Annotated in this window: 205 protein-coding genes and 1 tRNA gene (2 of these 206 only partly in view); 102 read left to right on the top strand and 104 right to left on the bottom strand. The window is 34.6% G+C overall.

Annotated elements, in window-relative coordinates:
- Positions 1-281, top strand: partial view of a vitamin B12-dependent ribonucleotide reductase gene (locus tag GJJ64_RS09145; protein WP_154287498.1) — the 3' end only. 3,037 nt of this gene lie to the left of the window's left edge; 281 of the gene's 3,318 nt are visible here — the last part of the coding sequence; the start codon falls outside the window, past its left edge; it ends in the stop codon at positions 279-281.
- Between the two features lie 75 nt (positions 282-356).
- Here the strand turns inward: GJJ64_RS09145 and GJJ64_RS09140 are convergent, their stop codons facing one another.
- From GJJ64_RS09140 to typA, 3 genes are all read right to left on the bottom strand, one after another.
- On the bottom strand, positions 357-1,802 hold the full coding sequence (locus tag GJJ64_RS09140) for a M48 family metalloprotease (protein WP_154287497.1): 1,446 nt from the start codon (positions 1,800-1,802) through the stop codon (positions 357-359).
- A gap of 67 nt (positions 1,803-1,869) precedes the next feature.
- Positions 1,870-2,547: an MCP four helix bundle domain-containing protein gene (locus GJJ64_RS09135; protein ID WP_154287496.1), complete on the bottom strand. Its 678-nt coding sequence runs from the start codon at positions 2,545-2,547 to the stop codon at positions 1,870-1,872.
- Positions 2,548-2,659: 112 nt separating this feature from the next.
- Positions 2,660-4,471, bottom strand: coding sequence for a translational GTPase TypA (typA, locus tag GJJ64_RS09130; protein ID WP_154287495.1), 1,812 nt, complete (start codon positions 4,469-4,471; stop codon positions 2,660-2,662).
- Positions 4,472-4,593: 122 nt separating this feature from the next.
- Between typA and GJJ64_RS16990 the strand changes: the two genes are divergently transcribed.
- On the top strand, positions 4,594-4,755 hold the full coding sequence (locus tag GJJ64_RS16990) for a FeoB-associated Cys-rich membrane protein (RefSeq protein ID WP_154287494.1): 162 nt from the start codon (positions 4,594-4,596) through the stop codon (positions 4,753-4,755).
- A 40-nt stretch (positions 4,756-4,795) separates the two neighbouring features.
- Here the strand turns inward: GJJ64_RS16990 and GJJ64_RS09120 are convergent, their stop codons facing one another.
- Genes GJJ64_RS09120 through porU form a run of 4 tightly spaced genes read right to left on the bottom strand, consistent with a single transcriptional unit; the run spans position 4,796 to position 10,633 of the window.
- Positions 4,796-5,119, bottom strand: coding sequence for a heavy metal-binding domain-containing protein (locus GJJ64_RS09120; protein ID WP_026905270.1), 324 nt, complete (start codon positions 5,117-5,119; stop codon positions 4,796-4,798).
- A gap of 58 nt (positions 5,120-5,177) precedes the next feature.
- Entirely contained in the window at positions 5,178-5,657 is a 480-nt protein-coding gene (gene ispF / locus GJJ64_RS09115) for a 2-C-methyl-D-erythritol 2,4-cyclodiphosphate synthase (protein ID WP_154287493.1), read from the bottom strand.
- Positions 5,658-6,809, bottom strand: coding sequence for a type IX secretion system outer membrane channel protein PorV (porV, locus tag GJJ64_RS09110; protein WP_154287492.1), 1,152 nt, complete (start codon positions 6,807-6,809; stop codon positions 5,658-5,660).
- A 32-nt stretch (positions 6,810-6,841) separates the two neighbouring features.
- Positions 6,842-10,633, bottom strand: coding sequence for a type IX secretion system sortase PorU (gene porU, locus GJJ64_RS09105; RefSeq protein ID WP_195759262.1), 3,792 nt, complete (start codon positions 10,631-10,633; stop codon positions 6,842-6,844).
- Between the two features lie 202 nt (positions 10,634-10,835).
- Between porU and GJJ64_RS09100 the strand changes: the two genes are divergently transcribed.
- Positions 10,836-12,503: an SUMF1/EgtB/PvdO family nonheme iron enzyme gene (locus GJJ64_RS09100; RefSeq protein WP_154287490.1), complete on the top strand. Its 1,668-nt coding sequence runs from the start codon at positions 10,836-10,838 to the stop codon at positions 12,501-12,503.
- Positions 12,504-12,549: 46 nt separating this feature from the next.
- Here the strand turns inward: GJJ64_RS09100 and GJJ64_RS09095 are convergent, their stop codons facing one another.
- Both GJJ64_RS09095 and GJJ64_RS09090 read right to left on the bottom strand, forming a co-directional pair.
- A complete protein-coding gene (locus tag GJJ64_RS09095) occupies positions 12,550-14,235 on the bottom strand; it encodes a sodium:solute symporter (RefSeq protein WP_154287489.1) in 1,686 nt (561 codons plus the stop codon).
- 127 nt (positions 14,236-14,362) lie between these two features.
- Positions 14,363-16,789 carry a PIG-L family deacetylase gene (locus GJJ64_RS09090; RefSeq protein WP_154287488.1) on the bottom strand — a complete coding sequence of 809 codons (2,427 nt, stop codon included), beginning with the start codon at positions 16,787-16,789 and terminating at the stop codon, positions 14,363-14,365.
- 177 nt (positions 16,790-16,966) lie between these two features.
- On the opposite strand from GJJ64_RS09090, the gene GJJ64_RS09085 reads away from it, so the two are divergent.
- The 3 genes from GJJ64_RS09085 to GJJ64_RS09075 are packed head-to-tail and all read left to right on the top strand — an operon-like array spanning position 16,967 to position 20,935.
- Positions 16,967-18,319: a 3-keto-disaccharide hydrolase gene (locus GJJ64_RS09085; protein WP_154287487.1), complete on the top strand. Its 1,353-nt coding sequence runs from the start codon at positions 16,967-16,969 to the stop codon at positions 18,317-18,319.
- 22 nt (positions 18,320-18,341) lie between these two features.
- Entirely contained in the window at positions 18,342-19,694 is a 1,353-nt protein-coding gene (locus GJJ64_RS09080) for a Gfo/Idh/MocA family protein (protein ID WP_154287486.1), read from the top strand.
- Positions 19,695-19,732: 38 nt separating this feature from the next.
- On the top strand, positions 19,733-20,935 hold the full coding sequence (locus GJJ64_RS09075) for a Gfo/Idh/MocA family protein (protein WP_154287485.1): 1,203 nt from the start codon (positions 19,733-19,735) through the stop codon (positions 20,933-20,935).
- A 46-nt stretch (positions 20,936-20,981) separates the two neighbouring features.
- Here the strand turns inward: GJJ64_RS09075 and rpiB are convergent, their stop codons facing one another.
- From rpiB to pdxA, 9 genes are all read right to left on the bottom strand, one after another.
- Positions 20,982-21,416 (bottom strand): ribose 5-phosphate isomerase B, encoded by a 435-nt coding sequence (gene rpiB / locus GJJ64_RS09070; RefSeq protein ID WP_154287484.1) that lies wholly within the window; start codon positions 21,414-21,416, stop codon positions 20,982-20,984.
- A gap of 6 nt (positions 21,417-21,422) precedes the next feature.
- Positions 21,423-22,301 carry a twin-arginine translocase subunit TatC gene (gene tatC / locus GJJ64_RS09065; RefSeq protein WP_154287483.1) on the bottom strand — a complete coding sequence of 293 codons (879 nt, stop codon included), beginning with the start codon at positions 22,299-22,301 and terminating at the stop codon, positions 21,423-21,425.
- A 68-nt stretch (positions 22,302-22,369) separates the two neighbouring features.
- Positions 22,370-23,710 carry an acetyl-CoA carboxylase biotin carboxylase subunit gene (accC, locus tag GJJ64_RS09060; protein WP_154287482.1) on the bottom strand — a complete coding sequence of 447 codons (1,341 nt, stop codon included), beginning with the start codon at positions 23,708-23,710 and terminating at the stop codon, positions 22,370-22,372.
- A 79-nt stretch (positions 23,711-23,789) separates the two neighbouring features.
- Entirely contained in the window at positions 23,790-24,275 is a 486-nt protein-coding gene (accB, locus tag GJJ64_RS09055) for an acetyl-CoA carboxylase biotin carboxyl carrier protein (RefSeq protein WP_154287481.1), read from the bottom strand.
- Between the two features lie 68 nt (positions 24,276-24,343).
- Entirely contained in the window at positions 24,344-25,339 is a 996-nt protein-coding gene (locus tag GJJ64_RS09050; protein WP_154287480.1) for a beta-ketoacyl-ACP synthase III, read from the bottom strand.
- An 18-nt stretch (positions 25,340-25,357) separates the two neighbouring features.
- Positions 25,358-26,296, bottom strand: a complete 939-nt coding sequence (plsX, locus tag GJJ64_RS09045; RefSeq protein WP_154287479.1) for a phosphate acyltransferase PlsX — start codon at positions 26,294-26,296, stop codon at positions 25,358-25,360.
- A gap of 101 nt (positions 26,297-26,397) precedes the next feature.
- A complete protein-coding gene (rpmF, locus tag GJJ64_RS09040) occupies positions 26,398-26,589 on the bottom strand; it encodes a 50S ribosomal protein L32 (protein WP_026905222.1) in 192 nt (63 codons plus the stop codon).
- 17 nt (positions 26,590-26,606) lie between these two features.
- Positions 26,607-27,137, bottom strand: a complete 531-nt coding sequence (locus GJJ64_RS09035; protein WP_154287478.1) for a YceD family protein — start codon at positions 27,135-27,137, stop codon at positions 26,607-26,609.
- Positions 27,138-27,257: 120 nt separating this feature from the next.
- Positions 27,258-28,313: a 4-hydroxythreonine-4-phosphate dehydrogenase PdxA gene (gene pdxA, locus GJJ64_RS09030; RefSeq protein WP_154287477.1), complete on the bottom strand. Its 1,056-nt coding sequence runs from the start codon at positions 28,311-28,313 to the stop codon at positions 27,258-27,260.
- Between the two features lie 98 nt (positions 28,314-28,411).
- On the opposite strand from pdxA, the gene rsmA reads away from it, so the two are divergent.
- The 9 genes from rsmA to GJJ64_RS08985 all read left to right on the top strand — a co-directional run bounded on the left by rsmA (position 28,412) and on the right by GJJ64_RS08985 (position 35,013).
- Positions 28,412-29,200, top strand: coding sequence for a 16S rRNA (adenine(1518)-N(6)/adenine(1519)-N(6))-dimethyltransferase RsmA (gene rsmA / locus GJJ64_RS09025; protein WP_154287476.1), 789 nt, complete (start codon positions 28,412-28,414; stop codon positions 29,198-29,200).
- A gap of 44 nt (positions 29,201-29,244) precedes the next feature.
- A complete protein-coding gene (locus tag GJJ64_RS09020; protein WP_154287475.1) occupies positions 29,245-29,706 on the top strand; it encodes a nucleotidyltransferase substrate binding protein in 462 nt (153 codons plus the stop codon).
- Entirely contained in the window at positions 29,699-30,022 is a 324-nt protein-coding gene (locus GJJ64_RS09015; RefSeq protein WP_154287474.1) for a nucleotidyltransferase domain-containing protein, read from the top strand. The genes GJJ64_RS09020 and GJJ64_RS09015 overlap by 8 nt, the downstream gene beginning before the upstream one ends.
- Before the next feature lie 42 nt (positions 30,023-30,064).
- Positions 30,065-30,991 carry a 2-hydroxyacid dehydrogenase gene (locus tag GJJ64_RS09010; protein ID WP_154287473.1) on the top strand — a complete coding sequence of 309 codons (927 nt, stop codon included), beginning with the start codon at positions 30,065-30,067 and terminating at the stop codon, positions 30,989-30,991.
- Between the two features lie 132 nt (positions 30,992-31,123).
- Positions 31,124-31,597, top strand: a complete 474-nt coding sequence (gene greA / locus GJJ64_RS09005; protein ID WP_026905229.1) for a transcription elongation factor GreA — start codon at positions 31,124-31,126, stop codon at positions 31,595-31,597.
- A 16-nt stretch (positions 31,598-31,613) separates the two neighbouring features.
- Positions 31,614-32,015 (top strand): HIT family protein, encoded by a 402-nt coding sequence (locus tag GJJ64_RS09000; protein WP_154287472.1) that lies wholly within the window; start codon positions 31,614-31,616, stop codon positions 32,013-32,015.
- 280 nt (positions 32,016-32,295) lie between these two features.
- Positions 32,296-33,948 (top strand): sensor histidine kinase, encoded by a 1,653-nt coding sequence (locus tag GJJ64_RS08995; protein WP_154287471.1) that lies wholly within the window; start codon positions 32,296-32,298, stop codon positions 33,946-33,948.
- Entirely contained in the window at positions 33,945-34,577 is a 633-nt protein-coding gene (locus GJJ64_RS08990) for a response regulator (RefSeq protein WP_154287470.1), read from the top strand. The genes GJJ64_RS08995 and GJJ64_RS08990 overlap by 4 nt, the downstream gene beginning before the upstream one ends.
- Before the next feature lie 112 nt (positions 34,578-34,689).
- Complete coding sequence (locus GJJ64_RS08985; RefSeq protein WP_154287469.1) at positions 34,690-35,013, top strand: hypothetical protein; 324 nt, start codon at positions 34,690-34,692, stop codon at positions 35,011-35,013.
- A 330-nt stretch (positions 35,014-35,343) separates the two neighbouring features.
- Here GJJ64_RS08985 and GJJ64_RS08980 read toward each other — a convergent pair whose 3' ends face one another.
- Positions 35,344-36,378, bottom strand: a complete 1,035-nt coding sequence (locus tag GJJ64_RS08980) for a hypothetical protein (RefSeq protein ID WP_154287468.1) — start codon at positions 36,376-36,378, stop codon at positions 35,344-35,346.
- 121 nt (positions 36,379-36,499) lie between these two features.
- On the opposite strand from GJJ64_RS08980, the gene GJJ64_RS08975 reads away from it, so the two are divergent.
- Positions 36,500-38,377: a tetratricopeptide repeat-containing sensor histidine kinase gene (locus tag GJJ64_RS08975; RefSeq protein WP_154287467.1), complete on the top strand. Its 1,878-nt coding sequence runs from the start codon at positions 36,500-36,502 to the stop codon at positions 38,375-38,377.
- 66 nt (positions 38,378-38,443) lie between these two features.
- Complete coding sequence (locus GJJ64_RS08970; protein WP_154287466.1) at positions 38,444-39,082, top strand: response regulator transcription factor; 639 nt, start codon at positions 38,444-38,446, stop codon at positions 39,080-39,082.
- Between the two features lie 4 nt (positions 39,083-39,086).
- Here GJJ64_RS08970 and ruvC read toward each other — a convergent pair whose 3' ends face one another.
- Positions 39,087-39,653 (bottom strand): crossover junction endodeoxyribonuclease RuvC, encoded by a 567-nt coding sequence (gene ruvC, locus GJJ64_RS08965; protein ID WP_154287465.1) that lies wholly within the window; start codon positions 39,651-39,653, stop codon positions 39,087-39,089.
- A gap of 39 nt (positions 39,654-39,692) precedes the next feature.
- Here ruvC and GJJ64_RS08960 point away from each other — a divergent pair, with 39 nt between their 5' ends.
- The 3 genes from GJJ64_RS08960 to GJJ64_RS08950 are packed head-to-tail and all read left to right on the top strand — an operon-like array spanning position 39,693 to position 43,094.
- A complete protein-coding gene (locus GJJ64_RS08960) occupies positions 39,693-40,673 on the top strand; it encodes a lysylphosphatidylglycerol synthase domain-containing protein (protein ID WP_154287464.1) in 981 nt (326 codons plus the stop codon).
- The gene (locus tag GJJ64_RS08955; protein ID WP_154287463.1) at positions 40,657-41,787 is read left to right on the top strand and encodes a glycosyltransferase family 2 protein; all 1,131 of its coding nucleotides are present in this window, start codon (positions 40,657-40,659) and stop codon (positions 41,785-41,787) included. Before GJJ64_RS08960 ends, GJJ64_RS08955 begins: the two co-directional genes overlap by 17 nt.
- 56 nt (positions 41,788-41,843) lie before the next feature.
- Positions 41,844-43,094, top strand: coding sequence for a PP2C family protein-serine/threonine phosphatase (locus GJJ64_RS08950; RefSeq protein WP_154287462.1), 1,251 nt, complete (start codon positions 41,844-41,846; stop codon positions 43,092-43,094).
- Between the two features lie 76 nt (positions 43,095-43,170).
- Here the strand turns inward: GJJ64_RS08950 and GJJ64_RS08945 are convergent, their stop codons facing one another.
- The 6 genes from GJJ64_RS08945 to GJJ64_RS08920 all read right to left on the bottom strand — a co-directional run bounded on the left by GJJ64_RS08945 (position 43,171) and on the right by GJJ64_RS08920 (position 51,552).
- A complete protein-coding gene (locus GJJ64_RS08945) occupies positions 43,171-43,881 on the bottom strand; it encodes a DUF4198 domain-containing protein (RefSeq protein ID WP_154287461.1) in 711 nt (236 codons plus the stop codon).
- A gap of 11 nt (positions 43,882-43,892) precedes the next feature.
- Positions 43,893-45,077 (bottom strand): PepSY-associated TM helix domain-containing protein, encoded by a 1,185-nt coding sequence (locus GJJ64_RS08940; RefSeq protein ID WP_154287460.1) that lies wholly within the window; start codon positions 45,075-45,077, stop codon positions 43,893-43,895.
- 14 nt (positions 45,078-45,091) lie between these two features.
- Positions 45,092-47,494: a TonB-dependent receptor gene (locus tag GJJ64_RS08935; RefSeq protein ID WP_154287459.1), complete on the bottom strand. Its 2,403-nt coding sequence runs from the start codon at positions 47,492-47,494 to the stop codon at positions 45,092-45,094.
- A gap of 79 nt (positions 47,495-47,573) precedes the next feature.
- Positions 47,574-48,995 carry an O-antigen ligase family protein gene (locus GJJ64_RS08930; protein ID WP_154287458.1) on the bottom strand — a complete coding sequence of 474 codons (1,422 nt, stop codon included), beginning with the start codon at positions 48,993-48,995 and terminating at the stop codon, positions 47,574-47,576.
- A gap of 2 nt (positions 48,996-48,997) precedes the next feature.
- Positions 48,998-50,077 (bottom strand): Wzz/FepE/Etk N-terminal domain-containing protein, encoded by a 1,080-nt coding sequence (locus tag GJJ64_RS08925; RefSeq protein WP_154287457.1) that lies wholly within the window; start codon positions 50,075-50,077, stop codon positions 48,998-49,000.
- Between the two features lie 41 nt (positions 50,078-50,118).
- On the bottom strand, positions 50,119-51,552 hold the full coding sequence (locus GJJ64_RS08920; protein ID WP_154287456.1) for an oligosaccharide flippase family protein: 1,434 nt from the start codon (positions 51,550-51,552) through the stop codon (positions 50,119-50,121).
- A gap of 96 nt (positions 51,553-51,648) precedes the next feature.
- Between GJJ64_RS08920 and GJJ64_RS08915 the strand changes: the two genes are divergently transcribed.
- From GJJ64_RS08915 to GJJ64_RS08895, 5 genes are read left to right on the top strand one after another with little or no spacing between them, the layout of a single operon-like run.
- Positions 51,649-52,755 (top strand): glycosyltransferase family 4 protein, encoded by a 1,107-nt coding sequence (locus GJJ64_RS08915; protein WP_154287455.1) that lies wholly within the window; start codon positions 51,649-51,651, stop codon positions 52,753-52,755.
- Positions 52,755-53,387 carry a ribonuclease HII gene (locus GJJ64_RS08910; RefSeq protein WP_154287454.1) on the top strand — a complete coding sequence of 211 codons (633 nt, stop codon included), beginning with the start codon at positions 52,755-52,757 and terminating at the stop codon, positions 53,385-53,387. Before GJJ64_RS08915 ends, GJJ64_RS08910 begins: the two co-directional genes overlap by 1 nt.
- Positions 53,362-54,570: a glycosyltransferase family 4 protein gene (locus GJJ64_RS08905; protein ID WP_154287453.1), complete on the top strand. Its 1,209-nt coding sequence runs from the start codon at positions 53,362-53,364 to the stop codon at positions 54,568-54,570. The genes GJJ64_RS08910 and GJJ64_RS08905 overlap by 26 nt, the downstream gene beginning before the upstream one ends.
- 42 nt (positions 54,571-54,612) lie before the next feature.
- Positions 54,613-55,695: a glycine cleavage system aminomethyltransferase GcvT gene (gcvT, locus tag GJJ64_RS08900; protein WP_154287452.1), complete on the top strand. Its 1,083-nt coding sequence runs from the start codon at positions 54,613-54,615 to the stop codon at positions 55,693-55,695.
- Between the two features lie 31 nt (positions 55,696-55,726).
- Positions 55,727-56,449 carry a 2-phosphosulfolactate phosphatase gene (locus GJJ64_RS08895; protein WP_154287451.1) on the top strand — a complete coding sequence of 241 codons (723 nt, stop codon included), beginning with the start codon at positions 55,727-55,729 and terminating at the stop codon, positions 56,447-56,449.
- A 543-nt stretch (positions 56,450-56,992) separates the two neighbouring features.
- Here GJJ64_RS08895 and GJJ64_RS08890 read toward each other — a convergent pair.
- Complete coding sequence (locus GJJ64_RS08890) at positions 56,993-57,469, bottom strand: Lrp/AsnC ligand binding domain-containing protein (RefSeq protein WP_154287450.1); 477 nt, start codon at positions 57,467-57,469, stop codon at positions 56,993-56,995.
- A gap of 163 nt (positions 57,470-57,632) precedes the next feature.
- Between GJJ64_RS08890 and GJJ64_RS08885 the strand changes: the two genes are divergently transcribed.
- The 5 genes from GJJ64_RS08885 (at position 57,633) to GJJ64_RS08865 (ending at position 63,898) form a co-directional block, all read left to right on the top strand.
- Positions 57,633-57,744 (top strand) — tRNA-Asp (locus GJJ64_RS08885).
- A 314-nt stretch (positions 57,745-58,058) separates the two neighbouring features.
- Entirely contained in the window at positions 58,059-58,289 is a 231-nt protein-coding gene (locus tag GJJ64_RS08880; protein ID WP_149075520.1) for a hypothetical protein, read from the top strand.
- A 4-nt stretch (positions 58,290-58,293) separates the two neighbouring features.
- Positions 58,294-58,617: a type II toxin-antitoxin system RelE/ParE family toxin gene (locus GJJ64_RS08875; RefSeq protein WP_154287449.1), complete on the top strand. Its 324-nt coding sequence runs from the start codon at positions 58,294-58,296 to the stop codon at positions 58,615-58,617.
- A gap of 934 nt (positions 58,618-59,551) precedes the next feature.
- Positions 59,552-62,584 (top strand): amidohydrolase family protein, encoded by a 3,033-nt coding sequence (locus GJJ64_RS08870; protein WP_154287448.1) that lies wholly within the window; start codon positions 59,552-59,554, stop codon positions 62,582-62,584.
- A gap of 12 nt (positions 62,585-62,596) precedes the next feature.
- A complete protein-coding gene (locus tag GJJ64_RS08865; protein WP_154287447.1) occupies positions 62,597-63,898 on the top strand; it encodes an amidohydrolase family protein in 1,302 nt (433 codons plus the stop codon).
- A 62-nt stretch (positions 63,899-63,960) separates the two neighbouring features.
- Here the strand turns inward: GJJ64_RS08865 and GJJ64_RS08860 are convergent, their stop codons facing one another.
- Positions 63,961-65,217 (bottom strand): hypothetical protein, encoded by a 1,257-nt coding sequence (locus tag GJJ64_RS08860; protein WP_154287446.1) that lies wholly within the window; start codon positions 65,215-65,217, stop codon positions 63,961-63,963.
- A 145-nt stretch (positions 65,218-65,362) separates the two neighbouring features.
- On the opposite strand from GJJ64_RS08860, the gene GJJ64_RS08855 reads away from it, so the two are divergent.
- From GJJ64_RS08855 to GJJ64_RS08845, 3 genes are read left to right on the top strand one after another with little or no spacing between them, the layout of a single operon-like run.
- Positions 65,363-67,330 (top strand): ATP-binding protein, encoded by a 1,968-nt coding sequence (locus tag GJJ64_RS08855; RefSeq protein WP_154287445.1) that lies wholly within the window; start codon positions 65,363-65,365, stop codon positions 67,328-67,330.
- 26 nt (positions 67,331-67,356) lie between these two features.
- Complete coding sequence (locus tag GJJ64_RS08850; RefSeq protein ID WP_154287444.1) at positions 67,357-68,244, top strand: DUF72 domain-containing protein; 888 nt, start codon at positions 67,357-67,359, stop codon at positions 68,242-68,244.
- 9 nt (positions 68,245-68,253) lie between these two features.
- Positions 68,254-68,610, top strand: a complete 357-nt coding sequence (locus GJJ64_RS08845; protein WP_154287443.1) for an iron chaperone — start codon at positions 68,254-68,256, stop codon at positions 68,608-68,610.
- On the opposite strand, the gene GJJ64_RS08840 is transcribed toward GJJ64_RS08845, so the two are convergent.
- Positions 68,607-69,590, bottom strand: coding sequence for a 2-hydroxyacid dehydrogenase (locus GJJ64_RS08840; RefSeq protein WP_154287442.1), 984 nt, complete (start codon positions 69,588-69,590; stop codon positions 68,607-68,609). The genes GJJ64_RS08845 and GJJ64_RS08840 overlap by 4 nt on opposite strands.
- A gap of 170 nt (positions 69,591-69,760) precedes the next feature.
- On the opposite strand from GJJ64_RS08840, the gene GJJ64_RS08835 reads away from it, so the two are divergent.
- Both GJJ64_RS08835 and GJJ64_RS08830 read left to right on the top strand, forming a co-directional pair.
- Positions 69,761-70,246, top strand: coding sequence for a DinB family protein (locus GJJ64_RS08835; protein WP_154287441.1), 486 nt, complete (start codon positions 69,761-69,763; stop codon positions 70,244-70,246).
- 2 nt (positions 70,247-70,248) lie between these two features.
- On the top strand, positions 70,249-70,467 hold the full coding sequence (locus GJJ64_RS08830) for a hypothetical protein (RefSeq protein WP_154287440.1): 219 nt from the start codon (positions 70,249-70,251) through the stop codon (positions 70,465-70,467).
- On the opposite strand, the gene GJJ64_RS08825 is transcribed toward GJJ64_RS08830, so the two are convergent.
- The 4 genes from GJJ64_RS08825 to GJJ64_RS08810 all read right to left on the bottom strand — a co-directional run bounded on the left by GJJ64_RS08825 (position 70,464) and on the right by GJJ64_RS08810 (position 74,436).
- A complete protein-coding gene (locus GJJ64_RS08825) occupies positions 70,464-71,444 on the bottom strand; it encodes a helix-turn-helix transcriptional regulator (protein ID WP_154287439.1) in 981 nt (326 codons plus the stop codon). The genes GJJ64_RS08830 and GJJ64_RS08825 overlap by 4 nt on opposite strands.
- Positions 71,445-71,520: 76 nt before the next feature.
- Positions 71,521-72,651, bottom strand: a complete 1,131-nt coding sequence (locus GJJ64_RS08820) for an NAD(P)/FAD-dependent oxidoreductase (RefSeq protein ID WP_154287438.1) — start codon at positions 72,649-72,651, stop codon at positions 71,521-71,523.
- Positions 72,648-73,340: a methyltransferase domain-containing protein gene (locus tag GJJ64_RS08815; protein ID WP_154287437.1), complete on the bottom strand. Its 693-nt coding sequence runs from the start codon at positions 73,338-73,340 to the stop codon at positions 72,648-72,650. Before GJJ64_RS08815 ends, GJJ64_RS08820 begins: the two co-directional genes overlap by 4 nt.
- Positions 73,333-74,436, bottom strand: a complete 1,104-nt coding sequence (locus GJJ64_RS08810; RefSeq protein ID WP_154287436.1) for a type III polyketide synthase — start codon at positions 74,434-74,436, stop codon at positions 73,333-73,335. The genes GJJ64_RS08815 and GJJ64_RS08810 overlap by 8 nt, the downstream gene beginning before the upstream one ends.
- 47 nt (positions 74,437-74,483) lie before the next feature.
- On the opposite strand from GJJ64_RS08810, the gene GJJ64_RS08805 reads away from it, so the two are divergent.
- Positions 74,484-75,332, top strand: coding sequence for a UbiA family prenyltransferase (locus GJJ64_RS08805; RefSeq protein ID WP_154287435.1), 849 nt, complete (start codon positions 74,484-74,486; stop codon positions 75,330-75,332).
- A gap of 4 nt (positions 75,333-75,336) precedes the next feature.
- On the opposite strand, the gene GJJ64_RS08800 is transcribed toward GJJ64_RS08805, so the two are convergent.
- The 5 genes from GJJ64_RS08800 to GJJ64_RS08780 are packed head-to-tail and all read right to left on the bottom strand — an operon-like array spanning position 75,337 to position 78,312.
- Positions 75,337-75,789 (bottom strand): gamma-glutamylcyclotransferase family protein, encoded by a 453-nt coding sequence (locus GJJ64_RS08800; protein ID WP_154287434.1) that lies wholly within the window; start codon positions 75,787-75,789, stop codon positions 75,337-75,339.
- Positions 75,790-75,792: 3 nt separating this feature from the next.
- On the bottom strand, positions 75,793-76,440 hold the full coding sequence (locus GJJ64_RS08795; protein WP_154287433.1) for an HD domain-containing protein: 648 nt from the start codon (positions 76,438-76,440) through the stop codon (positions 75,793-75,795).
- The gene (locus GJJ64_RS08790; RefSeq protein ID WP_154287432.1) at positions 76,440-76,766 is read right to left on the bottom strand and encodes a nucleotide pyrophosphohydrolase; all 327 of its coding nucleotides are present in this window, start codon (positions 76,764-76,766) and stop codon (positions 76,440-76,442) included. Before GJJ64_RS08790 ends, GJJ64_RS08795 begins: the two co-directional genes overlap by 1 nt.
- Before the next feature lie 37 nt (positions 76,767-76,803).
- Positions 76,804-77,550 (bottom strand): metallophosphoesterase family protein, encoded by a 747-nt coding sequence (locus tag GJJ64_RS08785; protein ID WP_154287431.1) that lies wholly within the window; start codon positions 77,548-77,550, stop codon positions 76,804-76,806.
- Positions 77,551-77,562: 12 nt separating this feature from the next.
- Positions 77,563-78,312: a nucleotidyltransferase gene (locus GJJ64_RS08780; protein WP_154287430.1), complete on the bottom strand. Its 750-nt coding sequence runs from the start codon at positions 78,310-78,312 to the stop codon at positions 77,563-77,565.
- 173 nt (positions 78,313-78,485) lie between these two features.
- Between GJJ64_RS08780 and GJJ64_RS08775 the strand changes: the two genes are divergently transcribed.
- The 3 genes from GJJ64_RS08775 to GJJ64_RS08765 are packed head-to-tail and all read left to right on the top strand — an operon-like array spanning position 78,486 to position 80,694.
- Positions 78,486-79,157, top strand: coding sequence for a hypothetical protein (locus tag GJJ64_RS08775; protein ID WP_154287429.1), 672 nt, complete (start codon positions 78,486-78,488; stop codon positions 79,155-79,157).
- Complete coding sequence (locus GJJ64_RS08770) at positions 79,151-80,086, top strand: hypothetical protein (RefSeq protein ID WP_154287428.1); 936 nt, start codon at positions 79,151-79,153, stop codon at positions 80,084-80,086. The genes GJJ64_RS08775 and GJJ64_RS08770 overlap by 7 nt, the downstream gene beginning before the upstream one ends.
- A gap of 23 nt (positions 80,087-80,109) precedes the next feature.
- Positions 80,110-80,694 (top strand): DUF6705 family protein, encoded by a 585-nt coding sequence (locus GJJ64_RS08765; protein ID WP_154287427.1) that lies wholly within the window; start codon positions 80,110-80,112, stop codon positions 80,692-80,694.
- 18 nt (positions 80,695-80,712) lie between these two features.
- Here the strand turns inward: GJJ64_RS08765 and dtd are convergent, their stop codons facing one another.
- Positions 80,713-81,171 (bottom strand): D-aminoacyl-tRNA deacylase, encoded by a 459-nt coding sequence (dtd, locus tag GJJ64_RS08760; RefSeq protein WP_154287426.1) that lies wholly within the window; start codon positions 81,169-81,171, stop codon positions 80,713-80,715.
- Positions 81,172-81,242: 71 nt separating this feature from the next.
- Entirely contained in the window at positions 81,243-82,163 is a 921-nt protein-coding gene (rsgA, locus tag GJJ64_RS08755) for a ribosome small subunit-dependent GTPase A (RefSeq protein WP_154287425.1), read from the bottom strand.
- 289 nt (positions 82,164-82,452) lie between these two features.
- Between rsgA and thrA the strand changes: the two genes are divergently transcribed.
- The 3 genes from thrA (at position 82,453) to thrC (ending at position 87,224) form a co-directional block, all read left to right on the top strand.
- Positions 82,453-84,906 (top strand): bifunctional aspartate kinase/homoserine dehydrogenase I, encoded by a 2,454-nt coding sequence (thrA, locus tag GJJ64_RS08750; RefSeq protein WP_154287424.1) that lies wholly within the window; start codon positions 82,453-82,455, stop codon positions 84,904-84,906.
- A complete protein-coding gene (locus tag GJJ64_RS08745; RefSeq protein ID WP_154287423.1) occupies positions 84,906-85,838 on the top strand; it encodes a homoserine kinase in 933 nt (310 codons plus the stop codon). Before thrA ends, GJJ64_RS08745 begins: the two co-directional genes overlap by 1 nt.
- Positions 85,839-85,919: 81 nt before the next feature.
- Positions 85,920-87,224, top strand: coding sequence for a threonine synthase (gene thrC / locus GJJ64_RS08740; protein ID WP_154287422.1), 1,305 nt, complete (start codon positions 85,920-85,922; stop codon positions 87,222-87,224).
- Positions 87,225-87,491: 267 nt separating this feature from the next.
- On the opposite strand, the gene GJJ64_RS08735 is transcribed toward thrC, so the two are convergent.
- The 6 genes from GJJ64_RS08735 to GJJ64_RS08710 form a co-directional block, all read right to left on the bottom strand.
- Positions 87,492-89,948, bottom strand: coding sequence for an outer membrane beta-barrel protein (locus GJJ64_RS08735; RefSeq protein ID WP_154287421.1), 2,457 nt, complete (start codon positions 89,946-89,948; stop codon positions 87,492-87,494).
- Positions 89,949-90,000: 52 nt separating this feature from the next.
- Positions 90,001-92,496 carry an outer membrane beta-barrel family protein gene (locus GJJ64_RS08730; protein WP_154287420.1) on the bottom strand — a complete coding sequence of 832 codons (2,496 nt, stop codon included), beginning with the start codon at positions 92,494-92,496 and terminating at the stop codon, positions 90,001-90,003.
- 172 nt (positions 92,497-92,668) lie between these two features.
- Positions 92,669-93,700 (bottom strand): phytase, encoded by a 1,032-nt coding sequence (locus GJJ64_RS08725; protein WP_154287419.1) that lies wholly within the window; start codon positions 93,698-93,700, stop codon positions 92,669-92,671.
- Between the two features lie 24 nt (positions 93,701-93,724).
- Complete coding sequence (locus GJJ64_RS08720; protein WP_154287418.1) at positions 93,725-96,529, bottom strand: TonB-dependent receptor; 2,805 nt, start codon at positions 96,527-96,529, stop codon at positions 93,725-93,727.
- Between the two features lie 101 nt (positions 96,530-96,630).
- Positions 96,631-96,915, bottom strand: a complete 285-nt coding sequence (locus GJJ64_RS08715) for an ATP-dependent Clp protease adaptor ClpS (protein WP_026905178.1) — start codon at positions 96,913-96,915, stop codon at positions 96,631-96,633.
- Positions 96,916-96,993: 78 nt separating this feature from the next.
- Positions 96,994-97,554, bottom strand: coding sequence for a helix-turn-helix domain-containing protein (locus GJJ64_RS08710; protein WP_154287417.1), 561 nt, complete (start codon positions 97,552-97,554; stop codon positions 96,994-96,996).
- A 92-nt stretch (positions 97,555-97,646) separates the two neighbouring features.
- On the opposite strand from GJJ64_RS08710, the gene purD reads away from it, so the two are divergent.
- A complete protein-coding gene (gene purD / locus GJJ64_RS08705) occupies positions 97,647-98,921 on the top strand; it encodes a phosphoribosylamine--glycine ligase (RefSeq protein WP_154287416.1) in 1,275 nt (424 codons plus the stop codon).
- A gap of 181 nt (positions 98,922-99,102) precedes the next feature.
- A complete protein-coding gene (locus GJJ64_RS08700) occupies positions 99,103-99,978 on the top strand; it encodes a hypothetical protein (protein ID WP_154287415.1) in 876 nt (291 codons plus the stop codon).
- Between the two features lie 41 nt (positions 99,979-100,019).
- Here GJJ64_RS08700 and GJJ64_RS08695 read toward each other — a convergent pair whose 3' ends face one another.
- A complete protein-coding gene (locus tag GJJ64_RS08695) occupies positions 100,020-101,135 on the bottom strand; it encodes a TlpA disulfide reductase family protein (RefSeq protein WP_154287414.1) in 1,116 nt (371 codons plus the stop codon).
- 5 nt (positions 101,136-101,140) lie between these two features.
- Positions 101,141-102,325 (bottom strand): formimidoylglutamase, encoded by a 1,185-nt coding sequence (locus GJJ64_RS08690; protein WP_154287413.1) that lies wholly within the window; start codon positions 102,323-102,325, stop codon positions 101,141-101,143.
- Positions 102,326-102,460: 135 nt separating this feature from the next.
- Between GJJ64_RS08690 and GJJ64_RS08685 the strand changes: the two genes are divergently transcribed.
- Both GJJ64_RS08685 and GJJ64_RS08680 read left to right on the top strand, forming a co-directional pair.
- Positions 102,461-103,435 carry an NAD-dependent epimerase/dehydratase family protein gene (locus GJJ64_RS08685; RefSeq protein WP_154287412.1) on the top strand — a complete coding sequence of 325 codons (975 nt, stop codon included), beginning with the start codon at positions 102,461-102,463 and terminating at the stop codon, positions 103,433-103,435.
- A gap of 64 nt (positions 103,436-103,499) precedes the next feature.
- Positions 103,500-104,792, top strand: a complete 1,293-nt coding sequence (locus GJJ64_RS08680; RefSeq protein ID WP_154287411.1) for an HAD-IB family phosphatase — start codon at positions 103,500-103,502, stop codon at positions 104,790-104,792.
- Here GJJ64_RS08680 and GJJ64_RS08675 read toward each other — a convergent pair.
- Positions 104,789-105,004 (bottom strand): hypothetical protein, encoded by a 216-nt coding sequence (locus GJJ64_RS08675; protein ID WP_154287410.1) that lies wholly within the window; start codon positions 105,002-105,004, stop codon positions 104,789-104,791. The two genes, GJJ64_RS08680 and GJJ64_RS08675, sit on opposite strands and share 4 nt — an antisense overlap.
- Before the next feature lie 38 nt (positions 105,005-105,042).
- Here GJJ64_RS08675 and GJJ64_RS08670 point away from each other — a divergent pair, with 38 nt between their 5' ends.
- Positions 105,043-105,696 (top strand): YceH family protein, encoded by a 654-nt coding sequence (locus GJJ64_RS08670; protein ID WP_154287409.1) that lies wholly within the window; start codon positions 105,043-105,045, stop codon positions 105,694-105,696.
- Between the two features lie 1,430 nt (positions 105,697-107,126).
- Here the strand turns inward: GJJ64_RS08670 and GJJ64_RS08665 are convergent.
- Complete coding sequence (locus GJJ64_RS08665) at positions 107,127-107,594, bottom strand: hypothetical protein (protein ID WP_154287408.1); 468 nt, start codon at positions 107,592-107,594, stop codon at positions 107,127-107,129.
- Positions 107,595-107,605: 11 nt separating this feature from the next.
- Positions 107,606-108,916 carry a voltage-gated chloride channel family protein gene (locus tag GJJ64_RS08660; protein WP_229655499.1) on the bottom strand — a complete coding sequence of 437 codons (1,311 nt, stop codon included), beginning with the start codon at positions 108,914-108,916 and terminating at the stop codon, positions 107,606-107,608.
- A gap of 220 nt (positions 108,917-109,136) precedes the next feature.
- On the opposite strand from GJJ64_RS08660, the gene GJJ64_RS08655 reads away from it, so the two are divergent.
- The 4 genes from GJJ64_RS08655 (at position 109,137) to GJJ64_RS08640 (ending at position 115,676) form a co-directional block, all read left to right on the top strand.
- Positions 109,137-110,201, top strand: a complete 1,065-nt coding sequence (locus tag GJJ64_RS08655; RefSeq protein ID WP_154287407.1) for a branched-chain amino acid aminotransferase — start codon at positions 109,137-109,139, stop codon at positions 110,199-110,201.
- A gap of 725 nt (positions 110,202-110,926) precedes the next feature.
- The gene (locus GJJ64_RS08650) at positions 110,927-112,177 is read left to right on the top strand and encodes a DNA cytosine methyltransferase (RefSeq protein WP_154287406.1); all 1,251 of its coding nucleotides are present in this window, start codon (positions 110,927-110,929) and stop codon (positions 112,175-112,177) included.
- Complete coding sequence (locus GJJ64_RS08645) at positions 112,174-114,402, top strand: sensor histidine kinase (protein ID WP_154287405.1); 2,229 nt, start codon at positions 112,174-112,176, stop codon at positions 114,400-114,402. Before GJJ64_RS08650 ends, GJJ64_RS08645 begins: the two co-directional genes overlap by 4 nt.
- Complete coding sequence (locus GJJ64_RS08640; RefSeq protein ID WP_154287404.1) at positions 114,399-115,676, top strand: hypothetical protein; 1,278 nt, start codon at positions 114,399-114,401, stop codon at positions 115,674-115,676. The genes GJJ64_RS08645 and GJJ64_RS08640 overlap by 4 nt, the downstream gene beginning before the upstream one ends.
- A gap of 199 nt (positions 115,677-115,875) precedes the next feature.
- Here GJJ64_RS08640 and GJJ64_RS08635 read toward each other — a convergent pair whose 3' ends face one another.
- Positions 115,876-117,180 carry a serine hydrolase domain-containing protein gene (locus GJJ64_RS08635; protein WP_154287403.1) on the bottom strand — a complete coding sequence of 435 codons (1,305 nt, stop codon included), beginning with the start codon at positions 117,178-117,180 and terminating at the stop codon, positions 115,876-115,878.
- Between the two features lies 1 nt (position 117,181).
- Complete coding sequence (locus GJJ64_RS08630) at positions 117,182-118,978, bottom strand: hypothetical protein (protein ID WP_154287402.1); 1,797 nt, start codon at positions 118,976-118,978, stop codon at positions 117,182-117,184.
- Between the two features lie 140 nt (positions 118,979-119,118).
- Here GJJ64_RS08630 and miaB point away from each other — a divergent pair, with 140 nt between their 5' ends.
- The 7 genes from miaB (at position 119,119) to groL (ending at position 126,510) form a co-directional block, all read left to right on the top strand.
- A complete protein-coding gene (miaB, locus tag GJJ64_RS08625; RefSeq protein ID WP_154287401.1) occupies positions 119,119-120,537 on the top strand; it encodes a tRNA (N6-isopentenyl adenosine(37)-C2)-methylthiotransferase MiaB in 1,419 nt (472 codons plus the stop codon).
- A gap of 132 nt (positions 120,538-120,669) precedes the next feature.
- Complete coding sequence (locus tag GJJ64_RS08620) at positions 120,670-121,899, top strand: sigma-54 interaction domain-containing protein (RefSeq protein WP_154287400.1); 1,230 nt, start codon at positions 120,670-120,672, stop codon at positions 121,897-121,899.
- Positions 121,900-121,903: 4 nt separating this feature from the next.
- Positions 121,904-122,416, top strand: coding sequence for an LptE family protein (locus GJJ64_RS08615; protein WP_154287399.1), 513 nt, complete (start codon positions 121,904-121,906; stop codon positions 122,414-122,416).
- Positions 122,417-122,453: 37 nt separating this feature from the next.
- Positions 122,454-123,854 carry a hypothetical protein gene (locus GJJ64_RS08610; RefSeq protein WP_154287398.1) on the top strand — a complete coding sequence of 467 codons (1,401 nt, stop codon included), beginning with the start codon at positions 122,454-122,456 and terminating at the stop codon, positions 123,852-123,854.
- 7 nt (positions 123,855-123,861) lie between these two features.
- Positions 123,862-124,200 (top strand): preprotein translocase subunit SecG, encoded by a 339-nt coding sequence (secG, locus tag GJJ64_RS08605; RefSeq protein ID WP_154287397.1) that lies wholly within the window; start codon positions 123,862-123,864, stop codon positions 124,198-124,200.
- A 231-nt stretch (positions 124,201-124,431) separates the two neighbouring features.
- Entirely contained in the window at positions 124,432-124,707 is a 276-nt protein-coding gene (locus tag GJJ64_RS08600) for a co-chaperone GroES (RefSeq protein WP_149075559.1), read from the top strand.
- Between the two features lie 165 nt (positions 124,708-124,872).
- A complete protein-coding gene (groL, locus tag GJJ64_RS08595; RefSeq protein WP_154287396.1) occupies positions 124,873-126,510 on the top strand; it encodes a chaperonin GroEL in 1,638 nt (545 codons plus the stop codon).
- Between the two features lie 1,755 nt (positions 126,511-128,265).
- Here groL and GJJ64_RS08590 read toward each other — a convergent pair.
- The 4 genes from GJJ64_RS08590 to GJJ64_RS08575 form a co-directional block, all read right to left on the bottom strand.
- Positions 128,266-129,759 carry a gluconokinase gene (locus tag GJJ64_RS08590; RefSeq protein ID WP_154287395.1) on the bottom strand — a complete coding sequence of 498 codons (1,494 nt, stop codon included), beginning with the start codon at positions 129,757-129,759 and terminating at the stop codon, positions 128,266-128,268.
- Complete coding sequence (locus GJJ64_RS08585) at positions 129,744-130,766, bottom strand: NAD(P)-dependent oxidoreductase (RefSeq protein WP_154287394.1); 1,023 nt, start codon at positions 130,764-130,766, stop codon at positions 129,744-129,746. The genes GJJ64_RS08590 and GJJ64_RS08585 overlap by 16 nt, the downstream gene beginning before the upstream one ends.
- Positions 130,767-130,937: 171 nt before the next feature.
- The gene (gene lipB, locus GJJ64_RS08580) at positions 130,938-131,642 is read right to left on the bottom strand and encodes a lipoyl(octanoyl) transferase LipB (protein ID WP_154287393.1); all 705 of its coding nucleotides are present in this window, start codon (positions 131,640-131,642) and stop codon (positions 130,938-130,940) included.
- The gene (locus GJJ64_RS08575) at positions 131,632-132,282 is read right to left on the bottom strand and encodes a 4'-phosphopantetheinyl transferase family protein (RefSeq protein ID WP_154287392.1); all 651 of its coding nucleotides are present in this window, start codon (positions 132,280-132,282) and stop codon (positions 131,632-131,634) included. The genes lipB and GJJ64_RS08575 overlap by 11 nt, the downstream gene beginning before the upstream one ends.
- Before the next feature lie 75 nt (positions 132,283-132,357).
- On the opposite strand from GJJ64_RS08575, the gene dcd reads away from it, so the two are divergent.
- From dcd to GJJ64_RS08525, 10 genes are all read left to right on the top strand, one after another.
- Positions 132,358-132,894, top strand: coding sequence for a dCTP deaminase (gene dcd, locus GJJ64_RS08570; protein ID WP_154287391.1), 537 nt, complete (start codon positions 132,358-132,360; stop codon positions 132,892-132,894).
- A 76-nt stretch (positions 132,895-132,970) separates the two neighbouring features.
- Positions 132,971-135,676 (top strand): TonB-dependent receptor, encoded by a 2,706-nt coding sequence (locus GJJ64_RS08565; RefSeq protein ID WP_154287390.1) that lies wholly within the window; start codon positions 132,971-132,973, stop codon positions 135,674-135,676.
- Positions 135,677-135,679: 3 nt separating this feature from the next.
- Positions 135,680-136,447, top strand: a complete 768-nt coding sequence (locus GJJ64_RS08560) for an enoyl-CoA hydratase/isomerase family protein (RefSeq protein ID WP_154287389.1) — start codon at positions 135,680-135,682, stop codon at positions 136,445-136,447.
- A 260-nt stretch (positions 136,448-136,707) separates the two neighbouring features.
- Positions 136,708-137,583 carry an SDR family oxidoreductase gene (locus tag GJJ64_RS08555; RefSeq protein WP_154287388.1) on the top strand — a complete coding sequence of 292 codons (876 nt, stop codon included), beginning with the start codon at positions 136,708-136,710 and terminating at the stop codon, positions 137,581-137,583.
- A 172-nt stretch (positions 137,584-137,755) separates the two neighbouring features.
- Positions 137,756-138,142, top strand: a complete 387-nt coding sequence (locus GJJ64_RS08550; protein ID WP_154287387.1) for a RidA family protein — start codon at positions 137,756-137,758, stop codon at positions 138,140-138,142.
- A gap of 706 nt (positions 138,143-138,848) precedes the next feature.
- Positions 138,849-139,814, top strand: coding sequence for a bile acid:sodium symporter family protein (locus GJJ64_RS08545; protein WP_154287386.1), 966 nt, complete (start codon positions 138,849-138,851; stop codon positions 139,812-139,814).
- 155 nt (positions 139,815-139,969) lie between these two features.
- Positions 139,970-143,281 carry a preprotein translocase subunit SecA gene (gene secA, locus GJJ64_RS08540; RefSeq protein WP_154287385.1) on the top strand — a complete coding sequence of 1,104 codons (3,312 nt, stop codon included), beginning with the start codon at positions 139,970-139,972 and terminating at the stop codon, positions 143,279-143,281.
- Positions 143,281-143,691 (top strand): SPOR domain-containing protein, encoded by a 411-nt coding sequence (locus GJJ64_RS08535; protein ID WP_154287384.1) that lies wholly within the window; start codon positions 143,281-143,283, stop codon positions 143,689-143,691. The genes secA and GJJ64_RS08535 overlap by 1 nt, the downstream gene beginning before the upstream one ends.
- 2 nt (positions 143,692-143,693) lie before the next feature.
- Positions 143,694-144,878, top strand: coding sequence for a M20 metallopeptidase family protein (locus GJJ64_RS08530; protein WP_154287383.1), 1,185 nt, complete (start codon positions 143,694-143,696; stop codon positions 144,876-144,878).
- Between the two features lie 84 nt (positions 144,879-144,962).
- Entirely contained in the window at positions 144,963-145,910 is a 948-nt protein-coding gene (locus tag GJJ64_RS08525) for a hypothetical protein (RefSeq protein ID WP_154287382.1), read from the top strand.
- A gap of 68 nt (positions 145,911-145,978) precedes the next feature.
- On the opposite strand, the gene GJJ64_RS08520 is transcribed toward GJJ64_RS08525, so the two are convergent.
- Positions 145,979-146,863, bottom strand: coding sequence for an aldo/keto reductase (locus GJJ64_RS08520; RefSeq protein WP_154287381.1), 885 nt, complete (start codon positions 146,861-146,863; stop codon positions 145,979-145,981).
- Between the two features lie 42 nt (positions 146,864-146,905).
- Between GJJ64_RS08520 and GJJ64_RS08515 the strand changes: the two genes are divergently transcribed.
- Entirely contained in the window at positions 146,906-147,679 is a 774-nt protein-coding gene (locus tag GJJ64_RS08515) for a TVP38/TMEM64 family protein (protein WP_154287380.1), read from the top strand.
- 33 nt (positions 147,680-147,712) lie between these two features.
- Here GJJ64_RS08515 and GJJ64_RS08510 read toward each other — a convergent pair whose 3' ends face one another.
- On the bottom strand, positions 147,713-148,330 hold the full coding sequence (locus GJJ64_RS08510) for an outer membrane beta-barrel protein (protein ID WP_154287379.1): 618 nt from the start codon (positions 148,328-148,330) through the stop codon (positions 147,713-147,715).
- Between the two features lie 268 nt (positions 148,331-148,598).
- Between GJJ64_RS08510 and GJJ64_RS08505 the strand changes: the two genes are divergently transcribed.
- From GJJ64_RS08505 to kbl, 5 genes are all read left to right on the top strand, one after another.
- Complete coding sequence (locus tag GJJ64_RS08505) at positions 148,599-149,198, top strand: TetR/AcrR family transcriptional regulator (RefSeq protein ID WP_154287378.1); 600 nt, start codon at positions 148,599-148,601, stop codon at positions 149,196-149,198.
- A 66-nt stretch (positions 149,199-149,264) separates the two neighbouring features.
- On the top strand, positions 149,265-151,199 hold the full coding sequence (gene dnaG / locus GJJ64_RS08500) for a DNA primase (protein WP_154287377.1): 1,935 nt from the start codon (positions 149,265-149,267) through the stop codon (positions 151,197-151,199).
- Positions 151,200-151,568: a YraN family protein gene (locus tag GJJ64_RS08495; RefSeq protein ID WP_149075579.1), complete on the top strand. Its 369-nt coding sequence runs from the start codon at positions 151,200-151,202 to the stop codon at positions 151,566-151,568. It begins immediately after the preceding gene.
- Positions 151,546-152,607 carry a glutaminyl-peptide cyclotransferase gene (locus GJJ64_RS08490; RefSeq protein WP_154287376.1) on the top strand — a complete coding sequence of 354 codons (1,062 nt, stop codon included), beginning with the start codon at positions 151,546-151,548 and terminating at the stop codon, positions 152,605-152,607. The genes GJJ64_RS08495 and GJJ64_RS08490 overlap by 23 nt, the downstream gene beginning before the upstream one ends.
- Positions 152,608-152,657: 50 nt before the next feature.
- A complete protein-coding gene (kbl, locus tag GJJ64_RS08485) occupies positions 152,658-153,848 on the top strand; it encodes a glycine C-acetyltransferase (protein WP_154287375.1) in 1,191 nt (396 codons plus the stop codon).
- Between the two features lie 315 nt (positions 153,849-154,163).
- Here kbl and GJJ64_RS08480 read toward each other — a convergent pair whose 3' ends face one another.
- Together GJJ64_RS08480 and GJJ64_RS08475 are read right to left on the bottom strand one after the other, a co-directional pair.
- Entirely contained in the window at positions 154,164-155,048 is an 885-nt protein-coding gene (locus GJJ64_RS08480) for an AraC family transcriptional regulator (protein ID WP_026904105.1), read from the bottom strand.
- Positions 155,049-155,103: 55 nt separating this feature from the next.
- Positions 155,104-156,312, bottom strand: a complete 1,209-nt coding sequence (locus GJJ64_RS08475; protein ID WP_229655498.1) for a proline dehydrogenase family protein — start codon at positions 156,310-156,312, stop codon at positions 155,104-155,106.
- A 215-nt stretch (positions 156,313-156,527) separates the two neighbouring features.
- Between GJJ64_RS08475 and pruA the strand changes: the two genes are divergently transcribed.
- From pruA to arsB, 5 genes are all read left to right on the top strand, one after another.
- Positions 156,528-158,156: an L-glutamate gamma-semialdehyde dehydrogenase gene (gene pruA, locus GJJ64_RS08470; protein WP_154287374.1), complete on the top strand. Its 1,629-nt coding sequence runs from the start codon at positions 156,528-156,530 to the stop codon at positions 158,154-158,156.
- Positions 158,157-158,303: 147 nt separating this feature from the next.
- Entirely contained in the window at positions 158,304-158,633 is a 330-nt protein-coding gene (locus tag GJJ64_RS08465) for an ArsR/SmtB family transcription factor (RefSeq protein ID WP_154287373.1), read from the top strand.
- A 36-nt stretch (positions 158,634-158,669) separates the two neighbouring features.
- Positions 158,670-159,236 carry a DUF6428 family protein gene (locus GJJ64_RS08460; protein ID WP_154287372.1) on the top strand — a complete coding sequence of 189 codons (567 nt, stop codon included), beginning with the start codon at positions 158,670-158,672 and terminating at the stop codon, positions 159,234-159,236.
- Between the two features lie 24 nt (positions 159,237-159,260).
- The gene (locus tag GJJ64_RS08455) at positions 159,261-159,680 is read left to right on the top strand and encodes an arsenate reductase ArsC (RefSeq protein WP_154287371.1); all 420 of its coding nucleotides are present in this window, start codon (positions 159,261-159,263) and stop codon (positions 159,678-159,680) included.
- 3 nt (positions 159,681-159,683) lie between these two features.
- Positions 159,684-160,760 carry an ACR3 family arsenite efflux transporter gene (gene arsB / locus GJJ64_RS08450; RefSeq protein WP_154287370.1) on the top strand — a complete coding sequence of 359 codons (1,077 nt, stop codon included), beginning with the start codon at positions 159,684-159,686 and terminating at the stop codon, positions 160,758-160,760.
- Positions 160,761-160,899: 139 nt separating this feature from the next.
- On the opposite strand, the gene GJJ64_RS08445 is transcribed toward arsB, so the two are convergent.
- Genes GJJ64_RS08445 through GJJ64_RS08435 form a run of 3 tightly spaced genes read right to left on the bottom strand, consistent with a single transcriptional unit; the run spans position 160,900 to position 162,090 of the window.
- The gene (locus tag GJJ64_RS08445) at positions 160,900-161,211 is read right to left on the bottom strand and encodes a hypothetical protein (protein WP_154287369.1); all 312 of its coding nucleotides are present in this window, start codon (positions 161,209-161,211) and stop codon (positions 160,900-160,902) included.
- 41 nt (positions 161,212-161,252) lie between these two features.
- Complete coding sequence (gene mobA, locus GJJ64_RS08440; RefSeq protein WP_154287368.1) at positions 161,253-161,807, bottom strand: molybdenum cofactor guanylyltransferase; 555 nt, start codon at positions 161,805-161,807, stop codon at positions 161,253-161,255.
- A gap of 4 nt (positions 161,808-161,811) precedes the next feature.
- The gene (locus GJJ64_RS08435) at positions 161,812-162,090 is read right to left on the bottom strand and encodes a SelT/SelW/SelH family protein (protein ID WP_026903437.1); all 279 of its coding nucleotides are present in this window, start codon (positions 162,088-162,090) and stop codon (positions 161,812-161,814) included.
- 65 nt (positions 162,091-162,155) lie between these two features.
- On the opposite strand from GJJ64_RS08435, the gene GJJ64_RS08430 reads away from it, so the two are divergent.
- Together GJJ64_RS08430 and GJJ64_RS08425 are read left to right on the top strand one after the other, a co-directional pair.
- Entirely contained in the window at positions 162,156-162,452 is a 297-nt protein-coding gene (locus tag GJJ64_RS08430; protein ID WP_154287367.1) for a nucleotidyltransferase family protein, read from the top strand.
- Positions 162,445-162,786, top strand: coding sequence for a HepT-like ribonuclease domain-containing protein (locus tag GJJ64_RS08425; RefSeq protein ID WP_154287366.1), 342 nt, complete (start codon positions 162,445-162,447; stop codon positions 162,784-162,786). Before GJJ64_RS08430 ends, GJJ64_RS08425 begins: the two co-directional genes overlap by 8 nt.
- On the opposite strand, the gene GJJ64_RS08420 is transcribed toward GJJ64_RS08425, so the two are convergent.
- The 11 genes from GJJ64_RS08420 to GJJ64_RS08370 all read right to left on the bottom strand — a co-directional run bounded on the left by GJJ64_RS08420 (position 162,761) and on the right by GJJ64_RS08370 (position 176,434).
- Positions 162,761-163,288, bottom strand: coding sequence for a molybdenum cofactor biosynthesis protein MoaE (locus GJJ64_RS08420; protein ID WP_154287365.1), 528 nt, complete (start codon positions 163,286-163,288; stop codon positions 162,761-162,763). The genes GJJ64_RS08425 and GJJ64_RS08420 overlap by 26 nt on opposite strands.
- On the bottom strand, positions 163,248-163,481 hold the full coding sequence (locus GJJ64_RS08415; RefSeq protein ID WP_154287364.1) for a MoaD/ThiS family protein: 234 nt from the start codon (positions 163,479-163,481) through the stop codon (positions 163,248-163,250). Before GJJ64_RS08415 ends, GJJ64_RS08420 begins: the two co-directional genes overlap by 41 nt.
- A gap of 8 nt (positions 163,482-163,489) precedes the next feature.
- Complete coding sequence (locus GJJ64_RS08410; RefSeq protein ID WP_154287363.1) at positions 163,490-164,434, bottom strand: GTP 3',8-cyclase MoaA; 945 nt, start codon at positions 164,432-164,434, stop codon at positions 163,490-163,492.
- On the bottom strand, positions 164,434-165,168 hold the full coding sequence (locus GJJ64_RS08405) for a sulfite exporter TauE/SafE family protein (RefSeq protein WP_154287362.1): 735 nt from the start codon (positions 165,166-165,168) through the stop codon (positions 164,434-164,436). The genes GJJ64_RS08410 and GJJ64_RS08405 overlap by 1 nt, the downstream gene beginning before the upstream one ends.
- The gene (locus GJJ64_RS08400) at positions 165,165-166,622 is read right to left on the bottom strand and encodes a rubredoxin domain-containing protein (RefSeq protein WP_154287361.1); all 1,458 of its coding nucleotides are present in this window, start codon (positions 166,620-166,622) and stop codon (positions 165,165-165,167) included. Before GJJ64_RS08400 ends, GJJ64_RS08405 begins: the two co-directional genes overlap by 4 nt.
- Positions 166,623-166,627: 5 nt before the next feature.
- A complete protein-coding gene (locus GJJ64_RS08395; RefSeq protein WP_154287360.1) occupies positions 166,628-170,149 on the bottom strand; it encodes a nitrate reductase in 3,522 nt (1,173 codons plus the stop codon).
- A gap of 8 nt (positions 170,150-170,157) precedes the next feature.
- Positions 170,158-171,465, bottom strand: a complete 1,308-nt coding sequence (locus GJJ64_RS08390; RefSeq protein ID WP_154287359.1) for a NarK family nitrate/nitrite MFS transporter — start codon at positions 171,463-171,465, stop codon at positions 170,158-170,160.
- A gap of 383 nt (positions 171,466-171,848) precedes the next feature.
- Positions 171,849-172,724, bottom strand: coding sequence for an ABC transporter ATP-binding protein (locus tag GJJ64_RS08385; RefSeq protein ID WP_154287358.1), 876 nt, complete (start codon positions 172,722-172,724; stop codon positions 171,849-171,851).
- A 19-nt stretch (positions 172,725-172,743) separates the two neighbouring features.
- A complete protein-coding gene (gene ntrB, locus GJJ64_RS08380; RefSeq protein WP_154287357.1) occupies positions 172,744-173,532 on the bottom strand; it encodes a nitrate ABC transporter permease in 789 nt (262 codons plus the stop codon).
- A gap of 85 nt (positions 173,533-173,617) precedes the next feature.
- Positions 173,618-174,814, bottom strand: a complete 1,197-nt coding sequence (locus GJJ64_RS08375; protein ID WP_154287356.1) for a CmpA/NrtA family ABC transporter substrate-binding protein — start codon at positions 174,812-174,814, stop codon at positions 173,618-173,620.
- An 18-nt stretch (positions 174,815-174,832) separates the two neighbouring features.
- Positions 174,833-176,434: an alginate export family protein gene (locus GJJ64_RS08370; RefSeq protein ID WP_154287355.1), complete on the bottom strand. Its 1,602-nt coding sequence runs from the start codon at positions 176,432-176,434 to the stop codon at positions 174,833-174,835.
- A 528-nt stretch (positions 176,435-176,962) separates the two neighbouring features.
- On the opposite strand from GJJ64_RS08370, the gene GJJ64_RS08365 reads away from it, so the two are divergent.
- Positions 176,963-177,655, top strand: a complete 693-nt coding sequence (locus GJJ64_RS08365; RefSeq protein WP_154287354.1) for a Crp/Fnr family transcriptional regulator — start codon at positions 176,963-176,965, stop codon at positions 177,653-177,655.
- Between the two features lie 2 nt (positions 177,656-177,657).
- Here the strand turns inward: GJJ64_RS08365 and GJJ64_RS08360 are convergent, their stop codons facing one another.
- From GJJ64_RS08360 to nirB, 4 genes are read right to left on the bottom strand one after another with little or no spacing between them, the layout of a single operon-like run.
- The gene (locus GJJ64_RS08360; protein ID WP_154287353.1) at positions 177,658-178,833 is read right to left on the bottom strand and encodes a molybdopterin molybdotransferase MoeA; all 1,176 of its coding nucleotides are present in this window, start codon (positions 178,831-178,833) and stop codon (positions 177,658-177,660) included.
- A gap of 2 nt (positions 178,834-178,835) precedes the next feature.
- Positions 178,836-179,786, bottom strand: a complete 951-nt coding sequence (gene moaCB / locus GJJ64_RS08355) for a bifunctional molybdenum cofactor biosynthesis protein MoaC/MoaB (RefSeq protein ID WP_154287352.1) — start codon at positions 179,784-179,786, stop codon at positions 178,836-178,838.
- 51 nt (positions 179,787-179,837) lie between these two features.
- Positions 179,838-180,221 (bottom strand): nitrite reductase small subunit NirD, encoded by a 384-nt coding sequence (gene nirD, locus GJJ64_RS08350; RefSeq protein ID WP_081987655.1) that lies wholly within the window; start codon positions 180,219-180,221, stop codon positions 179,838-179,840.
- A 37-nt stretch (positions 180,222-180,258) separates the two neighbouring features.
- The gene (gene nirB / locus GJJ64_RS08345; RefSeq protein ID WP_154287351.1) at positions 180,259-182,763 is read right to left on the bottom strand and encodes a nitrite reductase large subunit NirB; all 2,505 of its coding nucleotides are present in this window, start codon (positions 182,761-182,763) and stop codon (positions 180,259-180,261) included.
- A 372-nt stretch (positions 182,764-183,135) separates the two neighbouring features.
- Between nirB and cobA the strand changes: the two genes are divergently transcribed.
- A complete protein-coding gene (gene cobA, locus GJJ64_RS08340; RefSeq protein WP_154287350.1) occupies positions 183,136-183,861 on the top strand; it encodes a uroporphyrinogen-III C-methyltransferase in 726 nt (241 codons plus the stop codon).
- Here the strand turns inward: cobA and GJJ64_RS08335 are convergent.
- Complete coding sequence (locus tag GJJ64_RS08335; protein WP_154287349.1) at positions 183,854-184,558, bottom strand: NUDIX hydrolase; 705 nt, start codon at positions 184,556-184,558, stop codon at positions 183,854-183,856. The genes cobA and GJJ64_RS08335 overlap by 8 nt on opposite strands.
- 122 nt (positions 184,559-184,680) lie before the next feature.
- Between GJJ64_RS08335 and GJJ64_RS08330 the strand changes: the two genes are divergently transcribed.
- Both GJJ64_RS08330 and GJJ64_RS08325 read left to right on the top strand, forming a co-directional pair.
- Entirely contained in the window at positions 184,681-185,838 is a 1,158-nt protein-coding gene (locus GJJ64_RS08330; RefSeq protein WP_154287348.1) for an aldose epimerase family protein, read from the top strand.
- A 71-nt stretch (positions 185,839-185,909) separates the two neighbouring features.
- Positions 185,910-186,968, top strand: coding sequence for an aldose epimerase family protein (locus tag GJJ64_RS08325; protein ID WP_154287347.1), 1,059 nt, complete (start codon positions 185,910-185,912; stop codon positions 186,966-186,968).
- Here the strand turns inward: GJJ64_RS08325 and GJJ64_RS08320 are convergent.
- The 6 genes from GJJ64_RS08320 to GJJ64_RS08295 form a co-directional block, all read right to left on the bottom strand.
- Positions 186,965-187,816, bottom strand: a complete 852-nt coding sequence (locus GJJ64_RS08320) for an N-acetylglucosamine kinase (protein ID WP_154287346.1) — start codon at positions 187,814-187,816, stop codon at positions 186,965-186,967. The genes GJJ64_RS08325 and GJJ64_RS08320 overlap by 4 nt on opposite strands.
- Before the next feature lies 1 nt (position 187,817).
- Positions 187,818-188,210 (bottom strand): response regulator, encoded by a 393-nt coding sequence (locus GJJ64_RS08315; protein ID WP_154287345.1) that lies wholly within the window; start codon positions 188,208-188,210, stop codon positions 187,818-187,820.
- A gap of 73 nt (positions 188,211-188,283) precedes the next feature.
- Complete coding sequence (locus GJJ64_RS08310) at positions 188,284-189,594, bottom strand: TolC family protein (protein WP_154287344.1); 1,311 nt, start codon at positions 189,592-189,594, stop codon at positions 188,284-188,286.
- A gap of 2 nt (positions 189,595-189,596) precedes the next feature.
- The gene (locus GJJ64_RS08305) at positions 189,597-192,695 is read right to left on the bottom strand and encodes an efflux RND transporter permease subunit (protein WP_154287343.1); all 3,099 of its coding nucleotides are present in this window, start codon (positions 192,693-192,695) and stop codon (positions 189,597-189,599) included.
- A gap of 15 nt (positions 192,696-192,710) precedes the next feature.
- Positions 192,711-193,787 carry an efflux RND transporter periplasmic adaptor subunit gene (locus GJJ64_RS08300; protein WP_154287342.1) on the bottom strand — a complete coding sequence of 359 codons (1,077 nt, stop codon included), beginning with the start codon at positions 193,785-193,787 and terminating at the stop codon, positions 192,711-192,713.
- Entirely contained in the window at positions 193,784-194,257 is a 474-nt protein-coding gene (locus GJJ64_RS08295) for a MarR family winged helix-turn-helix transcriptional regulator (RefSeq protein ID WP_154287341.1), read from the bottom strand. The genes GJJ64_RS08300 and GJJ64_RS08295 overlap by 4 nt, the downstream gene beginning before the upstream one ends.
- A gap of 131 nt (positions 194,258-194,388) precedes the next feature.
- On the opposite strand from GJJ64_RS08295, the gene GJJ64_RS08290 reads away from it, so the two are divergent.
- Both GJJ64_RS08290 and GJJ64_RS08285 read left to right on the top strand, forming a co-directional pair.
- Complete coding sequence (locus tag GJJ64_RS08290) at positions 194,389-196,173, top strand: M61 family metallopeptidase (RefSeq protein WP_195759261.1); 1,785 nt, start codon at positions 194,389-194,391, stop codon at positions 196,171-196,173.
- Positions 196,174-196,323: 150 nt separating this feature from the next.
- On the top strand, positions 196,324-197,238 hold the full coding sequence (locus GJJ64_RS08285) for an alpha/beta hydrolase (RefSeq protein WP_154287339.1): 915 nt from the start codon (positions 196,324-196,326) through the stop codon (positions 197,236-197,238).
- A 66-nt stretch (positions 197,239-197,304) separates the two neighbouring features.
- On the opposite strand, the gene GJJ64_RS08280 is transcribed toward GJJ64_RS08285, so the two are convergent.
- A complete protein-coding gene (locus tag GJJ64_RS08280) occupies positions 197,305-197,799 on the bottom strand; it encodes a hypothetical protein (RefSeq protein WP_154287338.1) in 495 nt (164 codons plus the stop codon).
- Between the two features lie 177 nt (positions 197,800-197,976).
- Between GJJ64_RS08280 and GJJ64_RS08275 the strand changes: the two genes are divergently transcribed.
- Positions 197,977-199,749 (top strand): AMP-dependent synthetase/ligase, encoded by a 1,773-nt coding sequence (locus GJJ64_RS08275; protein WP_154287337.1) that lies wholly within the window; start codon positions 197,977-197,979, stop codon positions 199,747-199,749.
- A 31-nt stretch (positions 199,750-199,780) separates the two neighbouring features.
- On the opposite strand, the gene GJJ64_RS08270 is transcribed toward GJJ64_RS08275, so the two are convergent.
- From GJJ64_RS08270 to GJJ64_RS08245, 6 genes are read right to left on the bottom strand one after another with little or no spacing between them, the layout of a single operon-like run.
- The gene (locus tag GJJ64_RS08270) at positions 199,781-200,158 is read right to left on the bottom strand and encodes a response regulator (RefSeq protein ID WP_154287336.1); all 378 of its coding nucleotides are present in this window, start codon (positions 200,156-200,158) and stop codon (positions 199,781-199,783) included.
- 53 nt (positions 200,159-200,211) lie between these two features.
- A complete protein-coding gene (locus GJJ64_RS08265; protein WP_154287335.1) occupies positions 200,212-200,775 on the bottom strand; it encodes a chemotaxis protein CheB in 564 nt (187 codons plus the stop codon).
- Between the two features lie 2 nt (positions 200,776-200,777).
- Positions 200,778-201,635, bottom strand: coding sequence for a CheR family methyltransferase (locus tag GJJ64_RS08260; protein WP_154287334.1), 858 nt, complete (start codon positions 201,633-201,635; stop codon positions 200,778-200,780).
- Positions 201,622-202,005, bottom strand: a complete 384-nt coding sequence (locus GJJ64_RS08255; RefSeq protein WP_154287333.1) for a response regulator — start codon at positions 202,003-202,005, stop codon at positions 201,622-201,624. Before GJJ64_RS08255 ends, GJJ64_RS08260 begins: the two co-directional genes overlap by 14 nt.
- A 24-nt stretch (positions 202,006-202,029) precedes the next feature.
- Positions 202,030-205,626: a response regulator gene (locus GJJ64_RS08250; RefSeq protein WP_154287332.1), complete on the bottom strand. Its 3,597-nt coding sequence runs from the start codon at positions 205,624-205,626 to the stop codon at positions 202,030-202,032.
- A 3-nt stretch (positions 205,627-205,629) separates the two neighbouring features.
- Positions 205,630-207,090 (bottom strand): ATP-binding response regulator, encoded by a 1,461-nt coding sequence (locus GJJ64_RS08245; RefSeq protein WP_154287331.1) that lies wholly within the window; start codon positions 207,088-207,090, stop codon positions 205,630-205,632.
- A 204-nt stretch (positions 207,091-207,294) separates the two neighbouring features.
- On the opposite strand from GJJ64_RS08245, the gene GJJ64_RS08240 reads away from it, so the two are divergent.
- The 6 genes from GJJ64_RS08240 (at position 207,295) to GJJ64_RS08215 (ending at position 214,514) form a co-directional block, all read left to right on the top strand.
- A complete protein-coding gene (locus GJJ64_RS08240) occupies positions 207,295-207,729 on the top strand; it encodes a MarR family winged helix-turn-helix transcriptional regulator (RefSeq protein WP_154287330.1) in 435 nt (144 codons plus the stop codon).
- Positions 207,730-207,815: 86 nt separating this feature from the next.
- Entirely contained in the window at positions 207,816-210,221 is a 2,406-nt protein-coding gene (locus GJJ64_RS08235; protein ID WP_154287329.1) for a 3-hydroxyacyl-CoA dehydrogenase/enoyl-CoA hydratase family protein, read from the top strand.
- Between the two features lie 88 nt (positions 210,222-210,309).
- Positions 210,310-210,624: a four helix bundle protein gene (locus GJJ64_RS08230; protein ID WP_154287328.1), complete on the top strand. Its 315-nt coding sequence runs from the start codon at positions 210,310-210,312 to the stop codon at positions 210,622-210,624.
- 155 nt (positions 210,625-210,779) lie between these two features.
- Positions 210,780-211,955, top strand: coding sequence for an acetyl-CoA C-acyltransferase (locus tag GJJ64_RS08225; RefSeq protein WP_154287327.1), 1,176 nt, complete (start codon positions 210,780-210,782; stop codon positions 211,953-211,955).
- Positions 211,956-212,031: 76 nt separating this feature from the next.
- On the top strand, positions 212,032-213,810 hold the full coding sequence (locus GJJ64_RS08220; RefSeq protein ID WP_154287326.1) for an acyl-CoA dehydrogenase family protein: 1,779 nt from the start codon (positions 212,032-212,034) through the stop codon (positions 213,808-213,810).
- A gap of 239 nt (positions 213,811-214,049) precedes the next feature.
- Entirely contained in the window at positions 214,050-214,514 is a 465-nt protein-coding gene (locus GJJ64_RS08215; protein ID WP_195759260.1) for a hypothetical protein, read from the top strand.
- Positions 214,515-214,634: 120 nt separating this feature from the next.
- On the opposite strand, the gene GJJ64_RS08210 is transcribed toward GJJ64_RS08215, so the two are convergent.
- Positions 214,635-215,030: a Dabb family protein gene (locus GJJ64_RS08210; RefSeq protein WP_154287325.1), complete on the bottom strand. Its 396-nt coding sequence runs from the start codon at positions 215,028-215,030 to the stop codon at positions 214,635-214,637.
- Positions 215,031-215,236: 206 nt separating this feature from the next.
- Between GJJ64_RS08210 and GJJ64_RS08205 the strand changes: the two genes are divergently transcribed.
- The 4 genes from GJJ64_RS08205 to GJJ64_RS08190 all read left to right on the top strand — a co-directional run bounded on the left by GJJ64_RS08205 (position 215,237) and on the right by GJJ64_RS08190 (position 218,601).
- A complete protein-coding gene (locus GJJ64_RS08205; protein WP_154287324.1) occupies positions 215,237-215,719 on the top strand; it encodes an FKBP-type peptidyl-prolyl cis-trans isomerase in 483 nt (160 codons plus the stop codon).
- Position 215,720: 1 nt separating this feature from the next.
- Positions 215,721-216,590: an FKBP-type peptidyl-prolyl cis-trans isomerase gene (locus tag GJJ64_RS08200; protein WP_154287323.1), complete on the top strand. Its 870-nt coding sequence runs from the start codon at positions 215,721-215,723 to the stop codon at positions 216,588-216,590.
- 20 nt (positions 216,591-216,610) lie between these two features.
- Positions 216,611-217,700, top strand: a protein-coding gene (prfB, locus tag GJJ64_RS08195) for a peptide chain release factor 2 (RefSeq protein ID WP_154287322.1) whose coding sequence is annotated in 2 segments (ribosomal slippage) — positions 216,611-216,670 and positions 216,672-217,700 — 1,089 coding nt in all. Because the reading frame shifts where the segments join, the coding sequence is not laid out codon by codon here.
- A 4-nt stretch (positions 217,701-217,704) separates the two neighbouring features.
- Complete coding sequence (locus GJJ64_RS08190; protein WP_154287321.1) at positions 217,705-218,601, top strand: alpha/beta hydrolase; 897 nt, start codon at positions 217,705-217,707, stop codon at positions 218,599-218,601.
- A gap of 87 nt (positions 218,602-218,688) precedes the next feature.
- Here GJJ64_RS08190 and GJJ64_RS08185 read toward each other — a convergent pair whose 3' ends face one another.
- Positions 218,689-219,546, bottom strand: a complete 858-nt coding sequence (locus GJJ64_RS08185; RefSeq protein ID WP_154287320.1) for a transglutaminase-like domain-containing protein — start codon at positions 219,544-219,546, stop codon at positions 218,689-218,691.
- 95 nt (positions 219,547-219,641) lie between these two features.
- Between GJJ64_RS08185 and GJJ64_RS08180 the strand changes: the two genes are divergently transcribed.
- Positions 219,642-220,427 (top strand): O-methyltransferase, encoded by a 786-nt coding sequence (locus GJJ64_RS08180; protein WP_154287319.1) that lies wholly within the window; start codon positions 219,642-219,644, stop codon positions 220,425-220,427.
- 6 nt (positions 220,428-220,433) lie between these two features.
- Here the strand turns inward: GJJ64_RS08180 and GJJ64_RS08175 are convergent, their stop codons facing one another.
- Positions 220,434-221,555, bottom strand: coding sequence for a BamA/TamA family outer membrane protein (locus GJJ64_RS08175; protein ID WP_154287318.1), 1,122 nt, complete (start codon positions 221,553-221,555; stop codon positions 220,434-220,436).
- Between the two features lie 424 nt (positions 221,556-221,979).
- Between GJJ64_RS08175 and GJJ64_RS08170 the strand changes: the two genes are divergently transcribed.
- On the top strand, positions 221,980-223,467 hold the full coding sequence (locus GJJ64_RS08170; RefSeq protein WP_154287317.1) for a tetratricopeptide repeat protein: 1,488 nt from the start codon (positions 221,980-221,982) through the stop codon (positions 223,465-223,467).
- Here GJJ64_RS08170 and GJJ64_RS08165 read toward each other — a convergent pair.
- Genes GJJ64_RS08165 through GJJ64_RS08130 form a run of 8 tightly spaced genes read right to left on the bottom strand, consistent with a single transcriptional unit; the run spans position 223,464 to position 229,013 of the window.
- Positions 223,464-224,120: a 1-acyl-sn-glycerol-3-phosphate acyltransferase gene (locus GJJ64_RS08165; protein ID WP_154287316.1), complete on the bottom strand. Its 657-nt coding sequence runs from the start codon at positions 224,118-224,120 to the stop codon at positions 223,464-223,466. The two genes, GJJ64_RS08170 and GJJ64_RS08165, sit on opposite strands and share 4 nt — an antisense overlap.
- The gene (locus GJJ64_RS08160; protein ID WP_154287315.1) at positions 224,110-224,937 is read right to left on the bottom strand and encodes an alpha/beta hydrolase; all 828 of its coding nucleotides are present in this window, start codon (positions 224,935-224,937) and stop codon (positions 224,110-224,112) included. Before GJJ64_RS08160 ends, GJJ64_RS08165 begins: the two co-directional genes overlap by 11 nt.
- A gap of 6 nt (positions 224,938-224,943) precedes the next feature.
- Positions 224,944-225,339: a holo-ACP synthase gene (locus GJJ64_RS08155; protein ID WP_154287314.1), complete on the bottom strand. Its 396-nt coding sequence runs from the start codon at positions 225,337-225,339 to the stop codon at positions 224,944-224,946.
- A complete protein-coding gene (locus GJJ64_RS08150; protein WP_154287313.1) occupies positions 225,329-226,138 on the bottom strand; it encodes an enoyl-ACP reductase FabI in 810 nt (269 codons plus the stop codon). Before GJJ64_RS08150 ends, GJJ64_RS08155 begins: the two co-directional genes overlap by 11 nt.
- A complete protein-coding gene (locus tag GJJ64_RS08145; protein ID WP_154287312.1) occupies positions 226,128-227,480 on the bottom strand; it encodes a beta-ketoacyl-[acyl-carrier-protein] synthase family protein in 1,353 nt (450 codons plus the stop codon). Before GJJ64_RS08145 ends, GJJ64_RS08150 begins: the two co-directional genes overlap by 11 nt.
- Positions 227,481-227,486: 6 nt before the next feature.
- Complete coding sequence (locus tag GJJ64_RS08140; RefSeq protein ID WP_154287311.1) at positions 227,487-227,741, bottom strand: acyl carrier protein; 255 nt, start codon at positions 227,739-227,741, stop codon at positions 227,487-227,489.
- Between the two features lies 1 nt (position 227,742).
- On the bottom strand, positions 227,743-228,291 hold the full coding sequence (locus GJJ64_RS08135) for a hypothetical protein (protein ID WP_154287310.1): 549 nt from the start codon (positions 228,289-228,291) through the stop codon (positions 227,743-227,745).
- Positions 228,291-229,013: an SDR family NAD(P)-dependent oxidoreductase gene (locus GJJ64_RS08130; protein ID WP_154287309.1), complete on the bottom strand. Its 723-nt coding sequence runs from the start codon at positions 229,011-229,013 to the stop codon at positions 228,291-228,293. Before GJJ64_RS08130 ends, GJJ64_RS08135 begins: the two co-directional genes overlap by 1 nt.
- A gap of 311 nt (positions 229,014-229,324) precedes the next feature.
- Here GJJ64_RS08130 and GJJ64_RS08125 point away from each other — a divergent pair, with 311 nt between their 5' ends.
- Positions 229,325-230,305: a deoxyhypusine synthase family protein gene (locus GJJ64_RS08125; protein WP_154287308.1), complete on the top strand. Its 981-nt coding sequence runs from the start codon at positions 229,325-229,327 to the stop codon at positions 230,303-230,305.
- Positions 230,306-230,559: 254 nt separating this feature from the next.
- Positions 230,560-230,686 carry the 5' portion of a cytochrome c3 family protein gene (locus GJJ64_RS08120; protein WP_154287307.1) on the top strand. The gene runs 1,238 nt beyond the window's last position, so 127 of the gene's 1,365 nt are visible here — the first part of the coding sequence; its start codon is at positions 230,560-230,562; its stop codon lies beyond the right edge, outside the window.

Below are 230,686 nucleotides of genomic sequence, written 5' to 3'. Positions count from 1 at the left end.
TAAACCGTACAGATTTAGTTCATGTTATTACAGAGCAAAAAGCTATAACAGGAAATCCACAATTAGAAGACACAGATGTAAATACTGATGCTACAAACGTTTATACGCCAGCACCAGTTCAAGAAACCGTTGCTTCAACAGCAAAAAAAGGTTTATCATTAGATATTTCTATGGGAGCGCAGTCTGATGCTCCTGCTTGCAGCAGCTGTGGACATACTACCATTAGATCTGGTACTTGTTACAAATGTTTAAATTGCGGAACTTCTATGGGATGTTCTTAATTTAAAAATTGAATAAATTTAAAAGCCCTGCAAATCATCATTTGCAGGGCTTTTTTTTAGATATTATTGGTGATTTTATTGTATAACTTTAATCAGCCTTCCTTTTTCAACTTTATCAGTTAATTCCATGCCGTTTAAAATAGCATGTTCTTCTAACCTGTTAGCAGCTACTTTAAAAGCTTTAAGTGCTTGTTGTAAACTTACATTTTGTGATACCGTTTTGATACGAATGCGTTCTGCTTTCTTGTTCAATTTATCGGGCTGTGATAAAGGTTTAAAACCTGTCATGGTATTTATAAAAGTACTTTTATAATTGTTGAAATTGGCAGCAGACGCAATACCAGTAATGACATAAACTTGGTTTTGATATTTGATAAAATAGCTCAATATCTGAATTTCATCCTGATTTTCTTGCTGTTGCTTACCAGATACAGTTATGGTAGGTAAGTTATTGATATTCGTTTCAGTAGTTGTTACAATATTCAATTGATTTTTATCGATAAAATTATCTACAGCATTTTGTAATTCTTTCTCTTCTGCCAGTTGCATGCTTAACAAAGCACCACCATCTTCTGGTGCCATTTGTACCATTTGTGGGGTATTTTGAAAATTCCATTTCGCAGGTGTTGGAAATTGAAACTTTAAAACAGGATGGTAAAACATGTTAGCTTCTTGAAAACCTTGTCGGGGGTCTGGGCCATAAATTAAACCATCAATTTTTTTGAGATAACTATTACGGTTGATTTTAAGCTGGTTGGAAGCTAATTTTTCTTTCCATTCTTTAGCGAGTTTACCTACAACCACATATCTATCTCCTGGGTTTGGGTGAGTAGATAAAAAATCGGGTAACATTTGATTTTCTTTAGCTGATATCCTTTCTAAAGTTTTAAAAAAGGAAGCCATTTCTTTGGCATCATAGCCAATTTTTGAGGCATATTCTACACCTAACTCGTCTGATTCACGTTCTGCATCTCTACCAAATTTTAAAAAAAGCAAGCTTAAGCCTTGGGATGCTTCATGACCAAATTTTGCTAAATCTGGAGCTATAATCATCCCGGCTAATAAACCAAGCTGACCCAATATAGCATTCCGTTGTTGTTCTACCGAGTGGCGGGCGGCAATATGGCCTATCTCATGACCTAAAACTCCGGCAAATTCGGCTTCATTATTAAAATGAGCCATGATGCCTCTAGTAAAATAAACGTAACCACCTGGTACAGCAAAAGCATTGATGATGTCAGAATCAACAATTTTAAACTCATATTTCAACTCGGGACGATGAGAAATAGTCGCCATTTCATTGCCTTTTTTAGTTATAAATTCTTGCAGATTTTTATCCTCATATAAACCATACTGTGCAATAATTTGAGGATCTGTTTCTTGACCTAAAGCAATCTCTTGCTCTGTAGACATTAATACAAGTTGCTTTCTGCCTGTAACGGGGTTTTCTGAGCAGGAGTTGATAAAGAAAGAAATACAAATTAAAGGAAGTAAGAATGATTTTTTTTGAGCAATGGACATAAGTTAGTTTGTTGATGCTTGTTTCACAAAATTAGTACCATTAGGTTAGTTTATGATTTAGTTATTGTCAATTAAGATTGAACTTTTCTCTCTTTAATAGTACCTGCTTGTCGGTAAGAACAAGTATCATGATAATTAAGCCTAAAATGATGGCAATGAAGAGTTGCAATTTGGTGATGAATGAAGAACTGGCTTGGCTTTTTTTAGACTCGGCCATCAACTCTTTACCCACTTGTGTTTGAACTTGTGTAAGCTGCATTAAATCCTTATTGAGCTCATCATAAACATAAATAGTGCGGTTTAAGTAAATACTTTTTGCCTTTTCTTTATCTGTTAAAGAAGTAATGATTAAAGCTTGCTCTTCTTTTCTAAAGTCTTCTAAGTTTTTCTTTAAGTGAGCCAGATAATTAGTTTCTGTTTTTACCAGAAAAGTGTTTTCATACTTGTTAATTAAGGTGTCTAATTTAGCATCTGTTGCTTTTAAATACTTTATTGCAGTTTGTTGGCTAATGTTATCTCTAAATAGAAAACTGAATAAATATTGCCTCTTATCTTGAATATGGTTGGCTATAGTATATAAATCAACGGCAGGTATAAGTCTATCTTCATAAATAGAATTAAAGGATTTAGCTATTTTATTAATGTTATAAGATTCTACTAAACTTAGGAAGATACTAAAAAACATCATAATGGCCAGAGCTATAGCCAAACGTATCTTCCTTTGTATTGCAAAAGCTAGTTTCATAATTTTCTGGTGGTTTCAATTGAAGATACTGATTTTTAATAAAAGAAACCTTTATAAAGCAAAAAAGGGTTATCTGACTAACAGATAACCCTTTTTTATAAGTGGAAGAAGATTATTGATTCACAAACTTCTTTGCATTTATTTTACGCTCATTCTCTGTTAAGTAGATTTTACGTAAACGGATATTTTGTGGTGTAACTTCGATATACTCATCCGCTTGGATATACTCCATACACTCTTCTAAAGAGAATTTAATAGCAGGAGCAATTCTTACGTTATCATCACTTCCAGAGGCTCTCATATTTGTTAACTGCTTACCTTTGGTTACATTGATAACTAAATCGTTGTCACGGATGTGCTCACCTAAAATCTGACCTTCATAAATATCAACACCTGGATCAACAAAGAAACGACCTCTATCTTGTAATTTATCAATAGCGTAAGCAGTTGTTAAACCTTTATCCATAGAGATTAATACACCATTAGAACGTCCTGGGATTGGACCTTTCCAAGGCTCGTAAGCTTTAAAACGGTGTGCCATAATAGCTTCACCAGCAGTTGCAGTTAAAACGTTGTTACGTAAACCAATGATACCTCTTGAAGGGATTTCAAACTCTAAGTGTTGTAAATCGCCTTTAGGCTCCATGATTAATAGCTCGCCTTTACGTTGTGTAACCAACTCGATAACTTTACCTGCAACATCACCCGGTACATCTACAATTAAAATCTCTATAGGCTCGCATTTAACACCATCAATTTCTTTAACGATAACTTGTGGTTGGCCTACTTGTAATTCGTAACCTTCACGACGCATGGTTTCTATCAAAACTGATAAATGGAGAATACCACGACCATAAACTAGATAAGCGTCTGGTAAATCAGTTTCTACTACACGTAGCGCTAAGTTTTTCTCTAATTCTTTGTGTAAACGCTCTCTTAAACGTTGTGAAGTAACAAATTTACCTTCTTTACCAAAGAAAGGTGAGTTATTGATGGTAAACAACATGTTCATTGTTGGCTCATCAATGCTGATTACTTCTAATTGCTCTGGATTTTCGAAATCGGCAATGGTATCACCAATATCAAAACCATCAATACCTACAACAGCGCATATATCACCAGAAGAAACAGAAGAAACTTTAACTTTTCCTAAGCCTTCAAAAGTGTATAATTCTTTAATTCTTGATTTTACAACTTTACCATCGCGTTTAACTAAAGACACAGGCATGTTTTCTTTAATGGTACCGCGGGCTACTCTACCAATTGCAATACGACCTACGAAAGAAGAATAATCTAAAGAAGTGATTTGCATTTGTAAAGTACCTTCTTGTACGGGTGCTGGAGGGATATTTTCCAAAATAGCATCCATTAAAGGGAAAATATTATCTGTTTGTACTTTCCAGTCAGTATTCATCCAACCTTGTTTAGAAGAACCATAAATAACAGGGAAGTCTAATTGCTCTTCTGTAGCTTCAAGGTTGAAGAATAATTCAAAAATTTGCTCGTAAACCTCTTCAGGGCGGCAATTTTCTTTATCAACTTTATTTACAACTACAATAGGTTTTAAACCTAATGCTAAAGCTTTTTGGGTTACGAAACGAGTTTGAGGCATAGCACCTTCAAAAGCATCGCAAAGTAATAATACACCATCGGCCATTTTAAGTACACGCTCTACTTCACCGCCAAAATCCGCGTGACCAGGGGTGTCAATGATATTAATTTTAACGTCTTTATACTTAACAGAAACGTTTTTTGAAACGATGGTAATACCACGTTCACGCTCTAAATCGTTATTATCTAAAATTAATTCTCCGGTTGATTCGTTATCTCTAAAGATAGAACAAGAATGTAAAATTTTGTCAACCAAGGTAGTTTTTCCGTGGTCAACGTGAGCGATAATCGCTATATTTCTAATGTTTTGCATGCAAAAAATGCTTAAAAAAATTTTTGCAAAGGTATGATTTTAAATCGGTAATTTAAGCACTAAGCTATCGTGAAAATTAGATGACGATTAAAACTTAACAAAACCTTAACTTTGAGCTTGTTATGGATATACAGACAATATTGGTTTTTGCCCTGTTTTTAATTGCAGTTATTTATGTTGTTAGGCTTGTTTACAGAAGTTTTAATACTAAAACAAGTTGTGGTAGTAGCTGTAAATGTGGGGTTGATTTTTCTAAGATAGATGTGGAAAATAAAAGCCAATGATTTATTATCATCGGCTTTTGAGAAATAAGTTTTAGAGTATTTAATCTTCTATAATTACCGCTGTGCCGCTAGCAGAAACCATAAGCATACTACCAGAAGCACCCATAGTTTCGTAGTCTAAATCTACACCTAATATAGCATTTGCACCAAGTTTTGCTGCATAATCTTGCATTTCTGCTAAGGCAATGTTCTTAGCTTCTCTAAGGCCTTCTTCATAAGAGCCAGATCTTCCGCCAACGATATCTCTGATACCTGCAAAAAAGTCTTTCACAATATTTGCTCCTATAATAGCTTCGCCACTAACTATACCAATGTACTTAACTACTTTTTTTCCGTCTATGTGTGATGTTGTTGTTACAATCATGTTTTTAAATTTTATATAGATGAGACACTAAAGGAGACTTTTTGTTACAAAAAACCGATTACTTTTTCTCAATTAAACAAACAGCATAAGCTACAACACCTTCTTCTCTTCCTATAAATCCCATAGTTTCGTTTGTAGTGGCTTTTATAGAAATATCGTCTTCATCGCAACCCATAGCCTGAGCGATATTTTTTTTCATAGCAGGCACATGAGGGTTTATTTTTGGAGCTTCTAAGCATAACATAGCATCTACATTACCAACGATAAAGCCTTTCTCACCTATTAATCTTACGCATTCTGTTAATAGGATTAAACTGCTAATGCCTCTCCACCTTTCATCGGTATTTTTGAAATGATGACCAATATCACGCAAGTTGGCTGCGCCTAAAAGGGCATCACAAATAGCATGTACTAAAACATCAGCATCAGAATGGCCAAAGGCACCTTTGTGATGTTCTAGCTTTACGCCTCCCAATATAAAAGGATGTTGATCTTTTAATTGATGAACATCAAAACCAAAACCTACTTTTATTTTCATTTATCTAGGTGTACCCGCCTCTCCGAAATTTAATGATAATGAGAATCTGAGTGTGTTAGCCAAAGGAGATCTTTGTTGATTTGCTAAAACATAAGAGAAATCAATATTTACAATATTATATTTTAAACCGGCTCCTAAAGTAAGATAACTTCTGTTTCCTTTATTTGGATTTTCGTAGAAGTATCCGGCTCTAAGCGCAAATTGTTTATTGTACCAATATTCTAAACCTGTTGAATAAATAATTTCTTGCAATTCTTCAGAGAAACCTCCCGGGGCATCGTTAAAAGAACCAAAAATACCTGCTGGTACAGATTTGGTACTATTAGGTTCTGATGGTACTAAAAGTTTATTAATATCTAGAGAAACAGTAAAATCGCTATACTCATCTAGATGTATGGTTGATGCACCACCCAAACGTAAGTTAGTTGGCATAAAAATCCTAGGAGCATTATCAGAATAACTCATTTTTGTACCAATATTAGAAATATTAAGTCCGGCTGCTAACGTTGCTTCTTTACCAAACATAGGTTTTCTATTGCCTTTATAGTAAGCAGAAATATCAGCAGCTAAACCTGTAGCAGCTCTGTTTTGGCTACCATCTACAATACCATTGTTAGAGATGTTAGAGAATACAAATCTTAAAGCTGTACCTAAAGAGAAGTTTTCGCCAAAAGAACGAGATAAACTTGCATCAATAGCAAGTTCGTTAGGATTATATAGTGCTATATTAGAGCCGGTTGCATCTGTAAGCTGTATATCTCCATAAGAGAAATATCTTAAAGAGCCACCCACAACATTTCTTTCATCTAAACGGAAATAGCCGTTTAAATAAGCCATGTTTATATCTGGAGCTATATTTTGTAGCCAAGGGCTGTAAGATGCAGAGAAACCATATTTATCTGTTAAAAATGCAAGTTTAGATGGGTTCCAATGGGTAGCGTTTACATCAGGTAGGGTGGCTACGCCGGTTTCTCCCATTGCTCCGGCTCTGGCATCAGGAGACACTAATAAAAATGGAACGGCAGTGGTGATGATGTTTCCAATTCTACCGTCTACTGCATCAGGTGGTGGTGTAGTGCCTCCAGACTGAGCGTATCCAAACTTCGCAACAATAGTGCTTAATATCAGAAATAGATATTTATTAATTTTCATTTTATAAAGCTAAAATTTCTTGTTTAAATTAATTAAAGGATGACTAATTTTTCTGTTTTTTTCGCAGTTTCTCCGGTTAAATTAGAGCGTACTTTTATCTCATATATATAAACGCCTCTTGCTAATTTGTCTCCAAAATTATCTTTGGCATCCCAAAATATGTTATCCACACGGTTTCCTGAGCTTATTAAGGTTTGATTTATTGTTTTAATTAGCTTCCCTGCAATAGTATAAATATTTACTTGCACATCCAAATCTTCATTTGGATGATTATGCTCAAATTGGAAACTAGTTTTAGTAGTAAAAGGGTTAGGATAGTTTAATACATGGGCTATTTCTAATTTTTCTGAGTTTCTAACTTCAAACTCAATAGTTTGTTCTGATGAATTGTTAAAAGTATCCCAAGCTTTTAATTTTAAGCTATACATCCCAGGCTTTAGATTTTCTAAAGGATATTTGATACTGCCAGATTGATAAGAATCTGTTTTTGCCTGATACCAATCATTTAAAATAATGCTGGTGCTTTCATTATTATAAGTTAAAGTGGCAACAATATCATGTCCAATTCCAATACCAGTGGTATTGATACCGCTTTCATCGTTTAAATTAACTAATAAAAAAGGAGAGCTATTGGTTATACCTCCTGAAACAAATTTATCATCATTTAAGAAAAGGTCTATTTGCGGGCCTATATTGTCATTACTTTGTACATTTGCCAAACCGCCTATCATGATATTGCTAAGGTTTCCGCTAGCGTCTATTTGCTGATTTTCTGCATAATAGCTTATTTTGCCTTCTCCAAACTGTAGGTTGATATCTTTAGGTACAATAAACTCGAAACTAAATTGTCCGTTTTTTACACTTGCCTTGCCTTTATAAATAATATTGTTTTGAGTTTTAAATATTTGTGGGGTGCTTCCGAAAAGGCCGGGGTCTTGTCCTAAGGTGCTAATTGCTGATGCTTTGTCGTAAATGATTGGGTATATAGTGCCGTTAAAAGTGTTTAAAAGTGTTTGGTTTGGAGCAACAACTTGTCCGGTTATTTTAACTTTTTGCAAGGCTTTTAAGGTGTCTAGGTTACTTATTGCTCTGTCGTTAACGCTTAAAGTATTAACAATATTGTAAGGTATAGGAAATAAAGTTGAAGGATCGCCTAAAAGGGTAAAATTTCTGGAGTTGATATTTAAGCCTCCAATATTATTATTCTTAGCCAATCTAAATACCTCGCCAAAGCTAATCTTTCTGTTTTGTGCCGCTGCTTGGCTTAAAGCTATTAAGAAGCTTTGGTTTAAATCAAAGTTATAGGAAGCAAAAACAATTCTTGTTGTTGTAAATAGAGCGATAGCACCATGCTTTTCTTTTTTTAGTAGCAACTCGCCGGCAGAGCGTACTAAGGGGTCATCCCATCTACTAAAAGAACAAGTAGCTGTAAAAATGATGGGTAAATGGGTATTATCCCAATTATTAATATCATCAATTGTTAAAACTCTTTCAGCAGCTAAACCACCCTCGCCACCATGCCCTGTATAATTGATGAGCATAACACCATTATTTAAAATATTATCAATGGTTTTTTTTACATCCGGATAGCGGTTACCCGAAGCAGTACTTTCTTGTTTGTAAGCGTCAAAATATATTTTATGAAGGTTAAAACTGGGCTTTTGTTGGTTAAGGATATTGGCATTAGCTTCTGCTTGGTTAAGATGGGTATTGGCATCTTCATCATCTGCTAGAATAGCTATTTGATTACGCCAGCTTCCTAATTGGGTGTTTTGTGTGTAGTAGATAAGTTTATCTACCACGTCTTTTGCTTCTTTTAAAGTTGTAACGGGTATTCTACCCACATTGATGTCTAGTAATCCAGCAGGGGCAGTATAATTCTCCGGAAAACTGCCTTCATCATCATCTAATAAGGCAAAATAATCATCAGAAGTATAGCTTTGCGTTGGTGATAATGAGTTTCTAGATTGGTAGGTAACAATTAAATTGTTGTTATTGAATTTGATATTTCTATTATCAAAGCTGCCACTACCAAACAATAAAAGGTGTTGAGGTAAATTTGTTGTATTAGCTTTTTTATAAAGCATTCTTACAAAATCTCTTATAGCTGTTGCGTCTCTAGCGCCAGATGAAAACTCGTTAAAAATCTGTTCTGGGGTAACAATATGGCTTCTGATATTTTGTTCAGCTAGTCTAAAATCTGCCAGTCTTTTAGCTTCTGACAAAAATTCTGATGGTGATATGATAATCATATCAACGGGGCTTAAAGCGTGTAAATTTTGGTTTACTACCTTTTTAATAAATTTTGGTTCTTGTGCACTTTGTACATCAAATAGTAGAAACTCTTTTAGGTTAGGTGTAGGATAAATAAAAGAATTGGGCGAGTAATCAATAGCTATTGGTACTAAGGGATTGGTGATATCCCAAATTTCTTTTCCAGTTAAATTTCCAGAAAAATTAAATTGTGTAATTCTGTTTAGTCCGATGGATGAAATATCTCTAAACCTAAGCCAATTTGCTGTTTTTAAATCTTTTGTACAGCTAAGTCTAATATAATTTAACCATGCATTAGCTAAAGAATTGGGTTTATTATAGCTTATGCTTACCGAAAAATTGGAGTTATTAGGTAAAAAAGAAAAGGATTGATTTGCTGGTGCTGCATAATCAGTATCAAAACTTAAAGGAACGGCATTAGCATTTAAAGTTGCCCTTGTTTGGTTATTAATTCTTAATTCTGCAGCCGAGTTTTGACTGGCTCTTATAGCCATATCTGCGTTTATGTAAACAGAGTCGGTAATTTTTATTCCATCTAAGTTAAAACTGAAATTCTGGTTATTGTTAAATTCAAAATCTTCTCCGTACCACTCTCTTCCCGATTTTAAATTTTCCATAATGGCGGTATAATTTTCCCGCTCATGAAGCTGAACATCGGTATAAGAAGAGGTAGTATAATTTGAGGTTTGGTTAAGATAAGATTGCTTATTTACACGTCTTCCATTATTTCCTTCTGTATTGATGAAGTAAAAAGAAGAATCAGAATAATGATTTCTATGATGGGTAAATTTTTGAGTTTGTGTATTAAATTCCCAATAAATATTGCCCTCAGCATAAAATAAAACGTAATCTTGAGGGTCAAATTTACCATCTTCTTCGCCTATAACTTTGATAGCATTCTCAAATAAATCATCTTGTCTAAAAGCAGTATTCTCTTGCGCTAAAGCTCGGCCACCATTACCAAAAATTTTTATCAAACGAGGATTTAATTGGTCTACCGCTATGCCTATATTCCTTAAAAAATTATAATCTAATTTGTAAAGGCCTTCATTTTTAAGTCCAATTTTATACCAATTCCCGCTCGCTAAAACAGAGTTACTCACTTGGCTTAATTTGAAATTATTTGTTTTTTGAGCTTGAAAATTAGTAGCCTTATTGCTAAGAGTTATCTCATATTCTAAAAGTTGATAAACATTGTTTAAACTTTTGAAAACAGGAAGCATATTTACCACAAGCCAAAGTTTCTTTTGTTCTTCAACTACTTGATAATCAAACCAAATATTTTGTCCTATTTTAGAGGTCTGTTGGTTTGTAAACTGATTTGTTATTTGCGTTTGTAACGGTTTTACGCTAACAGAAATTTGGGAAGATTGTACTGGAATTTTTAAATGAATAAGTGGTAAATCGGCAAATTTTTCGGGTAAATATCTTGGGAATTCTAAATTTACAGACGTTTTTGAATCATTATCCTGAGGCTTGAAAAAACTCCAATCAATTGCTTTTTTAATACTATAATTTTGTGCCTTGAGCTGATAAGGAACAAGAAGCAAAAATATAATAAGCTTAACAAGTTGATTATTAGTTATTTTCAATCTTAAATAAATATTTGTAATTTGTGTAACTTTAAAACTTAAACTTCGTTTTAATAGCTAAAAATAGGGAAACTACAGCTTAATCTTCATAGTAAGTAAAATTAATCATCTTGATTAAGATAATTTATTATTTTTAAGCGTTGAAAATTTATAAAATCGCATGAGAAAAAATACCATTACTTTTCTTTCGGCCTGCATATGTTTGATGATGATATTAAGTTCTTGCCAAAAGAATGCTGGTCCGTCAAAAATATCTGGTAAAACCGGAGCCTTATACAATCAAAAAAGACCAGGCTCTCTTCAAGTAATGCCTAAAACCAAACCTACTCCTGGGCCAGGATTGGTTCATATAGAAGGGGGTACTTTTGTTTTAGGAGGCTCTACCATAGATGATATTGGTTATGATTACGCTTCTCCAAAAAGAAGAGTTTCCGTAGCTACATTTTACATGGATGAAACAGAAGTGGCTAATCTAGACTGGTTAGAGTATTTAAACTGGATTAAAGAAGTAGCTGCTGATACCAGATGGTATTATGAAGCTTTACCAGATACTTTAGTTTGGAGAAGTCCGCTGGCTTACAATGAACCTTACGTAAATAATTATCTAAGACATCCGGCTTATCAAGATTATCCGGTAGTTGGCGTTACTTGGGAACAAGCAAATGCATACTGCGATTGGAGAACTAATGTTGTGAATGAAAATATCTTGCGTAACAAGAGAATTATGAACGACTGGGGCGCTTATTCTGCTGCTAAAATGGGTACAGCCAAAGGCGGAAAAGGTGGTGCAGCAGCGGCAACCGGAAATAAAGTAAATACAGAACCTTTTGATTTGGACCTATATTTAAACGGACAATATAATGATTTAGGTAAAGGTGCACCAAGACCAAATGTGGTAACAGCACAAGCACAACCACAAGCGGGAGGTAAAAAAGGAGCAGCAAATACTGGTAGAATTGCAAAAATTGAAGATGGTGTTTTTACGCCAGGTAGATACAGATTACCAACTGAAGCTGAATGGGAATATGCAGCATTAGCTTTAAAAAGTGATGGAAGTAACAGCATAGTTAAAAGCGGTAAAGTATACCCTTGGTATGGGATAGGGGTACGTTCTCCGAATAAAGACACTAGAGGTTTAATTTACGCCAACTTTAAAAGAGGTGGTGGAGATAATATGGGTGTTGCAGGCTACTTAAATGATGGAGCAGATATTACAGCTCCGGTTAAGGCTTACATTCCTAATGATTTTGGATTGTTTAATATGGCAGGTAACGTAAGCGAGTGGACTAGCGATACTTACCGCCAGTTATCTTTTGATGAAGTAGAAGATTTTAACCCTTATCGTGGTAACGTATTTGAAAATAATGCTTATGATGATAAAGGACAAATACAAACTATAGGTAAAACTAATGTACCTAAAAAGGTAAAAGCTACTTCTGGTAAGAAAGACCCTTACGAGATACAAAAAAGTAAGTATGGCAATGCTACTGAGCCAAGTCCAAGTACACCAGAACCTAAAGATGATAAGATGGCTTCTGCTGTGCCTACGTTTAACGCAGACCAAAGAGGTTATATTGATAATGAAAACTTAGATTTATATGGTAAGATAACACTTATTAGTGATAGATCTAAAGTATATAAAGGTGGTTCATGGAATGATAGAGCTTATTGGTTAAACCCTGGTACTAGAAGATATTTAGATCAAGGTGAAGCCAGCTCTGAAATAGGTTTTAGATGCGCCATGAGTAGCGTAGGAGATCCACAGATAAATCCTAAATCAACTCCTCAGTTTAGACAGCCAAAGTCTAGAGTAGGATTTAAGAAATAATAAAAAGAATTAAAAAAGCCTCTCCTGATTTTTGGAGAGGCTTTTTTTATGATTGTTTTGGCTGTAAATACTGAAATACATAGCCCCAAACAATCACCAATACACAGCCAAAAAGATTAAGCCATAGATAAGCCATTAAATCAAAGTAATAAGCTGTAAAAACAAAAACCTCGGTAACTAAAGCGGCTAAAAAAACAGCTTTACCACGTATCTTCTTAAAATAGAAAGCAACCAAGAAAATCCCTAAAATGGTTCCATAAAATAAGGAACCTAAAATATTTACGGCCTCTAACAAATTACCTAACTTACCTGCAAACAAAGCCATTGCTAGGCTTAAAATACCCCAAAAGAGGGTTATGGCTTTACTTACGTTGAGGTATTTTAAATCGCTACCTGTTTTATTAATTAGTCTTTTATAAATATCTACACTTGTGGTTGATGCCAATGAGTTTAAGGCGCTAGCTGTTGAACCCATAGAGGCTAAACAAACTATGGCTACCAATAAGCCAATTAATCCTTGCGGTAAGTATTGTGTAACAAAGCTCAGGAAAACGTAATTGGTATCATCTGTATCTGCATTAGGGTCGTTTTTTTTCATCACCGTTAATGCTTCTTCTCTTTTATCCTGTAAGGTCTTATTTGCCAGTACTACATCTGCTTTTAAAGAACTAATATCTTGCTGCTGCTGATTGATGGCGTTTTCCAGAGCTATTACTTTTTGTTTTTTAGCTTCAAAAGCAGCGTCAAAAGCTAGTTCCTTTTGTTTAAACTCATCCGCGTAGGCGCTTTTTTCTATTTTTTTAATTTCATAAGTATTAAAAAATACAGGTGGCTTTTGGTATTGATAAAAGCAAAAGACCAATATCCCTATCAATAAAATTAAAAATTGCATAGGCACTTTTAGTAAGCCATTCATCAACAAACCCATTCTACTTTGCCCTACAGAGCTTCCGGTTAAATAGCGGCCAACTTGTGATTGATCTGTACCAAAGTAAGATAGCTGCAAGAAAAAGCCACCTATTAATCCTGTCCAAACGGTATATCTATTATTTAAATCAAACTTCCAGTCTATAACATTCATTTTACCCATTTTGCCTGCAATGTCTAAGGCATCGGTAAAACCTACAGAAGCAGGTAAAAGTGCTACCACTACAAATCCTGCTAAAAACAAGCCCGAAAAGATGATGCTCATTTGTAAAAGCTGGGTATAAGAAACAGCTTTTGTGCCTCCGTAAAAGGTATATAATATCACTACAGAACCTATAATTAAAGTGGTATAAGTAGGGTCTACATTTAATATGGTTGATAGGATGATAGACGGAGCATAAATGGTGATACCGGTAGATAGCCCCCTTTGTATCAGGAATAAAAAAGCTGTTAAGACTCTGGTTTTTACATCAAACCTTTGCTCTAAAAACTCATATGCAGTATAAACCTTTAGTTTATGAAATATAGGGATGAAGGTGATGCAAAGTACAATCATGGCTAGGGGTAAACCAAAATAAAATTGTACAAAACGCATTCCATCAGCGTAAGCCAAACCTGGGGCTGATAAAAAAGTAATAGCGCTGGCTTGTGTAGCCATTACCGATAAACCCACATGATACCAAGGCAAAGAACGATCGCCAAGTAAATAACCATCTATATGGTTACTTGCTTTACTTTTCCAGATGCCATAAACCACAATAAAAATAATGGTAAAGGCAAGTACAAACCAATCTATTAAACTCATGAGAAGCGAATGGTAATGAGGTAAAAAACGAGGATAAGGATAACCAGCCAATAAACCAGTAAGCGATAAAATTGACTCCAGGATTTTATAAAAGGAGGTAGTTCGGTATCTTTAATTTTTTTATCCATTATTTACTTATCAGGTTTACAAATAAACGGTAAGCACCTGCAACGCCAGCAGGTAACTCTCTAAAGAATGATAAACCGGTATAAATAAATTTTCCTTTCCCATAAGAGGTCACTAAAAGTGCACCTGATGTTTGTTTCTCTCCAGTATCATTCATACCTAAAGGTTGTTCATATCGGCTATCGGCATTATCTGCGAAGTATAAACCTCTTTCTTGTATCCAGCCATCAAAATCTTTAGCAGATAATTTATTAGGGTAATTTAGCACTTTGCTTTTTGGTTTTAAGAAAAATACTTTGGCATTTTCCTCTGTAACCCTATCTCTTGTGATGTTAAAAGGATAAGGGCCGATTTCTGTAGTTAGCAAAGGTCTGTTAACATTATATTGTACCAATAAAGTACCACCATTTTCTATGTATTTAAGTAGGTTTTGTCTTGCAAATGGTAATTTTTCATTGGTATTAAATGCTCTTACTCCGGTTATAATAGCATCGTATGCAGATAAATCTCCGGTTAGCATTTCTTTTTCTGTAAGGATATTTACCTGATAACCTATTTGCTTTAACGATTCTGGTATTAAATCTCCGGCTCCGTTGATGTAGCCTATGAGTTTATTCCCAGTTGTTTTTATGTCTAGCTTGGTGAGTTTTACTTCGGCCTCAGAGAAATAACTTATGGCAGGGATATGCTCATATTTAATTTCATGATAAGCTTTTTGATAAGCCTCATTAGCAATTTGAGCTGTAAATTTTAGGGTTACACGCTCATCTGTTGTTGAAGGAGTTACTTTAAATATAAGGTTTAGCTCTTCTCCCATATTTTTGAAGTTAAAACTTTGCTTTTCCGGGCTTATTTTCCAGTTTTTAGGTAATTCAGGAATTAATTCGCCATTGAGGTTTTCTTTAAATGCTTTTAACCTTACGCGAATTTCTTTTTCACCTTGATTAGTGAAAAGCAATACTTTATCCTCCGGATTAATGGTTACAGGTGGTGCTATCACCAAAGGTTGATAAACCTCGCCCCTTACTTGGTCTGTATATTTGTAAATTACAGGAATTTCGTAGTCTAAACTGTAATTATTAAAGCTAAGTTTAACTTGTATAGTATGTGCTTTTGGTCCATCAGGTTGTAAGATATCTGCTTGTTTATTTAAAACATATTGCCCTATAGGATGCTGGTTAACCAACCAATAAGGTTGGGTAATTTTACTGATTTGGGTCTGACTTCTAGCGCTATATAGCTGATTGATATTCAAATCATCTGTTTTTTGGTTAAATGCAGTGATTTTTACATTTGGATATTGCGTAACAGCATTTAAATTAAACTCCACCGTAGTATTTTGTGCGTTAAGGGCTTGTTTAGCTTGTGCTTCTACCCAAGTTCCACTACAATGCAGAATAAGTTTTTTTACTTCCTCAAGTTTTATATCCTTGTAATGGCTATCAGGTAATGCAGCTATTTTTTGATGGAGTTTTATTAAATCCTCAACAATAAGCCCCGGCTTTTCTATATTAAATTTGTCTTGAATGCTTGTAATATCTTTAGCTATATCGGTTTTAATTTGAAGTCTGCCCCAGCTTAAATCTATTCCTTCAAATAAATCTTTTTGAGGAAGCTCGCCTTGCCAACTGCTAAAATATTCTAAGCTTGAGCCTCTTTGTCTGGCAGAACCAAAACCTTGACTTTTGTGCATCGATCTACTTTCGGCTGCAATTTCGCCATAGCCCTTTCCTAATAAATTGTTAAACAAGCCAACATCTATTTTTAATTGGTCATTGGCAGTTGTATTAGCCGAGCCAAAATTATAAGTGTTCCAAAGAATTCTTTTAGTTTGCCATACGCTTACTTCCCTTAGCTGTTCTGGAAACTGCTTTGGGTCTGCCGCAGCTTTAAAAGCCTCTTGAGCTAAAATAGATGATGCTTGATGGTGGCCATGGCCTGCTCTAGCATCATTAGGAAAACGGGTGATGATAACATCTGGTTTAAATTTTCTGATGATGTATACAACATCACCTAATATTTCTTTTTTATTCCAGATATTAAAAGTTTCATCGGCAGTTTTAGAAAAGCCAAAATCATTTGCTCTGGTAAAAAATTGGATGGCACCATCCGTTCTGCGGGCAGCTAATAGTTCCTGAGTTCTTATCAATCCTAATTCTTCAGATTGCTCATTACCGATAAGGTTTTGACCACCATCTCCTCTGGTTAAAGATAAATAAGCAGTTCTTACCAGCTTTTCTTTAGCTAAATAACTTAATAAGCGTGTGTTTTCATCATCAGGATGAGCGGCTATATATAAGACACTTCCCAAAACATCTAATTTTTTTAGATCGAGTTTAAGCTCTGCTGCATTGGGTAAAGCATTATTTTGGGCAAAAGTAAAATAAGGGAGCACTAAAAAATATAAGAGCAGGTTTCTAAGTTTCATGAGATTGATTTCTTTTAAACTTTAGCTAAGTAAAATAATAAATTTTTGCTTATGTGTTTCAAGAACAAAAAAATTACAAAACTCTTTCACCAAATTTTAAGAAAATTTTACTCGGTTAAAGATATTTAGATTTAATTCTTTAGATTAGGGCTTGCTAACCAATTTATCACTTTCAAAATGAAACTTAAAACAGGTATTTTATTACTATTCATGTTTGCAGCATTTGGGCAAACGATTGCCCAAAGTAAATGGGAGTCTTTATTTAATGGAAAAGACTTTAAAGGTTGGAAACAACTAAACGGTAAAGCTAAGTATGAAGTTAGAAATGGCGAGATTGTAGGGACTACAGTTTCTAATGAACCTAACTCTTTTATGGCAACCGAAAAAACTTATGGCGACTTTATTTTAGAATTAGAACTTCTTGTTGATAATAGCATGAATTCTGGCGTTCAATTTAGAAGTTTAAGTAAAGCAGACTATCGTGATGGTAGAGTTCATGGCTATCAAATGGAAATTGATCCATCCAGCAGAGCTTGGAGTGGTGGTATTTATGACGAAGGTAGACGAGGCTGGTTATATAACCTAGAACTAAATCCAGAAGGTAAGAAAGCTTTTAAACCGGGCGAATGGAATAAATATCGTATAGAAGCTATAGGTAATACGATAAGAACTTGGGTGAATGGTATCCCTACGGCTCATGTTGTAGATGCTGAAACCGCATCAGGTTTTATTGCACTGCAAGTGCATTCTATCAGGAAAGAAGAGACTCCGGGCAAAGAAATCAGATGGAGAAATATCAGAATACAAACTACCAATTTACAACCTTCTAAGCCGGATGGTATTTTTATCGCAAATTATATCCCAAATCATTTATCTCCTCAAGAAAAAGCTAAAGGTTATAGTTTGTTATTTGATGGTAAAAGTACTTCGCAATGGAGAGGCGCTTATAAAACCACTTTCCCAACTAAAGGATGGGAAGTTGTTGATGGCGAATTAAGAGTTAAAGACGCTGATGGAAGCGAGTCTACCAACGGTGGTGATATAGTTACTTTAAAAGAATATAGTGCTTTTGAGTTTCAGTTTGATTTTAAACTTTCTAAAGGTGCTAACAGTGGTGTAAAATATTTTGTTACAGAAAGCGAAGGTAATAAAGGCTCAGCCATTGGTCCTGAGTACCAGATTTTAGATGATGCTACACATCCTGATGCAAAATTAGGTAAAGATGGTAACCGTACATTGGGTTCTTTATATGATTTAATCACTTCTAAGAAAATACCAGCTGCACAAAAGGCAATAGGCGAGTGGAATAAAGGTATTATCAGGGTTTACCCAGATAATAGAGTAGAATATTGGTTAAATGGCCACAATATCCTTAATTATACCAGAGGCTCGGCAGAGTTCTTAAAATTGGTATCAGAAAGTAAGTATAAAGATTGGAAAAACTTTGGAATGGCACCTAAAGGAAGGATTCTATTACAAGACCATGGAAATGCAGTAGCATTTAGAAGCCTAAAAATTAAACAACTATAAACCTAAAGACATCAAAATAAAAATGAACTCACGTAGAAAATTTATAAAACAGTCTGCTATTGCAGCAGCCGGAACATATTTTGGAGCTATGGGCTTCAGTGCAAAAAGCTATGGTAGAATTTTAGGTGCTAACGATAGGGTACGTGTTGGTGCTGTAGGTTTTTCAGATCGTTTTAGAGATACTTTATTGCCATGTTTTCTAAATCATCATCAAGAATTAAATTTTGATATGGTAGCTGTTTCTGATTTATGGAGCTATAGAAGAAACTTAGGGGTAGAGCTTTTAAAATCTAAATTTAACCACGATATAAAAGGCTGTAGAAATAATGATGAATTGTATGCTATGAAAGATTTAGATGCTGTAATAGTAAGTACAGCAGATTTTCAGCATGCTTTACACGCTATTGAAGCTGTTAACGCTAAATGCGATGTTTATTGTGAAAAGCCTTTTGCAGAAACCATGGAAGATAATAGAGCGGCATTAAAAGCTATAAAGGCCTCTAAACAAATTATTCAAATTGGTTCTCAAAGAAGAAGTGGCGCTAATTATAAAGCTGCGGCTGATTTTATCCAACAGGGTAAATTTGGAGATATTACAATGGTAGAACTTACTTGGAATGTTAACCAGCCTGGTAGATGGCGCAGACCAGATTTAGTGGCTAAACTAAAACAAGAAGATACAGATTGGAAACGCTTTTTAATGAATCGTCCATTTGAAGAATGGGATCCTAGGAAATACTTAGAATACCGTTTATTCTGGCCTTATTCTTCGGGTATGCCTGGGCAGTGGATGTCGCACCAAATTGATACTGTACATTGGTTTACTGGCTTAATGTATCCAAGAAGTGTGGTTGCTAATGGAGGAATTTATCAGTGGAAAGACGGAAGAAGAAACTGGGATACCACAACCGCAGTTTTTGATTATGGTGATAAAGACATGAAGAAAGGTTTCCAAGTAGTATTTGGCTCTAGAATGCATAATGGAGACGAGCGTCCAGCTGAGATTTATTATTCTAATGGTGGCGAATTAAACTTAAATACCAATAAAATTTCTCCAAAAGGTGGTTTACAAGAAAAGCAAGCAGCTGCTATGGGCTTAAAGCCTAACCTGCTTCCTGAAATGAGTTTAACTAGTCAAGAGGAAAAGGTAGTTGCATCTGCTAATACAGGGGCAGATAGGTTAACTTCTAACCATATGCGTAATTGGATGGAGTGTATCCGTAGTAGAAAAGAAACTAATGCACCGGTGGAAGCTGGTTATTATCACTCTGTTGCTACTATCATGACAAATGCAGCGGTAAGAACTGGTTCTAAAGCAACGTTTGATGAAAAAACACAAGAAGTTATGGTTAATGGAAAAGTGTTTAAATATTAATAATACTTTTTCATAGCTATCGTTAATCATACTTAGAAATGCTAAGAAGAAATTTTATTAAGAAGACAGGTATAGTAACCGGAGGATTACTTATGCAGCGAGAGCTATTACATGCTTTTGCTGCAAATACTCCTTTAAAGGTTGCTGTAATAGGTTGTGGAGATAGGGGTAATGGTCTCATTCAAGTGATGCAGGAACTAAAAGAACAATTTAAAGTGACTGCTATCTGCGATACCTTAGATTTTAGACTAGCAGCTACGCAAAAGTTATTAGGTGGAGAAAAAATTGCTTCTTACAAAGATTATAAAAGGCTTTTAGCTGAAGCTGATGTACAAGCTGTACTTATTGCTACTTCTCTTAATGCACATTATGATATTGCTTTAGCGGCTTTAAAAGCAGGTAAGCATGTGTATTTAGAAAAAGCAATGACTTACAATATCTCACAAGCTTTAGATTTGGTAAAGGCTAAGGCTTTGCATCCAAATTTAACGTTACAAGTTGGGCATCAATACCGTTACACACCACTTTATTTTAAAGTGAAAGAGATGATTGATAAGGGCTACTTAGGTAAAGTAACGCAGATAGACTGTAGGTGGGATAGAAACTGGAATTGGCGTAGACCTGTACCTGAGCCATCTTTAGAAAGAAAAATCAATTGGCGTATGTACAAGGAGTATTCTGGTGGTTTAGCTGCAGAATTACTTTCTCACCAAATAGATTTTATCAATTGGGCTTTTGATACACACCCTACCGAAGTTTATGCCACAGGTGGTGTAGATTATTATAAAGACGGACGAGAGACGTTTGATAATGTGCAAGCAACTTTTAGATATGATAAAGATGGGATGATTGGTAATTACGGTGCTACCTGCGCTAATGCTAGAGATGGCTATTTGTTTAAATTAAAAGGCACTAAAGGCAGCGTTTCTTTATTGATGAATCAAGGAGTTTTTTATCCCGAAAAGGAAACAAAAGCAGAGTTAGAAACCGTTGATGGTGTTACCGGTGCTACAAAAATTGTTTGGAATAAAGACGGTGGAATACCTATTGAAGCTGATAAAAGTAAAGATGGAACTTGGTATGCCTTAAAAGATTTTTTTGATTGTATAGTAACTAAGAAAAATCCTCCGTCTAATGTTTTAACGGGTGCTACCACTGCTATCTGTGTACATTTAGCCAATGAAGCTATGTACAACAGAAAAATACAATACTGGCAAAAAGAATATGATGTATTTGCATAAAAAAAATCCTGCTTGTTACAAGCAGGATTTTTTTTTATCATGTTTTTTAGCAGGATATTTTCCCTACTCTATTAGCATGCCTGCCACCTTCAAATTCTGTAGCTAAGAAAGCATCAATAATTTGTTTAGCCAAATCAATAGAAATAAAACGCTCAGGAATACAAACAATATTAGCGTTGTTATGCGCTCTTGCAAGTTTTGCTAGTTCAACTTCCCAACAAATGGCAGCTCTTATTCCTTGGTGTTTATTAGCAGTTATGGCTACGCCATTAGCGCTACCACAAATTAAAATACCTAAATCATAAGCCCCACTTTCTACTGCATCTGCTGTAGGATGTGCAAAATCAGGATAATCTGCAGAATCTGATGAATAGGTACCAAAGTCTTTTACTTCTGTAATTTGGGGTAAGGAGTTTAAGTAAGGAATAATTTGTCCTTTATAATTAAAACCTGCGTGGTCTGCTCCTATGGCAATTTTCATATATTATTAATTTGCGTAAAACTCTTGTTCTTCTTTTAATCTCTTTTTATTAACCCTGCCAGATACGCCTATACTTATTTCATACAATAAAAATAGCGGGAAACTTACGGTCAACATGGTTAATATATCAGGTGTAGGCGTTACAATGGCGGCAATAATTAAAATTAAAACCACTGCATATCTTCTTTTTTCACGCATAAATTGCGGTGTCATGATACCTAGTTTAGATAAGATATAAATCACAATAGGTAACTCAAATACTACGCCACTACCTAAAGTTAACGTGGCTACAGATGATAAGTAGGAATCTATAGTGATGGTATTTTCTATAATTTCTGAAACAGTATAATTAGTTAAGAAGTTAACAGAAAGTGGGGCAATAATGTAGTAACCAAATAAAACTCCTATTAGAAATAGCATGCTAGCGTAGAAAACAAAACCACTGGCCGATTTACGCTCATTTTCATGTAATGCAGGTTTTACGAAACGCCATATCTCCCATAGCAAATAAGGAAAACCCAGAGTTATACCCATCAGTAAAGATGAGTTTAACTGTAACGTAAACTGCCCAGCCATTTCTGTATTGATAATTTTTCCAGGAATTTCAGTGATGCAAAAATCAGGGCCTAAATTAAAACGTTCTCCAATTTTACACATCATCTGGTAAGTCCAAAAATCAGGACGTTTTGGGCCCATGATGATGATGTCAAAAAGAAAATCATAGTAAGCGAAGGCAAGTATAGTTAAAATCACAATGGCTACAGCCGAGCGTATTAAGTGCCATCTTAAAACTTCAATATGATCAAAGAAAGACATTTCTGCCTCTATAGTTTTACCTTTCTGCTTAATAGCTTCAACTAAATCTTTTTTTCTCTCTTTTGCCATACGAAAACAAAAATACCATTCTGTTTTATAATCAGAATGGTATTTGTATAAATAAAAATTATTTAAATCTACTCAGAAAATTCAAAAGACTCCATAAACTTAGTAGTAAAGTTACCAGCTCTAAAATTAGGGTCTTTTAATAGTTTCAGGTGGAATGGTATTGTAGTTTTAATACCTTCAATTACAAATTCGCTTAAAGCTCTTTCCATGGTATTTAAAGCTTCTTCACGTGTTTGTGCCACGCAAATAATCTTAGCTATCATAGAGTCGTAATTCGGAGGAATAGTATAACCTGCATAAACGTGAGTATCTATTCTAACTCCATGTCCGCCTGGTGAGTGGAAATGTGTGATTTTACCAGGTGATGGTCTGAAATTATTGAATGGATCCTCTGCATTGATACGGCATTCAATTGCATGCATAGTTGGCTCATAAGATTTTCCTGAGATAGGAATACCTGCAGCAACTTTTATCTGTTCTTTAATTAAATCAAAATTGATAACTTCTTCTGTTACCGGGTGCTCTACCTGGATACGTGTATTCATCTCCATGAAGTAGAAATTACGGTGTTTATCAACCAAAAATTCTACAGTACCTGCGCCTTCATATTTTACCGCTTGTGCACCAGCGATAGCTGCTTTACCCATTCTTTCACGTAACTCTGGTGTCATGAATGGAGAAGGAGCCTCTTCAACTAATTTTTGGTGACGTCTTTGTATAGAGCAATCTCTTTCTGAAAGATGACAAACTTTTCCGTATTGGTCTCCAATAACTTGGATTTCAATGTGACGTGGGTCTTCTATATATTTTTCAAGATATAAACCATCGTTACCAAAAGCAGCACCTGATTCCTGACGGGCAGAATCCCAAGCTGGTTCAAATTCTTCATCATTCCAAACTACACGCATACCACGGCCACCACCGCCGGCAGTTGCTTTTAAGATAACCGGATAACCAATTTCATTAGCAGTTGCAATTCCTGATTTTAAATCGGCAACTAAACCTTCTGAACCTGGTATAGTAGGTACACCAGCATTTTTCATGGTTTCTTTTGCTGATGCTTTATCGCCCATACTATTAATCTGGTCTGCGGTTGCACCAATAAATTTGATACCATACTCGGCACATATAGCAGAAAATTTAGCATTTTCTGATAAAAATCCGTAACCTGGGTGTATAGCATCTGCATTGGTAACTTCGGCAGCAGAAATAATATTTGGGATATTTAAATATGAATCTTTACTTGGAGGTGGGCCAATACAAACAGCTTCATCAGCAAATCTTACGTGAAGGCTATCTCTATCTGCCGTAGAGTATACAGCAACAGTTTTAATGCCCATTTCTTTACATGTACGTATGATACGTAATGCTATTTCTCCACGATTGGCAATTAGTATTTTTTTAAACATGAGTATTCAATTTGTCGATAATCAATAAGTTAATTTTCTTCCAAAGGCAAATTCTTTCTTGCTTATTTGGACAAATTGATTAAATAGGTTCTACTAAGAATAAAGGTTGATCGTACTCAACAGGTTGTGCGTTTTCAACCAAAACTTTAACTATACGACCAGAAACTTCAGATTCTATTTCATTAAATAGTTTCATTGCTTCTATAATACAAACTACCTGACCAGCAGAAACCTCATCTCCTACATTTACAAAAGATGGTTTTTCTGGGTTTGATGAACGGTAGAAAGTACCAATCATTGGAGATTTTACAGTAATGTATTTTGAAGTATCATCACTAGCAACTGGTGCTGGAGCTGCTGCTGCCGGAGCTGCCGCTGCTGGAGCCGGAGCTGCCGCAGGAACCTGAGCTACAATTTGTTGCTGTGGTTGTGCAGCTACAAAAGTAGGCTCTTGATTGGTTTTTATTGTAATTTTAAAGTCTTGCTCTTCTATTGACACTTCATTCACACCTGATTTTGATACGAACTTGATCAGATCTTGAATTTGTTTAATATCCATTCCCATTGATATAGGTTTTTATTAGTGTTAAGTTTATTTAAAAAAAAATCTAATATAGTAATCTCTTATTTAAATTAAGCATTATATGCCCATTTCAAATATACCGAGCCCCAGGTGAAACCGCCTCCAAAGGCTGCTAATATCACATTATCGCCTTTTTTAAGTTTGCTTTCCCATTCCCATAAACATAAAGCTATGGTACCATTTGTAGTGTTTCCGTACTTTTCTATGTTAATCATAACTTTTTCAGGACCCACACCCATACGGTTTGCTGTAGCATCTATAATTCTTTTATTAGCTTGGTGAGGCACTAACCATGCAATGTCATCAGAGGTAAGGTTATTTTTTTCCATAATTTCTGCTGCAACATTGGCCATATTGGTAACTGCAAATTTAAAAACAGTTTGTCCTTCTTGGTAAGCGTAATGTTCTTTATTATCTATGGTTTCATAGCTAGCAGGTTTTAAAGAACCTCCTGCTTTTAGGTTTAAGAAGTTTCTTCCAGCACCATCACTTTTTAGGATAGAATCTATAATTCCTAATCCCTCGTCATTAGGTTCTAAAAGTGCGCATCCGCAACCATCTCCAAAAATGATACAGGTTGTACGGTCTTCGTAATTGATGATAGAAGACATTTTATCACCACCTACTACTAAAACTTTTTTGTGCTTGCCAGACTCAATAAACTGAGCTCCGGTAGATAAACCAAATATAAAACCAGAGCAAGCAGCTTGTAAATCATATCCCCAAGCGTTAACAGCACCAATTTTATCAGCTAAAATATTTGCTGTAGCTGGAAAAGGCATATCAGGGGTTGAGGTACAGAAAATAATTAAATCAATTTCTTCTGCTGATATTCCTCTCTTTTTTAGAAGACCTTCTACGGCAGGTACTGCCATATCTGAAGTTGCAAGGCCTTCTCCTTTTTGTATTCTTCTCTCTTTAATACCTGTACGGGTGGTAATCCATTCGTCGTTGGTATCAACCATGGTTTCCAGTTCCTGGTTTGTTAAAATATAATCAGGTACGTAACCATTAACTGCTGTTATAGCAGCATGAATTTTACTCATATTTTGGTGTTATTAGATTTAGTTGAAGGCAACTTTAAATTTGTCAATGATTTTTGTTTCAATCATATCTCTTGAAAGTAAAACCATATTTTTAATTGCTTCTGGGCTTGATATACCATGTCCGATGATAACCGGAGCATTAACGCCTAAAATAGGGCTACCTCCGTATTGTTCGTAGTTGAACCTATCAAAAAACTCGTCTTTCATGCCCTTTTTAAGCGTTAATACATAAAAAGATTCAGCAAGTTTTAAGACAACATTACCAGTAAAACCATCACAAACAATTACATCAGCTTTATCATTAAAGAGGTCTCTGCCTTCTATGTTACCAATGAAATTAAGCAATTCGGTTTCTTTCATGAGGGTATAACTGGCCTGTGTTAACAGATTACCTTTTTCTTCCTCTTCGCCAATATTCATTAATCCAACTTTTGCATTCGCAATATTATAGATATGCTCTGCATAAATGCTTCCTAGTATACCAAATTGTAATAAAGTATCTGGTTTGCAGTCTGCATTGGCACCAACATCTAACAAAATACCGCATCCACCTTTAACTTTAGGAACAATAGAGGCAATTGCAGGTCTGATAACTCCAGGAACTGTTTTAACGCTAAACATTGCGCCTACCAACATGGCACCGGTATTACCAGCAGAAGCAAAAGAGTCTATTTCTCCATCTTTCAAAAGAGAGAAACCTAAAGAAATGCTCGAATTTGGTTTTTGTACTATTGCTTTGGTTGGGTGTTCTCCCATACCAATTACCTCTGTTGTGTGGATAATTTGAAAGAGGTCTGGATTAAAATTATTATCCTTAAGAATGGGATCTATGAAAGTTCTATCTCCGATAAGAACTAACTTTTGGCCTTCTTTGAGTTGTTTATAAGCCTCAATGGCACCCAATACTGTTGCTTTGGGCGCATAATCGCCACCCATTATATCTAAGCCAATTTTCATAAGAATAATCTGCTTTTAAATGGAAACAAAAAACTTTTATACAATTTTAAGGTTAAAAAGCCATTTATTATTGTATAAAAGTTTTTCATGCTTGAAAATACTTAAGCTATTGTAGTATTCTCGATAAGAAGTTTACCCTTGTAGTAAAGATTACCGTCTACATTGTAGGCTCTGTGTGGCAAATGAACTGCACCAGTTTCTTTACAAGTCCATAATGATGGAGCTTCTGCTTTATAGTGCGTTCTTCTTTTATCTCTTCTAGATTTTGATATTTTACGCTTTGGATGTGCCATTTTTTCCTATTTTTTAATTATTTTTTGATATTCTTTAAAGCTGCCCAACGGGGATCTACATCACCGTTATCTTCACTGTCTTCTGCTGATAGTTCTTGTAACTTTGCAATCATTTCTTTATCACAAGCATCAGTATTTCCTGGATTATCACACATGTTAATGTATGGAGCTGCCAGGGTAATCATTTCATAAATGAAAGTTGAAGTATCAACTTCAACATCATTTTTTGTTAAAACAATAACTTCGTCTGTCTCGTCTAAATCATCTTCTTGAGAGAATTTAGCGATGAGTCTATCACGTGTATCAATTGTTTGAGGATATTCTGCTAAACAACGGTCACAATCCAGATAAATAAACCCTGTAATGTGAAAATCTAATACTAACATAGTTTCTTGTCTATCTAAAACAAGATCTACTTTTAGTAAGCCGTTTTTAACTAGCGAATATTCAAACTCTTTGAAAAAGCCACCATCAACATCAAAATTGAATTGATGAAGACCCAGCTTTAACCCCGTAAACGGAACCGAATATTGTTTAAGTAATTTCAAAGTCCGACAATTAAGCCTGCAAATTTAGGAAAAATAATTAAGCTGTAAAGGTTTTTTTCAAAATGTATGATTCTGCCCTAAAGCTTTTTACAACGTCTTTGTATAAAATGCGGTTATTTTTTAGTCTCTATCTCGGCTCATTTTAGAAAAAGCTAGGGTGTTTGCAGTTAGTTCTGCCTGTTCTCTTCTACTTTTTACAATATGAATAGCTGCAAATAAAGCTTCTCTGAAAGATGCTGGTACAGCTAAATTTTTACCTGCAATGTCATATCCGGTACCGTGGTCTGGTGATGTTCTTACTACCGGTAAGCCTGCTGTAAAGTTAACGCCGCTATTAAAACTCATAGATTTGAAAGGAATCAGACCTTGATCGTGATACATGGCTAAAACAGCATCAAATTTTGCATAGGCTTGGTTGCCAAAAAAACCATCGGCCGGGAAAGGACCAAAAGCAAATACACCAGCTTCTGCGGCAGCCTCAATAGCCGGAATAATAATTTCTTGTTCTTCTTTACCTAGTAAACCATTATCTCCAGCGTGTGGGTTTAATCCTAAAACTGCAATTTTTGGTTTTTCTACCCAAAAATCATTTTTTAAAGATTGGTTCATCAGCTTTAGCTTAGAAACTATATTTTCTACTGTGATATGGCTAGCAATATCTTTCACTGGGATGTGCCCTGTAACTACACCTACTTTAAAGTTCTCGCTTATCATAAACATTAAAGCATCCTGTCCGCCAGCTTTTTCTTGTATAAATTCTGTATGGCCGGGAAATTTAAATTCCTCACTTTGGATGTTGTGTTTATTGATTGGAGCGGTAACTAAGGCATCAATTTTGCCAGAGACTAAATCATCAGTGGCTCTTTGCAAAGACAATAAAGCATATTTACCACCTGTTTCATTAGCTACACCAAGTTCTATTTTCACATCTTCTTCCCAACAATTAATCATGTTAGGTTTACCATAATGTGCCTGACTAGCATCAGGGACAACCTGGAAAATAAATTCATGAATATCAGCTGCTTTTCTATGAAAAGAAGCAACTTTGGTATGCCCGTAAACTATAGGAGTACAATATTTGTAAACCTCGGCCTCCATTAAAGTTTTGATGATAACCTCTAAACCTATACCATTTACATCGCCTATAGAAATACCAATTTTTAATTGCTCGCTCATAAAAATGAATCTAAATTTTGTGCAAAATAAATATTTTGAGTTTAATCTTCGGGTATTAACGTTAATCTTTACGTAATTTGTGACGTTTTTTAATCAATATGAGTCAGGTAAAAGCCAAGAAACATTTAGGACAGCATTTTCTAACCGATAAAAATATCGCTGAAAAGATTGTCAATTCTCTTATCCATACCCATAAATACAAGAAAGTTTTAGAGGTTGGTCCAGGAATGGGTGTCTTGTCTGATTTCTTACTAAAAAAGGAAGCCTTTGAGACTTATTTAATAGATATTGATACCGAGTCTTTTGAATATCTGCATAGGCAATACCCAAATTTGGGTGATAAATTGATTAATGCAGATTTTCTTGCACTTAATTTCAAGGATATATTTCTAGAGCCTTTTGCCATTATTGGAAACTTTCCATACAATATCAGTTCGCAGATATTATTTAAGGTTTTAGAGAACAGGCAACAGGTACCAGAAGTGGTTGGAATGTTTCAAAAAGAAGTTGCAGAGCGCTGTGTGGCCAAGCCAGGCAGTAAAGAGTATGGTATCTTAAGCGTTTTTTTGCAGGCTTATTATAAGTGCGAATATCTTTTTACGGTAAAAGCCGGTGTTTTTAATCCACCGCCTAAAGTGCTCTCGGCAGTTATTAGGTTAAGTAGAAATGAAGTTGCAGATTTAGATTGTGATGAAAAACTGTTTTGGCAAGTGGTAAAAGCCGGTTTTAACCAAAGAAGAAAAACATTAAGTAATGCTTTAGCAGGCATTATACCAAAAGATAAACAAGACGATACAGAAGTTTGGACATTAAGAGCAGAGCGTTTAAGCGTAGCAGATTTTGTGAAATTAACTAATTTAATAAGCCTAAATATCAAAGAAAATTAACTCATCTAAAATAGATTTTAGTTTTAAAATTAACGATTACAAATATGGAACAAGATATAAGATGGGAGCAAAGGTTTTCAAATTATGTGAAAGCGCTAAATAAGCTTACCCAATCCATAGAATACATCAAGACCAATTATACCAATAAGAAAGAACTGGTTCATGATAAAGATTTTGTATTAGATGAAATGTTAAGAGAAGGATTGATTCAAAGGTTTGAATATACTCATGAATTAGCTTGGAATGTGATGAAGGATTATGCTATTTACCGAGGTAACACTAACATTGGAGGTAGTAGGGATGCATCTAGAGAAGCTTTTCAGCTTCAACTAATTGCTGATGGAAATGTGTGGATGGATATGATTAGCAGCAGGAATAAAACCTCACATACCTATAATGAAGAAACGGCAGAAGAAATTTTTTCTAAGATATTAGAAGATTATTACCCGGCTTTTGTAGCGTTCAAAAATAAAATGGAAGAGAAAAGAAGTGAATTATATGGATAATTTGAAGGGTGATATTGGCTTAGAACCAGATGATATCCTAAAAATTAAAACTGTTTTTATGGAGTATCCTCAACTTGATAGCGTTTTAATTTATGGGTCAAGAGCAAAAGGTAATTATCGCCCAGCCTCTGATATAGATTTGACGCTTATAGGTGAAGATTTAACATCATCCATGTTAAGTGAGATTGAGTTTAAACTTGACGATTTGTTACTTCCTTACAAATTTGATATTTCTATTTATGATAAAATTACTGATGCTCGATTTCTCGATCATATCAATAGAATAGGAAAAGAATTTTATAGAAAACAAAATTAGCAGTGATTCTTCTTCTTTTAGAGGATGATTTAGCATAATAAGATGAAAAAAATATTAATTGTAGACGATTTGCATCCTGCTTTTAAAATAGCAGCACAAGATTTAGGTTATGAAGTGGATGATTTACCACTGATTAAAAAAAACGAAGTACTAGAAATTCTTCACCAGTACGAAGGTTTAGCTATCCGTACCAAATTTAGGGTTGATAAAGAAGTGATAGATGCAGCACCAAACCTAAAATTTGTTGCCAGAGCCGGAGCCGGAATGGATAATATCGAAGAAGCTTACGCTGATGAAAAAAATATTCAATTGATAAATGCACCCGAAGGAAATTCTGATGCTGTTGGAGAACATGCTGTGGGTATGCTTTTATCTTTGATGAACAACTTACGCAAAGCAGATATTGAAATAAGAAATGGGAAATGGGACCGCGAAGGTAACCGTGGTTATGAGTTAAAAGGCAAAACGGTTGGTATTATTGGCTATGGCCATATGGGGCAAAGTTTTGCTCGTAAGCTTAAAGGTTTTGAGGTAAAAGTTTTGGCTTATGATAAATACAAAACCCGTTTTACTGATGATTTTGCCACAGAAGCCAGTATGGAAGAAATTGTAAAATATGCTGATGTTTTAAGTTTACATATTCCTTTAACTAAAGAAACCCGCCAGATGGTTGATGAAGAATATCTAAGACATTTCCGTAGACCTATTTTCTTTATTAACCTAGCCAGAGGCGAAATTGTAAACACTCAAGCGGTTTTAAACGCCATTAAAGAAGGTAAGATTTTAGGTGCCGGATTAGATGTTTTAGAGACTGAAAAATTTCCGGCTTTGGGCGAGCAAAATTGGTATGCTACTTTAAGCGAAAACCCCAAAGTATTGTTAAGTCCGCATGTTGGTGGTTGGACATTTGATTCTTACAGAAAAATATCAGAAGTATTAGCTGATAAATTAAAAAATTTGGAATTGTAAAACCAAAAATATTATCTTAGTAATGATTGAAGCAAGACTATGTCGGTTAAGACCAGATATAGTCTTGTTTGTTTTTTAAGAGCTTGGTATCAGTCCGGGCTTTTTTTTCAATAACCAAAATTAAAAGAGATTATGACAGAGGTTGCGTATTTTACCAAAGAAGGTTTAGAGAATTTAAAACAAGAGCTGCAATACCTAAAAACAGAAGGAAGAGCAAAAATTGCTGCTGCTATTGCCGAGGCAAGAGATAAAGGAGACTTATCTGAGAATGCAGAATATGATGCAGCCAAAGAAGCGCAAGGACATCATGAAACAAAAATTGCAAAGCTTGAAAATACTTTAGCAAATGCAAGGTTAATTGATGAGTCTAAAATAGATACTTCTAAGGTTTTGGCTTTATCTATTGTTAAAATCAAGAACTTAAAAAATAATGCTACCATGACGTATCAATTGGTGGCAGAAAATGAAGCCGATTTAAAATCTGGTAAGATTTCTGTTAAATCACCTATAGCGCAGGGTTTGTTAGGCAAATCTGTTGGCGATAAAACCGAGATTACAGTTCCGGCTGGTAAAATCGAGTTTGAGATTATGGAAATTAGCAGATAACATCAACATAAAAAACATGTCTAGCATATTTAAAAAAATCATTGATAAAGAGATTCCGGCACATATTGTTGCAGAGTCTGTAGATTTTCTTGCTTTTCTGGATATCAGTCCGTTAAGAGAAGGGCATGTTTTGGTAATACCTAAGCAAGAGGTAGATTATATTTTTGATGTAGAGGATTCTTTATACGTAGAGATGATGCTATTTGCAAAAATTGTAGCCCGAGGCCTGAAAAAAGCAATTCCTTGTAAAAAAATTGGTGTTGCCGTTATTGGTTTAGAAGTACCACATGCTCATATACATCTTATTCCTATGAATAGCGTTTCTGATATGGATTTTAGTAAGCCAAAACTATCGCCTACACAAGAAGAATTAAGCCATACAGCTTTAAAAATATTAGAAGCTTTAAGGGAAGATTAAAGTTTTGCTGGAAGAAGTTAAAAGCCTCGAAATACAATTTCGAGGTTTTTTTTATGATTTAATTAGGCCTTCTTTCCTGTTTTATTCAGGATTGTTTGAGTTAAGTATATTGTTTAGGCTTGGTAAGAAAATAGCCTGTTTTATTTATATTGCAAAAGATATAAGTTGGTGGGTTATAGTCTTATAAGCTTTATTAATAATTTCTCTTTATGAAGCAGAGATTTTAACCACTAAAGGGCAATAAATTTTAATTGAATAACAATTTAATTGATCAGGTTTAATGAACATTAAAACACTAGTACTGATTATCATTAATAGTTTGATTGTATTGGTGATTGCTTTATTATCTTTTTCGTTTTATGAGCAGTTTTCAAGTGTTTTGAACGATCGTATTTTAATGCAATTGAATTCAATCGAAGCTCTTGAAAGTATACAAATAGAAAACCTAGTAAAGTCAGAATGGGAAAGCTTTGCATCATCTGAAGAGTATAAAGAAGATATTGATAGTACTTTAGTGCTTTCAGACAGTATCAAAAACATAAATGGTATTCATGATTTTACGCCTTATCACAAAGATAAAAAGGCAACAATAGGTTTTGTTTTAAACTCTAAGAAAGGCAGAAAAATCAAGGTTATAGATTATAGCAACATACAAAATATTCTTTTAGAAAGAACTGGTATGGGCGAGAGTGGGGAGACCTATTTGGTTGGTGAGGATTTTAGAATGCGTTCTGAATCTCGTTTTCTACCTGATAAAAAACCTTATGATATAGCAGTAAAAACAGAAGGGGTAATAAGTGCTTTAAAAGGGGTTAACGGAAGAGGTATTTTTAAGGATTACAGAGGTGTGCCGGTTTATAGTGTTTATAGCCTTATTCAAATTTCAAATTTGAAGTGGGTTATCCTCTCTGAAATTGATGTAAGCGAGGTTACTAAGCCTTTAGAAAAATTAAAAATGAGGCTTATGGCCTTAACACTCATCATTTTTTTAGTAGCTGTTACCCTATCTCTTTTCCTAACAAGAATTATTGTTAATCCAATAAAGAACATGCAAAACAGTCTCAGAGTGATGGCTAAGGGCGATTATAATCAAACCATTGAATATAAAAAAAGTTCAAACGAGATTAAAGAAATGTTTGAAGCACTGTCTAACCTGAAGGCTTCGTTACAAGGTGCTGTAAAATTTTCTGAAGCAATTGGCAATATGAATCTGGAAACAAACTATGAGCCTAGTAGTACTAATGACGTTCTTGGAAAAAGCCTTCTAACAATGAGAAATAAACTTATTGATTATAAAAATAAAGAAGATGATAGCAGAATAATGGCTAAGCGCTTGTTGGTAAACGGATTGGAAAATGAAAGGCGTAGACTTTCAAGAGAACTTCACGACGGCTTGGGGCCTTATTTAACATCTTTAAAGTTTTATATAGAAAATAACGTCAAAGATGAATTGAAGAAAACGGAGATGAAGAAAATAGTGGATGAGGCGATTTCGGAAGTAAGATTGATGTCTAATGCATTAATGCCCGCTTCTATAGATGATTTTGGGATTGGAGTAACACTAACCAACTATATAGAAAACTTAAATAAGTCAACTAATATTAATATTGAATACGAAGATCTAACTAAACAAGAAGATTCTAATATTTCTAATCATCAAGGCATTAATCTTTTTAGAATAAGTCAAGAGCTTATTAATAACTCTTTAAAACATTCTAAAGCAAAAAATATAAGGATTACGCTTTCAGAATTTGATGAGTTTATTTCTCTTTTTTATTTTGACGATGGGCTTGGTTTTGATATGAACTCTGTTAAATTAGGGTCAGGAATTATTAATATCAAAGAGCGTGTAGAAATTTGTAATGGTAGTATTTTGATTAGTGCTTTACCCGGAAATACAACTTTCGAAATTGAATTACCTATTGAACTATGAATGAAATTAAATTAATAATAGCTGATGATCATGAACTCTTTAGGATTGGGCTTGCAGAGTTACTTAAAAAGCATGATGATATTAAAATTGTTAAAAGTGTTGCTGATGGGGTAGAGTTGATGGATGCACTTAACAGTGGGCTTAATGCAGATATAGTTTTGCTAGACCTTACCATGCCCAATATGGATGGTTTTCAAGTTTTAAAAGGAATAAAAAGCTTAAACGCTAATATAAAACCTATTGTAATTTCTATGCATAGCGTGGGTAACTACATTGCAAAATGTGCCAAAATGGGCGCATACGGTTACTTATTAAAGAATACTGATGAGTCTGAATTGGTATTTGCAATAAGAAATGTTTACAAAGGGAAGAAACATTTTAGTGCAGAAATTTCTGAAAAAATGATAAACTTTATGTCTACTCAAAGCGTTAGCGAAAATGTTTTATCAAGGAAAGAAATTGAGGTTTTAGGATTAATTTCTAAAGGGTTAACCACAAAAGAAATTGCAGCTAAACTATTTGTAAGCACACGTACTATAGAAACACACCGCACCAGTATTCTTAAAAAGTTTGAAGTAAAAAATACTGCCGAGCTTATTAAAAAAGCAACAGAAATAAATCTGATTTAATTAAATTAGCAGAAATATCCGTATAAATACGGATACAAATAGCGTAAATTCTTATAATACTAAATTAATACTACTGACTGTAAATTTATAGAGAACAATAAAAATAACGGTTATGAAAAAAGTAGCATTAATATTAGGGTTATTTGTCTTATCGTTTGGGGCATTAGCACAAGAAAAAAGTGAAGTGAAACAAAGTGATTTAAAAGGTCCAGAATATAAAAATTTTAAGTCTTGGATGCATAAAGCAGTGCCAACAAAAATACAGTCGGCTTCAACTGTAAATACACTTCAAGGGCCAGCATATAAAAATCAAAATCTTAGAAAAAATACGTCAAATACTGAAATGGCTTTGGTAAGCACTGTTGGCAATGAGCAGCAAAATTTAAAAGGACCTGCTTATAAAAATTACAATCATTTTAGCAGAAAAGTAAATTAAGATAAGGTTTAAAGTGTAATTTATATACACTCTTAAAGTTCTTAAAGAGTTGTCAGACCTGAAACAAGAGTCTGGTTAAAAAAAATGGGAGAGTCTTTCTTTTAAGACTTTCCCATTTTTGTTTTATGGTTGTGTATTTAAGATAAATTGATTTTTAATTTGTAGTATTTCTGTTGAGAGATAAGGAAATTGAGTGATTATTGTGAATGCGGTTATTTTGGCGGTATTATAGGTTGTTAGCCTTCACTAGATACATTACAGCTTAAGCAATCAAGAAAAGAGACCACAATTTAATTGCTGCCTCTTATATTGAAGTTATAGGGAAGATGTTTAGTTATTGTTAAAGGAAATATAAGCCATCAAATAATCATTATATTTATCTAATGCATCTAAAACCGCTGTTTTATATTTTTCTGGGTTTGCTTTAACATTGAAAGTAAACTCGCCTGTTGCCCTACCGTTACCAACTAAACCTCCACTAAAAATGGCTGTTATATCACCCAAAACATCACTTTTAAATTTTTTCATACTCTCTGGCATTCCCTTAGCACTTTCAATTTTTTCGGCATATTGGGCTTGAGAAACCACTCCTTGTCCGTTTTTAATAATAGCATTACAAAAACCATAATTATCGCCAGCAAATAAAGCATAAGAACCATCGCCACGCATTACGGCACCTTCTGTTACTGCTTCTACGGTAATAACAGGGTAAATAGTGGCTTTAGTTTTGGTGGTTACCGTATTGCTAGAACTACTCAAAAATCCATATTCAGTATCTTTAGAGATACTTTGGGCGATATAGGCAAAATCTATAGTTAATAAAACTTGGCCTATTGGATATTTTAACTCATTAGCTAATCTAGAGTGTGCTCCCATCATCATCACAGGAAATTCTATATATGGTCCTTTGTTGGCAGTATAGACATTAGCAACACCCCAATTTTTCTTGTAGGTTTGACGCTCATTACTAGCATTTTTTTCTAGAAGTGTGGCATAGTGTTTAGATTCTTTGTATTTATCTGAAACTGTGAGCCCTCTGCTTTGAAGTTTTTCAGCTAATCTTTTGTAGTATTCATCAGTAATTTCTTGAAAAAGAGCATCGTCAACTCCTTCCAAAAAAGCCCATGATATGGCAGAACCAGCGTCTCTTTTAACCGATTTCTCACTGGTAGCAACTTTAAAACGTAGGTTAACACTTGTTAAAGCTAACTCAGATGCTTTTTTAAACGGAGAGCGGTAAGTGCCTTTTGGAGCAAACATTTTGTCTACTTGTTTTTCGCTCACTTGTGCAAAAACTGTAGTTGTTAAGCATAAGCTAGCTGTTAAGCAGTATGCTACTAATTTGTTTAAGGATAAATTTTTCATTCTTTAATATTTTTATGACTTCAATAATGATGATAAAGTTGCCATTGTTTTAGCCAGATTACCATACGAATAAATTCGTATTTTGCATCAATCAATAAACTCATTAGTATTTCATTAGCTTATGAAAACAGCTATTTTATCACTTTTCTTATTTATCCAATTATTTTCTTATTCAGCTATTTTAGCACAAAGTAAAGCTCAACTAGAGATAAATCAATTCATTGATAAAACCAAAGCAGTAATGGGGCAGCCCGACTCTATGTTATACTATGCAGATTTAGCTTATCAAAAAGCAAAAACAATTAACGATACCAAGGGCTTGGCTACAGCAGCTAAATTTAAAGGAGTAGCCAACTATTTTAAAAGCGACTTTAAAGCATCGTTAAAACATTATCAAGAAGCTTTAAAGTTGTTTAGCACATTAAAAGACACCGTTGAAATTGCAAAAGCTAACTTAAATATCGCTACTACTTATAGTGCATCTGCTGAGCATCAATATACTATTACCTATGCTTTAAAAGCATTAAAATTATTTGAAAAAATTGGGGATGAGAATGGGCAAGGAAGGGTGAATAACCTTTTAGGTATGGTATATTTTGAGCAGGCTAACTATAAACAGGCTATTACCTATTTTAGGTATTACTTAAGAAATGCTTTACACGTAAAAGACCTTAATGAGACTGCCTCTGCTTATAATAATATTGGTTCTACTTTTACTTCTTTAAATAAGATAGATTCTGCTATTTATTATCTGCAATTAGCCAGACAGAAAAATATCGAAATTAATAACCTGCCTGCAAATACCCCTGTTTTAATTAATCTGGGCGAATTATTTATTAAAAAAAGAAATTATCAGCGAGCTATCATCTATTTAAATGAGGCTTTAACTATTTCAGAAAAAATTGGTAATCAAGATTTAAAAATGAAGGCATTTTATAACCTTGCTTACGCCCACACCAAAACAGGGATGTTAACGCTAGCAGAAAAAGAATTTAAAAATGCTTTACAAATTGCACAAACATTAAATGATAAAGAAATTTTGTATAACAGCTATGCCGAGCTAGCAAAATTGCAACAGCAGAAAGGCAGTTATAAAGAGGCTTATGAAAATATCAATAAGGCTTTTATACTTAAAGATTCTGTATTATTCTTGAACAATCAGAAGAGTTTACAAGAGCTACAAACTAAATACGAAACCAGTAAGAAAGAACAACAAATTACCAATCTAAACCAAAAAAACTTAATACAAGCGTTAAAAATAAAACAACGTAACCTGTATCTTTTAATAGCTGGGGTAGTATTAACTTTGGTGGTTATTGGTGCTTACTTTGTTTATCAAAAAAAGAGAGAAAAAGAAAAGCAACTGATACTAAAAGCCCGTTTAGAAAAGCAAATCTTAGCAGAACAGGCAAGACAAAAGATGCAATCTGAAAAAGTAAGAATTTCTAGAGAATTGCATGACCATATTGGCTCTTACCTTACCTTTATCAATAACGCGATGACCGGTATGGTAGAAAACAAAACTCAAGACTATGATAAAATTAACCAAGTACAACAACTTACAACAGAAACTATAAAAGAACTTAGAAAAACAGTTTGGCTAATTAACAAAGAAGCTGTAAGTGTAGAAGAATTAGCCATAAAACTTAGAGATTTCTTCAAAAGTATTTCTTTTTTGACTGTCATAGATGAAGGGCAAACAGACAAAATTATTGATGCTACAAAAGCCACAGAAATTTTCAGAATTGTACAAGAAGCTGTAAACAACGCACTTAAACATTCCCAAGCATCGCTTATAGATGTTAAGCTTGAGGTTAGCGATAAGCAATTAAATATTATGATTACAGATAATGGAAAGGGTTTCAAAGAAGCTGATATAACTGCTGGTTTTGGTTTGGATAATATGAAAAATAGGGCCGCTAATATTGGTGGAGTTTTACATATTACTTCAGACTTTCATACGGGAACGAATATAAACGTCATTATTAAACTTTCATAAATACGGAGTTTTGCGTATGGGCTTTAAGCTTAAGCTTATTTAGTTTTATAAAAATTTATTTTAGGTATGATTCATATAGCCATTGCGGAAGATAATAACTTTGCTTTACAATCTGTTTTAGAAAAGCTTGCTAAGTATGAGGATTTAGCTGTTAAATTGATTTGTTATAATGGCCAAGATTTACTCTCAAAAATAAAACTTCATCCCATCCATATAGTATTAATGGATATAGAAATGCCGGTCTTAAATGGTATAGAAACTACACGAAAATTAGCTCAATTAAACCCTAAAATAAAAGTATTGGCATTAACTACGTTTGATGATGATGATAAAATATTTGAGATGATTATGGCAGGAGCATCAGGTTATTTGCTTAAAGAGGAGGGGCATGAAAATATTTATAAAGCTATTACAGACACTATAGACGGTGGTGCGGCAATGTCGGCAAGTATTGCCTTAAAGGTTATGAATATTATGCGTAAGCAACCTCATGATAATAAAGCAGTAAAGGTTTTTGATATAACGCCAAGAGAAAAAGAAATTTTAGAACAGCTAAAAACTGGGCTTACTTACGAGCAAATTGCTGCCAATTTATTTATTAGTTACGGAACTGTAAGAAAACATATTGAAAATATTTATAAAAAACTACAGGTTGATAATAAAGTGAGTGCTATAAATATTGCTGTAGAAAATAAATTAGTTTAGCAATTTATTTCACCCTCTTAGCATTATCCTTAACAAAACTCTCCCAACCACTATAAGTTTTACCTTTACCGCTAGCAGAAATTTTCTGGAAAGAATGGCAAACTGCAACAGCCAAACCATCAGTAGCATCTAAAAACTCCGGCGTTTCTTTAAAGCCTAATAATTGTTGTAACATAGCAGCTACTTGCTCTTTACCTGCATTACCATTTCCGGTGATAGATTGTTTAACTTTCTTTGGCGAATATTCAAAGATAGGAAGGTTCTTAGCTAAGCCAGCAGCCATAGCTACACCTTGTGCCCTACCTAGTTTTAACATTACTTGAATATTTTTACCGTAAAAGGGAGCCTCAAGCGCCATACAATCTGGTTGATATTGCTCTATTAAACTGGTTGTACGTTCAAAAATGCGTTGTAGCTTAAGCGGATGATCATCTAAATGATCTAGTTTAATAATGCCTAAATTAACTAAAGAAAGCTTACTGCCAGTTTCTTTTACTAAACCATAACCCATAACAGCAGTCCCGGGATCTATCCCTAAGATGATTCTTTCTTTTGATTTTTCTCTTAGCATAAGGGCAATATTAAGCTAATTTCTTAACATTGTACAAAAATGGCGGTTTTGACAAAGCAGCACAAAAAAATTATCAACTACCTTATAAAATTTAGTATCCTGCTTTTAGCGGCTATTTTTATTTATAAACGATTGTCTGATAATACCAATCTACAAAATTTCAATCAGTTAATTTCTACACTAGATAAAAATAAGGTAAAGGTAATTTTGTCTTTGATATTTTTACTGATGCTTTTTAATTGGTTACTTGAAAGCTTAAAATGGAAATTTTTAATAGCTAAAATAGAGTCTATAAGACTTCAAAAAGCTATAGAATCTGTTTTTTGTGGTTTAACTTGGGCAGTTTTTACACCTAACAGAATAGGAGAGTACGGCGGACGTATCTTTTTTTTATCGCCAAGGAAAAGAATACAAGGTGCCATAGCCATGAGTGTTGGGCATATATCACAAATGGTTATTACCAATGTTGCGGGCGCTTTAGCTTTATTATGGTTTCTGTTCCATTTTGTAATAACAAACCAAAGTTTATTTTTTGCTATTTCTTTTGTTGTTTTTGTTTTCTGTAGCTTTTTTATTCTTTTCTATTTTAATATTCACTCGCTAAATCACCTTCTTAATAGCATAAAGCCTTTAAAGCGTTTTAATGCTTTTTTTGGGGTTTTAAATAGTTATAATTCTAAAGAATTAAGTAAAGTGATGTTATTTAGTTTGGCAAGATTTACAGTTTTTACTACACAATATATTTTAATTATACATTTACTAATACCCGAGATACCTTTTTATCAAGTAAGTTTATTGGTATTTATTTTGTTCTTTGTTCAATCTGCATTACCATCTTTAGATTTACTTGATATAGGCGTTAGAAGTATGACAGCTACTTATTTCTTTAGTTTCATTACCCATCAAGAAATTGCAATTATGGCTTCTGCAGCGTTAATTTGGTTGGTTAATTTAATTATTCCTGCTATTTTGGGTTCTTTCTTTGTTTTTAAACTCAATTTCTTTGGTAACAATTCTTAGTATACTTTCTATCCTGCTCAGCATTATATATGCATTATTAGTACTTTTTTTAAATAAAGGCTGGTTAAATCTGCCCAATTTTGTTTTTAAAAATATACAGCCTATAACTAAAGTTTCTATCATTATTGCCGCTAGAAATGAAGAAGATAAAATTGCTTTAACGATAGATGACATTCTTAAACAGGAGTATCAAAAGGAGCTTTTTGAATTAATTGTGGTTGATGACCATTCTACAGATGCTACAGCAGAAATTATTGGCAGCTATGCCAACCATGGCGTTAAGCTCATCAAATTAAATGAAAGTGAGCCTTTAAATTCCTATAAGAAAAAGGCAATAGCAGAAGCTATAAAAATAGCTTCTGGAGAGCTGATTATCACTACAGATGCAGATTGCAGAATGGGAAGTTTATGGTTGCCAACCATTATCAATTATTACAATCAGCATGATTATAAATTGATAAGTTCGCCAGTAGCTTATTTTGAAGAGAAAACTTGGTTTGAAAAACTGCAAACTTTAGAGTTTTCTTTTTTGATAGGTTTAGGAGCCGCTGGTATAGGTAATAAAATGGCTTCTACTTGTAATGGTGCTAATTTAGCTTATCGTAAAGATGTGTTTATTGAGCTAGGAGGTTTTAAAGGGATTGATGATTTGGCCTCTGGCGATGATGAGCTTTTATTACATAAAGTAGCTTTTGCTTACCCTAGCGGTATAGGTTTCTGTAAATCTTACGATGCTATCGTATTTACACATGCTAAAGAAAACTTGAAAGCTTTTATTCAACAGCGTAAACGTTGGGCCAGTAAAAGTGTAAAATATAAAGATAAACGTATTGTTGCTTTGGCTGTTTCTGTATGGCTCTCAAATTTAAGTTTAATCTTAAATTTATTGTTTTCGTTTCTTTTTCCTACCATTTTATGCGTTTTCGCGGCCCAATACTTCCTAAAACTACTGGTAGAGTTATGGTTTTTAATTCCCGTTTTGACATTTAATAAAAGGAAAGGATTATTATTTCTATTGCCAATTCTTACACTTATTCATCCTTTATATTTCATTTATATAGGTATTGCCGGGAACTCTGGAAAATATAATTGGAAAGGTAGAATGGTTAGATAGTTTTAAAATTGAGTTTTTATAGATAAATAATTAATTTAGAAACATAGAACAAGATTTTGAAAAACAAACAGCATACCTCCAATGAAGAAGAGCAGATAGATCTTATTGAGCTTTTGCTGAAAAGGCAGGCCGAGCTAAATGCGCTCCTGGAAATCACACAAGCTATTAATAGTAATGTACCAGGTTCTGTCTTGATAGAGATGCTGGAGCTCATCCTAAAGACTAATTTAAAAGTTGGTAGGTTTAGATTGCTTTATATCCATGAAGATGATTTTGTTTGTGTTTCTCAGTTTGGTGGCGATGTAAATCTTTATGAAGATTATACTGCTATCAGTAAAGAGTTGATAGAGCTTAAAAATCCAACTCAATTATCAGATCATCCAGACCCAATTTTTAAAGGTTACGATTTCTTTATCCCAGTTTATCATAAAAACCAAGCTCTAGCCTATGTTTTGGTCGGAGATTTCCCGCAAGAGGAAAAGCTTTTGGGCAATCAGATTGATTATATCCAAACCTTAATAAACGTAATTATTGTTGCGTTTGAGAATAAAAAACTTTTTAAAGAGCGCATTCAGAAAGAGCGTTTACAAAGAGATTTAGAATTAGCAAGCCAAGTGCAAAATATGTTAATTCCGCAGGTTTTACCAAAGAATACTGAGTTAGATGTAGAAGCCATTTACCGCCAGCACCAAACTATAGGTGGCGATTTTTATGATTTTATAGAGCTTAATGAATCTGAAATTCTTTGGTGTGTTGCTGATGTTTCTGGAAAAGGAATTTCAGCAGCTTTAATTATGGCTAATTTCCAGGCTAGTTTAAGAGCACTTGTTTCTGTTGATATTTCTTTATCAGAATTAATTACTCGCTTAAATAAAGTAGTGTACCAAAATACCAAGGGAGATAGATTTATTACCTTATTTTTGGGTAAATACAATAAGCAAACCAGAGTACTTAATTTTCTTAATGCAGGGCATAATGCTTCTTTATTGATACAAGGAAACGGCGTAGTGCCTCTTTTAAAAGGAACTACTATGATTGGCGTTTTTGATGAATTGCCTTTTGTAAATGAAGGCTTCATAGAGATAGAACCAGAAGCCCTCATTTTTAATTATACCGATGGTATTTTAGAATTTGATGGTGAAGAAGAAAGAAGTCTTTCTGAAATAGATTTGATGGATTTCCTCATTGCAAATAAGCAATTAGATTTAAATGTTATTCATCATTTACTTATCAAAAAGATAGAAGCTATAAGAAGAAGTTTAACGGCAACAGATGATATTACTATTTTATCTTTAAGATTTCATTAGATGGGTTCATAATGCGTAGATAAAAGTCTAAATCAAACATCTGAATCTATCTATTCAACTAACCGTCTAACTAACCCTACTGTACAAAAATACCCGAGGTAGCACCCTGCCAACTAGCATCATAAGTTTTACCGTGATGAGTACCATTTGTCTTTTCGTAATTGCTAGCTTCTAAAACATAAAAACCTTTCCATACAGGTATAAAAGTGATATAGCCATTTTCATCTGCTGTGTATTCTTTGCTCCAGCCTTGAGGTGAGAAAACCATTACCTTTCCTTTAGCAAATGCTTTATTATTTAACAAGACCTGAAATTGTACTTCCTGATTTATTTGATGTAATTTTTGCACTTTAAAAACCGTTTTTAGCGGATTTGGTACATCAGCCTCAGCTTTAACATTACCTACATTTACAATAGCGTAAGAAGAAAATTCATATTTAGTTGTACCGCCTAATTCTTTAGCTTCATGCACTACTGATAAAGCATACTGCCCTTGTACAGCAGGTGTAAAAGATGCTGTGAAACCATCCTGAGTTTCTTTTACTTCTAGTCTAATTTTTTCTTTTCCTGGTTGTATCAGCCATAAGCTAAACTGGTTAACATCAGAATACCATTTGTTAGGTATTTCTTTTTCTTGGGTTGCATACTCGCCGTAATAAATATTTACTTGATGTGATTGTCCTATTTTACCGTTTAGAGGAGTTTCTATCCATAAAGCATGGGCTAATAAATTTTTAAATGGAAGCGCCAATAAGGCTAAAAAGAGTATTGATTTTAGAGTTTTCATAATTGTATTTGTTAAGCTGTGATTAATTCTTGTGTGCTAATGCTTTTTGCTTTTTTATTTCTTCTGCCCCACCATATCATGAAACCGGTAATGGGTAAGCTAGACGATATTAGACTTGCTATAAAAGCTAATATTTTACCGGGTAGCCCTAAAATTGCTCCTACGTGGATATCATAATTCATGGCGATAATTTTTTCTCCGTTATTGGCATCAGCAAAATTTTTGCGATGTAAACGTTTACCGGTGTATTGGTCAAAATGTAATTGGTCTTGGTTATAATAAACTTCTTTACCACGGTAGCCGGTAACCCTTATAGTAGCTTCTGGATTAGCAGGTTTTAAAACCGATAATCTATCCGCTTCTATTAATTCTATTTTAGCAGTATGGTAGGCCATATCTAGCGGGTGTTGGATACTTTTAAAACTAGAATCTGCCAGATTAGAGCTAAGTTTTATTTGTTCTGGAGCTGTGGTACTTTGTGCAGCTACAACATAGACTGTAGCTTGAAACCATTTAAAGGCCCAAACCATCCCCGTAAGGGCTAAAAGTAATAACACAAATGAGGCATAAAAACCAGCTACATTATGCAAATCGTAATTGAGGCGTTTAAATTTTGCCGACCATTTAACTTTGAAACTTTTATTAAAATTTGATTTTTTAAGGTTCTTTGGCCACCATAAAATGATACCACTGATAAGCATCACCACAAAAATGAGCGTAGCATAACCAACAATAGGCTGGCCATACGGAGTGCTTAATAATAAACTCCAATGCATGTATTTAACCAGACTAAAGAAATTGTATTTGTAATCTATTTTACCAGTAACGGCTCCTGTATATGGGTTTATATAAATGGCATCGTAATATTCAATAGCTTCAAAATAGGTAATAGCATCTTCTGGACCAGCTTTAAAAAACATAAATTCCCATGCTTTATCAGCCTGTTTAAAGCTTGTAGCGGTACGCACAGGAATTTGTTTACCATACTCGAGTTCTGCTTTTTTAATAAGCTCAGATATAGGTAAAGTTGATGAGTTTTTAGGTACATCAACATACAAAACATCATGATAATATAGGCTTGATATTTCTTTTTGAAAAACATATAAGCAGCCAGTGATACTTACTATAAACACCACTAGCCCGGATGATAATCCGAGCCAGAGGTGAATTTTTCTGATACTTTTTTTAAAGCTCATCTTAAATTTAATACTTAAAACTTGTAACTAAGGCTAGCATTTACAGTTCTTGGTCTTTGGGCTTCTATGGTAGACCAACCTTTGTAGTATTCTTTGTTTGTTAGGTTGTCTAATTTTAAGATTAAGCCTATTCGGTTAGTTTGGTAAGATGCTGATGCATTTAATACCGTGTATGCTGGTAAAGCAAAAGCACCTGGTGTTAACCTGTTCATGATGAAGTTTTCACTCGCATAGTTGCCACCAAAACCTAAGCCAAAGCCATTTAGATTACCCTCTAAGAATTTATAGCTTAACCATAAGTTTACCAAATCTTGCGGACCTGCACTTTCTGGTCTTCTACCAACAAATTGTAAATCGCTACTTTCAACAACTTTGCTATCGTTATGGCTATAGCCGGCAATAATATTTAAACCTTTAAAAGGGTTAGCTATAACTTCTGCTTCAAAACCCTTGCTATAATTTTCACCATCTTGCGAGTATTGGAAAACGCCAGAACCTGGTGCAGTTTCGCCACCTTGTCTTACCACATCAGAAACTCTAATATCATAATAGCTTAAAGTACCTGTAAACAGATTATTGAATAAGCTTAATTTAACACCACCTTCTATTTGGTTGGCTTGCTCTGGTCTAAAGGTATTCACCACGCTTCCTTGAGTAATTGGAGCAATGTTTCTAAAACCATTCATGTAATTACCAAAAATGGAAATCTTATCTTTTATAGGTTGATAAACGATACCCAATTTTGGCGAAAATGCAGTTTGGTCATAGTCATCATTAGGGTTGGTTTCTAGACCTTTATTATCAAAATAATCTAACCTACCGCTTAACATGGCAGAAAGTTGTGGCGTAAAGTTAAATACGTTAGAAACATAAGCACTATAAACTTCTTGCGATGTTTTTGTTTTAGGCGCTGCTAATGTTCTTAATTTATCGTCAACGGCTGGTCTGGTTAAAATACCTGTATCTTCACCATTCATTTTAACATCGCCAACTACTGCATAGCCACTACTATTGTTAATGATGACTTTGTTATAGTAATCTAAACCAGCAACTAAGCGGTTTCTAAATTTCCCGATTTTAAAATCGCCAATGAAGTTTTGTTGAATATCTGAGGTATAGGTATTACCATTTTGCTTACTTACATATCTTCTAAATACGCCATCAATATTAGGATAATTAGGGATAAATCTTGATACTTCATACAAATAAGAGTAATAACCATCAGATTTAGCTGCGCTTCTAGAATATACAGTTTGTGAGGTCCAGCTATCAGAAAGTTTATAGTTTATTTGACCTTGAAAACTGCTAATTGGGTTTTTTAAAGTTAGCTCGTTATTGGTGAAAGAAAGTTTAGGATTATAGCCTAGCTCATCCATATTTTTAGCTAGCAAAGGGGCACCACGGTCTAAAAATATCATCGCTGGGTTAGTTTTTTCTTCATTTAAAAACTCAGCATTTAAATCAATACTTAATCTATCACTTGCTTTGTAGCTTAAAGAAGGTGCAAAAGATAAAGCTTTTCTAAAGCCAGCATCCTGGAAACTACCTTCTGTATGGTAAGCTGTATTAATTCTTAAAAATAGGTTTTCTTTAAGCGGAGTATTGATATCTGCACTAAATCTATTTAAACCATAAGTGCCTGATGTGTAATTGATTTCTCCACCAAATTGTTCATACGGTCTTTTGGTTACTACGTTGATTAGACCACCATAAGAGATTAAGCTGCTTCCAAATAAGGTTCCTGATGGACCTTTGATAACCTCTAAACGCTCTACATTAGAAACATCTAAGCCCCCATTAGTTAAGCCTGGTAAACCATTTAATAAATTAGGTTGTACGGCAAAGCCTCTTAAAGAATAGTAGGCTGCTCCGTCTCCAGATCTTCCTGTAGAAGTCCAAAGTTTATCAATACCAGGGGCATTTTTAACAATATCATCAAAGCTTGTGATGACTTGTTCTTTAATCAGCTCGCTAGAAATGGTGCTATACACCTGAGGGTTTTCCATATTTAGTAGCGGTAACCTAGCTACATACGGAGACTCTTTTTTAGCAAACTTATTAGCTTTAATTTGTTTAATGGTAACCTCTTTTAATTGCTGGCCACTTTCAGAAAGTATAAAGTCTAACTCTACTACTTGGTTGGCAATTACTAACGCTTGTTTACTTTGTGATGCTAAACCTATATAACTTGCTGTAACTTCATAATTACCAGGTTTTAAGCCTTTAAGTAAATATTGCCCTTTATCATCAACCACGGTGCCTTTAATACCTTTAATTGTGATAGAAACTAAAGAGCCAGCTTGGCCGTCTGAGGTTGTTACTTTCCCTTTTATAGCTCCTGTCTGAGCATTGGCCAACTGATAACTAAATATGATAGATAGTAATAAAATGAAAGATTTTAGATAATTATTATTCATTGTTTTTATTTAGATTAATTATAAACAGAGGCAAATATAGAGTCCTAAACTCTTAAATGCAAAATTATTTATAATTAGTCTAAATAAGTTTTTGTTGAAAGTGTTGGTGATAAATAGCACCTGTCATTCCTAATAAAGCCCAAAAAACTAATGCTGCTTTATCTTGATCTAGAAAATTATTGAGAAAACCGTGTATCAGATAGGTTGATAAGCTTAATAAAATAGCTAAAGCAAATAGCTTTAATTGTTTATCAGTAGATTGATAAATAACGTTTAAAAGTAATTTAATAACAGTAAAAACAAGAATTAAAAAGGTAATCAAACCAATAATGCCACTTTCTATCAGAGGCCTCAAATATTCGCTGTGTATACCGCCCATATCTCCAGTTGTGGTACTGATGGAAGTCATTTCATGTGCTCTTTGATAGCCTGAGTATTGAAATTGATAGGTTCCTGGTCCATATCCCCAGAATGGTTTTTCTTGAAACATTCTTGAGGCAGATTTCCATCTGTTTAAGCGTTCTACGTTAGAATCATCAGTACTAATATTAGAGATAGATTTTAAATCTCCCTCTAGGGTTTTGCCCGATGCTACTTTATTAAATCTGATTGTTTGGTAAATCTGGTTTTGAAACAGTATTGCTAAAGAAGCAGCTAAAACTAATCCTATCATCATAGTTTTAAACTTAACCCGCATCTTAATTATTACTGCAAAACCTAAGGTGATGATGATGCTTAACCAAGCTGCTCTAGAATAAGAAAGCAAAATACCTACTGTGGTTGATGCGGCAATCACCCATAAAAAAATAAAGTTTAAAGTTGATAAATAGGTTCGGCCTTTGATAATTAAAACTACAGTAAAAATAAATATCATAGCGCATACGGCACTGTAAACGGTATGGTCATCAAAAAAAGGGTTCATAACAAAGGTTCCGCTTTTTTGTGAAAAGCCTCTTTGCCAATGTCTAATACTGGTGTAATAAACTATTAGGCATAAGCCTAAACCATAACTAATTACAAAGTTTTTGATGTTTTGCTTTTGTTGGAAAATGAAAAATCCCCACAAAAAGCCTGTGCCGATAAACCAAAAATGGGCAAGTAAAAACTTAAAGGAGACTAAAGGAAGGGTGCTAGTTAAACTGGTTATGATAAGCCATACATAAAAGAGCAAAATACTTTTACTTAAAGGGCTTTTAAACAGGCTTCTATAAGCTGATTTTTCTTGCCAAAGTTTTAAAAAAAATATTAGGCTAAAGGCAAACATCATAGGTTCATCAGGCAGGTTTATACCTGCCGTACCTAACATTAACTCTATGGATAGCGGCGTACAAAAGGCTATCAACAATAAAATCTTATCAAAAGAAAATATAAAAAGAGCTGCAAAAATTAATGCTGCAGGAATTAGTAATGCATAATAAACAGGAAATTTGAACACAATAAGCGCAATCAGTATTAAGAAAGCTACACTTAAAGCGTAAATCTGTTTAATAGAGGTTATCAATTTTATAAAGAATTTTTCTTTGCTAAAAAGCCTAAACAAGCTAGTAAAAATGCACTAAAGCCAACGCTTAACATCACTAATAATTTATTAGGATAGGTGCTTTTTTCTGGTATACTTGCTTTATCGATAATGAATTTTTGAGCTGCTGATTTTTTTAAATCAACCTCGGCATTTTCATAACGCAATTGTAAGTTGGTTAAAGCTTCTTTTTCTTTTTCATAAACAGCTTCATAATCTAAATATTTACCACTTAGTTTACTAAAAGTGCTTACCGTTGGTTTTAATGATTTTAATGTAGCCCTAGCGGCTTCTAAACGCCCTTTGGCTTTAATATAGGTGGTATCGGGTAAATCTTTTCGATTAGCATCGTAAACTTTTAAACGGGCTTCTTCTGCTTTTAATTGCGTTTCTGCTTTAATGATAGCCTCACTTAAAACCTCAGATTGTGCTTCATAATCAAACACTCCTTGTTCTCTTATGGTACTTAGTTGTGCTAGAATAGAATCTACCTGCTTTTGCTTTTTTTGGTATTGATACGCTAAAATATCAAAAGCTTGTTTTGCCCTTTCTTGTTGCATCAGGGTACGCATACTGTCTAAGGCAAAGGATATATAATTGGCTATAGCAGCAGCCATTTTTGGGTCTTCATCTTTAACGGCAATTTTTATAGCTAAATAATCTGTACGGTTAATTTTAGTGTTTGATGCTAACTGTTCTCTTACTTTAGTTTGTGGATATTTCTCATCAGCTTTTATATTATAATGCGCTAATAAATTAAATTTTTGAATCACTTTATCCTTAAGTTCATCTGCTTGAAGCATTTCTAAAACTTGGTCGGTTTGTTCTTCATCTCCAAATTCCATAAAATCTTCTAGGTTATTTTCACCTAGTACAGTTTTAGATATAGAGTTATTTGCCGGAGTATAAAAAACAGTATAAGCCTCATACTTAGGAGTTATTAAAAAACTAGCAATTAAACCAATTACTAATCCTATAAAAGTTATAATAGCAATGTGCTTTCTATTTTGGAGGATGATATTGCTTATAGATAGTAGGTTAAATTGTGGTATTTCTTTTTCCAATTTGTCAATTTTAAACTGTTAAATTATAAATAATATCTGTTTTATGCCATTTTTAACATGTCCTTTATTTTTTTGACAGATAATAGTTTAAGGACGAAACTAACCAGAATACTGCCGATTACAAAAAGTAGAAAAGATACTATCCAGTTTAAAAGGATGTTTTTTAAAAGATAACCTCCTATAATTAATAAGGCTATAAAGCCAAATAGCTTGAAAATGGTAGATAAAGGGAAGTTATCTTCAAAATAAACATAATAAAAAGCTTGATAGGATAAACCAGCTGCTATTAAAGCTATCAAAGTACTTAAAGCAGCACCATAAGCCATATATTTTGGTATAAAATAGCAGTTTAATATAATATTTATCAAGAGGCCCATTCCAGAAATAATGTTTAAAGCTTTTAATTTATTTGCTGCGGTTAAAATGCTGCTAAAAATATAGTATAGTACAATTAATGGGCTATTAAACATCAGTATACCAAATACATTAGATAAATGAATGCTGCTTTTATTGCCATATAAAAGATGCATCATTTCTACCCTAAAAAACCAACAGCTTAAAGAAATGATGATGGCCAAAACCATCAATAATTCAAAGCTCTCTTTTACAAGTGTATTGATATTTTTTCCTTGTGCAATAAATCTACTAACCGTGGGAAAAAATAAAGAAGCAAACAAGACATAAATGATATTTGAGGCATCTAATAAGCGGTAAGCTGCGGCATAAATACCTGCTTCTAATTGTCCGTTTGGGAGCATTTTTTCTAGCATAATGCTATCAATTTTATTATAGGCTAGCACTAAAAAGGTAAAAAGAGTAAAAGGCATTAAGCTTTTCAGGATACTGAAATCAGGCTTTAATTTGCTTAAATGAATAACATGAATTCGGTTTTTATGTAAAACTAAAGCACAACAAACAATACTTATGGTTACTGCAATTACTTGGCTTAAAGCAAAAAATAAAAGATTACTACTTAGGGCTATTTCATATACCAGAAGTGGTATAAACAATAAAATCAGTAAGAGTTTATCTAAAACAGAAAAAATAGTTTCCGCCTTGTACAACTCTGCACCTTTTAAATAAGACCTTAAAAAGTTTAAGAAAGACCATAGCACATGATACAAACTCAGCCAAAATAAAAGCAAAAAATAATTACTATCATAACCGCTACAGAGGGCACTTAAAAAGGTAATGATGATATAAATGGCAGATAAAATCAGCTTTAAGCTAAAAAGTTTTACATTTTCTTTTGCGGCAACTTTTTGTGCAACAGAACGCAGTAAATAGTTGTTGATGCCAGGGTCTGTAATAATACTTAAAACAAAACTGAAATTAAAAAGACTATAATACAAGCCATAAGCTTCAAAACCGGCAGCTAATTGTACACCACGTTCTACTCCAAAAATCCAGACTAATTTTATGGAAACATTTACAAGAATTAATATAATTACCCAGCCGGCTAACTTTTTATGCATAACAGTTGAAAGATGAAAATAAACTAATAAATGCAAAGCCGCAATTTTATTATGAAGCAGGTTTATTTATCTTAGCCCATAACCAGAATTAATATTTTGCGAATAGCTGTTAACACCCGTTTTTTACAGAAAGACAACCTAGAAGGTATAGGAAGATTTTCTTTTGAAACTTTAAAAAGGATGGTACTTAAACATCCGGAGGTAGAGTTTATTTTCTTGTTTGACAGGAAATTCGACGCTTCTTTTATTTTTGCTCCAAACGTAAAAGCATATGTAGTTTATCCGCAGGCAAGACATCCTTTTTTGTATTATATCTGGTATCAACACAGTTTAAGAAGAAAATTAAAAGCGCTTAAAGCGGATGTTTTCCTATCACCCGATGGGTTTTTACCTTTAAATACTGAGTTTAAAAAAGTAGCTGTTATACACGATATCGCTTTTGAACATTACCCAAAAGCGATAGATTGGCTTTCTTCTGTATATTACCGATACTTTTTTCCAAAATTTGCCCACCAGGCTGATGCCATTGTTACCGTATCGCATTTTAGCAAGGCAGATATCGTCCAAAAATATCAAATTCCAGAGAGTAAAATAGCTGTTGTTTACAATGGCGTTTCTGATGTTTTTAAACCCATAGCACAACAAAAGAAGCCGTATAAAAAATTTGATAAACCTTATTTTATCTACAACGGCGCTATACATCCACGTAAAAATATACTTTGCTTATTGCAAGCTTTTGAGGCTTTTAAAACAAAAAATCAATTACCACATTTATTGGTGCTTACCGGGAGGAAGGCTTGGAAAAATCAAGAACTAGAAAATTACTATCAGCAAATGCAACATCAAGCAGATGTAATTTTTACAGGTAAATTACCTGATGAAGAATTGGCAAGTTTAGTAGCGCATGCTACTGCTGCTGTTTACCCTTCTTATTTTGAGGGTTTTGGTTTGCCTGTAATAGAGGCTTTTGCTTGTGGCACACCAGTTATCACCAGTAGAAACACAGCAATGGAAGAAATTTCTGGTGGCTTAGCACATTTAATTAATCCGTTTAACGTTTTTGACTTAGAAAATGCTTTGCTTAAATTAGCAAACATGCAGCCCGATAAAGAGCAAGAAAGTAAAAGGATAGCTTTTGCTCAAAGTTATTCTTGGGACATTGCTACTGATAAATTGTGGGACATTATACAAAAAATAAGCTAATGCTACTACCATTTTACCAACAAGAGCTTTTAGAAGCCGGCTGTGATGAAGCTGGTAGAGGTTGTTTAGCAGGACCAGTTTTTGCGGCAGCTGTTATATTGCCTCCCGATTTTCATCACCCTTTACTAAACGATTCTAAACAGCTTGCAGAAAAAGAGCGTAACAAACTCCGTAAAGAGATTGAAGAAATGGCCATTGCTTTTGCTGTTGCAGCGGTAGACCATCAAGAAATTGATAAAATAAACATTCTTAATGCCTCTTTTTTAGCTATGCATAGGGCTTTAGACCAGTTAAAGCAGCAGCCAGGTTTTATTATTATAGATGGGAATAGGTTTAAGCCTTATCAAAATACAAAACACCAATGCATTGTAAAAGGCGATGGTAAATATTTCTCTATAGCGGCAGCCTCTATTTTAGCCAAAACTTACCGAGATGAATATATGGAAAACCTGCATCAGCAGTTTCCGCATTATGATTGGAAACAGAATAAAGGTTATCCAACGGTAAAGCACCGCGAGGCTGTACTTAATTATGGTTTAAGTCCCTATCATCGTAAGACTTTTAGAATAACCAACCCACAACTTTCTATCTTCAATAATCTATCTTATGAAAGTACTACTGCTCACCAATAGAGTTCCATTTCCGCCAAATGGAGGTTATCCTATTGTAATTTACAATACGATAAGGGAGCTTGTTGAGCTAGGTTGTGAGGTTACACTTTTCTCTTTAAACACCACTAAGCACTTTGTGAAAACAAAGGAAATTAAAGACCCCGTTTTTAAGAAAATCAAATTTGTACAGTACAAAATAGATAATAGGGTTAAGGTAAAAGATGCTTTTTTAAATTTATTTACAGGTAAATCATATAACCTAAGCAGGTTTTACGAGAAAAACTGTGCTAGTAAACTTGCACATCTGCTAAGAACACAAGAGTTTGATATTATACAATTTGAAGGCCTTCAAGTAGTGCCGTATTTAGACATTATAAAAGAAGTAAGTAAAGGAAAACTTATTTATAGGGCACATAATATTGAACATCAAATCTGGAAACGTTTAACCTTGCAAGAAAATTTTTTCTTGCGTAAAATGTATTTTGGGCTACTAAGTAAGCGTTTACAAAAATTCGAGTTTAAAATTTTAAATAGTTTTGATGCTATTTTAGCTATTAGTTCTGTAGACGAACATTTTTTCAAGAGTGTAGGCTGCCAAAGTCCGGTTCACACCTTTCCTGTCGCTTTAAATTTAGATAATTACGAGGTTCAGCAACAGCTATCTCTACATAAGAGTATAGGCTATATTGGCTCTATGGAATGGCGGCCAAATCTCGAAGGTATAGATTGGTTTTTAGAAAAAGTATGGCCTTCTATTAAACAGCTTGATGCAGGAATTACCTTTCATTTGGCAGGTAAAAATATGCCTAAATATTTAAAGGTTTTAAATAGCCAATCTTTCATTTTAGAAGGCGAGGTAGAAGACGCCGCTGCATTTATGGCAAGGCAACATGTGCTTATTGTTCCATTACTTTCTGGTAGTGGTATGCGGGTGAAAATTATAGAAGCTATGGCCTTAGGAAAATGTATCATTGCTACTTCTATTGCTGCAGAAGGTATCAACTATCAGCATGATGTGAATATTTTAATCGCCGATAAAGCTGATGATTTTTACAAGCAAATTCTTCGTTGCTTTACGGATAAAACTTTAATTAGCCGGATAGGAAAGGAAGCTAAGAAGCTGGTAGCCAAGTATCACGATAATAAAACGCTTAGTAAAGATTTACTAAATGTTTATCAAACAATTTGTGACAAAAAGCCTTAATGTTTTTTTGTTAATTTCGCAACGTAATAACCCATAAGATTCATGAAAAATACAGCTTTAACCGATAAGCATATAGCTCTGGGTGCCAAAATGGTTCCTTTCGCAGGATTTAACATGCCAGTACAATATGCTGGAATTAACATAGAGCATGAAACGGTACGAAATGCTGTTGGTGTTTTTGATGTTAGCCATATGGGCGAGTTTATCTTGAAAGGTGAGGGGGCTTTAGCTTTGATACAACAAGTAAGCGCTAACGATGCTACTAAACTTTTTGATGGTAAAGTACAATACTCGTATTTACCCAATAAAGAAGGTGGCATTGTTGATGATTTATTGGTTTACCGAATAGATGAAAAAACTTATATGTTGGTGGTTAATGCTTCTAACATAGAGAAAGATTGGGATTGGATACAAAGCTTTAATACCCATGGTGTGGATATGAAAAACATATCAGACCGTACCTCATTACTAGCTGTACAAGGTCCTTTGGCTGCCCAAGCATTACAGGGTTTAACCGATATAGATTTAGCAGCCATGGAGTATTACACTTTTACAAAAGGTGTGTTTGCAGGTATAGAAAATGTATTGATTTCTGCTACCGGATATACTGGTGCTGGTGGTTTTGAAATTTATTTTGATCATCAGCATTCTGAAAAAATTTGGGATGCTATTTTTGATGCAGGTGCTGCTTATGGTATCAAACCTATTGGTTTAGGTGCCAGAGATACCTTAAGATTAGAAATGGGTTTCTGCTTGTATGGTAACGATATTAACGACCAAACATCGCCACTAGAAGCTGGCTTAGGTTGGGTTACCAGTTTTAATAAATCTTTTACCAATTCAGAAGCCTTAGCTTTACAAAAGCAAAATGGCATAGCTAATAAATTAGTTGGCTTTGAAATGGTAGAGCGTGGCATCCCTCGTCATGATTATGAAATTTGCGATGCTGATGGAAACACTATCGGAAAAGTAACATCAGGTACGCAATCTCCATCTTTACAAAAAGCTATAGGTTTAGGCTATGTAGATAAAGCTTTTAGTAAAATAGATGCCGAGATTTTCATTAAAATAAGAGATAACAAGATTAAGGCTAAGGTTGTAAAACTTCCTTTCTTCAAGAAATAAGCCATTATACATAAGATTATAAGCAAGATATATGCAGCAGCAGAGAAAGATAGAAGTTTGCCTTACCCCAGCTTTACTTCCACTTTATAATATTGAAAATTCTATAGTTATAGTTATTGATATTTTTAGAGCTACATCTTCTATTTGTTATGGGATAGATAATGGTGCCGAAGCTATTATACCTGTAGCTACCGTAGAAGAATGCATTGCCTTAAAGGATGATATTTGTCTTCTGGCAGCAGAGCGTGATGGCAAAGTAGTAGAAGGTTTTGATTTTGGAAATTCTCCCTTTTCTTATACTACAGAAAAAGTTAAAGGCAAAACAATTGTACTCACCACAACCAATGGTACACATGCCATAGATGAATCTAAAAAAACAGCTTATCAGGTTATAATTGGTTCTTTTTTAAATGTTGATGCTGTATGCGATTATTTGAAAACACAAGATAAAGACGTTTTTTTACTTTGTGCCGGATGGAAAAATAAGTTCAACTTAGAAGATACGCTATTTGCTGGAGCAGTGGTGAGCAGATTAAAAGATGGAAATTATTTTCAGGATGATTCTAGTACTGCCGCAGAAGACCTATACCAATTAGCAAAGCATGATTTAGGTGCTTACACTGCCAAAACTTCTCATAGCGAAAGATTGAAGCTTTTGGGCATAGAAGAAGATATCAAGTTTTGCCTTCAAGAAAATATTACCCAGACTATTCCGGTTTTAAAAGGTAATAAGCTAGTGAAGATGGTTTTTTAAGTTAAAAGTAGAAAGTTAAAAGTATTAAAGTACAGAGTATAAAGATGCCTAAAAAGCGATAATTAGGAACTTCCAATAATATTAAATCAAACTTTTCCGAAGGACTAAAGACAATCTATGAAGATTTAGAGGTGAAGTCTAATAAATCTTTCGCAAAAAACTTTTCTTAAGAAGTATTGGGAAACAATCTGACGGGTATTGTAGAAACCTTCATAAGCCATAACCATTCACACCACTTAGGGTCGTGTATAAAGATTTATTTAGACGAAACTACAAATACTTATCAGCTTTGCCTGCCTGCCGCTAGGCATGAATTATTCATTTTTATTTATGGTTTTCTTAGATATTCATGAATTCGTTCCTTGTTTCTTTCATCAAGGAAAAGAAAGAAGCCGCTACACGGCAAGGGTAAGAAAGCCTTGTGTGTAAAGACCAATACTTGAAAAAATTCAATACCCAGCTAAGGTTTTAATCCCTTTTCCACAATGTCTATTTAATATTTCTTAGTCATTAAGAAATATACTCACAAACCTTTAAACTGCTTTACTTTAATGTAATCTGTCTTTTAATGCTTTCCTCTAAAGAGATAAAAGTCTCCGTACGTTGAATACCTGGTACAGCTTGTACTTGATCATTTAAAACATGGCGAAGATGCGTAGTATCTCTACAAATAATTTTGGCAAACATAGAATAAGCTCCTGTACAGTAGTGCAACTCTACAATTTCCTTAACTTGTTTTAGTTTTTCAACGGCATCGTGGTAGATAGAACCTTTCTCTAAGTAAATACCTAAGAAGGCACAAATATCATAACCAACTTTCTGTGCATCTACTATTAAGTTAGAGCCTTTGATGATACCCATATCCTGCATCTTCTTCATTCTCACGTGGATAGTACCACCAGAAACGATTAATTCTTTGGCTATTTCAGTATATGCAGTAGTTGCATCATTCATCAGGATAGACAAAATTTCAATATCCAGATTATCAATTTCTAAATTTTGGCGGGATTTATCAATCATGTTTTTGCTATTTTTTAATCGTAAACAATATTAAATAAAAAATTGCTAAAAATTAAAATATATTGTTGAAATATTTGTAAAATATAAGTTTTGCTATTACATTTGTATTGTTCAATCAACAGAAAGAAGGCGATCTTCTTCAAAAATTGACAAATAAATATACTGTAGGGTGGTGAAATTGGCAGACACACCTCCTTGTCTCGGTGGCGAAGGTTTGGGAAATAGCAGCAATGTGAAATAACTACTTCGTGTAGGTTCGACTCCTACCCCTACAGCCCTTTCGTTTAATTTAGGTTTATAATTGGTTAGTTTAAGCTCAGTTCTCCCCGTTCTGAGCTTAACTGTTTTATAGGGGTTTGGTTACCTTAAAATAGTACCTCTTATCTTCGTTTTTAAAACCATTAGACAAGGTTTTTCAGCACTATAAAGACAACTCATATACATAAAACAAAGGTAGTTCACCGTGTCTACTACTTTATACGGCTTATGTTTATACAACTAAAGTGAAACAAAACTTTGATGAGTTAGTAAGGAATATGTTCATTTTGCTAAAATTATTTTTGTAATTTTATATATAAAAATTCAGCAAATGGATCTACAAACACGAAAACTAAATATTATCCAATACCTGATAGAGCTTAAGGATGAGAAGTTGTTCAACAAGATTGAAACAATTATTAAGGATAAGATTGGTAATGAAAAATTAAAACCGTTTACTCAAGAAGAATTATTAAGTAGAATTAAACATTCTAATGATGATTATCTTACAGGAAACTTTAAAACGCAAGAACAACTAGAGATTGAATCTGAGAACTGGTAATTCGATGAAAATAATCTGGACTAATTTTGCAATTGAAAACCTTAAAGCCATCACTAAATACTACGCTAAAGTAGCAGGAAAAAGTATCGCATATAAAATAAAAACAGAGATATTTAAGTCTACCAAACAACTAAAGCATTATCCTGATTCTGGTCAGGAGGAAATCTTTCTTAAGCAACTAAATGAAGGATACAGGTATATTGTAAGCGGAAATTACAAGGTGATTTATAAAAGAGTTGCAGAAGGTGTTTTGATTACCGATATATTTGATACTCGCCAAGACCCGGTTAAGATAAACAATCCTAAACGTAAGCACAATAAGGATTAAACTGGTACTTCACTGTTTTTATTATTTAAAGTGTTAAAGAATTTGCTCTTTTACAGAATATCATCTACCTTAAGAAAGCAATATTAACCACTGGTCTTTGACTATACTTATTTTGGTTAGGTAGAGCTTCTGGTTTGTCTTAATTATTAGGAAAAAGAAATAACTTGTTATGTCAAGTAAGAACTATCTTTATTGATTAGCGGTGTTTATGTTGGACTAGGAACTTTATATAGTTGTTTGTTCTGGACTAGCTACAGTATTTTAATCCCCACAGATACATTTTTATATTACTTTACAGCACCAGTGTCATTCTTTCCTATATTGATTATGTTTAGTGACGCAGAACCATTTCTTTATGTTCTGATATATCAGGTAATTGCTTTCCTTATTATCTGGCTTATTTTCTTTATCGTTCTGAGAGGACTTAGTAAGGTAAGACAACAATTTGGAAAAAGTTAGTTTTTAATAATGTATCTTAGGAAGCATTAAGATGATATCACGGATAAATTATAAAAGAACATTCATTAGACAACTAGCAATTTTTTTTAGTTATTTATTCTTCTGTTCATTAGTATTATTTAATCATACGGGTGGTGCAGATATCATCTTTATGGCTCTAATTACCATATCATTTATTATACACTTTATAATAGTTATAACGAAATGGATTAAAGATAAGAAGTCAGATATAGTTAACAGATGGACTTACTTAGATTTATTAATTTTAATAGCTATCATTATTGTATCCATAGTACTTGCTAATAAATATGGAGAATTTATGTGGTGGTTAACTAATGCTATTTAATTGTTTTGTATTTAAGCTTTCATTATACAACCCTCCCCAAAACAACCCTCCCCCTCAAAATTCCTGGCACAAAAAAATTACAATTACTAGCGGATGATTATAAGTAGATTAGAATATTAAATCATTTGTATGAAGAAAATATTACTATTAATAGGGGCATTATTTTGCGTTGCTACGGTGCAAGCTCAGGAGACTTTTCCTGTCAATGGATCATACGATATACGTAGCGGCCAGTTTGCTTTTATCAACGCCAATATTGTGGTAAGTGCAGAGCAAACCATCAAAAACGGTACTTTAATCATTAAAGACCGAAAAATTGAACAAGTAGGTACTGCGCTAAACATCCCAAAAGGTTACGTAATTATTGATTTGAAAGGGAAATACATTTACCCTTCACTTATTGATGCTTACACTTCTTACGGTTTGCCAGAAACCCCTCGTCAGAGTTTTAGCGGTAGAGGTTCGGCACCGGTGTTTACCACAACGAAGCAAGGTGCTTATCATTGGAATGAAGCTATAAAGCCAGAGATGAATGCCCATAGTATTTTTAATTTGGATGCTAAAAAGGCCGAAGAAATGAAGAAAAATGGCTTCGGTACTGTAAATACGTTAATTAAAGACGGTATTGCCCGTGGTACTTCTGCGGCAGTTACTTTGGGCGATGAAAGTAATAACTTAGTGATGCTATCGGCTAAAACTGCTGCAAATTATTCTTTTAGCAAGGGTACTGCAAAAACAGATTATCCGAGTTCTTTAATGGGTTCTATTGCTTTATTACGCCAAACTTATTTAGATGCTGCTTGGTACAAAAGCCAAAGTAAAGAGTTTAACATTTCCTTAGATGAGTTTAACAAGCAACAAAATTTACCTCAGATTTTTGAAGTAGAAAACTGGGAGGATGTTTTAAGAGCCGATAAACTAGGCGATGAATTTGGTAAGCAATACGTTTTTAAATCGGGCGGAGATGAATACCAACGCATAGCAGACATAAAAGCCACCACAGGTAAATTTATCATTCCTATTAATTTCCCTAAAGCTTATGATGTGGAAGACCCTGCCGATGCTCGCTCTGTAACCTTTGCACAAATGAAACATTGGGAATTGGCACCTACCAACCCAGCTGTGTTAGAGCAAAACGGAATCACTTTTGCTATTAGTCCTGCCGGCTTAGAAAGCCCTAAAGATTTTTGGACCAACCTACGCCTAGCCATTGATTTTGGTTTATCAGAAAAACAAGCTTTAAAATCTTTAACAGAAATACCTGCTAGCATTTTAGGGATAGATAAAAAGGTTGGTACCTTAAACGTAGGTAAAGAGGCTAATTTCTTAATTACATCATCGCCATTATTTGCTAAAGAGAACATCATTTTTGAAAACTGGGTGCAAGGGAAAAGGTTTATAGTTTCACAAATGGATGTGAAAGATTTACGTGGCGATTATGATTTAGTGATAGCCGGCCTAGGCAAGCTAGACATGAAAATTGGCGGAAGCATTGGTGCTTATGAAGTAAATATTGTAAGAACTGGAGCTGATAGCGTAAAAATAAAAGCAAATTTTGTGCGCAATGGAGATTTGGTTAATCTGGTTTTTGATTTAACCAAAAACCCTAAAGGCGATTTTAGATTGTCAGGATATTTAGATAAAGCATCACCTTTAACTTTTAAAGGTGATGCGGTTGCTGCTAACGGAAATACTACCAATTGGTCGGCAATTTTTAAAGCTCCGTTTATAGAGAAAGAAAAGAAAGAAGAGGCCAAAGGTGTTAGCAATGTAGGTAAAGTTGTTTATCCATTAGTGGCTTACGGTAACCCAGAGTTGCCAAAAGCAGAAACCATTATTTTTAAAAATGCTACCGTTTGGACAAACGAAAAGGATGGTATTTTAAAAGATGCTGATGTTTGGGTAGAAAACGGAAAAATTAAAGCCGTTGGTAAGAACTTAAGCGCCAACAACGCTAAACTTATTGATGCTAAGGGCAAACATATAACACCAGGTATTATTGATGAACACTCGCATATTGCCATTAGTAGAGGTGTTAACGAAGGCACACAAGCTGTTACTTCTGAGGTTCGTATTGGTGATGTGTTAGATGCTGAGGATGTTAATATTTACAGACAATTGGCTGGTGGTGTAACAACATCACACTTATTACATGGTTCTGCAAATCCTGTTGGTGGACAAACACAATTGATAAAATTAAGATGGGGAAATACACCAGAGGGATTGAAATTTGGTAATAACCCAGGTTTCATCAAATTTGCTTTAGGCGAGAATGTAAAGCAAAGCAATTGGGGCGAGTTTAATACCATCCGTTTCCCACAAACCCGTATGGGGGTAGAACAAGTTTTTATAGATGCTTTTACCAGAGCAAAAGAGTATAAAGCTACTATGGCGGCTTATAACGGCGCTAAGAATAAATCGGGTTTAACCCAACCCCGTAAAGATTTAGAGTTGGAAGCTTTGGTAGAGATTTTAGATGGCAAAAGACATATCACCTGCCATTCTTATGTGCAATCAGAAATTAATATGTTGATGAAAGTTGCAGATAGCATGGGCTTTAAAGTAAATACTTTTACCCACATTTTAGAAGGCTATAAAGTAGCTGATAAAATGGCTAAGAGAGGTATTGCTGGTTCTACTTTCTCTGATTGGTGGACGTATAAAATGGAAGTTTTAGACGCTATTCCGTACAACGGAAAGCTGATGCATGAAGCCGGAGTATTAACCGCTTTCAATTCTGATGATGCTGAAATGGCTCGTCGTTTAAACCAAGAAGCTGCCAAAGCAGTTAAATATGGTGGTGTTAGCGAGGAGGAAGCTTTAAAATTTGTAACCCTTAATCCGGCTATCATGATGCATATTGATGATAGGGTTGGTAGTATTAAACCCGGTAAAGATGCCGATTTAGTTTTATGGTCAGAGCATCCTTTATCTGTTTATGCTAAGGCAGAAAAAACGCTTGTTGACGGTATTGTTTATTGGGATTATGAGAAAGATGAGCAAAAAAGAAAAGAAATTAAAGAAGAGCAGGCTCGTTTAATCCAGAAAATGATTAATGCTAAAACTAAAGGAGCAAAAACACAACGTCCGTCTTTAGAAAAACCAAGCTTGTACGATTGTGACACTTTAGAAGGTGAGCATGCTGAAACCGAAGAACATTAATAGCTAAACATCATGAAAAAAATTATATATCAATTCATCATATTAACGGTTGTGGCATGTACAGCTTATGCGCAACCAAATATAGCTCCGGCTAAAGCCCAAACTCAGGCAATTGCTTTGGTGGGTGCTACGCTGCATATTGGTAATGGTACCGTAATAGAAAACGGGATTATTATTTTTGATAAAGGTAAAATTACCGCTGTTGGCGATAGTAAAACAGCATTACCGCAAAATGCAAATGTCGTTCAAGTTACTGGAAAACATATTTACCCAGGTTTTATTGCCCCGGCTAATGGTTTAGGTTTAACCGAGGTAGAATCTGTTAGAGCTACCAGAGATATACAAGAAGTAGGTTTTATCAATCCGCATGTAAGGTCTATTATTGCTTATAATACCGATTCTAGAATTATCCCAACGGTACGTTCTAATGGTGTTTTACTTTCTCAGCCAGCGCCAGAAGGTGGTTTGGTTTCAGGAACATCATCTGTAGTGCAATTAGACGGTTGGAATTGGGAAGATGCTGCTTATAAAACCGATATGGCTATCCATTTTAATTGGCCAACTTCAAGAATAAGAACCAGCAGAAGAGCAGGAGCAGCAGTTAGCGAGGAGCAGCAAAAAGAGCGTTACCAAAGGCAAATGGCCGAGTTACAAAACTATTTTGAAGAAGCTAAGGCTTACGCCGAGCTTAGTAAACCTAAAGTTTTTAATGCTCGTTTTGATGCCATGAAAGGCTTATTTACAGGTACTAAAAAAGCTTTTGTAAATGTATCAGCACAAAAAGATATCATTATAGCCGTTAAATTTTTCGAAGGGTTTGGTATAAAACCTGTTTTGCTTGGCGCTGATGAGGCTATACAAGTTGCAGGATTTTTAAAGGAGCATCAAATTCCTGTTATTGTTAACGAGAGTCATGCTTTACCAGTAAATGATGATGACGATGTTTACCTTCCATACAAAAATGCAGCACTTTTACATAAAGCAGGGATATTAATAGCCATGAGTATTGAAGGTTATTGGCAGCAACGTAATTTACCTTTTATGGCAGGTACAGCAGCGGCTTATGGTTTAAGTAAAGAAGAAGCTTTGGCTTTAATTACATCCAACACAGCTAAAATTTTAGGTATAGATAAACAAACAGGTACTTTAGAGATAGGTAAAGATGCCAATATCATTATTTCTGAAGGCGATGCTTTAGATATGCGAACTAACCATATTAGCAAAGCTTATATCCAAGGTCGTGATATAAATTTAGATAACGTTCAAAAGCAATTATACAAACGCTATGCAGAAAAATTAGGTATCAAAGAGTGATTTGAGCTAAGCGTTTTAAAGATATTAATGGTAGCGTCTCCCTAAAGAGAGGCGCTGTTTTTTTATAATATTTTCCCAAAAAGATATCTAACACCTACTCGATAGGTTTTTGATTGAATGTTGTACTGACCTTCTGAGTAGATGGTTTTTCCTACTGATTTTAGGTAAGCTGCAAAAAGCTGAATCCTTTTTAAAGAAACTCCGGTCTCTAAAGGTAAATCAAACATTGCTTTATTAAGGGTTAAATCATATTGTAAACGATTGTTCATTTCTGATTGTATGTAAGATTTACTGAAGTAAGTGGTATAGTTAGACACCATATTTAAACGGAAGCTAAAAGAAATACCTCCGCTTACATAAAGCTTAAAGTTTTGCTTATTATAGTAGTTGTAGACAATATTTGGTGATAAAGAGAATATAATATCTTCATAATTGTAAACGCCATATTTTGCTCTGTCAAAAGTTAGTTCTTCCTCTCCTTCAGCTTTAGCTTTTACTTGATAAATATGTATAGGTATATTAAAAGCTATTTTACGTACATGTGGATTAGTGTAGAATATAAAGCCGCCTGTTATGCCAGGTGTTACAAACATTTCAGACTTTTTACCTGTAAGGATATGGTTTTCATGAAAAGATACTTTGCTGTTATTAGCTGTTAATCCAAAAAAAAGATTTACTGAATTAGATTTTTTTGTAGTTACTGTTTGTTGATTTAAATTGATGGTCTTAAACAATTTAATCAAGCTCACCTCATTATAAGCCGATGTTCTTATTGCATTGGAAGATTTTTCATTATTAATCCCATAAGTATTTAACAACTCACGAAGTTGCTTTTTGTAAGGATTATAGCTTTCTTTTACACCATTTAAACGATAATAATTGCTCAGTAATTCTGATATTTTATCGTTTTTATCTTTTACAAAAAAGCGTTCTTTGGTAGCATCTTTATAACTAAAGAGTGATAAATAAGTCCCTTCAAATAAGCGTTTTAACAATACTGTTTCTTCTTTAAAAACAAAATTACTATCTATTACAGAACTAATTTCTGATTGTGGTATTGATATAGGTCCTTGATATTTTTGATAATAACAAACATCAGGTATTTGAAGTATTAAAATATCATTAATAGTGTATTCTTTTCGTTCTTTGGCTTCAGCAGATTTAAGATAAATTAAATTAGGGTTATAATTCCATTCTTTTAAACCAATATCACCTTTTATAGTGTCTAGCTTATGGGTTACAATATAACCTTTGTGATAACGAGTTTGACCTAGGGCAAATGAACTGCAAAATAGGAGCAGTAAAAAAATATATTTCATGATTTCAGGTTCAGTGCTTCAATATAGAAATCAGTTTTCGTAATAAGAATTTTTTTAATAAAAAGATAAAGGGTTTATCGATTTAATTTTCACAAAAAACCGATTTCCTACTTATAGATTTTTATATTTGGTTAATATCTGTTTAATGATTTTAAGGGGATTCAATATAAAACAACAATTAAAAAGTATAACACTTTTAGTGTTTTTACTGTTGCCAATTATTACTATTGCTTTTCAGAAGTCTTATCAGCTAAATCCCCAACTTAAACTTTACGATTCTCTGGTAAGTAGGTACAGGTATTTTAAACCAGACTCTGCTCTTTATTTCATGAACCAAGGCTTAGAACTTGCTACTAGGTTAAATGATGATAATGGGAAAGCTATGATGCTAAACCAATGGGGGATGATTTATGACAACAAGGGAAACTATCAAGAATCTAGAAAAAAGTATTTACAAGCACTAGAAATTTACCAAAGAACAGGTTATGTAAAGGGTATTTCTGCCGTAACTATACGTTTAGGTGTAGTCGAAAATAGAAAAGGTAATCATGATAAAGCTATAGAGTATTTCTTAAAATCATTAGCTATAAGCGAGAAAAATAATTATGCTTATGGCATAATGGAATCTAACCTTACCGTAGCAGAGGGGTATCTGGGGCAAAAAAATTATGCAGTAGCATTAAAATATTTAAAAAAAGCCGAGTTTATCAGCGACACCATCCCTTTTTCAAATCTGAACCTCAACATTTACAATAATTTCGGGGTTATCTATAGAGATATTAAAAAATATGATTTAGCTGAGTATTATCTTAAAAAAGGTGTTGCTTTAAGCAATAATATCAAATATCAAGGTTTAAATATTACGCTTACCAATAACTTGGCTAGTGTCTACGCTCGTACTGGCAAGAAGAAAGAAGCTATAGCGCTTCAAAAAGAAGCTCTTAAAAAGGCTAAAGAAATACAAAATTTCCTGAGAGAAACAGAGGTTTTATTAGGCTTAGCAGAGAATTATAAAGAAACCGATAGTAGAAAAGCTTTAGGCTATTATAAAAATGCATTAGAACTTACCAGAAAAAACAATGCTTATAAAAGGCAAGTAGAAATTCTAAACCAAATGGTAATTCTTTACCGCAAAGAGGGTAATTATAAAGAGGCATTAACATTAAAAGAGGAAGAGAAAAATTTAGCAGACAGCTTTTTGTATAAAGATATTAATAGTCGCATAAGCGATTTACAAGCCGAGTATGAGCTGGCTAAATCTCAAGCCCGAGTTAAAGAACTGCAATACAGTAACACCCAACAAAACTTACGTAGTACCATTATCTTAAGTGTTGCTGTATTTGTTATGATTATTCTTGTTTTTATGGTTTTTAACAACCGAAGAAACAGGAAATTTAATCAGCTTTTGTCTAAAGCCAATCAAGAATTAAAAGAATCTAACACGGTTAAAGATAAATTATTCTCTGTTCTAGCTCATGATTTAAGAGGACCATTTGCAGCCATTATTAACCTTTTAAGCATGGTTAAAGATGGATATTTAGATGAAGAAGAAAAGAACGATTTAATTGATAAAATTACCCAAAATAGTACCGCTTATTTAGATACCCTTAACGATCTGGTAAAGTGGGGCGAAACACAAATTAAAGGTTTGAGAATAAACCCACAAACCATAGCTGTTGCTAAAGAAATAGAGCTTAATCGCGAGTTTTTAAGTGTGCTGATTGAGGATAAGAATATCAGTTTCAGTAATGAAATACTACCTCATGTAGCTGTTTTGGCAGATAAAGCCCACTTTGATTTAATCATCAGAAATTTAATAAGTAATGCCGTAAAATTTACCAATACGGGAGGCAGCATCAAGGTTTTTGCAGAAGATGAAAGCCAATATATCAGAATTACAGTTAAAGATTCTGGTATTGGCATGTCTGCCGAAAAACAGAGTCGTATTTTTAATTTTGAGAACATCAGTCTAGCAGGTACTGGTAATGAAAAAGGAAATAGCTTAGGCCTCATCTTGTGTAAAGAATACGTTTTAGCAAATAAAGGCACCATAAGTGTTAAAAGTAAGAAAGGCGAGGGTTCTGAGTTTAGTTTTACCTTACCTAAGGCTTAAATCACGTAATTTTAATAGAAAACATCATGCAATTTGGAAAAGTAGAAGATCCATCAATCATAAATTTTAGCCTTCCGGCTGATGCGCCTGAGACTAAAGAAGTACTAAAAAATACTTCTAAAAATGATTTTGAGGCCTATGTAGGATGCGCTAAATGGAATAAAGCCGATTTAAAAGGCTTTTATCCAAGAGGTACAAAAGACGAGCTAACTTATTACGCCACGCAGTTTAATTGTATTGAGCTAAATGCTACTTTCTATAATTTACCTAGCAGCGCACAAGTAAGCAGCTGGAGAGATAAAACTCCTGATGATTTTAAGTTTTTTCCTAAAATAACCAACACAGTTAGTCATTACCGCAGGTTAATAGATGTTAAAGAACCTGTTACTTTATTTTGCGATGCCATTAGCCATTTCGAAGAAAAATTAGGAATGGCTTTTTTGCAACTGCATGATAATTTTAAGCCTAAAGATTTTGACCGACTTAAAACTTTTGTTGAAGATTTTCCAAAAGTAATCCCGCTAGCCATAGAGGTTAGAAACGAAGAATGGTTCACCAATAAGGCTGTTGCCGATGAACTTTACCAATTGTTAAAAAAGCATCATATCACCAATGTTTTGGTAGATACAGCAGGCAGAAGAGACATGATGCACATGAAGTTAAGCACACCTATTGCTTTTATTCGTTATGTAGGCGCTAATCATGAATCTGATTATAGCAGATTAGATGAATGGGTAGAACGTATTGTTGATTGGAAAGCTGCTGGTTTACAGAAACTGTATTTCTTTGTTCACCAAAATGTAGAGCTGGCTTCGCCTTTATTGTCTGCCCATTTTATAGAAAAGTTAAATAGAGCAATAGGTACAAAGCTTCATATCCCCGCAATGGCCACAGAAAATCCTACTTTATTTTAATTTTAGCCTATGGAAAATTATGAATCTGTAGAAGCATATATAGCTCATTTCCCTGAAGTTATTCAGCATCAGCTAAAACAAATCAGAGAAATTATAAAAAGGCTTGCACCTGATGCGGTAGAAAGCATCAGCTATGGTATGCCAGCCTATAAGCTTTATAAAAAGCCATTGGTTTACTTTGCAGCTTTTAAAAATCATATAGGTTTTTATGCTACTCCAAGCGGACATACCGCTTTTGCTGAGGACTTATCTATTTACAAGCAAGGAAAAGGCTCAGTACAGTTTCCTTTAAACCAGCCTATTCCTTATGCTTTGATAGAGAAGATAGTAGCTTTTAGGGTAGAAGAAAATAAATCCGTCCTTTAATCTACCTTGTTTTTTAGTTCTTCGCCATTGCAAAATGCATCAATATTGGCAAAAGAAACCCTTGCTATTTCCCCTATGGCTTCTTGCGTAAAAAATCCTTGATGCGAGGTGATTAAAACATTAGGAAAAGAAATTAAACGGGTAATCAATTCATCTTGTATAATTCCTTCTGATAAATCATGGAAAAATAAATCTCCTTCCTGCTCATAAACATCTAAACCTAAAGCCCCTAATTGGCCACTTTTTAAAGCTTTTATAGCATCTTTAGTATGTACCAAAGCGCCTCTACTGGTATTAATAAGCATGGCACCATGCTTAAATAGTTTTAATGTTTTTTGGTTGATTAAGTATTGCGTTTCTGGCGTTAAAGGGCAATGTAGAGATACAATATCAGCATCACACAAAGTTTCTTCTAGGGTTCCGTATTGTACACCCATGGCTTTAACTTCATCTTGCGGGTACAAATCATAAGCACTTATTTTACAGCCAAAACCACTTAATATCTTACAAAATGCTTTACCAATATTACCTGTGCCAATAACTGCTACTTTACGGTTATGTAGGTTAAAACCCATCAATCTTTCTAAAGAAAAATTACCTTCTCGTACGCGATTATAAGCTTTATGTGTTTTACGATTCAAGGTTAAAATCAATGCCATAGCATGTTCTGCAACTGCTTCTGGTGAATATGCAGGTACCCTTACTACGGTTATGCCCATGGCTTTTGCATCGGCTACAGCCACATTATTAAAGCCAGCACATCTTAAAACAATTAATTTAATACCTGCAACTTTTAGTATTTCTAATACTGCTTTATCTACTTTATCATTTACAAAAATGCAAATGGCATCAAAACCATTAGCCAAAGGGGCGGTATCTGCATTAAGCGCTAGAGTGAAAAAAGTAAGCTCATGACCGGTATTGTATCTGTTTAAAAATTCTTCATCGTAATGGTAGGTGCTAAAAACGGCAATTTTCATATCATTAAGCGTGTTTTTATGAGTGTAAGCTATATCTTATTTTTTTAAATGATGATGCAAGATACATATTTGCATACTGTAGGATAATGATATTGGTTACAAAATAGCTAAACATTGTTGACAAGCCTTTGTCAATTTCAAAAGTAGTTTTGGGATATAAATAAATCATTATGGAAACTACAAAAGCAAACACAGCAGTAATTACTTCAGAAGAATTACTAGCACATTGGCAAGGGCACAGAGGTTTAACCCGTAGATTAATAGAAGCTTTTCCAGAGCAAGAGTTTTTTGATTATAGCATTGGCGGCATGAGGCCTTTTGCAGATATGGTACAAGAACTGCTAGCTATTGCCGTACCCGGTTTAAGAGAAATTACGGGTGGTAAAACAGAAGAGCTTAAAGAGCATATAGAGCATGGAAAACAAAAGGCTCATATCCTGAAACTTTGGGATGAAGCTACCGAGGAGTTGAACCAATTATGGGGGCAAATTCCGGTAGAACGCTTTCATGAGCATATTTTGGCCTTTGGTCAATATGAAGGCTCTGTTTGGTCTACTATTTTTTACTTTATAGATAATGAAATTCATCATAGGGGGCAAGGTTATGTGTATTTACGTTCTTTAGGAATTGAGCCTCCGTTTTTTTGGGAAAGATAATTATGAAAAAGATACTGGTTTTTAAAACATCTGTAGAAGAAGAACTAGTGCCAAAAGTTAATGAGGTCATGAAAAACCTCATTGATGAAAACGGAAACTGGAATTTTGATCTGGAGGATTGCGACCGCATCCTCCGGGTTGAAACCCTTTTATTAGATGCTTGTGAAGTAGCCCAAGAGTTAGAAAATATAGGCTTGTATTGCCAAGAGTTACCCGATTAACTGATGCTCTCTGGAATATTAATTTTTATTTGAGATACTATTTCAGCTATTCTTTCTTTTAAGCTATCAGGTTCTAAAATTTCTGCTCGGTCTGCAAACATCATAAACCAGCGGGCAAAACTTTCATGTGTATCGTTGGTCATGAAAGTCATTTCAACACTATTTCTGATAACCTTTTCTGAGACGAAACCATAGTATTTCCTGCCTGTACTTAAATAACGGGCAATATCCTTATCAATCCTGATAACTACTTTAGTTTTCTCTTTTTGCCCTTCCATAGCTTTTCTGTATTCGTCTAAAAGTTCTGGACTATGTTTTTTACTAAAACGATGTTCAGTTTTAGCGATGGCAAATATTCTATCGGTACGAAACTGTCTATAATCTTGCCGTAGCAAGCAAAAAGCCATCATATACCAAAAATTATTTTCGTTAAAAACGCCAATTGGCTCAATAATACGTTCTACAATTTCTTCGGCATGTAAATTTTGATAGTTGATAACAACTTGCTTTTTCTCTGCCATGCTATCTAATAAAATATTTAAGGCATTAGGCACTTGGTCGTTAAAAACATCATGACTAGCATTAATCCAAACCTGATTTTCTAGCATGGCAACTCTATCTTTGGTATGGCCTCTTAGTACAGATTTTAGCTTAAACATAGCCGACTCATAATGTGCGCTTAAGTTTTTATCGCTAAACTTTTGCATCAATTTTTCAGAAGCTACAAAGCTGTTAACTTCCTCAGGCGTAAACATGGTAGGCGGTACCCTATACCCATCTAATAAATAATAACCAATTCCGGCTTCTCCACTAATGGGTACACCTGCTGCTTCTAAAGATTTAATATCACGGTAAATGGTACGTAAACTTACTTGAAAGCGTTTGGCTAGTTCTTGTGCTTTTACAATTCTGCCAGATTGTAAGTGGATAAATATGGAAACAATTCTGTTAAACCGGTTTAGTGTTTCATGTTCCATAGCCAGCGTTTTTTATAGTAGTTGCTAAAAAATTAAACGCTTAAAATAGTAAATTATTAGTTTAGGATATACATACTCAACTAAAAACTTTCCCATGCGTCTTACTTATCAAGAAAGAAAAAACTTTAGGGAAGTAGTTAAGGCTAGTAATAGCCATTTCAGAGATTTGATTTTGCCCAAATAGCTTTTGGATGGTTCTGCCTATGAATAACCTTTGCGCAAATTCTTGTTGCCATGTTTGGCTATAAGCTTTTTCTAGTTGGGCTCTTTTAGTTGGGTTAATGCCATCATAGCAAATATCAATAATGCAAGAACTTAAAATTTTTGCCGAGTGTAAGGCTATAGCCATGCCGTTTCCGCAAAGTGGAGCAATCATACCGGCAGTATCGCCACACATGAGGATATGGTTTTCTATCAATGTTTTGCGCTCAAAAGCAATTTCATTAATGGTTTCTGGCTTATCCCAAATAAACTCGGCGTTGCGAAAAACTTCTCTTAAAAAGGGGTTTTTGCTTAAAACTTCTTCTTCTACAGCGGCTATAGAACCGTATTTTTTTAAATGCCTATTTTCTGATAGATAACATAAGCAATAGCTATCTGTACCGATGCTGTTTAGGCCACAATAACCACCTTCAAAATTATCTAAGCGGATGGTGTCTTTAGGGAAATCTAACTTTACGTGATATTTAACACCCATATAAGGGCTGCGCTTATAAAAGGAGGAACGTTGGAGTTGCTTATCTAAGTTAGAGCGTTTTCCAAAAGCACCAATCACCAAATCTGCCTGATAAGTTTTTCCGGCTAGTGAAATGTTAAACTGTTCATCATGAAAATAGATATCCGTTATTTTTTCGCCTAAAAGAAACTCCACGCCTTGCTGTTTAGCGATGAGGTAAAGCTGCTCATCTAAGGTGTATCGGCTGATGCCAAATCCGCCTAAGTCTAAAGGGGCATGAATGGTTTTTCCTGATGGTGAGGCAATAATTAACTTTTCTAGTTTACTCGCCTGCAAATCCTCGGGGTTTAACCCCAAACTTTTTAAAAAAGGTAAAGCTTCATTGCTTACATACTCGCCACAAACCCTATGGAAAGGGTAAAATTTACGCTCGGCAAGGCAAACTTCAAAGCCTGCTTTGCTTAATAAAATAGCGTTGGTAAGGCCTGCTAAACCACCTCCGGCAATAAATATTTTTGGTTTTTTGCTCATTTATAAATGATGATTTGCCAGCGAAAGGCCCACATCCATTTAATACTATACTTCTTAATACCCATTTGCGCTAATAATGTTTGCAGCTCTTTTCTGGTAAAACTTCTTAAGACTGATAATTTACTATCGTGTTTTACCATGGGCGATTTGGAGAAGATTTGGGTAAGCCAACCAATAGAATAATAAGCCAACCAATGACGGTGTAAATCATTGATGATAACAGCTTTTTTAGAAGCGTACAGCATTCTTCCTACCAGTTTCTTCCATTCATCATCATTAAAATGATGGGTAAATAAGCTGCTGATAACATAATCAAACTCTTCGGCTAAGAATGGCTCTTCTAAAACATCAGCCAAACTAAAGTGGATATCTTCTGCTTCATGATGTGCTTTGGCAAAGCTAATAGCACTAGGTGTGGCATCAATCCCGATAAAGTGAGGGTATATTTTTCTTTTACGGAAGTGCTTTTTTAAAACTTTTAGGCTATCGCCACCGCCGCAGCCCCAATCGCAAATAATGTCTTTATCTTGAATGGGTAATTTCTTAAAAGCATTGTAAAATACCTGAAAACCGCCTAGCAATTTGTTGATGACTTCCAGCTCTTTTAGAACCGGGTGAATAGCTTGTTGGTCTAACGAGAAATCATCCATGATTTCTAACGCTGTACTTCTATGTTTAAAACTAGGCATATGTAAGTACCATACTTTCAAAAGTTAAGCCAGGACCAAAAGCAAAGCTCAATATTTTTTCTTCTTGTTGTTTGGTTTTGAGCTTTTTACCGAGTGCTGCTAAGACAAAAAGCACCGTTGCCGATGACATATTACCAAAATTACGTAATACCTCATAAGCATGCTCATTTTGGTGGGGATGGAGCTGAAAAGCATCATCACAAACTTCTAAAATTCTTCTGCCACCAGGGTGGATGGCATATTGTCCAATATCATCAAAAGCTAATTGGGCTTTTTTCAATAATTTTTGGGCAATATCTTTAATACCACTTCTTATTTGTTTAGCAACTTGGCTGGTAAGCTGCATTTCATAGCCAAAATTGCCAATGCGCCAAGCCATTTCATTTCTTGCTTGGCTAATTAGCTCGCTGTAAAAAGAATTGATATGGAAAAGTTTATCATCAGTTTGCGCTTCATGTTGCACTAAAACAGCCGCTGCACCATCGGCAAATAAAGAATTTGCCAACCAGTTATCTAAAGTATTTTCTTTTTGGAAATGGAGGGTACAAAGCTCAACATCTACAATTAAAACTTTAGCTGTAGGTTGCGCTCTGCAAATATAATCGGCCACTTTAAGCGCATTAAAAGCACCATAACAACCCATAAAATTTATACAAGTACGCTCAGTATCGGGCTTTAAGCCTAGTTTTTCTACCAGTTCTATATCTAAACCCGGAGCATACATTCCTGTACAACTTACCGTAATTAAGTGACTGATGTTTTGAGGATTAAAGTCAAGCTGTTTTAAGCAATTTTCAACAGCTTTTAAAGCAATTTGTAAAGCATTTTGCTCGTATATAAAACCTCTGCTGGCTGTAGTAGGGAAGGGGTTAAGGCCAGCATCATTACCAAAAAAGCTGTAATCTCCTTTTTGCTTACCAAAATCTTGCAGTACCGAGTGCCTGTAATCTATCCCAGATACTTGATATAATTTTTCTAATCTACGAGCTTGGTTGCTATCCAACTGGTGTGCTTCTTTCATAAATTCCAGTATGCGACTTTGCGCAAACTGATTTGATGGATTACTAGTACCAATTGTCGATATAACACTGCTCATTCAAAAAAATTAAATATTTTTACCTTCATGCTAAACATAACAAAGAAATGAAGTCTACCTTATTACACTTACGCCTTCCTTTTTCTTTGTTATTGCTTCCTGTTTATTTGTTTGCTTATAGCGAAGTACCTAATCCTAACATTTACAATGCCATAGTAGTTTTTATAGTTTGGCATTTATTTGTGTATCCGGCAAGTAACGCTTACAATAGCTATTTTGATAAGGATGAAGGCAGTATTGCGCTTATAAAAGAACCTCCAAAAGTGCAAAAATCTTTATTGGTAACGGCTTATGTTTTAGAGTGGACAGGTTTATTGATGGCTTTTTTAGTGAGTTTTGAGTTTGCTTTGGCGGTTGCCATTTATAATTCTTTTTCTAAAGCTTACAGTCATCCTCGTATCCGCATCAAAAAATATCCTATTTTAAGTTTTTTGGTGGTTTTTATTTTTCAAGGATTTTTTATTTACTACAGTTGCTACCAAGCCATAGGTCAATATGACTTAGGGCTTAACGCCGATGTCATCCAAGCCGGATTGATTGCCTCCTGCTTAATTGGGGCTTCTTATCCGTTAACGCAAGTGTACCAACACGAAGAAGATTGCAAGCGTGGCGATAAAACTTTAAGTCTTTTACTAGGTGTAAAAGGCTCTTTTTTATTTTCAGGCTTTGTATTTTTTTTGGGTTTTGCCCTGATGTTTGATTATTGGAACAGGCAAAATGAACTCTATAATTTTTGGGTTTTTGCCCTATGCTGCTCCCCAATATTAGGCTATTTTTTATGGTGGTTTAAACAGTGTTTAAACCGAGTTGAAGCAGCATCTTTTAAAAATGCGATGGGTATGACGCTTATGAGTGGTTTAATGATGTTGCTGTATTTTAGCTGGTTATGGCTCTAAAATCCTATTCTTCTGCCTTAAAATTTGCTTTGTGTTTGATGTAGGAAATATAATTTTCTGGCAATTGGTGTTGTTTAGCGCCTTCTAATAGGGTGTTTAGATATTCTTCTTCTGGTGATAGCTCCTCTGCTTCATCCACACAAATAAAAGCATAAGCCTGATGTAAACCTTTATCGCTTTCAAGCTCAAATTCTTGTAATTGGTATTGAGGTTCTGTTTGTTGCAACAATTCAAAATGTTGATTATGTACTTGATATAAAACACCATGTACATTTTCACTTTCAGAAACTACCAAATTGGCTCTGGCACTACCATCGGCGTTAAGCTGATGAAAGCATAAACCATAACCATATAAAACGGCTTGCCCAACAACTGTTACAGGGTCATTAACCCTAAATTCCATTAATGCTTTATTAAGATTACTACCGTAAGCGAAATATAAAAAAGTGTTTTCCATGGTTTATTTTTCTCCGTTCCATTCTGCATAAAACTGAGTCAAATATTGAACCATAAAATCATGTCTTTGGGCTGCCAATTTTTTGCCTGTTGCGGTGTTCATCTTATCTTTCAATAAGAGTAATTTTTCATAAAAATGGTTGATGGTTGGGGCGGTAGACTTTTTATAAGCCTCCTTACTTTGGTTAGGCTCTGGCTTAATATCTGGGTTGTAAAGTTCTCTGTTTTTATAGCCACCATAGGTAAAAGCTCTGGCTATGCCAATAGCACCAATGGCATCTAGCCTATCGGCATCTTGTACCACCAACATTTCTGCTGAAGTAAAAGTAACATCGCCTAAGCTAGCTTTAAAAGACATGTTTTTAATAATTTGCTGTACGTGGATAATGGTTTCATCATCAACAGCTAAAGTTTTTAAAAATTCGCCCGCTTTTCTTGGTCCTATTTCTTCATCTCCATCATGAAATTTAGCATCGGCAATATCATGTAGCAAAGCGGCAAACTCTACCACTAGTAAATTCACTTTTTCCTCTGCTGCGATGTTTTTAGCTGTTTTCCAAACACGTTCTATATGAAACCAATCATGGCCAGCCTCGGCATCTTGTAATTCTTGCTTTACAAAAGCTATGGTTTTGTTAATGAAGTCTTGCATTATTTTAATTTCTCGTTGTTACGATGTCTGTCTGCATCTCTAATACTTTTCTTCTCCATATTTTTTTCTAATGCAGCGGTTAAATCAATACCTGTTTGGTTAGCCAAGCAAATCAATACGAAAAGTACATCGGCCATTTCATCGCCTAAATCAACTTTTTTATCAGATTCTTTAAAAGACTGCTCGCCATATTTACGAGACATGATACGGGCAACCTCACCCACTTCTTCCATTAAAATAGCCGTATTGGTGAGCTCATTAAAATACCTTACACCAGTAGTTTTAATCCAATTGTCTACCAGTTGTTGTGCTTCTTTAATTTCCATGATGCTAAAATCAGGAATCTTTAGCAATAAATAAGGGCTATGCTGTTATTTCGTATAAAAAATAGGGGCAATCATAACCATCGCGTAAAAGCAGTGGTTTGGCAACATTAAAAACCTCTATACCGTCTTGTGTTTTGCCCTTTAAAGTGCCAATGTGGGCATGGCCATGAAAAGCAACATCAACATTTCTTCTGCTGAGGGGTTCTGCCAATCTGGATGAACCTAAAAACGGAAAAATAGCTTCGGCTTCGCCTTTTACGGTTTCTGCTATGGGCGAGTAATGTAACAAAGCCACTTTTTTAATATCTTGATGGTCTGATTCTAATCTTGCCAAGGCTCTTTCTAATTGTAAGGCTTCATTTACGGCTTCTTGTACAAAATCTTTCATGCCTTTTTCGCCAAACATGGATAGCATATGCTTATCAAAACCACCACCAAAGCCTTTAATACCGGCAAAGCCAATGTTATGGATAACGATAGCTTCTCCATCTAAAACATGAACATGGTCTTTTAACAAAAGCTGACGAATCATTTTCTCTCTGCCTTTTTCGTAATCGTGATTGCCTAAAACCATCACTACAGGGATGCTACATACTTTTAATTCTTCGGCTAAAACGGCTGCTTCAGACTCGTCGCCCGTATCGGTTAAATCGCCACAGATAACCAAAACATCTGCTTTTTCTGATATTTCTTTAAAATAGGCAGTCCATTTTCCTTTGTCAGATTCTTTTACATGGATATCGGCAACGGCGGCTATTCTAGTATTTTTTGTTGTATCTGTCATGGTATGAAAAATTTAGGTAGTCATGATGGTGGATACTTTATAATCCCAATCTTTAATATCTACGCTGTATTGGGTTTGGTCTATAACGGGGCCTCTACAAACTTTCACTACCGTAGCGGGTAATTGGTATTGGTTATTGGCTCTTTTTATCAATTCATCAAACAACCATTGAGGGATGATTTCATGAAAATCAGACGGGTAAACAAACTGAAACATAATGATTTGAGCCAATAATAAATGCCAGTGGTTGTGTTGGTCTAATCGGGAAAGTAACCTTTCCCAGTCTAATTCTTTGCCTTTTTTAAGAATAACATGGTTGATATCTGCCCCATCAAAACGTTCACGATTTTGGACATATATTTTACACCAAATAAGCTCTTCGGGAGATAAAAATTTCACTTCTTCACCAGCAAAAGTACCAGGGGTAGCATGTTCAAACCAGCTATCATCAACCGTACAAATATTATTTACAGTATCAAAAATAATATCGATAAAATAATCTCCTTTAAAAACTTTGGCCAACCAGCGGATGTCTGTTAATTGGGTTGTATAACCTTTGTCAGCAAAAAACTGTAGTATTTTACTATAGTCTGATGGTTTACAAAAGATATCTAAATCTTTAGTATCGCGGTAAATACCAGTATGTGCAAAGAGGGAAAAGGCACCTCCTAGCATAAAATCTACACCGCACTCTTTTAGTAATTGTAAGGCTTCTTTATAGAATTCTTGAGCTTCTTTTTTCTCTTCTTCAGTTGTAATCATAGGGTTTTTAATAAGGTAGAAACTGCCACTAGGCAGTTATTCATCATACTTATTCAAAAACCAAACCTAAATTGCTAGAAGCCATTGTTAATTTAATATTATTGTTAGGTTATTTTTTGGGATTTTCTATCTCATTTAAAAGTTATTTATACTTTTGAGTAACATCTACTCTTATGAAAAGAAAAAAAAATATCAAAATAGCATTTGCTATTTTCATCTGTATCTTTTTTTGTAACTGTAAAAAAGATATAATTTTTAACACTTCAACAAGTCAGCCTGAAACTTACAATGTCGAAGCACTTAAATTAGTTTTTGCTAATAGTGGATATCAGTCTCAATTGTTACTTAATCATAAAGATTCTATTGAAATAAGCTGGAAACCTGATTGGAAAAAATTTCAGAAAAAATTAGTTAATGATTCATTAGCTTATTATTATATACCACTCGATTTACAAATTCTTAATAAAAAGACGAATGTTTACTTGAAATCTCCTATTTCAAACACTGATAAATATATATTATTTAAAGAAACTTCTTCTGGATTAGATATTAAATTGGCCACCTATATTATTCCCCCTAAATCGAATATTACAGCTATTAAGGATGAATCTAAGGATCTAATACAGGATCATACTACTGATTTCAAAAATTTTAATGGTGTTTTATTATTAAAAGATTTTAAAAATAAAACTATTAACTCTTATGAATATCGAAATGGTGTTCATAAACCTCTGAAAAATCAAATTAGTCGAGGCTCAAAACAAGCTAGTACATCAGAAAGAGTCGAATGTACTTTAGCATTTGTTGACTGTCTTTGGTATGGACAGCATCATGGGGGATGTTAGAGAACGGTTATTTTGAGACAGGAAGATCTCTGTATTGTTCTCAACCACTAGATAGCGATCTTGTTGACTATGATTCTTGGTGTAATCAAACAATATACTCTGGATATGTAAGTTGGAGTCTTATACACATAGACGAATATTATGATTGCGTCATTTATGAAGATCCACCTCCTTCACCAGACCCTTTAGACTGTGCAAATGTACCAGGGGGCTCAGCATATTTTATACAAGGTTGTGGTTGTGTTGGTGGAACAACTGGTTTATTACCGTGTGTAACTTATGATCCTTGTGCTCAAGTAGCTTTGCATGAGCAAGATATGGAATTTAGAGCTATAGTTAATGAGTTGAAAAATAAGACCAATTTAACTCATGAAACAGGTTATGCAGAATCTCGATTAGGAACATTCAATTCTTTGATATCAGGAAATTCTACATCAAATAGCGATAATCTAAAGATTAATATTGATACTGAAACGATAGGATTCACACATAATCATTTGGATGATTATGAATTAGTAAGTACTGTAAATAATGGTATTGTTGAAATAAGAAAACCTATTAAAATGTTTTCACCTGCTGATGTTAATGCCCTTATGTTATTAATTCAAGCTAATATTAGTAGCGGTGACTATTCAAAATATTATGTTAATATGGTAAGTAGCAATGGAAACTATACTATAATGTTTACTGGTAGTCATTTTGATATAAAAACTGGTTTTGATACTCCAGAATGGAGAAATAAATATGTGGAATTTTATAAAAAAGAAGATGGTAATGATGAAAAGAAATTTTTAAGATTTGTTAATGAAGAGATGAATTTAAATGGTGTTAAGCTCTTTAAAGCAAAAAGTAACGGTATCATAGAGGAAAAATCTTTAATACTAAATTCTAATGGTAAAATTACAGTATTTACCAACCCTTGTCCATAATTGAAATTTTTAATCTAAATAAAATGAAAAGAATATATTTAAGTATACTAATAATATTAATTAGTTTAACTGTACAAGCGCAAGTTATCATTTCCTTAGAACAAGCAGAAGCATATTTAGGAACTCCAGATGGTATACCAGAAGATGTTACTTACGTTAAAGATGTTAATAACATACTTCCCAAATTTGTAGGTATTTGGAAGGGTACGGCAGATGGTAAAATAATTGAACTGCATTTAAACAAGTTTTTGCATTTACCATCTAGTGCAGACGGATTTAAGATAGATCTGTTGGCAGGTAGATTACTAATTAAAGACCAAGTAACAGGTGCCATTTTGTATAATACTTTAAATATTTCAGATGATGAAGAAACATGGCTTGAAGGTTCTTATCCGATTAATGGCAGTTATGTGATGCATTTCGAGAATAAAAATGATACTTATTGTATGGATGGAGGTGAGGTTTATATATCTGTTAATAATACTACTTTAACAAATATGACTTTTAATTTTTATAGAACACAAGATATCTATGTTGAAGGGAAATGTCCAAACTTTGAAACTTATGTTCCTATTTTACCTAAAAGAATTCAGTTAGTAAAGCAATAATTGAAGGCTTTTAGAAGGCTAATGCCTGTCTTTATCCTTAGTATCCATCATGATGGTAACCGGACCATCATTTAAGAGTTCTATTTTCATATCGGCACCAAAAATGCCGGTTTCTATTTTGGTCTTGCTTAATTGAGCTAGCTCTGCAATCATTTTTTCATAAAGCGGAATAGCCTGGGCAGGTTTGGCAGCTTTGATAAAAGAAGGACGGTTTCCCTTTTTTGTTTGTGCGAAGAGTGTAAACTGAGATATTAATAAAATACGTCCATCAACATCAGCTAAAGATTTATTCATTAAGCCATTTTCATCATTAAAAATGCGCATGTTCACAATTTTTTGTGCCAGCCAAATTAAATCTTCTAGAGTATCGGCCTCCTCAATGCCCAATAAAACCAAAAATCCGGTGTTTATTTTACCTGTAATTTCTCCATTTACAGTGCATGATGCTTGACTTACTCTTTGGATAACGGCTCTCATATTTTTTTGTTGATGGTTAATAGTCCATGGTTGATGGTTAATAGTCCATGGGCAATAGACTATAATCCAGTTTACGCCCTCGTATCGTTTTTATGATATATACTCAAATAGCTATCATATCTAGTGGGTTGAATGTCTCCTTCGTCTAAGGCTTTTAAAATAGCGCAACCGGGTTCGTTAATGTGTACGCAGTTATGAAATTTGCAGCCATGCATACGGCTTCGCATCTCTGGAAAGAAATGAGCAAGCTCCTCTGGTTCTATATCGGCAATGCCTAATTCTCTTATTCCTGGAGTATCAATTAATTTTCCGCCGAAAGGCAATTCAAACATTTCTGCAAAGGTAGTGGTGTGTTTTCCCATATCACTCCAATCAGAAATTTCGCCAGTTCTTAAAGCAATACCAGGTATGATCTGATTGATTAAGCTTGATTTTCCAACGCCAGAATGACCCGAAAATAAGCTAGTCTTATCTTTCAGCAATTCTTTAATGGTATTCACATGAGTGCCTTCTATGGCAGATACCGCATAACATTTATAGCCTATACCTTCATACAATTCCATATAATTGGCGAGGATTTCTAGGCCTTCATCGCTAAATAAATCTAGCTTATTAAAGATCAAAATAGCAGGAATTCCATAAGCCTCAGCAGTAACCAAAAAGCGGTCTATAAAACCTAAAGAAGTTCTTGGAGAAGCCAAAGTTACCACCAAACAAGCCTGATCTAAATTAGCAGCAATAATTTGTACTTGTTTAGATAGGTTGATAGATTTTCTGATGATATAATTCTTACGGTCATGAACTTTGCTAATTACGGCCGTTTCTTGCTCAGGTTCTAGTTCAAAATCAACAAAATCTCCAACAGCAACAGGATTGGTGCTTACCAGACCTTTCATTCTGAGTTTGCCTTTTATCCTGCATTCATATTTGTGCTGATTTTCACCTAAAACAGTGTACCAGCTTCCTGTTGATTTAATAACTAATCCCTGCATACCGTTGTAAAGATAATTATAGGCTAAATGAATTTCCTATTTTCTGTGAAAAATGTTTGTATTTAAAAAATGAAAGCTTAGATTTGGCACATAATTTAAAAACGTGAACAATAACTATACAACTACAATTACTTACACCATGACGCTCTGCGCATAGAGGAAGGTAATTATAGGCTTATATAAAACATACAAAGCGCCTTCCGACAAAACGGAAGGCGCTTTTTTTTAAATTTTAATATCAAATCCAAAGCTGCATTGACAGTAAAAGATTTTTAGCTGTAGAAAGAAAATGAAAATTTTAAAATTCGGAGGTACTTCTGTTGGGTCTGTAGATGCTTTAAAAGCGTTGATAGATGTGGTTAAAACTAACCTTGATAAGCAAGAACAAATGGTCATTGTTGTTTCTGCTATGGGAGGTGTTACCAACCAATTAATCACGACGGCAGAGAACGCTATAAAAGGAATTGATTTTTCTGAAGCTTTGGCTGATATAGAAAAAAGACACTTTGAAGTGGTAAAAGCGTTGATTCCTGTGCAACAACAAAATCAGGTTTTAACCAAATTGAAATTATTTTTTCAGGAGCTGGAAGATTTAATGCAAGGTGTTACAGCCTTACAAGAGCTAAGCCCTAAAACTCGTGATGCTATTTTAAGCTATGGCGAGCAATGCTCTGCTTTCATGATTTCTAGAATCTTAAAAACCATACATGAAGGTGCTGATTACCTAAACACTACAGAAATTATTAAAACTGATAGCACTTTTGGTAATGCCCGTGTAGATTTTGAGCAAAGTAATTTCTTGATCAAGAACTACTTTGAACATCATAAAGATAGTTTAATTGTTGCTACTGGTTTTATAGCTAGCGATGACCAAAACAGGGTAACAACTCTTGGACGTGGTGGTAGCGATTATACTTCTGCCATCATTGGTGCGGCTTTAAATGTATCGCAAATAGAAATCTGGACAGATGTTAATGGCATGATGACTGCCGACCCAAGAAGGGTTAAAAAAGCATTTTCTTTAGAAGAGCTTTCTTATACCGAGGCTATGGAGCTTTCTTTCTTTGGGGCAAAAGTGATTTACCCGCCTACCATGATTCCGGCTTTCTTAAAGAAAATTCCTATTGTTATTAAAAATACTTTTGATGCTAGTTTCCCTGGAACTTTCATCAAACATGATATCAAGCCATCATCAACCGTTATCAGAGGAATTTCTTCTGTAGACCATATCAGCATTATCAATTTGCAAGGTAGTGGCATGGTTGGTAAAGCTGGTTTTAGTGGCAGGTTATTCTCTTTACTTTCTAGAGAGCAGGTAAACGTAGTTCTAATTACGCAATCATCTTCAGAGCACTCTATCACTTTTGCGGTAAACCCAGAGGATGCTAAGAAAGCACAAGCTTTAATACAGCAAGAGTTTGAGTTAGAGCTACAAGCCGGAAAATTAGAGCCTATCACCATAGAGCATGATTTATCTGTTTTAGCTATCGTAGGCGAGAACATGAAGAAAACACCAGGTATTGCTGGTAAACTTTTCCATGCTTTAGGTAGAAATGGTGTAAATGTGGTTGCTATAGCGCAAGGTTCATCAGAATACAATATCTCCGTTATTATCTATAATTCTGATTTAACAAAAGCTTTAAATACTGTACACGATGCATTTTTTGCGCAATTGCAAAAGAACTTAAACGTGTTTATTGTTGGGGTGGGTAATATCAGTAAAGAATTGCTTTCACAGATTAATGCTCATCATGCTTATTTAGTAGAAAATAATCTCATCAATATCAAAATCATCGGTTTAACCAACACTAAAAAAATGTTGATAGAACCAGCCGGTATAGATTTAGCTAATTGGCAACAAAGTTTAAATGAATCAACCGAACCTGCAGATTTAAATAAATTTGTGAGTGAGATGAAGAGCTTAAATCTGCCAAATTGTGTGTTTATAGATAATACTGCAAGCCCAATTCCAAGTACCATGTATAAAGATATTTTTAAGTCGAATATCTCCGTGGTTACTTGTAATAAAATTGCTAATTCTAGCGATTACAAGCAGTTTGCAGATTTAAGAAGTACAGCTAAGAAGTATGGTGTAGATTTCTTGTACGAAACTAACGTAGGTGCTGGTTTACCTATCATCACTACTTTGCATGATTTAATCATCAGTGGCGATAAAATTACCAAGATAGAAGCTATTCTTTCTGGTACCATCTCTTTCATTTTTAATAATTTTAAAGGTGATGTTACTTTCCACGATGTGGTTAAGCAAGCACAAGAAAAAGGTTATACAGAGCCAGATCCTCGTGATGATTTAGGTGGGATTGATTTTATGCGTAAAATATTAATCTTAGCCAGAAATAGCGGTTTACCAATGGAAGCGGCTGATGTAGAGTTAGGTGCTATTTTACCAGAAAATTGTGCTAAAGCACCAACTGTTGAGGCTTTTTATGAAGAGCTAAAAGCTTCTAACGATTATTTTGAACAGCTTAAAAAAGATGCTGAAAAACAAGGTAAAGTTTTACGTTACATTGGTAAGTTAGAAAATGGTAAAGCAAGCATTAGCCTGCAAGCAGTAGGTATGGATCATCCTTTCTATGCTTTATCTGGTAGCGATAACATTATAGCTTTCACTACCGAGAGGTATTGTGAAACACAAATGGTAGTAAAAGGTCCTGGTGCTGGTGCTGCGGTTACCGCTGCTGGTGTATTTGCCGATTTAGTTAAAGTAGGAGCTAACCAGTAATGAGCAGTAAATCAATAAAAGTATTTGCCCCAGCTACTGTTGCTAATGTGGTATGTGGTTTTGATATTTTGGGCTTCGCTGTTAATGAACCTGGCGATGAGCTCATCATGGAACTATGCGATAAACCGGGCGTTGTCATAAGCTCTATAGAAGGCGATGGTGGTAAATTACCTCTCGATGCCGACCGTAATACGGTAGCTGCAGGTGTTAAAAGCATATTAAAACAACTTGGTCGTGAAGACATCGGCGTTAAGCTAAAACTAAAGAAAAAAATGCCTTTAGGTAGTGGCTTAGGTTCTAGTGCGGCTAGTTCTGTAGCGGGTATATTTGCTATTAACGAATTATTAGACAGACCTTTAAGTAAAGAAGAATTATTGCCTTTCGCTATGGAAGGTGAGGCTTTAGCTTGTGGTCATGGGCATGCCGATAATGTTGCACCTGCTTTATTTGGTGGTTTTACCCTTATTAAAAGTTACGAGCCTTTAGAGGTGATAGCTTTACCGGTGCCAAATTTATATTGCGCTTTATTGTATCCGCATGTAGATGTACCTACCAGAGATGCCAGACAAATTATACGTTCTAAAGTATTGTTAAAAGATGCAGTTACCCAATGGGGAAATATTGCTGGCCTAATAAGTGCACTATACCAAGGAGATTACGATTTACTTGGACGTTGTATGCAAGATGTTATTGTAGAGCCTATACGCTCTATGCTGATACCAGAGTTTTATAAAATGAAGGAAATAGCTATGCACCACGGTGCTTTGGGTTTTGGTATTTCAGGATCAGGGCCAACTGTATTTTCTTTATTCCGTTCGCCGGATGACGCACAAAGGGTATTATTAACCTTGCAACAAGTGTTGTTAGACAAAGGTATCGCCAGCAACATATATTTATCAGAAATTAATAAAAACGGACCAGTTATACTATAGCAGTTGGTTAGTTTGTTAGGTATTAGTTTGTTAGGAATTAACTAACCATCCAACCAACTAACCATCCAACCAACTAAAGAAATGAAACTATACAGTACCAAAAACCATCATTTATCGGTTGATTTTAAGACAGCCGTTTTCAATAGCCTTCCGGCAGATAATGGTTTATATATGCCTACCACCATCCCAGTTTTAGATGAAAATATCATTGCTAGTTGGGATAAAAAGTCTTTACCAGAGATTGCTTTCGATTTAGCTTATGCTTTATTGAAAGATGATATTTCTGCCGAAGATTTAAAAGCTATTGTAGATGATGCTGCAAATTTTGATGCTCCTTTACATCCTTTAGCTGATGATGTTTTTGTTTTAGAGTTATTCCATGGTCCGTCTTTAGCCTTTAAAGATTTTGGAGGGCGTTTCATGAGTCGTATCATGGCGCATTTTTTAAAGCAAGAGAAAAAAGAAATCAGGATTTTGGTAGCTACCTCTGGCGATACGGGAGGTGCAGTAGCCTTAGGTTTCTTAAATGTACCGGGTATAAAAGTTACCATCCTTTACCCTAAAGGGAAAGTAAGTTTAATACAAGAATTACAGTTAACCACCAACGGCAATAATATAGAAGCTGTAGAAATTGATGGTACTTTTGATGATTGCCAAGCGATGGTAAAGCAAGCTTTTCATGATGAAGAGTTGAATGCTAAGTTTAATCTTACCTCTGCAAATTCTATCAATATCAGCAGGTTAATACCTCAAATGTTTTACTATGCCAATACTTATGCTCGCTTAAAGCAACAGTTTGAGGATATTACTTTTGTTACGCCTAGCGGTAACTTCGGTAATATAGCGGCTGGTATGTTGGCTTCTAAAATGGGTGTACCTGTTAAGCAATTTATAGCAGCTACCAATAGTAATGATATTGTTCCTCAGTATTTAAAAACTGGTGTTTATACAGCAAAACCTTCTGTACAAACCTTAGCCAATGCTATGGATGTTGGTAACCCTAGCAATTTTGTAAGGATACTAGATATGTTTGATAACGATAAAGCTAAACTAGAAGCAGCGTTTGATGCTGTAGCTTTTGATGATGAGGCTATAAGAATAGCGATAAAAGAAGTTTATCAGGATAAAAATTATATCATGTGTCCGCATACGGCTACGGGGTATTTAGCAGTAAAAGAGGCCAAGACAAAAAACCCGTTAGCTAAGCATGCTTATGTAGTTTTGGCTACGGCACATCCTTGCAAATTCCCTGATGTTTTTGAGGAATTGAACATTCCTTATGAAATACCTGCACAAGTTGAAGAGCTATATCATAAAGACAAACATCAAATTGTAATGGATAATAACTATCAAAAGTTTAAAGATTATTTATTATCGCAATCATAAGCCTGAAAGGGGTTCAATATTCATAACCTTAGGTGCATTGCATGGATTACACATTTGCATAGCCTGTGTGACTATAAAGCACCTTAAAACTTAACCCTGAAAGGGTTCAATACTCATAACCATAGGCGCATCCTTTGGATTGACACATATGCACAACCTGCAGAGAGGAGCAAACCCTGAAAGGGTTTAATACACCTAACCATAGGCGTTTAGTCTGTGGATTAGCACATATGAGGGATAAATCCCCAATCCTAAAAGGGTTGAATATCAATTAACCCTCTTTTTAGGGATAACCGCTTTGGTATTACCGCCATTTATTTTGGTAAAACGATAGCTTAAGGCCGCCATAAAATTACGGGTTCTTTGAAGCGAAAAGCTTTCTTGGAAAAAGGTTTGCCCTTGGGTGATAGAACTAAAATTACGTTCGCTAAAAGGGTCTACCATGGTTACGCGGGCACTCATTCTATTCTTCAAGAAATTACGTTTAAAACCAAACTGACTTTCTAAATAGCCATTTACAATACCCTGTGCAGAAACATTTCTGATATAGTTAAGATTCGCTTCCATTGCGGTAGATTTATCAAAACTATAGCTCATACCCGCATTAGCTCTTACCGCTATACCTGTATTATTTAAACGCGAATTAGCAGCCGATTCGTAACTTACCCTACTAATAGTAAAGCCGGCATTCATATTCTTGGTTTTATCTATTTGGTAGTTTGCGAAAGTATTGAAATTTATAGAGCTGCTATTTCCTAAGTTTAAATAAGTAGTTTCAGTACCATTAGTACCAGCTATAGGTGTTTTAATACGTTCTATGATTCTACTAGAAATGGCATAACTTATTCTTGGTGAAACCGACCAGCCTTTACCAAAAAAGGTAATATTAGCTTCGTATTGGTCTGTAAAAGAAGGTCTTAAATTGATATTTCCAAAACGGATGTTTAAAGAGTCAGAATTATCAATTAATGGGTTTAAAGCAAAAGCTCTGGGTCTGGTAATTCTTCTGCTGTAATTTAAACCACCACGCATGGTTTTAGAAAAACTCCGGGTAACGGCTAAACTAGGGAAAAAGCTCATATAAGGTCTAAAATCAGCATTAGGCATATTTTCTTGAATAAAGCTGATGTTAGTAAGCTCAGCTCTTGTTCCCGCTCTAATACTCCACTTTTTTATCCTAAATCTGGCTGTTAAGTAGCTAGCATAAACGTTTTGTTTAAACAAAAATGCATTGGTTAAAGCATCATTTACTACATATTGATTCACATCATAATCAAAGTATTGTGCTAACTGACTTTCATCTGAGTTGTTTAGGTTTATTTTAAAACCTGTTTCTAAACGGGTATTTAAAAATTTAAAGGTTTTATCGTAATCAAGGTTTAGTTCTAAGTTAGAACCTATATTGTTATTACTATTTTGTTGTAAAGTAGGCTCTGGGTTTCTTAAAGTTCCATCTGGTCGGTAAGAAAATCTAGAAAAGTCTCTTAAATCAGCATAATTATTTCTGTTGTAATTGATACCTACGGTGTAATTCTGTTTGTTTTTCCCTCTTAGTGTATAATCGGCATCCATCACAAAATCATAACTATTATTTCCATTAGTATTATTTTGCCTTAATAGATTTCTTTCTATTCTTTCTTCCGTAAGAGATAAGTTATCAGAAAAACTTTCGCTAAAACCATCATTATAACTACCCCTTATGGTAGCCTTTAAAACTTGTGCAGAATCTGGTTGGTAAGTTATAGATACTCTACTATCTACGCCATCTGTAATACGCTCTGCATTATTTGTTTGGTCGTTAAAAAAAGTAGTATCAAGAGCACCAGTATTATCAAAAACATTGTTTGTTCTGTTAGAATTGGCATCAGATAATCTTAAAGCATGGGAGTAACCGGCATTGGCATTAAAAGAGAATTTTTTTCCTTTTGATGATAAAAAAGCACCTGTATTATGGTTTCCTAAAGTACCTACTCTGGAAGATAAAGTACCTGTTAAGCCAACTTTACGCCCTTTTTTCATCACGATGTTGATAATACCATCGCCATCAGCATCAAATTTAGAGGAGGGGTCTGTTATAACTTCTATGCTTTCTAAAGCATCTGAAGGTAAAATACTTAATAACTCACCAATGCTATTTGCAGAATAATCTGAGGGTTTTCCATCAATAAAAATCCGGGTATTTCTTCTGCCGGCTATGGTAGCTTTTCCGTCTATATCCACACTCACCATAGGTACGTTTTTCAAGACATCAGCGGCAACGCTACCCTCGCCAGCTATGGTTTCAGAGATGTTGTAAACCAATTTGTCGTCATGCATTTCAACCACAGGTTTTTGATAGGTTACCACAACCTCATTCAAAAGTTTGTCATTGGCATTGAGGAGGATATCGCCTAAATCTATTTCTAAACGAGTATCGGTAATGGCTATTTGGGTAATGGCTTTATTTTGATAGCCTACATAAGATATTTTTAAAGTATAGTTGCCAGGTTTTAAATTATTAATCACGAATTTACCTTCCAAATCATTTTGTAATGATTTAGGAGTAGAAACACTGTCGGTTAAACTTAGTGCCACAAAAGGTATAGGAAGATTAGTTTTAATATCTAAAACTCTTCCTTTAATAATACCTGGTGCGTTTACTGGTAAATTTTGCGAAAATACCGCTAAACTAATCGTAATAAAAGAAAGTATTAGCCAAAAACGTATAGGTTGAAGCAATTTCAATTTGGTTATTTATTGTGATTGAGTTTTTTAGACTCTTTTATTTATTAAAGGTTTAAAAGCCTTCTTCACCCATGCCACCTCCGGTATTTTCTGGTCTTTTGTTACTTCTTCTTTGGTTGTTATTTTCCATTTTACCAAAGCGATAGCTAAAGCTTAAATTATACATTTGGCCTTGTCTTCTACGCTCAAATTCTTGTATAAACTGTCCATTATCTGTTAACATGCCAAATCTCCGGCTATTAAAAACATCTTGCATATTAAAGCCTATGCTACCTTTTTTATTTAATACATCGTATCTGATACCAGCATCCATGGCAACCATTTCTTTCATTCTGCCTTGCGACATTACCCTTGGCGCCATGTAAAATAAGTTAGCTTGCGCCGATAGATTTTTGGTAATGGTCATTTGCGATGTTAAATTACCATTCCAGTTAAAGCCATCATTATCGTTAATACCTAAGCTTGCATCACCAGTAAAATAGGTTTGGAAGAAGTTTAAGTTCCCTGTAATATTAAAGCCTTTAGCAATATCAGCCCTGCTAATTAATTCTAAACCAAAAGATTGATTTCTAGCGATGTTAAACCATCTGGAAATAGTACCCCCATTTTGATCTGGATTTTGTTGTCTTATACTTTGTACAACATCATTTACCTGTCTGTAATAAAGAGAAGAGGTTAAGGTAACAGATTTCCAAAATTTAGCATAACCAAACTCGAAAGAGTGGATGTCTTCTGGTCTTAAATTAGGATTTCCGATTCTGATGTTATATCTGTCTGCAACATCCGGAAAAGGATTAATTTGCCAACCTCTAGGTCTATTTACTCTTCTAGAATAGCTTAATTGTAGCTGATTATTTCCTTTAAGTTTTTGAGTTAAGAATATACTTGGATACAATCTGAAATAATCTAACCTACCGGGTGCAGAGCTTGGCGTTCCATTAATGTCTGTTCTGCTAAAATTGGTGTTTAAATAGGCTTGTTCTGCTCTTAAACCTATTTGTGCTCCAAAATTATCCGTAAATTGTTTCTGATAATTGCTATAAACAGCATGTACAAATTCTTCCATTTCAAACAAACTAGTTAAATCATAATCTCTGTTATAAGAATTAAAATTGGCCACTAACGTGTCTGATACTTGGTCTTCGTCACTATATCTTAAGGTAGTACGGTAGCCCGCTTCTAGCTTGCTGGTTTTAGAAAATGGTTTGATATAATCTAGCTGGATATTAAAATTTCTGTTGTCTTGTGCTACATCGTTACGACGGTTAACGCCCAGCCTATCAGAAAGTTGACCTTGGTTATTAAAAAACTGTTGTACAATGTTTTCAAAATCATTTTCATTACTTTTCCCAAATGAGAAATTGGTACTTAATTCCTCACCAGGATTTTTAAACTTATGGAAAAAATCAAGATTTAAATCATAACCATAACCATCTTCTGTATTGATGTTTTCACCTGGTCCGCGGTCTTGTAAATCTCCATTATTATCAAAGAAAAACTGGTTAAGCGTTTCCCTAGCATCCTCATTTCCTATGTTTAAATTACCAGAAATAGCTAGGCTAGTTTTTGGGGTAAAATATCTTTCTACACCTAATTTTAAAGTATTTGTTAAGTCTGATCTTAAAGTATTTTGGTTAGCCGTGGTAAAAGCACTAAGGTTATTGGTACCCAAAAATCTGGTATTGTTAGAGCCTAATCCAATTCTATCTCCGCTTCTTAAAGAGTAGTTACCAGAGAAGTTCCACTTTTCATTTCTAAAATTTAAACCCGTATTAAAGTTATAATTATTGAGTCTACCGGCAGATGTATTAACATTACCATTAACACCTAAACGCTGATTCTTTTTAAGTACGATATTGATGATGCCAGATTGCCCTTCTACGTCATATTTAGAAGAAGGATTGGTAATCAATTCAACTTTATCTATGGCGTTAGCGGGTAAAGATTGTAGGATAGCATTTACATCACCACCACCAAAAGTAGAGGGTTTGCCATCAATAAGAATACGAACATTATTTGTGCCCCTTAAACTTACGTTACCATCTAAATCTACTTGTACAGAAGGCACAGTAGCCAATAAATCTGTAGCCGTACCACCTTGTGAGGCTAAACTTTGGTCGGCATTAAATACTTTCCTATCTATACCTAATTGTATAACATCTTTTTTACCTGTTACTACAACTTCATTAAGCACAGCATCGGCATTTTTATTAAGTTTTAAAATGCCTAAGTCAATAACTTTTTGGTTGGTGATGGTAATAGTTCTATTAAGCGTATTGTAACCCACAAAGCTTACACTGATTTTAAAATTACCAGTTTCATTAACATCATTAAAAGTAAAATTACCTTCTAAATTACTCTGTGTTGCTTTGTAAGGCGTGTTATTAGCCTTTAGAAGCTTAATGGTAGCAAAATCTAGTATAGCAGATGATTTAGCATCTACAACTTTACCTTTTATTTGGACAGAAACCGTTGTTTGAGCAAAAACTTGAGTAGTAAGTGCAATAAATACTAAGATGAGAGCAAGAAATTGAGAGTAAAAACGCATGTTTAGTTTAAGTTTTCTGTTTAGAACTCGAAAGTTAAGCCAGTGTTTAAACAAACCTGCTAAGGTAACCGCATTATTACATAATAGAGTGAATATTAATAAAGAAAGAGGCTGTTTTCTATACTTGTTTCAAGCAAATATAGGAGACAGCCTCTTCTTAGAAGATGTAAAATTATTTTATAAGTTTTTCAAAATCTCTCCAATCGTAATAATGAAACACTTTACCGTTACTCATAGCTACAAAAATTCCTTTCGGAAAATTAGGGCTAAGATTTATGGAGCTTACATCCGAGCCATCACTTTCTAATGCTGATACTGGTATTTGTGTAATGAGTTGATGATTATGAGCATTTCCAGCTTCTCCTTCACGTTTAAATAACATAAATGTGTTAGCTTGTTGGTTAGAAACTAGAATATATCCGGTCTTGGTTCCGGTTTTATAAATAGAAATTCCTTCATGGTCTGCTCTAAATCCTTTAGTTCCAAATAATGCAAGCTCTTGATTATTGTTTAAAGAAGGGTCTGCTATATATTTACGTATACCAACACCTTCGTCTGAATAATATACATAACCCATTTCATTATCTACAGCTATAGCTTCTATTTCTTTTTTACCGCTATATTTTCCAAACTTTCTTACAACATTTGCTTCAATTTTGTTTCCGTCAGAATTTAATTCGTATTGCCATAAATAATTGTCTTTAGGACCAGATTTTCTACCAACAATAACAAAAATTTTCTGATCTGTTGGTCGGGTATATATAGCAAGCCCCATAGGACCGCGTTCTGCTTCATCAGTAAAAACCTGTATACCACCATTGTCTATCGCTGTAAGATCTGGTAAAGAAAAAATTCTAATAGAATTTGTTTCTCTTTCTGTAGTTACAGCTATATCAATTTTTTTACCCTTATACAAAAACCCATAAGCTATATCAACATTATTAGGTCTTTTTAATGGGATTGATTTCTTTACAATCTTACCATCCAGATTAAAAGCGTACAATGCACCATCAGTTTCTTTATCGGTACCAATGATTAAACTTTGCTCTTTATGCTTAGGGTTTATCCATATCGCAGGATCATCTGTGTCAAAAGATACGGGTTCTGTAATTATAACGGGTTTTACCGCATTGCTTTTTATAGGTAGTTGGGTTTTACATGCTGATATGATGAAAATCAACATAGAATAAATAAATATTCTCATATAAGTTTTGTTATTATTAAAATTTTATAAATCGTATTTTAAACCAAATGTATAACGTGGTCTATAATATTCTAGTTGTGCTGTTCTTGCTGCTACACCTTGATAATATCTTAGCGCCTGATTGGTTAAGTTATTTGCTTCGCCAAATAGCCTTATCTTATTGGTAATTTTATATGAAGCATTAGCATCAAGAAAACTTTGTTTATCATAAAAGCGATCTTCAAAACCTTCGCCACCTAATTCATCTAAATAAGCATCAGAAAAGTTATAAGAAAGTCTGGCTACCAGTTTCTTAGTTTCATATGATAAAGAAGCATTAAATAAATTTGGTGCTGTACCTGGCAATGGTACGCCAGATCTTAAATCTCCGTCTGCATTAAATACACCTTCGGCTTTAGATTTGGTAAAAGTATAATTGGTGTAAATTCCAAATCCTTTTAAAAAGCCTGGTAAAAAGTCTAACTGACGCTGGAAAGCAATTTCGAAACCGTACACTTTTACCGCTTCGCCATTTCTTCGTTGCGTAAATGTCCAGTTAGCGCCTGTGTTTATAGGGTTATTTTCATCAGGAAAATCTGCTGCAAATTTAGAAGTAGTATATTGCGCATCTCTATAAGTATAAATAAAGTTATTGATGTTTTTATAGAAAGCACCTCCAGAGATGATACCTACAGACTTGAAATATTTTTCAATAAGGAAATCAAAATTATTTGCTGTTGCAGCTTTTAGATTAGAATTTCCTACGTTTAATTCCTCATCGCTTGGTAAACTATTAAAATAAGGAACCAAGTCATAATAGTTAGGCCGAGCTAGTGAAGTGGTATAAGCGGCTCTTAGAATTAGATTTTCCTTGATAATATATTTTAAAGTAAGGCTTGGTAATACGTTTAAGTAATCATTTTTTAAAGTACGCTGGCCTTGTAAATCTTCTTCATCTTCAACAATATTTCCTGTATAGTTTATATTGGTATTTTCTAATCTTATACCAGCAATAAAAGATAACTGTTCATTAATATCCTGATCGTAACGGATGTAACCAGCAGAAATAGCTTCTTTTGCACTATAATTTAAAGCTAAAAATTCTTCTGGAGCTTCTTCAGCATTAAAAAGAGAGGCATCATTTAAATTTAAACCGCCCAAGTACTTTTTATCTACAAAAGTACCAGGTGCAAATTGTGGACCTTGCACTAAGGCATTGTTAAAAGTTATTGTAGGTAATGTGCTTAGATTCCCAAAAGCATTTATAGGTTCGTAAGCAATAAAATTGTTTAATCTTTCTTTTTCTTTAATTCTTAAACGAGCACCAAATTTTAAACGTCCTTTCTGGTTATTTATCAAGCTTAGAGGTGTTCTAAAATTAATTCTGTAGCCCATTTCAGACTCTTTTGTAAAATCATTATTTTCTGTAAGGTCTCTTAAAGAAAAGTTGCTATTTGCAATTCCTGTTGAAGTTACAGCCGGAAGTTCACTATCAGCAAGATCTAAAATTATGTCTCTTCTACCTGTTTGGAATTGCATATAGCGCTCGTTAGGTCTTTTTTCGCTAGCATCAGAATAGCTGGCTGCCCAATCAAAATCTAGTTTAGGACTTAAAAGATGTTCTCCTTTTAATGCAAAGTTTTTTACTTCTTGTCTTTCTAAGCGTTTAGCTTTTACTTTGTCATTATCAATACCGCCCTTAGTTTCTCTTCTTGCTCTACCCTCATAACCAACAATTAGGTCATTAGTGTCATAAACAGGCTCTATGCTGGTGTATCTTAATCTAAAGCGGTTTTCGTAATCATCTCTCCAGTTATACATTCCGCTAAAGCTGATGTTGTTCTTAGCATTAAATTTATAGTCTGATGAAAGGGAAAAACTTCTTCTAATACGCTGTACATCATACTTACGAATGTCATGTTCTTCAACAAAAACATTATCAAAATCATCTTTCGCCCAAACAGCTTCAATATTATCTGAACCAAAATTATTATCGTTGTAAGAAGCACTTAACACTACACCAAGTTTATTTTTGATAAAACGATTGCCATACACTAAAGCACCTGTATAAGTGGCTTTATCTCTGATAGGGCTATAGCCACTAGCTGCGGTAAAAGAAATACGCTGTACATTTGGTGCAGCCCTTGTAATTAAATTTACAGAACCACCTATAGCATCTGCATCCATATCTGGTGTAAGCGTTTTATTAACCTCTATGGTTTGAATCATATCTGAAGGGATTAAATCCATTTGTACCCTACGGTTATCTCCCTCTGCGGAAGGTATACGGTCTCCGTTTAAGGTTACAGAATTTAATTCTGGTGCCATACCTCTAATGATAATATTTCGGGCTTCTCCCTGATCATTTTGCATAGTTATACCAGGGATACGTTTTATTGCATCACCAATGTTAGCATCCGGAAAACGCCCAATTTGGTCAGAGGATACAATATTTGTAATATTGGTATTACTTCTCTGTTGGCTTAAAGCTTTTGCCTGCCCGCGTAATCGATCGCCTAAAACTACCACTTCATTACCAGCAATTACACCTTCTTCTAGGACAATTGTAAGAGAAAGTGATTTTGATGATAAATTAATGCTTTGAGAATATTTTTTATAACCGAGGTAAGATACTTCTATTTGATACTCGCCATTGGGAACATTTAAAAATTCAAATCTTCCAGATTGATCTGATATGGTATACCGATTGCCAGGTAGAATTTTCAAGGTGGCACCCGGTAGTGATAGGTTTTGTGTTTTATCAATTACATTACCCGTTATTAAGCCATTCTGTGCAAAAGCGCAAATATTTAATATTGCGATGAAAAGCGTTAGTAATAATTTCTTCATGTTATGGAAATAAGATTTTATTTCCGGCGAAATTATTGGATGATTATTAGGCTATAGTTAAGTTTATGTAAGCCTGTCTTAATCATTAGGTAATTTTATTGTTAATCAACAGAAACAGTTAATCCTTCTTGTTTTAAGATTTTTCGGTAAACTTCCATCTCTGTTAAAGAACCTTCTAAAATAGCGCATTTACCTTCATTGTGTACAGTCCAAGCAATTTTCTCGGCTTGATTTTCAGAGTAATCTAGGTATTTCATTAAGCAATAGATAACGTGGTCAAAAGTATTCACATCATCATTCCATAATATTAGTCTATGAACCGTTTTTAAAGAGCTTAAAATTTCATCAAGCGTAAAGGTTTCTTCTTGTGTTTGTGTACCTGCCATACAAATCATCCTGCAAAAATAATTATTCGTAGTTAAAAGCTTTCAAAAAAAATGATAAGAAATTGTAAGTCAAATATGTTAAAGTTTCTCAATCTCTATACGCTTATTGCCTTTTAAGTTTTTAAAGAAACTTGGGGTTAGTCCGGTTACTTTTTTAAACTGGCTACTTAAATGTGCCACGCTGCTGTAATTTAACTGGTAAGCTATCTCAGAAAGCGATAATTCATCGTATATCAATAACTCTTTAACTTTTTCTATTTTTTGGGTGATGAAATATTTTTCTATTGTAATGCCTTCTTTCTCAGAAAATAAATTACTTAGGTAACTGTAATCGTGTTTCAATTGTCTACTTAAAAAATCGCTTAAGTTTATGTGTAAGGCTTCCTTACGGTGATGTATCAATTCGATAATTTGAGTTTTAATAGCATCAATAAGTTTACTTTTTTTATCATCAATAATTTCAAAACCTAAACTTTCTAACTTTAATTTTAGGGTATTTACTTGTTTTTCTGTTGGCGCTTCTTTCAAATGAACCTCTCCAAGTAGCACTTGTTCGGGCAGTAAATTTAGTTCCTGAAAAACCTGCTCAACCACCATTTTACAGCGGCTGCAAACCATATTTTTGATGTAGATGACCATAATTGATGCTCTTATTACAAATATGCTATTTTATAATGGCTAAAATGATAATTAAATAGGGCTATGTTAAAGGGATATATTATTTTTGAGCCATGAATATCCTAATCCTTGGTTCTGGCGGAAGAGAGAGCACCTTCGCCTGGAAAATTTCTCAAAGCCCATTATGTGAAAAATTATTTATTGCACCCGGAAACGCCGGTACACAGCAATATGGTAAAAATGTTAATATTAAAGCTACAGATTTTGATGCTATTAAAGCTTTTGTGCTTCAAAATGAGGTAAACTTAATATTAGTTGGGCCAGAAGAACCCTTAGTAAAAGGTATTCATGATTATTTCTTGGCCGATGACGATTTGAGAAATATACCTGTTATAGGACCTAAAAAAGATGGTGCACAGCTAGAAGGCAGTAAAGATTTCTCTAAAAATTTTATGGAGAAGTATAAAATCCCAACCGCCGCTTCTCAAACATTTACTGTTGATACTTTAAAGGAAGGTTTAACTTATTTGAAGCATCATCCGCTACCAGTGGTTTTAAAAGCCGATGGTTTAGCTGCTGGTAAAGGTGTTTTAATTTGCAGCACTTTAGAAGAAGCGCAGACAGAATTAAAATTGATGCTAGAAGATGCTAAGTTTGGCGAGGCCAGTTCTAAAGTAGTAATTGAAGAATTTTTGAGCGGGATAGAGCTTTCTGTCTTTGTTTTAAGTGATGGTAAAGATTATATCATTTTGCCAGAAGCTAAAGATTATAAAAGAATAGGTGAAGGAGATACAGGTTTAAATACTGGCGGAATGGGTTCTGTATCGCCAGTGCCATTTGCCGATGCAACTTTCATGAAAAAGGTTGAGGATAGAATTGTTATCCCTACTGTAAATGGTTTAAAGACAGAAAATATTGATTACAAAGGCTTCATATTTATTGGTTTGATGAATGTAAACGGAGAACCTTATGTGATAGAGTATAATTGCCGTATGGGCGATCCAGAAACAGAAAGCGTTTTCTTAAGAATAGAAAGCGATGTGGTAGAAATGTTACAGGCTGTTGCAGCTGGAAGAATTTCTGGATACGAGTTAAAAGTTTCTCCTAAAACAGCAGCTACAGTAGTAGTGGTTGCAGGTGGTTATCCTGGAGAATATATGAAAGGAAAAGCTATTACAGGAATTGAAAATGTAGAGCAGTCTATAGTATTCCATGCCGGTACAGAATTAGAAAACGGAATCGTAAAAACTAACGGAGGTAGGGTATTAGCAGTTAGCACTTTACAGGATGATATTTTCACGGCTTTGCAACAAGCTACTGCTGATGCAGGCAGAATCTATTTTGATGCGGCTAATTTTAGAAAAGATATAGGTTTTGATTTGATATAGAGGTATAAAATCAACAATTTTACTCATATTTACCCAATATTACACAGTGTTGGGATTGTTAATAAAATCCACTGTTAATTTTACAGTGGATTTTGTTGTTTAAGGGGTGTTTTTCTTTGATTTATCCACAATAGTGTAATCTGGCACAATATTCCCTCTTGAGGAGTCATAAATAAGCTTAATGATTAAAGGGTTTAAAATAGTTTTTGCGTTTTTACTGATACTTAGTATAGCTGGCTGTACTAAGAAGAGGTATGAATGGGTAAAAATTAACCCCGAGAAACTCCATTTGGCTAAAACAGCTAAACCTTACAGCGAAAGTGTAAGAAGAGTTAATATTTATATAAGCGCCAGACAAAAAGCAGAAATATTAGTTTATACAGATGCTGATACCTTCTTACAACAAGATGCAGCACCTTCTGCTCAGCCAATATCAAAGGTTAATAGACCAATAAAACAAAATAAAATTGCTAAGCTTGGTACTCCAAAAAAGGTTGTGGCTAAGAAAGTTTCAGCCGTGGCTTTAGTAAAGTCAGCTCCGGCCGTTAAAGAATATAAACAGGTTAAGGTTGCTAAGCCATCAGTTAAAGAAAAAACCGATGAAGAGCTTGCTTTATCCAAATTAAACAGTGCCTTAATCTTGCCAAAGAAAAAGCCTAAGCAAACAATTCAGCCTAAAGAAACAGTAGCAGAAAGTGTAACTCCAAAAGAGCAAACAAGGCAGCAAGCCGGTGTTTCTCAGATCTTTACAGATCAAGCGGATACTAAAACGCCAGAAGCAACTCAAACCAGTCCTAAAGTGGTAGAGCGTAAAGAAGTAACAAGTTCTCCCACAGAAGAAATGGTAGACGCAAGTCAGGCTGATCATTTAAATGCCCAGAGCGAAGAGGTAGAAAATACTGAAGATGGCACTTTCAAGCGTAATAATTACATGTGGGTAGGTTTGGTACTGATTATAATAGGTTTAATTATTGGGCTTGTATTTGGCGGCATGGCTTATTTTATCTCAGTGGTAGGCGTTGTTTTTCTTTTGATAGGTTATTTCTACAAGGTATAAATTAAAATGTCTGAAGATTTTAATCTCCAGACATTTCCTACTTATTTCTTATCAAAAATCTCTTTGAGCTTATCTTCTAAAGCTCCTCCTCTTAAATTTTTCGCTACTATTTTACCGCTAGGGTCTATCAAAAAGTTCTTAGGAATAGCATCAATACCATAAATTTTAGAAATCTCTGAGCTAGAGTCTATCAGTTGTGCCCAAACCAAATTATCCGCTTTGATAGCTTTTTGCCATGCATTTCTATCCGTATCAATAGAAACACCTAAAATAGTAAAGCCTTTATCTTTATACTTTTCGTAAGCACTTACTACAAAAGGGTTCTCTTTACGGCAAGGGCCGCACCATGATGCCCAAAAATCAAGTAAAACATATTGTCCTTTGTATGATGACAATTTAAGCGGTATGCCTTCAGGTGTTTTCTCCTCAAAATCTGTTGCCATAGCACCAATACCAGTTACTTTTGCTATGTCTAACTTCTGTTTAATAACGGCGGCCAAAGGATATTTCTTAACCTTATCTTGTAAACCATTAAATAAGCTTTCTGCTTGGCTATAATCCATATCATCAATACCTAAGTCTTGATTAAAAGCATAAAGACTTATATAAGATTGTGGATTAGCTTTAATGAAATTGATGATTTGCGCTTTTCTTTCTTCCAGTAAGTTTAAATAACGTTCTTGAAAGCCTTCAATGGTTTCTTGCTTGGCTTTTTTCTCTGGTGCTAAAGCTGCAAACTCTTTATTTAAAGCAATTAATTTACTTTCTGATGCTTGTATGGAGGCTTTGTAAGCTAAATCTTCTTTAAAAATATTTAAGCCATTCACTTTAGCTTGTGCAATAGAATCTTTTGCGTTAAGGGTAGCATTCCCTGGCTCTATAAAAAAGCGGTAAACGTCTTTTGGTCCTTTATCCTTTAAAGCATTTCCTTGATGCTGTAATAGCAAAACGGCAATACTAGGTTCTTTTAAATCAAAATTGAAACTAAATTTCCCGTTATTGATAACGGTAGAGTCTATCACTTCTGCATTATTTTGTATATGGATAAAGTATAGCTTCTTGTTCTGGTTTGCTGCTGTAAACTCGCCTTTTAAGCTAAACTGTGCAAAAGCTAAAACCGGAACCTGCAATAGCAAGCCTAAGAGTATTTTTTTCATGCGTTTTAGTTTAATTTTTGATATGTACGCCACCATAAATCTGGCATTTCACCATTAACAGCCAGCTGATAATCTTCATACAAGCAAGGTACAAAATGAAATCTTTCATTTTTAGAGCCAGCTGATGGATAAGGTACTTGCATCCACCAACGATCTGTTTTTTTACTTTTAACAAAAATCAGCTCATGACCATCTTCCTGTAAACTGGTCTTATATACGATATAATCTGATTTAGGGTTCATCGGGAAATCTTTCTTACGGTTATAAAAACCATCTAAGAAACACCAAATCATTTGTGCCATCAACATAGCTGATTGCCCATTTTGATCATAAGCCGGATTAAATTCGTAAAAACCTATCGAGCTTAATTTGTCACTATAGCCAGCATATCTACAAAGCTGACAAGCCTCTTCGCCGTAAAAACCATTAGGCGCAGCATTTCCATTGGCCACCGCATCAGAAGAACGTATGCTACTGATATCAAAACTTATCATATTAGCGTTTCTAATAGTAGGTTCTGCTAAGTTTACGGCGCCACTAATTTCCCCTAAACGTTGTGCATCAAAAAATAGCTTATCCATCACCCTTAAACTATCCTGACTTACAAAATAAGTTTGGTAGCCTAAATTGCTAAAGTTGAATAAGTAATTAGGTTGATGCAAGAATATTTTATTGAGGTAAGACATGGCATCTGTAGCTAAAGTTTCTTCTTCCTCTGCCTCATTCATATCAAAATGAGAATCTATTACCAATAAATCTACCTTTTGCTCTAAATCTTCATAGCCTAGGTACTGTGCATAGGTTAAATCTTGGCTTCCGCCGATGATAAGCGGCAAAATATTCAACTTTATCAGCTCGGTAGTAACAGTTTTTAAGGCAATATAAGTGTCTGATAACTGATGGCCGGGTAAGATATTTCCTAAATCAACAATTTTAGATTTATATGCACCTTCATTGAGGCTGTATAATTTCTCGCGAATATAATCGGGCCCCAAAGCACAACCTTGGTTGTTGATAGCGCCTCTATCATCGCAAACGCCAATAATGGCTACATCAAAACTAGCATCTTCTAAAACAGGAAAATCTGTTTCATAAGCAGTAATTTTCATGCCTAAATGGCTGGTGAAAAAACCAGTTTTAGGTTTAAGTTTTTCAATATTGATGGGAGAGAAAAAATCTGCTAACGACATATTTTGGTATAAATCAAATCAAATATCTAATTTTTCTGTTAATTGATATTAAAAATTACGATTAAACATTTTATATCATTTTTAGCTGCTATTAATCAGCTAAGAATATTTAATTTGCCTTTTTAAATTAGCGGCATGATTTTAATTACAGGAGCAACAGGATTTTTGGGTGCACAACTTACCAAACAACTTTTAGTTCGTGAGCATAAAGTAAGGTGTATCAAAAGAGTGTCTTCTGTAATTCCGGAAGTCTTAAAACCTTATCAAAATCAAATAGATTGGGTTGATGCTGATATCTTAGATATTGCAGACTTAATAGATGCTTTTGAGGGTATTACTCATGTTTACCATTGTGCGGCTTATGTTTCTTTAAATAATTACAACGAAAAGGAAATGATGGCCATCAATGTTGATGGAACAGCCAATATCGTAAACCTATGTTTAAGCTTCGGCATCACAAAGTTGCTTCATGTAAGTTCAATTGCTGCATTGGGCCAAGTTAAACCTGGCGAAATCATCACAGAAAACAATTATTGGGATGCTTATGATAAAAATGGCGCTTACGCTATCTCTAAATACCGGGCAGAAATGGAAGTTTGGCGTGGTATAGAGGAAGGTTTGAAAGCGGTTATTGTAAATCCTTCTGTTATTATTGGTGCAGGTATAGGAAAACAAGGCAGTGGTAAAATATTTGAAACCGTAAAAAAAGGTTTAAACTACTACACATCAGGTGGTACAGGCTTAGTAGATGTAGAAGATGTGGCCTGTTTAATGATTAAGCTGATGGAGCATGAAGTGATAAATGAGCGTTTTATCATCAATGCAGAAAATTACAGTTTTAAACGTTTATTTACAGAAATTGCTGTGGCCTTAAACTTAAAAGCCCCAGAAAAAGAACTAAAAGAATGGCAAGCAAGATTGTTTTGGCGCTTAGCTTCTTTTTTACGTTTGCTTAAAATTAAAATACCTGTGGTGTCAAAAGATTTGCTAAAAGCAGCATTTCAAACCCAAGAGTATAGTAATGATAAGGTTTCTTCCTTGCTTTCTTATCACTTTACCCCGGTAAACATGAGCATTACCAAAAGTGTAAATGGTATAAAATCATTTTAATTTCTCTAATTTTCCATTTTTTTAAAATCATTTATGCATTTTTGGGCTTAAAATTTTTTAAGCTTTGAATCAGTATTTTATCATAGATTTCGATAGTACTTTCACACAGGTGGAAGCATTAGATGAACTGGCAAGAATATCTCTAAAAAATCATCCAGATAGAGAAGCCATCTACAAAAAAATAGAAGACCTTACCAATTTAGCTATGGAAGGTAAACTTTCTTTCTCCGAAAGTTTAGAAGGCAGGGTTAAATTGTTAGAGGCTAATAAAGACGATTTAAAAAAGCTTATCAAACATCTAAAAACCAAAGTTTCTGCTTCTTTCTCTAGAAATAAGGTGTTTTTTAAAAAACATGCTAAAGAAGTATTAATCGTTTCTGGTGGTTTTAAAGAATTTATTACACCTGTAGTAACGCCTTACCATATCAAAAAGGAGAATATTTATGCCAATACCTTCATCTTTGACGAGCAAGGTAAAATCATCGGTTATGATAAAGCTAACCCACTATCAGAAGAAGGGGGTAAAGTAAAACTTTTACAAAGGATGTCTTTGAAAGGTGATATTTATGGCATTGGCGATGGTCATTCTGATTTCCAATTGAAAGAATCGGGCTTAATTAAAAAGTTCTTTGCTTATACCGAAAATATTGAGCGTAAAGCAGTTGCCGAAAAGGCAGACCATGTAACCCCAAGTTTTGATGAGTTTCTTTATGTAAGTGATTTGCCAAGAGCTATTTCTTACCCTAAAAACAGAATTTTATGTTTAGTGGTAGGTAATGTTCCGGAAGAAAGTATTCAATTACTTAAAAAGGATGGGTTTTCTATCAGACACAAAGAAACCTTTGAGGATAAATATGTTAAAGATGTAGGGATGTTACTTTTGGCTGATGGTGAAAAGGTAGATAAAGCTACACTTAAAAAAGCCGGAAAGCTTAAAACAATAGGCTATTTTGGCAATGCCAAAGGTAATATAGATTTTGATGTATGTACCGAAATGGGTATCGTAGTTTTTGATAGTGTAAAGAGCAATCTTACCCACAAAACGCTTATTGCTCGCCGTATGGCCGATTTTATCAATACCGGAACCACCTACATGAGTAGTAATTTTCCTAATCTGCAATTGCCAAAAATTGCAGGTTCGCACAGGCTTATCCATATTCATGAAAACGTACCGGGTGTAATGGCTAAAATCACCAAAGTATTGGCTAAACACCAAATCAATATTGTGGGGCAGTTCTTAATGACCAACCCTTTAATTGGATATGTAATTACCGATACCGATACAGAATACGATAAAGCCTTACTTAAAGAAATGCGTAAGGTAGAAAATACCATTAAGTTTAGGGTCTTGTATTAGGCCCTAAGCTGCTTTTTTAGTTTCAAGTAGTTCATCACAAAGTAAATAAACAAGGCAACAACACTTAAGAGCATTATTGGAAAAGCAAAAAGACCAATATTCATCCATATTTTTCCACCTTGGATATGGTTAATCTTGCTTAAAGCACCAATAATTGAGAAAGTTAATCCTACTAAAAAGCCAGTTAAAGCAGTATATTTAAGAGTTTTCATAGCTAAAAATTTATTCTAATTTAATAAACATTCTTTTTATGAGCAATAGCCAAATATTACCCATTCTAAATGCTGAAGAGATAAGAGTTTTAGGTGCTTTGATGGAAAAGAGTAAAACTACTCCAGATTATTACCCTATGACGCTGAATGCTTTAACAGCAGCTTGTAATCAGAAGACATCGCGTAAACCTGTTGTTGCTTATGATGAAGAAACGGTAGTGATGACTTTAGACTCATTAAAGAAAAAGGGCTTAATTTCTACTGCAACAGGTGGTGGTAGCAGAACGGTAAAGTACAAACATAATTTTGCTATTGTTTTTCCGGTTGTGCCACAAGAAGTGGCTTTAATTTGCTTGTTGTTTCTACGCGGTCCGCAAACACCTGGCGAACTAAACACCAATTCTGGTAGATTATATGAGTTTGAATCTATAGAAGATGTACAGCAAACTTTAGAAAAACTAGCTACAGAAGAACCAGCTTATGTAGTACAATTGCCCAAAAGAGCCGGACAAAAAGAAGCTAGATATGCCCATCTATTTGCTGATGTTGTATTAGATGAAGATGATGATTTACCTGAGGAACCTGCTCGCAAATCAGTTGGTGAGTTGGAAGCTCGTTTAGCTAAAGTTGAGGATGAACTAGCCGAGTTAAAAGCTGCTTTTGATAAGCTGATGAAAGAATTGATGGGATAGTTATAGCGTAGAGAGTAGTAAGTAGAAAGTTTAGAGTAGAAAGTAAAAAGTATAGAGTACAGAGTACAAAGTAGAAAGACCCTAAAAGCGGATATTTAGGAACTTCCAATAATATTAAATCAAACTTTTCCTAAGAACGAGGGATGGCCTATGAAGATTTGGAAGTGTAGTCAAATAAATCTTTTGTAAAAACTCTCATAAAGCAGTATCAGGAAACAATCCAACGGGTGTTGTAAATACTTTCATCAAGCAATAGCATTCACACCACTCAGGATTGTGGATAAAGATTTATTTAGACGCAACGACAAATATTCATCAGCCTTGATTTATTCATTTTTTGTTTATGGTTTTTCTTAGGCATTCATGAACTCGTTCCTCGTTTTTTGTTCAATTTTTATCAAGAAAAAAGTGCCTAGGGCTGGTCGCCTATGAGGCCGGAAAGCCTTGAGCGAATTGCCATTATCATAAGCTTCACTTAGTTTAGTAATCTTTAATGATAATAATTATCCGCCTCAAGAGCCGGCGGGGCCCATTACTTTTTAGAGGAAAAAAGTAATCAAAATCCTTGATCAATCCCACAGGAGCCTTTGCCACACAAGGCTTACCCACACTCAAAAACAGGGAGCGCTTATTTTTGCTCGTTTATGCTTATTGAAAGTTAGTAAAAGCTTTAACGCAAAACCGCATACGCTATAGGCTTGGAAGTGTAAGATTTTTTAATTTCTGCTGCTGTTTTTTCGTTTTTCTGGCTCTGGGGGATTGCTCACACACTTCGGGATAGGCTGTTTTTTATGAATGGTTGTTCCTGTCTGGGAGTATAAAGTAAAAAGTACAGAGTAGAAAGTATAAAGTACAGAGTAGAAAGTATAAAGTACAGAGTAGAAAGTATAAAGTACAGAGTAGAAAGTACATAGTACAAAGACCCTAGAAAGTGGATATTTAGGAACTTCCAATAATATTAAATCAAACTTTTCCTAAGAACGAGGGATGGCATATGGAGATTTGGAAGTGTAGTCAAATAAATCTTTTATAAAAACTCTCATAAAGCAGTATCAGGAAACAATCCAACGGGTGTTGTAAATACTTTCATCAAGCAATAGCATTCACACCACTCAGGATTGTGGATAAAGATTTATATAGACGCAACGACAAATATTCATCAGCCTTGAATTATTCATTTTTTGTTTATGGTTTTTCTTAGGCATTCATGAACTCGTTCCTCGTTTTTTGTTCACTTTTTTTTTCAAGAAAAAAGTGCCTAGGGCTGGCCGCCTATGAGGCCGGAAAGCCTTGTGCGAAAACGCCATAGCCGGAAAAGAAAGAAACTATTACCCAGCTAGGATTTGAAAGCCCATTTACACAAACAATAGTTAAGTTCAGGATGCCCTTCACAAACATCCTAAACTTAAAATTTATAAGAAATAAATCTTCTATTTACACTCACTCTCTTCAAATACAAAACCTTTATCAAAACTGATGGCAGCATGATCTTTAAAATAGGTTTTTCCTAAATATGATTCTATCTCGCCATAACCTTGATATAATTTTCCGTCTTTTTTCAAGAAAGCTAATGGATTTTTAGAAATGGTACCTTCTGCTTTAAAAGTATAATCAACAAAAAGTGTATCGCCTTTAAACTCTCCTTTTATTTCGCCTTGGCTATCATCCTTTTCAAAGAAATTAAAAGCCAACTCGCCAGTTATTTTACCATCAAGGTTATTTATTTTAAGATTGGCCGAGTCTTTTCCTACAACCGCTGTAAAGCATTGTGAGGCTAAAGCATCTTCGCTTTCTGCCACTACCGTAGTGTCTGTTTGCGTTGTTTTAGGCTGATTTTGATTACAAGCCATCCATACAGAGGCCGATATAAATAAAGCTGCAAATACTGATTTTTTCATGGTTTTATATTTTAATTAAATGTACTTAAATTTTTTCCGCTTTGTCTTATCCAAAAGGGATGTTTTGCGCTTCCTATTTTTTGCGAGCTATAAATACCGTTATGACCAGAAAACAAGTAAGCCACCACACAACTTATAGCTATATAAACGGCAGAAGATGCTCCAAAAAGCTCAATCCCCATTAAAATACAAGCTAAAGGGGTATTGGCAGCAGCAGTGAACACGGCTACAAATCCCATTCCGCTTAATAAATCTATAGGTAACGGTAATATGCCTGATAAGGCACTGCCTAAAGTAGCTCCAATAAAAAACAAGGGTGTAACTTCACCACCTTTAAAACCTGCACCTAAGGTTATAGCTGTTAACAAAATCTTGATAATGAAGCCATAATAAGGTTGCTGTACATGGAAGGCATTTTCTATCGTGTCTAAACCTAAACCAATGTATTGTGTATCGCCCCAAATCAATAAAAAACAAATCACCATACAGGCACCTACTACAGGTTGGGCGTAAACATTAGGAATATATTGTTTAAAACTGTTATTTATAAAGTGATTGGTATTGGCAAATAATCTTCCGGTTAAACCGAATACAATACCGGCTAGAACGGCTATCAAGATATTTAATACATTTAAATCTGGGATATTCTGAATGATGTAATGACTATGCCCAGGGTCCCACAGATTACAAACCCAATAGGCAACAACAGCAGCAAGAAGACAAGGTAAAATAGCTTCGTAAACAATGGCACCAATTAAAAATACTTCTAAGGCGAATAAAGTTGCTGCCAGTGGTGTACCAAATAAAGAGGCAAAACCGGCACTCACACCACACATCAATAAAATTCTGCGGTCTCTTTTTTTAAGTTTTAGCCAACTATTGGTTTCATCTGCCAAGGCTGCCCCCATTTGTACGGCCGAACCTTCTCTGCCTGCCGAACCTCCGAATAGATGCGTTGCCACTGTGCCAACAAATATAAGAGGTGCCATCCAAAAAGAGATTTTCTTCTTGGGTTGATGTATTTCTTCGATGATGAGGTTATTACCTCTTGATGCTTCCTTATTTAGCTTCTCATAAAAAAAAATGATAAGCATCCCCGATAAGGGTAAAAAAGCAATTATCCATAAATGTTGTTCCCGAAAGTTAGTAGCCCAATTTAAAGCCATCAAAAACCAGGCTGATGCTGTTCCGCTTAAAGCACCAACAATACTACAGATGAACAACCACTTCAATAAAAACTTGAAGCCAAGCAAGTTATCCAAAAAAGTAAGTTGCTTTAACTTTTCTATTTGATTAAGCTTGGGTTTGGTATCGTTCATCATTAAAATGGAGGCTTGTGCTAAGCTTTTTACCCTATAAATTTCAAAAAGTAATAAAACTTACCTGCCAATGCTCAAAAATAAAACAAATTCGTTCAAAACCTATTTTATAGGCTTAAGGCCTAACATCAGTATCAACAAATTTGAATTTTATGACGTTTAAGAAATTCTTAATCAAACAAATATTGTAATTTTGCAAGCTATATATTTAGAAAGGAAGATTATGTTGGAAACACTTGATATTAAAATAACTAAGGTTAAAGAGTCTAGATTGCCACAGGTTGATTTTGATAATTTACCTTTTGGTAGGGTATTTACAGACCATATGCTTGTTGCTGATTATGTTGATGGGCAGTGGCAAAATTTTGAGATTGTACCTTACGGTGATATAAGTGTGAGTCCGGCCATTTCTTCTTTACACTACGGACAGTCTTTTTTTGAAGGCTTAAAAGCCTATAAACATGCTGATGGAAAGGTTTCTGTTTTCCGTCCGGATAAAAATGCAGTACGTTTCAATAAATCTGCAGAGCGTATGTGTATGCCTACTTTACCAGAAGATGTTTTTGTAAAAAGCATTGCAGCTTTGGTAGATGTAGAAAGAGATTGGATTCCTACAAGAGAAGGATATTCTTTATACATCAGACCTTATATGTTTGCTACCGATAGGTTTTTAGGTGTAACGCCATCAGAAACGTATAAGTTTATGATATTAACTTGCCCTGTTGGTGCATATTTTTCCAAAAACTTAAATGTTAAAGTAGAAACCGAATTTTCTAGAGCTTGCGAAGGTGGCTATGGCTATGCTAAAGCTGCCGGAAATTACGGCGGTTCTATGTATCCGGCAAAAAAAGCTTTGGAGCAAGGTTATGACCAATTGATTTGGACAGACGCTAAAAACCACGAGTTTATTGAAGAAATGGGTGCAGCAAACATCGCTTTTGTAATTAATAACAAAGTGATTACCCCATCTACTCGTGATACCATTTTAAATGGCGTTACCCGAGATAGTGTTTTAACCTTAGCTAAAGATTTTGGTTATGAGGTTGAAGAAAGAAGAGTTGCTGTTGCTGAGGTTTTAGAAGCTATCCAAAACGGAACTTGTAGCGATGCCTTTGGTGCTGGTACTGCTGCTACCATTGCACAAATAGCTACTATTACCCATGAAGGTAAGGTTTATGAATTGCCAAACCCATCAGAAAGTGTTTTTGCAAACAAGATGAGAAGCACTTTAGATGATCTTAAATGCGGTAGAATTGAAGATACCAGAGGCTGGAATTATATTGTTTAAGCTCTCTGTATTTTAAGATAAAAAAAGAAAACCCTTAGCAATTTGTTAAGGGTTTTTTTAGTTTTTGTGGATGGGTTTAAAAATCTTAATGATACACTAAGCTACCTGCTTCGTGGCTTGTTCGGGGTTTGTTCAGAACCGAAGGAATATTTCTCGAAGAAGTCTCGAAGCTGTCTCGAAGAAGGTCCCTACCCATTTTAGTGAAATTTATTCTCGTAAAATCACCAAATCTTTGTGCTATAGAAACACCTATTAAAATTTTCATATCTCAATGTGGGTATTTTAATGGCTTTAAAAGCTTTTTATCTATATGGGCTTAGTAACTGTACTCTGGAAACTTAAAATATAACTGGTTTTTTAAAAACACTATGAATCAGCAATGACAAGAATTTAAGGTGAAATGAATAGAAATTTGGGGTGGATTTTTGAGGAGAGGATACACGAAGGTATATTAAATGATAACATGAAACACCTTTACTCTTCAATTTAAATGTTAAATAGTTTGGGTTTTGTAAACAATAAAATTAAGTATGATTTTAAATGTTAGCTAATACACTTAAATATTAATTTGTGTTTTAAAAAATTTCTCACTAAATATGTGTGACTATTTATAAGATAAATGCTGCCTTGAAATTTTAGAATAGATTTTTACCATGTTAAACAAATAGATAGTATTTAAATTATTATAATCTTATTTTTAAGGTTTAAATAAATTTATAGAATAAATGACATACAATTTCATAGACTTATTTGCAGGAGCAGGAGGGCTTTCAGAAGGATTTATCCAAGCTGGTTTTGAGCCTATTGCTCACGTTGAAATTGAAAATTCTGCTTGTAATACTTTAAGAACAAGAGCCGCTTATCATTACTTGAAAAATGGTAATAACTACAATAGCTATATTTCTTATTTAAAAGGAGAAATAACACGCAATCAGTTATATTCAATTATACCTAAGAATATTCTAGACTCTATTATCAATCTACCTATTGGCACTGAAAATAATAATGCGGTTCAAAAGCAAATAGATAAATCTTTAGGGAATAAAAAGGTTGATTTAATCATTGGAGGGCCACCATGCCAAGCATATTCATTAGTTGGAAGATCACGTTCTAAAACAAAAATGGAAGGTGACCCTAGAAATTATTTATTTATACAGTATGCCGAGTATTTAGAAAAGTATAAACCCAAAATGTTTGTTTTTGAAAATGTTTTAGGATTAAAATCAGCAAAAGGGGGCTACTATCTCCAAGAAATGGAGAAGATTTTTAACCAAAAAGGTTATCAAATAAAATTATTCACTCTCGAGGCAAAAAAATTTGGCGTTTTACAGAATAGGAAACGGATTATCATTTTGGGATGGAAAAATGATAAAAAGATTAATATCCCAAACCTAGAAGAATTTGTTACAGAAAGCAATTATTTAGTCAAGGATTTATTACAAGATTTACCAGTTATAAAAGCTGGTGGAGGCGCAGATAAATATTTAAAATACAGAACTGAAACAACTGAGTACTTAAAGTCTTATGCTTTACGTAATGGAATAGATGTTCTAACTCAACATATAGCTCGTCCGCATAGAGATTTAGATAAAAAAATTTATAAAGAGGCAGTTCGTAAATGGAACAATAATAAAGAACGGCTGAATTATAATGACTTAGATGAAGAGCTCAAAACACATCATAATAGAGATTCATTTTTTGATAGGTTTAAAGTAGTTGCAGCAGATTTACCTTACTCGCAAACAGTAGTGGCTCATATCGCTAAAGATGGTCATTACTATATTCACCCTGATATTCAGCAGAATAGATCTTTAAGTGTTAGAGAAGCGGCTCGCTTACAGTCTTTCCCTGATGACTATTATTTTGAAGGAGAGAGAGAAGGCGCTAACAGAACGGCTGCATTTAAACAAATTGGAAATGCTGTACCACCTTTAATGGCTAAGGTTATTGCAGAAAAGATTAAGGAAATATTATGAATGAAGAGTTAAAGGAGAAGCATTTTAAACCCAAGGCCCATATTCTTACACTACTTGGAGAGGAGCTTATTAAAAATCCTGTAATGGCAATATATGAGCTTGTTAAAAACAGCTATGATGCTGATGCGAATAAAGTTGATGTATATTTTCGGGATGTTGATGATTTGGAAAAAGCTTCAATAATAGTAGAAGATGATGGGATTGGAATGACAAGTGAAATTGTAGAAGATGTTTGGCTTGAACCAGGCTCTGACTTTAGAAAACCTGTAAACAGAGATGGTATAAGAGAAACATCAAAATCGCCAATTTTTAATAGAATCCCTATGGGTGAAAAAGGGGTTGGTCGATTTGCTGTTCATAAATTGAGTACCAAAATATTATTGATATCAAGACCTTTATTAGTAAAACATGATGAAAATGCTAAAGAAATAATTTCAAAAGAGTTAGCAGACTATGAAATCGAGTTATTTATAAATTGGAAAGACTTTAATCAATCCAAGCATTTATCTGATATCCCTATTAAATGGAAGCTAAGAAAGGATTCAACAACTTTTAGGTTTAAAAATACAAGTGGTACATATATACATTTAAGTGGTTTAAAAGAAACTTGGACTAAAGGTATGGCAAGAGACCTGAAAGGACATACAATTTCAATGTTGTCACCAAAACTTTCAGAATTAAATTTCAGAATAAATTTAAGTTTCGATAACCAGTGGCTAACAGATTTTCCAAGCGCAAGTAGCATACTTGATGAATCCCCTTTTAAACTTTATGCTTTAATTGATGATAAATATAATCTAAGTTTTGAATACGAGTTTTCTCTTAAAAACAACACTAAAATAGGTTCGCGAAAAATAAACGGGAAAGAAAATCCAACTTTATATGAAAAGAACATTAAAGGTGACATTAAACCTTTCATAAGGAAAGAATTAGAACAAAAAGAGTATCCCAAAGAGCAGTTAGAACAAATTCTATCAGATTTTGATAATGAAGAAAAAATCCCATTTGGTAGCTTGCTATTTGAACTAAATACTTTCGACTTAGATTCTGATTCAATGAGGGACTATACAAACGAACCTCAAGTGATAAAAAGAATATTGAAAGATAATTCAGGTATTAAAGTTTACAAGGGAGATTTAAGAGTATTCGATTATGGTGAAAAGGGAAACGATTGGTTGGGAATAGACTTAAAAAGGGTTCAAGATCCTAGTTGGTTCTCTAACAACTTAGTTTTTGGATATGTATATCTTGATTCAGAGAAGTCAAGTTCTTTAGTTGAAAAAACAAATCGGGAAGGATTCGTTGAGAATAAATCATTTCTACTTTTTAAGCACATTCTTGATTATATACTTATTCAATTTCAATCAGAAAGGAAAAAGGATAGAGAAAGATGGTATAGATTAAATAAAAAGAAAACCAAGCTACTATTTGATGATAAAATAAATTTATTTAAAAAGTTGCTTGATGATGCAGACCTGAATAATGAGGAGAAGAAGAAGCGTATTTTAGAGGAAGCTGAATCAATTGAAAAAAAATATGAGGAAGATAAGAAAATCTTATTAATTCCTGCGGGTGTTGGAATGACTGCATCAGTTGCATTACACGAAATTGAAAAGTTAGTTCCAAGAATGGAAGAAACTGTCAAATCAATTCCATTAAGAAAGGAAGTAATTACAAACCAAGTTGAAGAACTAAAACAGTACACGGAAGGAATAATTTCAGTATTAAGAAAAGGTGGTGATAAAGATATAGATATACAAGAATCAGTTCATAGAGCTTTTAATAATTATAAATTAAAACTTTTAGATAGGAAAATTTCATATAGAATTGATATTGAGGATACAATCAAAACTCTAAAATGCGACAAGAGATTCTTTATTACTGTCCTTATGAATTTGATTGATAATAGCATCTATTGGCTAGACACAGTTTATAAAGAGTCAAAAGAAATTTATTTAAAGGTTCTTAAAGAAGAAGAATCAATTATTATTCTAATAGCAGATAATGGTCCTGGCTTTAAAGATGACATTTCAGAACTTATTCGTCCTTTCTTTTCAAGGAAGGCTGACGGTATTGGTATAGGTCTTTATTTAGTTGATACTATTATGCTGAAATATGGGAAATTTGATATTTTAAATAATAATGAAGAAGCATATGAACTTGGGATTCCATCAAATTTAGATGGTGCTATTGTAAAACTAGTATTTAATAAAGGACAATTATGATAAATTACTTAGAACCAAACGTTGTTATAGTTGACGATGTCCGTGAAGAAATTCAAGGGATTTATGATTATTTCTCTCAAAAAGGAATAGGTTGTAAAGTATACAATCCCGATTTATTTGAAGGTGATGCTCCTCCCGCATCTCCTTTATCTGACGTTAGTTTAATCTTTTTGGATTTACATTACTCAGATAAATTCGACCCAGAATTATGTGCTGGTTGGGTAAGACAAATTGTTAAGCCCAAGTCATTCTACATCTTAGTTATGTGGACAAAAGATAAAAGTAAAGGTGAAAAAATTTCCGAACTACTAATGACTCATAATTTAGTTCCATTTTTAACAATCACAAAGAGTAAAATTGAGTTTCAAGTTCCAAATGAAACTAGGTACAATTTTGAAACTTTGATTGAAGACTTAAATCGCCAACTTGATTCAACACCATCTTTAGAAGAAATTCAAATTTGGAAAAAATCTGTTAAACAATCTACGAATGAAATCATAGGAAACCTAACTAAAAATCCTGCTTTGTTAGTAGATAAATTAAAGAAAGTAATAATTTCTCACGGTGGTACTTCGATAAAGGAGATTGACGATTATAAGCATAAAAGAGCAATTCTTTTTGATGCATTAGACACAGTACTAATATCTAACACTAAAAAGAATATCGATTATGAAATAAGTAATTTAAATCAACAAACACTTTACAATCTTCAAGAAGTAAACAATACTGAGGCTGATAAAGAACTAAATAGTTGGTTTCATTTTAAATTTAATAAAGAACTCCCTGAAAGTCTAATATCTCCAGGTTTAATTTCTGTAAATAATCACAGTCTTTTCAAAAATCTATATTCTATTCAAGATGATCCAAAGTTGGAAAAAATATTTAATGTTCAAAAACATAAGGGAATTAAAATAGAAGACATTGTCTTGGTGCTTTCTAGACCTTGTGATATTGCGCAAAAAAAATATGGTAAAAACATTAAACTTCTTAGTGGAATAATAATTTATAATGCTTCCAGAAAAATTAATGGCAAGATTGATTTTGGTAATACAACTTTACCAGACTCAATTAAAAAGTATGAACATTTACATTTCTCAGATTTAGAAAATGATGTTACAATAATTTTTGACTTTCGATATAGTTTTTCTGTTCCAGAAAAAGTTTTTAAAGAAAAATTTAAAAACATACAGGTATTTAACAAAGAGCTTCTTTCAGAAATTCAAGTTGAGTATAGCAGTTATTCTAGTCGACTTGGAATAACGCAATTATTCTAAATGATTGACTACTTCAATATAGTCTACTTCTGCTGAACCAGAAGCTTGATATTTATAAATATCAATTTCTAGTTGAATTATTAGAAGGTAAAAAACAATTAACAGAAAGAAACCAGTTTCTTGTTAGACTTAATTTAAACTACGTAAAAAAATTCGGTTTTGTTGATTAAATAAGGGAGTAAACAATTCTCCCTACCCCTCACTTCTTCTCCTTCAAGCCTCTATCTAACGCATCATTAACCAAAGTTTCAAACTTGTTATAAAATTCTCTTTTATGGATTGCGGGGTAAACCTGAGTCATTAAAATAGCGATAGCATTTCTTTGTGGGTCTATCCAAAACATCGTATTAAAAGCCCCGCTCCAGCTTAATTTACCCACTTTAGCGCCGTTTGCCAAGCCTTGTTCGGTTGCAATCTCGAAACCTAAACCAAACTTATTTTTACCTACTTGTAGGTCGCCAATTTGGTTTTGCGACATCATTTCAACGGTTTCGGCTTTTAAAATTCTTTTACCACCATAAGTGCCTTTGTTTAAAATCATTTGTAAAAACAAGGCATAATCTTCTACGGTAGAGCATAAGCCAGAACCTCCCGAAAGGTAAGTTTTAGCTCCTCTAATAGGGTAATTGATGTTAAATTTACCGCTAATAGGGTAAGTCTTAATCAATCTGCCTTCTTTAGTTTCGCTGTACATAGCTGCTAAACGGTAAGTACTTTCCGGAGGCAAGAAAAAGTAAGTGCTGTTCATCCCAATCGGGCTAAAAATATTTTCTTTCAAGAAGAAATCTAGCTTTTTACCAGAGGCAACTTCTATCACATATCCTAAAACATCGGTACTTAAACCATAATAAAACTTAGCATCTGGCTGTACGCCTAAAGGCAAAGTACCTAGCTTTTTCATGCTTTGTTCTATGGTGATATTTTTTACCGTGGCTAAATCTGGGATATCATGTTTATCATAGATTTTTTTTAAGGTAGAATCTGCAAAACCATAACCAATACCCGATGTATGGGTGAGTAAATGCTTAATGGTAATTTCTTTATTTGCAGGTACGGTAGTATAGGTAGTATCGGCAGTGTTAAAATTGGCTAAAACTTGAGGGTTTTTAAACTCGGGGATGTATTTAGAAACAGGGTCGTCTAGTTTCAGTTTTCCTTGTTCAACCAAAATCATAGTAGCTACAGATATAATAGGTTTGCTCATAGAAGCAATTCTGAAAATATCTGTTGGGCGCATTAAAGCTTTAGCTTCGCGGTCTCTAAAACCAAAGCCTTTATCGTAAATAACCTGCCCATTTTTTGCTACCAAAGCAGTTGCACCAGCTGTCCAGTTATTAATAAGGGCCGAGCCTAGTAGGCTATCAATCCTGTCAAGATTAGTTTCCTCAATCTGTAATTTTTTAAGATTTTGAGCCGCTACAAGTTTATCGGTAATCTGTTCTGAGCAGGCACTTGTTAACAGTAATGCCGCTATAAAACTGAAGTATTTAATATTTCTAAACATATTAGTTTTGTTTATCTCTTCTTCTTTTTTGTCTTTCTGCTTTTCTCTTCTCTCTACGTATTTTAGCTTCTTTTAGTTTAGAAGCTTTTGCTGCAATTTTTTCTTCTTGCTCTTTACTAATGCCCACACTCTCTTTTAGCCCCATAAAGATAACTTTCCACATCAAATTAAAGAAAGAGCCATCGGCTGGCCGCCTATAAGTTGGATAAGAAACTCTTAACGCCTCATTTTTAGACGGATTACTTTGTTTCAGCAATAAAGCATTGGCCACCAAAGAAATCAAACCCATTTTTTTAAGGTTGTTATCTTCATCTTTTTTCATGAGGGTAACGCTTAAATCATGATAATTGATTTTAACAAAACCGCTAGCGCCACGTACATTTCCTTTTGCAGAAAAATCTAAACTATTAATCGTTCCAGACCTAATCATTACCATGGCTAAAGGTCTGGTAATGGGGTTTATGGTTTCTATAGGCATTTTTCCTAAAGAGCCATTATAGCTAAAAGCACCTAATTTATCTGTCAAATCAAATTTGATATGGATATTTAAATCACCACGACCTAATAATTGGGTTTGCAAATGGGCATCTGCAAAATGGTTTTTAGCAAGAAAAGTATAGGTATTGGTTACATTAAGTAAATAACCTCTTAATTGATGAAAAGCGATGGTTCCTTTAGCTCCTGTTTTAGGATTATACTCGGTATAAGCAATTTTAGTATTGTTTAGCTCGATGGTATCTGTATGGATAGCCCAATTTACCCTTTGCAAAGCTAAATGAGGGAAGTTTTTACCCTTGTCAATCCCCTTAGGTGCTTTCCCACGGTTTAAGAAAACAGAAACATCGCCGTTTTTAAGCAGTACCTTTTGTGCCGATATTAATCTTTCATCAATAAGTGAAGGATAGTTGATGTTTTTAAGACTAATGGTATCAAAACTAATTTTATAACGCTCATGCTGTTTCACAAATAAATTAGAAAAATCCATTTCGTTATAGCGTGGTACTAGCCTAAATTTGGTAACTAAAAACTCCTTTTTCAAGGTAGAAAACTGCATTTTATCTAGTTTCAGATAGTATAGAGAGTCGGCCGTTGGATAGCTATAATCTTTCAGTTCGGCAATAATATCTTTGGTTGTAAAAATTCTGGTACTATCGTATTGTGCAGCAGAATCTATCAAAATATCATTCAGTCTGATGTTGAGATTGTCTAGATTAGTGATATCTGGTTTGTGTAAAGACAAAGACCTATCAATGTATTTAAACTTTACATTGTTAAAAAAAATAGAGCCTACCCTTGCTGATTTTAATAGGTGTTTTATCTTCTGGTAAGTGGTTCTATTATCCTCAAGCCTTTTTTTAGGATTTTTTAGTCGAGTGTATATGATATTTAATTCGGGCCTAGTAATGGTTATGGCATCAATATCCAGTTTCCTATCAAAATATATTTTAGATGGATGAACATTTTTTAAGCCCAGATTACTGATTTTAAGCTCAAAAAGATTCTCTGGAGCTTTTTTCTGGGCAATTAATTTACTATAAATAGCCGTATCCGGATAAATATGAATGCTGTCTAAATAAGCGCTTCCAGTTAATACATTGATACGGATATCACTAAATTTTACCTTGTACAAACTATCAGAAACATCAGTAACAGTTTTTTGCAAAATATTGGTTAACAAAGGTTTCCACTGCTTGTTAAGGTAGTAGGCGCCAATACCTAATAAAAATATAACTCCTAAAAAGATACCTAGTAGCCACTTTAAAATCAGAAATTTTTGAGGTTTTGGCCCATTCTCCATGTTGCATAAATATAATCATTATAAAGGTATCCAATTATATAGCCAGAAATATTATTCATCTTAGGGATAATAAATTTAAAGGCTGACAAACTGTCATTTTACTAAAAAAATCCTAATTTTGTAATCCTAAAAATATTTAGATGTTAGAATTGAATATACCTTCTAAAGAGCATGATGAAGCTAGGCAGGGCGAGGCTCTAATGTTAGAAGCAACAAAAAATAACAACGGCCGTAAATTATATATAGAGAGCTATGGTTGCGCTATGAACTTTTCTGATAGCGAAATTGTGGCTTCTATTCTTGCTGATGATGGTTTTGTAACCACGGCAGATTTTACAGAAGCAGATATTGTATTTATCAATACCTGTTCTATTCGTGAAAATGCCGAGGTAAGAGTAAGAAACAGACTGAAACAATTTAGCGCTTCTAAAGCTAAAAACCCAGGGATGATTGTGGGCGTTTTAGGCTGTATGGCAGAGCGTTTGAAAGCAAAATTCTTAGAAGAAGAAAAACTGGTTGATGTGGTGGTTGGCCCAGATGCTTACCGCGATTTACCTAATCTAATCAACAAAGTTGATGATGGTAATAAAGCCGTAAACGTATTATTAAGCAGAGAAGAAACTTATGCGGATATCAATCCGGTGAGGTTAAACTCTAACGGAATTTCTGCTTTTATCTCTATCATGAGAGGTTGCGATAATATGTGTTCTTTCTGTGTGGTACCTTTTACAAGAGGTAGAGAGCGTAGCAGAGATGCACATTCTGTAGTAAAAGAAGCTCAAGATTTATTTGCTGCCGGCTATCGCGAGGTTACTTTATTAGGACAAAATGTTGATTCTTATAAGTGGGCTTCAGAAGATGGTACAGAGAAGGTAAACTTTGCGCAATTGCTAGAAATGGTGGCTTTGGTAAGTCCGGATTTAAGAGTGAGATTCTCTACATCGCATCCAAAAGATATTACAGATGAGGTTTTACATACCATAGCTAAATACGAGAATATTTGTAATTACATTCACCTGCCAGTACAATCTGGTAACTCTAGGGTGCTGGAAATTATGAACCGTACGTACGACCGCCAGTGGTATATGGAAAGGGTAGAGGCTATCAGACGTATTATTCCCGAATGCGCAATTTCTACAGATATTATTACAGGTTTTTGCTCAGAAACAGAAGAAGAACATCAAGATACTTTAAGCATGATGGATTTTGTGAAATACGAGTTTGCTTATATGTTCTCTTATTCTGAAAGACCAGGTACACCAGCAGCTAAAAAATTTAAAGATGATATCCCTGAAGATGTTAAGCAAAGAAGGCTAGAAGAGGTTATCGCTAAACAGCAAATACACAGTCATTACAGAGCGCAACAAAGAATAGGTAAGGTAGAGAAAGTTTTGATAGAAGGTTTTTCTAAAAAATCTAAAAATGATTACTGTGGCCGTAGCGATCAAAACTTCATGGTTATTTTCCCTGTTGGGGATGCTTATAAACCAGGAGATTATGTGAACGTTTTAGTAGAAAAAACAACAACAGCAACATTAATTGGTAAAGTGGTTGAATAGATTTTAGATCTGAGATATTAGACATGAGAAGTTATACAAGAACTCATATCTCAATCTCTATACTCAAATCTTAAAATAAGGTAGTAAGCAAATACTCTGTACTTTCTACTTTGTACTTTTTACTTTAAAAAAATGGATATACAAGAAATTAAACAACGGTTTGGTATAATAGGGTCTTCGCCTCTGTTACACCGAGCTATTGATATAGCCAGACAAGTTGCGCCAACAGATATCACGGTATTAATTACCGGCGAAAGCGGTTCTGGTAAAGAAGTTTTTTCGCACATTATACATCAACTAAGTGCTCGTAAACATGGGCCATTTATTGCCGTAAACTGTGGTGCTATACCAGAGGGAACCATAGATTCTGAACTTTTTGGTCATGAAAAAGGCTCTTTTACAGGTGCTCATGAAGCCAGAAAGGGCTATTTTGAAGTGGTTAATGGCGGTACCATATTTTTAGATGAAGTTGGCGAGTTACCTTTAGGTACCCAAGCTAGGTTGCTGCGTGTGTTAGAGTCTGGCGAGTATATCCGCGTGGGTTCTTCTAAAGTACAAAAAACCGATGTTAGGGTTGTTGCAGCCACCAACGTAGAAATGTATGAAGCTGTAAAGGCAGGTAAATTTAGGGAAGATTTATATTATCGTTTAAATACAGTACCTCTTAAAATACCACCTTTAAGAGATAGAAGAGAAGATATTCATTTGTTGTTTAGAAAATTCGTTGCCGATTTTTCTGATAAATACCGTTCGCCAAATGTTACTTTAGATGAAGGTGCAGTACAAGTTTTAACCAATTTCAATTGGCCAGGTAACGTAAGGCAGCTTAAAAACATTGCAGAGCAAATTGCGGTTTTAGAAAAAAACCGACATATTACCGCCCAAACTTTGCTTTCTTATATTCCGCAAGACCAGCAATCTTCTTTACCTATGCGTTTAGATAATGGTAAAAAAGAAGATTTCTCTGAGCGTGATATCCTCTACAAAGTTCTTTTTGATATGAAAAAAGACATGGTAGAACTTAAAAAATTAGTAGCCGATATTATTCAGAGTGGCGATAACGTTTCTAATTATGCCGCTACACATCCACAAATTATAAATTCTTTATATCAGGATTTAGATGTGCAGCATGTAGAGCCTCAGTTAACCATACAACAGCCAGTTGTTACCCGTCAGGATGATTTTCATATCACCCAAGATGCAGAGGAAATAGAAGAATCTTTATCTTTGATAGATAAAGAAGCTGATATGATTAAGAAAGCGCTAAAAAAGCATAAGGGCAAACGTAAATCAGCGGCAGAAGAGCTAGGTATCTCTGAACGTACCTTGTACAGAAAAATTAAAGAATTAAATCTCAACTAAAGACATGAGAAAAAGAGGTTACATCTTATTATTCGCTATGCTGATGCTGTTAAATGCTTGCGGTATTTATTCCTTTACAGGAGGTTCTATATCTGCCGGCATGAAAACTGTATCTGTATCACTATTTGAGAATAATGCCCCATTGGTGGTTCCAATTCTTAGTCAGAGTTTTACCGAGGCTTTAAAAGATCGTATCAGAACACAAACATCTTTAAGTTTTTTAAGAACCAATGGTGATGCTGATTTTCAGGGTCGAATTACAGATTATAACATACAGCCTGTGGCGATACAGGGCGACCAGCAAGTATCAGCAGGGTTAAACAGATTAACCATCACCGTACAGGTAAAATATACCAATACCATAGAGCCAGATAAAAGTTTCGAACAATCTTTTACCCGTTTTAGAGATTTTTCTACGCAAGGAAGTGCATTTGCTAGTCAAGAGCAGGCTTTAATCAAAGATATTAATGCACAACTAACAGAAGATATTTACAATAGGGCTTTTGCTAATTGGTAAGGTTTTTTAAATTCACAGGTTATAATAGAAAGAAATTTTGGAGCAATTAGAATATAAGCATATTAAAGAATTAAAATTTTCTGATTATCTGTTTGATTTAAATCAGCTTGATGAAGGTAAGCTTGCAGATTTAGAAATCTTAATCAACAAATATCCTTATTGCCAAACCTTATACCTGCTAGCTGCTAAAGCGGCACAAACCACGCCTGATTTTAATCAAAAGTTAGCTCAGGCAGCGGTAATGTTACCAGATAGAACGGTATTATATCATGCCATTCATCATCCTGATAAACTCAATAAAGATTATACGGTTGTTGCTAATCAAGAAGAAGAAATGCAGCCAGCAGCATTGGTTTCTATCATAGAAGAAGATGTAACACTTCCTTCTTCTGTTGAAATTCCTGCTGAAACTGCAACAGAGTCAGCTACTGATAGCTTTAATCACGATGATGAGGTTTATGAAGAAATTACGGATTTAGTAGTTGAGCATATAGCGCCTGCTGCTGAAGAAGTAAAAGATGAAAATGATTTGAATTTTGATACTTCAACACCATCAGAATATGTAATAGAAGAAACGGGAAGTAATTCTGAAACTATAGAGGATGAACAACCTGCTTTTGAACAAGCAAATACATCTGAAAATGAAGAAGAAACAAAGGAAATAGAAGAAGTAATAGCACCTGCCTTTGTAGAAATAGAAACCCTAGACCAAAGTACAACACCTTTTGAAAGCATCATAAGTACTGATGAAGTAGCGGTGGATGCAGCATCAGCTCAGGAAAATGATATAACAGAAGAAGAAAAGCCTATTGTAGAAAATATATCTGCAGCAGAGCCTTATATAGAAAATATACAGCAGGATATAGAAGAGCCAGAACTTAGCACTGAAAACAAGCAAAAGGAGGCCGTACAAATTACTCAGCAAAAGAATTATATATCTAAATACGATGATGAGCGTTTGCCTTATACCTTTTTATGGTGGTTAGCAAAAACCCGAAAAGAGTATGAGAATATACAGCCTTATGCTAGTTTTAAACTAGATACCAGCAAACAAATAGCTGTAAAAGAAGATGTATTAAGTCATCAAATAGCAGAGAATATTTTCCATTTGCGTACCGTTGATGATCTTAGTCATCAGCAAACTCAAACTGTTCCGTTTGATTTTAGAAGAAAAGAATATCAGATTATTGAGCGTTTTATTAAGGAAGAACCACAGATAAAGCCTCCACCGGCAAATAAAATAGATACAGAGAATAAAGCAAAAAGAAGTTCAGAAGATAGTCATGAATTAGTTTCAGAAACCTTAGCTAAAGTTTATGTAGAACAAATGCTATATCATAAGGCTTTAGAGGTTTACAAGAAATTAAGTTTGAAATATCCGGAAAAAAGCACTTACTTTGCGAGCCAAATTAAATACTTAGAATTAAAAGTTAATTAAGATATATATGACAACGTTTTTAATCATACTAGCAATTATTATTTGTGTACTGCTGGTTTTAATTATTTTAGTACAAAACCCTAAAGGTGGAGGTTTATCTTCGGGATTTTCTTCATCAAACAATATTATGGGCGTACAACGTACCGGAGATTTCTTAGAAAAAGGAAGCTGGGGTTTAGCTATTGCTTTAATGGTAATTGCTTTATTGATTAATATAAGCTCTCCAACTGCTACAACAGGAGGTTCTGGTAAAGATTCTAAAATCCAAGAACAAATTGATAAAACAGCTGCACCATCTGCATTACCATCATTACCACAAGGTAAGCCAGCAGATACGGCTAAATAATATGATAAGAATTTTAGGTGAAGCCACTCTTTCTTAAGGGTGGCTTTTTTATTGTCTTGATTTTGGATGGTGATGAGAAAAAATTTAGTACTGCTGACAAGCTGACATTTAAAAATTATTAAAAATAAGCTTATAAACAGGTTTAAAATGAAAAAATGGCAATTATTGCCTTTGGCATACTCTATGAGTAGTATAGAACAAACAAAAAAATTAAAATCATAAAATAGAACTATGGCATTGAATATTAAACCTATCGCAGACAGAGTAGTGGTAGAAGCTGCTCCTGCAGAAGAAAAAACCGCATCAGGTATTTACATTCCTGACACTGCTAAAGAAAAACCTCAAAGTGGAACTGTTGTAGCCGTTGGAAACGGTAAAGTTGATGAGCCAATGACTGTAAAAGTTGGTGATCAGGTTTTATATGGTAAATATTCTGGTACTGAAATCACTTACGAAGGTAAAGAGTATTTAATCATGCGTGAGTCTGATATTTACGCTGTTCTTTAGTATCAAGTATTTAGACTATAGTATCAAGATGATAGCAGCAGTATAAATTAATATCTGCTATGCTCGAATCTAAAAATTTGAAAAATAAATTAATCAGTTTCAAAAGTATTCAGTACGCAAGTCAGTCTAAATACTTGCTACTCAATATTCAATACTAAAAATAATATGGCAAAACAAGTTAAATACAATGTAGAAGCCCGTGATGCTTTAAAACGCGGTGTAGATATTTTAGCTAATGCAGTTAAAGTAACTTTAGGTCCTAAAGGAAGAAACGTAATTATCGATAAGAAATTTGGTTCTCCTGCTATCACTAAAGATGGTGTTACTGTAGCTAAAGAAATCGAGTTAAAAGATGCTTTAGAAAACATGGGTGCTCAAATGGTTAAAGAAGTAGCTTCAAAAACTGCTGATATTGCAGGTGATGGTACTACTACTGCTACTGTTTTAGCGCAAGCTATTGTAACTGCAGGTATTAAAAACGTAGCTGCTGGTGCAAACCCGATGGATTTAAAACGCGGTATAGACAAAGCAGTTGCTACTGTTGTAGAAAACTTAAAATCTCAGTCTCAAACTGTAGGTGAAGACAATAATAAAATTAAGCAAGTAGCTTCTATCTCAGCTAATAATGATGATGTGATTGGTTCTTTAATTGCTGAAGCTATGGCTAAAGTAGGTAAAGATGGTGTTATCACTGTTGAAGAAGCAAAAGGTACAGAAACTGAAGTTAAAACTGTAGAAGGTATGCAGTTTGATAGAGGTTACTTATCTCCTTACTTTGTAACCAATGCTGATAAAATGGAAGTAGAATTAGATAATCCTTATATCTTAATCTACGATAAAAAAATCAGTAACATGAAAGAGTTGTTACCTGTTTTAGAAAAACAAGTACAAACTGGTAAACCTCTTTTAATCATTGCTGAGGATTTAGACGGAGAAGCATTAGCTACTTTAGTGGTAAATAAAATCCGTGGTTCATTAAAAGTTGCTGCTGTTAAAGCTCCAGGTTTTGGTGATAGAAGAAAAGCGATGTTAGAAGATATCGCAATCTTAACTGGCGGTACTGTAATTTCTGAAGAAAGAGGCTATAAGTTAGAAAACGCAGATCTTTCTTACCTAGGTCAGGCAGAGAAAATTACTGTAGATAAAGACAATACTACTATTATTAATGGTGTTGGTAACGGTGATGATATCAAAGCTCGTGTTAACCAAATCAAAGCTCAGATAGAAACTACTACATCAGACTACGATAAAGAAAAATTACAAGAGCGCTTAGCTAAATTGGCTGGTGGTGTTGCAGTTCTTTATGTTGGTGCTGCTACAGAAGTAGAAATGAAAGAGAAAAAAGACCGTGTTGACGATGCTTTACATGCTACAAGAGCAGCTGTAGAAGAAGGTATTGTTGCAGGTGGTGGTGTTGCTTTCATTAGAGCGGTTGAGTCATTAGAAGGCTTAAAAGGTGCTAATGAAGATGAAACTACTGGTATCAAAATCATTAAAAGAGCTATTGAAGAGCCTTTACGTCAAATTTGTGCTAACGCAGGAATTGAAGGTTCTATTGTAGTACATAATGTTAAACAAGGTAAAGCAGATTACGGTTATAACGCTCGTACTGATGTTTACGAAAACTTAATTGGAGCTGGTGTAATAGACCCTACTAAAGTTTCTCGTGTTGCATTAGAAAATGCTGCTTCTATTGCCTCTATGTTGTTAACAACAGAGTGTGTTTTAGCTGATGAAGCTGAAGAAGGTTCTGCTGCTCCTGCTATGCCTCCTATGGGTGGTGGTATGGGTGGTATGATGTAATCAAAAACATCAGGCGTTTGCCTTCATTATATAAAAAAATCCCTGTTCAAATTTTTGAGCAGGGATTTCTTTTTTTATAGGGTTGTAAAGAGAGTATAGAGTAGAAAGTACAAAGTAAAAAGACCCTAAAATCGGAATACCTAGAAGTAGAAAGTATAGAATATAAAGAGCCTCCCCCTACACACCCCCGAGAGGGGGATACTTTGCAAATGGTAGAGGATTTGTCTTTTGGAATGAGCATTTATTTGATACACCTGGTAAGTATGCCGTTAGTGTCTCCCTCTGGAGGGAGAATCAAAGAGGGAGGGATTTTGAGTAGAAAGTACAGAGTATATAGTATAAAGACCCTAAAAAGCGATATTTAGAAGCTTACAATAATATTAAACCAAACTTACCGAAGAACGAAAGACGGCCTATGAAGATTTGGAAGTGTAGGCAAATAAATCTTTTGTAATAACTTTCATGAAGCAGTATCGGGAAACAATCCGACGGGTGATGTAGAAGCTATCATCAAGCCAAACCATTCACACCACTCAGGATTGTGGCTAAAGATTTATTTAGACGAAACGACAAATATTCATCAGCCTTGATTTTTTGTTCACTTTTTTATCAAGAAAAAAGTGAATAGGGCTGGCCGCCTATGAGGCCGGAAAGCCTTGAGTGTAATTGCCAATCAATTCAATGTTTTTAATGATTCTCCGCCTCTATCGCCGGCGAGGCTCGTTCCTTTTGCGGGACCAAAAGGAACCAAAAGTCCTGAACAATCCCACAGGAGCCTTTGCCGCACATACCTTACCCACGCTCAAAAACAATGAGCGCTTATTTTTGCTCGGTTGTGGTTTATGAATGTTTTTATAAACTCGAACGCAAAACCGCATACGCTATAGGCTTGGAAGTGCAAGATTTTTTAATTTCTGCTACTGTTTTTTCGTCTTTCCGGCTCTCGGGGATTGCTCATATTCTTCGGTTTAGTCTGTTTTTTATGAATGATTGTTCCTATCTAGAAGTAGAAAGTACAAAGTATATAGCATAAAGTAAAAAGAACCTGAAAGGCAATTATTAAGGGACTGCCTTTAAACATTTAGACAAAACTTTTCCGAAGAACGAAGGATGGTCTATGAAGATTTGGATTGTAGTTAAATAAATCTTTTGTATAAACTTTCATCAAGCAAAACCCTTCACACCACTCAGGATTGTGGATAAAGATTTATTTATACGAAACGAAAAATATTCATCAGCCTTGCCTGCCTGCCGGTAGGCAGGATTTATTCATTTTTTGTTTATGGTTTTTTCTTAGGTATTCATGAAGGCCGCTATCCGGCCAAGTTTGGAAAGCGTTGAGCGTAATTACCATTTTCAAAAGCTTCACTTAGTTCATTATCTTTTTAAACTAGCAAAAAACTGTTTAAACAAGCTTTTCAAATATGTACTTTATAGCATATACCTTAATGGAGTATATAGCATACAGCCAATTTTTAAAGAATTACTTATGATTTCATACCTTTTTTATCAGGTTAATTTTTTAATGATGGATATATAATTTGCCAATTTCTTGGAAGGGAGAATCATAAATGAGACTGGCATCGGCTTTGTAAATATCTTATCGGAATTTACATCTACCTATGTTAAATTTCTACCTATGCGAAACAAAAGGATGTTAAGACATTCGGTTGGGTAGTCAAGAAAACACCTCAAAAATTATGGGTTTTGAGGTGTTTTCAAAAGCTATATTTAAGTTAAAATCTATTTTATTGCTTAGGCAGTATGATGAGCTAAGCTAGCATGTTCTTTATATAAAGGCCCTAAACTTTCTCGCAAATTTTTAAAGAATTGATAGCGCTTGTTATGGACTGCTACAGCTGTAGCATCTGGATAGATAGTCATATTATTGATAAGACTATGTGAACCAATGGTATTGATGTTTTTCTCTTTATCTTCTGATGCGAAAGCAAGCATAGCGCTACCCACAATACCTAGTTCATCACCGGAAGGGATATGAATAGGTAAGTTGAGGATATTAGCAAATATTTGAACCCATGGTTTGATATTAGTGCCACCGCCACCCATACGTAATTCTTTAATATGGAGTTGATTTTCTGTTAAAGCATCAAAAATATAACGCATAGAATAAGCTACGCCTTCTAATACAGAACGAGCCATATCAACCTTTGTATGATAAGGGCGTAAACCAAAAAACACACCTGATGCAAAAGGCCCAACTTTAGAGTCTCTTTCACTTGTTAAATATGGTAAGCAAAATAAAGGTGAGCTTGTACCTAAGTTCAGCAAATCTGTATCTTGAACATCAACATCAAAAAGGCTATTTCTTAACCAATTAATAGGAAGGGCGGCGTTGTTTAAGGCTCCGCCATTTAAAAATATGTTTTTGGTAAGTGCGTAGGGTTGTATTCTTTTATTGTCGTTCTTATCAAATGCAGCGGTATTACTTGCTACACGTAACATGGCAGATGTACCTACATTCATGATGCCGATACCTTCTTGTAATCCGCCGGAACCAATTACCAAGGCTGCGCCATCATAAACGCCTAGTAGAACCTTAACGCCTTGTGTTAGCCCTAATTCTGTCCTGATATCTTCCTGTAAAGGAGAAAGATAAGAGGTGCCATCTTTAATTTCTGGGAATTGTTTTCCCGATAAACCAATATGAGAAAGTAAAGCCTCATCCCAATTACCTTGATGGATATTATAGGCTTGACTTGCTGCTGCTGTACTTAAATCGGTAGAAAACTCTCCAGTAAGCCATTTAAAAATAAAAGATTTACTATCAGCAAAATAAGCTGCTTCATCAAATAGCGCCTTTTCTTGTGTGGAGAAATAAAATAATCTGGCCAGAACGTAAGGACTTATCAAAGGGCATCCTGTACGGTCATAAATATCAAAATCTTTATAGCTATCTAAGAAAGCATCGAAAGTTTTTTGCGACCGAATATCAGAAAGCAAGGTGAGCCCTGTTAAAGGCTCATAATGCTTATCTAATAACATCAATCCAAATTGATAGGTTGAGCTAACAACATAACGAATCTGGTCTTTATAATCTCCAACAAGCAACTCTTTACATAAACCTAAGATGATTTTCTTTAAATCTTCTGGGTGATGTTCTGCATGCCCTTGAATTTTACTTTGTATAGGTAGTGCAACAGAGCGTATACTGATGATTTCTCCGCCTTCATTTACCAGCCCTACTTTAAGATTTGTTGTACCTAAATCAATAGCTATTGAGAGGCCCATACTCTTCTTTTTGTTTTTAATACTTCAGGATTGGCTAGTTCGCCTGCAACTCCATTATTCTGGAAAACGGCAACAGAGTCATCAACGCAGGTTTGGCCCATACCGTGTAAAGACTCCCAGCTATAACCGCCTAAATGCGGGGTAATAATGGTATTTTCTAGTTTTGTTAATCTATGGTTGCCATCTATTGGCTCGCCTTCTACTACGTCTGTAGCATAGCATCCAAGTTTTCCTGTTTGTAAAGCTTCGTATAAGGCATCTTCATCAACTAATTCTCCGCGGCAAGTATTTACCAATACAACATCTTTTTGCATGCTATCAAATTGTGCTTTACCTAACATTCTTTTAGTTTCATCGGTAAGTGGGCAGTGGAATAAAATAGCATGAGAAGTTTTGATTAACTCTTCTAAAGAAACTTCTTTGGCTCCAAATTGGGCAAATCTTTCTTTAGCGATGTATGGATCTGAAGCTACTACATTTGCCCCAAAACCTTTAGCTAATATTTCTGAACTACGAGAGCCTATATTTCCTAAACCAATAATACCAATGGTTTTTCCTTTAATCTCCATGCCTATCATACCGGCTCTGGTACTCCAAGCGCTGTTGATAACAGCTCTTGAACCAGAAACTAGTTTTCTAGAACCCGCCATTAATAAAGAAATAGCATATTCTGCTACTGCCTCTTTCTCTATAATACCTTCAACTCTGGATACCATAATTCCTAATTCAGTTGCAGCTTCTAAGTCAACATTATCACAGCCTATACCGTGGCGCACCAAAAGAACTAGATTTTTACACTTTTCTAAAGTTGTTCTAGGGATTTTAGGAGTAACACTGGCAATAATACCGTCAGAATCTTTTAAATGTTCTGCAAGTGCATCGCCATCAATATCTGCAGGAACAGTAATATGTTTAATATCAGCAAAAGCTTCTAAGGTGCTCATGTGATCTGCAAAGTGTTTGCCAAAAGTACTTGAATTAAGAATTGAAATTAGTGGTCGTCTCATTTTTAAATGTGTTGGTTGTATGAATTTTTCGCCACTAAAATATGTATTAAAACACGTATATCGAAAGAAAATAAATAATTGTTTAAGCGTTAGTTAGCTATTTTAAAGTAAAAAAAAGAAGAAATTATTTTGAAAATAAAGAAGGGCTTAGTGTATCATCAAAGTAAATGGTTAAATATGGAAATCCATTTCAAATAAATTTGAAATGTGATGTTTTAGCTTGTGCTTAACTTCATCTATATCTAAGGCTTTACCTAACTCTCTTTGCATAGAGGTAACATCTTTATCATCTATCCCGCAAGGAACTATATTCTTAAAATAATCTAGGTTGGCATTCACATTAAAAGCAAAGCCATGCATGGTTACCCAGCGGCTGCATCTTACGCCCATAGCACAAATTTTACGGGCTTTTTCATTATCTGCATCTAGCCAAACGCCTGTATAGCCTTCATATCTGCCTGCTTTAATGCCATAATCAGCTAATGTTAAGATAACAGCTTCTTCTAAAGTGCGTAAGTAAAGATGTATATCGGTAAAAAAGTTATCTAAATCTAGAATAGGGTAACCCACAATTTGGCCTGGCCCGTGGTAAGTAATGTCTCCACCCCTGTTTATTTTATGGTAGGTAGCTTCTTTTTCTTTAAGCGCCTGTTCATCAAGTAACAGATTTTCTGGCTTACCGCTTTTTCCTAAGGTATAAACATGCGGATGTTCTACAAAAATGAGATAATTGGGTGTTTGTTGGGCCGTTTCCGGATGATTTCTATTGGCCGTTTTTATGGCTACAGTTTCTGCAAAAATGGCTTCTTGCTTGTCCCAAGCTTGCTCGTAAGGCATCAGGCCCCAATCTTCAAAAAATACTTTTTTATTCTTCATCTTCTTCGTAAACGTAACCTAACATATAATCTTCAAACTTGCGATATGCTATTTGATAGCTTTTAGCAAAAGGCGGTTTGTAAATACTACCTTTTAAAACACCTTTTGTTTGATATGGGAATTTATCTAAATGAATATCATCTTTAAAAGATGTTTCCTTTTTACCATTAAGTTTGTAAAGCGCCTCTTTAGCACACCAGCAAACATATAAATGTTCTATAGCGTGTTGTTCATCCATAAAGCTAAGCTCTTGTGGGCTCATGAATTTTTGCTTTACTCTGGTGATTTTATCTTTGATGATTTCAATGTCAATACCTACTCTTTTGTCTTTACTAATCATAACTGCGGCATAATCATAAGAATGACTTAAAGAGATATGATGTGGCATATTTAATAAAACAGGTTTGCCGTTTTCATCGGGTTGGCAATCTATATAATCCTTGGTATTCAGCATTTTTCTTAATAATACTCTGGTAGCCAACCAATGGAGATTTCTTTTTTGGGTATTTAAGCCTTTTAAAACCTCTTTTTCATGATCTTTTAGTTGCAACTGTTTTTCTAAAACCGCAGGTTCTTCTTCTATTTTCCAAAGTCCTATATAAGTATTTGGATGTATTTCTTCCAAAAAAGTGAGAGGCATCTATTTAATTTCTAATACGGTACAAAATTATTTTAAATAAATCATATTTTAGGCAAAGTAAAACCATATTAAATCATGATTCTTTCAGACCAACGTATCTTAGAAGAAATTGAGAAGGGCACCATCATTATAGAGCCCTTTAAAAAAGAATGTTTAGGTACTAATTCTTACGATGTTCATTTAGGGAAATATCTGGCTTGTTATACCGATAGGATACTAGATGCTAAAAAACATAACCAAATAGAACACTTCGAGATTCCTAAAGAAGGTTACGTGTTACAACCTAATACTTTGTATTTAGGGGTAACGTTAGAATATACAGAAACGCATCAGCATGTACCTTTTCTAGAGGGAAAATCAAGTACGGGCAGATTGGGTATTGATATACATGCAACAGCAGGTAAAGGTGACGTTGGCTTTTGTAATACCTGGACACTAGAAATTTCTGTAGCACAGCCCGTTCGTGTTTATGCTGGTATGCCTATTGGACAGTTAATTTATTTTGCCGTAGAAGGTGATATACAAACTATGTATAATACCAAAGGCAATGCTAAATACAATAATAAAACCACCAAACCTGTAGAAAGTATGATGTGGAAAAATAACTTTTAACATACTAAAGCGTTAAGAAACTAAACTTTCTTAACGCTTCCTTGTCTTACCTAGAAAACAATTTTAAAAGAACCTAATGAGAAAGTTTCGCTTTATTTTCCTTCTTTTTATTGCATCAATTTTTGTGGCTTTTGTAGCCCAGGATGATAAATTGAAGCAAGTGATAGATAATTTTAACAAGTTTCATACATCACACACACAAGAAAAAATTTATTTACATACCGATAAACCTTATTATGCTACGGGCGACCAAATTTGGTTTAAAGCCTATGTGGTTGATGCGCAAACGATGCGGCCATCAGCGCTAAGCAAAATCATGTATGTGGATTTAATTAACCAGAAAAATCAAGTTAAAAAAACGCTTCGTTTACCTTTAACAGCTGGTTTTGGTTGGGGAAATATAGAGCTTGCAGATTCTTTAAAAGAAGGAAATTACAGGCTAAGAGCCTATACCAATTGGATGCGTAATTTTGATGAAGCTTTCTTTTACAACCAAACTTTTAAAGTTGGGGATATTCGCTCTAGTCAGGTAATCACCCAAACCAATTATGAGTTTAGCAAAGCCGATGGTAAAGAGCTGGTGGTAGCAAAAATCAATTTTAAAAATGTTGATGGTTTTCCTTACGTTAACAGAGAGGTAAATTATACTGTAGAGCTTGATGGCAGGCAAACAGAAAAAGGAAAGACCAATACTGATGATAAAGGTAATGCCATTATCAACATCACCAATAATAAACCAGAAATTATTAAATCAGGAACGTTAAGTACTGCCTTAAAAATTTCTGAAGGCACTATCGTAAATAAGTCTATCCCAATCATCAGTACCAGTAACCAAATTGATGTTCAGTTTTTTCCTGAGGGCGGAGATATGATTACGAATGTAAGATCAAGAGTGGCTTTTAAAGCTGTAGGTAGCGATGGATTGGGAAAGACTATAAATGGCTATATACAAGATAATACCGGAAAAAAAGTTGCTAATATTTCAACCCGACATGCAGGTATGGGGTATTTTTCTATTTATCCGGAAGCTAATTTAACTTATGAAGCAGTAGTAACTTTTACAGATGGCTCAGAGAAGAAATTTCCACTTCCGGCAGTTAAGCCAGAAGGGATTATCTTAAGCGCATTAGAAAGAGGTAAAGATTCATTACTCTTAAGGGTACAAACCAATGATGTTTACAGTAGCGCCCATTTAGGTAAAAACTTTACCGTGTTGGCGCAATCTTCTGGTAACATTGTTTATACTGCTGCCGCTAAACTCTCTAAAAATGGTTTTGCAACTTATTTATCTAAGGCTCAGTTTCCAACAGGAATTATACAATTAACGCTTTTTAACGATCAAATGCAGCCTTTATCAGAACGTTTAATATTTAATAGTAATAGTAAAGATTTTTTAAATATTGAGGTTAAACCTGATAAAGAAGCTTATACTAAAAGAGGGAAGGTTAACATAGCCGTTACAGCTAAAACTGCTGAAAATAATCCCATGGTTAGTTCTTTATCTATGTCTGTTATTGATGAGGGTAAAGTACCTGTTAAACCAGAAGAAGAACATACCATTTTATCAGAACTATTATTAAAATCAGACCTTAAAGGCTATATAGAAAATCCAAACTATTATTTCCATGAGGTAGATGATAAGAAAAAAGCAGATTTAGATGTTTTACTGATGACCCAAGGTTGGAGAAGATTTAATTGGCAAAACCTCATCACTAACACTTTATCAAGCTTAAACTTTAAACCCGAAAAAACGTTAAGTATAGCAGGTACGGTTACTAATAATAAGAAACCTGTAGTTAATGGTAATGTGACGGTTTTTAGTTCTTCTGGTGGTACATTCATCATCCAAGCAAAAACAGACGAAGCCGGAAAATTTGAGATAGATAGCTTATTGTTTCCTGATAGTACCAAGTTTGTAGTGCAAGCTAGGACTATAAAAGACAAAAAATTTGTTGAGATTGTGATGGATGAATTTGGTAAGCACCCCGTACAAACGCCTTTTGCAAAATCAGAACTTTCAGCAAATATCAATTCTTCTATGGCGGCTTATATCAAAAACAGCAAGAGCCAGTATGAAGAATTATTAAAAAATGGATTAATCACTCGTTCTATCATGCTGGATGAAATAAGCGTGGTAGAAAAAAGAGAAAAACTACAAAACTCAAGCAATTTAAATGGAGGTGGCAATGCTGATAGGGTTATTACGGCCGAGGAGTTACAAAATGCACCAAATCTTGAGTTTGCCTTACAAGGAAAAGTAGCAGGTATGATGATACAAAATGGCGAAATATATTTCATGAGAAATATGGGAGGTCCTCCGGCTCAGATTATCTTAGACGGAATTTTTGTTGAAGCAGATTTCTTAAATACCATTGCACCTCAAGATGTAGAAAGTGTAGAAATCATGAAACCAGGAGCTTTAACTTCTATTTATGGTACTAGAGGGGGCTCTGGAGTTATTGTCATCAATACCAAAAGAGGTGGCGGTAATTATACTTCTACCAATACTTACACGCCAGGCTTAATTGCTTATCAACCGATAGGCTTCACCGCTATGAAACAATTTTATGTGCCTGCTTATGATAAGGCAGAAACAAAAAAAGATATGGCCGATTTTAGAAGTACCATTTACTGGAATCCTACCGTGATAACAGATACTACAGGAAATGCAAAAGTTAACTATTTTAATGCCGATGGTACCGGAACCTACCGCATAGTTGTTGAAGGTTTAGATATTTATGGGCGTTTAGGCAGAAAAGTTATCAGATATAAAGTAAATTAGGATATGAATACATTAAGCGTAACCATAAGAGAGAAGGTGGCTATCATAGCATTGAACAGAGGAAAGTCTAATGCTATGAATGCCGAGTTGGTAAAAGAATTAAGAAGCCTCATCAAAAATATAGAACAAGACGATCAAATTTTAGGTGCTATATTAACAGGTAAAGAGGGCTTCTTTACAGCAGGTTTAGACTTAATAGAGCTTTATGATTATGATGAAAATCAAATCAAAAACTTCTGGGTTGATTTTCTAGACTTAGTTAAAACCTTAACCCTATTTAAAAAGCCTTTAGTAGCAGCTATCAGTGGGCATAGCCCAGCCGGTGGCTGTGTTATGGCCCTTTGTTGTGATTATAGAGTCATGGCAGAAGGTAAATATATCATCGGTTTAAATGAAGTGCCTGTTGGAATTATAGTACCCGATAGTATTTTCCACCTTTATGCTTTTTGGCTGGGGCAAGCAAAAGCCTATCAAAGCCTGTTAGAAGGTAAACTTTTCTCTGTTGAGGAAGCTAAACAAATAGGTTTGCTAGATGCTACTTCAGACATCAGTAGCTTAATGAGCCATGCACAAAAGAAAATACAAAGCTACTTACAGTACGATGCTACCACATGGCAGCAATCAAAACTAAATTTGCGTAAAGAATTGATAGAAAAAGTATCGGCAGACCAAACTTCTACGCTAGATACCATGTTAAAACAATGGTGGGCACCATCAACAAGGTCAATCCTTAAAACAATTATAGAAAACCTTAAGGGGGGAAGTAAGTAGTGTCATTAGTGTGGAGTCATTAGTCATTAGTATAGAGTCATTAGTATGGAGTCATTAGTAAGTAGAAAGTATGGAGTATAAAGTTGAAAGTGAAAAGTAGAAAGTAATAAGATTTCTTAGCCAGTTTCAGACTAATCACACCAATGAACCAATGACTAATGAACTAATCACAAACCAATGAACTAACTCCCGATAGCTATCGGGACCAACCAACTAACCAACTAACTCCCGATAGCTATCGGGACTAACCAACTAATATTATGTACAACCAACCCATGTTAAGAGACAATGCCTTACAAGGAAAAACTTTCGTTGTAACAGGCGGCGGAACCGGTTTAGGTAAAGCCATGAGCACTTATTTATTAGAGTTAGGTGCGCAAGTAGTTATTACCTCTCGTAAGTTAGAAGTACTGCAAAAAACCGCTCTGGAGCTTGAAGCTAAAACAGGCGGAAAAGTTTTACCGCTAGCTTGCGATGTAAGAAATGCCGGGCAAGTAGATGAGGTTTTAGCGGCAAGTTTGGCAGCGTTTGGTCAAGTAGATGGTTTGTTAAACAATGCTGCAGGCAATTTTATATCACCAACAGAACGCTTATCTGCCAACGCATTTTCAACCATAATAGATATCGTTTTAAAAGGCACTGTAAACTGCACTTTGGCCTTTGGCAAACATTGGATAAAAGAAAAACAAGCAGCAAGTATCCTCAATATCGTTACCACATACGCTTTTACAGGCTCTGGTTATGTAGTACCATCGGCATGCGCTAAAGGCGGTGTTTTAGCCATGACAAAATCTTTGGCCGCAGAGTGGGGTCGCTATCAAATCAGATGTAATGCCATAGCACCTGGTCCGTTTCCAACAAAAGGCGCTTGGGAAAGACTATTACCTGGAGACATGGCTCAAAAATTTGATTTTAAAAACCGGGTTCCCTTAAAAAGAGTTGGCGAACATCAAGAACTCGCAAACTTAGCAGCCTATTTACTATCAGATTTTTCTAACTATATCAACGGAGAAATCATCACCATAGATGGCGGCGAATGGTTACAAGGTGCCGGTCAGTTCAATGGCTTAGAAATGATAAGCCCCGAAATGTGGGACGCCTTAGAAGCCATGATTAGAAATACCAAGGGCAGCTAATTTAGCTACTATACTAAAATGAAATAAATTTTGTAAAGCCAGGTTCTTCGCCTTTATTTGCGGATAGTCTGGCTTTACGCTTATACTGCTTCAGGCCTTAGCCACAAAGCCGGTATCCGCTGCAATCCAGTTTATTTTTCAAATACATTGCAAAAAAACTTAAACACATAAAATGACAAACAGACAAAATTTTACTACAGGTTCTCCTTGGGAAGATATTATTGGTTATTGCAGAGCAGTAAAAGTGGGTAACACCATAGAAATTGCAGGTACAACCATGGCTAAAGATGCAGATGGAAATGCTATCACCACTTTATACGGACAAACAAAAGCTATTTTAGAAAAACTAAAAGGCGTTTTAGAAGATGCTGATGCTTCTTTAGAAAATGTAGTACGTACCCGTATGTTTTTAACAGATATTTCTCAATGGGAAGAAGCTGCAAAAGCACATGGAGAGTATTTTAAAGATATTAAACCTGTAACCACTATGGTAGAGGTATCAAAACTGATTGATCCAGAAATCCTAATTGAAATAGAAGTTACGGCTATTTTAGGATAATTTTTGAAGAGTTAAAAGTACAAAGTAAAAAGAACCTGAAAGGTGGTTATTTTTAGAACTGCCTTTTGGGTTTAATAGTACAAAGTAGAAGGTATAAAGTAGAAAGTACTGAGTACAAAGTAGAAAGAACCTAAAAAACGGATATTTAGGGAGACTGCCTTTTAAGTATAAAGTACAGATTACAAAGTATAAAGATGCCTAAAGAGTGGATATTTAGAAAGTTCCTTTGAAAATTAAATATGCTTTTCCGAAGAACGAGGATGGCCTATGAAGATTTGGAAGTTTAGGCAAATAAATCTTCTGCATAAATTTTCATTAAGCAGTATCGGAAAACAATCCGACGGGTGTTGTAGAAGCAATCATCAAGCAAAACCATTCACACCACTCAGGATTGTGGATAAAGATTTATTTAGACGGAACAACAAATATTCATCAGCCTTGATTTATTCATTTTTTGTTTATAGTTTTTCTTAGGCATTCATGAACTCGTTCCTCGTTTTTGTTTCTTTTCATCAAGGAAAAGAAAGAAGCTGCAACCCGGCTAGGGTTGGAAAGCATTGAGCACAATAGCCTATCATAATATCTTTAAACAATAATTATTCGCCTCTATCGCCGGCGAGGCTCGTTCCTTTTGCGGGACCAAAAGGAACTAAAGCTTCATCATCTCAAGCAAGCAGCTCATCAATAAATCATTATCTTCGTTTCAATGAAGATTAAAATAGATAAGTTTGTTATAGCTGTATTCATAGCCATCATCATTGCTTATTTTTTGCCACAATGGGGCGTTAAAGAAAGTAAAATACCTTTAGCAGCTATTTCATCTATAGGTGTATCCTTAATTTTCTTTTTTTATGGCTTAAAACTTAGTGCCGATAAATTAATAGCTGGGCTAAAAAACTGGAAACTTCATGTTCTTATTCAAGTATCTACTTTTTTGTTATTCCCACTATTGGTTTTGCCATTTTATCCTTTAGCTGTTGCCACTAAACAGGAAGTATTATGGCTATCAATGCTTTTTCTTGCTGCCTTACCTTCTACAGTTTCCTCATCAGTAGTGATGGTAAGCATGGCAAAAGGTAACTTGCCAGCGGCTATCTTCAATGCAAGTATTTCCGGAATTATAGGTATAGCCATCACGCCTTTATGGATGGGTATGTTTTTACAACAAACATCTGGAGATTTCAATTTAGGAGCAGTTTATTTACAGCTGATAGTAGAAATTATTTTGCCTGTATTAGCGGGAATACTTTTACAGCGTTATTGGGGTAAATTTGCAGTACAATACAGCAAGCAGCTAACACTTTTTGATAAAACAGTCATCCTCATCATCATTTACAAAAGTTTTGCGCAGTCTTTTGCCGATGGCTTATTCGCAGAAATATCTCTAAGAGATTTAATACAACTATCCGGTTTAACCGTTTTACTATTTTACAGTATGTATTATTTGGTAGGATATTTAGCCAAATACCTGAAATTTAATATAGAAGATAATATCACAGCACAATTTTGCGGAACAAAAAAATCATTGGTACACGGCACCGTTTTTTCCAAAATATTATTTAGCGGGATGCCAACTATCGGTGTTTTGCTGCTTCCATTAATGATTTTTCATGCTTTTCAGCTCGTAGTTATCAGTTATGTAGCTGGTAAATTAGCTAATAGGTTAACCTGATATTTATTCGTGATAATTTTACGTTTTACACAGCACTTTATATTCCAAACTCTTAAATAAAATCTTAATTTTACCGTTCATCAAATGTCAAATTGGCTTATATTGGCCAATGGCTCAATTGTTGATTTTATTGAGTTTTCAAACACAAACACAGAATGTTAAATTTTATAAGTAAGCTATTCGGTAGCAAATCAGAACGCGATGTTAAAAGCCTGAGACCTATCGTAGATAAGATAAACGAAGAATTTCAAAAACTTGCACATATTTCTCATGATGAATTAAGAGCAAAAACCTTAGAATTTAAACAAAGAATTCAAGAGAGTCTTGCAGAAATCAATGAGAAAATCACAGAAATTAAAAACAACGTTGAGCAAAATCCTGAGCTTCCTTTACACGAAAAAACAGCGTATTACGATGAAGTTGACCGTTTAGAGAAAGAGCGTAACAAGAAGCTAGAAGCTACTTTATTAGAGATTTTGCCAGAAGCTTTTGCTGTTGTAAAAGAAACCGCAAAACGTTTTACAGAGCATGAAACTTTAGAAGTTACTGCCACACCTTTTGATAGAGAATTGGCTGCAAAAAAAGCTAATGTTGTTATCAATGGAGATAAAGCCATTCATCATAACAGTTGGATAGCAGCTGGTACAGAAGTAAAATGGAACATGATTCATTACGATGTACAGTTGATAGGTGGTATCGTATTACATCAAGGTAAAATTGCCGAAATGGCAACAGGTGAAGGTAAAACTTTGGTAGGTACCTTGCCTATTTATCTTAACGCTTTATCAGGCATGGGTATCCATGTGGTAACAGTGAATGATTACTTAGCTCGTCGTGACTCTGAGTGGAACGGACCTCTTTTCGAGTTCCATGGTTTATCTGTTGATTGTATCGATAAACATTATCCAAACTCGGCTGATAGAAGAAAAGCTTACCAAGCTGATGTAGTTTACGGAACCAATAACGAGTTTGGTTTTGATTACCTGCGTGACAATATGACACGTACACCAGAAGAATTGGTGCAAGGTAAATTACACTTTGCTATTGTGGATGAGGTGGACTCTGTTCTTATTGATGATGCCCGTACACCTTTAATTATTTCTGGTCCTATCCCACGTGGAGACCAACACGAATTTTACGAGTTAAAACCACGTATAGAGCGCTTGGTAAATACCCAAAGAAACTTTATCACCAATGTTTTAAACGAAGCAAAAAAGCAAATTAACGAAGGTAAAACAGGTGTAGAAGAAGGCGGTTTAGCATTGTTAAGAGCTTATAGGGGTTTACCAAAAAATAAAGCACTTATAAAATTCTTGAGCGAGCCTGGCATGCGTCAGGTATTAACCAAAGCAGAGAATTATTACATGCAAGATCAAAATAAAGAGATGCATAAAGCAGATGCTGAACTTTATTTTATCATTGATGAAAAAAATAATCAGGTAGAGCTTACAGAAAAAGGTATCGAGTTAATTACAGCATCGGGCGAAGACCCTCATTTCTTTGTCTTACCAGATGTAGGTACAGAAATAGCTGATATCGAAAAATCTACCATCAGTAACGAAGAAAAGGCCAATAAGAAAGATGAATTAATCAGAGATTACTCTATCAAATCAGAACGTATACACTCTGTAAATCAATTATTGAAAGCCTATACGCTATTTGAAAAAGATACCGAGTATATCATTGATGAAGGAAAAGTTAAAATCGTTGATGAGCAAACAGGCCGTATCATGGATGGCCGTCGTTACTCAGACGGTTTACACCAAGCTATAGAAGCGAAAGAAAATGTGAAGATTGAGGATGCAACGCAAACTTATGCAACCATTACGCTTCAAAATTACTTTAGAATGTATCATAAACTTGCCGGTATGACGGGTACTGCCGTTACAGAAGCAGGTGAGTTATGGCAAATTTATAAATTGGATGTGGTGGAGATTCCAACACACAGACCAATATCACGTCAGGATATGCAAGATAAAATATATCGTACCATGCGTGAGAAATACAATGCTGTTGCAGAAGAAATTGTAGAATTAACAAAAGCTGGTCGCCCGGTTCTGGTAGGTACTACTTCCGTAGAGATATCAGAATTATTAAGCCGTATGCTGAAGTTAAGAGGTATTAAGCACAACGTATTAAATGCTAAACTACACCAAAAAGAAGCTGATATTGTTGCAGAAGCTGGTAAGGCAGGTACAGTAACCATTGCAACAAACATGGCTGGTCGTGGTACCGATATTAAATTAGGCCCAGGCGTTAAAGAAGCTGGTGGTTTAGCTATTGTTGGTACAGAAAGACACGAATCTAGAAGGGTTGATAGACAGTTGAGAGGTCGTTCTGGCCGTCAAGGAGACCCAGGTTCTTCGCAGTTCTTTGTGTCTTTAGAAGATAATTTAATGCGTTTATTTGGTTCAGAGCGTATTGCCAATTTAATGGTGAAAATGGGTATAGAGGATGGCGAAGTTATCCAACATTCTATGATTACCAGTTCTATAGAAAGAGCACAGAAAAAAGTAGAAGAAAACAACTTTGGTATACGTAAAAGGTTGTTAGAGTATGATGATGTGATGAACTCGCAACGTACTGTAATTTATACCAAACGTAAAAATGCCTTATTTGGGGAGCGTTTAGATTTAGACATCGAAAACATGGTTGTTGATGTGATAGACGATATTGTTACTGAGTATAAAGACGCTAATAATTACGAAGGCTTTAAGTTAGAGCTGATTAGAATTTTTGCTATTGATACTGCTATCACACATGAACAGTTTACTGGCTCTAATATCAACAAGCTTTCTGATATTATTTTTGAAGAAGCAACAGAAGCTTACAAGCGCAAATCAGATGCTATTGCACAGCAAGCTTACCCAGTTTTAAAAGAGGTTTTAGATACCAGAGGCCAATCTATTGAAAATATTATTGTGCCTTTTACTGATGGTACACATGGTATACAGGTTGCAGCTCCGTTAAAAAAATCTGTAGAAACGCAGGGTAAAGAAGTTGTAAAAGCATTTGAGAAAAATGTTGTTTTAGCTTTAATTGATGATACTTGGAAAGAGCACCTTCGCGAAATGGACGACTTAAAACAGTCTGTACAAAATGCTGTTTATGAGCAAAAAGATCCATTAGTGGTTTACAAAATGGAAGCCTTCAATTTATTTAAGGGGATGCTTGCAGGTGTAAATAAAGAAGTGGTAAGCTTCTTGTTTAAAGGTATTATTCCAACTAATGATGGTCATGCAGCACCAGTTCAAGAAGCAAGACAAGCGCCTCAAACAGATATGAGGCAGATGAAGGTTTCTAAACCAGAGTTAGCAAGAGAAAGCAATGGCGTACCGGTAGATGATACCCGCGAATTGCAAAGAACACAACCCATAGTTCGTCATGAAGACAAGATAGGTAGAAATGACCCTTGTCCATGCGGAAGCGGAAAAAAATATAAAAATTGCCACGGTTTATCAGCATAATGAAAATTATTAGATACATATTAGTTTTAGGATTTTGCTTCTCAGGAACTTTAGCTTTTTCACAAAAAGGTACGGTTAAAGAAGTTAAAGACCCTTTAATTGATAGTTTGATAGCCAGAAGAATAGCATTAAACAAAGGAGTTACCAAAGATGGTACTCCTATTGTTGTTTATGGCTATCGCGTACAAATTTTCTTTGGTACCAACCGTAACGATGCTTATAATGAGCAAGCTCGTTTTAAAAGTTTATATCCAGAATACAACACCTATATTTCATATACTCAACCAAATTACCGGGTAAAAATCGGCGATTTTAGAACCAGAATGGAAGCACAAAAAATGCTAACAGAGCTAAGACCTGTATTTCCTACCCTTTTTATTTTTAACGAACGTATAAATCCATCTAATTAAAAATGCTGATTGAGAAAATTAAGTTAGCCGCAAAGGAAATTCACGAGGATGTAATTGCTAACAGAAGACATCTGCATGCTCATCCAGAACTTTCTTTTGAAGAGTATGAAACTTCTGCTTTTGTTCAAGAGCAGCTAAAAGCCATGCAAATACCATTTGAAAAAATGGCAAATACAGGTGTTGTAGGTATTATTAAAGGCGAAAAGCCATCAGATAAAGTTATCGCCTTAAGAGCAGATATGGATGCGCTTCCTATTGAAGAAGCTAATGATGTACCTTATAAATCTACCAAACCAGGTGTAATGCATGCTTGTGGGCATGATGTACACACTTCTTCTTTATTAGGGACAGCAAAAATCCTGAACGATTTAAAGAGTGAATTTGGCGGAACTATCAAATTGATATTTCAACCGGCAGAGGAAAGATTACCCGGGGGTGCAAACCTCATGATTAAAGAAGGTGTTTTAGAAAACCCTAAACCATCGGCTGTATTAGGTCAGCATGTAATGCCTTTGATAGAGGCTGGTAAAATTGGTATTCGCCCAGGTAAATATATGGCCTCTACAGATGAATTATACGTAACTGTAAAAGGTAAAGGCGGCCATGGCGCACAACCCCAGCAAAATATAGATCCTGTGGTGATTATGGCGCATATGATTACAGCTCTACAACAGATTGTAAGTAGAAATGCCGATCCTCGCTTACCATCTGTATTATCTTTTGGGAAAGTAATTGCCAATGGTGCAACCAATGTTATCCCCAATGAAGTTTATTTAGAAGGAACTTTTAGAACCTTGAATGAAGATTGGAGAGCAGAAGCGCATCAAAAAATGAAAAAAATGGCCGAGTCTATCGCCGAAGGTATGGGTGGAAGCTGCGATTTTAGAATAGAAAAAGGTTATCCATTTTTAATCAATGAAGAAGCTTTAACTGCCAATGTAAAGAGTTTTGCTATTGATTATATGGGAAAAGAGAATGTGATAGATTTAGATATCTGGATGGCCGCAGAAGATTTTGCTTATTTCTCTCAAGTAACCGATGCTTGCTTTTACAGATTAGGAACCGGTAATAAAGAGCGTAACATTACATCATCTGTACATACTCCAACTTTTGATATTGATGAAAAATCGCTAGAGTTAAGCACAGGTTTAATGGCTTACTTAACCCTAAAACAGTTAGGAAATTAGTGAAAATGCCAGAAACTAAATCTGGCATTTATAATTATACAAAAGAGTAGTTCTTATAATTACTTAGCCCAATTATGATAAATCATGAAAAGATTTAATCTCCTTATCCTTTGCTTGTTCTTAGTAAATGCGGTATTTGCTCAGGCAATTCCTCGTTTTAATCCTGATACTGTTTTAACCGTAGTGGTAGATAATGATGTTGTGATTAAAACGGCCAAGGCTGGTTTAAGTGAAGATGATTTCATACAAGCCATTGTTACAGACACTAGCTTTTACGAAGCTTTCAGGAACATGAAAAAGTATGCTTTTATTGCCGAAAATAGGGTTTATACTTATGATAAGCAGGATAAGGTAGAAGGTAGTATTTACAGAAAAATTAAACATTCTAACGACCAAAAAGGGCATAATATGCAGTATCTGGAAAAGAAAGATACTGGTAAACTTTTTAAGAAAAACGGAAAATATCAGCTTTATACAGTAGAGATGTTTGATTACATTTTCATGAATGCTTATAATTCTGATTTTGTACCCAACAGCGCTGGCGGCCCTGGTGGTAAAGGAGGAAGTAATGAATCTTATAAAGATAAATTGAAAACTTTGATTTTTACGCCTGGAAGACCTGTAAGAGGTGTGCCTTTAATATCTGGTAAAACAGAAATATTTACAGCCAATATGCGTCAGTACTATGATTATCGTTTTTCATCTGGGACATATTTAGATTCTATTCCGGTATACCGCTTTAAAGTAACCATGAAACCAGATTTATCTAACTGGACAAAAGATGGTATTATGATTAAAGAGCTAACTACCATATTTGATAAGCGTAACTTCCAGATTTTGGGTAGATATATTGATATGAAACTAGACAATTTGGCTTTTGAGTTTGATGTGCAAATGAATATAGAGCTGGGTTATTTCAACGAAGAATTATTGCCAACCAAAATCAGCTATCAAGGTAATTGGGATATTCCTTTTAAGAAGCAGGAAAGAGCCAGCTTTTTAGTTTTGCATAAAGATTATAAACCAGAGTAGTTATCTTAAACGGTATAAAAAAGAGGCAAAATTGTAAAATTTCGCCTCTTTACTTTTATAAAACTTTATTATTTAGAAGCGGCATAAAGCTCATGCCAATCTTGACTATCTAAATCAATACTAAAAGCATTTACAATATTCCTTATTCTTTGCTCGTTTCTAGTTCCTATTAATGGTAAAGCGCCTAGTTTAATTAACCAAGCTACCGCCATAGATTCTATATCAACATGGTATTTATTCGCAATTTCTTGTAATTTTTCTCTTACGTTTACCGCTAAAATATCTGTTCCGGTTGCAATTCTGCCATCAGCCAAAGGTGCCGATGCTAGCGGGCGCATATAACGTTGCTTAATATAATCTATTTGTCCGCTATCTAAAGCAGCTGTGTTTAGTAAATTAAGCTCTATGTGGTTGGTAACAATCGGCGTATTTAAATAAGACGCTAAAAGCTGATGCTGAAATACCGAGAAATTGGTGATACCAATATTTTTAACCTTTCCAGATAATTTTAGTTTCAGCAAAGTACTTGCTGTTTCTTCTAAATTACTAATGGGGTCTAAATGGTCTAAAAGAAAAATATCAATATAATCTGTATTTAATTTTCTTAAAGAATTATCTACAGATTGAATAATATGTTTGCCAGAAGTATCAAAATGTTTAATTCTAACATCTGGTTGACTAGCATGAGGTAACCTGATGCCGCATTTAGTAAACAACACAATATCTTCTCTTTTGAAAGACTTTTTGCGCATTACTTCACCAAATAATTCTTCGCATTGGTAGTTGCCATAAACATCTGCATGGTCAAAAGAGTTAATGCCGAGTTCTAAACACAGATTTACTATTCTTTCCATATTAGCAGCGGTGTTCTCTGCGTCGTTATTCCATCTGTAAAAACCGTAGATAGCAGGTGAAACTTTTGGTCCTGCATCGCTTAAATATACTTTTTCCATGTTCGAGAATTATAATACAATTATCGGATTTAAAAACCTGAAATGAAACAAATCTGGCTTTATTTTAGCACTAGAAGAAGATGTTTGATGAAATTAAGTATAGCTTTTAAGAGTATGAGAGAAAAAGAACAGAAAACTTCATTCTTTCCACTTATTTTTTCTGGTTTTGTGATAGTTCTAGTGGTCATGAGTTACTTCTTTATCCCTGAAGTAAAAAGCTTCATAGAACAGGCGTATGCAGTGCTTACCAGCGATGATACCGAGCGTATCCGTAATTGGGTATCAACCTTTGGTTTATGGGGGCCAATAGTTTTAATTGCAGCAATGGTTTTACAGCTTTTTTTAATGGTTATCCCCAGTGTTATAATCATGGTGATAGCTGTTTTAGCCTATGGTCCTTGGTTGGGCTCATTTATTACCATAGTAGGGATATTTTGCTCTGCATCTGTTGGTTATTGCGTTGGCGATTACTTAGGCGATGTTGGTGTAGAAAAACTGATTGGTGAAAAAGCATTACAAAAAATAGAGTCTTTTTTTAAAGCCTATGGTTTGTGGACGGTTATCGTTTTCAGAGCATCACCTTTTTTATCTAATGATGCTATTAGCTTTGTAGGTGGTTTTGTTGAGATGACGTACAAACGTTTTATCATAGCTACACTTTTAGGCAGTTCTCCTTTATTGATATTGGTTGCAGTGTTTGGGCAGTCTATAGATCAATTAAAACCGGGTTTAATTGTAGCATCTATCGTAAGTCTTCTAGGTTTAGGTGTTTATATTTACATGGATAAAAGGAAAACAAAAAAGCGTACTATATAGTACGCTTTCTAGCTATCCAACCAGCTATATTGCTTAGAAATGGAACTGAATTCCAATTCTAGGTGCAAAGAAGTTTGTGCCAATTGCAAAAGAATCGCTGCCAGCACCTTTTAATTCATTACCATTAGCATCCTCTACACGGTAATTATTGTAAGATATCCCGTTAAGGGCAAACTCAATACCGATTTTCTTAGTTGGGAAATAAGCAAAACCTGGAGATAATGCTACACCGATAGAAGTTGAAGTGCCAGTTTTTGAGCCTGCATCACCACTAGCGTCAGTAGCTTTTACATTACCGAAAGCCAAAGGCACTTGTAACTGACCAAAGAATTTGAATTTTTCTCCTAAAGCAGTGTAATATCTACCAAAAGGACTAACTAAAAACTCTTCTCTTTGTCCGGTAGCGCTTGCAGCACCTACATTGCTGTAGTTATAACCTATACCTGTACCAATAGCAATGTTGTCTGCTACAAAATAACCAACACTAGGAATAATGTTGAAACTTTCAGCAGCATTAGCACCGTTTGCATCAGATTTTTCTGATTGGTAAGCTACTGAACCACCAAGAATAATTTTTCCTTTTTCTGTTTGTGCTTGTGCAGAAACACCTAGTCCTGCTAATACTGCAATTGATAAAATTAATTTTTTCATGTCTTTATATTTAAATTATACTTTTTGTCTTTCGACTGTTAGTCAAAATTAGTCTAAAAATCTATAATGCAAAAATATTTTTCACGCTTGTTCGTTAGCTTTATGGTAACTTGCTGATTTATGGGCTATATGAATCTAATCTGACTTTAGTTTTACTTAGGCCTGACTTTACATCTGTCTTATATGCATAAGATTTAAGCCAAAAGCTTGCTTGTTGCAAAAGAAAATTATTGTATATTTAGAATAATTAATCATAGAAGTCTAAACAATGGTAGCTACTCCTATAAATGATGATGGTCTTAATAAAGAAATCCTAGATGCTGCAAAGCAACTATTTTCTAAGTATGGTTTAAAAAAAACCACGATGGAAGATGTTGCTAAAGCTGTAGGAAAGGGAAAAAGTACGCTTTATTACTATTATCCGGGGAAATCAGAATTGTTTGAAGCCGTTGTTAATCATGAAATGCAAAATGCTGTAAAGCAAATCAGGTTGGCAGTTAATGCAGAAAGTACGGCTTTAGCAAAATTTCAGGCTTATTTAATGTCTAGGCTAAAACTTAAAGAAGAATATGATAATTTAAGCAAAGTGGTTTTTGAAGATGTTTTCGACCATTTTAGAGAAATATTCGGTTTAAAGCAAGAGTTTGAGCAAATACATATCGACTTTATCAAAGAAATCATCAAAAGTGGTGTACAATGTGGCGAGTTTAAAACTATGAACGATGAAGAAATCACTTTCTTTGCCAGTTGGACAAATGCTGCTTTCAATGGTTTAGAACTCCCCAATCAATCCTCCGCCTGTTTAACAGGTTCTTCAGAATCTTGTTGTAGGCTCATCAACATGATTTTAGGTGGTATCACTAAATAAGCTATTCCTAATCTTTAAGATTATGATACGCTGCTTCGCAAATTCTCTTAAATTTGTTTTTATCGCATGATAAAAAAAGAAACCATTGACCGTGTTTTAGAAACAGCCCGTGTAGAGGAAGTTGTAGGAGATTTTGTGTACCTCAAAAAAAGAGGCACAAGTATGATAGGGCTTTGCCCGTTCCATGGCGAAAAAACACCTTCTTTTCATGTTTCTCCAGCAAAAGGTATTTATAAATGCTTTGGCTGTGGCGAGGGTGGAGACTCTCTTCAATTTATCATGAGTCATGAGAAATACTCGTACCCAGAAGCTATAAAATATCTGGCTCGTAAGTATAACATAGAAATTGAAGAAACCGAGGTTACACCAGAATACCAAGCAGAAGTTGATAGAAAAGAAAGCCTTTACGTTATATCAACTTTTGCAGCTCAGTTTTTTGCAGACAACCTTTGGAATACAGATGAAGGTAAATCCATCGGCTTAAGCTATTTTAAAGAACGTGGTTTTAGAGAAGAAACACTTAAAAAATTCGAGATAGGTTACTCTCCCGAGGAATGGTCGGCCTTAAATGATAAAGCACTTTCTGAAGGCTACAAGCAAGAATTTTTAGAAGAAACCGGCTTAGTTATTAAAAATGATAAAGGCCGTATTTACGATAGATTCAGAGCCCGTGTTATTTTTCCCATCCACAACTTTACGGGCCGTATTATAGGTTTTGGCGGCAGAACCTTAAAAACAGACAAGAGTGTTCCTAAATATGTAAACTCGCCAGAGAGCGATATTTACCATAAATCTAATGTGCTTTATGGGCTTTTTCAAGCTAAAAAAGCTATCCGAGATATGGACAACTGCTTCTTGGTAGAAGGTTATGCCGATGTTATGGCCGTTCACCAAGCAGGTGTAGAAAACGTGGTGGCTTCGTCCGGTACATCTTTAACTACCGAGCAGATTAAGCTCATCAGCAGGTTTACCAATAGCGTTTGTATTCTTTACGATGGTGATGCCGCAGGTATAAAAGCTTCTTTAAGAGGTTTAGATATGATTTTGGAAGAAGGCCTAGATGTAAAAGTTGTGCTTTTTCCTGATGGCCACGATCCAGATTCTTACATTCAGGCTTATGGTGCTTCGGCTTTTAAAACCCATGTAGAGAAAAATAAGAAAGACTTTATTTTCTACAAAACCGAGATTCTTTTACAGGATGCTGCAAATGACCCCATCAAAAAGGCGGGTGTTATTAGAGATGTGGTAGAAAGTATCGCTAAAATTCCTGATGCTATAAAGGCTTCCGTTTTTTTAAGAGAGTGTAGCAGCCTCTTAAATATGGAAGAGCGTATTTTAATTGCCGAGCTTAATAAAATACGTTTAACAAAAGCTAAGAAAGATAAAAATAATCCACAAAACCAGCCTTCACCAGAATTTTTTGAGCCAGAGGATGGTCCGCCGCCAGATTTATTTGAAGATAAACCAAGCCAAACAGATGAACACCAGGAAAAGGAAATCCTAAGGGTGTTGCTTACCTATGGTCATCAATTGGTAAATTGGGATGATATGACAGATACTTATATTGGGCCATACATCATCACCAATTTAAGCGATGTTAGTTTCCTAAATCCGGTTTACACCCGCATCATTTCTTATTATCATGATGAATTAGAGAAAGGTAAACTCCCAACAGAGAAAGATTTTATCCAACATCCTGATAAAGAAATATCTAAAACAGCTATTTCTATCATTTCTTCCCCTTATCATTTAAGCGAGAATTGGTACACCATGCACAACATCAATGTAAATGATGAAACACAAAACTTAAAATCTACTGTTATGGGAGCTATTTTTCATCTGAAAAAGAAAAAAGTTTCTGCTATGCTTATCGCCAAGCAAAAAGAATTGCAACAAGAGAAAAACGAAGCTAATGAGATGATTTTGATGAAGGAGTACCTAGATTTAAAAGAAGTAGAAAAGTATATCTCTAATTATTTGGGTTCTGTAATTATAAAATAAGTGGCGCAACACAATACCTTAGGAAAAAATGGCGAACAAATAGCCAAAGATTTTCTAGAACAGCAGGGCTTTGAAATATTAGACGAGAATTGGTGTTTTGGCAAAGCCGAGGTTGATTTGATAGCTTTTAAGCATAAAACCATCATTTTTATAGAAGTTAAAACACGCACAGGAAGTGCTTTTGGCCAGCCAGAAGATTTTGTGGATGTAAAAAAGCAGCGACTTTTAACAGATGCTGCAGAAGAATACGTTTATTTGATGAATCATCAAGGAGAAATAAGGTTTGATATTATCTCCATTTTATTTGATAAAAACTTAGAAAAATACACTTTAAAACATATTGAAGATGCTTTTTGGAATTATGAATAAATATTTGGTTACTGTTTTTAGTTTCCTGATGTTGATTTTATCTTGTAATCAAGGCAAAAAAACTGGTCAGGAAGAAATAGCTTTACTATTTCCAGAAAGCGGCAGCTTAATTAAAGCTGGCGAACCTCTTAAATTAAGTTTGATGTTAAGCAGCAAGCTTCCAGATTCTGTACAATATTTTATTGATGATAAACTGGTAGCATCTGCAAAAGATACCGCTACCCAAATGATAGACACCAAAGAAATGCCTTTGGGTATCAGGCTCATCCAAGCTAAATTGTATACTGGTGCCGATGTGCAGGAGCTGAGTACCAATATAGTTTTGGTATCGTCGAAAACTCCGGAACAATATGGCTTTAAAATCATCAACACCTATAAACACGATGTTTCTTCTTACACCCAAGGCTTAGAATATCATGATGGTTTTTTTTATGAAAGTGATGGCGAGTATGGCGCTTCTAGCCTTAGAAAAACCACTGTTGAAGGTAAAGTGCTACAACAAAAAGATATAGCTCAGCAATATTTTGCCGAAGGGATGACGGTTATTGGTGATAAAATTATTCAGCTTACGTATAAAGAGCGAGTTATTTTAGAATATGATAAAAATACTTTCAACTTATTAAGAACTTTACCTTACAACCACGCTGTTGAAGGTTGGGGCTTAGCTTATGATGGCGCAACCATTTACAATACCGATGGAAGTAATAAAATTTATAAGCTGAACAAAGAAAGCTACCAGCCAGAAGGTTATATAGAAGTTTATGATGATAAAGGCCCAGTTACCCAACTGAACGAGTTAGAGTGGATAGATGGTAAACTGTTTGCCAATATTTATACATCAGATTTAATAGCCATCATCAACCCACAAACCGGAGAGGTAGAAGCTTATATCAATTTGATAGGTTTAAATAAAGAGCAAGTAGAAGATCAAGACCAAGATGTTTTAAACGGTATTGCTTGGGATGCTAAAGGCAAAAGGTTATTTGTAACCGGTAAAAAATGGCCTAAATTGTATCAGATAGAAATGGTAAAGAGATAATTACAAAACAGCTTTACCCAACATATTGTTGAACCATAAAATTTTAAATTATGTATGAAACTTTAAAACCTGTTTTAACGCAAGAATTACAGGATATAAAAGACGCGGGTTTATATAAAAACGAACGTGTTATTGTTACCCCGCAATCGGCAGATATTGCTGTAACAGGCGGCCAAGAAGTAATTAATTTTTGTGCTAATAACTATTTAGGCTTATCTAACCATCCGGTGGTTTTAGAAGCAGCAAAAAAGGCTATTGATACCCATGGTTTTGGTTTATCATCAGTACGTTTTATTTGCGGTACCCAAGACATCCATAAAGAATTGGAGCAAAAAATATCTGAGTTTTTAGGTACAGAAGATACTATTTTGTATGCTGCCGCTTTTGATGCTAATGGAGGTGTTTTTGAACCTTTATTTGATGAAAAAGATGCTATCATTTCTGATGAGTTAAACCATGCTTCTATTATTGATGGTATCAGGTTATGTAAAGCACAACGTCATCGTTACAAGCATGATGACATGGCCGATTTGGAAGCTCAATTACAAGCTACGCAACATTTAAGACATCGTATTATTGTTACTGATGGTGTTTTCTCTATGGATGGAACCATCGCCCAGTTAGACAAAATTTGTGATTTGGCTGATAAATACAAAGCTTTAGTTATGATGGATGAATGCCATAGCTCTGGTTTTATGGGTAAAACCGGAAGAGGTACTCACGAATATCATGGTGTAATGGGTAGGGTTGATATCATAACAGGAACTCTAGGAAAAGCTTTAGGCGGTGCTTCTGGTGGTTTTACCTCTGGACCTAAAGAAGTTATTGCATTGTTAAGACAAAGATCAAGACCATATTTATTCTCTAATACCTTAGCCCCGGCAATTGTGGGCGCTTCTATAGCTGTGCTAGATATGCTTAAAGAAAGCACTGCATTAAAAGACAAGTTGGAAGAAAATACCGCTTATTTTAGAGCAGAAATGACCAAAGCAGGCTTTGATATTAAGCAAGGCACACATCCTATTGTTCCGGTAATGTTGTATGATGCGCCTTTGGCACAACAATTTGCTTCAAAAATGTTAGAAGAAGGTATTTATGTTATTGGTTTCTACTATCCGGTAGTAGCCAAAGGCAAAGCAAGAATAAGAGTGCAAATGTCTGCTGCACATGACCGCTCTCACTTAGATAAATGTATAGCAGCCTTTAAAAAAGTAGGAAAAGAATTGGGTGTGATTAAGTAGATAGATGTTGATATAGCAAATGCTTTCTATATGATGTCTTTTATAGTTAGCCATAAACGAGTTTTCTAAGTAGAACGGTAATCGAGCTCAAGCATTAACAACCGTTTACGCTTAATTCCGCCTTGGCGGTTGCGGCATCTACAGGACTAGCCCTAGCAGAACCTTTAGAAGCAAGCGGCGCAGCGGAGAGTTTTTGGGTACTTTTTGAGGAAAAAAGGACCTTGACATGGCCGGTCAAGAGGCCGGAAAGCCTGTGCGTGAACGCCTAGTTTTTAAAATATTTATAAATGACAATATTATCCAGACAAAGAACATTTAATCCCCCACTTTAAACTTATAAACCTTCACATAAGTAGTTGGCGACATCCCCGTAACTTTTTTAAAAACCCTATTAAAAGTAATGGTACTATTAAAACCTGTGGCATAAGCTATGGCTGATATAGATTCAGAATCGCCATGTAAAATTCTTCTACAAGCCTCATTAATTCTTATTTCGTTTAAAAAATTGAGGTATGTTTTCCGGGTATGTTTCTTAAAATATTTACAGAAGGCATAAGTACTTAAATGCACCACGGCAGCAATTTTTTTGAGGGTGATATCTTCAGCATAATTCTCTAAAGTGTATTGATAAATATCGTTCATGCGCATCCCCTCAGATTCTGAGAAAGATTTCTTAGAAAATCCGGTAGATAAAGAACGCCAATCTTTAACCTCTTTAGAAAAATAATCAAGCAATTGCAAGAAGCTGATGAGCCTATTAAAACCACTAGCTTTGCTAATCTTGATAATCTCTTTTGCCGTTTTTTGATAATAATTTGAAGGCAACTGCAAGCTACTATCTGTAAGTTTTAAAAATTGATGAATGGCTACAAACTCAGGCATAGCATTTAAGGGAGCTAATAGCTGCTGTGCATCAAAAAAAATATGGATAGCATGGATATTATTCTTATTAGGCAGTTTTAGATACTTAGCGTCTCCTTTTAATAAATGCGGTTGATTGGCGCCTAAAATGTAAATATCACCAGCTTTAAAAGGCTGAGTAAAATTACCAGCAATCAATGTCCCTTCACCTTTTAAAATTAAGCTTATTTGCACTTCTTTATGTCTGTGCAAATAATGATAAAAATTAGGAAGTATATCTTCTTGAATAACAACAGAATCGCTCTTGTCTACAGGTACGGTAAATTGTATAACTTTCATCTAAAATTGCTAAAGCCAATTTAAAATTAGCTAAAAAAAGAGCAATATCTGATAGTTAAGCTTTTCTTCTTTTAATTTCTTGTTCTATAAGTTGTAGTTCTCTACTGGTTTGCCCTGCTACAGAGGTGTTTTCTTCAGCCCTTCTCATCAAATAAGGCACAACATCATCAATAGGGCCATAAGGTAAATATTTACTGGTTGCGTATCCGGCTTTAGCCAAATTAAAAGTAATATGGTCGCTCATGCCATAAAGCTGCGAGAAATGAATATGCGGATGTTGCTGAGGGAAACCGTATTGAGCTAAAAGTTCGGTAGCGTAACTGTTGCTTTCTTCGTTATGGCTAGCAATAATCAGGTGTACTTTCTCCAAATTAGCAATTGCATAAGCTAAACCTTTATTAAAAGCATCGTCGGTAGCTTGTTTTGTTGGGTGAATAGGAGAGAGATAATCGTATTCCTGAGCTCTTAAACGTTCTTTTTCCATATAAGCACCACGCACCATTTTTATACCTACTGTAAAAGAGTGTTCTTGTGCTAAGCGGATACTTTCTTGTAATAAATCAAAGGCTGCTGTACGGTAAAACTGTATCGTATTAAAAATAACAGCTTGCTCTTGGTTATAAAGTTTTGCAAAATGGAAAGTTAAGGCATCAATGGTATCTTGAATCCAAGTTTCTTCGGCGTCAACTAAAACTCCAATATGATGTTGTTTAGCGGCTTCTACAATAGCAGTAATTTTAGCTAAAAGTAGTTGAAGTTCTTTTTGCTCTGCAGAAGTTAAAGCCTTCGGATTAGGTAATGTAAATGGATGCTGTTTAATGATAATGTTTAACTTCTCTAGAAAGCTAAAACGAGCTAAGCCTGTTACTTTGATACTGATAAAAGGAGCAGATGATTGTGCACCAGCATAATGAATAAGAGAGATAAACTCCTCACAAGTTTTGGTGAAGCTTTCTTCATTTTCTTTCCCTTCGGCACCATAATCTAAAATTGCCTTTACCTGATATTGATCTAGCGTTTTTAATACCTTTTTAGTTTCTTCCAAACTCTCGCCACCTATAAATATTTTAAAAATAGTATTGCGTAAAAGACTTTTTATAGGAAACTTCCATTTAAGAGCTAAAGGCGTTAATTTGGTTCCAATTCTTACTAACCATTGGAATTTCATCAAAGAGAAAATAAAATGCGCTTGGGCCAATTCTTTATCTGTTTTGTGCGAAAAGGCAATGGCTGTATCGTTAAAAGAAACCTTCTTATTCATCATCTATTTTATAATATATCAAAAATAATAAGCAAACATTTATTTGCCTTGTTTTGGCAATTTTAGACTATTAATGGACAATTTTTGTTATATCTAAATCCTGTATTAGCACTTACTTTGTTAAACAAAAACCAGGCTATTTGTTTTAAAAGGCTTGTTTTATTTAGAGATAAAAACGTTAGGTATACATTTTGCGTGTTACCTATAAATATCAAGAAATGTTGAAAGGATTTTTTAATATACCAGTTCCCGTTAACGAGCCTGTTTTGCAATACGCAAAGGGCAGTAAAGAGCGTGATTTACTTAAAGCCGCTTTAGAAAAGGTATATGCCACAACGCTTGATATACCGATGTTTATTGGTGCCGAGGAAGTTAGAACTGGCGATACAGGAAGTATTCGTCCGCCTCATGCACACCAGAAAGTAATCGCAAATTTCCATAATGGAGATAAAAGCCATGTAGAGAAAGCAATTTCTGAAGCTTTAAAAGCTAAAGAAAATTGGGAAAACATGTCTTGGGAACATCGGGCAGCTATATTTTTAAGAGCAGCTGATTTAATTGCCGGAAAATATAGATATGATTTAAATGCAGCAACCATGGCGGGACAATCTAAAAATGCTTATCAAGCAGAAATAGATTCGGCTTGCGAGTTGATAGATTTTTTACGTTTCAATGTAAAATACATGACGGAGATTTATCAGCAGCAACCACCAGTATCTCCGGCAGGCAGCTGGAACCGGGTAGAGCAACGCCCTTTAGAAGGATTTGTATTTGCCTTAACGCCATTTAATTTTACCGCCATTGCTGGAAATTTACCAGCTTCGGTAGCTTTAATGGGTAATGTAGTGGTTTGGAAACCAGCCGATACACAAATTTATGCAGCACAATTAATCATGCGTATTTTCTTAGAAGCAGGTTTACCCGCTGGCGTTATCAATTTAATTTATGGCGATGGTCCAAATATAGGAGAGGTTATATTTAAACATCCAGATTTTGCTGGGATACATTTTACAGGCTCAACCAAAGTTTTTCAAGAAATATGGAAAACTATTGGAGAAAACATTCATCTCTATAAAACTTACCCGCGTATTGTAGGCGAAACAGGAGGTAAAGATTTTATTCTGGTACATGCCAGTGCAGATGTTAAAGCAGCATCAACAGCTATTGCCAGAGGAGCGTTTGAATATCAAGGACAAAAATGTTCGGCAGCTTCAAGAGTTTATGTCTCTAAATCAGTTTGGCCAGCGTTAAAAGAGTTCTTAATAAAAGATGTAGCTAGTTTTAAGATGGGCCCAGTAGAAGATTTTAGCAATTTCATTAATGCTGTTATTGATGAAAAATCTTTTGATAAACTAGCCAAAGCTATAGACGATGCTAAGCAAGCCAATGGTGTAGAAATTATTGCTGGCGGTCATTACGATAAATCTGTTGGGTATTTTATTGAACCTACAATTCTAGTAACACAAGACCCTCATTATAGCAGCATGAGCGAGGAATTATTTGGCCCTGTTTTAACCATTTATGTTTTTGATGATGAGCAATTTGATGAAACTTTAGATTTGATAGATCAAACATCAGCTTACGCTTTAACTGGTGCAATTTTAGCTAATGATAGATATGCGATAGAAAAGGCAGCCTATAAATTGAGAAATGCAGCAGGTAATTTTTATATCAATGATAAATGTACGGGCGCTGTGGTGGGGCAACAACCATTTGGCGGAGCCAGAGCTTCAGGTACCAATGATAAAGCCGGCTCTATGATTAATTTATTAAGATGGGTTTCCCCAAGAACAATAAAAGAGACTTTTAATCCGCCTACGGATTATAGATATCCATTTATGGAGTAAAGAAATTCATTGTTTAAGTGAATATGTTTAGGTTTAAGTTTAGCTGTCTCCATAATGGAGACAGCTTTTTTTATGAAGTTTTAGCAATTAAGCATAAAATTTTATTTGATATTTTCTTTATTAATCGTAATATTGCAATATATAGTTATGGGAATTACAAGAACAGAAATATTTACAGATGAGCAAAACCAATTGGCTACACTTTTGAAAGCCTTGGCGCATCCGGCTCGCATTGCCATTTTACAGCGTATTATGGTGGCTAATACTTGTATTTGTGGGGATTTGGTTGGCGAATTGGGCTTGGCGCAAGCTACCATATCGCAGCATTTAAAAGAATTAAAAAATGCCGGTTTAATACAAGGAACTATAGAGGGTGTAAGCGTTTGTTATTGTATTCATCCAGAAAACTGGAAAAAATTAGAACAGCATTTAAATGGCTTTTTAAATGAATATAAAGGGCCAGTTAGCTGCTGTTAAAAAAAATTTATTTGATTAATCGTTAAATTGCAATATATGAATGTTTCAGAAATGATGACTTGGAAAGAGTTTAGGACTGCTCTGGTAGCAAATCCGATGTTAGACTTACAATTTCAATATGCTGAAGACAAATGGGTTTCGCCTTCTTATCATATTACAGAATTAAAATACGCACCTATCACTTCTGTTGATTGTGGTGGTGTGGTAAACAAATGGACAGAAATTATCATCCAGCTTTGGGAGCCAGAAAATCAGCAGCAGCTTAAATCTATGAAAGTTAGAAAAGCTGTTTCTATTATAGAATTGGTAGAAAAATCTTTAAATATTGAGGCTGATGCGGTTGTAAAAGTAGAATTTGGTAACCAAGAATATGATACCAGACAGTTATTACCAAAAGCTTTTATCAAAGATGAAGAGAATTTCATTATAGATTTAAGACCCGATGTTACCCAATGTAAAGCTATAGAAAGAGGTGGAAGTTGTGGTACCACTCCAGCAGGAGAAGAATGTTGTGCACCATCGGCTGTAAAGCCAAAAATCCAATTAAAAAACTTAGTTACGCAAGAAGGAAACAGCTGCGAGCCTGGTTCTGGATGTTGTTAATTTTTAATAATTTAAATAGAATAGATGAATATTTTAGTTTTATGTACAGGCAATAGTTGCAGAAGCCAAATTGCTGAAGGTTATTTAAAGCATTTTGCACAAGAGCATGCAAATATTTATAGTGCTGGAATAGAAACACATGGTGTAAACCCAAGAGCAATTGCTACCATGAAAGAAGATGGTATAGATATTTCTAAGCACACTTCTAACCACGTGGATGAATACACTAGCATAGATTTTGATTATATGATAACCGTGTGTGACCATGCAAAAGAAAATTGTCCGTATTTTCCTACACAGGCTCAGAAATTTCATTACAACTTTCCAGACCCAGCCAAAGCACAAGGTACAGAAGAGGAAATTATGGCCCAGTTTAGAGAAGTAAGGGAAATGATTAAAAATTACGCACAGAATTTTGTAGCTACCTACGTTAAAAAAGATTAAGATATGTCTGCAAATAACTGCGCTCCGGCGGTAGAGCGGAAAAAATTAGGATTTTTAGATCGTAATTTAACCTTATGGATTTTTATTGCCATGATATTAGGCGTGGCCTTAGGTTATTTTATACCATCATCCTCTGCTTATATCAACTCTTTTTCTAGCGGAACAACCAATATACCTTTAGCCATTGGTTTAATTTTAATGATGTACCCGCCATTGGCTAAAGTAAAATACGAAAACATGGGCGAGGTATTTAAAAACACCAAAGTGTTAAGAGCTTCGCTTATTCTAAATTGGGTTATTGGCCCTATTTTGATGTTTGTTTTAGCTATTACTTTTTTAGCTAACTACCCAGAATATATGGTTGGCTTAATTTTAATTGGCTTAGCCCGATGTATTGCCATGGTAGTAGTTTGGAATGAGCTAGCAGAAGGAAACAGAGAATACGCAGCGGGTTTAATTGCCTTAAACAGTATTTTTCAAGTGCTTTTGTACAGTGTTTATGCTTATATTTTTATTACCGTTTTACCTCCATTTTTTGGCTTAAGCAGTTTAGCTGTTGATATAACCATGAGCCAAATTGCCGAGAGTGTTTTTATCTATTTAGGGATTCCTTTTAAGATGGGTATTGTCAGTAGATATAGCCTAATTAAACTCAAAGGCGAAACGTGGTTTCAAGAAAAATTTGTTCCTTTTATATCGCCTATTACTTTAATTGCCTTACTTTTTACCATTGTGGTAATGTTTAGCCTAAAAGGCAAATTAATGATACAAATACCTTTGGATGTGGTTAGAATTGCTATCCCCTTACTCATTTACTTTGCGGTGATGTTTATCCTGAGTTTTTATGTAGGAAAATATTTTGGTGCCGATTATTCTAAATCAACATCTATAGCCTTTACAGCTACCGGAAATAATTTTGAGCTGGCTATAGCCGTAGCAATAGGCGTTTTCGGTATTAACTCTGGGCAGGCTTTCGCCGGAGTCATTGGCCCTTTGGTAGAAGTACCTGCTTTAATAGCTTTGGTAAATTTAGCCTTTTGGTTTAGAAGAAAGTATTATCCTGTGGAGAGCGGGATATAATGATGAATGAAAGTTCAATGAAAAGTACTTTTCTGAAAAATAGAAGCAAAAGTAATAAAATAAGAAAAGCCATAAAATATGGCTTTTCTTATTATGAATATTATTTCTGAGCTTCTCGCTTTCACACTCATAAAACTATTTATGGTGTTTTAGTCGGTTTTAAAGCCGATTCTTTGATATAAATTTTATTTCCTTTACTATCAACATAGTAAATGCGGTCTTTACCATCGCGGTAAACGCTTTGCCCGGCTGGCCCAACTTTATCTTTTATTTGTTGGTCTAGAACTTTGGCTCCGCCTTTTACACCCAGTTCTGCTGTTTTATTACCAACTTTCTTTGCGCCTTTTTTAATATCGTTTACAACAGTATCTGTTTTGGTTTCTTTTTCTTGGGCAAATGCGGCAATACTTACCATACCAGCAAATGCAGTTGTTAAAATTAACTTTTTCATAGTGAATTATTTTTGGATATATCATCCAAAAGAGATGCCAATTATGAAGGCTGGTTGTGGTTTATGAAGCTTTCTGGCTGCTGTATATCTAATTTATAGGTTTTGCCTTGGTTTAATAATGCTTGAAAGCTGTGCTTAGATAGTGCTTGGTATTGATAGTTTTTTAACGCTTTAGCCGTATAAATGGCACATAAAGGTTCCCAAAATTGTTGGTTATGGTAGGCGTAATAATCATAATCGGGAAACTGTTGATAATTTTTTATCAGTTTAGTAATAGTTAATGGTTGCAGATTTATCAAATCGCAAGCTAAAACTATAAAATCTGTTTCGGGGTGTAATTGATGTGCAGAAAGTAAGCCGTTTAATGGTCCTTCAACTTCATGCTGGTCTATGATAAAGCTGGCTGGGCTAAAATAAGCTTGATATTGCTCTAACTGTGTTTTATTAATAGAAATAAAAGTTTGGAGGTTAAAAGGGTTGAGTTTATCGGCCATCAAGGCAAACCAAGGCTGTTTACCTTTTAAAATTAAGCCTTTATCGGTCCCCATTCTTTTACTTTGGCCTCCGCATAAAATTAATCCGCTTAAAGTTGACATCAGCTTATTTTTTATCAGAATGACCTAAGCTTTTATCAGGATTTACCTGATCTCTTATCAGTTGTTTCAGCTCTTTTACTTCTGGAAACCGACCTTCTTTTTTCCTATCAAACAGCTCTAGCTCATTAATGCTAATGGTATACTTACCACTTGTTTCGCTAGGTTTTAGGCTTACGGCAGCTACATCATCAGTAAAAGTTGATAAAATTTCTTGTGCCATGTAGGCTGCTCTTAACATCCAATTGCATTTTGGGCAATATTCTATGGTGATGGTTGGTTTCATTTAAAAAACTATTTAAATTTAAATAATCAAATTGCTGAAATATTATTTGTTAAATTACACAAGATATGCTTACTAAAGATAAAATTTTTTCGGTTCTGAAGGGCAATAAAGCCCAATTGCAAGAATTTGGTATATGTAGCATAGGCTTATTTGGTTCGTATTTAAGAAATGAGCAGTCTTTAAAAAGTGATATTGATTTATTAATTAATTTTATTCCTGAAAAAGAGAATTTTGATAATTATATGGCGGCATATGATTTTTTTGAAAGACTTTTTACAGGAGAAAAGGTTGAGATTGTTACTAAAAAAGGATTGAGTAGGCATATTGGTCCAAAAATTTTGAACGAAGTACAATATGTCTAAAGATGTAAATGAATATTTAAGGCATATTCAAGATGAATGTGACTATTTAATATCTGTAATTGTAAATATTTCACTAGATGATTTTTTAGAGGATGAGACTTTAAAAAGAGCTACCGTAAGAAGTCTAGAAATTATTGACGAAGCTTCAAAGAAAATTCCTTTAACATATAAAGATACTTGGTCTTTTATTGAGTGGCGAAGTATGGCCGGAATGAGAGATCGACTTATACATGATTATATAGGCGTAAACTATATCATAGTTTGGGATGTACTTCAAACAAAAATTCCAGTTCTTAGAAAAGACATCTCTAAGATATTAGAAAGAAAAAACTAACCCTCAAATTCATAAACGTGTTTATTGGCATCGCCAGTAATTTTTGGCAAGAACAATTTCCGCCCCATTCTTTGGTTCCATCGGTAAAATATTCGCATTTCCATATGGGCGCTTCGTGTTTTATCCTATCAATAATATATCTGTTTGCAGCATAAGCTTCTTTTCTGTGTGGCGAGCAGGTAATAACCACCACGGCAGATTCTCCGGCCATCACTTTCCCCGTTCTATGTTGGGCTAATGCTTTAGTTAAATGCCAACGTTTTGCGGCTTCTTCTACAATGCTACATATCATTTTGCTAGCCATACTTTCATGTGCTTCATAGTCTAGATAGTCAACCGTTTTGCCAGCACTATTATCTCTTACTTCACCACTAAACAAGACTACAGCACCCGCTTTAGGGTCGTGGGCTAAACTTAGCAATTGAACCAAATCTAAATCTGTAGCACTCAAAGGGGCTATATCAACCTCCGCTACTTGGGGGAATAACGCTGATTTCATCATTTTCATGGATTAAATGGCTTAATGCTACAAATTCATCATGTACAGCAAAGCGGCAAAGGTTTAGTAAAGCAGAAGCTTTAGGTTGTTGTTTAGCTAAGTGAGCCTTTAAATCTGCAATGGTTTTAAGGTCTTCTTCTAAGAGAAAATCTTTATCGAAATAATCTTTAAGGGCGGCAAAAACTTTTATTTTCATAGTGATTTCTATCCTCCAATTTCTAACATACTAAGGCTGCTTCCTGTAAATTTAAGGCTTTGTTTTTGTTTCATAGCATACTGCAATTTCTGCTTTAAAAGCTCTTCTGGGTCTTCATCGGCCATGTAGACAGATTTATTACTGCTTAAACAACCAAATAAATTTCCTTGTGCATCCATACGTAAGCGGTTACAATCATGGCAAAATGGTGTGCTTTCATTCGCGATAATTCCGAAGAAATAACCTTCCTGCGTTTGCCAGTAATTGGCTGTTGCCGATGCTTTTCTTATCGCTCTGGTAAATTGATAGTGCTGAGCTATACTAGACAGAATTTCATCTTTAGTGAAAATTTGAGATGCTGCTTGCTCATGCAAATGTCCCATGGCCATCAATTCTAAAAACCTGATAGGGATATTTAACTTAAAAGCATATTGTAACAAGGGTAAAATTTCTTGCTCGTTTATCCCTTTCATGATAACGGCATTTAATTTAACATTTAAACCCACTTTAATAGCTGTTTCAATACCGTTTAATACTTCTTGTACTTTTTTTCTTTTGCTTATTTTTTGGAAAGTAAGTTCATCTATGGCATCTAAAGAAATATTAATACTACCTAAACCCGCATTTTTTAGTTTGGATGCTTGCTTGGCTAATAAAAAACCATTTGTGGTTAAGGTAATTTCTGGTATGTCTAGTTTATTAAGTTCATGAATAAGAACATCAAGCTCGTGATAAAGTAAAGGTTCTCCTCCGGTAAGTCTTATACTGTCTAATTGTAGGTATTGATGTAGTTTTGCAACTCTTTTCACAAAGAAATCTACCTTTTGTTGAGGTTTGCTAGCTACGTTATCGCTGCCCATAGTACAGTAAGAGCAATTAAAATTGCAATGATCTAGCAGGCTAAGCCTTAGCTTTTTAAACTTTCTGTTGTAGATATCTTCAATCCCCTCCATTACATCAAAAATAAAAGTTTAAAAGAAGCAATCGCTAATACCACGGTTAATAAATATCTGATGGTAGAAATTTTAAAGTATCGACTACCAACGTATGCGCCTGCAAATCCTCCGGCTAAAGCCGAAAAAAACCAAAGCCATACCGATGAATCTTGTATTTCTAAAGCTTGTGTGTAACCCAAAAGCCCTGCCATAGAGTTGCAAACAATAAATAAGGTTGAAACCGATGCCGATTCTTTACTATTTGCCCAGCCCGTTAAAATAAGCAACGGACTTAAAAATATACCACCACCTATGTTTAAAACACCCGATATTAAGCCTAATAATGCTCCCCAAATTAAAGCTTTTACCAAAGGAATAGCTTTTTTTATGTGTTTTTCTTGGCCACTAAAACCTAATAACCTGATGACAGGAAATATTAAAGCTGCGCCTAAAAGTATATGATAGACTTTTGTGTCTAAGACGACTTTTGAGCCTAAAAATGCAAAAGGAATAGAGCTTAGCAAGAAAGGCCAGCATAAATGCCATTTAAAAAATCCTACTTTGTAAAACTGAATAAAACCTACTCCTGCTACTATAATATTAAGTAAAAGCACCATGGTTTTATATTGAGCTAGCGGAATAGAGAAAATAGACAGTACAGCCAAATAGCCACTAGCACCACCATGCCCAACAGATGCGTATAAAAATCCAACTGAAAATAAAGCTAATAACAATAAGGTTTCTACACTCATACAAATTGCTGTTTTGTTAGGTGAATTTCAGCAAAATCTTGTTTTGGAGCATCACAAACAGGGCAAAAATAGGAATCTAAACTGTTAAAACTTGTTTTTGGAGCTATTTCTTGTGTAGGGTCTCCATAACGTTCATCGTAAATGGTTAAACAGTTTTTACATTGGTATACGCTGTGTTTTTGTACCTGCTTAGGTTGTTCTTTTTCTATTTCTGAGCTCTTACCCGTATTTTCTCTGAGGTGATAGTAAAGGTTGCATATTTCTATCAATTTGGGAGCCAGTTGCTCTAAGGTAACACCATCATGAAAAGTGATATATTCTTTTGAATTTGGATTGAAGTTTCGGGTATACAAAAGCTCATATAATTCTTCTCCTTTACTATTTCTACTATTTCTCTTTCTGATGACGATAGCACTAAATAAGCCTGTTTTAGGCTTGGTTTTTATGGCAAAACATAAACGATAGGTTCTTAAATCGGCTTCTTCAAATTGTTTAACCAGTTCTATTTTTAGCTTTAAAGCTTCCTCGCATAAGTCTTCTACTTGCCAATTTAACTCGTTTGCAGCATGTCTAATATTAATTCTAAATTTATCTAATAAACTACTCCAATAAGTTCTGTCTTTTATATTGATATTCTTGATAACTATGGATTTCCAACTTGTTGTATAGAGTTGTCCTATCCTTGTCGACTTACAAATTTCGCAAACAGCTTTTAAAAATTTGATGCTATATTCTTCATGTCTTCTGTAAATACCTAGCCAAAGTTTATTCTCGCTATATTTATTTAAACCTTCATAATAGGGCAATTGAAAATCTGTATGGATTAAAGGTTTTTGAATCTCCTGCTGATGAAAATTATGGTTCTTAAGAACCTGAGTGTAAATATCTTCTCCGTTAATATTTACTTCTTGCTTACTAAAATCTTGATGGATATAATCTTCTAGAACCAAGCTTAAAGCAGCAATATCTTCAGAATAAATAAGAGAAGGCCAACAAAACATATTGTTGGTTTTAGGAAATCTGATGTACAAATACCAGAAATTATTGGTTTCAGAGGCTATAAAATTAAGGTTGCCCGTAAAAAAGGGAATTAAATTTTGGTAATAATCTACAATATTAATTTTAAGCTTAGGCTGATGATTGAACCCATCTAATATGTCTTTATAAACACCTTCTGTTAACCATAAAGATGTTTGGAAAATTTCTTCTGTAACGTAAGAACTTACAATATTAGGAAACTCATCTTGGTCTATTTCATAAGGGATATCATGAACCATAAACCTATCTTTTAGGTCTTCCAGTGCAGTTTCTGCAATTTTAAATAAAATTTGTTGGCGGTTACCAATTCTTATATTCTCAACATTGCACTGTTCTGCAATGGTTAATATTTCATGTAAATCTCCGGTAGAAACAATGCCACCTGGTAAGTTTATTTTGACGATATGCTCTTCCATAGAAATTAGATTAGATTTAAAGCTACTTCCTCTTTTCGGGATGCTTCATCGAGGATTTTTTTAACTTCTGCTTTGCAAGAGCCACAACCTTGGCCTGCACCTGTGGCAGTACATAAGGCGTTCAAATCTGTACAGCCCATAGCTATTTTTTCTTCTAAATTACCTTTACCAACATTATTACAGCTACAAACCAATTTACCTTTAACTGCCTCTGCTTTTTTACCGCTTCTAAGCAGTTGCATCCTCTTTTCGCTCAGTTCTATTTTATTAGCAATAAGCTCTTTAAATTCTAGAAACTCAGTTTTATCTCCAATAAGGATAGCGCCAACCAGTTTATCTTGTTTAATAATGCATTTCTTATAGTATCGCTTAGCTTTATCGATAAAAACTATTTCTTCGTAAGTTTCGTCTGGGCATTCTGGTAAACCAATACTGCATAAATCAAAACCATGAATTTTTATCAAGTTCATGCTGGTGCTTCCGCTATAATAGCTAGCAATATCTCCGTTTAAATAATTGGCAACAACGGTAGCTTGTTGTTCTGCGGCAGCGGTAATGCCGTATAAACTGCCGTTAAACTCGGCAATTTCACCAATAGCATAAATGGCAGGGTCATTTGTTTGTAGATAATCATTAACCACAACACCTTTTTTGCAGTTTAAGTCGCTTGCTTTAGCCAGTTCTATATTGGGTGTAGTACCAATAGCTAAAATGATAGCATCGCAGTTTATTTTTCTACCACTTTTTAAACCAATGGCGGTAAGTTTAGATCTTCCGTAATACAATTGTACTTCATCATCATAATAGATATCGCAACCTAGGTCTACCATTTCCTCATGTAAAAGCTGACTGCCCAAAGCATCTAGCTGCCTACCCATAAACCTAGAACTTCTTTGGATGATGGTAACTTTAACACCTATCTCTCTTAAAGAAGCGGCCATTTCTAAACCTAGCAATCCACCGCCATAAATAGCAACATGGGCGTTTTTAGGGATATGATTTTTAAAGTTATCAGCATCTGTACGGCTTCTCATGGTAAAGATGCCCTTTAAATTTGGTAAGTTTTTAGGTACTGATGCCCGGCTTCCTGTTGCCATGATGAGGATATCGTAAGGGGTTTTTCTGCCCAAATTATCTATCACTAATTTTTGCTCTCGGTCTATTTTTTCTACACTTACACCACGGTGAAGCCTAATTTTATAATCAGGTTCTTCTTCATCTGTCATCTTAACCAATTGCTCCCAGCCTTGTTCACCACTGATATAGTCTGGTAGCATAACCCTATTATAAAAAGGAAAATTTTCTTTACTAAAAATAGTTATGGCATCTTCTTGGTTAATTTCTCTATAAGCCTTTACAAAGCCAAAAGCACCTGCCCCGGCACCAATAATAACTATCTTTTGTTCTGGTTTTTGATATTTGGCAACCTTAACAGCACAATATTTAAAATCTGGCTCTTTAGAAATTGGGTCTAGCAAATCATTGGTGATATTATTTGCTCGGTTTAAATCATTTCCAAGGATTTTGCCCCAATGCATAGGCAAGAAAACAACACCAGGTTTTATGGTATTACCAATTTTAACTTTTGCTCTTACTTCTCCGCGGGCAGAAGTTATGATGGCGATATCATCTTCTTTCAGTTCTAATTGCTCTGCATCCTGAACATGAATTTCTAAATAAGCTTGTTTAATATGTTGATTTAGCTTATTTACTTTACCTGTTTTACTTCTCGTATGCCATTGGTCTCTAATACGGCCAGTGGTTAAAATAAAAGGAAAATCGGGATTTGGTTTTTCGCTAGTTAAAGTATCTGGTACGGCATGTAAGATGGCTTTTTGTGATGGTGTATAAAACTTTTTATCCTCAAAGAGTCGCTTAGTGCCGTTTTGTTTATGCTTTTTATAAGGCCATTGAATACTTCTATGCTCTTTTAAAATAGTGTAGTTTAAGCCAAAAATATCTATGTTAGTGCCTTTGGTGAGTTTGGTATGTTCTATAAATATCTCTTCTACATTGTTATAGCTGAAGCTATTATAGCCCATTTTTTGAGCAAATTTGCAGATGATTTCAGCATCAGGCAAGGCTTCTCCGGGTGCATCTACAGCTTTATGTAAGTATGTAATTCTCCGCTCAGAATTTGTCATGGTACCTTCTTTCTCTGCCCAGGCTGCTGCGGGTAAAACAACATCAGCGTAAGCTAAAGTTTCTGGTTTATTACTGATTTCTTGTACCACTACAAATTTTGCTTTTTTCAAAGCGGCTTCGGCTTGTCTGGTATTGGGTAAGCTGGTTAATGGGTTGGTACACAGTATCCAGATAGCTTTTAATTGCCCTGTTTCTAAGGCTTCAAACATTTCTGTTGCCGTTAAACCAGGCTTTTCTTGTATTTCTTTTCCACCCCAAAATGCTTGTACTTCTTGGCGGTGTAGTGGGTTGTTTAAGTTGCGGTGGGCAGGTAGAAGGTTTGATAAGCCTCCAACTTCTCTGCCGCCCATGGCGTTGGGTTGGCCAGTTAATGAAAACGGACCAGCTCCAGGTTTGCCAATTTGTCCAGTAATTAAGTTGAGGTTAATCAAACTTAAGTTCTTGTTGGTGCCAATAGCACTTTGGTTAAGCCCCATGGTCCACATACTGATAAAGCCTTTTGCTTCACCAATATATTGTGCGGCAAGTCTAATATCATTGGGGTTCAAGCCGCAAATATGAGCCGCTTCTTCTAAACTTTTTTCAAAAACTACGGCTTTGTAAGCTTCATAACCTTCTGCATGTTGTTGAATAAAATTGATGTCAATATAACCTTGCTCTATAAGAAGCCGGCCAATAGCATGGTTAAGGGTAATATCTGTGCCAGGGTTTAACTGCAAATGTAAATCTGCTATGGCACAAGTATCGGTTACACGCGGATCAACAATAATGATTTTAACATCCGGGTTGGCAGCTTTATGAGCTTCAACCCTTCTCCAAATGATAGGATGACACCATGCTGGGTTAGCACCTGTAACATAAAAACAATCTGCCAGTTCTATATCATCATAGCAAATAGGTACGCTATCTTCGCCGATAGACATTTTGTAGCCTACAACAGCACTACTCATGCATAATCTAGAATTGGTATCTATATTATTACTGCCTATAAAGCCTTTTATAAGCTTATTAATGACATAGTATTCTTCTGTTAAACACTGCCCCGATGCATAGAAAGCAACCGAATTTGGGCCGTATTTTTCTATAAAAGTTTTAAAAACAGCAGCGCTACGTTCTAAAGCATCATCCCAGCTTACTCTTTGTAAGGGCATGCTTTTATTGTAGCGCATTTGCGGATACAGTAATCTATCGCTTTTATCGTTAACAGTATGGTGCAAGTTAAGACCTTTGCTGCAAAGCATTCCTTTGCTAGAAGGGTGATTCTTATCTCCTTCAACAAAAATATTTCCGTTTTTTTCCTTTTGGATAAGCACACCGCAACCAACTCCGCAATAGCTGCAGGTAGAAGTAAGTTGTTCTGCTATTTTTTTTGTTTGCGGCATAATTTCAATTATTTCAATGGTTTTAAGGATAAGTCTTTAGTATCAACAGCTTGTGTTTTCTCTGTAGAGAATTTGGTAATGAGGATAATGATGGAAACGAGAATGATGATGTAGCCTATATATTGAAATGCTTGAACATAGCTGATTGATTCTACTTTAAACAAGAAACCAAAGGCCATGCCTCCTAAATTCCCGCCGGCACCAACAATACCGCTTACCATCCCTACATTTTTTTCATTAACAAAAGGCACAATGCCATAAGTAGCACCATTAGCCATTTTTAAAAATAATGCGAAGGTTAACATAGAAACAATGGCTAATACAAACGAGCCTGATAAAGCAAATAATACTAAGCCAAAACCTTCTAACAACAACATTATAGCTAGTAAAATACCTTTACCTTTTAAACCGTATTTTAATCCGGTTTTGTCTGATACGATGCCGCCCATCGCTCTGGCGAAAATATTCATGAAACCGAATACACCAGCCCAAAAGCCGGCACTACTTTGCGATAGCCCAAAAGAGTCTACAAAATGAAGAGCGGCTATGTTGTCAAAGGTTATTTCCATACCAAAGCACATGGCGTATGCTAAAGTTAAAGCCCAAACTCGCCAATCTGCCAAAATAGACCAATCTGTTTTAACTGCGGCTGATTTCTCTTTGTTAATCTCGTCAAAATTTCCTGCAGGAGTATCTTTAGTATATTTCCAATATAAAAAGGCGGCTACAAGCATCATTAATCCTGGTACAATCATGGCGTACCTCCAGGCTTGAGCATCAGTATAGCCAAAGCCTACAATAGCAGCAAAAATTAAGGGCATTACCATATTGGTAACACCACCGCCTAAATTTCCCCATCCTCCGGTTATTGCGTTAGCGGTTCCTTTAATTTTTGGAGCAAACATCATAGAAGTATGGTATTGTGTAATCACGAAAGATGCTCCTATAAAGCCTATTGCTAGCCTAAACAGTAAGAAAGTCTCATAAGAATCGGCCAAACCAACTAAAAACACAGGTAAAGAACCCAAGCATAATAACCAAATTGCCGCTTTACGTGGCCCTATAACATCACATAGCCTTCCTATTACTAACCGGGCTATGATGGTAGAGGCTACAGAGGCTATAATAAGGTTGCCAACTTGGGCTTTGCTTAAACCAAGCTCTGTTCTTATGGTTGGCATTAAAGGAGCTAAACCAAACCATCCGAAGAAACAAACGAAAAACATGAGCCATGTAATATGAAATGTTCTCATTTGTATGCCTTTTATACTAAATAAGTTGAGTTTTTCTAGTGGTTTTTCGCTTGATTTTATCATAATTATTGTATTTGACTGATTTTAAATCTATTTAATTGAAAAATTTTGAATGATTTTTAAAATTCATTAAAAAAATAGATAACAAATGTTCTTTTTATTGATATAAATTTATCATAAGTAATATTTTAAGACAAATTTTTAAGTCAAATACGTTAATTTATATGATTTTAGTAATATTTATGTGTTATTTATATTGGTTTTTGATGATTTTTTATGACTTATGTTTAATTATTGATGATTTTTTAATCGAAATACTCAAAAAAAGAGGCTTGTTTTTGTAAAAATTACTTTATTAGTTGTTTTATTTGGTCAATTATTCTTAAAAACCTTTTTTATTTGAGTTTTTATCGATGAAAAATCAGTTTATTACTTTGATTATTTGCCTAATAATCAGAAATAGAGAATTTATCTATCAATAAGCTCAATAATTTATCATGTATTTCCTTATATTTTGGATGATGAACGATTTCTTTCTTATTTCTTGGTCTTTCTAAAGGTATATCTACAATTTCTTTAATAGTTGATGCTGGGCCGTTGTTTAAAACCACTACCCTGTCTGATAAAAAGATGGCTTCTTCAATATCATGGGTAACCATTACAATAGTTTTATCTCTATTGTCTAAATTCCAAAGTTTTAGAAGTTCTATATGCATAGCGCTTTTGGTTAAGGCGTCTAAAGCACCAAAAGGTTCATCAAGTAATAAAATTTTAGGGTTAATAGCAAAAGCTCTTGCTATAGCAACACGTTGCTTCATTCCCCCAGATAAATGACCAGGTAATTTGTGTTGGTGCTCCCAAAGGTTTACCATTTTTAGGTTCTTTTCAACGATAGCTTTTTTCTCTTCTTTAGAGATGTTTTTAAAAGAAGAGTCTATCGCTTCATATATATTTTGAAACACCGTAAGCCATGGTAATAGAGAATAGTTTTGAAAAACGATACCTCTGTCTGGTCCGGGTCCTTTTACTACTTGTTCGTTAGCAATTACCTCTCCACTTGTTGGGTTTACCATCCCAGAAATGGTATTCATTAAAGTTGATTTTCCGCAACCAGAATGCCCAATTAAAGAAATGATTTCTCCCTTTTTAATATCCAAACTAATATCCTGTAAAGCGGTATATAAGCCCTTTTTGCTTTTAAAAGAAACGGTAACATTTTTAATTTTGATAGCTGTTGGTGCTAATAATTTAGCTATTTCTTCTTTGGTTTCGGCTTCTTCAGCCTGTAAAAGATCTAGTTCTTCTTGTGTTAAATTTTTCATCGTTAAAAGATTTAAAAGGTTATTTATTTTCCCAGGCAAAAGCCATTTTTAAAGTATTAAAGAATTTATCTAGTAATAAGCCCACGCTGCCTATAATTAGAATAGCAACTAAGATTTTTTCTAACGAAAGGCCGTTCCAACTATCCCATACAAAAAAGCCAATACCAGAGCCTCCAGAAAGCATTTCGCCGGCAACAATTACCATCCAAGCTATACCAATAGATAGTCTTAGCCCTGTTATCATGTGGGGTAGGGTATAGGGGATTAAAATTTTAGTAAGGTATTTAAACTTAGAAAAGCCAAAAGCTTTGCTTACATTTTTATGGTCTTGCGGTATGTGCGCTACACCAAAGGATGTATTAATTAAAGTTGGCCATAAAGAGGTAATGGTAATGATAAATATGGTAGCTCCGGCAGCGGCTTTAAACGCCAATAAGCCTAAAGGGAACCATGCTAAAGGTGAAACCGGACGAAGAATCTGGACAATAGGATCAAAAAGGCGCATGATAAATTTAGAAGAGCCCATTAATATCCCTAAAGGAATAGCTATTAAGCTTCCAATACTGAAACCTAAAAATACTCTCCATAAAGATGCGGTAAGTTGTAATCCTATGCCTTTATCATTTGGACCGTAATCATAAAATGGTTCGGCAAACATTTCTTTGGCAACTTGCCAAGTAGCAACTGGGCCTGGTATTTCACTTTCTGTAAGAATGGTGATACCCTGCCATATCAAACATAATAAAAGCATGCTGGCTGCAAAAGATACGATTTGGCCGATGGTGTTTTTAATGAATGTATTTTTCATAATGTTGTTTTTAAAGAAACCCTTGTACTACACTTTAGGGGTTTAGGTAGTACAAAAGGGTTTCAAACCTAAACTAAATTGATATTTATTTTTTGGTAGTTTTTAGATAAGCGCCAATGTTTGCAGGGTCAAAACTTACATCGTAGGTTGTTTTGAAAGGAACCATATCTGGTTGGATAGGTACTTTCATTTCTTTAGCTACTTCGGCAAATAAATCATCGAGTACTAATTTTTCTGCAATGGCTTTGTAGTTAGGTTCTGCTTTTAGCATTCCAAATCTTACATATTGAGCCATAAACCACATGCCGTATGATTTTTTAGGAGTATTTACAAGGCCTCCCTTGTAAAAAGTCATAAAGTCACCTTTGTATCTTTGAACGCCTAAATCGCATCCCAAATCGCTAGAGCCCATTAATCTGGCTTCAATCACGGCTAATGGTGCATTAACATAATAAGGTTTAGTTAACCAAGAAGCTGCTTTTTTTCTGTTGCTCAATACATCAAGCCATTTGCAAGCCTCAATAATGGCTTTCATTACTTGTTTGAGTTCTTGTTTGTTGGTGTTGGCAAATGCTGCATTTACAACTAAAGCTTTCTCTGGATGATCTTTCCAGATATCTTGCGAAGCTATGTGAGTAAAACCAATGCCTTGTGATGCTGCAACACCATTCCAAGGTTCGCCTACAGAAAAACCTTCCATATTATCAACCTTCATATTGGCTACCATTTGCGGCGGAGGAATGGTAATAATACCAACCGATTTTTGATTAACACCAGCTGCTGCAAGCCAGTTGCGTAGCCATATATCATGGGTTCCACCTGGGAAAGTCATGGCAAAGGTTACTTCTTTTCTAGCCTGTATTTTCTTGATGGCGGCACCAACTTTAGCTATTTCTTTATATCCTAATAGGTTACAAAAATCTTTAGATAGGGTTATGGCTTGTCCGTTATTGTTTAGTACCATAGCAATTTTCATTTCAGAACCTGCTTTTCCGCCAATACCAGTGTAAACAGAAAAAGGCATAGAAAATAAACAATGTGCGCCGTCTAGTTCACCGTTAAGGATTTTGTCTCTGATATTTGCCCAAGATGCTTCTTTAGATAATTCTACATCTAAACCATATTTAGCAAAAAGGCCAAGTTCTTTTGCGGCTACCAATGGAGCGCAATCTGTTAAAGGGATAAAACCTAGTTTTATTTTTTTTGCACTAACTGTTAAGGTGTTAAGTGCTAATATGAGGGCAAAAAATGCCCCTAAACGGTAGTTTTTAATACGTTTCATGATATAAAAGGATTAATGTTATTGTTTAATAGCTGATGGTTTGGTATATAAGAAATCTGGTTTGATGTTAATCATCAAATAACCAAAATGCCCTGTTTTATTATAATCTGCAGGAGATCCAGGTTGAGCTTTTGCGATAACCATATTATCTTCTGCTTTCATGATAGAGTAGCCCAGTTCTACCGTAGTAAATTTATTGAGGGTATAATTGATGCCTAAATCTACTTCTTGCCCGAGTTTTTGAGAATTGCTATTAGCTAAAGCTTGAGCTGTTTCAAACAAATGGTAGTCTGCTATAACATAAAATTGATTGGCGGTAAATTTGGTTTTAAAGTAATAATCTTTTAAACCGGCAGCAGGTGAGCCTGTTGGAGCGTAAAAATAATCCATGGTGCCCCAGAACTTATGTGGTGTGCCATATAAAGGATCAAACCTCTTACTTTCAGTTGTAGGAGTTGTTGTTTTATTGCCCGATAAATAGTCAAAACCGGGACCTAAAGTAAATTTGCCTTTACTGTAATTGGCGCTAATGGTATAATGGTAAGCATCTAGCTTCTTGCCATCTCTATCATGTCCGTTTTGATGATAGTAAGCCGCTTGTACAGCTACTTTGCCAAAGCCTGATGCATTGCCAAAAACAGGTGTAATCATAGCGCCGAAGGTATTTCTGTTATGCGTTCCGTTGATGTCAAAAAATCTTCCGTAAACTTTTCCTCCTCCGCTATTTACACTGTCTAGTCGGTATTTTCCAAATTCATCATGAAAATAAAGAGCCGAAATTCTAGTTTGACCAAATTTTCTGGCTACATAAATACTAGTAAAGTTTTTATAATCTTGGTTTCCGCCATTAGTATTGGGTGGGTTTGTGAATGTAGGGGTGCCTGTTTTAGCACTATTACCTGCAGCATTTACTAAAGGTATCATGTTGGCAGGTGTGGGTACCAAAACGCCATTATTATTTTTTACACTTGCCGGAATATTTGCAGGCACATAATTGGTTCTGGCAAAGTTTTCATTATTTTGGTTAAAAGCATAACCAATATCTACTTGCCACCCTTGGTGTACCACTTTTAACAGCGCCATATCAAACCTGCGTCCTTGTTGAAGCCAGTCTAAATTACCTATCAATCGGGCATCATCATAAATTAATTCTTGTCGGCCAATTTTTAAAGATAGGTTATCAAAAAGCTTAAATTTGATAGTTGTATCAGCTTTATTTGCTAAGGTTAAATCGGCCCAACTTTCATGAAGCATAAAGCGGCTGCCATCTGCCTGTGATATGGTAGAGGCATCTTGCCCCCAAACTCTTACATCTTGTGCGCTTACTCCAAAAGTTAGTCTATCCCATTTGTAACCAAAATTTAATCTAGTTCTTTGTGAAATAAAAGCTGCTGTTTTAGCACCATTAGGAACCAGGTTTGCAAAGCCTTTTCTTACTTCGCCACGAGGTCTTATTTGACCTGTTAAAGAAAATTGGGCGTGTGTCTGGATGGATGATAAAGATAAAAGGAAGATGTAAAGAAGTTTCTGAAAGATTACTTTCTTATCTTGAAGTGTTGCTTTTAGGAGTGTAAAATCTATGCGACAAGACCTTACACGGTTTGATAAAAATTTATACATTTGTTTAAGTTTAATTTGTGTGAGCAAGTTGACTATTTAGCCCATTAGGAATTGCGACTTCCTGATGGGTTTTTTATTTATGTTTAGTTGAGTTTGTTCATTATTATATATTTTAAATTTTTTACCATGTTTTTATGTGATAAATATAATATATATAATAAAAATGTGCTAAAAATTTTACAAAAAATGATAAATTTTATATTTTTTGTAATAAAATACCTCTTAAATCTTTTTAATTTTACTTTTTTATAATAAAAACACAATAAATATCTAAAATTTTAAATAAAATTTATATGTATTTATTGTTTTCATATAAAATTTGGCTTTATTTTTAATAAAAAATATTATAAAATTCACTTATTTAAAAAAATAATTCGATTTTTATATGAAATTAATCATGTTTTTAGTGTTTAATTCATATTAGAGGTTTTAAAATATGCTTTTTAAGAATTATTTTATGGTATTTTCAATATAATATGTTAAAAAACCACAAAAAGCTTATTTTATTTGCTTAGAAACGAAATAAAAATGAAAAAAAGTAAAGTAGAATGTGATTTACAGACTTGTTTTATGTGTAAAATGTGTTTAAAGGAGTGGCATCCGGCTATTCATGCTCACAGAAGAACATTTCAAGTAAAAAAAGGCGAAAGAATTATTGAAGAGGGAGAAAAAGTAACAGGTGTCTATTTTGTTTTTGATGGAATAGTTAAAGTGCATAAAAAATGGGGTGATAAAGAACTTATTGTAAGGTTTGCAAATAAAGGAGCTGTTATAGGGCACAGAGGTTTGGGGAGTAAAAGCTCGGTATATCCTATATCAGCAACGGCATTAGAAGCTTCAACAGTATGTTTTATTGGCTTAGAATTTTTTAATGCTACATTAAAGGTAAATAATGAGTTTACTTACCAACTGTTGTTGTTCTTTGCTGATGAATTGCAGGAATCTGAACGTAAAATGAGGAATTTGGCCCACATGTCTGTAAAAGGTAGGGTAGCGCAAGCCCTATTTAATTTGGAAGAACAATTTGGAAGTACACCAAATGGAGGCTTAAATATCAGTTTAACCAGACAAGATTTAGCTTCTTACGCAGGAGCTACTTATGAAACTGTTTTCAGAACTATAAATGAATTAGTAGATCATAAAATATTACGTCTGGAAGGAAAGGATATTATCATTAGTGATAGGTCTAAATTAGCGGCTTTAACTAATATTATTATTTAAAATTATTGAAGGGGCTTGAAAAAAACAGGCTCTCCTTTCTCTAAATCAGTAATCTCAGCCGGGTGCCATGCAATGGCATTAGCATGTAATCCTAATCTAATATCTCCTGAGCCATTGATAGGTAAATACTGTAGTTCTTTTTGGTTATTGAAAGCAGGAAAAAACTCATCTAATGATGTTTTTCCTGTCCTAGTAAAACCTAAAGGTAGTTGTTCATTTAGGTTAGGTATTCCTAAACAAGAAAAAATAAAAGGCTCAACAAAAATCTTAAAAGTAACCAAACAAGAGAAAGGATTTCCAGGTAAGGCAAAAACAATTTTATCGTTTAAACATCCACACCAAATTGGTTTTCCTGGTCTTATGGCTGCTTTATGAAATAGCTTTTGTGTGCCTAATTCTTCTAAAATTTCTGGTATAAAATCGGCATCTCCGGCAGAAACACCACCATTTAAAATGATGATATCTGCACTAAGTGCATTTTCAATAGCTGTTTTGAGTGAATCTCTTTCATCAGTAAGATGCTCTGCTTTTACAGGATTTATCCCCAGTTTTTTGAGTAAAGCTTTTAATAAATGTAAGTTGCTATTGTTTATCTGTGTTGCCGATGCTGTTTGATGAACAGGTACAACTTCGTTTCCTGTAGTTAGTACAGCCACTTGAGGTAGTTTTTGTACTTTTAATATGTGTTTCCCTAAGGAGGCTAACAAGCCAATTTTTGCTGTATTGATTTGGCTGGCTTGCTGTAAAACCAATTCGCCTTCTTTTAAATCCTGTCCTTTTTGGGCAATATTTTGATAAATTTTGTAACTATCAATGTTCAATTTTGCTGTTCCATTTTCAAACAAAATATCCTCGTTACGGATGACGATATTAGCACTTTCAGGAACAGCAGCACCAGTCATGATTTTATAGCATTCGCCACTTGCTAATTTTTTAAAACTATTGTCTCCGGCATAAATCGTTTCTGTTATATGGTATGATGAAATGCCTTTTTCTAAATCTTGGATGTTGATGGCAATACCGTCCATAGCGGCTCTGTTAAAAGGCGGAAAATCTCTATTGGCAAAAATATCTTCAGCTAAGATACGGTCTAAAGCATCATCTAAATGCACCTCTTCGGTACCAAAAGATTTTGCTTTTGATAAGATAGTTTCTAGCGCTTTTTGGTAAGAAATCATGATTAATGACCTCCGCCTTTCATCATTTTTCTGGCATGAAAAACTGCTGGCAGTATAGCTTCCAAAGATTCTCTTGCGCCATCTGTACTACCAGGTAAAGTTATAATTAAGCTGTGCGAGATGGAGCCCGCTACACCTCTGCTCATCATGGCTAATGGGGTGCGTTGCTGGCCAAAATTACGCATAGCCTCGGTGATACCATCGGCATCTCTTTCTAAAATTTCTTTAACAGCTTCAACGGTATTGTCGCGTGGGCCAAGGCCTGTTCCGCCAGTGGTAAATATAAAGTGGATGTCTTGCTTTACCCAAGCTAAAATAGTTTCTTGAATTTTAGTTTTATCATCAGCAACTATTTGATAATCTGTTACATTAGCGTTAACATTAGTAAGCATTTCCTTGATAAGGATGCCGCTTTTGTCTTCTCTTTTGCCTGCTGCTGTACTGTCTGAGCATACTAAAATAGCACAAGTAGGAGAGGTAGCGAAGAACTTCTTCTTATCGCTTTTGCCACCTTTTTTATCTAGCAGTTTAATCCCTGATATTTCCAATGCTTTATCAACAGGCTTTAGCATATCGTAAATTTCTAATGCTGCTACAGAAACGGCAGTTAAGGTTTCCATTTCTATGCCTGTTCTGCCAATAGATTTTGCTTCGGCATAGATGATGATGCCACTTTTGCCTGATAAAGATTGGTTAAACCAATGTTGATGAAGTTCTGGGTTTAAAAATTCAAATTTTAAATCCATACCATCAATGGCAACAGGGTGGCAGTGTGGTAGCAATTGTGGGGTGAGCTTAGCACCAATAAAGCCTGCTGCTTTAGCAACATCAAATAAATTTCCCTTAGGAAGTTGTTCTTCTTTAATTAGTGCAATGGTTTCTTTGGAACAAAAAATAGCTCCAACTGCGGTTGCACTTCTTAAAGTTATTTGTTTGCTGCTGATATCTCTCATGTTGCTATAGCTTTGCTTCAAAGGTAAGCATCGCTTTAAATTTTTTACGCTTTAATCTATACGGATATAAACTTTACCTTCTTCAATTAAAACTGGGTAGATTTTAATAGAATAGTCATCGCCACTAAGGCAATCTCCACTTTTTAAAGAGAAAGTTTTTTTATGGAAAGGACAGGCAACCTTAGGTTCGCAATCATGTCCGGTGCTGCCAATCATCCCTCTAGATAATGCCATTTGCTGCTTATGCGGACAAAGGTTTTGTGTAGCGTACCATTCTCCACGGCGAGTAAAATTGAAGATAGCTATCTGTGTGTCTTTATATTTTACGCAAGCTCCGCCATTTTGAGGGACATCATCTGTATAACAAGCAAAAAATAAATTTTCAGAAACTGCTGTGGTTTCTATTTGATGGTTTAATTCTAATATCTCGCTCATAATTTTGGTGTTTAAATCTTTAATCTGTTATGGAAAATTACCAAGCCTCTGCTTTAATTTGTTCACGCATAGGGGCAAATTTTACGGTTGGGTCTTTTTCTTCTGGGGCATTTACAAAGTGTGCAAATCTTTTTCTCATCTCTGGATTTTCTATGGCTGCTTTCCATTCGCATTTATAGGTATCAACATGGTAATGCATAGCAGCTTCAAGTTCTTCGGCAATGCCTAAACTATCGTTTATGATTACATTCTTGAGATAGGTAATGCCGCCTTCCATCTTGTTTAGCCAAGTTGCTGTTCTGGTTAACGGGTCGGCAGTTCTTACATAAAACATTAAAAATCTATCTAAGTATTTGATGCAGGTTTCTTTATCGATATCTGCGGCAAGCAATAAAGCATGCTGAGGTTTAGAGCCTCCGTTACCACATACATATAAGTTATAGCCTTTTTCTGTAGCGATGATACCAAAGTCTTTAGATTGCGCTTCGGCACATTCTCTTATACAGCCAGATACACCACCTTTAAGTTTGTGTGGCGAGCGTAAGCCTTTGTATCTGTCTTCTACTTCTATAGCAAAACTTACGCTGTCTTGTAGGCCGAAACGACACCAGGTGCTTCCTACGCAGCTTTTTACGGTTCTTAAAGATTTGCCATAAGCATGGCCGCTTTCAAAGCCAGCATCAATAAGTTCTTCCCAAATAGCGGGTAAATCACTCAAGTGGGCGCCAAATAAATCTATTCTTTGCCCTCCTGTTATTTTAGTGTAGAGGTTATATTTTTTGGCTACTTGCCCAATCACGATAAGTTTTTCTGGAGTAATTTCTCCGCCCGGAATTCTAGGTACCACAGAATAAGTTCCTCCTTTTTGGATATTAGCCAAAAATCTATCGTTACTATCTTGTATGGTGTCTTGTTTAAGGATTAAATCATTCCAAATACCAGCCAAAATATTGGCGATAGCTGGTTTGCAAACCTCGCATCCATCACCTTTACCAAAATGGTCTAAAGCGGTATCATAATCTTTAATTTTATTGATTTTGATAAGATCTAGCAGTTCTTGTCTAGAATAATCAAAATGTTCGCAAATAACGTTTTTGATGTAAACGCCATTTTCTTGCATGGTTCCGGTAATTAAATCTTTAACTAAAGGAACGCAACCACCGCAGCCGGTACCTGCTTTGGTACATTTTTTTATATCGTCTATAGAACTTGCTGTGCCATCGCTAACGGCACTGCAAATCATGCCTTTTGTAACAGCTTCGCAAGAGCAAATTAAAGCATCGTCTGGCAAGCTCATAACCCCAGCACCACCATCAGTTTCTCCGCCACGGCTACCCAGTATTAAATCTTCTGGGTTTGGTGGTAAAACAATTTTGTTGTTAACCGTTTGTAATAAGATGTTATAGGCATCAGCATCGCCAATAAGAATACCGCCAAGAAGATATTTTCCATCATTAGTGATATTAATTCGCTTATAAATACCTTTATGAGTGTCCTCGAAAACAATGGTTCTACCTTCAGGCTCAGTAACAAAGGCATCGCCAAAACTGGCTACATCAACACCTATCAATTTAAGTTTGGTGCTCATATCAAAGCCATAGAAATACTTTTCTTGCTGACAAATATTTGCAGCAACAACTTCGGCCATCTCATATCCTGGGGCTACTAAGCCGTAAATCATGTCTTTGTATAAAGCACATTCGCCAATAGCGAAAATGTTAGGGTCACTGGTTTGTAGTTTCTCGTTAACTAAAATTCCGCCTCTGGTGCCAACTTCTAAGCCTGCTAGTTTTGCAAGTTCATCTCTTGGTCTTATACCGGCAGAAATAACCAACATATCTAACTCAAGTTGCGTATCGTCATTAAAAGCTAGGGCTTCTATTTTACCATTACCAACAATTTCGCTGGTACTTTTATTAAGATGTATTTGGAGCCCTAATTCTTGAAGTTTATTTTGAAGAAGTTTACTTCCTGCACTATCAATTTGCCTAGGCATTAAGCGTGGAGCAAATTCTATCACATGGGTTTCTGCAATACCTAAATCTAGCAGTGCTTTTGCTGCTTCTAAACCCAGTAAACCGCCTCCCATAACAGCACCTTTTTTAGCTTTTAAAGCGTAGTTTTTCATCAGTTCTAGGTCTTCTATGGTGCGATATACAAAAACACCTTCTTTTTCTACACCAGGGATGTTAGGTACAAAAGCAGAAGAGCCTGTTGCTAGAACGAGGTAATCATAAGGTTGTAAAATGCCTTTTTGAGAATGAACGGTTTTATTTTGTCTGTTGATTTCTAAAATAGGATCTGCTAAATGTAAGGTTATGTGGTTTTCTTGATACCAATTTGCTGGAGACATGCTGAGGTCTTCAGCGGTTTTTCCGTTAAAATATTCACTTAAATGAACCCTATCGTAGGCTCTTCTGGGTTCTTCACCAAATACTATAAGGTTAAAGTCATCAGATTTGGCAATAATTTTCTCGCAAAACTTATATCCAACCATTCCATTGCCAATAATTATGATGTTTTTTTTCTGTTTTGCGCTCATATTGATATAAATTAAATTTTTTTAAAGTAAAACATGATATAAATCATGCTTTTTATAAAAACAATTATAAAAAATTAATATAAATGTTTCATAAATCATATAAAATTTAATAAAAGACTAAAAAAAGTATTAAAATTGTATCATAAATTTTATGTTTTTTAAAATTATGTATTGTTTAGTGTTAAAATATCAAGTAAAATGCCTTTAAAATATTGTGTTTAAATGATTTTTTGGCTTTTTGTTTTGGTTTTTTATAGTTTTTAAGCTGATTTTGTTAAATTTTGGTTTAAAAGGAATGATTTTTTAAAGTATTGATAATAATTTCTAGCAATACAATTTTATTTATAGTTTTAACCGTTTTTATTTTAGTAGATGAGTGCGTTATTTCCCCAATTATATGTAGTAGGAGCTGGTCCGGGTGATCCTGAATTGCTTACCATGAAAGCTTATAAGATATTACAAACCGCTAATGTAATATTGTATGATAATTTGGCAAATAAGGCTTTATTAGAACTTGCCCCTCAAGATTGCGAGTGTATTTATGTTGGTAAACAGCCTTATGGCGATTATACTCCGCAAGAGCGTATTCTAGAATTGATAAAAGAGAAAGCTTTTGAGAAAGGAAAGGTAATTAGGTTAAAAGGAGGAGACCCATACATTTTTGGTAGAGGGTTTGAAGAAATATTATTTGCAAGAGCACATGGAATAGAAACCTTCTATATTCCTGGAATAAGCAGCATGCAGGCACTTGGTTTTGAAGATATTCCGTTAACACACCGTTCTGTAAGTGAAAGTATTTGGGTAGTAACCGGAACTAAAAAAGACGGAAGCTTATCAGCAGATTTAAAACTAGCTATGCAAAGTAATGCTACAGTGGTTATTTATATGGGGATGAAAAAAACAGCAGATATAGCACTTGCTTATCTAGAGGCAAATAAAGGAGATACCCCAGCAGCTATTGTACAGCATGCATCTTTACCACATAAAAAGACTGTGAAGGGTAAAGTAAAAGATTTACAAACCATGGCAGAAGATGCAAAAATAACACATCCAGCATTAATTATCATTGGTCCGGTGGTTGCCTTAAATACTATTTAAGCTCTGTAGGGTTTGAAATAAAATGGAAGAAGTTTTCGAATTTGCTTTTGTAAGTAGCTTTATCCAGTTTATAATAAAAAGCACCTTTTTTAGAATTTAGCTTGTCTTTTTCTTGTTGTTTGATGATTAAGCTCGTAGAGAATAGCTTTCTACTGAAGTTTCTTTTATCAAGTGTTGTATCAAATACCTGTTCGTATAAAGCTAGAATCTGCGGTATAGTAAATTTTTCTGGCAATAACTCAAACAATATAGGATGTAAAGCCGCTTTATACCTGATTTTTTCTTTTGCTTTTTTAACCATCTGATTATGGTCGAAAATTAAATTTGGTACTTGGTTAATTTCAAACCATTCTGCATGATAATCATTACTCAGTTGTTTTTCATATTGATGAATATCTACCAAGGCGTGGTAAGCAATACTTAAAGTACGTTCTATTGGGTCGCGATGAATATCGCCAAATACTTCAGTTTGTTCTAAATAAACATTTTCCAGACCTGTAAGTTCTTTCAAAACTCTATTTGCGGCATTTTCTGGGGTTTCGTTGGGCTTTAAAAAGCCACCCATTAAACTCCATTTGCCTTTCTCTGGCTCAAAATCACGTTGTATGAGTAAAAGTTTAAGCTTTTCTCCATCGAAACCAAAAATGATACAGTCTACAGCAACTAGCAGACGGGTTTGTTTAGAATATTTTTGCATGCAAAGTACTTGAAGCCATAAATCTACTAAGAGAAAATGATTTGTTGTATAATTAATTATAATTGTGAAAATTACATTTAATATTTTTAATATATTAGATTTAAATTATAACCCTAAAATCAATGAAAAGAATATTCTATTTAAGTATGATTATTGGTCTAGCATTTGGTAGCTGTACTAATAATCAACAAAAAGGTAATCAGCAAGATACTATGCAAAATATGGTGAAAATTCCAGATTCGGTAAACTTTCAGAAAGATATTGCAGGTAAGCGAACTAACTTGTATGTGCTTAAAAATAAGAACAATATGCAAGTTGCTATCACTAATTATGGTGGTCGTATTGTAAGTATAATTGTACCTGATAAAAACGGGAAGTTTGTTGATGTTTCTTTAGGTTATGATGAAGTAGAAACATTTCAAAAAGAAGGAGAGCCATTTTTTGGAGCTTTAATAGGGCGTTATGGTAACAGAATTGGCAAAGCTAAATTTACCTTAGAAGGTAAAGAGTATAAGTTAGATGCTAATGATGGTGTAAACACTTTACATGGTGGTAAAATGGGTTTTCATGCCCAGGTTTGGGATGTTAAAGCTGTAACTGAAAATACCCTACAACTTCATTATACTTCTGAAGATGGTGAAGGTGGTTACCCAGGCACATTAGAAGTTGATGTAACATATACCTTAACTGATGATAATAGTATCGATATCAGCTACCAAGCTACTACTGATAAAGCTACGCCAGTTAACTTAACTAACCATGCTTATTTTAATTTAAATGGTGAAGGCGACTCTACCATTCTAGATCATTTATTAACCATCAAAGCTGATGCTATTACCCCAGTTGATGAAGGTTTAATTCCTACCGGAGCTTTAATGGATGTTACCAACACACCTTTTGATTTTAGAAAAGCTACTTTAATAGGTGCCCGTATAGGTGAAGACCATGAGCAACTAAAAAGAGGTAAAGGTTATGACCATAATTTCGTATTAAATAAAACAGCTGGTTTACAGCTTATAGCAAATTTGTACAGCCCTAAAACAGGAATTTTGTTGGAAGTTTTAACAGAAGAACCTGGTTTACAATTTTATAGTGGTAACTTTTTAACAGGAGAAACTAAAGATGGTAAAGGCGGAAAAGCTTATCAATTTAGGTCTGCATTGTGTTTAGAAACTCAGCATTTCCCTGATTCTCCAAACCAGAAAAGTTTCCCTTCAACCATTTTAAAACCAGGAGAAACTTGTAAAACTAAAACTGTTTATAAATTTTCTACCAAGTAATTTTATTGTAAAGGAGATAAAAAAGGTAGCCCAGGAGCTACCTTTTTGTATTTTTAGGCTTTATTTATTTTATGGCAAATCTTGAGACTTTAAAACAAGCATTTATTACCCAGGTTAAAGGCGCATCTACAGTTTTGGTAGTTCTAAAAAACCAGAAAGGTACACAAGTAGGAATTTGTAATTATGGTGCCAGAATCACTCATTTTATTGTTCAAGACCAGCAGCAAAATTGGGTTGATGTAGTGCTTGGTTTTAATAGCATTCAAGAATATTTAACCGCTTCAGAGCTATATCATGGTGTAACCGCTGGTCCTTTTGCAAACCGCATTGCCGAAGGCAAGTTTAGTTTGGGTAATATTACTTATCAGTTAGAACAAAATAACGGCTTAAATAACTTGCATAGCGGTACAAATGGTTTCCATGCACAAGTTTGGGATGTAGTTGAGCAAAATAGATATTCTGTTCTGTTAAGCATTACTTATGCTGATAACGAAGGCGGTTTTCCTGGTCCTATACAAGCTAGCGTTAAATTTACTTTAACAGATGATGATGAACTGGTGATGGATTATAAAGCTGGTTCACAAAAAAATACCATCATTAATTTAACTAATCATGCTTATTTTAATTTAAACGGAGAGGGTAGCGGAACTGTTCTAAATCACGTTGTAAAAATAAATGCTCAGAGCTTTGTAGAGATAAATGAAGCATGTATACCGACGGGGAAATTTATCGAAGTAGAAAATACAGCTTTTGATTTTAGTGTACTAAAACCGATAGCTCAAGATATTGCAGACCAAGATGTACAGCTTTTAAACGGTAGCGGTTATGACCATTCTTTTGTTTTAAATAAAAGTGTAGATGGTTTAAGCCATGTTGCTACCGCTATTGGCGATATTTCTAACTTAAAGCTAGAAGTCTTTACCACAGAACCTGGTATGCAATTTTATACTGGTAATTTCTTAAATGCTAAAGATAAAGGGAAAGCAGGGAATTATTATGAGCGTAGAAGTGGCTTTTGTTTTGAAACGCAACATCATCCAGATTCTCCAAACCATCCTCATTTCCCATCAGTGTTGCTAAATGCTGGAGAATTGTTTGAATCTAAAACTGTGTATAAAATAAGTGTTTAAAAACCCTCTTTATTCTTTACAAATTCATACAGTTCATAAATAGGTTTTTCTAAAATCTTACCTACGTGTATTTCGTACTTATTGCATAACGGAATTAGAAAATCTTGGAAATTATAGGCTATATCGCCAACAAAGTGGCAATAAAGTTCTTTGTAATTAGGATAGGTACAGATACTTATTTTGATAAATTCTTCTAAACCAGCAGTAATGATTTTCTGAATGTAAGGATGGTTAATGTTTTCTTTTAGAAAACTGGCAAAAGAGGCTAAATAATGGTTGGGTAATGGTCTTTGATAAATGTTTTTGATAACATCTTCTTTACTAGGCTTGTATTTATTAAAAAACTTCTCTGCCAATTCATCGGGCATTTTTTTATAGAGAAAATCTGTAATAAGGTTTTTACCGAAGTAAGTTTCAGAGCCTTCGTCTCCTAAAATATAGCCTAAGCCATGTAAACCGTCATGTAAATTATTTCCATCAAAAAAAGAAATGTTAGAGCCTGTTCCTAAAATACAATTTAAACCAGGTGTAGTGCCACAAGTGGCATAGGCAGAACCTAAAAGATCACTTTCTACATTTATGAAAGCATTTTTGAATTTTGCAGATAGTGCGTTTGAGATAATTTCTCTTTTATCAGGGCTGTTACAGCCAGCACCAAAAAAATGTACTTCTTTAACGTTTGAAGCTATATCTTGAAATAGCTTAACATTATTAATAACCTTGATAATCTCTTTTTCTGAAACAAAGAAAGGATTAAGTCCTTTGGTTTCTAAAATTTGTTTCTCTTGATTTGGCAACAGGCAGATCCAATCTGTTATGGAAGATCCGCTATCAGCAACAATTAACATGTTAAATATCTTTTAATAAATCACTAGTTAGTGGTTTTCCAAAGAAGTCTGTTACGTTATTAAATTCTGTTACTTTTTTATGGTCGCTAGGGTCTAAAGATGAAGAAAGCATTACAATTTTAACATTGTCTTTCGCAGGAGATTGTAGTTGTTGAAATTCTACTAAAAAGTCGAAGCCTGTTTTAATAGGCATTCTGATATCTAAAAATATAATTTCAGGTAGTTCTTCCTGTAGGTTGATGAGTTCTTGTAGATATTGTATAGCCGATTCACAAGATTGTTTCACAACAATCTGCTCTGCAAAATCAGAGTTATTGAGAATCTTCTGGTTAATCATATTATCGATGAAATTATCATCAACCAGAAGTGCAGTTTTGTATTTGTAATTAGGCATCTAAATAAAATTGTAAAACAAATATATAAAAAGAATATATCTTAATTTAATTATTTAAGTCTTATACGTTAGGTTATAACTGTATGTTACCAGCAAGTTCTTTAATGGCAACTTCTGCTAATTTTGCTTGAAACTGTGCATTGGCATATCTCACGGTAGCATCTACAAAATTTCTTTGTGCTTCTCTTAATTCTAAAGGCACTATACTGCCTAGTCTATATTTTTCTAATGTGATATTTAAGTTCTCTTGAGCTACTTCAACATTGTTTTCTTCTAAAGTAACCAGTTGTAAATTGGTTTGATAGTTTTGATAAGCAATTAGTAACTGCGATGATATGGCTTGTTGCGTACGCTCTAAATTAAATTGGGCATTTTCTATTTCTAGCTTTGCATTGGTTTCAGCCCTATTCTGCTGGAAACCGTTAAAAATGTTAATAGAAGCCGTGAAACCATAATTTAAGCCACGTGTATTGTTTCTTATGGCAAAGCCAGTGGGTGGTGATGTTGAATTAGAAAAATTATAGCCTGATGTTAAAGCAATAACAGGATATCTATCACCTTTAATTTCTTTTAAGCTAAGTTCTGCTATTTTTTGGTTTACAACTGCTGTTTGCAGTTCTGGATTCTGCGCTAAAACTAATGATTTAGTATTTTCATAATTCAGCTGTTTATCTAAAATGATAGTATCCTCAACAGTAAAATTTATTTCAGCAGGTCTGCCTAGAATTTGATTAAGGTTAATTTTTGATGCTTTAATTAAATCTTGTTGTACCAATAAAGAGCTGGTATCTGTACTTAAATCTACTTTGGCTGCTAAAAGTTCTAATTTTGAGCCTTTGCCTATTTTGTAACGGCTATTAGCATTTTTTAAGCGTACTCTAGATACTTCTAAGGCTGTCTTTGTTGCCTCTAATTGCTTGTTTAAAGCAATTAAATTGTAATAAGAGGTTAATACATTGGCGATGGTATTTTGTACGTTAAGTTTAAAATTTAGCTCTCCAAGTTTTTGTAATTCTTGTAACCTATCGTAAGTTGCAAACATCCTAAAACCATCAAAAATGCGCCAATTTAAGCTTGCTCCATAGTTTATATTGGTGTTTTTTGCATTTCTCGCATTCCTACTTCCACCTGAAGCTAAATCAACCTCACTTGTTTCTACTCTATTTACATCATTTAAATTTCCAGTGATAACGGGTAGCATACCAGCATTACCTGGAGTAACGTTGTTCTTGCTTATTTCTGTTACGTTTCTGCTGATTTTTATATCGAAGTTATTTTCTAATGCAATTTTTATGGCATCTTCTAAACTTAGCTTCTCTTGTGTAAATGCTGTATTTACAGATAATAAAAACGCTAGTATGATTAATAACCTATTAATTTTCATGCTTAAATAGATTTTTCTAGTTCAATTTCTTTAGCAGCTTTTTCTGCTTTACTTTCTTTATGTTCTTTAGACCAGTACGAGTAAATAGCAGGAATTACAAACAGTGTTAGCATTAATGAAAACAATGTGCCTCCAATAATTACAGTACCCATGCCCATTCTACTTTTTGCCGCTGCACCCAAAGCCATAGCAATAGGTAAAGCACCTAATGCAATAGCCAAGCTAGTCATTAAAATAGGTCTCAACCTAGACACTGATGCTTCTCTAATGGCATCGGCTACGCTCATGCCTTGCTCTTTCAATTGGTTTGCAAATTCTACTATAAGAATGCCGTTTTTGGTTACCAAGCCAATGAGCATAATGGTTCCTATTTGGCTAAAGATGTTCCAACTTTGACCTAGTAGCCATAAGGAGAAGAAAGCTCCGGCCACAGCCATAGGTACAGTTAGGATGATGATAACTGGATCAATAAAACTCTCAAATTGGGCTGATAAAATAAGATAAACTAAGAGTAATGCTAAGCCAAAAGCAAATAAAGTATTAGAGTTACTCTCACTAAAATCTCTTGATTCTCCGGCTAAATCTGTACTAAAACTATCGTCTAAGATTTTTTCTTTTGCTCTTTCCATCGCTTCAATACCATCGCCAATGGTTTTGCCTGGAGCTAAACCTCCAGAAACAGTTGCTGATGCAAACCTATTGTTACGATACCTTTGTGGAGGGCTGCTTCTTTCCTCAATTTTTACAAGATTATCTAACTGAATAAGCTCACCTCTGCTATTTCTTACAAATATAGATGTTAAATCATAAGGGTCGTTTCTTTTTTGCCTATCAAACTGGCCAATAACTTGATATTGTTTACCATTCATAGTGAAGTAAGCAAACCTTTGTGCGCTTAGAGATAATTGTAAGGTTTGTGCAACATCAATTACCGATACACCTAAATTTTGTGCTTTATTTCTATCAATACTTACATTAAGCTCGGGCTTGTTGAATTTCAGGTTAACATCAGTATTAGTGAAAGTTGGATCTTGACTAATCTCGTTCATAAAAGCAGGTATCTTTTCTTGCAGCTGCTCAAAACTATTAGCTTGAATAATGTATTGGACAGGTAAACCACGTACTCTACCAACAGAAATGGTGGGTTGCTGCACAACAAAAGCTCTTGCTTCTGGCAACTTTCTTACCACTCTGGTTAGCTGGTCAGCAATTTCCATTTGAGAGCGTTCTCTGTCTTCTGATTCTCCTAATCTTATCCTAAAAAAGCCAGTATTGGCAGCTCCAGATCCGCTAAAACCAGGCGCAGTTACAGAGATATTATTGATTTGTTCTGGTACAGAATCATTAAGTTTTTGTTCAAGATTAAGAATAAAAGCGTCGGTATAATCAAATGAAGCTCCTTCTGGGGCTGTAATTTGGATACTAACTCCACTTCTATCATCTAAAGGAGCGGTTTCTTTTGGTAAGGCTTTCCAAAACAAGAATATAATACCAAAACAAATTAAAATAATTGGGAAAGCCAACCAGCGCTTTGCTAAAAACTGCTCTAAAGATGATTTGTAACTATCATTCATCTTCTCAAAATAGGGCTCTGTTTTGAGGTAGAAATTGGATTTTTTATGTCCAGTTTTCATCAAATAGGCGTTAAGCATTGGCGTTAAGGTTAAAGACACAAAAGCTGATATTAAAACAGCAGCACCAATAACAACACCAAATTCTCTAAACAATCGCCCAACAAAACCCTCTAAGAAAATAACAGGTAAAAATACTGCTGCTAGCGTGATAGAAATTGAAATTACGGCAAAGAAAATCTCATTAGCACCTTTTATCGCAGCTTCAAAAGGCGACATGCCCTCTTCTACTTTCTTAAAAATATTTTCTGTTACCACGATACCATCATCTACAACCAAGCCTGTGGCCAAAACAATAGCTAATAAGGTTAATACATTGATAGAGAAACCCAATAAGTACATTACAAAGAATGTTGCAATAAGTGATACCGGAATATCAATTAAAGGTCTAAAGGCAATACTCCAATCTCTAAAGAATAGGTAAATGATGAAAATTACCAATACTAGCGCAATAATTAACGTTTCGGCAACTTCTAAAACCGATTTTTTAATAAAAACGGTATTATCTAAAGCGATATCTAATTTATAATCCTCAGGAAGTTCTTTTTTTAGTTGCTCATAACGTTTATAAAATTCATTCGCAATATCTAGGTAGTTAGCGCCAGGTTGTGGTATAATAGCGGTAGCAACCATTGGTTTTCCTCTTGATCTTAAAACTGTTTCCTCGTTTTCTGGCCCAAGAACTGCTGTACCAACATCTTTGAAACGTATAATATTGGTACCATCATTCTTGATGATTAAATCGTTAAAAGCTTCTTCCGTACTTAAATTACCCACTGTATTAACGGTAAGTTCTGTATTATCACCAGATATTTTCCCGGATGGAAGTTCCACATTTTGTTGGTCTAAAGCATTTCTAACATCTAGCGGAGTTAAGGCGTAGGCTGCAAGTTTATCTGGATCTAACCATAAACGCATGGCATATTTTTTCTGACCCCAAATTTGTACACTAGAAACACCTGGTATAGTTTGAATTCTTTGGGCAATAACGTTTTCTGCAAAATCACTGATTTCTAAGATGCTTCTTTTATCACTTTGGATAGTCATAGAGATAATAGCGTCAGAGTTGGCATCAGCTTTTGAAACTACTGGGTTACCGTCTATATCTTTTGGAAGGTAACGGCCAGCTTGTGATACTTTATCCCGAACGTCATTAGCTGCTTCCTCTAAATTTTTATCCAAATTAAACTCGATAGTTATAGAGCTAGAACCTTGGTTACTTGAAGAAGAAATATTTTTGATACCATCAATGCTATTGATAGATTTTTCTAGAGGCTCTGTAATTTGAGATTCAACAATATCAGCATTAGCACCCGGGTAATTTGTTCTTACAGAAACTACCGGAGGGTCTATCGAAGGAAACTCTCTTACCCCTAAAAATGTAAATCCAATGATACCAAATAAGACAAGTATCAGATTCATTACAATAGCCAAAACTGGCCTTTTTATACTGGTGGTTGATATACTCATGATAATAAATCTGTATTATTTGTTTTTCACACTTACTTTAACAGGAGCATCTGGTTTTAAAGCCATTACTCCAGTTGTTAATACAGTATCTCCGGCTTTTAAGCCGGTTGATACCAATACTTCTTTGTCTGTTCTAATATCAGATTCTATTTTTACGGCTTTGGCTTTTCCGTTTTCAGCTATAAAAACTTGCTTTCCGTTTAAAATAGGAACAACGGCTTCTGTAGGTACTAGAATAGCGTCATTTATGTTTTCTAAAGGCAAATTAACATTTGCAAAGGTGCCTGGTAAGAGTGTTCCTTTAGGATTTTCTGCTCTAGCTCTTAAAATTAAAGTTCTGGTAGCAATATCTACCGCAGGCTCTATGGCATATACTTTTGCCGAGTAATTTTCTCTGCTTCCGGCAACGGTAAAAGAGATGCTTGAGCCTTCATTAACTCTTTTGGCATATTTTTCTGGTACAGAGAAGGTAATTTTAACCGGATTCGTATTTACTAAGTTTACAATGTCTGTAGTAGGGGTAATATATGCTCCATTTGAAATGTTTCTTAAGCCTATTTTACCAGAGAAAGGCGCTCTTATTTCTGTTTTAGAAAGTTGCGCTCTTACTAATTGACTTTGTGCTTGTAGAGAACGTAGTTCGGCCAATGCATTATCATATTCTTCTTGGCTTATAGCTTCTGATTGGAGTAGCTTTTTAGAACGCGACTCTGTTTCGGCAGCTAATTTCTCTCTTGTTAAAGCTTGTGCTAATTGTGCTTGTAGTTCTCTATCATCAATTTTAATTAATAAAGCACCTTTATTTACATTAGAGCCTTCGGTAAAATTAATAGACCTAATAAGGCCAGAAATTTCACTTCTTATTTGCACTTGTTCATTGGCTTCAATAGTTCCAGAAACTGCAACTACATTAGAAAACTGTGTAGGTTTAACAATGATACCGCTTACACCTATTGGGGCACCACCGCCTGCTGGGCCGCCGGCTGCACCACCTTTTGGTCCTTTTGTTTCTGATGATTTACTTAAGCGATTATAAATCATATAACCTAATAAGCCAATAATTAAAACATAAATGATGTACTTGGTTTTCATGTTGTATGTTTAAGTTTTTTAAAGTCGAGCACTAGCTCGTGAGTATGTTCTGTAGTTAAGTTTTGTTGTATTTGTGCTAACACGCCAAAAAAGTGCCCAATATTTTCTTTAGATACATTTTTAAAAGCTTTTTCATTAAGATTTTTAAAAATAAGATTTATTTGGGGGACTAATTTTTTAGCTTTATCAGTAAGCTTTATCAAATGCTTACGTCTATCGTGTTGGTCGGCCTCACGTGTAACAAAATCGTTATCAGATAAATAATCAATCATCGTAACCATAAAAGACTTATCAACCTGGAGAATTTTTGCTAACTCTTTTTGGGTATAAAGCTCTTCTGCTTCGGCCAGAATAAGTAAGACGTAATGATAGCGTTCCATAGGAATATGCCCGGCTATTTTACTAAATTCACTTAAATACTTTTTAGTTACTTGTATAAGTTGATGTGCTATGGGTTCTTCAAATTTCATCGTAAGTGATAACTCAAATTTATAATTTAAGTTTACACAATAGTTGAAGGTATCAACTATATTACAAATCAATCATACGGCTTAAATTTTTGAATCTTGAATAATATTTTAGTTTTGTATAAAAACTCAAAATGCACTCATTTAAAATTTTTCTAAACACTTTAATCATCATTTTTATGGTTCAATTAACTGCTACGGCAGATGATAGTTCTAAAATAGAGTTCACAGTATCTTTTTCCGAACCGCAGGCACATTATGCTGATGTTGAAATGCGTATCAGTAATATCCGTAAAAAGGAAATAGAGGTAAGTATGCCTGTTTGGGCGCCTGGTTCTTATTTGGTAAGAGAATTTTCTAAAAACGTGGAAGGTTTTACTGCCAGCACAACTTCTGGTACAGCTTTATCATCAGAAAAAATAAAGAAAAACACTTGGAAAATTAAAAACGATGGTAGTAAAACTATAATTGTTAACTACAGAGTTTATGCTTACGAAATATCTGTAAGAACCAGTTTTGTAGATGCTAATCATGCTTTTTTATCGCCAACAGGCATATTTATGTTTGTAAAGGATAGGTTAAATGAGCCAGTTAGGGTTAATATCGTACCTTTTAGCAGTTGGAGTAAAGTTTCTACAGGTTTAGAAAAAATTGAAGGTACTAAATTTTCTTACCACGCTCCGGATTTTGATTGGTTGTATGATTCTCCTATAGAAGTTGGTAATCAAGATATTTTTGAGTTTGATGCTGCCGGAGTTAAACATGAAGTTGCAATGGTAGGCGGTGGAAACTACGATAAAGAGAAGTTAAAAATTGATATGGCGAAAATTGTGGAGGAGGAGACTTTAATTTTTAGAGAAAACCCTAACAAGCGCTATGTATTTATTGTTCATCATTACCAAAACGGAGGTGGTGGTTTAGAGCATTTAAACTCTACCGTTTTAGGAGCTAAAAGAACAGGATATACAGACCCTGCAACCTATACCAATTTTTTAAGTTTGGTAGCTCACGAATATTTCCATTTATGGAATGTGAAAAGATTAAGACCTATTGCGCTTGGTCCGTTTGATTATGAAAACGAGAACTATACAACAGATTTATGGATTGCAGAAGGTTTTACTGCTTATTACGATAACCTAATTATACAAAGAACAGGAGCCATTTCTGAAGTTGATTATCTTAAAATCTTACAAGGAGAAATTAACCTTATTGCTAACCAAAAAGGAGATAAAATACAAGCTGTAACAGAAGCTAGTTTTGATGCTTGGATTAAATATTACAGACCAAATGAAAATAGCAGTAATGCTACTATCTCTTACTATAATAAAGGTGCTTTGCTTGCCGCGATGCTTGATTTAGCTATTATTCATAAAACTAATGGTGAGAAAAGTTTAGATGATGTTTTAAGAAACACTTACATAGCTTATTACAAGAAAAAAGGTAGAGGTTTTACAAGTAAAGAATTTAAAGAGGCTTTAGAAAAAGAGTATGGGGAAAGTTTGGATGATTTCTACAGCAAATATGTAAATGGCACTCAAGAAGTAGATTGTGCTAAATTTTTGGCTTATGCAGGTTTAGAGTTGGTAAACAGAGCAAACCCTAATATGCCTTCTTTAGGAGTAAGAACTAGGAAAAATATTATCAGTACTGTTATAAGAGGTGGTGCAGCATGGAATGGCGGTTTAAATGTTAACGATGAAATTATTGCAGTTAACGGAGAAAGAGTTGAAGATATTAATGATTACATCAAAACTAAATCAGTTGGAGAGAACTTAGAAATTGTCTTAAATAGAGATGGTATTATCCAGACTTTAAATATTAAGTTAGCCGCTAGTACTGATAAGTATTATCAAATAGATAAAATGAAGAAGCAAACAGAACAGCAAAAAGCTGTTTTTAAGAAGTGGATGAAAATATAAATGATTTCAATTTTAAAGATAAAACAAATAAATCCGAGACAGAGCTCGGATTTATTTGTTTTATGGAGTTTTATATTCTGATACCTAAAATTAAGATTATAAAAATTAATGAATTATGTAGATTTGGTAAAACCAATTATAAAATAAATAATGAAAAAAAGCAGAAGTACAACTATACTTAAAAATTCTTTAGTAATTGCTATTATCTTTTTTATAAAACTTTACAGCATAATAGCATTTGCCCAAAGTACTTCTAAAGTGGCTTACACACCACCCGCTAATAATTTGCTAGAAACTAATAGTGGCTTTACTATCTATCAAAACTTAAGATACGGTCCTATACCAGATTCTATTGATAGTTCTACCTCCGATCGTATTTTAGATTTATATCTTCCAAAAAGTAAAGCTGATAAAATTAGTTATCCTATTTTCTTTTTTATACATGGTGGCGGTTTTACCGGTGGCGATAAAAATGTAAAAGATATATGTACAAAAATGGTTAATAAAGGTTTTGCGGTTGTGTCTATCAATTATCGCTTAACATTAAAATATAAAAAAGCTCCGGGTTCTAGTTGTTCTGCTAATATGGCTGAAGGCTTACCTAAAAACGGGCAGTTTCATCCGTTACTTCAAACTGCAATTAACAATGCATCGCAAGATGCTGCCATGGCATTAACTTGGGTGAAAGAAAACGCTATTAAGTACAATTTAGATATCAATAAACTTGTTGTTTCTGGGGGTTCTGCCGGATCTATGACAGCTCTGCACCTTGCTTACGTTTCAAAGCAAAAAATTATACCTATTAAAGCGGTTATTAATTTGTGGGGAGGTTTAGAAAATGCATCAGTGATTAAAAAAGACGCTCCACCACTTTTAACCTATCATGGAGATAAAGATGACATCATTAATGTAGCTTACGCTTATGCTATAAACGATAGGATGAAAGGTATAAAATCTAATAAATCTCAGCTTATCATTTTAAAAGACAAAGGCCACGCTTTATATAAATTAATAGGCGAAGAAAAAATAGATGAAATAGTTTCTTTTATAAAGAATGTGATGTAAAATAGTATTATACTGATAACAAAAAAGGAGGCTTTTAGCCTCCTTTTTTGTTTCTAATCTTTAGCTTTAGAAAACAAATCTTAATGTAAAGCCAGGCTCAATATCTAAGAAAGGACCTCTTGCTAATTCTAATCTAGGGTGTAAATCAACACCAAGAGTAAAAGGTATCTCAGGCATTTTCCATTCTAAACCCAAAATGGCATCAGCACCTAAAAGCAAGCCATTATCATAAATTTCATCATCATCACCAAAGTATCTTCTGTATCTTCTGCCATCATCAATACCTCCAATATGGGCACCTATACCATAATACCATTTTAAAGAAGGCTCGCTAAAAGCGGTGGCATGTTTCTCGTACAAACCAGTAACTACAAAAACACCTGGTCTAAAACCTAATATACCTTCAATAGCAGCATCAGATTTTACAAAGTGTTTAATAGTTAAACCATTTTCAAAGCCTCCGGCTCTAAAACCAATTCCAGTATTATAACCTTGTGCATTTACTTTTGAAAAGGTTAAAAACAATAGTGATAAGCTTAATAATAATAATTTTTGTTTCATTTTTTATTTTATTTATCCAAGCCTCATTCTCAAATCAAATGCCAGAGATTAATTTTCTGCTAAAAACTTTAATTCATATTCTTATGTTATTCTAATAAATGTAATAATCGTAAAACCTTCTTTGAGGTTCAATCAGGATTATCTATCTTAATAAAACCAATTATAAATTAACGTATTATGGAAGCCATTAGCAGAGTGTTTGATTTGCTTAAATACAATAAGCAAAACTTTAATTGTCAAGATATATTGGCCACTAAGGTAAATGGTCAATGGAAAAAATATAGCAGTAGTGATTTTATCAATATTTCTGAAGAAGTAAGTCGTGGACTTATCAAAAAAGGAATTAGCAAAGATGACAAAGTGGCTATCATGTCTGAAAATAGACCCGAATGGAATTTTTGCGATTTCGGAATCATGCAAATAGGGGCAACACAAGTTCCTATGTATCCAACTTTGGCTGAGGCCGATATCAAATTTATTCTGATAGATGCCGAAGTAAAAATTGTATTTGTATCTTCAGAAGAGCTTTACCAAAAGGTACAGAAGGTAAAAAATGAAGCAGGTTTACAAACCGAAATTTACACCTTCAATAACGTAAGTGGAGCGCCAAATTGGTTAGAAATTGTATCGCTAGGCAAAGAAAATCAGGATATTGATTTAGAACCTTATAAGGAAAAAATTACAGAAGAAGATTTGCTTACGCTGATATATACTTCTGGTACAACAGGAACACCTAAGGGGGTAATGTTAAGCCATAAGAACTTAATAAGCAATATTTTATATTCATCCAGGCTATATCCAGAACAAGTAAAAAGGGCGTTAAGCTTTTTACCACTTTCGCACATTTTTGAACGTATGGTGGTTTACATGTACTTTTATCTGGGTGTTTCTGTTTATTATGCAGAAAGTTTAGATACCATAGTAGCCAATTTGGCCGAAGTAAAACCACATTGTTTTACCACGGTTCCAAGATTATTAGAGAAAGTATACGATAGAATTGTTGCTAAAGGACAAGCTTTAACAGGAATTAAAAAGACTTTATTTTTCTGGGCTTTAAAATTAGGTCACCAATTTGAAATGGATGGTAAAAATGGCTTTTTATATGAGTTACAGTTAAAAATAGCTCGCAAACTTATCTTTAGTAAATGGCGTGAGGCATTGGGCGGAGAAATTATTGTTATAGTTTCTGGTGGTGCTGCTTTACAAGAGCGTTTAGCAAGAGTTTTCTGGGGTGCAGATATTAAAGTACTAGAAGGTTATGGTTTAACAGAAACATCGCCAGTGATAGCGGTTAATGGGCCTAGAAAAGGAGAAACGATGTTTGGTACCGTAGGTAGGCCGCTGGGTAATGTAGAAGTTAAAATTGCTGATGACGGAGAAATTTTATGTAAAGGCCCAAGCGTGATGAAAGGCTATTACAAACGCCCCGATGCTACAGCAGAAGCAATTACGGATGGTTGGTTCCATACTGGAGATATTGGAATGCTTAAAGATGGCTTTTTGGCTATTACTGATAGAAAGAAAGAAGTATTTAAAACCGCAGGAGGTAAATATGTTGCGCCACAAGTTTTAGAAAATAAGTTTAAAGAATCTGTTTATATAGAGCAAATTATGGTAGTTGGCGAGAATAAAAGATTTCCTTCTGCTTTAGTGGTTCCAAATTTTGAGAAGCTTTTAGACTGGAGTTCGAAAAATGGAATAAGCGAACAAAAGCCTACAGAACTGATTAAAAATAAACAAGTTTATGATAAAGTATGGTCTGAAGTTGAAAGACTAAATGCTGATTTTGGTAAGTGGGAGCAAGTTAAAAAGATAGCTTTATTACCTAAAGAATTTACTATTGATGGTGGCGAGCTTACACCAAAATTAAGCTTGAAGCGTAAAGTGATTCTGAAAAATAACGAAGCTTTGGTAGAAAAACTTTACGAAGAAACAGATAAATTAGAATAACAAAATAGGCCTCTTTTCGAGGCCTATTTTGTTAATGATGTTTACGTTCTAAAACATCATTAACAATATTTTCAAGCTCTACTAAATCAAAGGGTTTGGGTAAGTAAGCATCAGCGCCAGCGGTTTCTGCAAGTAGATGAATATCATTATTAGCAGAAAAATAAATCACTGGAATATGCTTAAAAGCTGGATGTTGTTTTAATAGTTGTGTAGCTTTTATGCCACCAATATCCGGAATCCAATTATCCATTAAAATAACATCCGGATTAATGCGGGTAACTTTTTCAATAATATCGTGTGAGGTTTCTGAAATTTCTACCTGGTAACCAGACTCCATTAGGATGATAGAGCATAACTCTAAAATATTTACATCATCATCAAAAATTAATATCGTTTTATTAGTATCCATTTATGTTAAAGAAAGTAGTTTAAATCATACACCAGATAGATATTACGTAGCATTTATGGTACATCAAGCTTGTTTATAAATGCAGCAATCTCATCCGGATTTAAGACAAAATCAATTTTTGATTGTGTGATAGCCTGTAAAGGCATATAATTAACCTCTGCAGTTACAGGGTTTTGTACAAGTGTTGTTCCATTGTTGGCTTTAACATGGTTTAACCCTGCTACACCATCGGCATTTGCACCAGATAATAGTATTGCAAAGGTATTTTCTTTAAACACTTTTGCTGCCGAGCTAAAAGTTACATCTATTGATGGTCTAGAGAAGTTTAGCTTTTCAGAAAAATCTAAAGAAATGGTTTTATCACTTTCTATAAGTAAATGATAATCTGGCGGGGCAATATAAATATAGCCAGGTTCTAAAATATCTTTATCATCAGGTTCAACCACTTTTAAGTTTGTTTTAGTGCTTAATAAAAAACTCAATTGAGAATCTGCATAACCTTTTCTATGTAGAACAATAATAATAGGGAATTTTAAATGATGATGAAGTTGCGGTAATACCTCTAATAATACTTTTAAGCTCCCTGCAGAACCACCTATGATAAAGATAGTTTCCATAGCTAGGTAAAATCAGTTTTAAATCTTCTTTGTTCTTCTTTTTGCTTACGCCATATTTTTTCTGTAGATATTTGATGATAGTGCTTATCAAGTTTAGAGAACCTGATGGTTTCTTTAGAGCCTAAGCCCAAAAAACCCAGATGTTCTAAACTATCATCAAAAAGCTTAAATACTTTAGCTTGTAAATCTTTATCAAAATAAATTAAAACGTTTCTGCAAATAATAAGCTGAAATTCATTAAAAGAGCGGTCTGATACCAGATTATGCGTAGCAAAAATCATTTTTTCTTTTAAATCATCGTTAAAGCGAGCAAAATCATAGTTTGCAGCATAATATTCAGAAAAATTACGTTGCCCTCCAGAAAGGATATAATTTTCTGAATATAATTTCATTTGGCTAATAGGGAAAATACCGTTTCTAGCCTTCTCTAGAACACTTGGGTTAATATCTGTTGCATAAAGCAAAATTTTATGCATAAGTCCGGCTTCTTTGGCTAAAATGGCTACCGAGTAAACTTCTTCTCCGGTAGAGCAACCTGCTAGCCAAATTCTAATCAATGGGTAAGTACCTAGTTGCGGTAAAACTTGTTCTCTTAAAGCTTTATAAAAAGAGGGGTCTCTAAACATTTCGGTTACATTAACCGTAATTTCTTCTATAAACCTCTGTAAGTAAGAATGCTGTTTAATAAGCTGATATCTCAATTCAGCAAAGCTGGTAAATTTATCTATCAGGCAAATGCGGTTTACCCTCCTTTTAATAGAAGCTTTGCTGTATTGAGTAAAATCATAACCATAAAGCTCTGCAATTTCTGTAAGCAGGCTTTCCAGTTCTTCATCTTTTATCAAATCAGGTTCTATCATTTAAAACTTTAGCAATGCTATGTAATAACTTATCAATATCAATAGGTTTGGAGATGTAATCTGCTGCACCTGCGGCTAAACATTTCTCTTTATCTCCTAGCATAGCTTGTGCCGTAACTGCTATAACAGGCGTTTTTTTTGTTTTTTCATGATCCTTAATGACGCTTATGCCTTCATAACCGTCTATCTCGGGCATCATCATATCCATTAAAACTAATGTTGTTTCTGGATACTGTTCTAAAAGCTTAATCCCTTCTGTTACGCTGTTGGCGGCTATACAATCAAAACCTTTTGATTTAAGAACCATCTTTAAAGCGAAGATATTCCTGTTATCATCGTCTATAATCAGAATAAGGGTGTTTTTTGTCATAAATTCTCTCCATGTTATATATTTTTAATATTGGTATAACCATACCCTTAGCAGAGATAGTAACTGGTCTATATCAACAGGTTTTGATATATAATCAGATGCGCCTGCTACAATACACTTTTCGCGGTCGCCCATCATTGCTTTGGCGGTTACAGCCATAATAGGTAAATTCTTAAATTTTGGATGTTTTCTAATTCTGGAAGTAGTCTCATAGCCATCCATTTCTGGCATCATCATATCCATTAATACGATAGAAATTTCAGGATGTTGTTCTAACTGTTCTAAAGCATCTTTTCCATCGGTAGCAGAGATAACCTTCATTTGATGCTTTTCTAATGCTTTTGTTAGCGAGAATATGTTACGTACATCATCATCAGCAATAAGAACAGTTTTACCTTTTAGTACTTCGTTTAAAGTTCCTAAAGTGTTTATCTTCTTTTTTACAACATCGGTTTTCTTTTCTTCTACCAGGTGTAGAAATAAGCCTACTTCATCTAAAATTCTTTGGTAAGAATGCACTGTTTTAATCACTATAGAGTCTGCATATTGCTTAATCCTGATTTCTTCTGCTTTGGATAAATTTTTGCCCGTAAAAATGATGATAGGTAAATTTTCTAAGCCTTCATTCTTCTTTATGGCTTCTAAAGCTTCATAACCGGTTTGGTCTGGTACACCCATATCTAAAATAATGCAATCAACCTTATCTGAAGTTAGGGCTTCTACACTATCTTCTACACTGTTTTTAATTTCTGTAACGATATCAAAACTACTTAAGAAATAAGATAAGGCGGTTGCATGCTTAGGGTTTTCTTCTATAATAAGTACTTTTTTAGGATGTCTGTGTAGTGCATCTTCAATTTTTTTAAACATCATATCCATATGCTCTAGTGCAACTGGTTTATTTATAAAATCTATAGCACCTTTAAGTAAACTTTCCTTTTTAACTTCTAAAGAAGACATAATATGTACCGGAATAGGTTTTGTTTTAGGATTAGATTTTAACTCTTCCATAACCATCCAGCCATCCTTAATAGGGAGCTGTATATCTAATAAAATAGCTAAAGGCTGATATTTCTCGGCAAACTCAACTGCTAAATCTCCCCGTACTATCACAATGCCTTTATATTGCTGTTTACGGGTATATTTTAATAGCAAGGTGGCAAAAGCGGTGTCATCCTCAACAATTAAAATAACTTTATCTCCAGGGTTAATATTTTGCCTGTCATCTTCAACATCATCGGGTATTTTATGGGTAACAAACATACTCTCTGTAGATGAGAATAAAGTTTCTTCTAAAGTTTCTGGTATATTTGAGTTCTTTATAGAGGTTGGTTTTGCTTCCTTTGGTTTAACTAAACTACTATCTAAAGGGATTTCTAAAGTAAATTTACTTCCTACACCTTCTTTACTGGTCAAAAGAATTTTACCACCTAGTAATCTTGCTAGTTCTCTACTGATAGATAAGCCTAAACCGGTGCCGCCAAATTTTCTTTTGGTAGAACCATCTGCTTGTTGGAAAGTTTCAAAAACCAATTTCTGTTTGTCTTCTGATATCCCGATACCCGTATCTTCTACTATAAATTGTATGAAATCTTTCTTTTGTGGATGGCTTTGGATGATGAGGCTTACCTTGCCCTGCTTGGTAAATTTTATGGCATTAGAAATCAGGTTTTTTAATATCTGATCTAAGCGTAATTTATCCGTAATCATAAACTTCGGGCAGGTTTTGTTATAATCGATATGTAGACCAATATTTTTTTCTTTAACTAAAGGATTGAAAAGAGCTTGTAAATCATTAACAAGTTCAGGTATATCCGTCTGTTGGAAATCTAAATCCATTTTTCCGGCCTCAATCTTAGAAAGGTCTAGAATTTCATCAATCAGCGTTAACAATCCAGAGCCAGAGCTAAGAATTACTTTTGCAGATTCTATTTGTTCTTCATTTAAGTTTTGCTCGTTGTTTTCTGCTAATAATCTAGATAGTAATAAGATAGAGTTTAAAGGCGTACGTAGTTCATGAGACATATTTGCCAAAAACTCTGATTTGTATTTGGTGCTTAAAGCAAGTTCTTCGGCTTTTTGTTGTATTTCTATATTTCTTTCTACAATAAGTTGGTTTTTTTCTTCCAATAATTTAGAACGTTCTTCAAGTTCTAAATTAGATTGCATCAACTCTTCTTGTTGTACTTTAAGCTCTTCTTCTGATGCTTGTAATTTCTGAGTTTGCGCTTCTAGTTCGGCATTTAAGTTTTCTAATTCTGTATGCTGCGCTTGCATTTCTTCTGATTGCGCCTGTGTTTCTTCTAAAAGCCTTTGTACATGCTTACGTGTTGCAGCTGCAGCTATGGCTACACCTAAATTCTTGGTAGCATCTTTAAAAAATTCTATCTCAACTTCATTAAAACTATGGCAGCAGCCCAATTCTATTACACCAATGGCTTTACCATCATATAAGATAGGCACTATTAGAATATTGCTTATTTTAACTTTTCCGTTTGCGAAGGAAACTGTATAATTATCATCCGGAATAGGGGAGAATAACTTCTCTTTTCCATTGGCATAAACTTGTCCAAGCATCCCTTCACCAGATTTTACTGGCTGCAACATCCTTTCTTCTAAGCCATAAGAACTTTGTAGGGTTAATAAACCATTTTCCATTAAGTATAAAGCACCCGAGTTACACCCTCCGTAGTTTACCAAATGGTCTAAGGTGTCTTTTGTAATAATATCTAATGTTTTATTACCAACTAATTTTTCATTTAAAGTAGCAATACCTTTTTGTAGCCATTCATTATCGTTTAATATGGCGAAAGACTTTTGTAAGGCATCGGCCATGGTGTTTAATGATGTTGCTAAACTTCCTAAACCATCCTTCTCATCGTCATTTAACCTAATATCATATTTACCATTGGAAATTTGCATAGCAACATCTTGTATCAAATGGATTCTTCTGGTAATCTCTTCATCTTTCTTTTTTAGGGCTAATCGTAAATTATCACGGTCTAAGAAATCATTCTTTACCCTTAAATAAAAGAAAAAGGTAATAAGCATGGCTATTATAGCAGCGGCAACAATAAGTATAGTGGTATAATTACTAAAATGGGTTACAGATTTTGTACGTTCTATCAGTAGTTGATTTTCTGTATCTTTTATTTCTGCAATAATTTTTCTGGCGCTTTCCATGGCCTGCCTACCTATCTCCAAATCATTCTCTGTATAGGTTTGGCTATTTCTTTTGGTTTCAATCAATCTATCCAACATCACCATTCTGGTGTCTATCACACCAGAAAGCTCTTCAAATCTTTGTACTTGTATAGGATTATCCTGAGTTAAATCTATCGCAACTTTTAAAGATCCGGGTAAAGATTTTAAGCCAGCATAATAAGGTTCTAAGAAGCTTTCTTTACCAGTTAATAAATAGCCTCTCTGTCCTGTTTCTGCATCTTTTAAGTCTGATAATATTTTTTCCGATGCATCAATAACATCTTTAGTATGCGCTACCATCGCGTTACTGTGCTGCAGTTGCCTGATACTGATAAACGAAGCTATTGAACTGATTAGTAATACAATCAGCGATAAGCTAAATCCAATTTGAAGATTACGTAAAAATGTCTTTTGCATATTTTAAATGGGTATTGTAAAATAAAATGAAGAACCTTCTCCTTCTTTACTGTTTACGCCATAAGTACCTTGGTGTTGTCTGATGATTTCTGAACAGATATATAGCCCAATTCCTAATCCTTGAAACCTCAGAGACGATTCTTCTACTCTAAAAAACTTGCCAAATATGTTTTTCTGCTTTTCTAAAGGGATACCAATGCCAAAATCCGTGACAATAACTTTCAGGTGTCCATTATGTAATTCTGTTTCTATGGTAACTTGTTTATTGTCTGGCGAGTATTTAAGAGCGTTGGTTAAATAATTTATTAAAACTTGTTCTATCCTCACTTCATCGGCAAAAATGGGATGATTTACTAAAGTTCCTTTTCTTATTATTTCTGCGTTTTCATGTGTTTGGTGGATAATATCAGTAACACTAGAAAGCAGATTTTCAAAGTTAAACAACTTCTTATTGAGCTTTAATTTACCGCTTTCTATTTTGGAGATATCTAGCAAATCAGCAATTAAATTATTTAGTTTAGAGAGTTGCAACTGTGCTCTTTCTAAATAGGTGTTTGCCGTATTATCTGGGTTGTTTTTTAAGCTTCTTTGTAATAATTGCACATAAGCTTTAATGCTAGTTAAAGGCGTTTTTAATTCATGGCTGGCAATACTTAAAAACTCATCTTTCTTTTTTTCAATCTGTTTTTGGTCTTCTATATCGGTAAAAGTACCTACCCACTTTACCACTTTATCTTTTTCCTTTATCGGGATAATCCTAAGCAAATGGAAATGGTAAGCATCAGAATTAAGCTCTTTTATACGTACTTCCAATTCTAAAGGGCTCTCTGTAAACATGCAAATGGTCCATTCTTGCTCAATATTTTTATCATCAGGGTGGGTATAAGGGAACGCTTTCGCTGATAAAGAATACCTAAACCATTGTTTATTAACAAATTCAATATTTCCCTCTGGATCTGATGTAAAAGCAACCTGAGGTAAAGATTCTAGCGTAGAGTGTAATTGTTCTACCCTTTCTTTAAGTTCTGCCTGTACTTTTTTTCTGATTTCTATCTCGGCTCTTAAAGCGGTTTGTATTTCATTTAGGGCAGTAGTTTGTTCGTATAAACGATAAAATGTTTTCACCTTCAATATTAAAATATCTGGGTCTACAGGTTTGGTAACATAATCTATAGCTCCAGAAGCATAGCCTTGGGCAATAAATTTTTTATCGGTATTAACAGCAGAAAGAAATATAATGGGTATATCTTTTGATTTACTAAAGCCAGCCAAGGTCTCGGCTACTTCAAAGCCATCCATATCTGGCATTTGAACATCTAGAATAATGAGAGCATAGTTGTTTTTAAGGACTTTTTTTAAAGCTTCCTCACCAGACAAGGCGGTATCTACCCCAAATTTTTTAGACTCTAAAAGCCTTTTTAATGAATAAATATTTTCTGGTTTATCGTCAACAATTAAAATCATATTGCTGTGATTGGTATTTAATACCAAAGGCTTTTTTTATTTAAAATGAAAAAGATGTTTTGATTCCTTTTTGAGTAAATCTTGCGAAAATCAGTCTATGAAAGCAAAAACCAATCCAAAAGAAAAAAGAAGGGAAAAAATTTATTATGCTTGCATAATAAATATGGACTTGTTATATTTGGTATTCAATCACCTAATCTCATTATGAAACCACAAGAAACTATAGACTATCATCTTAAGGTAACCTGGCAGGCAATCGCAAACAAATATAATCAAATTGCTGCCGGATTTGGCATTACACAATCAGTTGGCTATTTACTCATTAACATCCATGAATCTGAAGGTACAACCGTATCAGAGGTGGCATCCTTATTGGGGCTAAAATCAACCAGTTTAAGCAGAATGCTTAATAACCTAGAGAAAGATGGGCTTATTTTCAGACAAATTCACCAAAATGATAAACGCTCTGTTAAAGTTTATTTAACAGAGAAAGGAAAAGAAAAAAGGCATTTAGCCAGGGTGGTAGTAAGGAAATTTAATGACTATTTAGATAGCCATTTATCAGAAAAGGAGAGAGAAATACTTATTAATTCCTTAATCAAGATTAACACATTAACCACAGAGTATGAGACAGATTAATTTCTTCTGGTTTATCAAAACTCATAGAAATTAAAACTTAAGCTATTTCAAACCATACTCGTTAATAAAAATAAAAGGATAAACAGATGAAAAGAATTATCAGGAAAGTTGCTGTTTTAGGATCAGGAATCATGGGCTCGCGTATAGCTTGCCATTTTGCTAATATAGGTGTAGAAGTGCTTTTACTTGATATTGTTCCTAAAGAATTATCAGCCGATGAGCAAGCTAAAGGATTAACTTTAGAGCATCCAAAAGTACGTAATCGTATTGTTGATACTGCCTTGCAGAATACGCTTAAAAGTAATCCTTCGCCGGTTTATAATAAAACGGTTATTAATAAAATTAAAACCGGAAATTTTACAGACCACATGAAGGATATTGCTTCTTGCGATTGGACAATAGAAGTAGTGGTTGAAAATCTTGAAATAAAAAAGAAAGTTTATGACCAAGTAGAGCAATATCGTAAACCAGGTACTTTAATTACTTCTAATACATCTGGCATCCCTATCCATATGATGGCAGAAGGTAGGAGTGATGATTTTAAAAAGCATTTTTGTGGTACGCACTTTTTTAATCCACCGCGTTACCTAAAATTACTAGAAATTATACCTACACCAGATACAGATCATGCTATTGTTAATTTCTTAATGCATTATGGAGATTTATATTTGGGTAAAACTACCGTTTTATGTAAAGATACTCCGGCATTTATAGCCAATAGAGTTGGTGTTTATTCTATTATGGCATTGTTGCATTTGGTAGAAAAAATGGATTTAACGGTTGAAGAGGTAGATAAATTTACCGGACCTGCTCTGGGCAGACCTAAGTCTGCAACTTTCCGCACAACAGATGTTGTAGGTTTAGATACCATGATTAATGTGGCTAATGGTTTATATCAAAATGCTCCTGATGATGAAGCTAGAGATAAATTTGTACTTCCAGAATACGTAAAGCATATGCAAGCCAATAATTGGCTGGGCGATAAAACAAAGCAAGGCTTTTATAAAAAGACTAAAGATGCTGATGGAAAATCAGAAATATTGGCACTTGATTTAAAAACTCTTACTTATAGAAAGCAAGAGAAAGTAAAATCTGCAACGCTAGAAGCTACAAAACCTATAGAGAATTTAGCAGAACGCATGAAGGTTTTTGCTAATGGAAAAGACAAAGCTGGTGAGTTCTTTAGAATATCTTTTGCAGGTTTATTCGAGTATGTTTCTAACCGTATTCCAGAAATTTCAGACGAGCTTTTCCGTATTGATGATGCCATGAGAGCAGGTTTTGGTTGGGAACTTGGCCCATACGAAGTTTGGGATGCCGTTGGTGTTGCCGAGGGAATAGCTATTATGCAACAACATGGGCACCAACCAGCAGCATGGGTAAAAGAAATGCTTGATGCTGGAAACATCTCTTTTTATAAAGTAGAAAACGGTATTAAGAAGTATTACGATATCCCATCAAAATCTTATAAGGTTATCCCGGGTAGAGAAGCATTTATCATTTTGGATAATATACGAAGTACCAAAACGGTATGGAAAAATGCCGGAACAACTTTAACAGATTTGGGCGATGGTATTTTAAATCTAGAGTTCCACACCAAAATGAACACTATTGGTGGCGAGGTACTTACTGGCATTAACAAAGCTATTGATATTGCCGAGAAAGATTTTAGAGGTTTAGTTATTGGTAATGATGGCGCTAATTTCTCGGCCGGAGCCAATGTAGGGATGATTTTTATGATGGCTGTAGAGCAAGAGTGGGATGAGGTAAATATGGCTGTTAAGTTATTCCAGAATACATCCATGCGTATCCGTTACTCTTCTATCCCGGTGATTTTAGCACCTCACAATTTAACGCTTGGTGGTGGCTGCGAGTTTTGTTTACATGCAGACCATGTACAGCTAAGTGCAGAAACCTATATGGGCTTGGTAGAGTTTGGTGTTGGTTTAATACCTGGCGGTGGCGGAAGTAAAGAGTTTGCCCTCAGAGCATCGGATGAATTTACCGATGGACAAATAGAGCAAAACGTCTTGAAAGAAAGATTCTTAACCATTGGTATGGCAAAAGTATCAACCTCTGGCCTAGAAGCTTATGATTTAGGCTATCTGCAAAAAGATAAATTCTCTATCAGCATGAATAAAAACAGATTGATTGCTGATGCTAAAGAAAAAGCGCTTGAGTTAGCCAATAATGGTTATACCCAACCCGTAAGAAGAACAGATATTAAAGTTTTAGGAAAAAGTGGTCTTGGGATGGTTTATGCCGGTGCCAATACCATGAAATCTGGAAATTACATTTCAGAACATGATCAGAAAATCTCCCAAAAACTAGGTTATGTGATGTGTGGCGGAGATTTATCAGCACCAACATTGGTAAGCGAGCAATACCTGCTAGACTTAGAACGCGAAGCTTTTTTATCCCTTTGCGGAGAGAAAAAGACATTGGAGAGAATCCAGAGTATTATAACTAAGGGGAAACCTCTAAGAAATTAGTTCATTTAGTATAGTGTAATGGGTATTGAGTATAGCGCACCTAGTATGACGGCTCTACCTAAATTTATTATAATTAAGCATAAAGAAGATGCACAACATTAAAGAATTGAAGATTTGGAATAAGGCGATAGAGCTTGCAGTTGAGGTTTATGAGCTTACTTCAAGATTTGCATCTGATGAAAAGTTTGGATTAATTTCTCAAACTCGTAGATGTGCTGTTTCAATTTCTTCAAATATTTCTGAAGGTGCAGGCAGAAATAGTGCCGGAGAATTTAAACAGTTTTTAGGGATTGCAAATGGCTCTTCTTACGAATTACAAACTCAATTAATAATCGCAAATAAACTTGGGTTTCTAGAAATCGAAGAAACTGATAAAATATTAGATAAGATTGATGAGATATAAAAGATGAATTATAAGCTTCAAGTCTCATTAAATAAATAAAGTATTAAATGAGCGTTTTTTTAGAAAATGCGTAAATCAAAAATAAAGTTTAAAACAATAGATAGGCGTCTCAATACACTCTACTCAATACGCATATCTAAATAAAATATAAAAATATGGAAGCATACATCATAGCAGGATACAGAACAGCAGTAGGAAAAGCTCCAAGAGGGGTGTTTCGATTTACCCGAGCAGATGATTTAGCTGCCGAGGTGATACAGCATTTAGTAGCCTCTGTACCGGGTTTAGACGTAGAAAGAATAGACGATGTGATTGTAGGTAATGCAACTCCGGAAGCAGAACAAGGACTTAACATCGGAAGAATGGTATCCCTAATGGGTTTAAAAACTGATAAGGTGCCGGGTGTTACCGTTAATAGATATTGTGCATCGGGTTTAGATACCATTGCTACAGCAGTAGCAAAAATAAGAGCAGGAATGGCGCATTGCATTGTTGCTGGCGGAGTAGAGGTGATGTCGGGTATGCCTTTTGGCGGATGGAAAATTGTACCTAATGCTAAAGTAGCGATGGAAAACCCAGATTGGTATTGGGGTATGGGCTTAACTGCAGAGGCAGTTGCTAAAGAGTTTGAAGTTAGCAGAGAAGACCAAGATAAATTTGCTTTTGAATCGCATCAGAAAGCTGTAGCAGCTTTAGAAAATGGGCATTTAAAAGATGGTATTGTGCCTATTAAAGTATCAGAAACTTATTTAGATGAGCAAATGAAAAAGAAAACTCGAGAATATGTGGTTGATACAGATGAAGGCCCAAGAAAGGATACAAATTTAGAAGCTTTAGCTAAGCTGAAACCAGTTTTTGCAGCCGGAGGCTCTATTACTGCCGGAAATTCTTCTCAAACATCAGACGGAGCAGCTTTTGTTTTAGTAGTTTCTGAAGAGATGCTAAAAGAGTTAAATGTTAAACCTATTGCTAGGTTGGTAAGCTATTCGGTAGCAGGTGTGCCACCAAGAATTATGGGTATTGGCCCTATAGAAGCCATACCGAAAGCCTTAAAACAAGCCAATTTAAAACAAGATGATATTGATTTAATTGAGCTGAACGAAGCTTTTGCATCGCAATCTTTAGCTATCATCAGAAAATTAAATCTAGATACTAGCAAATTAAATGTAAACGGGGGTGCTATAGCGCTAGGGCATCCACTAGGTTGTACAGGAGCAAAATTATCTGTACAAATTTTTAATGAGTTAAAAAGAAGAAATCAAAAATACGGTATGGTAACCATGTGTGTGGGCACTGGACAAGGTGCCGCCGGAATTTTTGAGATGCTTTAAAATTAGACACTAATTAACCAAACCGAGTAAAGAGTCGGTGTTGTAGAATCTTTACTCCATAAAATCATTATAAACTATGCAAGTACAAATAAAAGGCGGAGAATTCATCATTAAAGAAACTTTAGCTCAGGATGTTTTTATTCCAGAAGAGTTTGATGAAGAACAATTAATGATTAAGAAAACCTGCGAAGACTTCTTACAAGCAGAAGTATTCCCAAATTTGGATAGGATTGATAAGTTGGAAGAAGGTCTTATGCCATCTTTAATGGATAAGGCAGGAGAACTGGGTTTACTAGCCGTTTCAATTCCGGAAGAATATGGCGGTTTTGGTAAAAACTTCAATACTTCTATGTTGGTAGCTGATGCTGTAGGTGCTGGTCACTCATTCGCGGTAGCTTTATCAGCACATACCGGAATTGGTACTTTACCTATTCTTTATTATGGTAACGAGGAGCAAAAAGCTAAATACATTCCTAAACTTGCTTCTGGCGAGTGGAAAGCGGCTTATTGTTTAACAGAGCCAAACTCTGGTTCTGATGCTAATAGCGGAAGAACAAAGGCTAAATTAAATGCAGAGGGTACGCATTACATCATCAACGGACAAAAAATGTGGATTACCAATGGTGGTTTTGCCGATGTTTTCATTGTTTTTGCTAAAATAGATGATGATAAAAATTTAACAGCTTTCATCGTAGAGAAAGATTTTGGTGGCGTAACCATGAACCCAGAAGAGCATAAAATGGGTATTAAAGGTTCTTCTACCCGTCAGGTTTTCTTTAACGATTGCCCTGTTCCGGTAGAAAATATGCTATCAGAGCGTGAAAACGGCTTTAAAATAGCTGTGAACATTCTTAATATTGGTCGTATTAAATTAGGGGCTGCGGCTATTGGCTCATCCCGTAAGGTGATAGATTATGCTGTTAATTATGCAAATGAGCGAGTTCAATTTGGGCTTCCAATTTCAAAATTTGGAGCTATCAGATACAAATTAGCAGAAATGGCCACCCGCAACTTTGCGGTTGAAAGCGCTGCTTACCGGGCCGGACAAAATATTGATGATGCTTATGATAGATTAGTTGCCGGAGGTATGGATTCTGGTAAGGCTAAACTTAAATCTACCGAGGAATTTGCGGTAGAGTGCGCCATCTTAAAAGTTTGGGGTTCAGAAATGTTAGATTATATTGTTGATGAAGGCGTACAAGTTTACGGCGGCATGGGTTTCTCTGCAGATGCTCCTATGGATAGAGCTTACCGCGATAGCCGTATCAACCGTATTTTCGAAGGCACCAATGAGATTAACCGTTTGCTTATTGTAGATATGCTCTTGAAAAGAGCTATGAAAGGCGAGCTAGATTTGATGACACCAGCACAAGCGGTAGCGGGCGAGTTAATGTCTATTCCTGATTTTGCTGAGGAGGATGATGCTTTATTTGCAGCCGAGAAGAAAGCCCTAAAGAATATCAAAAAAGCAGGTTTAATGATAGCCGGAGCTGCGGTACAAAAACTGATGATGACTTTAGCTAAAGAGCAAGAAATCTTGATGAATATAGCCGATATTATTGGTGAGGCTTACATTGCTGAATCAACCATTTTAAGAGTAGAGAAATTAGTTGCGATGCGTGGCGAAGAAGCTGCTGCCGGACAAATTGATATGATGCGTATTTATATGCAACAAGCTGTTGATAAAGTTTATTTAGCAGGTAAAGAAGCATTAAATTCTTTTGCCGAAGGCGATGAATTAAATATGATGTTGATGGGCTTAAGAAGGTTTACTAAAGTAGCACCTTTTAACATCAAAGATGCAAGGCAAAGAGTAGCAAAACAATTGATAGAGGCTAATAAATATTGCTACTAAAGAGAAAAGTATAAAAACTAACTAACTAAATTTATACTTGAGTTCGGGGTGTTATTTCACCTCGAACTTTTTTGTTTTTATAGCGTCTGTTTCTCATATTTACGCCAGCCTGTAACGAATGCCTAATACGGCTTAAGCCCTGCTATCGGTTATAAATTTATAAAGCTTGCCTTCGCTAAAATCTTTAAAAATATACTTCCAATTATTCTTTATCTTTAAGCAAATAAAATTTAAATCATATGAAAAAGATAATGTTAACGATTGCCGTGGCAATGTGCTTAAATGTAGTTGCTATGGCTCAAACTACCACTGAAAAGTTGGGCGAGTGGAAGATAGTAACCGTAGTAGAATCTATAGTTCCTATGGGTTTGGGAAGATCAAGAATGATAGAAAATACAACTGAAGTTAATACCGAGCAGTTTCGTACCAGTCGTACAGATGGACAAAAATCTGATCAAAAAAGTGTAAGCAGAAGCGAATTAAAAGTAGAAAATTTTGATGAAGCCAAATTATTGAACTTTTTTAGTGCGGCGGGTATCAATTTTCAAAATATAGCTTCTAACGATGCCATGATTGGGGCAAGAATTATGGAATTAGAAGCAGCTGGCTTTAAATTCATCTATGTTACCAGTGCCGTCGAAAGCCATGCTGGTAAAGACGATTCAGGAGGTATTTTTATTACCAGAATGTTCTTTAAAAAGTAAGTTTAAGATATTTTTTAAGCTAGCCTATAATCTTTTAGGCTGGCTTTTTACATTGCGCTCGTTTGTAACGAGTGCATATATGGTTTGCCGATTTTATCGGTTTTTAAATTCTAAGTTTAACTATTTCAAAATATTCTCAGAATCGTAAATCAAAACTTTACTCCATAAATGCTCACTTTCTTTGATGAATACTTTATGGGCAGTTTCTTCCTGATATTTATCATGTGCTTCTTTAGAAACAAAAGTCACCATTAAGCAGTAACTGTAAGAATTATCTATTACAGGTCTGTTGGTGCTAGCAGGAGTTCCTAAATGCATACTACTAATGTGTTTAGATGCCTTTAAGAAAGTTGTAAGAGATGTTTCAAACTTTAAACGGTCTTCTTTACTTTCAGGGTTTTTTAACCAAAAGAGCACAGTATGTACAAATTTTCCATTTTCTTTTTGCGCCATAACAGATTCAGATTTTATCAAACAAAATAAACTGATGATGAATACCAAGAAATACTTTTTCATGATGATTATCTATTAAAATCTAAATATACATTTTCAGCCAGACTTCATTCCTTTATCCCTCTAATTATTGTAACCAATTTGCTATAGTGTATCAGTATGAATGATTTTTTACGTAACAGACAAACACATAATCTGTAATTTGACGTTAAATAATGTTAAAGCTTAGGTTTATATAAAAAGATAAATAAATTTGTAAATTATTAAAGATGAAGAAGTACGTTTGGTTAATTTTAGTTGCGGTTACAGCATTATTTAGTTCTTGTTTAAAGAAAGATACAGTTGACCCTTATCAACAAGCAGAAGAACAATTAAAAAAAGACGAAGAGATTATCAAGCGTTTTATTACCGATAACAACATCAATGCGGTAAGGCATGAATCGGGTATGTACTATCAGATTATCAATGCTGGGACAGGTAATTTCGACTATAAAACCAATAACAATCCTAACATAACTGTAAATTATACAGGCAGATTATTAAACGGAAATGTTTTTGATAGTGGCACAGGATACAGTAGCAGATTAGGTAATTTAATTATTGGATGGAGATTAGGCATTCCCTTAATACAAAAAGGCGGGAAAATCAGATTATTAATCCCATCTTTATACGCTTATGGTCCTAGTGGTGTAGGAAGTATTCCACCAAATGCCGTTTTAGACTTTGAAATTGAATTAACACAGATACAATAAGATGATAAAGAAATTATTCGGGTTTTTACTTTTAGCCATTAGTGTATTAGCTATTTCCTGCGAAAAGGAAACCAGAAGTTTAAAAGAAATTGAAGACCAATTAATACAAGAATATATCAGAAGCAATAACCTCAATTTCACTAAAGATACCACAGGTTTTTATTATCAGGTGATAGATGAAGGAAATAGTAATTTGCCGATTTTAAAATATTCTGATAAGGTTAGAATCGGTCAGAAAACAACTTCTATCAATAAAGCTGTAAATTACGAAACATCTATATACAACCCTACCCAGGCAGATTTTGTAGGTTATATCAAACCCATTCCTTGGAGAGAAAGCATAAGAAAGTTGAGAAAAGGCGGTGTGGTAAGGATACTTATTCCTTCTTATTTAGCTTATGGTAAAGATGGTTTTGGAACAAACGTACCGGGTAATTCTATTTTAGATACCAGAATAGAAGTTGTAGACGATACCAATTTAGAATTATACGAAGATAGGCTCATTAACAGATACTTAACAGAAAAAAATATCACAGCTATTAAAGATGCTTCAGGTCTTTATTATCAAATAAGTGCTGCTGGAGATAGTAATTTCCCTACTGTAGATTCAGAAATTACCATTGCATATACAGGCAGATTGTTAACCGGTGCTGTATTTGATTCTAGAACTGCCAGTAACCCATTAAATTCAAAACTTTCTGAGTTAATTGAAGGATGGAAAATTGCCTTACCTAAAATTGGCGTAGGCGGTAAAATAAAAATTATTGTACCATCAAGATTAGCTTATGGAGAAACAGGTGCCGGACAAGGAAGTATCATAGGCCCTAATACAGTAATTGAGTTTGATATAGAATTAATAGCTAAGAAATAATTGCAGATACAGTATAGAATATGACGAAAGAACAACTACAGGATTTAAGAGACAGGGTAACGTCTCTGAGGAGGCATCTTTGACATTGATGCTAAACTAACCGAATTACACCGCGAGAATGCACTTTCTCTAGAACCTACTTTTTGGGATAATCCTAAAGAAGCAGAGAAAGTATTACATGCTATCAAAATAAAAAAAAGCTGGACAGATGCTTACGATTCTGCCTTTGCAGCTATTGAAGATGCTGGTGTTATGCTAGAGTTTTTTCAGGCTGGCGAAGCTACAGAAGATGATGTTAATGAAGCTTACCAAAAGGCAACTACAGAATTAGAAAATCTGGAGTTTAAAAATATGCTTTCTGCCGAGGAAGATCAATTAAATGCCGTTTTACAAATAACTGCCGGAGCTGGTGGTACAGAAAGTTGCGATTGGGCCAGCATGCTCATGCGTATGTACATTATGTGGGGCGAGAAAAATGGCTATAAAGTAATAGAACAAGACTCGCAAGAAGGCGATGTTGCAGGTATCAAAACTGTAACCTTGCAGTTTGAAGGAGATTTTGCTTACGGATACTTAAAAGGCGAAAACGGTGTACATCGTTTGGTAAGAATTTCTCCTTTTGATGCCAATGCTAAAAGACATACCTCTTTTGCTTCTGTTTATGTTTATCCTTTGATTGATGATACCATAGAAATTGAGGTAAATCCATCAGAAATTGAATTTGAAACGTTTAGATCTGGTGGTGCAGGTGGGCAAAATGTAAACAAGGTAGAAACTGCAGTAAGGTTGTACCACAAGCCTTCTGGTATTATCATTAAAAACCAAGAATCTCGTTCGCAATTACAAAATAAAGAAAACGCTATTCGATTATTAAAATCTCAATTATTTGAGATAGAAATGCGTAAACGCAGAGAAACCACTGCAGCTATAGAAGGAAATAAGAAGAAGATAGAGTGGGGTTCGCAAATAAGAAATTATGTTTTACATCCATACAAATTGGTTAAAGATTTAAGAACAGATTATGAAACCTCTAATGCACAAGCTGTATTAGACGGAGATTTAGACGAGTTTTTAAAGTCTTATTTAATGGAATTTGGAGGAACTCATTAAAATGATGAAAAAAATTATCTTTATGATGCTTATCGGCTTTGCCCAATTAGCCAACGCCCAAAACAAGGTGATAGAATTATATCCAAATGGTGTACCGGGTGCTAAAACAGCTACAGATTATGTAGAACAAACTGTAGTAGGTACAGATGGCAAAACTAGAGTTAGTAAGGTTACAAAACCAACTCTAGAAGTTTTTACTCCTGCAAAAGGAAAAGAAACAGGTAAAGCTGTAGTAATTTGCCCAGGTGGTGGATACGCTATTTTAGCCATTAAACATGAGGGCTATGATGTTGCCAAAAGATTTGCAGAAGCAGGTATTACAGCTTTTGTTTTAAAATATCGTCTTCCATCAGACTTTATTATGGAAGATAAAAGTATTGGTCCGCTTCAAGATGCACAACAAGCAATAAAGTATGTAAGAGAAAATGCTGCTCAGTATAAAATAGATCCTGCTAAAGTAGGTATTATGGGGTTTTCTGCCGGCGGGCATTTGGCTTCAACTGCTTCAACACATTTTGATAAAGCCGTTATCAAAAATGATAATAATACCAACCTACGCCCAGATTTTTCTATCCTGATTTACCCGGTGATTTCTTTTGGTGAATTTAGACATAATGGCTCTAGAACAAATTTATTAGGTGCACAGCCTACTGATGAACAAATTACTTTATATTCTAATGAACTTCAAGTAAATGCTAACACACCACCTGCTTTTCTTGTACACGCCATGGATGATAAAACAGTTCCGGTAGAAAATAGCATCCAATACAGTTTAAATTTGAAGAAGTTTAAAGTAAAAAGCGAAGTACATTTGTACCAAGCTGGTGGACATGGTTTCGGGTTGAACAACCCTACAACTCAGGAAGATTGGTTTAAAACTTTATTAAATTGGATGAAATAAGAACTTAAATAAATTTTTATCGATTCTTAAGTCGGCTCCCTCTCTTTTGTCTAAAAGAGACTTCTTTTGGAGAGAGGGGGAGAGGCCTTACTCTAATACCTCCAACAAGCCAATCAATTCTTTAACTTTCTCTGTGCTGCCTAACTCTTCGTAGGCGCTAATAAGGTTCCTAATCACCCTTTTAATAATTTCTGTATGCGAACAAGGTTCGTAAAAGTATTTCTCTGGCTGAATTTGTAATTGTTTTAAGAACATATCAATGTCTCTTTTACCAAAGATGTAACCCTTGTTAAAAACATTGATATAAAATAGGATGCCATTTTCTTCATTTTGTTTTTCTTGTTCATCTTCGTAAGCTAAAATAAAATGCTGCGGAAGATTTACACCATAAATAGGAATGTCTAATTTCTGAGCTATAACCGCATAAATAATAGCCAAACTAATTTGATTACCCTTTTTACTTTCTAAAACCTGACTGATGTAGGAGTTTTGCGGGTCTTTATGATTACTGGTATTACCAGAAAAACCGTAGATATTATAAAAGATATGATTGATAAGTTTTACCTTTTCAACCGGGCTAGCCTCGTACATCATTTGTAGCCAAATATCTCTTTTAATAGCCTCAATTTGGTTAATGATTTTCTGCTCGTTTAAATCTGGATATTGATACCTGTTGATGATTAAAGCTCCGCGAAGTAAATCAAAAGCACCACTTTGGTACCATAAAGCTAAATCTTCACGTACATTTTGATACTGAATTTTATGCACCAAGTTTTCTATACGTTCTTGTAGAATGGTGTCTAAAGATTGCTCCCAGGCACTTTCTAAAAAGCCTATAGCTTCACTGCCATAAGATAAAATCCTTTCTTCTATATGCGAGAAAATCTCCGGATCAGGATCATCCAGTAATTTAATTAAAGAAGCTATTTCTTTTTCGTCAATCATGATTAAAAATTCTAAAATCTAAAGTCTCACATCTAGTATCTCTATACTCAATTACCCTATACTCAATCACAACGCAAATTCATATCTTCGCCATCATGTTTAATATATCATTCGCCTTAGACTACATCGCCCACAGAATCAATGCCAAAACGCGTCATGGTGTACATTCACCATTTGTTTACAAGCTTATAGATGAAGTAATTTACGATTTCAAAGATAAACCCGAATACAAAAGTATCGAAGAATTACGTAAAAATTTACTTCAAGATCATCGAAATGTAACCATTACAGATTTAGGAGCTGGGTCACATCTTAATAATCAGAAAGTTAAAGCTGTAAAAGAACTGGCAAAAAATGCACTTAAATCGCCTCGTTTAGCAAAACTGTTATTCCGTTTAGTACAATATACAAAGCCTAAAACTTTAATAGAGCTTGGTACATGTTTAGGCGTAACAACAGCTTATTTGGCTAAGGCCGATGAAAATTTACAAGTGATAACCATGGAGGGTTGCCCCCAAACTGCTGCAGTAGCACAAGAAAATTTTGATAAATTGGGTTTAGAGCGTATAAAATTAGAAGTAGGTAATTTTGATGAACGCCTGCCAGTTTTGCTACAAAGCCAACAACAGCTAGATTTTGTTTTTGTGGATGGAAACCATCGTAAAGATGCTACTTTGAACTATTTCAATTGGTGTTTGCCAAAAGTACACGAAAATAGCTTGCTTATTTTTGATGATATTTACTGGAGCCAAGGTATGAAAGAAGCATGGGCAGAAATTAAAGCACACCCGCAGGTAAGTGTAACGGTTGATTTATTTTGGATAGGCTTAGTTTTCTTTAAAAAAGGGATAGCCAAAGAAGATTTTAAAATTAAGTTTTAGGAGAGTTTAAAAAGACTCTCCTAAAGAAATATACAAGCCAGAATTCCTCTTTTCGCCTAAAGGTTTTTCGCCAAAGCCATAATCTACTCTTAGGGCTAAACTTTTATCTAAATCAAAGAAAAACCTGCCACCAATACCATAATTAGGTTTTAACCTATTAACAGAAAAGTTGTTTTTCGCATAAACAGTTCCGGTACCTCCAAATGCAACCAATCCAAAACGGTCTACAGGTCTAAATCTAATTTCTGCTTGTATGGCAGCATAATTTTCATCCCTATACCTGCCCATGTAATAACCTCTCATAATTTGGTCGTTACCCATTTGCCTCAGCATATAAAACGGAATTTCTCTTTTACTACTCACCGCTTCCATAAAACCTTGTGCTGCTATGGTGAATTTCTTATGCGGTGTATAAAAATAGCGAGAATCTAAAGTGAATAAAGTTCCTTCAAATTGTTGCTGCTTAAAAAAATCAGGAGCATAGCCATAACGCAATCTTGTAAAAAAACCTTTAGTTGTGTAAATGTTGGTATTTCTGGTATCTATTAATTGTGTTATTTTAAATAAAATGAAGTTTCCTCCATCCTTATCAAAGAAAGGTGTGTTGTTGTAAAATCCGCCTAGTTCTACATCTCTAAAGCTTTGCGATTCAAACTCTACACCCAAACCCGGATAATAAGATTTAGCTAATTGTCTTTCTACTTCGGCGTTAAGTCTGAAACGTCTTTGTATCAGTTTATCTTCGTTACTTCTTAAAGTAGCGTCACCTACACCGTAAAAATTAAAAGGTAAATTATAGAATCTAGCGTCGTATAAATGATGCCATTTGTTGCCTCTCGACCATAAATCAGATCTTATAGAAACCTGCGATTGGCCTTTAGTGCTGGTATAAGCCAATCCGTAAAGTTGTGAAGGTCTAATTAAACTATCCGTTTTATCCAGATAAAAAGAATATAAACCAGCTCCACCAAATTCAAAACCTGCTTCTTGGGTATAAGCTATAACCGGGACTGGTAAAAAACTATTATGTCTATTGGTATCGGGCGAGAAGAATTTATCTATAAGTTTTTTTTGCGAGTAACTGTTTAAAGACAAGCCAAGCAAAAATAAAAGGAGAATCTTTTTCATATTTAGTCTCAAAGATAATTATCCAAACGAGATTTAGGAGGTAATAGTTTTGATTTTAGTATCTAGTTTATTAAATACTAGAAAGACAAAAGTAGATTAGCTAGGGCTTTTCAGTATGCTCAATCAGTTCTGGCAGACCCAAAAAAGAGGCTGGAAGTTGTAGCTCATACGCCATCAGGTAAATTTTTTATCATCAAGCCATTAGATTATATAGAGTCAACTAAAGATTAATTATACTTTTAACGTAAGAATAACGTAAGACCAACGTAAGATAAACGTAGGATAAGACTATGTGAATACATATAGAGTATAAATATTTTTTAATCATCAAAACTTACAACATCAGGCATTTTTATTGCTCCTATCACCAAGTTTTACAAATAAACCCTGATATTTACCCATGTTTATCTACTAGATATTAACCATGTTCAAAAAAGTATTTTTATTTACTGTTTTTTTTGCCTTTTTAACCACACAGCTTAAAGCAAATTTTGATTTCAATAATAATTGTATTCAAGCCTATCAGGCTATTTTTGATTTAAGAATTCAAGACGCACAAGCCATTTTAAAAGCCGAGAAACAACAGCATCCCAATAACGGAATCATCATTTTATTAGAAAATTATATTGATTTTTTTAGTCTTTTGGTATCCGAAAATCAAGTAGATTATGAGCGATTAAAGAATTTAAAAAGTACTAGATTAAGTCTTTTAGAAAAGCAGGATTCTAAATCACCATATTATCTTTTTGCTCAGGCTGAAGTTAATTTGCAATGGGGGATGCTTAAAAGCAGATTTCAGGATTACCTATCCTCTGGCTTGGACATTAAAAAGGCAGATAATTTATTGAGAGAGAATGAAAAAAAATTCCCAACTTTTCTACCTAATCAGAAAAGTATAGGTTTAGTAAATGTAATCTTAGGGTCTATCCCAGCTAATATAAAAGGCGTTTTACAATCTTTTGGCTTCAAAGGAAATGCAACACTGGGCATTAAAAAACTAGATCAACTTACAACATCAATATCACAAACACCCTATAGTTTTTATAAAGAAGAAGTAGTTTTTTTATTGTGCTATATAGAAACAGATCTTCTACAAAGTAAAAATAGCTATCAAAAAATTTTAAATCTTACATCGGTTTTTGGTGATGATAGCTTATTGAAAACCTATTTGCAAGGCTATGTTGCTTACAGAAATGCGCATAACGATGATGCTATCAAGTTTCTACAAAGAAGACCAACTAAAAGTGCGCAATATGTCAATTTCCCTAAGCTAAATTATCTCATCGGAAATGCTAAACTTAACAGAAATGATTCTGATGCTTATGTTTATCTAGGAAGATATATTAATGAATATAAAGGTATTAATTATGTTAAGGATGCTTATTTAAAATTAGCCTATTACTATTATCTGAAAAATGATATCGCTAAATATCAAGCTTTTATTAAAATGGTTAAAGTAAAAGGTAATGTATACGACGAGAAAGACAAACAGGCTTTAAAAGAAGCTAATGAACAAGCTCCGGATGTTAATTTATTAAGAGCTCGGTTAAGTTATGACGGAGGATACTATACTAGAGCGTTAGCTTATTTGAAAGACAAAAATCAAAGTGATTTTAAACTACAAAGAGATCAAATAGAATATTTTTATCGTTTAGGCAGGATTTATGACGCCTTAAATAAATCGCAAGAAGCTTTAATCAATTATCAAAAAACTATTTACGCGGGTAAACAAAGTACTTATTACTATGCTGCAAACGCTGCTTTAAATATGGCTTTAATTTTTGAGGAGAAAGGTGATAAAAGCAGAGCTGTAAATTTTTACAATCAAGCTATTAGTATGAAAAATCATGAATACGAAAACAGTATCGAAAATAAAGCTAAGGAAGGTTTAAGAAGGCTTGGCGCCGATTAATTTATGGGTTCTTCTGTAAATCTAAATTGATTTTTAATAGCTTGTTGATGATGCTGGTTAACCTTAATCTTAAAGGCTTCAAAATTAAAATCATCATGGTTACCACAATCTAACATATGAAAATAAACTGATGGCTTTAGACTTTCAAAATATTCGGTTAAATTACTGCTCCAAAGTAATTGGCATTTTCCTTTCACCATAGGTAATAGCTTACAAATACCATCTTTTATCTCAATATGTCTAACATATTGAGATTCTAAATTACCTTGTGGAAACATGATTACTAAATTTCCGGGTTTGCTTAATATTTCAGCCGTATAACTTAAGCTCTCTATATAAGTTTTAGAATGTGGCACAATAGAAAAGCCTCCAAAATATCTCATCCAAAGATTTTTCTGTAATTGCTTTTTTAATATCATGAAATAAAAGCCATTAAGTTTTTGTTTAGGATAGATAGCCTGATAAGCTAAATAACATGCCCAAAAGCCATCCCAAAAACTTAAATGATTACACATTAGTAAATAAGAGGAATTATTTTGAAGTGGTACATCATGAATAACCATTTTGTTAAAGCGTTTTTTCAAAAACCACATCAGCAAACGAGCGGCTGCCATAAAAATTGGTCGTGGTAAAAGTTTAGCTTTAATAATCATTCAATAGTTTTTTTAAGTGATAAGGAAACTCTCCGTTAATCATCTCGTGGTTAGCATCTAAAACTTCTTGTTTTGCCCAGTGTAATTTTTTGATGGTATTTTCTGCTATTTTAGCCGGATAATTTTTATCTCTAGCTCCAAAAATAAAAATACTTTTTATTTGATATTGGTTAAGGTTTTTTACAAACTTCTGATGATTTATCTTTAAATGTTTTAAATAGGTTAAACAAGCATAAAAAGAAAATCTAAGTTCGTAAGTTGCTATTTCTTTGTATAATATCTCATAAATTTTTTGGTCAATAACTTTAAGGTTTTTAATCAATTTTAAAAGTTTGTGCATTCCGCTATCGCTTAAAGCTAGTTTTTCTAACACTTTATTACCTAGTTTCTTTCTACTTAAAAAAGTTACCAACCAACCAGGTTTTAAGCTTGATGGTGCGGCAGCAATAAATTCAGAAACTCTTTCTGGTACTTCTTCTACAATTGTTGCAGCGTAATGCGAACCCATAGAATAAGCCAAAATTGAAAATTTGTTTATTTGCTGCTCATCGCAAAAATCGGTAAACAGTTTAGCTAATTGCTTTTTACTAATACCTTTTTTAATGATGGCTAAATCATTATTTCTAAGTTTAGTTGCCTTATGAAAAAATAAATCAAAACCATAAAAGGTATAATCAGTACCTAGATGCTCCTCAAGTAACTTAAATTGTTTGCCATGCATACCATAACCATGAAAACAAAGCATAGCTTTTGGCCCGCTACCAAATTTGTAATAATGAACTGATGCTAGAGAATGCTCAAAGAAATGATTAGTCATTGATGTTTATATTCTTATCATTGCAGCCGCCCAAACATATTCTCCATCATGGCTTATGGTAAGGCTAATTTTTAGGTTTTTATAATAATCTGATAGCTTTACTTCTGGTTTTCCTGAGATTTTTTCTCTTAAAATCTCTATTTTTTTAAAAGGTAGTGCTTTACTATTGATTTGTTTTATTGCCTTATAAACAGCCTCTTTAGCGGCCCATGTAGATGCGTATCTTAAAATACTATCCTCAAAAAGTTCACAATAATCAATTTCTAAAGGTGTATAAACTTTTTGTTTAAATAAAGGGTTAAAAGAAAGCTTAAAATCCGGAAGGAAAACTAAATCATTACCCAAAGCGAAATTATTTTTTGGGATTAGCTTATTTAGGGTTTCTTCTAAATTATGCTTCATCTATGGCTACTCCCATAATATTAAAACCACCATCTGTAAAATGGATATTACCAGTAACCTTCTTAGATAAATCTGAAAAATAGTATAAAGCGGTATTTGCCACATCTGCTGCGCTTACATTGCCAAGTGGGGCGGTAATTTTTCCAATTTTACGAAGTTTTCTAACGCCGTTTACACCACCAGCCGAGGTTGTCATGACTAAGCCTGCTGATATAGCGTTAACCCTAACTTCTGTACTCCTAAAATGATGAGCTAAATATTGCATGATATTTTCTAAAGCTGCTTTATTGATAGCCATCCCAGCATAATTAGGAAAAACCCTTTGCGATGCATTATAGGTTAAAGTTAAAATAGAGGCTTGTTTCGCTAAAAGAGGTTCTGCAACTCTGCAAATTCTTAACAAAGAGTAAGCGCTAATATTAAATGAGTCTATTAAATCTTCAAGAGGAATATCTAAATAACGTGGTGCAGGTTCTGAGGATCCTGGAAAACTACTACACATTACGTTTTGGTTTCCAAAAGCCACGCCATGTAATATGTAGTCTATAGCACCCCATTCTTGGTAAACTTGGTTAAGAAAGCTTGTAATTTCTGCTTCGTTTCTAATATCTACTTGATAAGTGATAGCCGAAATCTGATGTGTTTCTAACAAAGTTAAAACTTCATCCTTGGTTTCCTCGGTATAACTCACTGCAACTTTAGAACCTGACTCGTGTAGTTTTAATACAATTTGGAAAGCAATAGAGCTTTCATTTCTTACACCAAAAACTACTGCTATTTTGTTTTGATTATTTATCATCTCTAGAGATTAACATGGCGCTATTGGTACCGCCAAAACCATAATTTAAACAAGTAATACTATTTATTTCTTTTGAGAAGCTTTGTTGTTGCAATAAATCTCTGTAATAGGCTAAAGGTTCTTTAGAGCCTTCCCAATTTGATGTGGTTTGAAAAGTTTCTTGCTCTGGATTTAAGTTTACGGCATTTAAACAAGGTAAAACTTCTTGTCTTTTTAGCATTAATATTGCTGCAATAAATTCTACAGCACCAGCAGCACCCAACATGTGTCCAAACTGCGATTTTGGCGCTGCAATATGATATCCTTTATCACCTAAACTATCAACAACACTTAATAATTCAATAGCATCGCCAGTTGGTGTAGAAGTACCATGTACTTTTACCACATCTGGTTTATAAGGAATATCTTTTAAAAGCCCTTGCCATAAGCGGCGTTGCCCATTAAATGAAGGAGCAAACATATCTCCATCACCATCAGAATTATTAAAATAAGCATCTATAACACCTAAAATATTTGCACCACGGGCTTTAGCTAAATCATAAGCTTCTAAACAAACTATGCCAGCACCAAAAGAACAAACAAAACCGTTTCTATCTTTATCAAAAGGTCTAGAACTTTCATGAGGCTCAAACCCTCTGCTTAAAACCTGCATACCATCAAAGCCTAAAAAGCTTTCTAAAGCTGTACCTTCTACGCCACCTGCTACAATGCGGTCTTGCAAGCCAAAACTAATCATACGGTAGGCATAGCCAATATTACCTAGGCCAGTAGCGCAAGCTGATCCTATAGCTTCACAAATACCTTTATTTTTTATAAAGCAAGAGATATTAGCAGCCTCTCTGTAAACCATACCTCTATCTATATTATGGCCACCTAAAAAGCGGGTTTTATTGCCCAGAACAAAAAAACTATTCCACGCAATGCGCTGTATTTCATTACCGCAGCTTCCAGAACCTACAACAACACCAGTTTGTTCAGATTCTACCTCGGCAGTTGTCCAGCCAGCCATTTTTATAGCATCAGCAGTACTTATCATAGCCCAAATGCTTCCGATATCCGCCGTAGCTAAATTATGATCCGGTATGCGATTAAGTAAGTCTATATAAGTTTCGGGATATCCTTGAAGTAGAGTAGAATAAACAGGCTGCAAGTGAACTTCTGATTCAGTAATGTAACCTGCAACATGTGAACGTACCTTTTTTCCATGAGCAGCTACTTTATCCCAATATCTGATAAGAGATTGGTTGCTGAATAGTTTTTGTTCAAATTCATCCAAATTATTACAGGTAGGGAAAACCCCACCCATACCAACTACAGCTACTTTTCTGCCCTTGATATTCATGATAAACTATCCTTTAGATTTGATAATCAAATCCACAATATCTTTAATCTTAGAGCCTAAATCATCAATATCTTCATCTTCAAACTCTACATTAAATTTTTGTTCTGCTTTAGCTGCAATATTAATCATCTCGGTTGAAGGAGTTTTTAAATCAGCTATAAAGTCTGTTTCTTCTGTAACATGATTTAATTTTTCTTGATCTATGGTTCTTACAGTTCTTAAAATCTCTACTAAACCGTCTATAATCTCTTGTCTTTCCATTTTAAATTTTATTTGTCTTTTTAATAGCTCTTCCGGTTATACCATTAAGTTCGGCAACTAGGATGAAATCATCACCAACTTCGTAATTGTTTAATTTTTCTTCGTTAAAGTTTTTGAAATATTGATTTAAATCTAAGTCTTTAGGTACTTTATAAATGCGTCCATCAACTACCATTTGCCTAAATTTATAGAATACAATTTTTCCTATACTGATAAACGTATCTCCTTCAAGTAAATAAGAATGGAAATTAACATTTCCGATGCCTATAAAAGTGGGTATAAATTCGTCTTTATCAACATTAGATTTTTCTTTTGCTTTAAGGTAATTAAGAAAGGCAGCACAAGAGCCTGTAGTAGCTTGTGCAAAGGCTTCTATTTGGTCTACACCTCTAAAAACACCAAAATGGTCTTTTACATCATTAGCATTAGGAGTATAACTAGCTATAATGCCAACATTAGGGCTGTGCCAATGGTATTGATGTACCAGTAATTTACTTGGCCCATGTATCAGCATACTGCTAGGATGCGCTCCAACTAAGTTTTCTGCCATTAAAAAATACCTCCATTAATGTTGATATTGCTTCCATTAACATATCCTGCTTTCGCTGATAAAAGAAAAGCTACAGTTTCTGCAATATCTTCAGTTTTTCCAAATCTTCTGAGTGGGATATTACTTAAATATTTATCTTGTTCTATTTGTGGAATAGCTGCTGTCATGTCTGTTTCAATAAATCCAGGAGAAATACTTAAAACCCTTATCTCATGCTTTTCATAAATAGCGCCCACTTCCTTTGCTAAGGATTTTGAAAAGGCAATAAGCCCTGCTTTAGTAGCGGTATATACTGCTTGAAACGCATTTCCAGTTTCTGCAACGCAGGAGCTCATATTAATAATAACACCTTTTTGCTGCACTCCAAATATTTTTAAAGCCGTTTTGGCAATTTGTATCGGAGCTTTTAGGTTAACTTGTATCAGTTTGTCTATGTCTTTTTCTGGTTGATATAGTAAAGGTTTATCTAAAGTAATTCCAGCATTATTAATAACAGCATACAAGTCTTCTCCATGTTCTGCTTTTAAAGTTTTACAAAATAAGGAAACCTCTTCAGGATTACATAAATCTGCTGCTAGTATGTGATTGCCATCTTTCAACTGAGTAATGTTTTCTGCTTTGGAAGCGTGTAAGATTAAACAATAATCATCATTTAACGCTTTTGCAATTGCCAAACCTAGCCCTCTACTTGCACCAGTAATCAAAACTTTTTGTTTATTCATGGTATAGCTGTTTCCAAATCTTACTATAAGCTTCAAAAATAAAAAATCTTAATTGATAAACAATTTTTTGAATGATTAGGGCATTTTTAGCTGTTTGATAGATTAATTTGGTAGGTATATCTAAAAATTTAAATCATCATTAATTTATTTTAATTAGATAAACGATTCGGTTCCATAAGCTTATAGCTCTTAGCTGTAAATGCTTGAAATTATGTTATAATAGATTATAAAATCATTAGAAATAAGTGGTGCTCATGCTACACTGTCTCAAATTCGAATCAAAAGTGTATTTTTGCCAAAATTTTAACATCATGAGCGTACAAAGAGGACCTATATCACAATTTATAGAAAGAAATTACCTTCATTTTAACGCGGCAGCTTTAATGGATGCAGCAAAAGGGTATGAAACCCACTTAGATGAAGGAGGGAAGATGATGATTACCCTTGCTGGTGCTATGAGTACTGCAGAGCTTGGAATTTCATTAGCAGAAATGATTCGTCAGGATAAAGTTTCTATTATTTCTTGTACCGGAGCTAATCTGGAAGAGGATATTATGAACCTAGTGGCACACTCTCATTATAAAAGAGTTCCTCATTACCGTGATTTAAGTCCGCAAGACGAGTGGGATTTGTTAGAGAACCACTACAATCGCGTTACGGATACTTGTATCCCTGAGGAAGAAGCTTTTAGAAGATTGCAAAAGCATATACATAAAATTTGGAAGGATGCTGATGACGCTGGAGAGCGTTATTTCCCTCATGAGTTTATGTATAAGATGTTGCTGAGTGGAGATTTAGAACAATATTATGAGATAGATCCTAAAAACTCTTGGATGTTGGCTGCTGCCGAAAAGAATTTACCTATTGTTGTTCCGGGTTGGGAAGACTCTACTATGGGTAATATATTCGCTTCTTATGTGATAAAAGGCGAAATGAAAGCAACAACCATGAAAAGTGGTATCGAGTATATGGCTTGGTTAGCAGATTGGTATGTGAAAAACTCAGAAGGAAAAGGGATAGGTTTCTTCCAAATAGGCGGCGGTATAGCTGGTGATTTTCCTATTTGTGTAGTTCCTATGCTTTATCAAGATATGGAGATGGAAAATATTCCTTTCTGGAGTTATTTCTGTCAGATATCAGATTCTACAACTTCTTATGGCTCTTATTCTGGTGCTGTTCCAAATGAAAAAATTACTTGGGGTAAATTAGATATAGATACGCCTAAATTTATTGTAGAATCTGATGCAACGATAGTTGCACCTTTAATATTTGCATGGCTTTTAAAACAATAAATAAGATAAACAAGAATTTTTAGGATGAAAAAATGTGATTATCATCAACCTAATTTAAAAAATGCCGTTTTTAGTATAAATAAGCGCAATTTTTATTCTTGTTTAGAATGATTTTAAATTATTAAAATCAGTCATCAAATTGTCAGCCAAAAGGTTTTTAATTTTACTTTTGTGATTCGAAAATGAGGTGCAACACACAGTTTAGTCGCATTTTCAATCAGGAAACATTTAAATTTTAGTATAACAAACTCAATATGAGAAACTTCTCATCTGATTTTAGAAGATTGGTAAGATCCCTTATGATAGTTACGGCTATCACATTAGGTACTTCGGGTATGGTGTCTGGGCAAGGAACTCCTGCAGATTCTACACAAGCAGCTG

Origin of the sequence: Pedobacter puniceum (assembly GCF_009674685.1) — a bacterium.
Taxonomy (GTDB): Bacteria; Bacteroidota; Bacteroidia; order Sphingobacteriales; family Sphingobacteriaceae; genus Pseudopedobacter; species Pseudopedobacter puniceum.
The sequence above is the reverse complement of the archived record's forward strand: the minus strand, read 5'-3'. Positions and strand labels throughout refer to the sequence as shown.

Bases quoted from the DNA above. Each gene is read 5' to 3' on its own strand.
- miaB (WP_154287401.1), top strand. From the start codon at position 119,119: ATGTTAGAATTGAATATACCTTCTAAAGAGCATGATGAAGCTAGGCAG.
- GJJ64_RS08815 (WP_154287437.1), bottom strand. From the start codon at position 73,340: ATGCCTAGTTTTAAACATAGAAGTACAGCGTTAGAAATCATGGATGAT.
- GJJ64_RS08295 (WP_154287341.1), bottom strand. From the start codon at position 194,257: ATGAAATTTGAAGAACCCATAGCACATCAACTTATACAAGTAACTAAA.
- GJJ64_RS08635 (WP_154287403.1), bottom strand. From the start codon at position 117,180: ATGTTTAGAAATATTAAATACTTCAGTTTTATAGCGGCATTACTGTTA.
- GJJ64_RS16990 (WP_154287494.1), top strand. From the start codon at position 4,594: ATGGATATACAGACAATATTGGTTTTTGCCCTGTTTTTAATTGCAGTT.
- GJJ64_RS08650 (WP_154287406.1), top strand. From the start codon at position 110,927: ATGACATACAATTTCATAGACTTATTTGCAGGAGCAGGAGGGCTTTCA.
- GJJ64_RS08560 (WP_154287389.1), top strand. From the start codon at position 135,680: ATGAATACATTAAGCGTAACCATAAGAGAGAAGGTGGCTATCATAGCA.
- GJJ64_RS08320 (WP_154287346.1), bottom strand. From the start codon at position 187,816: ATGTTAATTGTTGCTGATAGCGGATCTTCCATAACAGATTGGATCTGC.
- GJJ64_RS08505 (WP_154287378.1), top strand. From the start codon at position 148,599: ATGGTAGCTACTCCTATAAATGATGATGGTCTTAATAAAGAAATCCTA.
- GJJ64_RS08535 (WP_154287384.1), top strand. From the start codon at position 143,281: ATGAAAATTATTAGATACATATTAGTTTTAGGATTTTGCTTCTCAGGA.
- GJJ64_RS08255 (WP_154287333.1), bottom strand. From the start codon at position 202,005: ATGACAAAAAACACCCTTATTCTGATTATAGACGATGATAACAGGAAT.
- GJJ64_RS08400 (WP_154287361.1), bottom strand. From the start codon at position 166,622: ATGGAAGAGCATATCGTCAAAATAAACTTACCAGGTGGCATTGTTTCT.
- GJJ64_RS08805 (WP_154287435.1), top strand. From the start codon at position 74,484: ATGAAGTCTACCTTATTACACTTACGCCTTCCTTTTTCTTTGTTATTG.
- GJJ64_RS08835 (WP_154287441.1), top strand. From the start codon at position 69,761: ATGGAAACTACAAAAGCAAACACAGCAGTAATTACTTCAGAAGAATTA.
- GJJ64_RS08920 (WP_154287456.1), bottom strand. From the start codon at position 51,552: ATGCATAAAAAGTTAGCCGGCTGGGTAATTATATTAATTCTTGTAAAT.
- GJJ64_RS08615 (WP_154287399.1), top strand. From the start codon at position 121,904: ATGAGAAAAAGAGGTTACATCTTATTATTCGCTATGCTGATGCTGTTA.
- GJJ64_RS08315 (WP_154287345.1), bottom strand. From the start codon at position 188,210: ATGCCTAATTACAAATACAAAACTGCACTTCTGGTTGATGATAATTTC.
- GJJ64_RS08325 (WP_154287347.1), top strand. From the start codon at position 185,910: ATGGCAAATCTTGAGACTTTAAAACAAGCATTTATTACCCAGGTTAAA.
- GJJ64_RS08290 (WP_195759261.1), top strand. From the start codon at position 194,389: ATGCACTCATTTAAAATTTTTCTAAACACTTTAATCATCATTTTTATG.
- GJJ64_RS08550 (WP_154287387.1), top strand. From the start codon at position 137,756: ATGACAAACAGACAAAATTTTACTACAGGTTCTCCTTGGGAAGATATT.
- GJJ64_RS08215 (WP_195759260.1), top strand. From the start codon at position 214,050: ATGAAAAAGATAATGTTAACGATTGCCGTGGCAATGTGCTTAAATGTA.
- dnaG (WP_154287377.1), top strand. From the start codon at position 149,265: ATGATAAAAAAAGAAACCATTGACCGTGTTTTAGAAACAGCCCGTGTA.
- GJJ64_RS08515 (WP_154287380.1), top strand. From the start codon at position 146,906: ATGAAACAAATCTGGCTTTATTTTAGCACTAGAAGAAGATGTTTGATG.
- moaCB (WP_154287352.1), bottom strand. From the start codon at position 179,786: ATGAGAGATATCAGCAGCAAACAAATAACTTTAAGAAGTGCAACCGCA.
- GJJ64_RS08245 (WP_154287331.1), bottom strand. From the start codon at position 207,090: ATGATTTTAATTGTTGACGATAAACCAGAAAATATTTATTCATTAAAA.
- GJJ64_RS08545 (WP_154287386.1), top strand. From the start codon at position 138,849: ATGAAGATTAAAATAGATAAGTTTGTTATAGCTGTATTCATAGCCATC.
- GJJ64_RS08370 (WP_154287355.1), bottom strand. From the start codon at position 176,434: ATGTATAAATTTTTATCAAACCGTGTAAGGTCTTGTCGCATAGATTTT.
- GJJ64_RS08725 (WP_154287419.1), bottom strand. From the start codon at position 93,700: ATGAGAATATTTATTTATTCTATGTTGATTTTCATCATATCAGCATGT.
- GJJ64_RS08600 (WP_149075559.1), top strand. From the start codon at position 124,432: ATGGCATTGAATATTAAACCTATCGCAGACAGAGTAGTGGTAGAAGCT.
- plsX (WP_154287479.1), bottom strand. From the start codon at position 26,296: ATGAAAATTGGCTTAGATATAATGGGTGGCGATTATGCGCCCAAAGCA.
- GJJ64_RS08830 (WP_154287440.1), top strand. From the start codon at position 70,249: ATGAAAAAGATACTGGTTTTTAAAACATCTGTAGAAGAAGAACTAGTG.
- GJJ64_RS08220 (WP_154287326.1), top strand. From the start codon at position 212,032: ATGCAAGTACAAATAAAAGGCGGAGAATTCATCATTAAAGAAACTTTA.
- pdxA (WP_154287477.1), bottom strand. From the start codon at position 28,313: ATGAGCGAGCAATTAAAAATTGGTATTTCTATAGGCGATGTAAATGGT.
- GJJ64_RS09140 (WP_154287497.1), bottom strand. From the start codon at position 1,802: ATGTCCATTGCTCAAAAAAAATCATTCTTACTTCCTTTAATTTGTATT.
- GJJ64_RS08435 (WP_026903437.1), bottom strand. From the start codon at position 162,090: ATGAAACCAACCATCACCATAGAATATTGCCCAAAATGCAATTGGATG.
- GJJ64_RS08455 (WP_154287371.1), top strand. From the start codon at position 159,261: ATGAATATTTTAGTTTTATGTACAGGCAATAGTTGCAGAAGCCAAATT.
- typA (WP_154287495.1), bottom strand. From the start codon at position 4,471: ATGCAAAACATTAGAAATATAGCGATTATCGCTCACGTTGACCACGGA.
- purD (WP_154287416.1), top strand. From the start codon at position 97,647: ATGAATATCCTAATCCTTGGTTCTGGCGGAAGAGAGAGCACCTTCGCC.
- GJJ64_RS08825 (WP_154287439.1), bottom strand. From the start codon at position 71,444: ATGGAACATGAAACACTAAACCGGTTTAACAGAATTGTTTCCATATTT.
- secG (WP_154287397.1), top strand. From the start codon at position 123,862: ATGACAACGTTTTTAATCATACTAGCAATTATTATTTGTGTACTGCTG.
- pruA (WP_154287374.1), top strand. From the start codon at position 156,528: ATGTTGAAAGGATTTTTTAATATACCAGTTCCCGTTAACGAGCCTGTT.
- GJJ64_RS08520 (WP_154287381.1), bottom strand. From the start codon at position 146,863: ATGGAAAAAGTATATTTAAGCGATGCAGGACCAAAAGTTTCACCTGCT.
- GJJ64_RS08235 (WP_154287329.1), top strand. From the start codon at position 207,816: ATGAAAAGAATTATCAGGAAAGTTGCTGTTTTAGGATCAGGAATCATG.
- GJJ64_RS08890 (WP_154287450.1), bottom strand. From the start codon at position 57,469: ATGATTGATAAATCCCGCCAAAATTTAGAAATTGATAATCTGGATATT.
- gcvT (WP_154287452.1), top strand. From the start codon at position 54,613: ATGAAAAATACAGCTTTAACCGATAAGCATATAGCTCTGGGTGCCAAA.
- GJJ64_RS08270 (WP_154287336.1), bottom strand. From the start codon at position 200,158: ATGGATACTAATAAAACGATATTAATTTTTGATGATGATGTAAATATT.
- GJJ64_RS08430 (WP_154287367.1), top strand. From the start codon at position 162,156: ATGCTTACTAAAGATAAAATTTTTTCGGTTCTGAAGGGCAATAAAGCC.
- GJJ64_RS09015 (WP_154287474.1), top strand. From the start codon at position 29,699: ATGGATAATTTGAAGGGTGATATTGGCTTAGAACCAGATGATATCCTA.
- GJJ64_RS08185 (WP_154287320.1), bottom strand. From the start codon at position 219,546: ATGATTGACGAAAAAGAAATAGCTTCTTTAATTAAATTACTGGATGAT.
- GJJ64_RS08935 (WP_154287459.1), bottom strand. From the start codon at position 47,494: ATGAATAATAATTATCTAAAATCTTTCATTTTATTACTATCTATCATA.
- GJJ64_RS08260 (WP_154287334.1), bottom strand. From the start codon at position 201,635: ATGATAGAACCTGATTTGATAAAAGATGAAGAACTGGAAAGCCTGCTT.
- GJJ64_RS08405 (WP_154287362.1), bottom strand. From the start codon at position 165,168: ATGAGTGTAGAAACCTTATTGTTATTAGCTTTATTTTCAGTTGGATTT.
- GJJ64_RS08690 (WP_154287413.1), bottom strand. From the start codon at position 102,325: ATGTCGTTAGCAGATTTTTTCTCTCCCATCAATATTGAAAAACTTAAA.
- GJJ64_RS08265 (WP_154287335.1), bottom strand. From the start codon at position 200,775: ATGGAAACTATCTTTATCATAGGTGGTTCTGCAGGGAGCTTAAAAGTA.
- GJJ64_RS09080 (WP_154287486.1), top strand. From the start codon at position 18,342: ATGAACTCACGTAGAAAATTTATAAAACAGTCTGCTATTGCAGCAGCC.
- GJJ64_RS08905 (WP_154287453.1), top strand. From the start codon at position 53,362: ATGAAAGTACTACTGCTCACCAATAGAGTTCCATTTCCGCCAAATGGA.
- GJJ64_RS08990 (WP_154287470.1), top strand. From the start codon at position 33,945: ATGAATGAAATTAAATTAATAATAGCTGATGATCATGAACTCTTTAGG.
- GJJ64_RS09090 (WP_154287488.1), bottom strand. From the start codon at position 16,789: ATGAAACTTAGAAACCTGCTCTTATATTTTTTAGTGCTCCCTTATTTT.
- secA (WP_154287385.1), top strand. From the start codon at position 139,970: ATGTTAAATTTTATAAGTAAGCTATTCGGTAGCAAATCAGAACGCGAT.
- ruvC (WP_154287465.1), bottom strand. From the start codon at position 39,653: ATGCTAAGAGAAAAATCAAAAGAAAGAATCATCTTAGGGATAGATCCC.
- GJJ64_RS08620 (WP_154287400.1), top strand. From the start codon at position 120,670: ATGGATATACAAGAAATTAAACAACGGTTTGGTATAATAGGGTCTTCG.
- rpmF (WP_026905222.1), bottom strand. From the start codon at position 26,589: ATGGCACATCCAAAGCGTAAAATATCAAAATCTAGAAGAGATAAAAGA.
- GJJ64_RS08700 (WP_154287415.1), top strand. From the start codon at position 99,103: ATGATTAAAGGGTTTAAAATAGTTTTTGCGTTTTTACTGATACTTAGT.
- GJJ64_RS08590 (WP_154287395.1), bottom strand. From the start codon at position 129,759: ATGGGCCTCTCAATAGCTATTGATTTAGGTACAACAAATCTTAAAGTA.
- GJJ64_RS08645 (WP_154287405.1), top strand. From the start codon at position 112,174: ATGAATGAAGAGTTAAAGGAGAAGCATTTTAAACCCAAGGCCCATATT.
- GJJ64_RS08845 (WP_154287443.1), top strand. From the start codon at position 68,254: ATGGAAAATTATGAATCTGTAGAAGCATATATAGCTCATTTCCCTGAA.
- GJJ64_RS08810 (WP_154287436.1), bottom strand. From the start codon at position 74,436: ATGAGCAGTGTTATATCGACAATTGGTACTAGTAATCCATCAAATCAG.
- GJJ64_RS08225 (WP_154287327.1), top strand. From the start codon at position 210,780: ATGGAAGCATACATCATAGCAGGATACAGAACAGCAGTAGGAAAAGCT.
- GJJ64_RS08150 (WP_154287313.1), bottom strand. From the start codon at position 226,138: ATGATAAATAATCAAAACAAAATAGCAGTAGTTTTTGGTGTAAGAAAT.
- GJJ64_RS08510 (WP_154287379.1), bottom strand. From the start codon at position 148,330: ATGAAAAAATTAATTTTATCAATTGCAGTATTAGCAGGACTAGGTGTT.
- GJJ64_RS08860 (WP_154287446.1), bottom strand. From the start codon at position 65,217: ATGAAATATATTTTTTTACTGCTCCTATTTTGCAGTTCATTTGCCCTA.
- GJJ64_RS08840 (WP_154287442.1), bottom strand. From the start codon at position 69,590: ATGAAAATTGCCGTTTTTAGCACCTACCATTACGATGAAGAATTTTTA.
- mobA (WP_154287368.1), bottom strand. From the start codon at position 161,807: ATGTCAACTTTAAGCGGATTAATTTTATGCGGAGGCCAAAGTAAAAGA.
- GJJ64_RS08335 (WP_154287349.1), bottom strand. From the start codon at position 184,558: ATGCAAAAATATTCTAAACAAACCCGTCTGCTAGTTGCTGTAGACTGT.
- GJJ64_RS08770 (WP_154287428.1), top strand. From the start codon at position 79,151: ATGTTAGAGAACGGTTATTTTGAGACAGGAAGATCTCTGTATTGTTCT.
- GJJ64_RS08655 (WP_154287407.1), top strand. From the start codon at position 109,137: ATGTTGGAAACACTTGATATTAAAATAACTAAGGTTAAAGAGTCTAGA.
- GJJ64_RS09020 (WP_154287475.1), top strand. From the start codon at position 29,245: ATGGAACAAGATATAAGATGGGAGCAAAGGTTTTCAAATTATGTGAAA.
- cobA (WP_154287350.1), top strand. From the start codon at position 183,136: ATGAGTGCGTTATTTCCCCAATTATATGTAGTAGGAGCTGGTCCGGGT.
- GJJ64_RS08555 (WP_154287388.1), top strand. From the start codon at position 136,708: ATGTACAACCAACCCATGTTAAGAGACAATGCCTTACAAGGAAAAACT.
- GJJ64_RS08160 (WP_154287315.1), bottom strand. From the start codon at position 224,937: ATGACTAATCATTTCTTTGAGCATTCTCTAGCATCAGTTCATTATTAC.
- GJJ64_RS08940 (WP_154287460.1), bottom strand. From the start codon at position 45,077: ATGAGCTTTAAAAAAAGTATCAGAAAAATTCACCTCTGGCTCGGATTA.
- GJJ64_RS08765 (WP_154287427.1), top strand. From the start codon at position 80,110: ATGAAAAGAATATATTTAAGTATACTAATAATATTAATTAGTTTAACT.
- GJJ64_RS08385 (WP_154287358.1), bottom strand. From the start codon at position 172,724: ATGAAAAATTTAACACAAGAAGAACTAGATCTTTTACAGGCTGAAGAA.
- GJJ64_RS08785 (WP_154287431.1), bottom strand. From the start codon at position 77,550: ATGACAGATACAACAAAAAATACTAGAATAGCCGCCGTTGCCGATATC.
- GJJ64_RS08360 (WP_154287353.1), bottom strand. From the start codon at position 178,833: ATGATTTCTTACCAAAAAGCGCTAGAAACTATCTTATCAAAAGCAAAA.
- GJJ64_RS08155 (WP_154287314.1), bottom strand. From the start codon at position 225,339: ATGAAGCATAATTTAGAAGAAACCCTAAATAAGCTAATCCCAAAAAAT.
- GJJ64_RS08180 (WP_154287319.1), top strand. From the start codon at position 219,642: ATGTTTAATATATCATTCGCCTTAGACTACATCGCCCACAGAATCAAT.
- GJJ64_RS09135 (WP_154287496.1), bottom strand. From the start codon at position 2,547: ATGAAACTAGCTTTTGCAATACAAAGGAAGATACGTTTGGCTATAGCT.
- GJJ64_RS08800 (WP_154287434.1), bottom strand. From the start codon at position 75,789: ATGGAAAACACTTTTTTATATTTCGCTTACGGTAGTAATCTTAATAAA.
- ntrB (WP_154287357.1), bottom strand. From the start codon at position 173,532: ATGAAAAATACATTCATTAAAAACACCATCGGCCAAATCGTATCTTTT.
- GJJ64_RS08165 (WP_154287316.1), bottom strand. From the start codon at position 224,120: ATGATTATTAAAGCTAAACTTTTACCACGACCAATTTTTATGGCAGCC.
- GJJ64_RS08565 (WP_154287390.1), top strand. From the start codon at position 132,971: ATGAGAAAGTTTCGCTTTATTTTCCTTCTTTTTATTGCATCAATTTTT.
- GJJ64_RS08530 (WP_154287383.1), top strand. From the start codon at position 143,694: ATGCTGATTGAGAAAATTAAGTTAGCCGCAAAGGAAATTCACGAGGAT.
- GJJ64_RS08780 (WP_154287430.1), bottom strand. From the start codon at position 78,312: ATGATTACAACTGAAGAAGAGAAAAAAGAAGCTCAAGAATTCTATAAA.
- GJJ64_RS08970 (WP_154287466.1), top strand. From the start codon at position 38,444: ATGATTCATATAGCCATTGCGGAAGATAATAACTTTGCTTTACAATCT.
- GJJ64_RS08330 (WP_154287348.1), top strand. From the start codon at position 184,681: ATGAAAAGAATATTCTATTTAAGTATGATTATTGGTCTAGCATTTGGT.
- GJJ64_RS08230 (WP_154287328.1), top strand. From the start codon at position 210,310: ATGCACAACATTAAAGAATTGAAGATTTGGAATAAGGCGATAGAGCTT.
- GJJ64_RS08305 (WP_154287343.1), bottom strand. From the start codon at position 192,695: ATGAGTATATCAACCACCAGTATAAAAAGGCCAGTTTTGGCTATTGTA.
- arsB (WP_154287370.1), top strand. From the start codon at position 159,684: ATGTCTGCAAATAACTGCGCTCCGGCGGTAGAGCGGAAAAAATTAGGA.
- GJJ64_RS08395 (WP_154287360.1), bottom strand. From the start codon at position 170,149: ATGCCGCAAACAAAAAAAATAGCAGAACAACTTACTTCTACCTGCAGC.
- GJJ64_RS08310 (WP_154287344.1), bottom strand. From the start codon at position 189,594: ATGAAAATTAATAGGTTATTAATCATACTAGCGTTTTTATTATCTGTA.
- GJJ64_RS08675 (WP_154287410.1), bottom strand. From the start codon at position 105,004: ATGAAAACTCTTAAATATACTGCTTTAACTGGCTTTTTAGTAGGATTA.
- dtd (WP_154287426.1), bottom strand. From the start codon at position 81,171: ATGAGAGCCGTTATCCAAAGAGTAAGTCAAGCATCATGCACTGTAAAT.
- GJJ64_RS08720 (WP_154287418.1), bottom strand. From the start codon at position 96,529: ATGAAGAAATTATTACTAACGCTTTTCATCGCAATATTAAATATTTGC.
- GJJ64_RS09085 (WP_154287487.1), top strand. From the start codon at position 16,967: ATGAAACTTAAAACAGGTATTTTATTACTATTCATGTTTGCAGCATTT.
- greA (WP_026905229.1), top strand. From the start codon at position 31,124: ATGACAGAGGTTGCGTATTTTACCAAAGAAGGTTTAGAGAATTTAAAA.
- GJJ64_RS08685 (WP_154287412.1), top strand. From the start codon at position 102,461: ATGATTTTAATTACAGGAGCAACAGGATTTTTGGGTGCACAACTTACC.
- GJJ64_RS08870 (WP_154287448.1), top strand. From the start codon at position 59,552: ATGAAGAAAATATTACTATTAATAGGGGCATTATTTTGCGTTGCTACG.
- GJJ64_RS08730 (WP_154287420.1), bottom strand. From the start codon at position 92,496: ATGCGTTTTTACTCTCAATTTCTTGCTCTCATCTTAGTATTTATTGCA.
- GJJ64_RS08125 (WP_154287308.1), top strand. From the start codon at position 229,325: ATGAGCGTACAAAGAGGACCTATATCACAATTTATAGAAAGAAATTAC.
- ispF (WP_154287493.1), bottom strand. From the start codon at position 5,657: ATGAAAATAAAAGTAGGTTTTGGTTTTGATGTTCATCAATTAAAAGAT.
- GJJ64_RS08975 (WP_154287467.1), top strand. From the start codon at position 36,500: ATGAAAACAGCTATTTTATCACTTTTCTTATTTATCCAATTATTTTCT.
- GJJ64_RS08795 (WP_154287433.1), bottom strand. From the start codon at position 76,440: ATGCAAGACTTCATTAACAAAACCATAGCTTTTGTAAAGCAAGAATTA.
- GJJ64_RS08170 (WP_154287317.1), top strand. From the start codon at position 221,980: ATGTTCAAAAAAGTATTTTTATTTACTGTTTTTTTTGCCTTTTTAACC.
- GJJ64_RS08425 (WP_154287366.1), top strand. From the start codon at position 162,445: ATGTCTAAAGATGTAAATGAATATTTAAGGCATATTCAAGATGAATGT.
- thrC (WP_154287422.1), top strand. From the start codon at position 85,920: ATGAAACTATACAGTACCAAAAACCATCATTTATCGGTTGATTTTAAG.
- GJJ64_RS08275 (WP_154287337.1), top strand. From the start codon at position 197,977: ATGGAAGCCATTAGCAGAGTGTTTGATTTGCTTAAATACAATAAGCAA.
- rpiB (WP_154287484.1), bottom strand. From the start codon at position 21,416: ATGAAAATTGCCATAGGAGCAGACCACGCAGGTTTTAATTATAAAGGA.
- rsgA (WP_154287425.1), bottom strand. From the start codon at position 82,163: ATGCAGGGATTAGTTATTAAATCAACAGGAAGCTGGTACACTGTTTTA.
- GJJ64_RS08445 (WP_154287369.1), bottom strand. From the start codon at position 161,211: ATGAAAAAGTTAATTTTAACAACTGCATTTGCTGGTATGGTAAGTATT.
- GJJ64_RS08130 (WP_154287309.1), bottom strand. From the start codon at position 229,013: ATGAATAAACAAAAAGTTTTGATTACTGGTGCAAGTAGAGGGCTAGGT.
- lipB (WP_154287393.1), bottom strand. From the start codon at position 131,642: ATGAAGAATAAAAAAGTATTTTTTGAAGATTGGGGCCTGATGCCTTAC.
- GJJ64_RS08240 (WP_154287330.1), top strand. From the start codon at position 207,295: ATGAAACCACAAGAAACTATAGACTATCATCTTAAGGTAACCTGGCAG.
- thrA (WP_154287424.1), top strand. From the start codon at position 82,453: ATGAAAATTTTAAAATTCGGAGGTACTTCTGTTGGGTCTGTAGATGCT.
- nirB (WP_154287351.1), bottom strand. From the start codon at position 182,763: ATGAGCGCAAAACAGAAAAAAAACATCATAATTATTGGCAATGGAATG.
- GJJ64_RS09120 (WP_026905270.1), bottom strand. From the start codon at position 5,119: ATGATTGTAACAACAACATCACACATAGACGGAAAAAAAGTAGTTAAG.
- rsmA (WP_154287476.1), top strand. From the start codon at position 28,412: ATGAGTCAGGTAAAAGCCAAGAAACATTTAGGACAGCATTTTCTAACC.
- GJJ64_RS08135 (WP_154287310.1), bottom strand. From the start codon at position 228,291: ATGGCAGAAAACTTAGTTGGAGCGCATCCTAGCAGTATGCTGATACAT.
- GJJ64_RS08465 (WP_154287373.1), top strand. From the start codon at position 158,304: ATGGGAATTACAAGAACAGAAATATTTACAGATGAGCAAAACCAATTG.
- kbl (WP_154287375.1), top strand. From the start codon at position 152,658: ATGTATGAAACTTTAAAACCTGTTTTAACGCAAGAATTACAGGATATA.
- GJJ64_RS08665 (WP_154287408.1), bottom strand. From the start codon at position 107,594: ATGAAAAAATCAGTATTTGCAGCTTTATTTATATCGGCCTCTGTATGG.
- GJJ64_RS08365 (WP_154287354.1), top strand. From the start codon at position 176,963: ATGAAAAAAAGTAAAGTAGAATGTGATTTACAGACTTGTTTTATGTGT.
- GJJ64_RS08660 (WP_229655499.1), bottom strand. From the start codon at position 108,916: ATGATGAACGATACCAAACCCAAGCTTAATCAAATAGAAAAGTTAAAG.
- porV (WP_154287492.1), bottom strand. From the start codon at position 6,809: ATGAAAATTAATAAATATCTATTTCTGATATTAAGCACTATTGTTGCG.
- GJJ64_RS08390 (WP_154287359.1), bottom strand. From the start codon at position 171,465: ATGATAAAATCAAGCGAAAAACCACTAGAAAAACTCAACTTATTTAGT.
- GJJ64_RS08420 (WP_154287365.1), bottom strand. From the start codon at position 163,288: ATGATGAAATCAGCGTTATTCCCCCAAGTAGCGGAGGTTGATATAGCC.
- GJJ64_RS08475 (WP_229655498.1), bottom strand. From the start codon at position 156,312: ATGATGAATAAGAAGGTTTCTTTTAACGATACAGCCATTGCCTTTTCG.
- GJJ64_RS08140 (WP_154287311.1), bottom strand. From the start codon at position 227,741: ATGGAAAGACAAGAGATTATAGACGGTTTAGTAGAGATTTTAAGAACT.
- GJJ64_RS08205 (WP_154287324.1), top strand. From the start codon at position 215,237: ATGAAGAAGTACGTTTGGTTAATTTTAGTTGCGGTTACAGCATTATTT.
- GJJ64_RS08910 (WP_154287454.1), top strand. From the start codon at position 52,755: ATGCTACTACCATTTTACCAACAAGAGCTTTTAGAAGCCGGCTGTGAT.
- GJJ64_RS08880 (WP_149075520.1), top strand. From the start codon at position 58,059: ATGGATCTACAAACACGAAAACTAAATATTATCCAATACCTGATAGAG.
- GJJ64_RS08410 (WP_154287363.1), bottom strand. From the start codon at position 164,434: ATGGAGGGGATTGAAGATATCTACAACAGAAAGTTTAAAAAGCTAAGG.
- GJJ64_RS08585 (WP_154287394.1), bottom strand. From the start codon at position 130,766: ATGAGACGACCACTAATTTCAATTCTTAATTCAAGTACTTTTGGCAAA.
- accC (WP_154287482.1), bottom strand. From the start codon at position 23,710: ATGTTTAAAAAAATACTAATTGCCAATCGTGGAGAAATAGCATTACGT.
- GJJ64_RS08865 (WP_154287447.1), top strand. From the start codon at position 62,597: ATGAAAAAAATTATATATCAATTCATCATATTAACGGTTGTGGCATGT.
- GJJ64_RS08285 (WP_154287339.1), top strand. From the start codon at position 196,324: ATGAAAAAAAGCAGAAGTACAACTATACTTAAAAATTCTTTAGTAATT.
- GJJ64_RS08480 (WP_026904105.1), bottom strand. From the start codon at position 155,048: ATGAAAGTTATACAATTTACCGTACCTGTAGACAAGAGCGATTCTGTT.
- GJJ64_RS09010 (WP_154287473.1), top strand. From the start codon at position 30,065: ATGAAAAAAATATTAATTGTAGACGATTTGCATCCTGCTTTTAAAATA.
- GJJ64_RS08875 (WP_154287449.1), top strand. From the start codon at position 58,294: ATGAAAATAATCTGGACTAATTTTGCAATTGAAAACCTTAAAGCCATC.
- GJJ64_RS09095 (WP_154287489.1), bottom strand. From the start codon at position 14,235: ATGAGTTTAATAGATTGGTTTGTACTTGCCTTTACCATTATTTTTATT.
- GJJ64_RS08190 (WP_154287321.1), top strand. From the start codon at position 217,705: ATGAAAAAAATTATCTTTATGATGCTTATCGGCTTTGCCCAATTAGCC.
- GJJ64_RS08745 (WP_154287423.1), top strand. From the start codon at position 84,906: ATGAGCAGTAAATCAATAAAAGTATTTGCCCCAGCTACTGTTGCTAAT.
- GJJ64_RS08210 (WP_154287325.1), bottom strand. From the start codon at position 215,030: ATGAAAAAGTATTTCTTGGTATTCATCATCAGTTTATTTTGTTTGATA.
- GJJ64_RS08850 (WP_154287444.1), top strand. From the start codon at position 67,357: ATGCAATTTGGAAAAGTAGAAGATCCATCAATCATAAATTTTAGCCTT.
- GJJ64_RS08715 (WP_026905178.1), bottom strand. From the start codon at position 96,915: ATGGCAGGTACACAAACACAAGAAGAAACCTTTACGCTTGATGAAATT.
- GJJ64_RS08945 (WP_154287461.1), bottom strand. From the start codon at position 43,881: ATGAAAACTCTAAAATCAATACTCTTTTTAGCCTTATTGGCGCTTCCA.
- GJJ64_RS08710 (WP_154287417.1), bottom strand. From the start codon at position 97,554: ATGGTCATCTACATCAAAAATATGGTTTGCAGCCGCTGTAAAATGGTG.
- GJJ64_RS08575 (WP_154287392.1), bottom strand. From the start codon at position 132,282: ATGCCTCTCACTTTTTTGGAAGAAATACATCCAAATACTTATATAGGA.
- GJJ64_RS08855 (WP_154287445.1), top strand. From the start codon at position 65,363: ATGATTTTAAGGGGATTCAATATAAAACAACAATTAAAAAGTATAACA.
- GJJ64_RS08375 (WP_154287356.1), bottom strand. From the start codon at position 174,814: ATGAAACGTATTAAAAACTACCGTTTAGGGGCATTTTTTGCCCTCATA.
- GJJ64_RS08145 (WP_154287312.1), bottom strand. From the start codon at position 227,480: ATGAATATCAAGGGCAGAAAAGTAGCTGTAGTTGGTATGGGTGGGGTT.
- GJJ64_RS08980 (WP_154287468.1), bottom strand. From the start codon at position 36,378: ATGAAAAATTTATCCTTAAACAAATTAGTAGCATACTGCTTAACAGCT.
- GJJ64_RS09000 (WP_154287472.1), top strand. From the start codon at position 31,614: ATGTCTAGCATATTTAAAAAAATCATTGATAAAGAGATTCCGGCACAT.
- GJJ64_RS08460 (WP_154287372.1), top strand. From the start codon at position 158,670: ATGAATGTTTCAGAAATGATGACTTGGAAAGAGTTTAGGACTGCTCTG.
- GJJ64_RS08960 (WP_154287464.1), top strand. From the start codon at position 39,693: ATGGCGGTTTTGACAAAGCAGCACAAAAAAATTATCAACTACCTTATA.
- GJJ64_RS08790 (WP_154287432.1), bottom strand. From the start codon at position 76,766: ATGGAAATTAAAGAAGCACAACAACTGGTAGACAATTGGATTAAAACT.
- GJJ64_RS09050 (WP_154287480.1), bottom strand. From the start codon at position 25,339: ATGAGTAAAATTCATGCTGCTATAACAGCAGTTAATGGTTACGTACCT.
- GJJ64_RS08630 (WP_154287402.1), bottom strand. From the start codon at position 118,978: ATGGAGAATGGGCCAAAACCTCAAAAATTTCTGATTTTAAAGTGGCTA.
- nirD (WP_081987655.1), bottom strand. From the start codon at position 180,221: ATGAGCGAGATATTAGAATTAAACCATCAAATAGAAACCACAGCAGTT.
- GJJ64_RS08415 (WP_154287364.1), bottom strand. From the start codon at position 163,481: ATGAAAATAAAAGTTTTTGCCGCCCTTAAAGATTATTTCGATAAAGAT.
- groL (WP_154287396.1), top strand. From the start codon at position 124,873: ATGGCAAAACAAGTTAAATACAATGTAGAAGCCCGTGATGCTTTAAAA.
- GJJ64_RS08985 (WP_154287469.1), top strand. From the start codon at position 34,690: ATGAAAAAAGTAGCATTAATATTAGGGTTATTTGTCTTATCGTTTGGG.
- GJJ64_RS08175 (WP_154287318.1), bottom strand. From the start codon at position 221,555: ATGAAAAAGATTCTCCTTTTATTTTTGCTTGGCTTGTCTTTAAACAGT.
- accB (WP_154287481.1), bottom strand. From the start codon at position 24,275: ATGGGAATGGATATTAAACAAATTCAAGATCTGATCAAGTTCGTATCA.
- tatC (WP_154287483.1), bottom strand. From the start codon at position 22,301: ATGGCAAAAGAGAGAAAAAAAGATTTAGTTGAAGCTATTAAGCAGAAA.
- GJJ64_RS08640 (WP_154287404.1), top strand. From the start codon at position 114,399: ATGATAAATTACTTAGAACCAAACGTTGTTATAGTTGACGATGTCCGT.
- GJJ64_RS08895 (WP_154287451.1), top strand. From the start codon at position 55,727: ATGCAGCAGCAGAGAAAGATAGAAGTTTGCCTTACCCCAGCTTTACTT.
- GJJ64_RS08695 (WP_154287414.1), bottom strand. From the start codon at position 101,135: ATGAAAAAAATACTCTTAGGCTTGCTATTGCAGGTTCCGGTTTTAGCT.
- GJJ64_RS08250 (WP_154287332.1), bottom strand. From the start codon at position 205,626: ATGCAAAAGACATTTTTACGTAATCTTCAAATTGGATTTAGCTTATCG.
- dcd (WP_154287391.1), top strand. From the start codon at position 132,358: ATGATTCTTTCAGACCAACGTATCTTAGAAGAAATTGAGAAGGGCACC.
- GJJ64_RS08670 (WP_154287409.1), top strand. From the start codon at position 105,043: ATGAGCAATAGCCAAATATTACCCATTCTAAATGCTGAAGAGATAAGA.
- GJJ64_RS08200 (WP_154287323.1), top strand. From the start codon at position 215,721: ATGATAAAGAAATTATTCGGGTTTTTACTTTTAGCCATTAGTGTATTA.
- GJJ64_RS08280 (WP_154287338.1), bottom strand. From the start codon at position 197,799: ATGAAACAAAAATTATTATTATTAAGCTTATCACTATTGTTTTTAACC.
- GJJ64_RS08300 (WP_154287342.1), bottom strand. From the start codon at position 193,787: ATGAAAACCAAGTACATCATTTATGTTTTAATTATTGGCTTATTAGGT.
- GJJ64_RS08820 (WP_154287438.1), bottom strand. From the start codon at position 72,651: ATGAGCAAAAAACCAAAAATATTTATTGCCGGAGGTGGTTTAGCAGGC.
- GJJ64_RS09075 (WP_154287485.1), top strand. From the start codon at position 19,733: ATGCTAAGAAGAAATTTTATTAAGAAGACAGGTATAGTAACCGGAGGA.
- GJJ64_RS09100 (WP_154287490.1), top strand. From the start codon at position 10,836: ATGAGAAAAAATACCATTACTTTTCTTTCGGCCTGCATATGTTTGATG.
- GJJ64_RS08995 (WP_154287471.1), top strand. From the start codon at position 32,296: ATGAACATTAAAACACTAGTACTGATTATCATTAATAGTTTGATTGTA.
- GJJ64_RS08490 (WP_154287376.1), top strand. From the start codon at position 151,546: ATGCTTTTTGGAATTATGAATAAATATTTGGTTACTGTTTTTAGTTTC.
- GJJ64_RS08775 (WP_154287429.1), top strand. From the start codon at position 78,486: ATGAAAAGAAAAAAAAATATCAAAATAGCATTTGCTATTTTCATCTGT.
- GJJ64_RS08525 (WP_154287382.1), top strand. From the start codon at position 144,963: ATGAAAAGATTTAATCTCCTTATCCTTTGCTTGTTCTTAGTAAATGCG.